Origin of the sequence: Mesorhizobium sp. WSM3873 (assembly GCF_001672445.1) — a bacterium.
Classification (GTDB): domain Bacteria; phylum Pseudomonadota; class Alphaproteobacteria; order Rhizobiales; family Rhizobiaceae; genus Mesorhizobium.
In genome coordinates this window covers 55,834-284,136 of the sequence record NZ_LYTM01000023.1, presented here as the reverse complement: position 1 = coordinate 284,136, position 228,303 = coordinate 55,834, and the positions used below count along the sequence as shown (strand labels likewise).

Sequence of the window (228,303 nt, the reverse complement as noted above, 5' to 3'; positions counted from 1 at the left end):
GCATCGCGGTCCAACATGGGCCTGACGTGCTCTATTCGCAGCTTCATCAGTATCAGGTGCAGGTCACCGATCCGTCTGCCGCGACGCAATTCGTCTTCACCGACACCAACGTCGTAGTGCCGGAGCCGACCGCCCGCGACTACCAAGCCTATGCCGGCTATGACGAGAACGCGCCGGCAGCGACGGACAAGTCCAAAGCCAAGAGGAAGAAGCGCGTCGCCGCGGCGGCGACAAACTGATCTTGTTCGCCGCCAATCGCGCTTCCGCGGTTAAGCGTCCTCCGACCACTCCGACAATGCCGCAATTGTGCTGCCGAGTTCCGCCAAACGGCGGATGACGGTTTCGGCGCCCGCTTCGGTCAGCGAGTCGGCATGGCCGGGATAGCTGTGCCCCGCGCCGGTGAAGCCGATGACGCGCATGCCCGCCGTCCTGGCGCCGGTGACGCCGTGCACCGAATCCTCGATGACGAAAGTGTTCTTCGGGTTGGCGCCGAGCTGTTCGGCGGCATAGAGGAACACGTCCGGTGCCGGCTTGGTCTTCTTGCTGGGGATGTCGAGCCCCGAAAAGATGCGGCCGGCGAAGAAGGGCAGCAGGCGCACCTTTTCAAGCATGAACTCGATCCGCTCGGTGCGCGAATTGGAGCAGACGGCGCGCGGCGTGGTCACCGCCGCCACCGCCTCGCGTGCGCCGTCGATGATGCGCACGTCGCTGCGCAGCTTGCGATCGACGAGTTCCTCGGCGCGGTCGATCAGCGAGGCCTGGAAGGGAAGGTGAGATTTTTCCTCGACCCGCATCAGGATGTCCTTGAAGGTCAGCCCGGCATAGGTCTCGGCAAGCTCCTCCGCCGAAATTTCGTATCCGGCCGATGTCAGAAGCTCGGCCTCGACGCGCGCGGCGATGATTTCGGAATCGACGAGCACGCCGTCGCAATCAAAGATGACAAGGTCTGGCTGGGGCATGGCAATCCGAAGCTGGGAGGAAAATGGCCTGACTGGCCCAAGCGGCGCGGCATACACCAATGGGCCGATGTTCGCAAATCAGTGGCGCAGGCTCTCGCCCGACCTTCACCGAATGTTTACGCTGATCGGTAACCATAACGGCTAGTAAACCGTAACGCGTGCTTTGGGTGTTTTGATGTCTGCCGTGCGTCTTCTCGACGAGCTTTCCCACGCTCCCCAGCAGTCCGAATGGCTGGACACGATCCTCAAAGGCGATTGCGTCGCCGCCCTCGACAGGCTGCCCGAAAAGTCGATCGACGTCATCTTCGCCGATCCGCCTTACAACCTGCAACTCGACGGCGACCTGCATCGGCCCGACCAGTCCAAGGTGGACGCCGTCGACGACGACTGGGACCGGTTCGAGAGTTTTGAGGCCTATGACGCCTTCACCCGCGCCTGGCTGCTTGCCGCGCGACGCGTGCTGAAGCCCAATGGCACGATCTGGGTGATTGGCTCCTACCACAACATCTTCCGCGTCGGTGCCAGGATGCAGGATCTCGGCTTCTGGATCCTGAACGACGTCGTCTGGCGCAAGACCAACCCGATGCCGAATTTCCGCGGCCGCCGCTTCCAGAACGCCCATGAGACGATGATCTGGGCCTCGCGCGACCAGAAGTCCAAGGGCTACACCTTCAACTACGAAGCGCTGAAGGCCTCGAATGACGATTTGCAGATGCGCTCGGACTGGCTGTTCCCGATCTGCACCGGCGCCGAGCGCCTGAAAGACGAGAACGGCAACAAGCTGCATCCCACGCAGAAGCCGGAAGCGCTGCTGGCCCGCATCATGATGGCCTCGACCAAGCCGGGCGATGTCGTGCTCGATCCCTTCTTCGGCTCCGGCACCACAGGCGCCGTCGCCAAGCGCCTCGGCCGCCACTTCGTCGGCATCGAGCGCGAGCAATCCTACATCGATGCCGCCAATGAGCGCATCGCCGCCGTGCGCCCGCTGGATGAGGCCGACCTCACCGTGCTCTCCGGCAAGCGCGCCGAGCCGCGCGTCGCCTTCATAAGCCTGATCGACACCGGCCTGGTGACCCCCGGCGTCACGCTCTACGACGCCAAGAAGCGCTGGGCGGCCAAGGTGCGCGCCGACGGCACGCTGGCCATCGGCGACAGCGCCGGCTCGATCCACAAGATCGGCGCCGAGGTGCAGGGTTTGGACGCCTGCAACGGCTGGACCTTCTGGCACTATGAGCGCAGCGGCGGCCTCACCCCGATCGACGAATTGCGCCGCATCGCCCGCCTCGGAATGGAGCGGGCAGGCGGCTGATCCGCTTGAATCGAAAGCTCAACCGATTGCTGCAAGTGGTTCAGTTCAGGCCGCAATCCCGAGCCGTTCAAGATCCGCTTGAAGCGCCTTGGCATCGGTGAACAGCACCGCCTGCCAGCCGGCGGCCTTGGCGCCGTCGACATTCTTCTGGCTGTCGTCGATGAAGAGTGTGGCGGCCGGCTCCAGGTCGAAGGATGCGACGTGACGGTCGTAGATGGCCTGGTCCGGCTTGATCAGGCCGATCTCGCCCGAGACGGTGACGCCGCGCGGCCGATTGAGAAAGTCGAAGCGCCGGCGGGCTTCGGCGAATGTGTCGGCGGCGAAATTGGTCAGCATGGTCACATCGCGGCCCCTGTCGATAAGGCTGACCATGATGGCGACGCTGTCGTCATAGGCATGCGGCACCATCTCGTGCCAGCAGCGGCGGAAGTTGCGGATGTTCTCGGCGTGATCGGGGTGTTCGGCGATCAGCAGCGCCTCGGCCTCTTGCCAGGTGCGGCCGCGATCCTGCTCGATGTTCCAGGCGCTGGTGCAGACGTTGTCGAAGAACCATTTCCGCTCCTCGGCATCCGGGATCAGCCGGCTGAACGGAAGGTCCGGATCGTAGTGGATCAGCACCTTGCCGATGTCGAACACGATGTGGCGGATGTCAGTCATTGCGGTCCTTTCAACGCGGGCGCTGCGGGGCTTGCTTTTTGGTTGCGCCCGGTATCGCTGCCTCGATTACCTTTTTCATGACGGTCGGCAGCGCTTCCCCGGAAATTTCGTGGGCTAGCGACCAGAAATGCCCGTTGGGCGCATCACCCCTGATGTGGGCATGGAAGACGTCGAGTTCGAGCGCGAAATGGGTGAAGACATGGCCGATCCGCCCGGCGCGCCGCCAGTCGGCCGGAAGGGGCGCTGCGTCCGCCGTCGTAGCGCCGTCGGCCCGCGCCGTCCATGCCGTGGTCGGCACCTCGGTCATGCCGCCGAGCAGCCCCTTGTCCGGCCGTTTGCGCAGCAGGATGGCGCCGTCATCGCGTTGAGCGACAAAGGCAGCACCGCGCCTGAGCGGCTTGTCGCCCTTGGGCAGGCGGACTGGAAAACGCTCCGGATCGCCTGACAGGATCGCGCTGCAATCCTCGCGCAGCGGGCACAGCATGCAGCGCGGCCGCCGCGGCGTGCAGATCGTTGCGCCGAGATCCATCATCGCCTGGGCGAAATCGCCGGGCCTTGCACGTGGCACGAGCTTCTCGACCAGCGCGCGGATTTCCGGCTTGGCCTCGCTGAGCGGCGTCTCCACCGAATAGAGCCGCGAGATGACACGCTCGACGTTGCCGTCGACGACTGCGGCAGGCCGGTCGAAGGCGATCGCCGCGATGGCGGCCGCCGTGTAGGCGCCGATGCCCGGCAATTCCTTCAATCCGGCCTCGGTGTCGGGAAAGCGGCCCCCCCGCTGCGCCACGAGATCGGCGCAGGCTTTGAGATTGCGTGCCCTCGAGTAATAGCCGAGCCCGGCCCAGGCCTTCATGACGTCCTCGGCCGGCTCTGCCGCCAGCGCCTCGACGGTCGGCCATTTCTCGACAAACGTCCGGAAATAGGCTTTCACCGCCTCGACCGTGGTCTGCTGCAGCATGACCTCGGAGAGCCAGACGCGATAAGGGTCGGGTTTTGTCCCACGCGAGAACGCACTCGGCGTCACGCGCCAGGGCAGGTCGCGGTGATGCGCGTCGTACCAGGCAAGCAGGCGGACGGCGATGCTGCTATCTCCGGATACGCACTTCTCGGCTGCGGCCTTGCGGGTCTGGTCTTGCGGTGCCATTGATCGGGTGAGTTAGGATCGGAGAACGCACATGGCAGGGAAAAGGCCCTTCGGCAATCCCGTTCCGGTGAGCGATCTCGCTACCGAGATCCTCGATCCTGTCCTGAAGAAGCGCGCCGGCATCTCGATCGGACTGGTGCAGTCCTGGGAAGAGATCGCCGGGCCGCGCCTGGCCAGCCACTCGCGCCCGGAAAAGATCCAGTGGCCGCGCCGCCTGCATCAGGACGATCCGTTCGAGCCGGCGGTGCTGATCATTGCCTGCGAAGGCATGGCGGCGCTGCATCTTCAGCATGAGGCGGGCGAGGTCATCAACCGCGTCAACGCCTTCCTGGGTTTCAACGCCATAGGCCGCATCAAGATCCTGCAGAAGCCGGTCCTTTCGGCGAAAGCGCGGCCGAAACCGCAACCGCGGCCTCTCAGCGAGGCCGAGAAATCGAAGCTGGCGCGAACGGTCGGCAAGATCGAGGATGATGGCTTGCGCGCTTCGCTCGAGCGGCTCGGCGCGACCATCCTCGGACAAAAAAAGCCCTGAGCATGTCTCCCGAAAGTTCCGGCGGTTTCGGGAAAAGTCGTGGAGCTCGCTGCAAAATTGTCGTCAATATCGCATATTCGTGATCGCGCCCGAAAAATTTGGCGATTGGATTGGGGATGCCGATGCCTTAATTCGCGCCAACTCTCGCCTTTTCTAGCCCTTGCATTGCAAAATCCAACCGATATCAGGTGATTCGCATGAACCGCTCTTTGTCTCGCAGAAACCTTCTGACCACGCTGGCCGCCGTTCCGGCAGCGGCGCTGCTTGCCGCGTGCAGCGACTCGGGCGAAGAGGCAAAGGCGGCCGATGTGAAGCCCGCCAATCCGTCGACGCCAGCCAAGCCTGCCACGCCCGCGGCCGCTCAGGTGCCGGAAGCGCAGGGCACCGTCGACATGGCGGAACTGCTCAAGCCCGGCGCTTTGCCCGACAAGCAGCTCGGCAAGGACGACGCCAAGGTCACCATCGTCGAATATGCCTCGATGACCTGCCCGCATTGCGCGCATTTCAACGACACAACCTTCCCTGAGCTGAAGTCGAAATACATCGACACCGGCAAGGTGCGCTACATCCTGCGCGAATTCCCCTTCGACCCGAGCGCCGAGGCCGGCTTCATGCTGGCACGCTGCGCCAAGGACAACTATTTCGCCATGGTGGACGTGTTGTTCAAGCAGCAGCCGAGCTGGGTCGGCGTCAGCAACACCAAGGAAGCGCTGCTGCAGATTTCCAAGCTCGCCGGTTTTACACAGGAGTCATTTGAGGCCTGCTTGACGGACCAGAAGCTTCTGGACGATGTGAGAGCAGTCCAGAAACGCGGAGCGGACGAGTTCAAGGTCGACTCGACGCCGACCTTCTTCATCAACGGAAAGACCTACAAAGGGGCGATGTCGATTGAGGAAATGTCGGCCATCATCGACCCTCTGCTCTGACGTCCAGGCCGCGCCGAAGCTGCTTGACTTCGGCATATTGGTCTTTGCGGAGCGGCGCGAATGAAGTTTTCGCGCCTTCGCCTCCTCGGTTTCAAGTCCTTCGTCGAGCCCGGCGAGTTCGTCATCGAACGCGGGCTGACCGGCATTGTCGGGCCGAACGGCTGCGGCAAGTCCAACCTTGTCGAGGCGCTGCGCTGGGTGATGGGCGAAAGCTCCTACAAGAACATGCGCGCGTCCGGCATGGACGACGTGATCTTTTCCGGCTCCGGCGCGCGGCCGGCGCGCAACACCGCCGAAGTCACGCTCTTCCTCGACAATTCGGACCGCACGGCGCCCGCCGCCTTCAACGACGCCGATGAATTGCAGGTGTCGCGCCGCATCGAGCGCGAGGCGGGCTCGCTCTACCGCATCAACGGCAAGGAAGCGCGCGCCAAGGACGTGCAGCTGCTCTTCGCCGACCAGTCGACCGGCGCTCGCTCGCCCTCCATGGTCGGCCAGGGCCGCATCGGCGAGCTGATCCAGGCCAAGCCCCAGGCGCGCCGGGCGCTGCTCGAAGAAGCCGCCGGTATCTCCGGCCTGCACACGCGCCGGCACGAGGCGGAGCTTCGGCTGAAGGCGGCCGAACAAAACCTCGAACGGCTGGACGATGTCGTCGGCGAGTTGGAAAGCCAGATCGACAGCCTGAAGCGCCAGGCGCGCCAGGCCTCGCGCTTCAAGAACCTGTCGGCCGACATCCGCAAGGCCGAGGCGACGCTTCTGCATCTGCGCTGGACACTGGCCAAAACCCAGGAAGGCGAAGCGCGTTCGGCGCTTGCCGTTGCCACCACGCTGGTCGGTGACCGCGCCGCAGCCCAGATGGCCGCTGCGAGGGAGCAGGGCATCGCCGCCCACCGCCTGCCCGACCTGCGCGACGCCGAAGCGGCCGCAGCGGCGGCCTTTCAGCGCCTGTCGATCGCCAAAACGCAGATCGAAGAAGAGGCCGGCCGCATCCGCTCGCGCCAGGCGGAGCTGGAGCGGCGCCTGCAACAGCTCGATGCAGACATCGCCCGCGAGGAGCGGATGGTGCGCGACAATGCCGACATTCTCGAGCGTCTCCGCGCCGAGGAAGCCGAGCTCAATTCGGACAATGCAGGTGCTGCCGAGCGCGAAGCCACCACCCGCGCCGCCTTCGAGCAGGCAGGCGCGACGCTCTCGCAGAGCGAAGCAAGACTTGCCGCGCTGACTGCCGAACGCGCCGAGGCGGCCGCGTCGCGCCACCAGATCGAGCGCACTTTGCGTGAGACCGCCGAGCGCCGCGACCGCTTCGCTCGCCAGCTTGCCGAGGTCGATCGCGAGCTCTCCGATATTGTGGCGCGCATTTCCGGCCTGCCCGATCCCGCCGAGAAGCGGCTGCTGGTCGAGGACGCGCTTGCCCGGCTGGAAGAGAGCGAGCTAGGCGCCATCGCCGCCGAGCAGGCGGTCGCCGAAGCGCGCGCCGCCGAAAGTGCTGCCCGTCCGCCTCTGCAGGATGCCAAGGCCGAATTGCAGCGCATCGAGACGGAAGCGCGCACGCTGGCCAAGATACTCAACGCCGCGAGCGGCGATCTCTTCCCCTCGGTGCTGGAGCAGATCAGCGTCGAGCGCGGCTACGAGACGGCACTTGGCGCCGCGCTCGGCGAGGACCTCGACGTGCCGCTCGACCGCAGCGCCCCGGTGCATTGGGGTGAGAGCGCGGTTCAACCGGGTGACGCGGCGCTGCCCGAAGGCGTGAGGAGCCTGGCGAGTGTGGTCCGCGCGCCGGCACAGCTTGCCCGCCGCCTGGCGCAGATCGGCATCGTCGACGCCGCCGATGGCCGTCGCCTTCAAGCGCAGCTCGCGCCCGGCCAGCGGCTGGTCAGCCGCGACGGCGCGCTCTGGCGCTGGGACGGCTTGACGGCCAGCGCCGATGCGCCGACCGCTGCCGCGCAGCGGCTGGCGCAGAAGAACCGCCTGGCGGAGCTCGATGCCGAGGCCGTGCAGGCGACCCGCGTCGTGCGCGAGGCCGAGGAGGCGCTGACGCGCGCCGAGCAGGCGATGCGCCAGGCGAGCGAGGCCGAGCGCAACGCGCGTCAGGCCGGCCGCGATGCCCAGCACGCACTGGACGCCGCCCGTAACGCGCTGGCCGAGGCCGAGAAGGCCGGCGGCGAGCTGGCGAGCCGCCGTGCTGCCTTGGATGACGCCCGCGCGCGCATCGTCGACAGCCATGAAGAGACGCAAGCCGCTTTCCTCGAAGCCGAGGAGATGCTCAGGGACGCGCCCGATCTCGGCGACCTGCAGCTCCAGCTCGAGCAGGCCTCCGCCAGTGTAGCTCGCGACCGCGCCACGCTTGCCGATACGCGCGCCGTGCATGACGGCCTGCGGCGCGAGGCCGAAGCGCGCATGCGCCGGCTCGACGCGATCGGCACCGAGCGCAAGAACTGGCTGGAGCGGGCCGAAAACGCCTCGACGCAGATCGCCGCGCTTGGCGAGCGCAAGGCTGAGGCCGAAGCTGAGCGCGAGCGGCTGGCCGACGCGCCCGACGAGATCGACGCCAAGCGCCGTGCGCTCTTGAGTCAGCTTTCCGAGGCCGAGGCGCTGCGCCAGGCCGCCGGCGATCGCCTGCAGGAAGCAGAGACCAAGCAGGCCGAGCTGGACAAGGCGGCGACCGCGGCGATCCAGTCGCTTGCCGAAGCGCGCGAGACCCGCGTCCGCGCCGAGGAGCGGCTGACCGCAGCCGACGAACGGCGCGCCGAGGTCGAGGCGCGCATCCAGGAAGCGCTGAACACGCCGCCGCATCTCGTCATCAAGCATACCGGGCTAGAGACCGACGACCCGATGCCGGACATGGCCGAGGTCGAGCGCCAGCTCGACCGGCTGAAGATCGAGCGCGAGCGGCTCGGGGCCGTCAATCTGCGCGCCGAGGAAGAACAGAGGGAGCTGTCGGACCGCCTGGAAATCATCGTGTCCGAGCGCGAGGACATCATAGAGGCGATCAGAAAACTGCGCCAAGCGATCCAGAGCCTCAACCGCGAGGGCCGTGAACGCCTGCTGTCGGCCTTTGAGGTGGTCAACGGCCATTTCCAGCGGCTGTTTGCACATCTCTTCGGTGGCGGCACGGCCGAATTGCAGCTGATCGAGTCCGAAGATCCGCTGGAAGCCGGCCTCGAAATCCTCGCCCGGCCGCCCGGCAAGAAGCCGCAGACCATGACGCTGCTCTCCGGCGGCGAGCAGGCGCTCACCGCCATGTCGCTGATCTTCGCCGTCTTCCTTACCAACCCGGCGCCGATCTGCGTCCTCGACGAGGTCGACGCCCCGCTCGACGACCACAATGTCGAGCGCTTCTGCAACCTGATGGACGAGATGTCGAAAACGACGGAAACCCGCTTCGTCATCATCACCCACAACCCGATCACCATGGCGCGCATGGACCGCCTGTTCGGCGTCACCATGGCCGAGCAGGGCGTCAGCCAGCTGGTCTCGGTCGACCTGCAGGCCGCTGAGGCGCTGCGCGAGGCGAGTTGAGGGCGGGCTTGGCGCCAGGAACCGACTGAGTTACGTCTCCGGTGCCGTGGCTGGCGCCGTGTAACGCCGGCGCACGGCCTCCAGCACGCGCTTGCGGCTCTCCTCGGGCGATAGGCTCTTGTCCTTCTCGGCCTCTGACGTCTCGCGGGCGAGTTCCTTGTCCCTGATCTGTTGGCGGAACCATTTGGAATAGTCGCCGGCGCGCAGGTGGTATTCCCAGGTCTTGTCGTCGATGCCTTCCGCCATTTGGGCGAAAATGATCAGATTGTGGGCTCTGAGGTTCATCGCCTTTTCCGGCCCCGTGAAATAGAAACTGCCGGCCTCGTCGAGCTCGCCTTCGGCATATTTGCGGCTGTGCCGCTTCAGCGATTGGTCGGGTTCGATCGCCTTGACCGTGAACGGCTTCTTGCCGTCTTGCGGCCGCCATAGCAGGACCCGGTCACCCTTCGGCGAAGGAATGCTCTTGGGCGCCTCCAGCCCGGCCTCCTTGCAGAAGGTCTTGATCACGCTCTTCGCCTTCGGACCGAGCGCGATGACCGCCGTCACCAGGCGCAGGACCCCGGTCGAAATCGCTTCCGGATGCACGGTGATCAGCACCGTGCCCGGCAGCTCGAGCGACAGCACCGCGCGCGTGTCCTCGCGGCGCCTGGGCAGAAGGTGATGCGCCTCGTCGATGATCAGCCAATGCGGCCTTGCCGTGCGGTAGCGGACGCTGCCGAGGCCTGGCAGCAATTCGGCAAAGAAGTCGGGCCGCTCGTCGACCTTCAGCGCCAGCCCGTTGACCACGATATTGGTGCCAGGCTTTTCGATCAGCTCCAGCAATTGCTCCTTGCTGGGTGTAGTCGAGCCATCACCTAGCGGAACGGCGCCCTCCAGTCCGTCATAGTCGCCCTCGGGATCGAAAATGCAGAACTGCAATCCCTGTTCGGCAAGCCGCTCGGTGAGCGCTGTGGCCAATGTCGACTTGCCGATACCGGAGCTTCCGGCGATCAGAACGGTCTCAACGGGCGACAGATAAACCTTCTTGCCGTTGGCAGTTCCCAGCAGGACGCCGCGCAAGCGCTTGCGAGCTATCAGATGATCCTGCTTTATCAGCTTGCCGATCAGTTCTTCGACACCCTTGCCGCGCGCCTCCCTGGTGACGAGGTCGGCGGTTTCCTTCACGGCGGGCAGTGCGTTGGCGACGGCGACGCTGCAACCCGAAGCCCTGAGGAAGGCGTGGTCGTTCTCGGCGTCGCCGATGCCCACCACATTATGCGGCGACAATCTGAGGTCCTTGAGCGCAGCCGCCAGTCCGGTGGCCTTGTTGATGCCTGAGGGCAGGATCATCACCGCGCCCTTGTTGAAGATGATCTCCAGCTCAAGGCCGAGCTCCTTGATGACGTCGAGCACGGTGGCCTGGTGCGGCTCCCAGGTAGCAACGATCGAGCGGCCGACCGAGAGCGGCTTGACGTCGCGCTTCTTCAGTCTGTCGACGAAATCGGCGGAAGGCGAGGGCGAGATCGTTTGCTCTTCCTCGCTCGCCGGCGTGTAGATCAGCGCGCCGTTTTCGGCCACCACCTTGTCGAATAGCCCGACCTCCGGAAACACCTCCTTGAGATCGGGCAGTTCGCGGCCGGTGACCAGGATGAGCTTGCGGCCGGACTTCTTCAGCTTCTTCAGCGCCGACAGCGTGCTGGCGGTGACCAGTCCGTCATGCGCCAGCGTGCCGTCGTAGTCGGTGGCCAGTGCCATGAAATACATCGGGTGATCCTCTCCGCTGCCGGTCGCTCGGTCTGTCTGGAACAAACAACGTCTGTCGGCGGAAAAGGTTTACGCCGGCGCTTTCGCCTCCCTGGCGAGAAACCTGGCGTGGAGAAATGCAACTCATCGGAAAGAGAGAAGGTTGGCTGGGTTCTGGAAAGGCGGGGCGCTTCTGGTCCTTAGGTCTGTTTGGGGTCGGCGCGTTGCTCCTGTGCCCTCTTGCAGATCTCATCCAATTTTTTTCGGACCCGGTCGTTATCGAACAGCAGCTTGGCGCGTGAGAATCCTCTGCTACGAAGCTCCCATTCGATGGCAAGCCATCCTTCATAGTCGCCAGATAACGCAAGTTTCCCGGCTTCGCGCCACATAAGCACGTCACGCTCTCGGGACACACCCTTTCTCCGTGCTTTTGCGCGAAGCATATAGGAGGTCGGGCCGATATTGTCGAGGGACCTGCCCCACCGCTCGCCGCGACCAGAGCACGGACTTCCACTTCATATTGAGAGATCGTGATGTCGAGCTGACGCAAATATCGGTCAGTTCATTGCCGGGCGTTCGACATCCCGGCGTGCGTTCTTGCCCCATAACTCACGAACGAATTTGATCGTCTCGCCAATCGTCCGGATTTCGATGATTGTGCAACGATGGGCCTCGTGCGCACCGTCTCCGCTCATGGACTGCTCCTGCGAGGCCCGTGGGTTTCGGAGGTGGCAAGGGGTCGAAAGCCGCGTACACTGAAGAGAATCCGCGCTAAAATCGCTGCGCCACCCAATTCCCGCGAGAGATATATTGTTACATTTTGAGACACTTTTTTAACTTTTGTGATTTGCACCATACCGCTAACGTGGGCTCTTTTGGCGCGAGCCATTCGGGCTTCAGGCATGTTGGGCAAAAAGGGTGGGGGTGTGAAAGGTCGCCAAGAATGGCCGATACGAATACCATTGTCTTGAGCGGTGACTACGGCTACCGCCAATATAAAGCATCCGGTCTCCCCGCCGACACCACTATCGATGCCAGCAAAGCCTCGTGGATCGTCGCCAATCAGGGAAGCTCCACCAACCTCTATCCCTTCGCGGTCGTCAACCCCGGCGACAACCTCGTGGCGTCGGGCGGCACAATCAACGGCACGGTCTCCCAAACCGGCGCCTGGGAGGACGTTTACGTCAACTCCGCCGCAGTCCGCGTGAATTCAGCCCACAGCTTTGTCATCGACGACTGGACGATCACCAAGCCCTGGGATGGCATCCGTGTCGGCGGCACTGGCACCTTCCTTATCGAGGATACCTATGTCGGCAACTCACGAGACGACGCGGTCGAGGACGACGACGTCATCGGCGGCACCATCCGGGATTCGCTGTTCGACCACGTGTTTTCCGGAGTGAGCCTTGGCGACGGTGACGTGGATGGGTCTCACAACACGGTCACCATGGATGGCATGCTTCTGGGCATGGGAGAGTATCTTCGCAAAGGCGAGATGACGCACGGTTCGCCGTTCAAACTGGACAAGGGCACAGGCGCTGACGATATCGTTCCCAGCTTGCGCTTCATCGACTGCGTGGTGGCGATCACCGACGTTGACCACAACGGCTTGGAGCGGGTGCAGCGGGCCTGGGACAAGACGGTCGAGTCGCACGGCAATTACTATCTCAACCTCTCCGACACGCCACTGCCGGCGGATTATCCAATGCCGCCCGCCGGCTGGACGGTCCTTCAAGGCCAAGCGGCCCGCGATTACTGGGCCAACGCCAAGGCGGCCTGGCATGCAGCCCATGACGGGACGGACCCGCTACCGTCATCTCCGACCGTGCCGACCGACCCGCTACCGTCATCTCCGACCCTGCCGGCCGACCCGACCCACGGAACGACCGGGAACGATACATTTGTCGGCACTGCCGCGGCCGATACCTTTGATGGCCTGGCTGGCAACGACACATTGCGGGGCAAGGGTGGCAACGACGTGCTGACCGGTGGCGCGGGCCACGACACCTTTGTGTTTGACACCGCCTATGGCCCCGGCAATGTCGACACACTGACCGACTTCGACGCTGTAAACGACGCGCTCTATCTCGACAACGCCGTCTTCACCCAACTCGGCGCCGGTTCCTCGTCCAGCCCGACGCAGGTGAACTCGTCGTATTTTGAGTTGCGAGAACACGCCACCCATAGCAACGATCACCTGCTCTACAACCGGGCCACGGGCGTCTTGTCCTATGATCCCGACGGCTCGAGATCGGCCCCGCAGGTGGAAATCGCCCACCTCGAGCCCGGAGCGGCACTGACCTATCACGACGTGTTCGTCGTTTGATCGTTCATGCGATCGGACCATGGCATGGCGAGGGGCGGGCGCGCCCCCCGCCGTGCCTGGTTCCGACGGTCACCGATCAGAAAGGCGGCGGACGCCGATCAAGTTGCCCATAAGCGTCGGCCGCATTGATCGCCGCAGATGCGCATGCGCCGGCCTTTGCAGTCGGCGCTGCCATCACCAATTCCAAACCGATCGGGCCGATGGCGGGGACACCATTATCGGCGGCCAGCTTGCTGCGGCGGCGCCGCTATTATTGGAAAACATGTAGCAACTAGAGTTTCACGCCGCCTCGTTCGCAGACGTCATTTTCACTGGCCAGCAAACGATTGGCTGACTAGGGCAATTTCGAGGTTTGGACGATTCAATTCTCTGCTTGAGAATCAGACGCTTAGCGCCATCCTGGATTGGTGGTTCCTGGCGTCCCAGCCGAACTGGATGCCCGGTGGATAACTTCCGGTGAAAGTGAGGCTAGGCTGTCAAAAGGTCGCAAGCGATAGCGCGGCTGCTTGGCATGATATATAAACATTGTCTAAAATGATCGCTTAACCAAAAGAGACGATTTCGGGGATGCCCAGTTACACGAATAGAAGGGTGCTGTCGAAGAGCGTGGTCGAAATGGGCCTGTTCTCCGCGGTGATGAACACCCTGGTGCTAGTTCTGCCTCTCTACATGCTGCAGGTCTATGATCGGGTTTTGCCCGCCGCCAATTTGGACACGCTCACCTACCTAACATTGCTTGCGCTTTCGACGCTCTTGCTCTTCGGCGTGCTCGAAGTCGTGCGGGGTGTATACGCAAGCCGGCTCGCGGCGCGACTGGATGTCTCTTTGGGCACATCGTCTTTTCTCGCTGCAATGAGTGGCCCTCGCGCTGGCCTCGGCGATGTTCAAGCCTTGCGCGACTTGGCCACCGTGCGAGGCTTCATCGCTTCGAGAACGATTTTCTTTCTCTTCGACCTTCCTTTCGGGCCGATCTTCGTAGGCCTGCTCTATTTCATCCATCCGCTGCTCTTCCTCGTGACGGTCGTCGGGGCGGTTCTCATGGTCGCCATCGCCATGCTGAACCAGGTCGCGAGCTCGCGACCTGGCAAGGAGGCGTCGGAGAGTCTCAACGCCTCGATGAATTCGGCGCAGGCTTTCGCCCGAAACTTCGAAACCGTTCGCGCACTTGGCATGGTGTCCAACGCGATAGAATTCTGGGGCACCCGTTTTTCCGGCTCTCTACACGCCTCGGATGGGCTCGCTCGCATCAATTCGTTTTATGGCGGTGTATCGCGCACCACTCGTTCGACACTGCAGATCGCGATATTGGGGGCCGGCGCTTATCTGGTTCTCCACAACGAGATGACCGCCGGTATGATATTTGCGTCCTCGATGATTTCGGCGCGCGCTCTGCAACCTCTTGATCAGATCATTGGGAGTTGGCGGCAGATCATCGACGCCAATCTTGCCTGGAAGAGGCTTTCAGCTCTCCGGTCCGGGCTCGACAACCAGGAAAACGTAGCATTGCCGGCTCCTGAAGGAGCGCTAAGCGTGGAGCAAATAGTCTATCATCTTCCGGGCGCGGCCGACGGCTCGCTGCCGCTGATCAAGCGCTTGACCTTTGAGGTCGCCGCCGGCGAGACAGTCGCGATCGTGGGGCCGAGCCAGGCTGGAAAATCGACTCTGGCGCGCCTCATCGTCGGTGCGATCGCGCCCCGCTCGGGGGCGATCCGGATCGACGGCGGCGATATTCGGAACTGGGACCCGGAACAACTCGGCCGCCATATTGGTTACCTGCCGCAAGATGTGGAACTCTTCCCGGGAACCATCGCGCAAAATATCGCGCGGTTCGAACCGAATGCGCCCAGCGAGAAGTTGGTTCAAGCAGCCCAGCGGGCCCAAGTGCATGAGCTCATCCTGGGTCAGAGGGATGGCTACTCGACGCTGATCGGCCCGACCGGCGTTCGCCTTTCGGGTGGCGAGCGTCAACGCATCGGGCTTGCTCGGGCCTTCTACGGCGATCCCAAGGTGCTGGTTCTCGACGAGCCCAATGCAAATCTCGATTCCAACGGCGAAGCCGCGCTCGAGCGCGCGATTAGCGGGGCGCGTTCACGAAAAACGACCGTGCTTGTCATAACCCATCGGCCCTCTCTCGCTTCCAAATGCGATCGCGTATTGATGCTACGCAATGGCCAGGTCGAGATCTACGGTTTGACCAAGGGCGTGCTCGATAGACTTGTCGAGCGACGCGCCCAAGCGGGGTGGCCCGCAGCCTCTCAGTCGCGCGAAGGAGTGGTGCCTTTCCCCTCATCTGCTCGAGGCGAGATAAAGGTCGCTAATGACTAGCCAAGCCATCGGCGCCAGGACGTATAGCTGGCAGCGCAACGTCGACACACGCACAGATCGCATCACGCTCGCGGGGTATGCAAGCGTGTCCGTTTTCTTGCTTGGCTTCGTATTCTGGGGCGCAATGGCGCCGATTGCCGGAGCAACGATCGCGCCAGGAGTGATTGCAGCAGCTGGACAGAATGTCATGATCCAGCATCTCGAAGGTGGCGTGGTCAGCAGCGTCAAGGCCCGAGAGGGTGACAGAGTCTTACGAGGGCAGGCGCTGATCGTGCTCGATCCAACGGTGGCGCAGTCGCAGCTCAACCGAGTCCTCAAACAGTGGGTCGCACAAAAGGCCGAGATCGCGCGGCTCGAGGCAGAACGGGACGGCCTGGAGAAAATCGTCCTGCCCCGCGATTTAGGCGCCTACTCAGACGCGTCCGAATTCAGTGACGTCTTTGCAGAGCAAACCAAGGAGTTCCGGGCTCGGCTAGCGCGCTATGGCGCAGATCAGGAGATCCTTAGGGAACGGGTGGCAGCCCTTCGGGAAGCTGTTGCCGGCTTGAAGGCGCAAAAGGATGCTGCGGCAAACCAGCTCGCGATCGTCAATGCCGAGACGGAACGCAAAAAGCACTTGCTCGACAAGGGACTGACAAATCGTTCTGAATACACCGATCTTCTGCGTAGCACCGCCGAGTTGGTAGGTCAGGAGGGATCGCTGGAGGCGCAAATCGCCAGCGCGGCCACCCAGATCGTGGAAGCGCGCCAGCAGATTGAAAGACTAACAACCACCCGGGTCGAGGATGCCGTCACGGAATTGAACAAGGCCCGGGTAGAGGTGGCCGACCTTGAGGAACAAATCAACGCCGCTCGATCGGTCCTGGTCCGAACGACCATTCGTGCCCCGGCGGACGGCATCATCGTCCGCTCTCTCTACAATTCCGAAGGCAGCGTCATTCGTGCTGGCGAGCCTGCGATGGAGCTTCTGCCGACGAAGGAACTTATCGTCGAGGCAAAGATCAAGCCTGAAGACATCGATTCTATCCGAGTCGGCCAAGGCGCGAACATGATGTTCACAGCCCTGAACGCGCGGACCACACCAAAAGTGCCGGGAAAGGTGTTCTACATTTCGGCGGACCGGCTGACCACTCCCAGCACTGGACAGCCCTATTACACCGTGCGGCTCAAGATGGCCGACAAGCTGCCACCGCAGGTCAAGCCCGAGCAGATCTACCCAGGCATGCCGGTCGAAACCTTCATTTCAACCGGCGAGCGAACGTTTCTGAGCTATCTGACCAAGCCACTAGTGGACTCGTTCCAGCGCGCGTTTCGGGAAAGATAGGCCCGATCCTGCCTCCTGCGGCCTTCAACATTACCCGAAGTGGAACTCTTCCGCCGGATTATGCGCAACCGTGGTTCGGCCAGTCACGGTCCTCGGTTTTCACGGCCAAAACGTCGCACGCTCGTAGCGCTCGAGGCGACGGGCTTTGTAGTGGCTGTCTCGCCACGTGATCGAAGGCAAGGACCATCACCTATTGGGCTGCGGTCGCCTTCCTCCTTCCTTGCCATGGTGAGCTGGTCTCGAAAGGATAAGCGGGATGATCCCGTCCATCGCCAGAGTCTCGATCTCGAAGTCAGTTTCAACAGCCGCGGTCCCTTGCACCCGGACGGCATCGAGATGCATCTCGATGACAGCATCTATCCCGGCGACAAGTGGGAGTACCGTCTGCGCCGTGGCGACTTCGTCGCCAAAGCGCACGGCGCGCGGCAACTTGCCTCGCGCAATGTATGGGCGCGGATCCCTGCCGAGAGCGTATGGGTCTTCGCGGCGGCAGCCGCGAAATATTCATTGGTACCAACGCCGCTTGCTCTCGGGGCGGCCTCGTTTAACATTCGGTCTCGCACAATGACGTCACAGCCTCGCATTGCCCTGATCCATGCCACGCCCATCTCGATGGAGTCGATCAGATCGGCGTTCGAAACGCGATGGCCTGGCGTCGAAACCGTCAATATCCTCGAGGACAGCCTGGCAGTGGACCGCGCCAAAACCGCTGACCTGACGAGCGACATGATCCGGCGCATCGAGGCCTTGGCCAGCTATGCCCGTTCGATTGGAAGCGATGCCGTGCTGTTCACCTGCTCGGCGTTCGGGCAAGCGATCGAACAGGCCGCGGCGAAGCTGGACGTTCCGGTCCTGAAACCGAACGAGGCCATGTTTGAGATGGCGATCCGCCGTGGCGGCCGCACCGCAATGCTCTACACTTTCCCGCCGTCGAGGGAAGGAATGGAGCAGGAGTTCCGGGACGAAGCCGCCCGTATGGGCCAAGCTGCCACCATCACGAGCTATTTCGTGCCGGGCGCGATCGAGGCGGTGCGTGCAGGAGACGTGGAAACCCACAACCGGCTGATCGCGGCTGAAGCCGCCAAGCTGAAGGATTTCGATGCGATCGTCTTGGCACAGTTCTCCATGGCGCGCGCGCGGGATGCGGTCAAAGCGGCGACGAACATCCCCGTATCGACCAGTCCGGATGCGGCCGTCGCGAAGCTGCGCGTCCTTCTTGGCGCGGACCAACCCGCCTGACCAAAAGAAGGTCCCACGGAGCGCTCAACAGCTGCTCCGGTGGCTATTTCCAGATTTCCCGGGCAAGGCGCATGAAGTTGCCGCCTATGACGTCGCGGACCGCTCCTTCCGGCTGACCGCGACGAAGCAGAACCTCGGTCAGCTCTTTCATTTGGGCTGGTGCCGAATAGGTCGTTTCTCCCGCATATTCGCTCTTCGGCCAGAAATGCGGATTGCTGGCGATGATGTCGTCGATGCCTTCGATCTCGACCGGGAAAGCATGGTCGAGGCCGATGCCAACATGGCGTGGGCCAGCGAGATCGATCAGATATTCGACATGGTCGGCCAGCCGTTCGGAATCGGTGCGCGCCTCGCCAAGGAAACGGCTGAGCCCGACGACGCCGACGATGCCGCCGGTGCGGGCGCAGGCCTTGATCTGCTCGTCCGTGATGTTGCGACCGTGGGCGCAGAGCGCTTTCGGATTGGAGTGCGAGAAGATGACTGGCCGGTCCGTGTACTCCATCACGTCCATGGTGGTGCGGTAGCCGGTGTGGCTCACATCCACGAACATGCCGAGGCGGTTCATCTCGTCGATCACCTGCCGACCGAACGCGGTCAGACCCGGGTCTTCGTCATGGCATCCGCCGCCGGCAAGGTTGTTGCGGTTATAGGCGAAAAGCATCTGGCGCACGCCAAGGCCTTGATAGAACTCGACCATCTCAATCCGGCCGTCCAGGGCATTCATGCCTTCGATGTCAAAGGTGACCGCCAGCTTGCCTTGCGCCTTAGCAGCGAGGATTTCGTCGGCCGACGAGACGAGCACGTAGTCGGCGGGACGCGCCAGGATCCAGTGGCGGAAGCAGCTGAGATTGGTTACCGTCATTTCCCAGGACAGCAGATCGAACCCGACATCGATGGACAGATAGTCGACACCGGCGTCTCGCCAGATCCGCAGGTTGTTCAAGTCCGCGGCAGGATCCGGCATGAAGCCGGAATGGGCGTCCCAGACGACTTCGCTATCGAGAATGGACCGGGCTCTGGTTTGAAGGTTCATTGCCGTTCGTACCGGAATTTGCACCAGCCCCAATCTCTACCATACTGGCTAGAATGGGGAAGTTGCGTCCGGTACGCAGAGCATTTGCAAACTGCCTGAAGCTGGATCTGCCGTCACGCGCAACGGAATCCGGATTCGCCTTCGCCAGCATCTTCTGCCGAATGACTTCCGGCAAAAACGGATCGCAGATAGGACTGCCGACGATATTGTCGGCTCACGAATCGCTCAAACAAATCGAACTTCGCTCTGGCGAGAAAGGCGCCCGCAAAACGCGGACGCTCGCAGCCGGCAGCAACCTGTGTCGATCGTCCGTTACTCTTCCGTCTTGCCCTCGAAATCCAGAAGCTTGCCAACAGGCACGTACTTCTGCCCGTCGAACTGATAGAGCTGCAGTGCCTCAATCGGGAAAATATCGGAGCCGGCTTTGGTGTTCAGCTTGATCCCGTCCAGCAACAGTGGATCGTCCCACTTCTGCATGTTGAAGACGGTGTCGAGGAGCTCAGCCCGGGTCGGCTTCTTCATGTGCTCGAGCGCCTTCACAAGAGCATCGCCGGTCGCGTAGCCGACCTGTCCGATGGTGTTGGCGAAGACGAAGTTGACCTTGGCCGCGGCGATATCGTCCAGATACTGGTCGATACCCGCGTCACCGGTTTTTTCCGGGCTAACGATCGGTTTCAGGAAATTCGAGGTGATGATGCCCTTGGCGTTCTCGAGCCCCACCGCCTGCAGGATCGGGTAGGCCGAGGAAAGGTTGGTGACGAGCGTCAGCGGCTTCCAGCCGCTCTCGGCCTGGAAGCGGATTGCTTCGCCGCCTTGTTGCGGCGCGGCGATGATCACCAGCGTATCGGCGCCGGAAGCCTTGAGCGCTGTCAGTTGCGTTTCGACGGTCGGATCCTGCGAAGTCACCGGTTGCCGATCGACGACCTTGACGCCTGAGCCGTCGATGGCCTTGTCGAAGGCCTTCATGAAGGTTTCGCCGGTCTCGGTGTTGAGATAGAGGAGCGCGACCTTTGCCTCGGGCTTGTTGTCCTTCAGATAAGTGGCGAACGACGCCGCCTCGGTCGAGAAGGCCGGGACGAACCCTATTTCCTCGTGCGGCGCGTTCAGCTTGTGAACGCCGGAATACATGAAGACATTAGGCACTTTGCGTTGCTCGATATAGCGTCCGATGGCGACATTGTTCGGCGTGGCAGCCGTGGCGACAAGGGCGAAGACTTTGTCCTGCTCCACCATCTCGCGCACATTCGCAAGCGTTCGCTGCGGATCGAGCATGTCGTCCTTGATCACGAGCTCGATCTTGCGGGTCTTGCCGTCGGACATCTTGACGCCGCCGTGGGAATTGGCGGCCTCGACCCGGGCGCGGATGCCTTCTGCGACCGCGCCGACGACGGCGACGGGACCGGTGAGCGGACCGGTGATGCCGATCTTCACGGTGCTGTCGGTGATGCCCGGTGTCTCGTCAGCTTTCGCCGGAGCGACACCGACGGCCAGCGCAAGTATTGCCGCCGTCGCAAGCATTCTTGGCATGCATGGTCTCATAACTTCCTCCCTGATTGGCTCATTGATCCGGCTTTGCCGTTGGCGTTCGACCGCGCCTTCAAGGCAGCGGCGAGTCTCTCCAGCAGACCGGTAACCCCTCCGCGCGCCAGAAGCATGATGCCGATCAGCGCCAGCGCGTAGATGACGTTGCCGAGTGCGAGATTGATGTTGGACGTCCATGTCGGGACGAAGGTGATGAACAGCCCGCCGATGAAGGCGCCGACAATGCTTGTCGAGCCGCCGACGATGCTCCCGATCACGATGGTGATGGAAAGTGGGGCGAGAAAGGACTGCGGGCTGATGAAGCCGTTGAGGATCGCGAAGACGCCGCCGCCAAGGCCAGCGAGCGCAGAGCTGATGGCGAACGCCCACAGCTTGGTCTTGGTCAGGTTGACGCCGAGAGCCTCCGCGATCTGCGGACTGTCCCGTTGCGCCTGGAGCGCGCGGCCGACGTCGCCGAGGAGAACGAGATAGACGATGAATGCCGCGACGCAGGCGCACCCCAGCGACACCAGATAGAGCCAGAGCTCGGGGTAATCGGCCAGGAACGCAGGCGGCTCCAGGGAATCGATCGGCAAGCCGGAGACTCCGCCCGTCCAACTGCCGAGCTTCAACAGAAGCTGCGGAAAGGCCGCCGCGACACCAAACGTGATGATCGCAAGTTGCAGCCCCTGCAGACGCAGGGCCGGCAGGCCGACGACGAGACCGGCCAGCGCGGTAAAAACAGCTGCCGCAGGCAGGGTCGCCAACGGGTGGACGCCGTAGGTCGCGTTCAAGATGGCGGTGACGTAGGCGCCGATGCCGAACAGCGTCCCCTGGGCGAGGCAGATCTGCCCGGCAAACCCCATAAGCAGGTTGAGGCCAAGAATGGCGACCGCATAGGAGATGGCGATGCTCACCTGCTGCAACTGGAAGCCTGACAAAGTGGCCGGCAGCAATGCGGCGACCAGCACAAACCCAACGCTTGCCGCGACCGTGCGCCGAATATCGTTGCTCATAGCTTGGTGACCTTCTGTGAGCCGAACAGACCGACCGGCTTGACCAGCAGGACGAAAAGGGTGAGCCCGATCGGGACCGCGATGCGCATGTCCGCGCCGAGAAAGCCGAGGTAGTTGGCGCCAAGGCTCTCGCTGACGCCCACCAGAAGGCCTCCGGCTATGGCGCCGAGCGGACTGTCCCAGCCGCCAACTGTTGCCGCGGCAAGACCGTAGAATAGGATCGGGGTCATCATGGTCGGGCTTAAAAACAGCCGTGGCGCGACCAGCACCGCCGCGATCATTCCGATCGCCGCGGCGAAGCCCCAGCCGAGCATCAGCATGCGCTCGACGTTGATGCCCACCAGAACGCTGCGAACGCGGTCGAAGGCCGCGGCACGCATGGAGAGCCCAAGCCTTGTGAAGGCGAAGAGGGAGGCGATGGCCGCGGCCAGGACAATGAGGATCAGCAAGGTACCGGCCGACGAACCCAGCACCCGTACCTCACCGAGGCTGAAGCTGCCTTCGGGAAACAGGCTGGGGAACGGCTTCTGCTCGGCGCCCCAGAGCCACGTCACCATCGCCTGGAAGAGCACAAACATGCCGAGCGTGACGACCACTGTCGCCTCGACCGGAGCTGCCAGGAGCGGGCGGACGAAGACCCGAAACGCCAAGATACCCAGCACAAAAGAACCGGTCAGGCCGATTGCAATGGAAAGCCATAATGGCAGGCCCCACAGGCATAGCTGCCAGGTGCAGTATGCCGAGAAAGTCGCCATTTCGCCTTGACCGAAATTGACGACATTGGTGGCGCGAAAGATCAACACCAGCGCAAGGGCAAGAGCCGCATAGATCGCGCCGGTGGCAAGACCGCTGAGGACGATTTGCACGAAAAGGGTCAAGCCCAGCCTCCCAACTGCAACGCCGAGGCCGTCGACCTGCGCGCCTTCGGTCCGAGAGCCTTGGCCGAGGGAACCCCGGCGTTTGATGACGGGAAAATGGCGGTTACCACGATCAGGAATGGCAGTCCGGCGGTATCGTGAATGTCGATGAAGGAGGCCGCATCGAGGCGGTCGGCCGACGCCCGCCTTGTAAGACGCGAGACCAGCACGAGGGCAATCACCAGCACGGCGTAGACAGCGCCTGGGGCAATGCCGCAAACAATGATCTGGTGAAACGTCGCCACGTTAGTCCCCAAGGTAAGATTTCTGGATATGCTCATCTGCAAGTATCGCGCCGGCTGAGCCGCCGGCCACGATATGCCCGGCCTCGATGACATAGGCGCGGTCGGCGAACTTGAGCGACAGGTCCGCGTTCTGCTCCACGACCAAGAGCGTCAACCCATCGATGTCGCGGAGTTCCTTGAAGATCGCGAATATTTCGCGCGTGATGACGGGCGCGAGACCCAATGACGGCTCATCGCATAGCAGCAGTTTTGGCCGCGACATGAGCGCTCGCGCAACCGCGAGCATCTGCTGCTCGCCTCCGCTCAGATTGCCGGCCAGTTGGGAGCGTCGTTCGCGCAATCGCGGAAAGCGATCGTACCACCGCTCCTTGTCCTGTCGGACCTGGCGGGCATCGGAGACGATTGTGGCGCCCAGCGTCAAATTCTCGTCGACCGTGAATTCCGTGAAAGTGCCTCTGCCCTGGGGAATCTGCGCTAAGCCGCGTTGCAGACGCCGTTCCGGCGCCATCTTTTGCAAGTCGCTTCCCATATAGGCGATTTCGCCGGCCGAGCGGATTGTGCCCGAAAGCGCGCGCAGCAAAGTGGTTTTTCCCGCGCCATTGGCGCCGAGCAGGACAACGAATTCGTTCTGCGCGATTGCGAGCGAGCAGTCAAAAAGCGCCCGTACCTTGCCGTAGGAGGCCGAGAGATTGCGGACGTCAAGCAGTCTCACGTGCTCCTCCCGAGGTAGGCGCCGATGACGGCTTCATTGGTCCTTATTTCTTCGGGGCGTCCTGACGCCAGATTTCGACCGAGGTGGAACACATGGATCCGGTCGCACAGGCTCATCACCAGACCCATGTGATGCTCGATCAGGAGGATCGAGAGCCTGCGGCTATGCCGGATCGTATTGACGAGGGTGCCGAATTCGGTGACCTCGCCATGGGTCAGTCCGCCGGCCGGCTCATCCAGCAACAGGAGCTTGGGCTCGGCCGCCAGGGCGCGTGCGATCTCCATCCGCTTTTGCAAGGGATAGGGCAGGGAGTCGGCGCGCACGCTCGATAATGCGGCCATTCCCAATTCATCCAGAATTGATTCAGCCTTGCGGCGGACCGTCTTCTCCTCGGCCCACGCACCGAAGGGATTGAGAAGGGCACGCGCGACTTTTCCACCCATCTTGTGGTGTGCGCCGAGCATGACGTTCTCCAGGACGCTCAGCGAGCCGTATACGCCGACGTTTTGGAATGTCCGAGCGATCCCTAGACCGATGATGTCGCGCACCGCCGAATTGGAGATTATCCGACCCGACAGCTCTACGGTGCCGCGTTGAAGGCGTGCAAGGCAGGTGATGGCATTCAGGAAGGTGGTCTTGCCCGCGCCATTCGGGCCGATCAAGCCGCAAATCTCGCCATCGCCGACGTCGAGCGAGACATTGTCGAGCGCCTGCACGCCTCCGAAGCTGACCGATACGCCATCCGCCGCGAGCACAGGCAAATAGGCGCTGATATGTTCCTGCACAGCCACGCACTCCTCCCAGGCGTGTCAGCGGAACCGGCGCTTCCGCGTCTGTCCCACTTTAGATACCATATAGTATTTGAAGTCTTAGTCGTATGTCAACCGACTTCGCCGGTGCACCTGCACTAAGGCGAGGCGGGTTCCGGCCAGCTGTCCAGTTGGATTGACAAGGTTAGTGAGATACGCTTTGGTATTTGAAATCTGACCGGTATCCGGAAGGGCCGGTCATGGAGAACTCAGACCGGGGAGGACGGTGTGACTTCATCCTGCCGCAAGGTGCCGCGAGCGTGTGCCCGCTATCCTGTAGCCAACAACGGTAATGCGACGTGATTGGCGTTGCCCGATCGCCGCAGGAGGCCGTTATGCTGGCGGTCGCCATTTGCGGCCTTTTGTCGTTCGCCTTGAGCGGCCTGATGCGATGGGGGCGCGTCGATCGCCGTTGGTACGATCTCTTGATCCCGCTCGGCTTCTTCCTGTCCTACTGGTTGACCTACAATCGCCTTCCCTCCTTCCCTCCGGTCGGCGCCGTCAACAAGGTGTTCTACCTGGCGGCGGTTGGATCGATCCTGGGCGTGGCGACGGAATGGACAGGCAGCCGCAGGCTCGGACAGTTGCTGTTGGCGGCAATGCCGGTCGCCTCAGCAGCTTACATCGGCGATACGATTGCCCTGGCGCAGCCTCTCGACCTGGTTGTCGCCGCTCTGGCCGGAGCGGCAGCGCTATATGCGCTTCATCGGGAAGCTGACTATCCCGATGAGGGATCGGATCTGCGCCCTGCGATCATGCTCGCGGTTGCCAGCGCAGGCTTTGCTCCCATTGCCTTCATGGGGGCTTCATCATCCAGCCTGCAACTGTCTCTTGGCGTCGCCTTTGGCATCGCCGGCATCGTGGTTGGGCACCTGTCCCGGCCGAATTACCGCTTCGGATGGGCATCCTTGCTCGGCGGAGCGGCGGGCATGATGGCTGTGGCGCAGACCGTCGCGCTGATCACTCGTAAGATCGACCTTCTCGCCCTTGCGGTGCTCCTGCTGCTTTTCCTGGTCCCTTCGGCCTGCCGCGTGATCCTCGATCGTCTCGATCAGAAAACCCCTGCACTCGCCACGTTCGTCTTCGCAGGGTTTTGCCTGGTGCCGGCCGTCGCGGCAGTCGCAGTGATGCTGGCACGGAAGGGGTTCAGCCTTCCGCTGTGAATTCGCTTTTCGTGCATCAACAAAGGAGGATGGAATGAACTACAGACTGAAACTAGCTTTGCTAGCTGCACTCGCAACGGCGCCAATCGGGCCGGCAACCGCACAGCCGATCACGTTCGACATCGATCCGGTTCATTCCGGCATCGTATTCTTCATCAATCATCTCGGCTTCTCCAACGTCATCGGCGTCGCAAAAGAGTTCTCCGGGGAATTCACCTTCGACAAGGACGCGCCTGAGGCCAGCAAGCTGCAGGCCAAGGTCAAGGTGTCCAGCATCTCCACCAACAATGCCCAGCGCGACAGCGACATCCAGGGCGCCGACTGGTTCAATGCCACCGAGTTTCCGGAGATCACCTTCGTCGGCACCAAATTCACCAAGTCCAGCGACAAGCAGGGCACCATCACGGGCGATCTCACCATCGCCGGTGTGACCAAGCCGGTGACGCTCGACGTGACCTTCAACGGCCAGGGCAAGAACCCGTGGGACGGCAGTCTTGAGGCCGGCTTCAGCGCGACTGCCAAGTTGAAGCGCAGCGACTTCGGCATGACGGCCAATCTTCCCCTGATCGGGGACGAGGTCACGCTGCGCATCGAAACGGAGGGGCGCGGCCGCAGCTGACGGCGGCTTCGCGTTGTCCTGAGCGCGCCGGACGTCCTCGCGGATGTCCGGCGGTGCTGACTGATAGGCTGCGCGTGGCAATCGTGCCGCAACATTCGCCCATGTAGCGGCAACGAGAGACCGTGGCGCGCCGACGATCGGCGCGCCATGGTCTGGCTCGGCTCTCGGGAGGTGGCTGCGCGCTTAAGCGATCGACGAGCGATCGTCGGCTTCGAGGTCTTGCCACGAGCCACGCTCGTAGAGCCACCTGGCCGTATTCTTGATGCCGCCAAACGGAAAGACATGCAGCTGCGCGATTGCCGACTCCGGCTTTGCCCGCAAATGGTGCTCGATCGGGCCGACGAAGCTCTCCGGCGAGTGACTGGTGGCAAGGGCGGCAAGCGAGGCGCTGCGCTTTTTCAAGAAATTCAGCGAATTGCCGACGCCGCACAAGGCGGCGTATTTTAGCAAGGTCGTGATCTTGGCGGGACCGGCCACGCCAAGATGGATCGGCAGGTCCACCCCGGAAACCGCCAGGCCGTCCGCCCAGGCGATGAACTTGTCCGCGTCGAAGCCAAATTGGGTGACGACACGCATCTTTGCCCCGGTCCGCTCGGCCCAGGCGCTCTTCATCCGGAGCGCTGCAATCGCCGCCTCGTCGCCAAAGTCGCGACTGCCTTCCGGATGGCCGGCTACACCGACCTCGGCGATGTCGTACTTGTCAACGAAACCAGTCTCGAGCACCTTGAAAGAGGAGGAAAATGAACCGGCTGGGGTAGCCACGTCGCCGCCGATGATGAGCAAGTCGCGGACACCCGCTTCCTCAGCCAAAGCCTTCACCCGCGTTTCCAGCGCTTGGCGCGTGGTCAGTCGGCGAGCGGCCATATGGGGAACCGCGGTGTAGCCAAGGTCCGCGACGCGACGCGCTGCCTTGACCAGGGTCGGCGTGTCCGCCAGGCCGATATCGGTGATGTAGACCCGGACCCCCGACGGGAAAAGGCCCGGTAGGTCAGGGGAGTCGATCACCTGGCTTGGCGCCATCTCGATCGAGGCGTAGATAGAGGAGGGGCGGATAGCAGCTTTTTCCATGCGCGTGGCTCCGTTGTTAGGCGAAGACGACGGTCTTGCGTCCATTGAGCAAGACCCGATCCTGAAGGTGGAAGGCGACCGCGCGGGCCAGCACGCGGCGTTCGATGTCCCGACCCTTGCAAACGAGGTCCTCGGGCGTGTCGGCATGGGTCACATGTTCGACGTCCTGGGCGATGATCGGACCCTCGTCCAAGTCTTCGGTGACGTAGTGCGCCGTTGCTCCGATCATCTTCACGCCGCGCTCATGCGCCTGGTGATAGGGCTTGGCGCCCTTGAACCCCGGCAGGAAAGAATGGTGGATGTTGATGCAGCGGCCGGAGAGATAGGCTGAGAAGTCGTCGGATAGGATCTGCATATAGCGGGCCAGCACGATAAGCTCGGCGCCGCTATCTTCGATCACGCGCTTGATCTTCGCCTCCTGGGTGGCCTTGGTCTCATGGCTGATCGGGAAGTGGTGGAAGGGAATGGCGTCGTCGGAGGCGAGGTTGAGACCTTCTCGCGGATGGTTGGAGACGATGGCGACAACCTGCATGGGCAACTCGCCCAGTCGTTGGCGGTAAAGCAGGTCTACCAGGCAGTGGTCGAATTTCGAGACAAGCAGCAGAACCTTGCGGGGCAGGTTCTGGGGCCGCAATGTCCATTGCAGGCCGAAGCGGTTGACCTCCTCGGAAAAACGCCCGGCGAGATCATCGAGGGGCGAAGGCAAATCGAACGCTACCCTCATGAAGAACCGATCCGTCTCGGGGTCGTCGAATTGCTGGGCCGCGGTGATGTTGGCGCCATGTGCGGCCAAACGGCTCGCGACGCCGGCGACGATGCCCGGCCGGTTCTTGCATTGGAGCGTAAGCAGATAGGACTTTTGCATACCCGGTCTCCGGGTTGACGGCCGAGCTGAAGGGCAAGGCGGTTTCTCGCGTCGCAAAGCGACACCGGCAGGAGGTCCCGCCAGTCTGTTGTCGTCGGGTGCGGTTGCCGTGAGGGGAGGGCGGCCGTGATGCCGCCCTCGGTTCAGGCGTGCGGCTTAGGCGTTCTTGCGATAGCTGGTGCGTGCGTGCGCGTCGATCGGCGCCGGGTGGACGGTGGCGCGGATCTTGAACTGCACGTGGTCTTCAACCTGCACCTTGGAGGATGGCTTGGGCTCGCCCCAGACCACCACCAGTTCGGTGCCAGGCTCTGCCACTGCCGCATCCACGACCGCGATCGACATCATCGAACGGTAGTTGGCCGAGTATCCGGTATGAAGCGAACGCCCGGCCAAGCTTCCGTTTGGCGCCTCGACCCGGTCGTAGTGATAGGTCGCGTAGTGGGCGATCGGAAGGTTGATGAACTTCGCTCCGACACCTGGCTGGTACATCGAGGCCCACGCCTTGGCGACGTCGTCGCCGTTCCACTGCAGCGTCACCTTGCGGTTGGCCGTGGTCTGGCCGTCGGCGACCTGGGCCTCGAGGGCCTTGCGGCCGATGAAGTCGTGGTCGAATTTGACGATCTTTCCGTAGCCCACGTCGTAGGGCGAGAAATAATAGTCCTCGATGCTTTCGGAAAAGAAGCTTCCGCCTAGAGACACATTGGCATCGATCTCGTCCGCGGCAAGCCACTTGCGGAAGCCCGCCGTGCTCTTGCCCGAGTAGAACGCCGGCAACGGGCGCGGAAGCCATCCGGACTCGAGCGAGTTGGTCAGGTACGCCCGGCCGCCGACCTGAATCATGTTGTGCTTTTTGCCCGCCTCGAGCAGAGCGGCCCGAACGACCTCATGATCGGCCCAGGGCCCGACGAACTCGAAGCCTGGTTCGCCCGCCATGCCGTGGCGAAGCGCGCGGACCATCTTGCCGGCGATCGTGAAGCGGGTGCCGTGGAAGAACTTCACATCCGGCGGCTCGCCGCCGATGAGTTCCCGGATCACGTTGAACGCGCCAGGTCCCTGGATCTCGTAGCGGTAGCACAGCGGATTTCCCTTGCGGGCATAGGACGGATTGTCCCGCACAAGCTCGACGTCGTAACCGCCGGTCTCGGCATGATACTGAAGCCAGTTAATCGTCGGCGGAATGCCCACCGCTTGGAATTCGTCTTCCTCATAGCGGAACAGGATGTTGTCGCCGATGAGCTGGCCCTCGTCGTTGACCGCTACATACTGCTTCGCGGCGTTGACGGGAAAGTATTCAACGCTGTTGATCGCCGTGTCGCGGATGAGCTTCAGCGCATCCTTGCCGCGGATGTTCAGGTCGGCGAGATGGTGCGACTGGTCATAGAGCACGGCGTTGCTGCGCCAAGCGAGCTGTTCGTCGCGCCAGTTGGTGAATTCCGGCGTCACCGGCGTGCTGACGATCGGCGGGCTCTGCGATTCCCAGAGCATGGTTTGGGCGCTTCCAGCGTCAGCGATCTTCTGTTCGAGATTAGCAGCCATTTTCAATCCTCCTGTGCAGCTCCTTTCCGGCTAAGCCCTTGCAGGACATCTAACAACCCAATAGGTTCGATACAGGTGATCGAAATTTTGCATAGAGAGTAGGCGTCATGCTGTCGGAGGAGCTTGCCCAGATCGACCTGAATGCCTTGCAGGCATTGGTCATGGTCAACGACTGCCGGTCCTTTTCAGAGGCGTCGGAGCGCCTCGGCGTCAATCAGTCGACGATCAGCTATTCGATCAAGCGGCTTCGAAAGGCCTTCAACGACCCGATGTTCGTTCGGCAGGGCAACTCGATCCTGTCGACCGACAAATGCCGTCAACTCGCCCAGGAAGCGCGCGATGTCCTCGAGCGCATGCAGGCGTTGTCCTCTCTGCAAGGTTTTGATCCCGCTACGTCCAAGGGCAGCGTGACGATCTCCTGTAACCATCACGAGCGTATGTTCCTGATGCCGGCCTTCGTGCGCCAGGTCCAGCAGCAGGCGCCCCAGATCGCGGTCAACATTTTTGAATCCGCCGTGCACGGCAAGCAGCAGCTCAAGGAAAACATTTGCGATATCGTGCTCGGCCCGGTGGCGATTTTCGGCGATATCTACTACCGGCGTAAACTCTTCACCGACCGCTACGCTTGCATCATGGATTCCAGCCATCCGCTTGCGGCCGGCGAACTGACGATGGATCGCTACCGGCAGACGCGGCATATCGCCGTGACCCACAATGGCCAGTGGGAGGCGTTGTACTTCGCGGCGCTTCGGGCAATCGACGTCAGGATTACGCCGAGCGTGATCGTGCCGAGCCACGACAATCTCGAAGCATTGATCCGGGGCACGGAGCTGGTCGCGACCATTCCCTATCGCCTGGCTCGCCGGCTTTCGGACAAGTTGACGTTGAAGCCATTTCCTCTCGAGGTGCTGATCCAGATCGACATGTATTGGACCGAGCGTTCTCACTATTCGGGCCTGCATGCGTGGACGCGCCAGATCCTCGCCGACGTGGCGGCAACGATCTGAGCGGTCCGAAGCCCAGCCGAGGCTGGTGTGGTCTCTCTGGGATGATAACCGCCGCGTCAGACAGTGGCGCCGAGCATGATCACGGAGATCGTCGCCGGCTGGTCGCCTGGATTGCGCCATGCGTGACGAGTGCCCTGCTGGACTACGGTGTCGCCGGCATTTAGCTCGACAGTCCTGCCGTCATCGAGTTCCAGGATCAGTCTGCCCTTGACCACCGTGACGTAGTCGACGGTCGGGGTCTGGTGCATGCCAGGGCTGTCCGGCTCCATCCGCTCGGCAATGCCAGGTGACGCCTCGATGAGTTCGGGACCAGCTACCGCGGGGTTCCATTCCGATGACATGTAGACGCTGTCGGGAGGGAAAGTAATGATCCAGAACGATGATCCGCCTGCCGGCATGACCATGGTGCCGGTCGTCTCCATGGGGTCCTTGTTGTCGATGCTCCCCAGCTCTGGCGCCCCCTCGATTTTCCACTGTGGCGACGATACGAAACCTGGCGTGTGGCGCAGGACCATTTCCCCAGGGGAGGGACCGTCACTGACGACCACTGACTTGCCGGCATTGTCCCTGCCAGTGACGATGCGCCGAACCTGCATATCAAACCTCCCAGGTAGATGTTCAAAGTCACAGTGCCGAGATGAGGCAAGCGAGCGCCCAAAAAAGCGGGAATTCCGGTCCCATCTGCTGCCAGCGCCATTTGGCGCCGTTGATCTTCACCACTGCGTAGGCTGCTCCGAGCAGCACGACGATCGCGCAACCGGTTGCTGCTTTCGAATAGACGTTGAAAATCATGCCGAGCGCGGCAAGCACCTCGAGGACGATTGTCAGGACAAGGAATGCCTTGCCAGGCTTCAGACCGGCCTTCTCAAATGTAACCGGCGCCTTATCGAAGTTCCTGACCTTCCCGATCAGATGCGGCAGGAACCAGACTCCACATAGGATCCTCAGGCAGTCCTGAGGCTGCAACTCGAACGGCATGGTACGTCTCCTCCCCAGCAGCGTGACGGCTGCAGTCGTTGTGAGCGGGCCCGGTTTTGGCCGCCAGCCACCCTGCGAAATCGAGCGTAGGCCCGAGGGCAGCAGCGATGGTTGGTACCGGCACCGCAAATCGGGTCTTGCGTCACCCAATCCAGATACTATACGGTATCCACAGTCCAATCGGAATGTCAACTCGATCCGGTTGGCGGTATTTGAGGAGGAACCTCGTGACAGTGATGATGCGCGCCGCACGGTTGCATGCGGTAAACGAACCAATGCGGATCGAGGAGATCGCCAAGCCTCGAGCGTGCGGAACAGATGTCGTGGTCGAGGTCAAAGCCTGCGGTATGGTCCCGAACCTCGCCAACGTGCTGAACAACTGGGAGAACTGGTATCCTCACCAGCCGCTGCCTCCCAAGCCCGCGACGTTTGGCCTTGACCCCGCCGGCATCGTGCACGAAGTGGGCGAGCAGGTCGTTGTCTTGAAGCCCGGAGACCGTGTCTACGTCAATCCGTTGCGTTCGTGCGGTGCCTGCCACGCCTGCGCCAGCGGCAACCAGATGAAGTGCGACTACTTCACCTTCGCCGGATATTTCGGGTTCAATCGCAACAGCCTCGAAATCTACAAGCGCTATCCCGGCGGCGGCTTCGCTCAATTCATGCGCGCGCCCCAGAGCGCCATCGTCAAGATACCCGACAATATGACGTTTCCGCAGGCTGCCCGCATGGGCTATCTCGGCACGTCCTATTCGGCGCTCAAGAAGCTGGGCAACCTTGCGGGCAAGTCGCTGATCATCAACGGCGCGACCGGCACGCTGGGTGTCGGCGCCACCATGTTCGCGCTCGCCATGGGGATTTCCACCATCTATGCGGTCGCGCGCGGCAAGCCATTGCTGGAAAAGCTGAAGCGCCTCGCGCCGAACCGGATCGAGATTTTTTCCAGCCTGGACGGCAAGGTCGCGGACTGGGTGCGCTCCAAGCACCACTCCGGCGCGGATTTCATGCTCGACAGCCTTGGCGCGGTGGCTGACGTCAACGCCATGAGGGACGCGATGATGGGCGTCAAACGCGGCGGCACCATCGTGAACATCGGCGGTACGGGCGCCGACATGCTGTTCAACACCAAATGGTGGATGGACAATTCGATGGTGCTCACCGGTTCGGCCTGGCTCAGCACCGCGGAGGGCATCGAGATAGCGGAGCTGGTCCGGTCTGGCACGGTCGACCTGTCCGTGCTGGAAGCCCGCACCTATCCGCTGGACCAGATCAATGAGGCGATCAACGGCGTAGCCTCGGGCGACGGTGGCTTCACCAACTATGTGCTGGAGCCCTGAGCTGCGGTTGGAGAATGCCATGATAATCGACTGCCACGGTCACTACACCACCGAGCCCCCGGCGCATCATGCCTATCGCAAGGCCCAGGTGGCGTTTGCCGAGGGCCAGCGGGACGCAGGTCCGGTCTATCCCGGCATAAGCGACGAGACGCTTCGCGCGACCGTCGAAGACAACCAGCTTCGTCTTCAGCGGGAGCGCGGCTCGGACCTTACAATTTTGTCGCCCCGGGCTTCGGGCATGGGTCATCATGTCGGCAGCGCTGCGCTGAATGCCGAATGGTCCCGTGTCTCCAATGATCTCATTGCGCGCATCGTGGACCTGTTCCCGCTGAACTTTGCCGGCGTCTGCCAGCTGCCGCAGTCGATGAGCGGTGACCTGGCTCCTGTGCTGGCTGAACTCGAGCGCTGCGTGGACGAACTCGGCTTCGTCGGCTGCAATCTCAACCCCGATCCGTCCGGCGGCTTCTGGTCGGCGCCGCCAATCTATGACCGTTACTGGTATCCGCTTTTCGAGAGAATGGTCGAGCTCCAGGTACCGGCCATGATCCACGTCTCGGGCGCGTGCTCGGCCTGCCTGCACACCACCGGAGCGCACTACATCAATGCCGACACAGCGGTGTTCATGCAGCTGATCCAGGGCGACCTGTTTCGCGATTTCCCAGACCTCAAGCTAATCATTCCCCACGGCGGCGGCGCCGCTCCCTATCACTGGGGCCGCTATCGCGGGCTGGCAATCATGATGGAAAAGCCGGATCTCGCCACGCACCTGATGCGCAACGTCTATTTCGACACCTGCGTCTACCACCAGGCGGGGATCGACACGCTGTTTCGCGTGATCGGTCCGGACAACATCCTCTTCGGCTCGGAACTGCTGGGCGCGGTCAAGGCGGTTGACCCGCTGACCGGCTTCAACTTCGACGACACGCGCCGTTACATCGATGCTTTGGGCCTCGACGAAGCCGACCGCGCGGCGGTGTTCGAGGGCAATGCGCGCAAAGTCTACCCGCGGCTGGACGAGAGGCTCAAGCGACAGGGTCGCTAGCGAGGTCCGGCCGGCACGAATCTCTGGAGATATCAATGGCAAAAGTCGTGACAAACACCGAACGTACGCCGATCGAAGTGTGCGACGCACTGGGCGCGCTGGGGGTGGCAACCGTTCACGAGGCCCAGGGACGCAAGGGGCTGCTGGCCTCGCGGCTGCGTCCCATCGATGACGGCGTCAGGATCGGCGGCAATGCGCTTACCTGCGAGGTGGCGCCGGGCGACAACTGGACCATTCATGTTGCATTGGAGCAGGCACGGCCGGGCGATGTGCTCGTCGTGACTCCGATCTCTCCATGCGAAGACGGATTTTTCGGCGACCTTCTGGCTGAATCGGCGATGGCGCTCGGCATCCGAGGCCTCGTGATCGATGCCGGCGTGCGCGATGTGGCTGCTTTGCGAGCGATGAAGTTCCCGGTCTGGTCGAAGGCGATCTTCGCTCAGGGAACGGTAAAGGAGACGCTGTGCGATTGCCAGGTTCCGATCATCTGCGCCGGTGCCCGCATCTGCCCTGGCGACGTGATCGTCGCCGATGATGATGGCGTCTGCGTGGTGCCCCGTGCCAATGCCGAGTTGGTTGCGAGAACGGCACGAGAGCGGGAGGCGGCCGAGGAAGACAAACGTCGCCTCTACGCTGCAGGCAAGCTCAGCCTGGACGTCAACTCAATGCGCGAACGGCTGCGCTTGAAGGGACTTGTCTACGAATAGGCACCCGACGTCCACGAAGGAGAATCGGTCGGCCTTCCAACGTGGCGTGGCATGGTTCGCGTCAGGACGCTGCAGTCCGCTTGCGCACGGCCTTTCCGTTCTTATGCCTAAAAAGATGAGCCTCGTGCATCGACGTCAGCGCGACCCGCACCATTTCGCCGGGCGCCCTGTCGTCCATAAAACTCGACATGCCGCCATAGACGAGTTCGAGGACGATACCGCCGACATAGAGTGGCCGGGGTTCCGCATCCCCATACGGAAACAGCTTCTCCGACAACAGCCTGCCCAGCCCTTCCCACTGGTCCCTGAACAGGCGCAGGTGCCGATCCTCCAGCGTGTTGTCGCGGCGCGCGATGCGCAGCAGGTCGATGGCCAGCGTTCCCCAGCGCTTGTCCTTGGCGCGTTGGTTGGCCCATTCGCAAATGGATTCGATGACATCCTTCGGCTCGTCAACGCTGCGAAGCCTTTCGGTCAGTTCGACCACATCTCCGCCGGCGTTGCGCTCCAGCAGTTGCAGGAAGATGTCTTCCTTGTTCGTGAAGTTGGAGTAGAAGGCCCCCTTCGAGAAGCCGGCCTCCTCTGCGATCCGCTCGATCGATGCGCCGGAATAGCCGTCTCGGGCCACCATCTCGCTAGCCGAAGCCAAAAGCTTTTCGCGCGTCAAGGCTTGGCTTTGTTCACGGGTCAGTCGCGCCATCTTTGATCATCCAATGAACGTATCGGGATACCTAGCGTATCTGAGCAAGCAACTTAGGGTCGTCGACCTCCAAGGGCAAGCGAAGGTGAGGGGTCAGCTGCGAGATTGCTTTGGTGCACGGCAGATGGGTTCAGCCGACAGTGACGCAGGCGGCGTCGAGATAAGAAGCATCGAAGGCGTGCAGCGCTTGGCTCCGAAGGGCCTCATCGAGCAAATGCGCGCGGATCATCAGGTCGATGGTCGTGCGCAACGCGTTTGCCGGCACGGCCAGCTTGTCCGGCCACATGCCCATGTCACGCATGTATTCTAGACCACGATTGGCCAGGGTGGAGCTTTCCGGCGTGGTGATGCGTTGGAAGATCGGCAATGTTATGTCCTGCCGTGCCGGTTCATTGGTGATCGCATGGGCCTCAATCAGGGCGTTGATGAAGTGTATGACCACATCTCGATTGGCTTGCAGCCACGATGATCGGCCGATGACCGCGGTGAAGAGGATCTCGGGTATGAATTCATTGACCTCGCCGATCAGATTGTAGCCTTGGTCCTCGGCTAGGAAGTTCCACGGCGCGGGCTGGGGAGCACAGTCGACTTGCCCGGCCTGCAGCGCCTCCCACCGTTTGGTATGAATACCCGCAAGCACGAATTCGTAGTCGGCGGGGTAGTGCAGTCCTTGGGAAGCCAGCACAATCTGCGTGTAAATCGCAGTACCCTCGGTGAGCGAGGACGTGCCGATCCTCTTTCCTCGAAGGTCCGCCAGAGTGGCGATTTCTGGCCGCGCCACGAGAGACATCGGCAGCCGCACTGCATTGGCCGCAACAATGCGCAGTTCTCCACCGTTCACGAAGTCCGCGACTGCTCCTTCTGGCGGCGTAATCGCAAGGTCGGCCTCACCCTCAAGGACAGCTCCTGTTGCCTTGTCGACGCTGCCGAAGCGCTTGTATTCGATGGCAATGCCGTGCTTGCCGAATAATCCCAACTCGTCTGCAAGGAAGACCGGAAGCCAATTGAACCCCTGCGCTCCGCCCGCGAGGCGAAGCTGGGCAGGCGTGGAAGGATCAGCTGTCGTGTTTTCGGCCATTGGCTCCTCCCGCCGGTATTCAGCACTGGGCGTTTAAATACTATAGGTATTGGAATTCCAATCGGTATGTCAATCGGCCACGCTTTTTTCCTCGCAGCCCGGCTGACTGAGCTACCGTGAACAATTGCTCCGCGTGCTCTCGATCGCGAAAAGCGGCCAACAGGGGCTACGGCCCTTGGCACCATACCGCACCTGCTATCGTGAATTCGAAGCGGTCCTAAACGGCGCCGCTTCTCTTAAGTCCAGTTCCGGACGCCAGATTCTTGCTGCCGGTCCACGCATCCAAGGCCCTAGCCGAGTGCCCTAGACGAAGACCTGATCGATTTAGCTAAATCATTGAATAAAAGATAAAAAATGGTTGGCTGGGGCGCCAGGATTCGAACCTGGGAATGTCGGTACCAAAAACCGATGCCTTACCACTTGGCGACGCCCCAGCAGCCGGGCGGTGCCCGCTGCGCGCGGCCTTATAGGACGAGCCGGTCGAAAGCTCAATGCTTGGACCGCTGACATCCAAAGTAATCTTGCCGCATGTCTGCGCCAGCGGATTGCCGCCGCGTTTCGGCGTAATCTGGAGGGGAGATCGATCCGGCGACCGGAATTGCGGGCTATTCGCCCCACACGGCCAACTCGTTGCCGGCCGGGTCGGTGAAGTGGAACCGCCTGCCGCCTGGGAAGGAAAAGATCGGCTTGATGATGCTGCCTCCGGCATTCTCAACGGCCTCCAGCGTCTCCTCCAGGTTTTCGGAATAGAGCACGGGCAGCGGTCTGGCGGGCGCTTCGCCCGCATCGGCCTGGAAGCCGCCGTCGAGCCCCTCGGCAAAAGCGGAGTAAGTTGGCCCGTAATCGGTGAAAGACCAGGAAAACGCGGCGCTGTAGAAGGATTTGACGCTGTCCAGCGTGCCGCCGGTGGCCGGAAGTTCCAGATAGTCGAGTTTTCCCTCGAGTTTCATCGCGCTACTCCACTTTGTTCTTGTTGTGTTCTATCTCGCGCAACTCACACCGGCAAGTCTTTTTGACGCAGCTTTTGCTTAATCGATTGTAGTCGCGGCGCTTGCTTTGCCGGCGCTTGCCTTTCGCAATGCAGCATCTTATCGCTCGGATCGGAAGGGCGGGGACCGGGGCCTTGGCCCGGGTGTTGTCTATCTTCCAAGGGACCTGGAGGGCATGCATGACCAAGTGGGTTTACACCTTCGGCGACGGTGCCGCTGAAGGCCGAGCCGGTGATCGCAACCTGCTCGGCGGCAAGGGCGCCAACCTTGCCGAGATGTGCAGCCTCGGCCTGCCGGTGCCGCCGGGCTTCACCATCACCACTGAAGTCTGCAATGCCTATTACGCCAACGGCCGCACCTATCCGACGTCGCTTGAAGCGGATGTCCTTGCGGCGCTCGACCATATCGGCAGGCTCACCGGCCGCAATTTCGGCGATCCGTCGAAGCTGCTTCTGGTCTCGGTGCGCTCCGGCGCCCGCGCTTCGATGCCAGGCATGATGGATACCGTGCTCAATCTCGGCCTCAACGACGAGACGGTCGAGGCGCTTGCCGCCGATTCCGGCGATGCCCGCTTTGCCTATGACAGTTACCGCCGCTTCATCCAGATGTATTCCGACGTCGTCATGGGCCTCGATCACGAGGTTTTCGAGGAAATTCTCGAGGACCAGAAGGCGAGCCTCGGCCATGAGCTCGACACCGAACTGACGGCCATCGAATGGCAGGGTGTGATCGCGCTCTACAAGGCCAAGGTCGAGGAGGAGCTCGGCAAGCCGTTCCCGCAGGACCCGCGCGAGCAGCTCTGGGGCGCCATCGGCGCCGTGTTTTCGAGCTGGATGAACAACCGCGCCATCACCTACCGTCGCCTGCACGACATCCCGGAAAGCTGGGGCACGGCGGTCAACGTCCAGGCCATGGTGTTCGGCAATATGGGCGACACCTCCGCCACCGGCGTTGCCTTCACCCGCAATCCCTCGACCGGCGAAAAGCAGCTCTATGGCGAATTCCTGGTCAATGCGCAGGGCGAGGACGTGGTGGCCGGCATCCGCACGCCGCAGAACATAACCGAGGCCGCGCGCATCGCTGCGGGCTCTGACAAGCCCTCGCTGCAGAAACTGATGCCGGAAGCTTTCCAGTCCTTCGTCGATATTTCCGACCGGCTGGAGAAGCATTACCGCGACATGCAGGACCTCGAATTCACCATCGAGCGCGGCAAATTGTGGATGCTGCAGACCCGCTCCGGCAAGCGCACCGCCAAGGCGGCGCTCAGGATTGCCGTCGAGATGGCCAAAGACGGGCTGATCACGAAAGAGGAGGCGGTCGCCCGCATCGACCCGGCCTCGCTCGACCAGCTCCTGCATCCGACCATCGATCCCAAGGCGGCGCGCGACGTGATCGGCGTCGGCCTGCCGGCCTCGCCGGGCGCAGCCACCGGCGAGATCGTCTTCTCCTCCGGTGAGGCCGAGGATGCCAAGGCGCAAGGCCGCAAGGTCATTCTCGTGCGCGTCGAGACCAGCCCGGAGGACATCCACGGCATGCATGCCGCCGAAGGCATCCTCACCACGCGCGGTGGCATGACCAGTCATGCCGCCGTGGTGGCGCGCGGCATGGGCAAGCCCTGCGTCTCGGGTGCCGGCTCGCTGCGTGTCGACTACAAGGCCGGCACGCTGATCTCGATGGGCCAGACCTTCCGCAAGGGTGATATCATCACCATCGACGGCGGCAACGGCCAGGTGCTGAAGGGCGCCGTCGCCATGCTGCAGCCGGAGCTGTCCGGCGACTTCGCCGCCATCATGGAATGGGCCGATGCCGCGCGCCGCATGAAGGTGCGCACAAATGCCGAGACGCCGCTCGACGCGCGCATGGCGCGCTCCTTCGGCGCCGAAGGCATTGGCCTTTGCCGCACCGAGCACATGTTCTTCGAAGGCGACCGCATCGTCGCCATGCGCGAGATGATCCTGGCCGACACCGAGAAGGACAGGCGCTCGGCGCTCGACAAGCTTCTGCCGATGCAGCGTTCGGATTTCCTAGAGCTGTTCGAGATCATGGCGGGCTTGCCGGTGACGATCCGGCTGCTTGACCCGCCCTTGCACGAATTCCTGCCCAAGACCGACGCCGAGCTCGCCGAGGTCGCGACCGCCATGAATGTGCCGGCGGACAAGCTCAGGCAGCGTACCGAGGCGCTGCATGAGTTCAATCCGATGCTCGGGCATCGCGGCTGCCGGCTGGCGGTCTCTTATCCCGAGATCGCCGAGATGCAGGCACGCGCCATTTTCGAGGCGGCGGTCGAGGCCGGCCACAAGGCCGGCGCGCTGGTGGTGCCCGAAATTATGGTGCCGCTGGTCGGCCTCGTGAAGGAGCTGCAATACGTCAAGGCGCGCATCGATGCCGTCGCGCAAAGCGTCATGCAGGAGACCGGCACCAAGATCGACTATCTTACCGGCACCATGATCGAGCTGCCGCGCGCAGCCATCCGCGCCCATGTCATTGCCGAAGCGGCCGAGTTCTTCTCCTTCGGCACCAACGATCTGACCCAGACGACTTTCGGCATCTCGCGCGACGATGCGGCCTCCTTCCTTGAAACCTATCGGCAGAAAGGTATCATCGAACAGGATCCGTTCGTTTCGCTGGACATCGACGGTGTCGGCGAACTGGTGCGGATTGCGGCGGAAAAGGGCAAGGGAACACGACCCGACATCAAGCTCGGCATTTGCGGCGAGCATGGCGGCGACCCGGCCTCGATCCGCTTCTGCGAAGAGGTCGGCCTCGACTATGTGTCATGCTCGCCTTACCGTGTACCGATTGCCCGGCTGGCTGCGGCCCAGGCGGCCGTGGAGGCCGCGAAGGGAAGAGCAAAGCGCGCCTGAACGGCGCGCTCCATCTTACGATTTCGTATGGAAACTCACGCGAACGTGCGCGCGCTGGTTCTCAATCTCGACATCGTTCCTGGGCAGTTTCTGGTTCCGAATTACTCGGGGCGTGAAACAGATGTTGCAGATTTCCCCCACCTCTTTCCGATCGATCCTGATCATGCAGACCAAGTTCATAGGCGACATCGTGCTTGCCTCTGCCTTGGCGAAGAACCTTCAGCTCGAATATCCAGGTGTGAAGGTCGTGTTCCTGTGCGATGCCAGGTTTGCTGGATTTCTAACAGCGCATGGGATCGCAGCGGAGGTCGTTTCGTTTAGCCGTGCCGGCATGCGCGGCACGCCGCTCCAGCGCGGGCGCGAGCTTGTCCGGGTTGTGCGAACTTTGCGGCGGCACCGCTTCGACATGGTCATCGACATCACCGATTCCAAGACTTCGCGGCTGGTGTCCGGATTGGTCCGTGCCCCGATTCGTGTCGGCCACTATCCGACGGAGCGACCTCTGCGCTGGCTTGAGCGCCAGCCTGCCAATGTCAGGATGAAGCCGTACGGATTCGGCGAAAAGCATTATCTCTTCCGCTATTTGTCGCCGCTCGAGGTGCTCGGCGTCGACCTGCGCGTCAGGGCACCGGCCATCCGCCCGCTGCCCTTCGAAACGACGCAAGCGCTCGCCTTGCTGAGCAAGCATCATTTGCGGCCAAATGCCTTCGTGGCGGTGCATGCGGGGGCGAGCTTTATCGGGCGTCGCTGGCAGCCGGAGCGCTTTGCGGCCGCGATCGAACGGATATCGTCCGAAACTGGCCTGGACGCTGTGCTGATCGGCGGCCCTGATGAGCACGAGGCGGCGGACAAGATCATGGCGGCAGCGAAAACGCCGGTCGTCAATCTGGTCGGCACGCTCTCGCTCGAAACGTTGCTGGCGCTGCTCAAGGAGGCCAGGTTATTCCTCGGCAATGAGAGCGGCCCGATGCATATGGCGGCCGCAGCCGGCACTCCGGTCGTCGGTCTGTTCGGCCGGACCAATCCGGTTCGATGGGGCCCGGTCGGCGTCCCCAGCATCTCGTTGCGCCCCTCCATGCCCTGCGATTGCGTCGGCGGCGACCTGTGCCGTCGGACCGATTCGAGCAAGGCATGCTGTGTCTGGCGCCTTGAAGTGGATTCCGTGGTCGAGGCGGTGCGCGAACTTTTGGCGCGTACCGACGTGGCGCTTGAGCAGGCGGTCTAGCTCAAGTCTGCTAAAGGCGTGTTGAGCTTTTGCAGCTACTCTCCATGCAAATTGTCGCGCGGTGGCTTTTCGGATGCGAACCGTTCCGATTTTCGCCTAGATGCGCGTCTTGTTGAGGCCATCTTGCGGTTGAGCGGCTTGACGGGCCGGGCATGGGAACGACGGGTTTGCTTCAAAAATCTCTTTGCGCGATCGCGCTATCGCTTGTCGTGGTCTCGGCTGGCAATGCCGGGACGCTGGTCGAACCGACGTTGCATCTGACGCCGCAAGGCAGCGGTGGCCGTGTCGCGCTCACGCTGGACGCCTGCGGCGGGAAGACCGATACGCGCATTCTTTCGGCCCTGGTCGAAAACAAAATTCCCGCGACTATCTTCGTCACCGGCATCTGGCTGAAGCGCAACGCCGCCGCTGTCGGGATCATGCGCGCGCATCCTGATCTGTTCGAACTGGAAAACCACGGTGGCCGCCACATCCCGGCGGTCGACACGCCCCGCAAGATCTACGGCATCAGCAGTGCCGGCAGTCCAGATGCCGTTCAGGCCGAGGTCGAGTCGGGTGCCGCGGCGCTTGCGAGCGCCGGCGGCCCGCCGCCGAAATGGTTTCGCGGCGCCACCGCCGAATACAGCCCGTCGGCGATCGCCATGATCCGCAAGCTGGGCTTCAAGGTCGCGGGCTTTTCCGTCAATGGCGACGGCGGCTCACTGCTCGGCGCCAAGGAAACCGCCCGGCGCATCGCCGCAGCCAAGGATGGCGACGTCATCATCGCTCACATCAACCAGCCGACCCATGCCGCGGGCGAGGGTGTCGTCCAGGGCCTGCTCGCCCTGAAGCAGAAGGGCCTGACCTTCGTTCGGCTGGACGATGCCGACGACGTCGGCAACGACGGCACCACGGATTGATCCGCGGGGGGTTGATGACGACGGTTGGGAGGCTCAGCGACCTCGGAGATCCGCGATGCTTTCCGCCGCAGTCTATCACTCCGGCTTAGTCTCGACCGTCACCTTGCTCGTATAGAACGCGCCGTGATCGCGGATGTCGACCATTTCGTCGAAAGGTTGCTCATAGGCCCACATCGCGTCCCTGCCGCTGTCGCCGGCCGGCAGCACGCTCCAATAGCTCGCGTCGCCCTTGTAGGGACAATGCGTCGAATGCTCGGTCCTGGCGAGCTTGCTGAAGTCGATATCGTCGAACGGGATGTAAAAAACCGCTGGGTAGGGCGGTTCCGACAAGAGCCTGGCCCGGGTTGACCTGGCGATGACGACGTCGCCGGCGCTGACCGTGACGGCGCCGCGATAAGCTCGTTATCACCTTGTCGGGATTGCGCTGAAAGCCGGGGGCGGGGTTGGCGCGCTTGTCCAAGACGGGTCTCCTTCAGCAGTCTGAGGAAGGTGCGTGGCGGTTTTTCCGTTCGGAACCGCTCTCGTCCGTCAAAGGTGGGTCGGCCCGACGCCTCGCGCAAGGCAGCGCCATGACGCAAAATCGCGTGCAGGCGAAATAATGTTCTAACCGGCGCCGACAGTCAGGCGGCGGCCTGGAATGCGTCCATGAGGCCGGCATAGGCGGCAGCGATGCCGGCGACCGGATTGCTGCTTCTCGCCGCTGTCTCGACCTTCAGCGCGCCGCCGGCGGTCGGCAGCGTGAGCAGCAGGAACTGGCGGTTGCCGCCGTCGCCGACGCTTGCGGCAGCGACATGCTGGCCTTCGCCGTCATTCTCGACGCACATCTTGAACAGCAGCGTTCCGCCGACGGCCTCCAGCGCGCCGCCGACGACTTCGGCAAATTCATCGTCGGAAACGGTTTTGGAGTCCGGCGTCAGATCGTCCAGACTTTCGGCAAGCGTGCTTTCGAGGGCTTTTTCATCGAGCTGCACGTCCATGCGAATCTCTCCATTCGCCAATCTCACCCAGCCCATTAATGAATCTTAACGGCGACGATGGCCGGATTATGGCGGGTTTCACGGGTCATCCGCCCATCCGACCGCCTTGGACTTATGGTGGCTGGACAATCCGCCGGATCATTCCACAATGCGTGAAACAATGACGCGAAAGCGCGAAAAAGGGGAGGAGCCGAGATGCTCGGACTGATGCAGGAATGGCCGCTGCTCTGCCATAAGCTGATCGATCACGCCGAACGCCAGCACGGCGGGCGCGAGGTCGTGTCGCGCTCGATCGAAGGCCCGATCGTGCGCACCACCTTTGCCGACATCCGTCATCGGGCGCTCAAAGTAGCGCAGCGGCTGGAGCGTGACAGCTTCGGGCTCGGCGACCGCATCGCAACGCTTGCCTGGAACACCGCCCGCCACATCGAGGCCTGGTACGGCATCATGGGGATCGGCGCGATCTACCACACGCTCAATCCGCGCCTGTTTCCCGAACAGATCGCCTGGATCATGAACGACGCCGAGGACAAGGCGATCTTCGTCGACCTGACCTTCGTGCCGCTGCTGGAAAAGATCGCCGGCCAGGTCAGGTCGCTCAGGCAGGTGATCGTGCTGACCGACCAGGCGCATATGCCGCAAACCTCGTTGCCGAACGCTGTCGCCTATGAGGAATGGCTTGCCGAGGCGGACGGCGCCTTCGCCTGGAAGACATTCGACGAGAACACGGCTGCCGGCATGTGCTACACGTCGGGCACGACCGGCGATCCGAAGGGCGTCGTCTACAGCCATCGCTCGAACGTGCTGCACGCCATGATGGCCGCCATGCCCGATGCCATGGGCGTTTCGACACGCGACGTCGTCCTGCCCGTGGTGCCGATGTTCCATGCCAATGCCTGGGGACTCGGTCAGGCCGCGCCGATGATCGGGGCCAAGCTGGTGATGCCAGGCTGCAAGATGGACGGCGCCTCGATCTACGAATTGCTCGACACCGAAAAGGTAACTTTCAGCGCCGCTGTGCCGACGGTATGGATGATGCTGCTGCAATATCTCGAGGAGACCGGCAAAAAGCTGCCTTATCTCAACAAGGTCGTCATCGGCGGTTCCTCCTGCCCGCGCGCCATCACCGCCAAGTTCCAGGACAAATACGCGGTTGAGGTGGTGCATGCCTGGGGCATGACCGAAATGTCGCCGCTCGGCACGTTGTGCACCATGAAGCCGGAATATGAAGGGCTGACCGGCGATGCCAGGCTCGATATCCAGGGCAAGCAGGGCCACCCGCCCTTCGGCGTTGAAATGAAGGTGACAGACGACGAGAACAACGCGCTGCCCTGGGACGGCAAGACCTTCGGGCGTCTGAAAGTTCGCGGCCCTGCGGTCGCGCGCGCCTATTACGGCGGCGTCGGCGCCGAGCAGTTCGACGCCGAGGGCTGGTTCGACACCGGCGACGTCGCCCATATCGACGCCAGCGGCTATATGCAGATCACCGACCGCGCCAAGGATGTCATCAAATCGGGCGGCGAGTGGATCTCCACCATCGATCTGGAGAACCTGGCCGTCGGCCATCCCGATGTGGCGGAGGCGGCCGCCATCGGCGTGCCGCACTCCAAATGGGGCGAGCGCCCTCTGCTGGTGGTCGTGTGCAAGCCGGGCAAGGAGCCGAGCAAGAGCGATATCCTGACCTTCATGAGCGGCAAGGTGGCCAAGTGGTGGATGCCCGACGACGTCGCCTTCGTCGGCGAGATTCCCCACACGGCGACGGGCAAGATCCAGAAGACCACCTTGCGCCAGCAATTCAAGGAGTATCGGCTGCCGACGGATTGAGGATTGTTAAATCTTTCGGCTTCAAGGCTGGCGCAAAAAGCTCTAAGTCTCGATGCGGACTGGGGTAATGCGGCAGACGATGGCTACAATTCCTGAACGGCAGACGTCGAGGGCGGCCGGCTGGTCGCGGCGGATCGGGGCATTCTCGCTCGTCCTTTTGCTGACCGTCGTTGCCGGCTACCGGCTCGACCTTGTCGACACCCCGCCTTTCCTGTGGGTGCTGGCGCTCGTTGCGCTGCTTGCGGCGCTCGCGCTGCTGCTCGCCGGGCTTGCACTGTCGAGGCTGTGGAATTTCGGCGACCGCGGCGGCCGCGATCTCAGCGTCGGCGCCCTGCTGGCAGTGCTGGTGCTTGCGCCTTTCGGCATCGCCGCCTACTGGGCGACCGTCTATCCGCCGCTGCGCGACATTTCGACCGACGTCGACGACCCGCCGGCGCTCGACACCAGCGACCGGACAAGCGACATGAACGCGCTGTCGCCGCCGACGCCCGGCGAGCAGAGCCTGCAGGCGGAAGCATATCCGCTGGTTAGCGGGCGCAGCTACAACCTGCCCTTCGAAACCGTGGTCGATGCTGTCGAGACCGTGCTCGACCGGCGGGACTGGCAGCTGACCGCGCCCTATCCCGACATCAACAGCCAGAGCGAGGCGACGATCACCGCGGTCGCGAGAGGCTTGGTGCTCGGTCTGCCGGCAGATGTGGCCATCCGCGTCGCCGACGACGGCGATTCGGTCGTCGTCGACATGCGTTCGGCCTCGCGCTACGGGCGTCATGACTTGGGCGACAATGCCGCCCGTATCACCGATTTCCTCGCCGAGCTCGATCAGGAGGTCGCCGGCCAGGTCGGCGCGGCGCCGGCCGAGTGAGTTAACCGGCAGGCCTGAAAATGCCGTCGATCGCCGGGTCGCCTTCGCTGGCGACGAGACCGCGGGCCACCAGGTCCTCGAGATGCGCGAGAACCGACAGGCCGGCTGCGCCGTGCAGCCGCGGGTCGGTGTCGCGATAGATCGCCGCGACCATCTCCTTGATGGTTCGGTCGCCGCTCAGGATGCGTTCCAGGATCGCCTGCTCGCGTATCTTGCGATGCGACTTCAGCCCGCGCATGAAGCCGCGCGGCGCGGTCACCGGTCCGCCATGGCCGGGCAACAGCAGGCGGTCGTCGCGCTCGATCAGCCGGTCGAGCGATTTCATATAGTCGGCCATCGCCCCGTCGGGCGGCGCCACGATGGATGTGGCCCAGGCCATGACATGGTCGGCCGAAAACAGGATGCCTGTCCCCTCCAGCGCAAAGGCCGCGTGGTTGGCGGTATGCCCTGGCGTCAGCACGGTGCGGATCGCCCAGCCGTCGCCATGGGTAAGGCTGCCGTCCGCCAGCGCAATGTCGGGCACGAAGCCCAAATCGGCACTGGCATCCAGCGGATTGATCTCGCCGATGCGCAGCCGCCGCGCCGGCCGATGCGGGCCCTCGGCGAGCACGGGAGCGCCCGTGCGTTCTTTCAGCCGCGCCGCGAGCGGCGAATGATCGCGGTGGGTATGGCTGACGAAGATATGGCTGACCGGCCTGCCGCCTATTGCCGTGAGCAGCGTTCCGAGATGCTCATCGTCGTCCGGACCAGGATCGATCACTGCCAGCGTGTCGCGGCCGACGAGGTAGCTGTTGGTGCCGTGGAAGGTGAACGGGCTCGGGTTCCTGGCCGTGACGCGCTGGACGTCCGGAGCGACCGTGACCGCCTGGCCATAGGCAGGAGCGAAGCGTGCGTCGAATTCAAGTGTCATGCCGGGTCCTGCTGCTCGCGGCAAAATGATTGCCGCATCCTGCGGAAGCCAATATAGGAAAATCAATGCATGTCGCCCAAAACTGCGCAGCGGTCTTGGGAGAACGACACGCATCAGGACAAAATCTTGAAGCGCGCCGCCTGAACTCGTTTCTCCGCGACGCGCATCAAAGCCAGCAAATCAGCCACGATGGGGAATACTATGGCAACTGCAACCACGATGCGCCCGCTCGTTTCTCTCGCTCTGCCCGACCAGGGCGCGGCCCGGCTTGCCAGCCAGCTCTTTCTGGCGCTTGCAGGAACCCTCCTGCTCACCCTGTCGGCGAAGACGAAAGTGGTGTTGGGCCCGGTCGACATCTCGCTGCAGACGCTTGCGGTGCTGCTGATCGCCTCGGCCTTCGGCATGCGTCTTGCCGTCGCGACGCTCCTTCTCTACCTCGCCGAGGGCGCTTTTGGTTTGCCGGTGTTCCAGGGCACGCCGGAAAAGGGCCTCGGCATCGCTTATATGCTGGGCTCCACCGGCGGCTACCTTGCCGGCTTCGTGGTGATGGCGGCGATCGCCGGCTGGGCCGCCGACCGCGGCTGGGACCGCCACCCCTTCAAGCTGTTCGGCGCCATGCTTGCCGCCGAGATCGTCATGATGGCGATGGGCTTTGCCTGGCTGGCGGCGCTCATCGGACCGGAAAAGTCCTGGCAGTTCGGCGTCGCGCCGTTCATCGCCGGCGACCTGATCAAGGTGGCGCTGGCCGCGAGTCTCGTGCCGGCGGTCTGGGCGCTGCTGCCGGAGCAGTCCTGAAATTCCGTTCGAACAGATCAACCATAAGCCGGCGCTCACGCGCCGGCTTTTTGTTTCGACGTGTTGAGGCTTCGCTCTCTGGCATCTGGTGTAAATGGCGAAGCCGCTGTGTGTAGGTTCAGCCAGAGATTGACAAGCCACTTCGCGAAACATAAGCACGAGCAGCTTGCGGGGTCGGGGGGCTCGGCAATTCAAGGAGACCTTCTTGAAAGGCGCTATCCTTGCAGAAGGCAGAAGAGCGTTCCTCTGTCCAATAATGTTAGAAATATCTAATGTTAAATGGAAATACACGGCAGGCCGCTCAGGTGGCCCTGATCTGTAGCGATGCGTTATCTGATGCTCCGCATCTGCCGTAATGCTCGGGCGGCCCGCGCGAAAACGATGTCAGTTTGCCTAACTTGCACCAAGCCAAATTTCTTCGGAAAGGGTCGCAAAGGGTGACTGTGAAGTTTGGTACCAGTGGACTGCGCGGCCTAGTCAGCGAGCTCCGAGGCGCGCCGGCATTTAGCTACACCGTCGCTTTCCTGCGCATGCTCCAGAATCGGAACTTGTTGAACGAAGGCTCGGAGGTTTTTGTCGGACGTGACCTACGCGCCTCCAGTCCCCAGATCGCGCAGCTGGTTCATTCAGCGATCGCCGCGTCCCGACTTGTGCCGGTCGATTGTGGAGCATTACCCACGCCCGCGCTTGCGCTTTACGCCACGGGCGAGAACGCTCCGGCAATAATGGTCACTGGCAGTCACATTCCCGACGACAGAAATGGGCTCAAATTTTACCGGGCGGACGGGGAGATCGATAAGCGCGATGAACGCGACATCGTCGAAATCCACGCAGCCATCGGGGATGCCGTTCCGCTCCTGTCGCCGGTTGATCCCGTGCGGCTGAGGCCCGAGCCGTTCCAGGGCTACATGGACCGCTTCCTGGATTTCTTTGAAAAAGGCAGCCTTTCTGGCCTGCGCGTCGGCGTCTACCAGCACTCGTCCGTGGCAAGAGACGTTGTCGTCGATATTCTTCGCGGACTGGGGGCTGAAACGGTACCTCTGGGCAGGGCCGAACATTTCATTCCGGTCGATACAGAGGCGCTCAGGCAGGAAGATGTGGCGCTTCTCAAGGATTGGGCGGCAGCGGAATCGTTCGACGCGATCGTGTCTACCGATGGCGATGGCGATAGGCCGCTCGTTGCGGACGCCAGCGGTACTTTCGTGCGCGGCGATCTGGTCGGTGCAATCACGGCAAATGTCCTGGGTGCCGACTGTGTTGTCACACCGGTCAGTTCCAATTCCGGTCTGGACCGCTGCGGTCATTTCGCAAGGGTGATCCGCACACGCGTGGGCTCGCCCTATGTCATCGAAGGTCTCGGCACCGCTCTCGCCCAAAGCGCAAGATGTGTCGTGGGCTTCGAGGCGAATGGCGGGGTTCTCCTGGGTTCGTCCGTCGAGCGAGGTGGGCGCATCCTCCCGGCTTTGCAGACGCGGGATTCAATACTGCCAATTGTCTGCACGCTTGCAGTCATCGCAAAGAATGGTCGCCCACTCGCCGAGATAGCGGCCGACTTTCGCTTTCTTGCCGCCGCCAGCGGTCGGCTCGAGGGAGTCCCGAGCGAGAATAGCGCCTCCTTTCTTGGCAAGTTGGCGGCTGACGCAGCCTATGCCGACAATATCTTCGCGGATCTCGGGGGCATCGGGAATATTGACAACCATGACGGCGTGCGTATCACCGTCCCTAACGGAGAAGTTGTGCACTTTCGTGCGTCAGGTAACGCGCCCGAATTGCGCTGCTACGTCGAGGCAAAAGCGGAATCCCGCGCAGACGAATTGCTCGGCTGGAGTCTCGCTCTGGCCGGGGCTCAGATCTTAGAGAGTTGAAGTTGACCAATATCGTCCCTGTCATCATAAGCGGCGGCGTCGGCTCTCGGCTCTGGCCGATTTCCCGCGCATTGCATCCGAAGCCCTTCATCCCGCTGCCGGAGGGCGGGACGTTGATTCGAAAGACTTACGCGCGCGCCGTGGAGCTCGAAGGAGTCGATCATGTCGTGACGGTCACCAACCGCGACCTGCTGTTTCTTACCGCCGATGAATATTCGGAGGTGGGGGCTCCTGGCGTGAAGAACACATTCCTGCTGGAGCCGTTCGGCCGCGACACGGCGGCCGCAGTTGCGCTCGCGGCAGTGCACGTCGCGCACGAGAACCCGGACGCCGTCCTAGTCGTGCTCCCTGCTGATCATCTGATACTGGATCAGGCCGGCTTCCGCGCGAGTGTCGCGAGAGCGGCGGCGCTTGCGGCCTCAGGTCAGATTGTCACATTCGGCGTGAAGCCCGACCGCCCGGAAACGGGCTTTGGCTATGTCGAGGCCGAGGGGGATAGAGTTCTTCGGTTCGTGGAAAAACCGAACGCGGCCACCGCAGCCCAATTTATCGCTACCGGCCGTTTCTTCTGGAACTCAGGGATGTTCTGTTTCACGGCTCGCTCGATGCTGGAAGCCATGCGGGACCTGTGCCCGGACATCTTGTCCTGTGCGCGCACAGCCCTCGAGAAAGGCAGGACAACGGATGGCACGGACCGGCTCACCGTCGAGGTGGATAGGGACAGCTTCGCGGCTGTTCCCGCTGTTTCTATCGACTACGCCGTGATGGAGAATGCAAGGAACGTGGGTTTCGTGTCCTGCGGTTTCGATTGGTCGGACATCGGCTCATGGTCCGTGCTGTCGGAACTTGTTTCGGCCGACGACAAGGGCAACCGCGCCACCGGCGAAACAATTCTGCACGACGCGGCGAACTGCTACGTGCATAGCGAAGATCGGCTGGTCGGTCTTGTCGGCGTTTCGGATCTCTTGATCGTGGACACGCCGGACGCGCTTCTGGTCGCGCGCAAGGACAAAGCACAGGAAGTGAAGGACCTCTATAACCGCCTCAAGGCGGAGGGGCACGAGACGGCAACACTGCACCGCACGGTGCATCGCCCGTGGGGCACCTATACCGTGCTGGAGGAAGGGCACCGCTTCAAGATCAAGCGCATTGAAGTGAAGCCAGGCGCCCGCCTGAGCCTCCAGGCGCACCATCATCGCTCCGAGCACTGGGTGGTGGTGAGCGGAACTGCCGGGGTCGTTAATGGCGAGAGCGAAATCCTGCTCACGATCAATCAGTCCACCTACATTCCCTGCGGCCACAAGCATCGTCTGGAAAATCCGGGCGTCCTTCCGCTTGTGATGATCGAAGTGCAAAGCGGGGAGTATCTTGGTGAAGACGATATCGTGCGGTTCGACGACGTTTATGGTCGGGCCTGAGGGTTCATCGGCTGGCAGTGCGGATCATTAGATAGTATCGAGAGCATTGATGACAAAGACAGCCTTGATAACCGGCATCACCGGGCAAGACGGTGCCTATCTGGCGGAACTCTTGCTCGAAAAAGGCTATTCGGTGCATGGCATAAGACGTCGTACATCGCTTTTTAATACAGACCGTATCGACCATTTGTACCATGATCCACATGAAAAAGGTGTGGACTTGACATTGCATCACGGCGACCTGACGGATTCATCGAGTCTTATGCGGGTTATTCAACTTGTGAAGCCTGACGAGATTTATAATCTCGCCGCACAAAGCCACGTTGCCGTTTCTTTTGAGGAGCCCGAATATACCGCAAATTCCGACGCTTTAGGCGCTCTGAGGATTTTGGAAGCCATTCGCATTCTTGGCATGGAGAAAAAGGTCCGCTTCTATCAGGCGTCTACGTCCGAGCTGTACGGGCTTGTGCAAGAGACGCCCCAAAAGGAGACCACGCCATTCTATCCAAGGTCTCCATACGCTGTGGCCAAATTGTATGCGTATTGGATTACGGTCAATTATCGCGAAGCGTTCGGTATTTACGCGTGCAACGGCATTTTGTTCAATCACGAGTCGCCGATGCGGGGCGAGACGTTTGTAACACGCAAGATTACGCGGGCTCTCGCCCGTATCAAGCTAGGAATACAAGAAAGGCTTTACCTAGGCAATCTGAACTCTTTGCGTGATTGGGGACATGCGAAAGACTATGTCGAGATGCAATGGCTGATGCTGCAGCAAGAGGCGCCGGAAGATTTTGTCATCGCAACTGGTGAACAACACTCAGTGCGCGAATTTGTTACCCTTGCGGCTGCAGAACTGGGCATTGATATCCGATGGGAAGGCGAAGGCGTCGACGAAAATGGATACGACGCAAAAAGCGGTAATTGCGTCGTAGCTGTTGACCCTCGCTACTTCCGCCCAGCGGAGGTTGAAACGCTTCTTGGGGATGCCAGCAAGGCCAAAAAGAAGCTTGGTTGGGAGCCTAAGATCAAGTTCGCCGAGCTGGTCAAAGAAATGATTCATGAGGACTTCAAGGGTGCGCGGCGAGAGCAGTTGCTTGCAGAACATGGTTATCAACCCTTTGCTCGTCCAGAATAAACATGTCACGCATTCCAGTATATGAGCCATACCTTGGTGGAAACGTATCCGCGTACGTCAATGAGTGTTTGACAACGGGTTGGATTTCCTCGCGGGGCGCGTTTATTTCGCGATTTGAGGACGCTTTTGCGAAGTATGTTGGTGCCAGCCTGGCCACTAGCGTTGCGAACGGCACCGTCGCCCTTCATCTTGCATTGGAGGCGCTGGGCATCGGTGCTGGCGACGAGGTCATCGTTCCCAGTTTCACTTACATAGCGACGGTCAACACTATTTTGCAGACCGGCGCGACGCCGGTGTACGTCGACTCGTTGCAGGACACGCTGCAGGTGGATCCGCAAGCAATGCGGAACGCCATAACCCCCAGAACCCGCGCGGTCATGGCGGTGCATTTGTATGGGCATCCCTGCAATATGGATGCGATCTCGACCCTCTGCCGCGATCATGATTTGCTGCTCATTGAGGATTGCGCGGAAGGGTTCGGAAGCCGCTGGAAAGGCCAGCATGTTGGCACTTTTGGGGATGTCGCCACTTTCAGTTTCTTCGGGAATAAAACAATCACAACGGGCGAAGGCGGAATGGTTCTGGCGCGATCGGCTGATGTGATGGACAAATGCCGGCGCCTGAAAAGCCAGGGCGTCTCCCCGACCCGTGAATACTGGCATGACGTGCTTGCCTATAATTATCGAATGACCAATATCCAGGCGGCAATCGGGCTGGCACAGATCGAGATGGCCGATAGCTTTCTTGCGCGCAAAAAGGCTGTCGCGGAAAGCTACAGGCAAGCATTTGCTGGCCTACCTTTGCGGACTCATGACCCGGTCGGACCGGTGGATCATTCCTTCTGGATGTGCTCCATTGTTGTCGATGATCCTGCGCAACGGGACCCGCTGCGCAAACATCTCGTGGAACATCAGGTCGAAACGCGGCCCTTTTTCCCACCTGCCCATCTCATGCCGCATTGCCGTGCAGACGTCGCACTGCCTGTTGCAGAGAGCATAAGCGCCTGCGGAATTAATCTGCCCAGCTATCCAACATTGACGTCTGAACAGCTTGAGCACATCTGGGAAGCCGTCACGTCCTTTTTCGATAGAATCGGATATGACCTTGCTTGACTACATGAAAGGCGTATGGGCGGCGCGCTACTTCTGGTGGCATCTGTCCATGGCCGATCTTCGCGCGCGCTGGAGGCGCTCCTTTTTCGGCGTGTTCTGGTCAATCTTGCAGCCACTCGGGCTGACGCTGCTCCTTTCTGTTGTCTTCAGCAATATCTTTGGAAGTTCGCTCGGGGCCTATGCGCCGTATATTCTCTCAGGAATGATCATCTGGGAGTACGTCATATCGACAGTCATCGGGGGTGCTTTGGCTTTTGTTCAGGCAGACGCCTACATCAAGCAGACCAGACACCCGCTTGCCATTTATACGTTACGCAACGTGCTGACAGGTCTGTTCGTGCTCGGACTTGCCAGCACGGCGCTCGTGGTCTGGGTCCTCGTTGTTTTTCCGCAAAATTTGTCCTGGAGTTGGTTCGCAGCTCTTACGATCTTTCCGATACTGGCAATGATCGCCTGGCCATGGGCAACCCTGATGGCTTATATCGGCACCCGTTTCCGCGATCTGCCGCACGCACTCGGCCTCATTATGCAGGCCATGTGGTTTGTCTCACCGATCTATTTCGAGACTTCTGTCTTCCGTAAGGGCAATTTGCATGTCCTTCTGGACTACAACCCTATCTACCACTTGCTCGAGATCGTCAGAGCCCCGTTGCTGCGGGGCGAGTGGCCTACGCCCTCGAACTACGGGTGGTGCATCGGTACGGCCGCGCTACTCGCAGTGTTCGCCGTCGCCGTCGGACGTGGCGCCGAAAAGAAGGTGATCTTCTACCTATGAGGAACGCGATACGGCTTGAAAACGTCAATTTGCACTATGCTTCGACGGCTTTTCGCGAGTCCTCCTTAAAGGCCGCCCTTGCTTCTTCGTTAAGCTTTCGGCTTAAGAAGAAAGAGATCTTGGACATCCATGCACTGAAGGATACCTGCGTCCAGATAGAAGAGGGAGAGCGGGTAGGTCTGCTCGGGCATAACGGTGCAGGTAAAAGCACGTTCCTTAAAGTGGTTGCCGGGCTATATCCCATTTCGTCGGGAATGCGTACGGTGACAGGCACCGTACGGTCGCTCTTCGATCTCAGTCTGGGCTTCGAGCCGGATGCGACTGGGCGAGAGAACATTCTGTATCGGGGTCTTCTGCTTGGTCTCACGCCGAAATTCATGCGGTCGGTCGAGGAAGAGATCGCAGAATTTGCAGATCTGGGTGAATTCATCGACTATCCGATCAAGACCTATTCAGCCGGAATGCAGGTCAGACTGGCCTTTGCGATATCGACCGCAGTCGGCGGCGACATACTTCTGCTCGACGAGGTTGTCGGCGCAGGCGATGCGAACTTCATGGCGAAAGCCAAGAAGCGCATCATGGACCTTGTGGACAATGCCGAAATACTAGTTTTGGCCTCACATGACTTCAACACCTTGCTGTCGCTCTGCAAGCGCGGTGTTGTGCTTCATCATGGCAACGTTGCCTTTGATGGTCCGATGGAGGACGCCATCACCACGTATCGGCGCATTAACGGAATTGCAGGATAGTCGGCATCCGCTAAGCCGTATCGGCTGATATCCCCGGTGAGGGAAGCGACTTATTCCATTGTCCGACGGGGTCGCGAATTGTGGTCAGCTAGAATTTTCTCAAATGCAACGACGTGCTCCCTTGCCACGTCTCGCCAAGTGCGCTCACGCAGCAGCTCATACAGAGGAAATTGCAGATCATAAAGTTCGCTTCGATGGTTGAGGCCAAACACAATCTTCTCGGCAATCTCCTCTGGCGACAGCGGGTCGAAGAGCATCTGATCCGCAAGCTCTTCCTTAATGAATTCCTCGGTCTGAGGGATTCGACTCATGATGACCGGTGTCCCTACAGACATCGCCTCTGTGAATGTGAATGGAAAGCCGCCCTCATAGAGGGTGGGATTTACCGCGAGGGCCGCGCCTCGATAAAGGGCGGCTAGCATCTGATCCGACACATCCTGCGCCAATATCACGTCGTACCCTAGGCGCCGCTCTTCGAGAAATTTCCTCACCTCCGGGGCATAGTCGAGGTGTCCTGTGAGGATCAGCTTGCATTGATAAAATTTCCTCCTTAGAACTATTTCATAAGCTTTTAAAAGGTTAAGGATGTTTTTGTTAGGCCTAAACTGGGACGCGTAGAATAAGTACTGGCAGTCTGTAAAATCGAAATCATGCAAATAGCGATCATCATTCCATCTTGCTCGCTGAAATTCTGTCAGTTTCACCCGCGCAAACTTATCCGTGGCCGCCTTAGCATCGGGGGTGCCATGGACCAGCACATTTCCGGATAAATCCATCGCCGCATGCGGTATAGTTATGATGCTGTCGCGAGGAACGCCAAATCGATCGTGAAGTGACGGACCCGCCGTCGTGGAACTATAGGTGATAAAATACTTACCGGACTGTATTGCAGATAGGGCTTGATCAAATACGGCATCGAGCCGATCGGTTCGCGAACCGAAAGCAAATCTAGTGGGGAATTCTCCTAGGACCATATCTGGATAACACTGAACGGTTGGCTTTTTGATCTGGTTGAATTCCGGCCAAAATATCGTTGGACTGTACCAGATATCAATATCGCTCAAGCCATCTATTATCGAGAGCATATTTGATACCTCTTTACGATGAACCGTATTGTAAATTGCCACCAGCAGCGATGGACGGTCACCAAGAGCACGACTTGCAAAATTAACTGCGCCACGCCTTACCGAAGCGAGTTTGCGAAACATTTTAACTTGCCTCTCTAGTCTTGGGATTCCGTAGAGAACCGCCACGACTAAGAGACCAATCAGGAACACCGGGGCGAGAGCAATCGTAGCGGCTGCAGCAACAATCGCAAGCGAAAGCACGCCAACGAAAAAGATTAGAACACTCCTCGTGCTCAAGGTGGCCATGACCGCGCGAAAGGCCGTACCGGCGCCACTAGATACGGCCTTTCTTGAACGATGAAGTAACTGCCCTAGAAGTCCCTTTTTTGGCTGAGTACGTTGCCTAAAGAGGACTTGATGAATGCGAACGATGACTGGTATCCTGGCAGGAGAGACTATATGGACTGAGCCTTCAGGGAGGCGAGAGGTCAACTTCTGGACGTCGCTAGCCAACCAAGATGGACAGACAACCGTTACCGGTTCTCCACAAGTTTGAGAAAAGCCGCGCAAGAGTTCAGCCATAAGGCGCCCGAGGCCTTGATTGGAGAACGGCGTGTTGGGACGGTAAGCTAAGAACAGTCCAATTTTCATCAGACAACTCCGAGGTACGGCAGCACAAGCCTGTAAAATTCGGCGCTCCGCGCGTCCCAGCTATTCAGTTCTAACGTTTGTGGCTTCGGTAAGCTGTGCGATTTCTCTCTCCAGCGCTCCTCCATCACCTTCATTCGCTGTGCCAGTTCGATAGGGTTTCTGGGATCGAAGAAATCGGGTTTCAAATTGAATCGTTCGGCCAGGTATCGCATTGGTGGGTAGTCACTGGACAACGACGGAGTGCCAACATAGGCCGCTTCAGCAACAGAGAAGGTGCCATTGTCCATGATAACGTTGTGCAGCAAAAAGCGAGCTCCGCTCAGAACGGAAACGTAACGATCCTCTGGAAGGTCTCCCAAGAACTTTACATGCCGGCGAAGGGTTGGGCTTGCGCGTAGAAAAGATCGGACTGATTCTGGGTATTTCGTGATTGCAGACCCATCGCCGCTATCCTGGAATTTGGGTGACAACTGATGAGTGTTCACTCCCGTGACGTAGCAATCCAGCTTGCCTTCCAGGCTCGTGTAATAGTGTTGGAGGGCCTCCAATGTCATAATGTGATTCTTGTGAGGCGCTGCATTGGTTGTCCAAATCATGTAGGATGCTTGTTCCCGGTCTGCTGGCGACCGTCCATGAAGCTTGCTGAAATCTGCGACCATTGGCGCCAAGGCCGTCCTGGCTCGCGGCACGCCAACGTACTGGACCACGTCTTCCAATGTGTGGGGAGTGCTGGCGAAGACGGCCGTTGCGTGTCGGGCGGTTTGAATGGCCCCATTTTCGTAGTGATCGCCCATTGATTCCGGCACATATCGCTGAAGGAAGTCTTGCGCAAAAACACAATATGGTCTCAAGGGCGCGAGAGGCCAAGCGATGCTATTGGTTGAAAGAATCCAAAAGTCACAATCAAGCAGATCGGTAGCATCATCGACAGGAAGCCAGTAAGCTTGCTCTTTAGGTCTATTATTGTAACCAATTAACTTTTGAATTCTAGAAAGTTCAATCCGAGAAATTAATTTCCAATTATATGCCCTTGTCTTTATATTGCGCTCTTTCAAATCAGAGAAATCAAGATCAGAATATACTTTATCATCAGGATGTGCAAAAACAACCTCAACTTTATCGTTATTTCGTTCCGCTCCGACCGTCAGCATCTTCGCGGTCATCTTAGCGATGTTCAGGGAACCTCCCCTGAAAGACAGAGGTAGTATTACAGCGACGCGGCGACTGCGATTTATAGACTGCAGCGGTGGATTGCTCCGAAATTCAGCGCTTTGTTCAATCTTGGCGAATTGGGCTCGCCAGATTGGCTCGCAGTAGGAACTCGAAAGCTGGTTCAGGAGGCTGGCCTGAGAGGAGATAACAGATTGGATGAATTTCTTGTCACCTTTCAATATTCTGTCAATTTTGCTTTGCGCCTGTTTGTCACTGGTGCATCGGCCTGGTAAATCTATTCCGCCAAGACGGTCGAGCATGCCGCTCGCCATAAATATCAGCGGCATACCAGCTCGCACCGCCTCGAGTGGATGGTAGTGGAGATGTCGTTCTTCGCGGCTATGATAAAACATAACGCGCGTGTCACGCATTACTCGCTTATAATCCTCGTCAGATAAGCGACCAGTTACACTAACGTCATTTTCGATTTGTATCGGCTGCGAGCCGGCTATAATGTGAGGGTATTTCCCAAAAACACTTTTGAAATGTTCATAGATAGTATTGTAGTAAGGTGAAGTCCCGATTCGTGGACAGACAAATAGTATCTTTTGATCTGTGCCGACCCAGGTATTCTCTACCACAGCATCCCTGAGCCCCAGCGGAAGCGTTAGCGCTCTGCGTCTAAATACTCCCGACTCGATCGAGGCAAGATGGTCATAGGCTTGGCCGAACCAAAATCGCTCGTGCCGCTTCTCGATCTCGTGCAGGAAGTAGAAATCCAAATTCTGTATCGTTAAATCCGTATAAGTTGTTTCCCCCGACAGACCAAAAGGACGAAGTACAATATGACCTTTGAACGTCCTGACCAATGCGGCTAGCTGGGCCGGAAAGAATGCACAAAAAGCGATATCAAAATGCTTATTTGCTATCTCGCTTACATCCGGAGACATGCCTAGATAAAAATTATGCCTATTTAACGTCTCAAGATCATCTGGGGGTATTGTCAATCCCTTGTCCCGACTGAAATCCACGGAAGCGCTTAGATTTGCCTCGTCGTAGTGGTATATTTTAGGAAGGAACACTTCATAGCCAAGCGACTCCAAGAGCGGAACCTCAAATTGGCGAAGAGTGCTGTGATTGATGAGCCAGAGTGCTCTACGGGGTTTCTCAGACAATGCCAAACCCTTCGGATATCTCGAGTCAGGGGCGATGAGCTATAAGCATTGGGATGGCTTGTCTAGGGGGCTCTGGGTGGTTAACACGGCATTCGGAAAAGGCCTGACGTGGACAGTTCGCACAAGATCGAGTGGCTGCCGGTGAACAGGCGGCGCTCTATGCCGTGCAGCGGGATCCTCTCCAAATGGATCTGGAATGGGGCTCGGAGGATATTGTGATATCCAATCGTATCGCCGTGGATCGCCAAGTGGTTCCAGCTTAATGCCAGCGAATCTCCCTCGGGGACTCTACATTTTGGGTTCGGGCGGGCATGGCCGCAGCGTCGCTGACGCAGCCTCCGAGATTGGCGTCAAGAACCTTGTCTTCGTGGATCCAAACCCGGCCCAGATACAGGCGATGGCAGGATTTGTCTTGTTGCGCAGCTTGCCGGATCAGATCGAAGACGGGTGGGCGATATTCCCTGCCATCGGCGACAACGGAATCCGAAAAACGATGTGCGCCGACCACACCGGGAGGCTGGCTACTCTTGTCTCTCGAAGCGCCTCGATTGGGTTGAGGGCCGAGATCGGCCGAGGGACCTTCGTCGGACGCCATGCGCATGTTGGCCCATTTGCACGGATCGGCCTGGGTGTGATTGTCAACACGGCGGCCGTTGTCGAGCATGATTGCGAGGTAGGTGATTTTTCGCATGTTTCCGTGAACGCTACCTTGGCGGGAAAGAGCCGTATAGGCAGCAACGTGATGATCGGCGCGGGCGCTACCGTCATCGACGGAGTTGGTATCTGCGACAATGTTACCGTCGGCGCGGGTGCGACCGTCGTCCGCAATATCGAGCAAGCCGGTACATATGTCGGCACACCTGCGAAACCGCTGTCTTGACTTCTCCTCCCAATCGCCCCGACGCCAACAATGTGCCAGATAATCAAGGCACAAACCTCTCATCGAAACTTAGGCAGGTCGGGTTGGCTCAGCGCCGAGCCGCGGTTGTTCACGACTATTTCGCGATTCGCGGTGGCGGCGAGCGCTTGGCCTTGATTCTGGCGCAAGCGCTGGAAGCGGACCTAGTCTACGGCTTTAGAGAAGATGAAAGCTATCCCAGCAATATGTTTGGACCTTCCGTCGACTTCGAGCTGTGGCGACCGTTGCGCCGGCCTGGCATCCGAGCGCTAGTATTGGCTTGGCGCTTCTCCCGCGCCCGAAACATGATGCACGCTTACTCAACCCGAATTTTCAGCGGCGCCTTTGCACCCTTTGCCGCGCCAGATCGCCGGACAAGTGGCGTGAATGTTTTCTATTGCCATACCCCGCCTCGATTTCTCTATGACCAGCGCGAACACTTTTTCGGCAGGCTGCCCGGGGCGGCCCAGCTCGCCGCGCCAATCATCACGAAGCTCTTCGAGAAGCGCTATCACGAGGCCATCTCTCGAATGGACGTCATCGTCGCGAATTCCGACAATACGCGCTTGCGGCTTCGCCGTTATCTCGGCCTCGATTGTGCGGTCGTCTATCCTCCAGTGGAAACCAATCGGTTTGGATGGCGTGGGCAGGCGGGCTACTACCTTTCTACCGCGCGTCTCTCGCCTCTGAAGCGCGTCGATCGCATTGTAAAAGCTTTTCTCAAGATACCAGATCAGAAACTCATCGTCGCCTCTGGCGGTGAAGAACTGCAGCGTCTCAAGCACTTGGCAGCCGACGCCTCGAATATCGAATTTCGCGGGTGGACGAAAGATGAGGAACTTTCAGATCTTGTGGGCAACGCGATCGCGACCATCTATCTACCGCGCGACGAGGATTTTGGTATGTCACCGGTGGAATCCATGGCAGCTGGCAAGCCAGTTATTGGGGTCGCAGAGGGCGGCTTATTGGAGACCATCCAGCCTGGAAAGACAGGCATCTTGCTATCTCCGGAGTTCACAAACGAAGATCTGATCGGGGCAGTGCGCGACCTGCCACCGGAGCGGGCGGCGGCGATGCGGCGGGACTGTGAAGCCCGGGCGGCGGCCTTCACGCGAGAGGGCTTCATTGCAGCAATGCAAGGCGTGATCGACGATGCATGGCGGAAAGCTCGCGGTGAGGCTTATGTTACACCGCCGATATATCCTTCGCCATGAAACCCTCAAGGTCGCAGTCGGCTGACCGTCATTGGAGGGATTCCGGAATCGGATCGCCGGCTCGGAACAATTCAGGGCGGGAGAATCACGCCAGGGACATGCTGCGGATCTTCGAGCAGGCCATCCGGCAAAGACGGAAGATCGGCGCGTGAAAGTCCTGCATTTCTTCAAGACATACTGGCCGGACACGTTCGGCGGGGTGGAGCGGACCATCCATGCCATCGCCGAGAGCACGGCCCGGCACGGCGTCGAAACCCAGGTGCTCTCGTTGAGCCGCACGCCGGAAGAAAACACGCGACGTCTTGACGGCCATGTGGCCCAAAAAGCCAGGCTGGATTTAGAGCTTGCGTCCACCGGATTTTCGCGCGAGGCCTTTCGTAAGTTCGGTGCGCTCGCCAGACAAGCCGATCTGGTCCACTACCACTTTCCATGGCCGTTCATGGATGTCGTGCATTTTCAGTCCCGCCACGGCAAGCCGGCTGTCGTCACCTATCATTCCGACATCGTCAAACAGAGGCTTATCCTGCCTTTTTACCGGCCCTTGATGATGCGCTTCCTCAGGGCTGTCGACGCTATCGTGGCGACATCGCCGAACTATCTCGACTCGAGTCCTGTTCTGAGGGCATTCAGGGCCAAATCGAAGATAATCCCCATCGGCATCGACGAAGGCGCCTATCCAACGCCGAGCGCGGCCGACGACGTCTGGTGCCGATCGACAGTCGCGGAGCCTTTCGTGCTGTTCGTCGGCGTTCTGCGCTACTATAAGGGGCTGGATGTCCTGATCCATGCCGCCGGCCAGGCGCGGTGCAAGATTGTGATTGCCGGCTCGGGACCGGTCGAGCGCGAGCTTAGGCAACAGGCTGAGACGCTGGGCCGCGATAATGTGATTTTCCTTGGCGAGATAGCCGAACCCCGCAAGATGGCTCTGCTACGCACCTGCCTCGGCTTCGTTTTCCCGTCGAATCAGAGGTCCGAAGCTTACGGTCTTTCACTCGCCGAGGCAGCCATGTGCGGCAAACCGTTGATTTCTTGCGAAATCGGAACGGGCACAAGCTATGTTAATGAAGCCGGCCGGACCGGGCTCGTTGTTCCGCCATCGGACCCGATACGCCTCGCCGAGGCCATCAACCGGCTGGTCGATTGGCCGACCGAGGCCGCAAGCTGGGGACGAGCCGCGCGCGATCGCTACGTCCGCCTGTTCACGGCGGAAAGGATGGGGAAATCCTATGCCGAGCTCTACCGCCAGCTCGGTAGCCGCAAAGACTGAACAACAAGGCCGTGCACCATCCTGCTCGGTTTCAATGAAGAGTCTCCTATTTTACTTCCCGCTGAGTTCATGACACTTGGCGGATCGGTGCTCGCCCAAAAAACCCCTAGCTCTCCCCCCAACTCCGCGCTAATGCCATACCCGGTGACGGGGTTGGGGATTTGCAATCTGGAGTGGCGGTGGACGGTGTTCTGTCCTGCGCCGTTCTGATAGTATTCCCGCGCCTGGAGTTCAGTACTACCCAATGACCGCCTATGTAGAAGCCGTATCGGGCCTCCGACCGAAGATGCGGCGCGCCATCATCATGGTCCAGGACCTCGTCATGGTCCTGATCGCGGTGGCGCTCAGCCTCACGCTCTCGCAGTCGCGGCTTTCCTTCGATGCGTTCTCCTCCGGCGGGCTGGCTTGCTGGGCGCTGATCGTGCTCCTCGCCCATCTCCTGTTTCGCACCTGCGGCCTCTACAGCACCGTCTGGCGCTTTGCCTCGACGCCCGACTTCTTCAACATCCTGAAGGGCTGCGGCAGCCTGACGGTGGTTCTCTATCTGGCCTCGATTGCCTACCGCTCCTTTTTCCAGCCGGTCGCCGGTCTCAACGAGCGCCAGTTCATCGTCTTCTTCCTGGTCTCCTTCACCATCATTTCGGCACCCAGGCTCTACTATCGCTTCCTGCGCGACGGCGCGTCCTGGCGCATCCTGCGCCGCGCCGCCGGCGATGCGTCGATCAAGCAGGCGCTGTTCATCGGCCGGCTGAGCGAGGCCGACGTGATCGTCCGCTTCACCCGCACGGCGGTGCCGGCCGAATATGCCATTGCCGGCATCATGGCCACGGAGGCCGGCGCGCCGCTCGGCACGCAGATCCAGGGCGTTCCGGTCGTGGCGCTGCGGCCGCGTCTGGTCGAGGTGCTGGAAGAGTATGTCAAGGGCACGGAAAACCTCGACCTCCTGATCTTCGGCAAGGGGGTCGAGCGCGAGATCGAAGACTATGCCGAGCTGGTGCGCGTCGCCCGCCACAGCGGCATCGCCGTCGTCCAGTTCTCCGGTCTTTCGGAACTGGGGCAGGGCGGCAAGCTGGTTCTCGATGCCGTCGAGATGGAAACCATCATGCGCCGTTCGGCGGTCGCCACCGACATCGCGCGCATCGGCGCCTTCGTCGGCGGCAAGCGCGTGCTGGTCACCGGCGGGGCCGGCTCCATCGGCCGTGTGCTGGTCAAGCGCGCGCTGGAGCTCGGCGCCGAGGCGGTGCTGGTGGCCGACAATTCCGAGTTCGGCATCTTCCAGCTCGATCAGATCATCGACGAGAAAGACCGCGACCGGCTGGCAAGCCGCATCGTCGATGTCACCGACCGGCCGCACATGATGCGCCTCGTCAGCGAGTTCAAACCCGCGATCATCTTTCACGCCGCGGCGCTGAAGCATGTGCCGCTGCTGGAAGAGAACTGGGAAGCGGCGATCGAAACGAATGTCTTCGGCACGCTCGCCTGCGCCGAGGTCGCGGCCGAATGCGGGGTGCCGCAGTTCCTGCTGATTTCCAGCGACAAGGCCGTCGACCCGAGCTCGGTGCTTGGCGTCACCAAGCGCGCGGCCGAGCAGATCGTCTCCTCGCTGCATGAGACGCACGCCGCGCCGTCGCCTTTCCCTGCCGGCGGGCTGAACGGCCGCCATGCCGGCGTCCCAACTGTGCATCGTCCCGGCACCAAGTTCATCGCCGTGCGCTTCGGCAACGTCTTCGGCTCCAACGGCTCGGTGGCGACCATCTTCCAGGCGCAGATCGAGGCCGGCGGGCCGGTCACCATCACCGACCGGCGCATGACCCGCTATTTCATGACGGTGGCCGAGGCCGTCGATCTCGTCATCATGTCGGCCGCCGATGCCGAGCGGCGCCAGGGCAGGGACGACTACGCCATCTACATGCTCGACATGGGCAAGCCCGTGCCGATCCTCGAAGTCGCCGAAACCATGATCCGCATGGCCGGCAAAAGCCCCTATACCGACATTCCGATCCGCTTCACCGGCATCAGGCCCGGCGAGAAGCTGCACGAGGCGCTGCATGGCGAAAGCGAGGAGGTCGTCAAGCTCGACATCGCCAAGATCTTCGGCCTCAGGACCGACGTCGTGGAGTGGCCGAGGATCGAGGCCGCGCTGCCGGCGCTGGTGGCCGCCATACGGGACCAGGACAAGGCCGCGGCCCTCGCGATCCTGGCCGGGCTCAACCGGGCAGGGCAAGGCATTGGCGGCGCGCCCGAGCGGGCGGTGCCGAAAGCGGCCGGACAGATCAGTTAGCCCTGTGCCGCCCTCCCGCAATTGGCTATTGAAGCCTGTTCGAATGCCCTGCGGGTTCTGAAACAGTGACCGGGAAAGATCAGCACGTGGCCGTTCTCATGGGCACGAGGGATGGCGCCGCCTTTATCGGCGAGCAGTTGCAATCCTTGCTCGACCAATCATGGCCCCATGTCGATCTCTGGGTTTCCGACGACGGCTCGACGGACGCCACGCTCGCGATCCTCGAGGCGTGGCGGTCCCGCTGGAACAAGGGCTCCCTTACGCTGGTGCAGGGTCCGCGAAACGGCTTCGCCGCCAACTTCCGCTCGATGATCATCGAGCCGCGCGTCGATGCCGATTACTACGCCTTTTGCGACCAGGACGATGTCTGGGAGCCGGACCGGCTGGAGAGCGCCATTCGCTGGATGGAGACACAGGATATGGCAATGCCGCTCCTGTTCTGCTCGCGCACGGCGACCATTTCCGAGACCGGCGTCCCGGCGGGCCATTCGCCGCTGTTCCGCCGCCCACCATCCTTCCGCAACGCCCTGGTGCAGAGCATCGCCGGCGGCAACACCATGCTCTTCAACCGCGCGGCGCGCGACCTTCTGGCGAAGGCCTCGGCAAGAGCCGAATTCGTCAGCCATGACTGGTGGGCCTATCTCGTGGTCACCGCCGCCGGCGGCAAGGTCCGCTACGAGCCGCGGCCGCTGGTCAAATACCGGCAGCACGGGGCGAACCTGGTCGGCGCCAACGTCTCCTGGAGGGCAAGGCTTTCGAGGCTCGGGCGGCTGTTCCAGGGCCAGTTCGCCACCTGGACGGACAGCAATCTCAGAGGCCTTGCCGTGAACCGCGACCTCGTTACACGCGATGCAGCACGTTGCCTTCGCCTCTTCATCAGGGCGCGCAAGGGCAATGCTATCAGGCGCTTCAGCCTGCTCGGCAAAAGCGGCGTCTACCGGCAGACCATGATGGGCACGCTCGGCCTCTACCTTGCCTTTCTTTGGCGGCGGATCTGAGCCGTGACGGCAAAGCGGGCTTTCGACCTGACTATCGCGGCCGTCATGCTGGCGGTTACGTCGCCCGTTGTGCTGATCGCCATGCTGGCGGTCAGGGCGACATCGCCCGGACCGGCCATCTTTTCGCAGCCGCGCGTCGGGCGGGGCGGCGCCGTCTTTGCCTGCCACAAGCTGCGCACCATGCATCGCAACACCCCGTCCTTGCCAACGCACGAGGCGCCTGCCGGGTCGGTCACCGCGGTCGGCAGGGTGCTGCGCGCGACCAAGATCGATGAGCTGCCGCAGCTCTGGAACGTGCTCAAGAGCGAGATGAGCCTTGTCGGTCCCCGTCCGTGCCTGCCGACGCAAACGGAGTTGATCGGCCACCGGCAGCGGCTGGGCGTGCTTTCGGCGCTTCCGGGCATCACCGGGCTGGCGCAGATCAAGGGCATCGACATGTCCGATCCGAAACTCTGCGCCGAGACCGACGCAGCCTATCTGAAGGCCGCTTCGATCGGCCTCGACCTCAGGATATTGCTGGGGACATTCTACCGGGCCTGAGCGGCCTTCTTTCGCGCCAGTTCCTCAAGCCGGCCGAGCGTATCGGTTTCCGGCATCCAACCTTCCGAGGCCAGCAGTGACGGATCGCAGATCTGGGTCGCGGTCAAGGCTTGCCACGATGCCTGCATGCCGAGCAGCCTTGCCGCCAGCCGCAGCGGCATCGCGGGCATGGGAAAAAGCCGCGGCGGACGGCTGAAACCACGCCGGAACGCGGCGAGGATTTCGGACGTCGCCAGCGGAACTGCGTTGCCCGCGACATAGGCCGGGTGGAGCGATCCCGGACGGCTGACAAGGTGCAGCACCGCGCCCGCCGCCGTGTCGGACGCGATCAGCGAGCGCACACTCGCCAGCGCGCTGGCCGGCAGCGGCAGGGCGGTGTCGGCAAGCCGCATCAGCGACGCCATGTTGCCCCTCATGCCCTCGCCATAGACGGGCGGCAGGCGCAGTGCCGTGGCATCCGGGCGTCCGGCGTAAGCGGCGATCATCCTGATCTCGCCTTCGCGTTTGGAGCGGCCATAGGCGCATTGCGGAGCAGGGGCCATCGTCTCGTTGATCGTGCCGCTGAAGCCGGGACCCGCCACGGCCCGGATCGAGGAAAGATAGATGAAGCGCCCGCCGCAACCTGCAGCCGTGGCCTTGGCCAGCCGCGCGGTCAGCGTCGCATTGGCGGCCTGGTAGTCGGCGTCGCTGGCGTTCCGATCGCTGTTCAGCGCCGCGCAGTGGACGACATGGCTCACCTCGCGCATCAGTGCCAGGAAGGCGTCGTCCGGCGCATCGGCGCCGGGCAGCGCAAAGACCTCGCCCGCAGCCTGCAGTCGTTCTGGCCAGCGGGACGCAATGCGTATGTCGAAGCCGGCCTGACGCAGCCGGCCGGTCACCTGGCGTCCGATCAGCCCCGTCGCCCCGGTGACCAGGACCTTCATGTTCGCCGGCTGGCGGCCGAAGGAATGGCGGCGCTCTTGCCGGTCGGCGGCACCGTTCGTCCGCAAGCCAGATAGGTTCCCGAAACCAGGAACACCATCAGCGTCGAATCGAGAAGGTCCTGGCCGACCAGGATACCGGTCAGCCCGCCTATGAGATAAGTGACGACGGTGACGATGATCATGGTTGCGCCGAACCGTTCCGCTGGGCCGGCGCTGCGGCGCAGCGCCCTTGCCGCGTTCCAGGCCGCGACGACGAAGATCGTCGCCAAGGCGAACGCCCCTAACAAACCGGCCTGCACCGCCGCGGTCAGAAAACCGTTATGGTAATGGTTGTAGCCTGCGTCCATGCCGAATTGAGCGTGAAAACCCTGTTTCATTAGCGCCCGGCTGCCTGTGATGCCATGTCCGAAAATCGGAGCCTCGTGAAACGCCTTCGTGCCGATCTCCCACATCGCCACCCGCAGCCCAAGCGCCGTCGTATGGTCGTTCTTGGTGGTGAGCGCATCCAAGTCGCTGAAAAGGAAGTCAGCGCGATTGGCAATGACGGGAAACGCGATCGCGGCGAGCAGCAGGCAGGCGCCGCCGGCAATCAGCGCAATGCGCGCAAGTTTCAACCCGCTGAGCCGGCGCCGGTTGATCGAGAGCACGGCGATGCCCGCAAGCAGCAGCGCCAGCCAGATGATGCGGGAGCCCGAATAAAGCACCGCCAAACTGCCCGCAAGCGCAGCGAGGGTCAGCAGCTTCCAGCGCTTCTCGATCCCCGACAGCGCGCCTGCGAGGCTCATCGCCGCGGCCAGGCAGGTCACCGTTGCGAATACGATGGCATTCCCGGCACCGCCTTCGGCCCTGGTGCCGATCCAGTAATACTGAACGACGGCGAGGAGCAGCGCGCCGAAACATGCCGCGGCGCTCGCCAGTACGACGATGCGCACAAGCACGGTCTTTTCCGTGATGCTCCAGGTCGAATAGGAGATCGGAAAGAAGAGGAAAGTGATCAGCGGCAGGAACAACCGCAGATCCGCCGCCAGCGTGCCGTTGACGATCGAAGCAAGGACGATGGCCGCGCAATAGGCACAGATCGCCACCGTCATGGCCAGCATCGGCCGGTCGATGTTGAACTGCCGCCGTTTGATGGCGAGCAGAACCACGGACCAAAGCGCGCCGCCGTTGAAAACGAAGCTGACCACCGATCCCAGCACCGGCGGCGAGAAGAAGCAGACGATCGAGAAACAGATGTTGATCTGTGTCGGCGTGAGATGGCGCCGAAGCGATGTAAACGGGTTCAATGCCTTGCTTCGCAATCTTCCAGGTTGTGCGCAGACCCGCCGGGGTACCGAACAATTGGCCCTGACCGAGCCGTTCTGCCGCGCCTCGCCCCGTTCCCGCGCCGGTATAGCGGCTGGCTCCGATCTCCGATAGGGCGACCGAAGGATGTCCAGCCGAAAATCGGCGGCGTGGACGAAAGCTCTTGGAAGTCAACCTAGCCGATCGAAGCAAATAGGTTTGTTCGGCCCCTTTCAATTGCTCGGCTTGTCTGGGAGAATTTTCCGACTTATCAAGCTCACTTGGAAAATTCATTCCCAAAGCGCTGTGCCCGGCGCGGGTCTTGCGTTGTTATGGGCGATGGCGATCTGCTAGAACGCCCGCGACAAGGGTCCAGGGCTTGACGGGCTGTTTTAGCAAACCGCGCCAATCGCCTGCTGCAAGGCCTGGCCGGCACGAAAGAACGCTCAATAGCTTATGAATATCGCGCTCACCCATCTGCAGCGGCTAGAGGCCGAATCCATCCACATCTTCCGTGAGGTTGCGGCCTCTTTCGCCAAGCCGGTGATGCTCTATTCGGTCGGCAAGGATTCCTCGGTGCTGATGCATCTGGCGATGAAGGCCTTCTATCCCGCCAAGCCGCCATTTCCCTTCCTGCATGTCGACACGACCTGGAAGTTCCGTGAGATGATCGCCTTTCGCGATCAGATGGCGCAGAAGCTCGGCTTCGACCTGCTTGTTCATGTCAACGAAGACGGGGTGCGCGACGGCATCAACCCCTTCGATCACGGCTCGAACACCCACACCCATGTGATGAAGACGGTGGCGCTGCGCCAGGCGCTCGACAAATACGGCTTCGACGCAGCCTTCGGCGGCGCCCGTCGCGACGAGGAGAAGTCGCGCGCCAAGGAGCGCATCTTTTCCTTCCGCAATGCCCAGCATGCCTGGGATCCCAAGAACCAGCGGCCGGAAATGTGGAAGATCTTCAACACCCGGATCGCGCCGGGTGAATCGATCCGCGTCTTTCCCCTGTCCAACTGGACCGAGCTCGACATTTGGCAGTATATCTTGCAGGAGAACATCCCGATCGTGCCGCTCTATTTCGCCAAGGAGCGGCCGGTCGTCGAACGCGACGGCATGCTCATCATGAAGGACGATGACCGCATGCAACTGCGCCCCGGCGAGAAGATCGAGAACCGTCTCGTGCGCTTCCGCACGCTGGGCTGCTATCCGCTGACGGGCGCCATAGAATCGGATGCCGACACGCTCGAAGCCATCGTCGGCGAGATGCTGACCGCCCGCACCTCCGAGCGCCAGGGCCGCCTCATCGACCGCGACGAGGCAGGTTCCATGGAAAAGAAGAAGCGCGAGGGGTATTTCTGAGCATGCGCCACATCCTGGCCAAGAGCCTCGCCCCGACCGATTCGATCCGCGACTACATGGCCGCGCAGGAGAAGAAGTCGCTGCTGCGCTTTCTCACCTGCGGCTCGGTCGACGACGGCAAGTCGACGCTGATCGGCCGGCTGCTGTCCGATACCAAGCAGATTTTCGAGGACCAGCTCGCCGCGTTGGAGAACGATTCTCGCAAGCACGGCACCACCGGCGACGACATCGACTTCGCGCTGCTCGTCGACGGGCTGGAGGCCGAGCGCGAGCAGGGCATCACAATCGACGTCGCCTACCGCTTCTTCGCCACCCCGAAGCGCAAGTTCATCGTCGCCGACACACCCGGCCATGAGCAATACACGCGCAACATGGCGACGGGCGCTTCGACCGCCGACCTCGCCATCGTGCTCATCGATGCGCGCCAGGGCGTGCTGCGCCAGACGCGGCGCCATTCGATCATCGCCTCGCTGCTCGGCATTCGTCACATCGTCCTTGCCGTCAACAAGATCGACCTCGTCGGCTTCGACAAGACCGTGTTCGACCGGATCGTCGCCGACTACGGCGACTTCGCGCAAAGCCTGGGCTTCAACAGTATCGTGCCGATTCCGATGTCGGCGCGCTTCGGCGACAATGTCACCAGCCGCTCGGAGCGCACGCCCTGGTATTCCGGGCCGTCGCTTATCGAGCATCTGGAAACCGTGTCCGTCGACGAGGCCGCGATCGAATTGCCGTTCCGCTTTCCCGTCCAGTATGTGAACCGTCCCAACCTCGATTTTCGCGGCTTTGCCGGAACCATTGCATCCGGTTCCGTTTCCAAAGGCGACGAGGTCGTGGTCGCCAAGTCGGGCAGGGCCTCCCGGGTCAAGCGCATCGTCGCGCATGGCGGCGACCTTGAGCAGGCTGTTGCCGGCCAGGCCATCACGCTCGTCCTCGAGGACGAGGTCGAGGTTTCGCGCGGCAACATGCTGGTATCGCCGGCCGCACGTCCGCAGGTCGCCGACCAGTTCGCCGCCAATCTGGTCTGGTTCGACGAGCAGGCCCTGCTGCCCGGCCGGTCCTATATCCTGCGCACCGAAACCGATCAGGTGAGCGCGACCGTCACCGATCTGAAATACCGCGTCAACGTCAACGATTTCGCGCATGAGGCTGCGAAGTCTCTCGACCTCAACGAGGTCGGGGTGTGCAACCTGTCGACCCGGGCGCCGATCGCCTTCGATCCCTTCGCCGAGAACCGCACGACCGGCGCCTTCATCCTGATCGACCGCATCAGCAACGCCACCGTCGGCGCCGGCATGATCCTGCATTCGCTGCGCCGCGCCGAAAATATTCATTGGCAATCGCTCGACGTCGGCAAGCGCGGCCGCTCCGACCTGAAAAACCAGCGCCCGGCGGTGTTCTGGTTCACCGGTCTGTCCGGTTCCGGCAAGTCGACCATCGCAAATCTTTTCGAGAGGAAGCTGTTCGCGTCCGGCCGCCACACCTACATCCTCGACGGCGACAATGTCCGCCACGGCCTCAACCGCGATCTCGGCTTCACCGACGCGGATCGGGTCGAAAACATCCGCCGCGTCGCCGAAGTGGCCAAGCTGATGGCCGATGCGGGCCTGATCGTCATCGTCTCGTTCATTTCGCCCTTCAGCGCCGAGCGGCGCATGGCGCGCGAGCTGATGGGCGAGGGGGAATTCGTAGAGGTGTTCGTCGACACGCCGTTCGAGGAATGCGCCCGCCGCGACCCGAAGGGCCTTTACGCCCGCGCCTTGAGCGGCGAGATCAAGAACTTCACCGGCGTCGATTCTCCCTACGAGACGCCGGAGAACCCCGAGATCCACCTCAAGACTCTCGGCAGGACGCCCGAGGAGATGGCGGAAGCGTTGGAACACTGGCTGACGGAGCGCGACGTTGCCGAAGAGCAGTATGACGATGGCGGCGGCATCTGACGACGCGGCAATGCTTGGCGTGTTCGAGCGCCTCGCGCTCGATGCCGGCCGCGCGGTGATGCGCGTTTTCCACGAAGGCTGCGCCGTCGACAGCAAGTCCGACTCTTCGCCGGTGACGGAAGCCGATCGCGAAAGCGAAAAGATTATCCTGGCCGGCCTGCGCGCCGCTTATCCGGACATCCCTTGCGTCGCCGAGGAGGAGGTTGCGGCGGGTATTGCCACGCCCGACCTCGACGGCGCCTTCTTCCTCGTCGATCCGCTCGACGGCACCAAGGAATTCGTCAACCGCCGCACCGATTTCACCGTCAACATTGCGCTGGTGCGCCACGGCGTGCCGGAAGTCGGCGTCGTGTTCGCGCCTTGCACAGGACGTTTCTTCTCCGGTCGGCCGGGGACGGCGGAAGCGATCGACGTTGACGGCGACTATCGTGTCGCCGGCCGTCGGCCAGTCACCGTGCGGGCAGGCGGCACGCCGCTCGCTGTCGTCGCCAGCCGCTCGCACAACACGCCGGAAACCGAAGCCTTCATTCGCGATCTCGGCGCCACCGAAATCGTCTCGATAGGCTCGTCGCTGAAATTCTGCCTGCTCGCCGCCGCCGAGGCCGACGTTTATCCGCGCTTCGGTCGCACCATGGAATGGGATACGGCGGCCGGCGATGCGGTGCTGCGCGCCGCCGGCGGCATGACCCGCACGCTGGACGGCCAGCCGCTCCTCTACGGCAAACGCAACCAGGCCACTGACACGGATTTCGCCAACCCGTACTTCATTGCGACGGGGAAGGGCGTGGAGGCTTAATCTCCTCCTGAAGGGGGAGATCAGGCAGCCGCGACCTGCGCCGAGTTGGAGCCGATATAATTGCGGATCGTCTCGATGATCTTGTCCTGGTCGGCTTCGCTGAGATAGGCGTGCATCGGCAGACAGAGGATCTGCTTCGGCAGCTTTTCCGAAACCGCAAGACCGGTCGGCGTGCGCGGATAGTCGCGGTAGGCGATTTGTTCGTGCAGCGGCTTCACGTAATAGATGACCGACGGGATGCCTTTTTCGCCGAGATGCGCCTTCAACCCGTCGCGCTTCGGCGTCTCGATGGCATATTGTGCCCAGGCCGAGCGGCCGTGGCCGAGATTGCGTGATGCCTTGACGATGTCGCCAAGCCCATTGGCGTAACGGTCGGCGACCGCCTGACGGGCCACCATCTCTTCCTCGAGGATGGCGAGCTTCTCGATCAGGATCGCCGCCTGCAGCGTGTCGAGGCGGGAATTGATGCCGACGCGGATGTTGTCGTACTGCGTCTCGCCCTTGCCGTGGAAGGCGAAGGAGCGCAGCTTGTCGGCGAGCGCAGCATCATTGGTGAACATCGCGCCGCCATCGCCGTAGCAGCCGAGCGGCTTGGCCGGATAGAAGCTGGTCGAGCCGACATGGCCGAAGGCGCCGCACATCGTGCCGTCGGCCGAGCCGCCCATCGACTGGGCCGCGTCCTCGATCACCAGCAGGCCCTCGCGCTTTGCGATCGCCATGATCGCCTCGTAGTCGGCGGCAAGTCCGAACAGGTCGACCGGGATGATCGCCTTCGGCTTCAGCCTTCCTTGCTTCTTGATCATGTCGATCGCCGCCTCGAGGCTGGCGATATCGATGTTGTAAGTGTCGGGATCGACGTCGACGAAGACAGGCTCGGCCTTGGCGAGCGCCACCACCTCGGCCGTCGCGGCGAAGGTGAAGCTTGGCACGAACACGGCATCGCCCGGACCGATGCCGGCCGCAAACAGCGGCAGAAGCAGCGCATCGGTGCCGTTGGCGCAGGCCACCACGTGCTTGACGCCGACATAAGCCGCGAGCTTGTTCTCGAATTCTGCGACTTGCGGGCCGAGGATGTAACGGCCGTCTTCGACCACCGTGTCGATCGCGGCCTTCAGCCGGTCGCGGATTCGTTCGCGTTGCGCGCCAAGATCGATGAACTGCATGTCGGCCTCAGATGCTGCCAGTAAACCGGCCCGCTGGTACCAGACTTGCCACGGCTGAAAAAGCCGCCCATGGCCAGGCCGAATTGCGCAAGTGTCGCAGCCTGTTACCGTTTTTTTGCCTGCCCATTGCCAGAAGAAGCCGGAAATCCGGGCTTCCAAGCATATTCGAAGCGGCTCTCGTCGCGCTGTTCCGGCCCTTCGAAACATAAAGTGATCGCTCGGGCACGGACCGCCGGCGAGACCGGGCAGCCGATCAGGCTATTTCGTGCCGCCATGGCGGGTTGGCGCCGGCCCGAGATACCGTCACCGCGGCCGCCTTGGCGCCAAGCTCCAGCGCGCTGCGGATGGCTTCCTCCGAGAGGCCGCCGATCGCTGCCTTGGTGAGCAGACCCTGCTCGTGCAGCGAGGCAAGGATGCCGGCATTGAAGGTGTCGCCCGCGCCGACGGTGTCGACCACCTTCACCTTCCGCGGCACCACCGTGACCTTGTGCTCCCTGCTGTAGCCGACGGCGCCCTCGCTGCCATGGGTGACGACGATCAGCCTGGGGCCGCGGTCCAGCCAGTTGCGCACGACCTCCTCGTGCGAGCCCGCTTCGTCGAACCAGTTGAGGTCTTCGTCCGACAGTTTAACGATGTCGGCCATCGCCATCATCTCGCGGATGCGCCTCAGATGCTTGGCCTTGTCCGGAATGAAGTTCGGCCGGATGTTGGGGTCGAGCATCATCACCCGGCTGTTGTGCTCGCGCCGCATGAACTCCTCATAGGCCGATCCCGCCGGTTCCGAGATGAGGCTGATCGCGCCGAACAGCATCGCCTCGATCTCGGCCCCGAGCTTCGGCAGGTCCTCGATGGCGAGCATGCGCCCGGCGGTGTTCTCGTCGTAGAACGTGTAGGTCGCCTGGCCATCGGTGAGCCGCACGAAGGCGAGCGTGGTGGGCCTGGGCGAGGTGTGCGCATAGGTCGAGCTCACCTTGCTTGCTCCCAGCGCTTCGCGGAACTGGCCGCCGAACAGGTCGGAGGAGAGACCTGAGAAGAAGCCTGCCGGAGCGCCGAGCCGCCCGAGCGCGATCGCCGTGTTGAACACCGCCCCGCCGACATAAGGCGCGAAGGCCGCTTCGCCTTCCGTCGTCGTGCGCGGCAGCATATCGATCAGGGCTTCGCCACAGCAGAGGATCATTGTGTCTCGGTCTCCGGCGGATGGATCACGCCCTTACGGATGATGATGTTGGCATAAAGCCTTGGCTCGCTGGTCGCGACGATCGCATGCGCGGCCTTGACGCGTGCATAGAAGTCGGCCCCCGCCAGCGCAATCACCTTGTGCCCCGGCGCGCGTTTGGCGCAGACCGCTTCCATCTCGTGATGCACGGGATCGGCGAGCGCCGGATCGCCTTTGACCGAGGCGCGGAACAGGGCCTCCGGCACCGCCTCATCCACCGGCAGCACGCTCAAAACGGCGTCCAGCACCGGAATGACGGCATGGCCGTCGGCGCGGATCAGCCTGCGCGCCTGTTCCTCGGCCGGATAATTGCCGTCGACGATGGCGATCTCGTCGCCATGGCCCATGGCCCTGAGCGTCGCCAGAAGCTGCGGGCCGAGCAGCGACGGAATGCCGATCAGCATGGTCAGGCGCTCCTGGAAATCGTCGTCGGTCCGATCAGGAAGCGTTCGGAAAGCGGCAGGCTGGCGCCGCCAAGCGCCCGCGCATGGATGCCGACCGTTCCTTCGCGTACGACCGGCAGCTTCAGCCCCTCGGCGTCGATACCGGTGATCGCGCCCGTCACCGCATCGACAAGCCTCCGCCGCACGTCGAGCGGCATCCAGCCGTCGATCACCGCGGCCTCGAAATCGATGACCGACGAGGCGGCAACGATCGCATAGGCCAGCGCTTGTGCAGCACTTGCGATCCAGTCGTCGAGCTCGGCGCCGATCTCGCCCCATTCCTGCGGCGAGGTCCACAGATAGGAGCCGTCGATGCCCTTGGCGCTCAGCGCCTTTTCCAGCATGGCGATCGAGGCGACATCGATAAGCTGTGTCGGCTTGCCGTCCGGCCCGGGCACCGGCATCGAACCCAGGGCGCCGGCATTGCCGGTCGGCCCGCCGAACAGGCGGCCGTTGAGCACGATGCCGCCGCCGGCAAAGGCGCCGATATAGAAATAGACGAAGTCGCGCGCCGCGCCTGCCTGGCCGAAGACGAGCTCTGCCCCGCAAGCGGACGTGGCGTCGTTCTGCAGATAGACCGGAAAGTCGCATTGGGACTGGATGTCGGCGCGGATGTCGCGATGGCGCCATTCATCCATGATCTCGCGCGGCGCGCCGGCTGTGTCGGCCCAGCTCCAGAGCTCGAACGGCATGGCGATCCCGAGCCCGGCGATGCGCTTGTCCTGCGCCGGTGTCAGCTCGCCGCGCATTTGTTTGATCCCAGCGCCGACGAACTCCACCGTCTCGCGCGGCGCCGGATAACGATAGGAATTCTGCAGCATCGATCGCACATTGCCGAGGAAGTCGATCAGCACCAGCTCGGCGCTGCGGCGGCCGATCTTGAGACCGATGAAGAAAGCTCCTTCCGGATTGAGCGCCATCGGGATCGACGGCTGGCCGATCTTGCCGCGCAGCGGCGCCTGGCGCACGAGCAGCTTGTCCTCTTCCAGCTCCCGCATGATGACGGATACCGTCTGGGCCGACAGCCCGGTCATGCGCGCGATGTCGGATTTGGCGAGGCTGCCATGCTGGCGCACCAGTGACAGCACCAGCCTTTCATTGTGGTCGCGCATGCCGCTCTGGTTCGTGCCGCGATGCAGCCGGCTCTCCAGAGCCTCGGGCGAACCGTGCCTCGCAATGCCGGTCTCCACCCTGTTCCTCCCGTCGGTTTCCCCACACTGGCTTTTCGTTCAGAATGAGTGAACAGCGCAAGTCTGTCAATAATAAATAAGAGTGATTTAATTATTGACAGATGATGCGGACTGGTGTCTTTTGGGGTGGCGTCCACGCTGGGAAAAATGGTTGGATGCGCTCGCGGCGTCGGGTTGGCCGGCGTCCGGAATGGTTCCATTGGGAGGAAATCGTGACCAAGAAATCGCTGCTGAAGTCCACCGTATTCGCGGCGGCCGGGCTGGGCCTGCTCGCATTCGCCTCGTCCGCATCGGCTGCGGGCGTCGGCGCCTGCCTGATCACCAAGACCGACACCAATCCCTTCTTCGTGAAGATGAAGGAAGGCGCCACCGCCAAGGCCAAGGAACTCGGCGTCGACCTGAAGACCTATGCCGGCAAGATCGATGGCGACAGCGAGAGCCAGGTCGCGGCGATCGAGAGCTGCATCGCCGACGGCGCCAAGGGCATCCTGATCACCGCCTCTGACACCAAGGGCATCGTGCCGACGGTGAAGAAGGCGCGTGACGCCGGCCTGCTGGTGATCGCCCTCGACACCCCGCTCGATCCGATCGACGCTGCCGATGCGACCTTCGCCACCGACAATCTGGAGGCCGGCAAGCTGATCGGCGCCTGGGCCGCCGCCACGCTCGGCGACAAGGCCAAGGACGCCAAGATCGGCTTCCTCGACCTCACTCCCTCGCAGCCGACCGTCGACGTTCTGCGCGACCAGGGCTTCATGATGGGCTACGGCATCGACGTGAAGGATCCCAACAAGATCGGCGACGAAGACGATCCGCGCATCGTCGGCCACGACGTGACCAACGGCAACGAGGAAGGCGGCCGCAAGGCGATGGAGAACCTCCTGCAAAAGGACAACACTATCAACGTCATCCACACCATCAACGAGCCGGCCGCCGTCGGTGCCTACCAGGCGCTCAAGGCCGTCGGTCTGGAAAAGCAGGTGCTGATCGTTTCGGTCGACGGCGGCTGCCCGGGCGTCAAGTCGGTTGCCGAGGGCGTTATCGGCGCCACCTCGCAGCAGTACCCGCTGCAGATGGCGGCGCTCGGCATCGAGGCGATCGCCAAATTTGCCAAGGACGGAACGAAGCCGAAGCCGACCGAAGGGAAGAACTTCTTCGACACCGGCGTCAATCTCGTCACCGACAAGCCAGCCAACGGCGTCAAGTCGATCGACACCAAGGAAGGCCTCGCCAAGTGCTGGGGCTGACGCTCTGACGGTTCACAAAGCTTGCGGCTGGGGGCTTGATCCCCGGCCGCATCGGGTGGACGATGCGCCTTCGTCAAGCGCGGACAATCCTGGCGACAGACCGGAAGAGGCGTCGACGGCGCGCGCAGCAATGAGCAGGCTGTGCGCATACGGGAGGATACATGTCTCAGATTCAGGAATTCGAGAAGGTACTTTCGGGCAGCGACTCCAGCGTCGCGGCCTTCGACGAGCACGGCAAGTCGTTCGTCAAGCGCGCCCAGCATTTCCTGCACTCCACGCCGGCGGCGGTGCCGCTGATCGTGCTGGTGCTGTCGGTCATCATCTTTGGCGTTGCCATCGGCGGCCGCTTCTTTTCGTCCTACACGCTGACGCTGATCCTGCAGCAGATCGCCATCGTCGGCATCCTGGGGGCTGCCCAGACGCTGGTCATCCTGACCGCCGGCATCGATCTTTCGATCGGCGTGGTGATGGTCATCTCGGCGGTGGTCATGGGCAACTGCGCCATCACCTATGGCATGCCGACAATCCTGGCCGTGGTGCTTGGGCTTGGCGCAGGCGCGGTTTGCGGCATGCTCAACGGCTTGCTGGTCGCCTATATGAAATTGCCGCCCTTCATCGTGACGCTCGGCACCTGGAACATCGTCATGGCCACCAATTTCATCTACTCGGCCAATGAGACGATCCGCGACGCCGATGTCGACGCTCAGGCGCCGCTGCTGCATCTCTTCGCGCTGAGCTTCAGGGTCGGCTCCGCCGTGCTGACGGCCGGCGTCATCGCCATGGTCCTGTTGGTGCTGCTCTTGTGGTATGTGCTCAACCACACGGCGTGGGGCCGCCATGTCTATGCCGTCGGCGACGACCCGGAAGCGGCGAAACTCTCCGGTATCCAGACCAAGTCCGTGCTGATGGCCGTCTATACGCTTGCCGGTCTGATCGCCGCCTTCGCTGCCTGGGTGTCGATCGGCCGCAACGGCTCGATCTCGCCGTCCGCCGCCGTCACCGACTACAATCTGCAAGCGATCACCGCGACCGTGATCGGGGGCATCTCGCTCTTTGGCGGCCGCGGCTCCATCCTCGGCACGCTGTTCGGCGCCATGATCGTCGGCGTCGTCTCGATGGGCCTCAACATGCTGGGCGCTGACCCGCAATGGAAAGTGCTGCTCACCGGTGTCCTGATTATCGGCGCCGTGGCGATCGACCAGTGGATCAGAAAGGTTTCGGTGTAACCATGACCCAGCAGGCTGTTCTCACCGCGCGCGGTCTGACCAAGCGCTACGGCCGCGTGACCGCGCTCAACAACTGCGACTTCGATCTCTACCCGGGAGAAATCCTGGCCGTGATCGGCGACAACGGCGCCGGCAAGTCGACGCTCATCAAGGCGATCTCCGGCGCCGTGCATCCCGATGAAGGGGTGATTGAGCTGGACGGCAAGCAGGTCCAGTTCAAATCGCCCATCGAGGCCCGCGAGGCGGGGATCGAGACCGTCTACCAGAACCTGGCATTGTCGCCGGCGCTGTCGATCGCCGACAACATGTTTCTCGGCCGCGAGATCCGCAAACCGGGTCCGCTCGGCAGTTGGTTCCGCATGCTGGATCGTCCGGCGATGGAAAAGCGCGCCCGTGACAAACTGACCGAACTCGGCCTGATGACCATCCAGAACATCAGCCAGGCGGTGGAGACGCTCTCGGGCGGCCAGCGCCAGGGCGTCGCCGTGGCTCGCGCCGCCGCCTTCGGATCGAAGGTGGTGATCATGGACGAACCGACGGCGGCGCTCGGCGTCAAGGAAAGCCGCCGCGTCCTCGAGCTAATCCTCGACGTCAAGAAGCGCGGCCTGCCGATCGTGCTCATCTCGCACAACATGCCGCATGTCTTCGAGGTCGCCGATCGCATCCACATCCACCGGCTTGGACGGCGTCTATGCGTCGTCGATCCGAAGCAGATTTCAATGTCGGATGCCGTCGCGCTCATGACCGGCGCCAAGAAGCCGCCGGAGGACGCGCTGGCGGCCTGATCTCCGCTCCACCATGGTAATTGGCCGCAGGTGCATCGGATGGACACTCCGTCCTAAATCGATTTAACATTATATGCTGCAGCGCGGCAAACTGGGGTAGGAGAAACGGTGAAAGCCGCTATGATCAGGCCAACCGAACGAGAGGCGACATGAAGCCCGCCATGACGATCGAAGCCCCCGCTCTCGACCACCCCGATCCCAGGACGCTCGCCGAAGAAGTCCTGATGTCGCTCAAATACCGGGTCGGCAAGGACACCACCGTCGCAACGCCCTACGACTGGCTGACCGCCTCGATCAAGGTGGTGCGCGACCGCGTCGTCGATCACTGGATCCAGGCGACCAAGGAAGCCTACGACCAGCAGGAAAAGCGCGTTTACTATCTCTCGCTCGAATTCCTGATCGGGCGCCTGATGCGCGACGCCTTCTCCAATCTCGGCCTGATGGAGAACATGCGTGAGGCGCTGGCTTCGCTCGGCGTGGATCTCGACCTCATCGCCGGCCTTGAACCGGACGCAGCCCTCGGCAATGGCGGCCTCGGCCGGCTCGCCGCCTGCTTCATGGAAAGCATGGCAACGGTCGATATTCCCGCCCACGGCTACGGCATCCGCTACGCCAACGGCATGTTCCGGCAGGAGATCCATGACGGCTGGCAGGTCGAGCTGCCGGAGACCTGGCTCGACCACGGCAACCCGTGGGAGTTCGAGCGGCGCGAACGTTCCTTCGAGGTCGGCTTCGGCGGCTCCGTGGAATCGATCACCTCAAAGGACGGCCGCCTGGAGCGCCATGTCTGGAGGCCCAACGAGCATGTGCTGGCAGTCGCCTATGACACGCCGGTGGCGGGCTGGCGCGCCAAGCGCGTCAACACGCTGCGGCTCTGGTCCGGCATGCCGATCGACCCGATTCTGCTCGACAAGTTCAATGCCGGCGACCACATCGGCGCGCTCGCCGAAAGCAACAAGGCGGACGCGCTGTCGCGCGTTCTCTATCCGGCCGACTCGCACATGGCCGGGCAGGAGCTCCGGCTGCGCCAGGAATATTTCTTCTCGACTGCTTCGCTGCAGGACATCGTCCAGCGGCATCTCAGCCAGTACGGCGACCTGAGATCGTTGCCCGACAAGGCCGCGATCCACCTGAACGACACCCATCCGGCCGTCGCCGTGCCGGAGCTGATGCGGCTTCTGATGGACGTTCACGGCATGGATTTCGACCTTGCCTGGGACATCACCAAGCGTACCTTCGCCTACACCAACCACACGTTGCTGCCGGAGGCGTTGGAAAGCTGGCCGGTGCCGCTGTTCGAGCGTCTGTTGCCGCGCCACATGCAGATCGTCTACGCCATCAACGCCCAGGTTCTCCTGGAGGCGCGGGCCACCGGAAAATTCTCGGGCGAGCAGATCGCCCGCATCTCGCTGATCCAGGAAAATGGCGACCGCCGCGTGCGCATGGGCAACCTCGCTTTCGTCGGCTCGCATTCGATCAACGGCGTCTCGGCGCTGCACACCGATCTGATGAAGGAGACGGTGTTTGCCGATCTCCACAAGCTCTATCCCGACCGCATCAACAACAAGACCAACGGCATCACGCCCAGGCGCTGGCTGATCCAGTGCAATCCGGGCCTGACCGCGCTTGCCCGCGAAGCGATCGGGAACCGCTTCATGGACGACATCGAGGCGATCAAGGATCTCGATCCTCTTGCCGGCGACGCCGCCTTCCGCGAGAAGTTTGCCGCCGTGAAGCGCCAGAACAAGGTGAGGCTTGCAAACCTAGTCGCCGACCGGCTCGGCATCAGGCTCGATCCTTCGGCGCTGTTCGACATCCAGGTCAAGCGCATCCACGAATACAAGCGCCAATTGCTCAATATTCTGGAGGCGATCGCGCTCTACGACCAGATCCGCTCGCATCCCGAGCGGGACTGGATGCCGCGGGTTAAATTCTTCGGCGGCAAGGCGGCGCCGAGCTACCACAACGCCAAGCTCATCATCAAACTGGCCAACGACGTCGCCCGGGTAATCAACGGCGATCCCTCGACGCGCGGCCTGCTCAAGGTTGTGTTTGTCCCGAACTACAATGTCAGCCTCGCCGAGGTAATGATGCCGGCGGCCGATCTTTCCGAGCAGATCTCGACCGCCGGCATGGAGGCTTCCGGCACCGGCAACATGAAGTTTGCCCTCAACGGCGCCTTGACCATCGGCACGCTCGACGGCGCCAATGTCGAGATCAAGGAGCGCGTCGGCGACGACAACATCTTCATCTTCGGCCTCACCACCGCCGAGGTCGCCGAACGCCGCGACAACGGCTACAATCCGCGCGGCGTGATCGCGTCCTCGCCGGAGTTGTCGCAGGCGGTGTCGGCGATCTCCTCCGGCGTCTTCTCGCCTGACGATCCCAACCGCTACCGCGACCTCATGAACGGCCTTTATCAGAGCGACTGGTTCATGGTGGCGGCCGATTTCGACTCCTACGCCGCCTGCCAGCGCGAGGTCGACGATGTCTGGCGCAACAGTCCAGACTGGTACGCGCGCGCCATCCGCAATGTCGCCCGCGTCGGCTGGTTCTCGTCCGATCGCACCATTCGCCAATACGCGAAAGAAATCTGGAACGTACCTGTCTGATGTGATTGCATGAGGCCGCCGACAACGTGGACGTGCATGTCGCCCAAAAATGCCTAGCCGTTTTGGGCCAACATATCCACAAACCAGGGAGGGACGCCGCCTGATGAGGAAGCCGCGCGCGACCGCTGCACCAAGCGGGCCGGACGGACCGGCGCCAGCCGGCGATGTCGCGGCCATTGTCGCCGGAACGCATGGCGATCCCTTTGCCATTCTGGGTGTGCACGCGGCCGGCAAGGGCTTTGTCGCTCGCTGCTTCGTGCCCAATGCCGAATGCGTCACCGCCTATACGCTCACTGGCAAGGAAGCCGGGGAACTCGTGCGCAGCAACGATGCCGGCTTCTTCGAGGGCAAGCTTTCGACCCGCAAGCGTCAGCCGTTGCGCTATCACGCGAGGAATGCCGGCGGCGACTGGTGGCTGACCGACCCTTATTCCTTCGGCCCGGTGCTGGGCCCGATGGACGACTACTACATGGCGGAGGGCTCGCACCTGAGGCTCTTCGACAAGCTCGGCGCCCATATCATCGAGCATGAGGGGGCCACCGGCGTGCATTTCGCGGTATGGGCGCCCAATGCCCGGCGCGTCTCGGTGGTTGGCGCCTTCAACGACTGGGACGGCCGCCGGCACACCATGCGCGACCGCAAGGACACCGGCATCTGGGAGCTGTTCATTCCGGACCTCGGCGCCGGCCAGCCTTACAAGTTCGAGATCATCGGTCCCGACGGCGTGCGCCTGCCCCTCAAGGCCGATCCGTTCGCCTTCGAGTCCGAGCTGCGCCCGGCGACCGCTTCGGTGACGGCGCAGCCGATGGCGCATCAATGGGGCGACGAGGCGCATCGCAGCTTCTGGCAAAAGGCCGATCCGCGGCGCGAGGCGATCTCGATCTACGAGGTCCATGCCGGCTCGTGGCAGCGGCGCTATGACGGCACCTTCCTCACCTGGGACGAGCTCGCCGCGCAGCTGATTCCCTACGTGGTCGAAACCGGCTTCACGCATATCGAGTTCCTTCCGATCTCGGAGCACCCCTACGATCCGTCCTGGGGCTACCAGACGACCGGCCTTTATGCGCCGACCGCGCGCTTCGGCGATCCCGACGGCTTCGCCCGCTTCGTCGACGGTGCGCATCGTGCCGGCGTCGGCGTCATCCTCGACTGGGTGCCGGCGCATTTCCCCGTCGACGAGCATGGGCTGGTGAAGTTCGACGGCACCGCGCTTTACGAGCATGCCGACCCGCGCCAGGGTTTTCACCCCGACTGGAATACCGCCATCTACAATTTCGGCCGCCGCGAGGTGGTGTCGTTCCTCGTCAACAACGCGCTGTTCTGGGCCGAAAAATACCATGTCGACGGTTTGCGCGTCGACGCTGTCGCCTCGATGCTCTACCTCGATTATTCGCGCAGGTCAGGCGAGTGGATACCCAACGAGAAAGGCGGGCGCGAGAATTTGCAGGCGGTCAGCTTCCTGCAGAAGATGAACAAGGAGCTTTACGGCCATCATCCCGGGGTGATGACGATCGCCGAAGAATCGACCTCATGGCCTAAGGTGTCGCAGCCGGTGCATGAAGGTGGGCTCGGCTTCGGCTTCAAATGGAACATGGGCTTCATGCACGACACGCTGGAGTATTTCTCCAAGGAGCCGATCTACCGCAAGCACCATCACAACGACATCACCTTCGGCCTTGTCTACGCTTTCTCCGAGAATTTCGTGCTGCCGCTCTCCCATGACGAGGTCGTGCACGGCAAGGGCACGCTGCTCCACAAGATGGCAGGCGACGACTGGCAGAAATTTGCCACGCTGCGCGCCTACTACGCCTTCATGTGGGGTTATCCCGGCAAGAAGCTCCTGTTCATGGGCCAGGAATTCGCCCAGCGCCGCGAGTGGAGCGAGGAACGCGCGCTCGACTGGAATCTGCTGGAGCACGCCCCGCACCGCGGCGTCCGGCAGGCGGTGCGGGACTTGAACTACCTCTACCGTTCGCGCCCGGCGCTGCATGCACGCGACTGCGAGCCGGAAGGCTTCTCCTGGCTGATCGTCGACGATCGCGACAACTCCGTCTTTGCCTGGCTGCGCAGCGCGCCGGACGGCAACCCGATCGCCGTCATTTCCAACTTCACGCCGGTGCCGCGCGAGAACTATCGCGTGCCGCTGCCGAAGGCGGGCGAGTGGCGCGAGATCATCAACACTGACGCCGCCGAGTATGGCGGCTCCGGCATGGGCAATGGCGGCATGATCGTGGCGAGCGGGGAAGGGGGCGGCACGTCGGCGACGATGCTCTTGCCGCCGCTGTCGACGATCATGCTGGAATTCGTCGCGGACGAAGCAAAGGTCCGGACAGCTTAGGAGGGAGGCAAACGATGGCAGAGATCAAGAGAACCCAGCCGCTGGCGCGCGATGCCATGGCCTATGTGCTGGCCGGCGGCCGCGGCAGCCGCCTCAAGGAGCTGACCGACCGGCGCGCCAAGCCCGCCGTCTATTTCGGCGGCAAGACGCGCATCATCGATTTTGCGCTGTCCAATGCGCTCAACTCCGGCATTCGCCGTCTCGGCGTCGCCACCCAATACAAGGCGCACTCGCTGATCCGCCACCTGCAGCGTGGCTGGAACTTCCTGCGCCCCGAACGAAACGAGAGCTTCGACATCCTGCCCGCCTCGCAGCGCGTCTCGGAAACGCAGTGGTACGAGGGCACGGCGGATGCGGTCTACCAGAACATCGATATCATCGAGGCCTATGGCCCCGAATACATGGTCATCCTAGCCGGCGACCACATCTACAAGATGGATTACGAGCTGATGCTGCGCCAGCACGTCGATGCCGGCGCCGATGTCACCGTCGGCTGCCTCGAAGTGCCGCGCATGGAGGCGACCGGCTTCGGCGTCATGCATGTCGACAAGAAGGACACCATCATCTCCTTCATCGAGAAACCCGCCGACCCGCCCGGCATACCGGACAAGCCGGACCATGCGCTGGCCTCGATGGGCATCTATGTCTTCAAGACCAAGTTCCTGATGGAGCAGTTGCGCCGCGACGCGGCCGAGCCAGGATCCAGCCGCGACTTCGGCAAGGACATCATCCCCTACATCGTCCAGCACGGTAAGGCGATCGCCCACCGCTTTGCCAAATCCTGCGTCCGCTCCTCGCACGAGTCGGAGCCTTACTGGCGCGACGTCGGGACGGTGGACGCCTATTGGGAAGCCAATATCGACCTGACCGATGTCACGCCCGAACTCGATCTCTACGACCGGGATTGGCCGATCTGGACCTATGCCGAATTGAAGCCGCCGGCCAAATTCGTGCATGACGAGGACGGCCGTCGCGGCGAGGCGATCTCCTCGCTGGTGTCCGGCGACTGCATCGTTTCCGGCGCATCGCTGCGCCGCAGCCTGATCTTCACCGGCGCGCGCATCAATTCCTATTCGAAGCTCGAGGAAGTGGTGATGCTGCCCGACGTTCAGGTTGGGCGCAACGCGCGCCTCAAGCGCGTCGTCATCGACCATGGCGTCCACATCCCGGAGGGACTGGTGGTCGGCGAGGATGCGGCACTCGACGCCAAGCGCTTCCGCGTTTCGGAAAAGGGCATATGCCTGATCACTCAGGATATGATCAACAAGCTGTCAACCTGATAGGGTTGATCGGCAAGTTGTCAGCCTGATCAACAAGCTGTCACTTTAGCCGTGGATCTTAGGCGCATGCAGGTTCTGTCCGTCACGCCCGAAATCTTCCCGCTGATCAAGACCGGCGGGCTTGCCGACGTGACCGGTGCCCTGCCGATCGCGCTCGCCAGCAAGGGCGTGGCGATGCGCACGCTCATCCCCGGCTACCCGGTGGTGATGGACGCCTTCAAGAAAAAGAAGGCCGTCTACCAGTACCCGCTGCTGCAGGGCGGCAAGGCTTCGGTTCATGCGGTCAAGATCGGCGAGCTCGAGCTCTTCGTGCTCGACGCGCCGCATCTTTTCGACCGCCAGGGCGGGCCCTATGGTACCGCCTCCGGCTCCGACTGGCCCGACAACTGGCGGCGCTTCGCGGCGCTGAGCCAGGTCGGCGGCGACATCGCCGGCGGCGCGATCTCCGGCTACCAGCCAGATATCGTGCATGCCCATGACTGGCAGTCGGCAATGACGCTCGCCTATATGCGCTACGGCAACGCGATCGGCGTGCCGTCGCTGATCACCGTGCACAACCTTGCTTTTCAGGGACAGTTCGGCTCCGGCATTTTCGGCGAGCTCGGCCTGCCGGGCGTGGCGATGCAGCTCGATGGCGTCGAATACTATGGCGGCGTCGGCTTCCTCAAGGCCGGCCTGCAGGCCGCCTGGGCGATCACCACGGTGAGCCCGACCTACGCGCAGGAAATCCGCTCGCCGGAATTCGGCATGGGCCTCGACGGCCTGATCAACATGCGCGCCGTCGACCTCTACGGCATCGTCAACGGCATCGATGTCGACATCTGGAACCCGGCGACCGACAGGCACCTGGTCGCCAACTACTCGGCCGAGACGCTGGAAGCGCGCGCCCTGAACCGCAAGGCCGTGGAGGAGCGTTTCAGTCTCGAGCCTGACGACAGCCCGATCGTCTGCGTGGTCAGCCGTCTGACCTGGCAGAAGGGCATGGACATATTGGCCGCGGTCGTCGACGGCGTCGTTCAGCGCGGAGCACGGCTGGCGGTTCTGGGCTCGGGCGATGCCGGCCTCGAAGGCTCGCTGCTCGCCGCGGCCGCGCGGCATCGCGGCCGCGTCGGCGTCGTCATCGGCTATGACGAGGCGCTCTCCCACATCATGCAGGGCGGTTGCGACGCCATCGTCATCCCTTCACGCTTCGAGCCCTGCGGCCTGACCCAGCTCTATGGATTGCGCTATGGCTGCGTGCCGGTCGTCGCCCGCACCGGCGGCCTCGCCGACACCATCATCGACGCCAACGAGGCGGCACTTTCGGCCGGCGTCGCCACCGGTTTCCAATTCGCGCCGAACAATGGCGGCGCCCTCCTGCACGCCATCCGTCGCCTGGTCGAAGCGCATGCCAGACCAGCCGCCTGGGCCTCGCTCCAGCGCCAGGGCATGAAGGCCGACGTTTCCTGGGACAAGAGCGCCGAGAAATATGTCGAACTCTATCGCTTGCTGCTTTCAAAAAGGGCTGCCTGAAGCATGATACGGACCGTCCCCACCAAACCCTATACCGACCAGAAGCCCGGCACCTCCGGCCTGCGCAAGAAGGTGCCCGTCTTCCAGCAGGAGCACTATGCCGAGAACTTCATCCAGTCGATCTTCGACGCTCTGGAGGGTTTTCAGGGCAAGACGCTGGTGATCGGCGGCGACGGCCGTTTCTACAACCGCGAGGTCATCCAGACGGCCATCGCCATGGCCGCTGCGAACGGCTTCGGCAAGGTGATGGTCGGGCAGGGCGGCATCCTGTCGACGCCAGCCGCGTCCAACATCATCCGCAAATACAAGACCTTTGGCGGCATCATCCTGTCGGCCAGCCACAATCCGGGTGGCCCGCACGAGGACTTCGGCATCAAATACAATGCCGGCAACGGCGGCCCTGCGCCGGAGAAGATCACCGACGCGATCTTCGAAAAGACCAAGACGATCTCGAGCTTCAAGATCGCCGACATCGGCACCGTCGACATCGACACGATCGGCACCTTCCAAGCCGGCGGCATGACGGTCGAGGTGTTCGACCCGGTCAAGGACTATGCCGAGCTGATGGAGAGCCTGTTCGACTTCGACGCCATCCGCGCCAATTTCAAATATGGCTTCCGCATGCGCTTCGACGCCATGCACGCGGTGACCGGCCCCTATGCCAAGGAGATCCTCGAGCGTAGGCTCGGCGCCCCGAACGGGACCTGCCGCAATTTCAAGCCGCTGCCCGATTTCGGCGGCCATCACCCCGATCCGAACCTGGTCCATGCCAAACATCTCTATGACGAGATGATGGGGCCGGACGCGCCGGATTTCGGCGCCGCTTCCGACGGTGACGGCGACCGCAACCTGATCATCGGCAAGGGCATCTTCGTAACGCCCTCGGATTCGGTGGCGATGCTGGCCGCCAACGCGCATCTGGCGCCCGGCTACAAGGAAGGCCTGAAGGGCATCGCCCGCTCGATGCCGACCAGCGGAGCGGCCGATCGCGTCGCCGAGAAGCTCGGCGTCGGCATCTACGAGACGCCGACCGGCTGGAAGTTTTTCGGCAATCTGCTCGACGCCGGCATGGCGACGATCTGCGGCGAGGAAAGCGCCGGCACCGGTTCTAACCATGTGCGCGAGAAGGACGGGCTGTGGGCCGTGCTTCTGTGGCTCAACATCCTCGCCGTGCGGGGCGAGAGCTGCAAGGACATCGTCACCAAGCACTGGGAAACCTACGGCCGCAACTATTATTCGCGCCACGACTATGAGGAGGTCGAGACAGACCGCGCCAACGCACTGGTCGACGAATTGCGCGCCAAGCTCGGCTCGCTGCCCGGCACCAGCGTGCGCGGCATGAAGATCGCCAGCGCCGACGACTTCGCCTATCACGACCCGGTCGACGGCTCGGTGAGCAAGAACCAGGGCATCAGGATCCTGTTCGAGGGCGGCTCGCGCGTCGTGTTCCGGCTCTCCGGCACCGGCACTTCCGGCGCCACGCTGCGCGTCTATATCGAGCGTTACGAGCCCGACAAGGCGAGGCATGACCTCGACACGCAGGAAGCGCTCGCCGACCTCATCGCCGCCGCCGACGACATCGCCGGCATCAAGAGCCACACCGGTCGCAACAAGCCGAGCGTGATTACTTGAAAATGGTGAGGATTTCCCCTTCTCCCCTTGTGGGAGAAGGTGGCCGAGCGAAGTTCGGACGGTTGAGGGGTGCTCCAGCTTGGCGCAAACCCGTGTCCAGAACATCGACGCCTCATTCCTTCCAACGCCCCTCATCCGTCTCGGCGCTGCGCGCCGATCCACCTTCTCCCACAAGGGGAGAAGGGGAGAGGCCCGCATGACCCTCGGCGCCAGCATCACTCCCGAAGGCATCCGCTTTGCCGTTTGCTCCTCATCGGCCAGACGTCTTTGGGTCTCGCTCTTCGACGACAGCGGCGCGCGCGAGATCGACCGGCTGGAACTCAACCCGGAAGGCGAGGGCGTGCATGCACTCCTTGTCCCCGGCCTTGGGAACGGCACGCGTTACGGTTTTCGCGCCGACGGCGACTATGCGCCGGAGCGCGGCCTCTGGTTCGATCCGAACAAGCTTCTCATCGATCCGTATGCCGTCGAGGTCGATCGTCCATACCAATATCACTGGAGGCTGGCCGCCAAACGCAATGAAGGCGCCGACACGTCCTCGCTCATGCCAAAGGCAATTGCGCATTCCCTGCCCAAACCGCAGCCGCCCCAGCCGCCGCTGTTCCGGCCCGGCGGCCTGATTTACGAACTCAACGTCCGCTCCTTCACCAGGCTGCATCCGGACGTCCCCGAGGCCCAGCGCGGCACCATCGCGGCGCTTGCCCATCCGGCTGTCGTCGAGCATCTGAAGCGTCTCGGCGTTTCCGCCGTCGAGTTGATGCCGATCACGGCCTCGATCGACGAGCGCCATTTGCCGCCGCTGGGGCTGAACAATGCCTGGGGCTACAACCCCGTCACCTTCATGGCGCTCGATCCCCGCCTGGCTCCGGACGGCCTGAGCGAATTGCGCGATACCGTCGCGGCGCTGCGTGAAGCGGGTATCGGCACGATCCTCGACCTCGTATTCAACCACACCGGCGAAAGCGACCGGCTCGGGCCGACACTGTCGCTGCGCGGCCTCGACGCCCGGACCTATTACCGGCACATGCCGGACGGCCGACTGGCCAATGACACCGGCACCGGCAACACCGTCGCCTGCGACCACCCGGTCGTGCAGAGGATGGTGCTCGATACGCTGCGCCATTTCGTCCGCCATGCCGGCGTCGACGGCTTCCGCTTCGATCTAGCGCCGGTGCTCGGCCGCGTTGACGGCACGTTCGATCCGGAGGCGCCGCTTCTCGAAGCCATCGCCGGCGACCCCGTGCTCGCCGACCGCGTGCTGATCGCCGAGCCATGGGATATTGGCGCGACCGGCTACCAACTCGGCAATTTCCGGCCGCCATACCTTGAATGGAACGACCGCTATCGCGATGACGTCCGGCGCTTTTGGCGCGGCGACGCGGGCGCGATCGGCGCTTTAGCCACGCGGCTTGCCGGTTCCTCCGATGTGTTCGGCGGGGCGGGGCAGCCGGTGAGCCGCAGCGTCAATTTCATCGCCGCGCATGACGGCATGACGCTGGCCGACATCGTTGCCTATGAGAAGAAGCACAATGCGGCCAATGGCGAGCACAATCGCGACGGCCACAATGACAATCTGTCGTGGAACAGCGGTGTCGAGGGCGAGACGGATGACGCCGAAATCGCCAAGGCCCGCTTCGATGACCAGCGCGCGCTGCTTGCGACGCTCTTTGCCTCGCGCGGCACCATCATGCTGACCGCCGGCGACGAGTTCGGCCGCACACAGAAGGGCAACAACAACGCCTATGCGCAGGACAACGCCATCACCTGGCTCGACTGGGCCGGCCGCGACCGGGCGCTGGAGCGGTACACAGCAGCGCTTGGGCAACTGCGCCGTGCCTTTCCGCCGTTATCCGACACGAATTTCCTGACCGGCAAAGCTGCAGACGGAATGGAAATCCCGGACGTCGAGTGGTTGACCGAGACCGGCGCACCGCTCGGCGAGGCCGACTGGAACGATCCCGGCCGTCACCGCCTCGTCATGATCCTCGGCGATAGCCAGCGCGGTCGCCTTGCCGTCATGGTCAATGGCGACCGCCGCCAATGCGTCTTCTCCTTGCCGCTGCGACATGGCTACGAGTGGCGTCCGGCGATCGACACGCGGGCGATCGACCTTGCGCGGCCGCTGCCCGGCCGCACCGTCAATTTCATGATCGAGCGCAGGGCGGCCGGAAAGGCCCGTGCCGGGAAGGGTTCGTAATGGCTGGTAACAATGCCGAATGGTGGCGCGGCTGCGTGATCTACCAGATCTATCCGCGCTCCTTCCAGGATACGACCGGCGACGGCAGCGGCGATCTCAAGGGAATAACGTCGCGTCTTGCCCATGTCGCTTCGCTCGGCGTCGACGCCGTCTGGCTCTCGCCCTTCTTCAAGTCGCCGATGGCCGACATGGGCTATGACGTGTCGGACTATCGCGATGTCGATCCGATGTTCGGCACACTTGGGGATTTCGACGCGCTGGTCGCCGAGGCGCACCGGCTTGGCCTCAAGCTCATCATCGACCAGGTGATCTCGCATTCGTCCGACAAGCACGAATGGTTTGTCGAGAGCCGCGCCAGCCGCGACAATGCCAAGGCGGACTGGTATGTCTGGGCCGACGCCAAGCCGGATGGCAGCGCGCCCAACAACTGGCAATCGCTGTTCGGCGGGCCGGCCTGGGAGTGGGACGCCACCCGCCGGCAATACTACATGCACAATTTTCTCACCGCGCAGCCGGATCTGAATTTCCACAATCCGGAGGTGCAGGATGCGGTCCTTGACACCGTGCGCTTCTGGCTGGAGCGCGGCGTTGACGGATTCCGGCTGGATACCGTGAACTACTATGTCCACGACCGCTGGCTGCGCGACAACCCTCCGCTGGCTTCAAGCGTCGCCGGCACCAACGTCGCCACCACCACCTACGCCTTCCAGGAGCATCTCTTCGACAAGACGCGCCCCGAGAATCTCGATTTCCTGAAGCGCTTGCGCGCGTTGCTCGACGAATATCCGGACCGTGCCGCCGTCGGCGAAGTGGGCGACGAGGAGCGCTCGCTGCAGACGCTCGCCGCCTACACCTCCGGCCGCGACAAATTGCAGATGTGCTACACCTTCGACCTGCTCGGCCCGCAATTCTCGGCCGCCCATGTGCGCGGCTGCGTCGAGGCGTTCGAGAACGCGGTTGCCGACGGCTGGGTCTGCTGGGCCTTCTCCAACCACGACGTCATGCGCCATGTCAGCCGCTGGACGCAGCCGGGCGAAAATCCTGATGCGGTAGCGAAATTCGCGATCGCGCTGCTGTCCTGCCTGCGCGGCTCGATCTGCCTCTACCAGGGCGAGGAGCTTGGGCTGGAGGAAGCCGAGCTTGCCTATGAGGACCTGCGCGATCCGCTGGGCATCCGTTTTTGGCCGGGCGTGAAGGGCAGGGACGGCTGCCGCACCCCGATGGTGTGGCAGGCCGGGGCCGAAAATGGTGGCTTCTCCGTGGGCAAGCCCTGGCTGCCGGTACCGCCGTCGCATCGCGCCCGCGCGGTCGATGTGCAGGAGGGCGAGGACGGTTCTGTCCTTGCCGCCTATCGCTCGATGCTGGCCTTTCGCAAGCGCCATCCGGCGCTGATCGCCGGCTCGATCCGGTTCCTAGAGGCGGAGGGCGATGTGCTTGCTTTCATCCGTCAGCGCGAAAACGAGAACTTGTTATGCGTCTTCAACTTCGCTGGTGAGCCGGCGAACTGGGCGCTGCCGGCCGAGATCAGCGATGTCGAGATAACGGTTCTTGCCGTAGACGTCGCCGGCGTTCTTGGCGGTGTTCTCGGAGAAATTGCGCTGGCGCTGCCGCCTGTAGGGTGCTTCGTCGGGAGAATTGGCTGACGGTCGCTACTGCACCAGCACCGAGCGTCCGCAAGTCGCGCCGGTGACCCGCACATCGGCCTCGCCGACATGCACGCCAAGCACCGCAAGCACATTGTAGACGAGGTTGTCGACCGGCGCGGTGACGCTGTTGAGCAGCGTCGTCACCGCCGGCTTCACCGTGCCGAGCAGGGTGGTCGCGTCGAGACCGAGGCCGAGCGCGTTGACCGTCAGCGACAGGTTGTTCACCAGCGAGGCGGTGAGCGACTGCGTCAGGTTCTTGGTCGACACTGTCTTGATCGCCTTGTTGGCGATCTCGGTGGCGCTGAAGGTCAGGTTCGTCGGCGCCATGCTGGTGACCGAGAAGGCCGACGATCCCTTGATCTGCAGCAGATTGAGGTTGATCAGCATCATCTTGAGGCTGACGTCGGCGATGTCGGCGTCGCTGAAGGATTGCGGCTTGCCGAAATCCGCGAAGCCGCTGGCGTTACTGTCGGCGAGATGGGCCGCGACGACGCCCGGCTGCGCGGCGATGGAGACCTTGATGCTGGAGCGGCCGGTCGGGCAGCTGATGTCGGTCAGCTTGGCTTCGGCATAGGCGACCTCGATATCGAGTGGCAGGTTGACGGCAAGCAGCTTGACGCCGCCCCTCAAATTCATTCCGGCTGTGCCATTTCCGGTGCCGTTGCCAAAGCCATTGCCGTTGTTCCCGTTCCCAATCCCGACGCTGGCATTGAGCTTGATGCGCGTCTGCGCCGTTCGCACCACCGTGCCCAATTCTCCCACCGCCAGCCATGGCGACGATTGCATGGGTTCGCCGACGGCGACCTGGAGCGTCGTCGATGTCAGTCCCGGTATCGTCGCCCCGAGGTCGACCGTAACCTTGTTCGTGCCGTTGGCGAGCGCCGCGGCTGCGCTCAGCATGCTCATGGCGCTGGCGCTGACCGAAAGCCCGGCGGGCTTCTGTCCGAGCCCCAGACTGCCTACCGAGCCGAGGTCGACGAGGTGGCCAAGCGGGACCTTGACCGAGTTGGCGGCGCTCGAGGCCATGGTCTGCAGCGCGAGCTTGGCGGTGCGGTCGAGCCCGGGCACGTTGGACATGGCGGTGGCGATCTGGCCGACCGTTGCCTTCGAGCCGAGCACATCCGAATAGGTAACGCCGGTCAGACGCAGCTGCGTCGCCAGCGCATCGGTGAAGGAGAGCACGTCGACATCGGCCGAGATCAGCGAATTGTAGTCCATCACGCTGAGCGAGAGGTTGCCGCCCAGAAGCGCGCCGAGCAGCACGTTGAGGACGCCGCCATTGACGCTGGCGAGCCGCGATCCGACCGAGAATGCTGCTGCGGGCTCGGCGCTTGCGGTGGCAGTCGTGCCGATCACCGGCGGGGCCATCACCGAAGCGGCGAAATAGAGCGTGCCGAGCTTCTTCATCGACACCTGGACGGCATTGTAGGGCAGCTTGCCCGCCTCGAAGCGGCTGCCGGCCGCGATGGAACTGACCCCCGAATAGCGTCCGGGCACGACCTCGACAACCGCCTTGCTGGCGGTCGGCTCGATTTTGGTGCCCTGCTGCTGCACGGCCACGGACGTGATTCCGTTGTCCTTCAGCGTCGTCAGCACGGCTTGCTGGGCTTTGTTGATGTTGGCGGCGGCGGTGATCGCGGCGAGGTCGACGATCGACTGCGCGGCGCGGCGTTCGTTATAGAGCGAGCCCTCGTCGATCGCGAACGCGGTCAGCGTCAGCGCCACCGGCGTGCAGAGCGCGGTCATAACCGCGAAATTGGCGCGCCGGTCGGCGATCAGCCGTCGCGCAGCGTCCATCACTCCCCCCGCGGAGTAGCGCATCATATGCCTCCGACCCGGATCGTCGACTGGCGCTGGATCGTGGTCCCCGGCAACGGCAGTGTCCGGAACAGGCTCCAGATCGGCAGGTCGCGCGCGTCATAGCTGACTGAGACGATGAACTGGCTGCCATCGACGGTACTGTCCTTGGCGTCCACCGTCAGTTTTTTCGGGTCGACAAAAGCATAGCCCGCGACGTCATGGCTGATGAAATCGGTGACCAGCGCCTGGCGCTCCGTCTGGTTGAGGCCGGCGATCGCCGTTCGCGCCGCGTCCGCGGCGATCTGCTGGACCGAATGGCTGGCGCCGAAATAGATTCCGTATGCAACCATTCCGAGCAACAGCAGGATGAAGATCGGCGCCAGCATGGCGAACTCGACCGCCGATGTGCCCGCGGCGTCAGCCCGGAAACGGAACCAAGGAGCAAGGAAATTTCGGTTCTTCAGCATGGGCCGGAGAATGCCAAAACCTGCTTGCAAAAACAGAAAACGGCTGGAACAACCGAAAGGTGCACACAGTTGAACGGGGCGCCTAAGCTTTAGATATCGCTGTTTTAGCGAAACGCTGCTCACTCAACGTCAAGCAGCGGGCAGTTGAAATAAGATATTCCTCTGTCTAGTCTCCCGCCACCAGCCGCCGGAAGGGAACCGGGGGCGCGCTCAAAAGGGACCCGTTGACGGTTCCGGGGCGTCAACACTCAAGGCGTGGTTGAGGGGCCGCGCCAACAAGGGAGAGACTTCATGCTCAAAAACCTGCTGAAGGCGACCGTGTTCGCCACCACGATGGCTTTGGCGACCGGTGCTTTCTACACGCCCGCCTTTGCCGAGACCGTCTACAATCGCGGATCCGCTGCCGAGGCGGAGACGGTCGATCCGCACAAGACGTCGACGGTCTACGAGGCCGATATCATACGCGACCTGTTCCAGGGCCTCGTCATGCATGACCCGAAGACGAACCTCATTCCGGGCGCCGCCGAAAGCTGGACGGTGTCCGACGACGGCACTGTCTACACCTTCAAGCTGCGCAAGGACGGCCTGTGGTCGGATGGCAGCCCGGTGACGGCGGACGACTTCGTCTACTCGTTCCATCGGCTGGAAGACCCGGCCACCGCTGCAGAATACGCCTCGATGCTCTATCCGGTGAAAGGCGCCGAGGACTTCAACACCAAGAAAGGCAAGGCCGAGGATATGGGCGTGAAGGCGATCGACGCCAACACCCTGCAAGTCACGCTGAAAGCTCCGACGCCCTATTTCCTGGAGATGCTGACCCACCAGGCGACCTATCCGGTCAACAAGGCTTCCATCGACAAGCTCGGCGCGGACTGGATCAAACCGGGCAAGCTGGTCTCCAACGGGGCCTATACGCTGGCGGAGTGGGTTCCCAACGACCATATGAAACTGGTCAAGAACCCGAAGTTCTGGGACGCCGCAAGCGTCAAGCTCGACGTGGTCAACTACATCCCGACCGAGGATCGCTCGTCCGCGATGAAGCGCTTCGAGGCCGGCGAACTCGACAGCTATGGCGACCTGCCGACCGAACAGCTCGCCGATCTCAAAACCAAATTCGGTGACCAGATCCGTGTGGGGCCATATCTCGGCACCTATTATTATGCGGTCAAGACCGACAAGGCGCCTTGGGACAACGTCGAACTGCGCAACGCCATCTCAATGGCGATCGATCGCGACTTCCTCGCCGAGAAGGTCTGGCAGAACTCGATGCTGCCCGGCTATTCGATGGTTCCTCCGGGCATCGAGGGCTACACGCCGGCACTGGCAAAATACGCCGACATGTCTCAGATCGACCGCGAGGATGCGGCCAAGAAAGTGCTGGAAAAGCTGGGCTATACACCCGAGCATCCGTTGAAGATGGAGATCCGCTACAACACCTCGGAGAACCACAAGAACACGGCGGTCGCCATCCAGGAACAGCTGAAGCCGCTCGGCATCGAGGTGACGCTGCTCAACACCGACACCAAGACCCACTATGGCTTCCTCGAGCAGAAGGGCAACTACGACGTCGCCCGCGCCGCCTGGATCGCCGACTACAAGGATCCGGAGACCTTCCTCGGCATCTCGCGCAAGGCGAGCGGCAACAACTACTCGAACTACAACAGCCCTGCCTATGAAGCCGCCATGGACAAGGCAGCCGCCGCCGGCGGCAAGCCTGAGGAGCGCATGAAGGACCTCGCCGCAGCGGAGCGCATCCTCGTCGACGATGTCGGCCAGATCCCGCTGCTCTACTACAGCTACCACGACATCGTTTCCTCCAAGCTGCATGGCTTCGAGGACAATGTCATGGACATTCATCCGTCTCGCTTCATCTCCAAGGACTGACAAGGAACCTTGGCCGTGCCGCCGCTCTCTTTTAGGGAGCGGCGGCCGCGGTTTGTCGTCGTGCCGGGCCGAAAGTCGCATTGTATTTTCGGCGACGCCGGTGCGAAGATCAGAGATGCCAGCGCGCCACGATCTCGTCTGGAGAGCCGTCGCCCTGGCTGAAGCGGGGCGCCGATGCTGCGTTATGTCTTCCGGCGGCTATTGACCGCCATCCCGACGCTGTTCGTCATCGTGACGGTGGCGTTCTTCCTGATCCGCGTCGCCCCAGGCGGCCCGTTCAACCAGGAGCGGGGCTTGAGCCCCGAGATCAGGGCCAATCTCGAAGCCCAGTTCGGCCTCGACGATCCGCTCTGGCTGCAATATCTCCACTATCTCGGCAATCTTTTGCGCGGCAGTTTCGGACCGAGCTACAACCTGCCGGATTTCACCGTCACCGAACTCTTCGCCAAGGGCCTGCCGATCTCGGTGCAGATCGGTACCTCGGCGCTGGTGCTGGCGCTGCTGCTGGGCTCGATCCTCGGCACGATCGCGGCGCTCAATCAGAATAAAATAGCCGACTATTCGGTGATCGCCTTAGCCACGGCCGGCAGCACCATCCCCACCTTCGTCACCGCGCCGGTGATCCAGCTCGTCTTCGGCCTTTCCTGGAAGCTGTTGCCGATCGGCGGCTGGGGCGACGGCGCCCTAATCAACAAGGTCGGGCCGGTGCTGACGCTCGCCCTGCCGCAGATCGCCATCGTCGCCCGCCTGATGCGCGGCTCGATGATCGAGAGCCTGCGCTCGCACCACATCCGCACCGCCCGCGCGCTCGGCCTCTCCGACTGGTCGGTGGTGGTCAAGCACGCGCTGCGCGGCGCCGTGCTGCCGATCGTCTCCTTCACCGGTCCGGCGGCGGCGGCGCTGCTCACCGGCTCGATCATCGTCGAGACCATTTTCTCCATTCCCGGTGTCGGCCGCTACTTCGTGGACGCCGCGCTCAACCGCGACTACACGCTGGTCATGGGAACCGTGGTGGTGATCGCGCTCTTCACGATCGTCTTCAACCTGATCGTCGATCTTCTCTATGCGGTCGTCGATCCGAGGGTGCGCTATGACTGAGCTTGCCGTAGCCGCTCCGGAGCCGATCGTCGGCCGCTCGCTCTGGGGCAATGCCTGGGCGCGGCTGAAGCGCAACCGCGCCGCCATGTTCAGCCTCTACTATCTGGCATTCATTGCCGTCACCAGCGTATTTGGCCCTATGGTCGTGCCGCATGAATACACGACCATCTACGGCGACTATGTGCGCACGCCGCCGAGCCTGTCGGCCTATCCGAAGCCCGACATGATCCAGGGCGCGTTGAGCGACGCGATCAAACGCATGCGCGTCGACATCAAGGAGTGGCACCAGGACGGCAGCCGCGTCGTCGTCACCGTCACCTCCAAGAAGCCGGTCGACGACCGCAACATCCGCTATCTCGACCGCTCCGACGCCTTCGACGACACGAAGATCGAGAGCAAGTCGCCCGATGGGCTCGAGATGACCATGAGCGCGGCCGTCAAGCAGCAATATTTCTTCTTCGGCACCGACAACACCGGGCGCGATCTCTTGTCTCGCACGCTGATGGCCGGGCGCATTTCGCTCGCGATCGGCCTGCTTGCCGGTGTCGTCGCCGGCGTCATCGGCGTGATCTACGGCGCGACGGCCGGCTTTGCCGGCGGCAGGGTCGACGAGGTGATGATGCGCATCGTCGACGTGCTTTACTCGCTGCCCTTCATCTTCTTCGTCATCATGCTGGTGGTGTTCTTCGGCCGCAACTTCGTGCTGATGTTCCTGGCGGTGGGGGCGGTGCTGTGGCTCGACATGGCGCGCATCGTGCGCGGCCAGGCGCTGTCGATCCGCAGGCAAGAATACGTTCAGGCGGCGGAAGCGATGGGCGTCGGCCAGCGCGGCATCCTCGTGCGCCACGTCATCCCCAACCTGCTCGGGCCGGTGGTGATCTACATGACGCTGCTGGTGCCGCAGGTCATCATCCTGGAAAGCTTCCTGTCCTTCCTCGGGCTTGGCGTGCAGGAGCCGATGACCAGCTGGGGCGTGCTGATTTCGGTCGGTGCCAAGAACATCGGCTATGCCAACTGGCTGCTGTTGTTCCCGGCCTTCTTCCTCGTTTCGACGCTGTTCGCGCTGAACTTTGTCGGCGACGGCCTGCGCGACGCGCTCGACCCCAAAGATCGATAAGGATGGGGATCGCTGACATGGCTTCCGAAACGATCCTCAGCGTCAAGGACCTGCGCGTCCGCTTCCAGACCCTCGACGGCACGGTCGAGGCGGTGAAGGGCATCAGCATAAAGGTCAATGCCGGCGAGACCGTCGCCGTCGTCGGCGAATCCGGATCCGGCAAGAGCCAGACGATGATGGCCGCGATGAGCCTGCTTTCCTCCAATGGCGAAGCGACCGGCCAGGTCGATTACCGCGGCCGCAACCTCCTGGAGATGACCAAGAGCGAGCTCAACAAGGTTCGCGGCCGCAAGATCAGCATGATCTTCCAGGAGCCGATGACCTCGCTCGATCCGCTCTACACCATCGGCAACCAGCTCATCGAGCCGATCCGCCGCCATCGCGGCCTGAGTGCCCAGGCCGCGCGTGAAGAGGCGCTGAAGCTGTTGAGACTGGTGCACATCCCCGATCCCGAGCGGCGGATGAAATCCTATCCGCACGAAATGTCGGGCGGCCAGCGCCAGCGCGTCATGATCGCGATGGCTTTGGCGAACGATCCCGATATTCTGATCGCCGACGAGCCGACGACGGCGCTGGACGTCACCATTCAGGCGCAGATCCTGATGCTGCTTGCCGAACTGCAGCGCAAGCTCGGCATGGCGATCGTCTTCATCACCCATGATCTGGGCATCGTCCGCCGTTTCGCCGACCGCGTCTATGTCATGCGCCAGGGCGAGGTGGTGGAAGAGGGCGAGGCGGAAGCGCTTTTCGCCAATCCGCAGCACGCCTACACCAAGATGCTGCTCGCCGCCGAGCCGACCGGCACCAAGGCGGCCGCGCCCGCCAATTCGCCCGTGCTGCTCGAGGGCCGCAACGTGGAGGTCGTCTTCAAGATCGGCGGTGGTTTTCTCGGCGGCGAGCCGCTGATGTTGCGGGCCGTCGACAAGATATCGATCCGGCTGAAGCGCAACCAGACGATCGGCATCGTCGGCGAGTCCGGCTCCGGCAAATCGACGCTCGGCCGCGCGCTGCTGCGGCTGCTCCCCAGCGACGGTGTCATCCGCTTTGGCGACCGCGACATCTCAGAGGCCGACCGCCACGCGATGCGGCCGCTGCGGCGCGAATTGCAGCTCGTCTTCCAGGATCCGTTTGGCTCGCTGTCGCCGCGCATGACGGTTGGCCAGGTCATCACCGAAGGGCTTTTGGTGCACGAGCCTTCGCTGACGGGCAAGCAGCGCGACCAGCGTGCCGTCGAGGCGCTGCGCGAGGTCGGCCTCGACCCGAACGCGCGCAACCGCTATCCGCATGAATTCTCCGGCGGCCAGCGCCAGCGCATCGCCATTGCCCGCGCTATGATCCTGAAGCCGAAAGTAGTGGTGCTTGATGAGCCGACCTCGGCGCTCGACCGCTCGGTGCAGAAGCAGATCGTCGAGCTATTGCGCAAGCTGCAGGCGGACCACGGACTGTCCTACCTCTTCATCAGCCACGACCTCGCAGTGGTGCGCGCCATGGCTGACTACATCATCGTCATGAAGCAGGGAAAGATCGTCGAGGAAGGGGCGGCCGAGGAGATCTTCGGCAATCCGCGGGAAGCCTACACGCAGACATTGATGAAGGCGGCGATCGATACGACCAGGTTCCGCATCAGCGCTTGAGACTTCCGCTGCTCGGCGACGCCCTGGTCACTGCGAGGACGGGCAGCGGCTCTTCCTGGCCGCGATGATCGCCTGCTGCTGTTGCTGCAGCCGCTCGATCCTGGCGGTATCGCGATTGGCCACGACCGTCTTCACGCGCTCGCCGCCGAGCAGCCAAGTCGGCACGCTGGTATTGGCGACCTTGCCGCGGCTGATCGCCGTCCGCGAAATATCGGTGGCGGTGTCGCCGAGCGCGCTGTTGAGCTCGGCGCAGCTCATCCCGTCGTATTTCGCCGGATTGATCGACGCAACACTCGACGAGCAGCCTGCGATCAAGGTCAACGGCAAGAGAGCCCGCAGCGTGAACTTCATACTCTTACCCCGGTCTCGCCGTTCCAAAAATCGTCCAGCAGCTCTCGAATGGGATAGCGGCAACCATTAGGCCAAAGTGAGGGCCCATTGTCGACCATTTATCTGATCGATTGATTGACGGCAGGCTTTTGCCAGGTCGCGGCGGCGGCGGAGGGGCCGTGGCGTGATATCGATGCGGACACGCAGCCACAAAAAATCCCGGACAGAGGCCCCTCCGAATCGAGAGCCGTAAAATTGTATTGCGGTCCGTTACCGATCCTTAGGCATGGTTGAAACTGCTCTGCGGCGTTAACGCCACGGTTGCGCTGCGTCTGCGATATTGCCGGCTGCACAACGCAAGGGTGGGGCCTCCATGATCGACCAGATACGTTCGCTGCTCGAGCAGCATCCGATGATTCCGCTGAATTTCGGCGCGCTCGCCGACGACGCCAATCTCTATGACGCGGGGCTGACCTCCTTCGCCTCGGTGCAGATGATGCTGGCGCTCGAAGAGGAGTTCGACATCGAATTCCCCGAGACGATGCTGACGCGGCGCACCTTCTCTTCGCTGGCCAGCATCGCGGATGCCGTTTCGCAGTTGACGCGCAAGGCGGCGTAGCCATGAACGTGTTGAGAAACATAGAGGCGGCCTCGCTCGCGGAGGCGCCCGAAGTCGCGACCGAGCGCATGCGCCGCGTCGCCGAGATCGCCGCCGGCCATGCCGACCCCGTCGACAAGGAGGGGCGTTTCCCGGCGGAGACGATCGAGGCGCTGAAGCGCGAGCGCCTGCTCGGCGTGGCGATCCCGATCGAGCATGGCGGCGAGGGGCTCGGCACGATGCAGATCGCCGACCTCATCGTGCAGCTCGGCCAGGCCTGCGGCTCGAGCGCGATGATCTATGCCATGCATCAGATCAAGACGTCGAGCTTTGTCACTCACGGAGGCGCCAGCGATTGGCACCGCGCTTATATGCGGCGCATCGCCGACGAGCAGCTTTTGATGGCTTCCGCGACTACGGAGGCCGGCATCGGCGGCAATTTGCGCAATTCGATCTGTGCGGTCGAGGTCGCCGGCGGGCGCTTCGCGCTGACCAAGGAAGCCACCGTCATCTCCTATGGCAACTATGCCGACGCCATCCTCGCCACGGCGCGTCGCGCCCCCGATGCGGCCAGCTCCGATCAGGTGATGGTGGTGATCCCGGCCGACGGCAACCGCACGCTTGAGCGCACGTCGGTGTGGGACACGCTCGGCATGCGCGGCACCTGCTCCGACGGCTTTCATCTGGTCGCCACGGGTGACGCGGCGCAGATATTCCCGAAGCCGTTCTCCGAGATCGCGGCGCAGTCGATGCTGGCCAGCTCGCACATCTTCTGGGCGGCGACCTGGTTCGGCATCGCCGCCGACGCCTTCAATCGGGCGCAGGCCTTCGTCAAGGCGGCGGCGCGCAAGCAGCCCGACTCCATGCCGCCGGGCGCGCTGAGGCTGGCCGAAGCGGCCGCCCTTTTGCAGGAGATGAAAGGCCACCTTGCGGCCGCCATCCACCGCTTCGAAGCGGCCGCGGGCGAGGACGACGCGCTGTCTTCGATCGGCTTCGCCGCCGAGATCAACGCGCTGAAGGTCGCGGCCAGCGAGAAAGCCGGCGCCGTGGTGCGTCTCGCCATGCTGGTCAACGGCATTCTTGGCTACAAGAACGGCACCCCGTTCAGCGTCGGCCGGCAGCTGCGCGATGTGACCTCGGCGCCGGTGATGATCTCCAACGACCGCATCCTTTCCAATACCGCGACGCTCATGCTGATGAGCCGCTTCGACACCGGCCTGGGGAGCTGAGATGGACGCCAAGACATTCGACTCCAAGTCGCTGCTGGACAGCCTGTTCGAGAACGGCATTCTGTTCGAATCCGGCGTCGACGGCCTTTATGGCCGTTCGGGCGCGTTCGAGGACGTGATCGAGCGGTTCGAGCGTCTCGTCACCCGCCTCGGCGCGCCCGACAAGGCCACTCGCATCCATTTTCCGCCGGGCATGAGCCGCGCGACGCTGGAGAAGAGCGGCTACATGAAAAACTTTCCGCAGCTTGCCGGCTGCGTGCATTCCTTCATGGGCGGCGAGCGGGAGCATGCGCAGCTGCTCGGCATGATGGCTGACGGCGGAGACTGGACGGAGCTGCAGAAGGCGACGGACCTCGCGCTGACACCCGCCGCCTGCTATCCGCTCTATCCCACAATAGCTGCGCGCGGCCCAGTGCCGGCGCAGGGCCTTCTTTTCGAACTCTCCTCCTACTGCTTCCGCCACGAGCCGTCGAAGGACCCGGCGCGCATGCAGCTCTTCCGCATGCGCGAGTTCGTCAAGATCGGCACGGCCGAGCAGGTGCGCTCGTTCCGCGAAAGCTGGCTGAAGCGCGGCAGGGCCATGATCGAGTCGCTCGACCTGCCCTGCGAGGTCGATCTTGCCAACGATCCGTTCTTCGGCCGCGGCGGCAGGATGATGGCCAACAACCAGCGCGATCAGGGCCTGAAATTCGAGCTGCTGATTCCGGTGACCAGCATCGAGAAGCCGACCGCCTGCTTGAGCTTCAACTATCACCAGGACCATTTTGGCCAGACCTGGGGCCTGAAGTTCGCCGACGGGGAGTTCTGCCATTCGGCCTGCGTCGGCTTCGGGCTGGAGCGCGTGGCCCTGGCGCTGTTCCGCCACCACGGGCCGGACGCGGAAGCCTGGCCGGCGGCGGTCCGCGACGTGCTCTGGAGCGTGTGAGATGCTGAGCGCGATCGCCGGCCTCGATCCGGCCACCTACCGGCCGCACTGGCTGCACGATCCGCAAAGGCGGTGGCCGCAGACCAACTGCTATGTCGACCTTCTGATCGAGGTTCTGCACGCGACCGGGCACGATCCGGTCGCAGCGCTCGGTTTCACCGCGGCGCAGGATTTCGAAGGTGATCAGTTCACGTTCTTCAAGTTTCCGACCGCCGACCTGCAGAGGCTGGCGGGGCTGGACATCCAGGAGCTGGCGGTCTTCGACCGGCTGGAGACGCATGTGCTGACGCAAGTCGAACTCGGCCGGCTGCCGCTGGTCGAGGTCGATGCCTTCTACCTGCCCGACACCAAAGGCATCACCTACCGCAGCGGCCATTCCAAGACCACGGTCGGTATCAATGCGCTCGATCCCGAGGCGCGGCAGATGCGCTACTTCCACAATGACGGCTACTTCGCGCTCGAGGGCCAAGACTATGACGGCATCTTCGGCCAATGGGATGGTGTGTCGGCAGGCGACCTGCCGCTGTTTCCTTACGCGGAATTCGTGAAGCTCGACGCCACGCGCCCTGCCCGCGACGCGGTCGGGACCGCAGCGGCGCTGCTTGCGCATCATCTGAAGCGGCGGCCGAAGCGCAATCCGCTCGGCGCCTATGCGGCCGCGTTCGGCCGCCACGCTGAAAGGCTGGCGACGAAGTCGCCTGCCTATTTCCACACCTATGCCTTCAACACGCTGCGGCAGGTCGGCGCGAATTTCGAACTTCTTGGCAGTCATCTCGAATGGCTGGGGCAGCACGGCGAAACCTGCCTGGCAGAGGCGGTGCAAGCCGCCGGCAACATTGCCGAGGGCGCCAAGGTCATGCAGTTCAAGCTCGCCCGCGCGATGGCGCGGCAGCGCTTCGACGGCTTGACCGAAGCAATCGCGCCGATGGCGCAGGCCTACGAAACGGTGATGAACGTGCTGGACGCCCGCATGGCCGGTGTCGCCTCCAAGGCGGCCTAGCGGGCCGGCCGAGGCGCATTTGAGCATGGGTGGGGAAATGGACGCCACGGTGTCGATCGCCGGCACTGCCGGATTGCTGGATCGGGGTTGGCGGATGGCCATCTCGGCGGCAGGTGCCTGGGCTTCGCCGAATGACATCGACGCAAATGCCGGATGGCTGGACGCGGCCTGCCCCGGCACGGCGGCCGCCACGCTGGAAAAGCATGGCCGCTGGGACCGCAAGCAGCCAACCCGGCTGCACGACCGCGATGTCTGGTACAGCCGCAGGCTCGACGCGACCGGCCCGGTGCGGCTGGTGTTCGAGGGGCTGGCGACTTTCGCCGAGGTCTGGCTTGGCGAGCGGCTGCTGCTCACCTCGACCTCGATGTTCGAGCGCCATGAGGCTGCGGCAAGCCTTTCAGGGGGCGAGCAGCTCGCCATCGTCTTTCGCAGTCTCGACCGCCATCTGGAAACGGCTATCGGTCCACGCGCCCGCTGGCGCCCTCGCATGATCGACGATCAGCGGCTGCGGCTGGTGCGCACGACCCTGATCGGCCATATGCCGGGCTGGTGTCCGAGCTTCGATGTCGTCGGGCCGTGGCGTCCCATCAAGCTGATTCGGGAAGTTGGCGGGCAGCGCATCCTCGATGCCCATATGCGCGCCAGGCTCGACGGCGCCACCGGGCATCTTGCGATTGCGATCACCCTCGCCGAACCCTTCGACAATGCGCAAAGGGCGCATGTCAGCTGTGCCGGAGTGCGCGCGCCCCTCAAGTTCGAGACACCCACCCGGCTGACGGCGGAATTGGCCATTGCCGATGTCGCCCCATGGTGGCCGAACAGTCATGGCGAGCCGGCGCTGCACGAAGTGATGGCGACGCTCGGCACGGTGCGCAGCCGGCTGGGCCGGGTCGGATTCCGCCGCATCGAGATCGATCGCGGCGCCGACGGACGCGATTTTCGCCTGGTCGTCAACGGCGTGCCGGTGTTCTGCCGCGGCGCGGTCTGGACGCCCTCCGATCCCGTGCGACTGCCCTGCGAGCGAGGCGAAATCCAGCCCGGCCTCGATCTCGTGGGCCAAGCCGGCGTCAACATGCTGCGGGTCGGCGGCACCTTCGCTTATGAAAGCGATGCCTTCCACGAGCTGTGCGACGAGATGGGCATTCTGGTCTGGCAGGACCTGATGCTCGCCAATTTCGACTATCCGGCGAAGAGCGAGGCCTGGCGGGCGGCGCTGTCGCGCGAGGTGGAGAACCTGTTAAGGCGGCTTCGGCATTCGCCGTCGCTGGCGGTGCTGTGCGGCGGCAGCGAGGTGGCGCAGCAGGCCGCGATGCTCGGCATGCCGGTGGCGATGGATCCGACACCCTGGTTCGACGATGTCGTGCGTCCGGCCGCGCAGGCGATCCTGCCCGATCTGGCGCTGGTGTCCTCCTCGCCCTCCGGCGGCAGCCTGCCCTTTGCCGCGGATGGCGGCCCGACGCACTACTATGGCGTCGGCGCCTATTGCCGGCCGCTGGAGGACGCGCGCCGCGCGGAGGTGCGTTTCGCCAGCGAATGCCTCGCCTTCGCCAACGTGCCGGAACAGGCGACGCTCGATGAGCATCTGCCCGTTCCGCCCGGCCACGACCCGCGCTGGAAGGCCGGCGTGCCGCGCGATGCAGGTGCGTCGTGGGATTTCGAGGACGTGCGCGAGCATTATCTGGAGACGCTGTTCGGCGTCGATGCTCGCCGGCTGCGCATGGAGGATCCAGCGCGCTACCTCGACCTCTCGCGCGCCGTCATTGCCGAGGTGGTTGAGCGCACGATCGATGAATGGCGCAGACCGGCCTCCCCGACGGCGGGCGCGCTGGTGTTCTTCTGGAAGGATCTGCTCCCGGGAGCAGGGTGGGGCGTCGTCGATTCTGCCGCTCGGCCGAAATCGGTCTGGCATGCGCTGAGACGCGCCTTCGCGCCGCTCCGGCTGACGCTGACCGATGAGGGCGTCAACGGGCTGAGCGCCCATCTCGTCAATGACACGGCAAGGGCAGTCGAGGCGACGCTATCGCTTGCCTGCCTGCGCGACGGCGTCACCCCGGTGGTGGCGGCGCGCCGGCCGGTCACTCTGCAGGCGCGCGGGGCGCAGTCGCTGTCGGCATTCTCGCTGCTCGGCGCCTTCTTTGATCTGTCTTACGCCTATCGCTTCGGCCCAGCCGGGCACGAAGTAACGGTGGCAAGGCTGGAAGGCCACGACGGCGAGATCCTGGCCCAAGCCTTTCATGTGCTTCCAGGCGCCATGACCGCGCGACGCGATGTCGGCCTGTCCGCAGGGCTGATGCGCGGAAGCGACGGCTGGCGCCTGCGGCTCGCCTGCAGACGCGCCGCCTATCACGTCGCCATCAAGGATGGGCTGTTCTTCCCGCGCGAGAACGGCTTCCACCTGATGCCGGGCGCGGTGAAGGAAATTGGCCTGGATGGGCCGGCCTATGCCACTCCGGCCGGCGTCGTGACGGCGCTGAATGGCGATCGCGAGGTGGCCTACGATGCGCCGCAAGCCGACACTGTCGAGACCAGGGTGGAGAGGATGCAGTCGTTGCGGCCTGCCGGGAGCGTCGCATGAAGGGGATCGTCTTTGCCGACACGATCGGCTGGCTTCATGAAGGCAGGGGAACCGGGCGGCGCGGCCGGGGTGTCGTGATCGCCGGGGCGCATGGCCACGAGGACCTGTGCAGCCGGCGTTTCCTGCGGCTTCTGGCTGACAAGCTGGCCGAAAACGGTCTGCCGGCGCTGCAATTCGACTATCCCGGCTGCGGCAATGCCGCCGGGGACCATTCAACGCCCGGTCAGGTGCAACGGTGGACGGCGAGCATAGGCGCGGCGATCGATCGGCTGAGGCAGGATTGCGGCGTGGCGGACGTCATTTTGGTCGGCTTCCGGCTTGGTGCCCTGCTGGCCCCGCTGGCGGCGGCCGGACGCGACGACGTGGCGGGTCTCGTGCTGCTCGCGCCGCCGTCCTCCGGCAAGGCCTATGTTCGCGAGATCACAGCCATGTCGCGCATGATCGACGCGCCGCTGGCCAGCCGCTCGGCGGGCGAAGGGGTTTTCACCGAGGGGCGCGAGGCCGCCGGCTTCCGAATTTCGCATGAAACGCTGGCCGATCTCTCAGCGCTCGATTGGCGGTATGCCGCGGCTGGCCTTCCATCCCTGCCGAAGCTGGTGCTTACAAACGGCAAGCCGCTGGCTGCCGAAGAGGTGCTCGGCGACACGGCTGGCGCTGCGGAAATCGCGACGGCCGAGTTCGATGGCTATCCTCTCTTGATGTGCGACCCGACCGCTAACCGGATTCCGGCCGCCGCTCTCGATCGCTGCGCCGCCTGGATCGCCGACCAGGCTGCCGAAGCGGCAGCGGGAAAGGCCATGCCGCGCGATGTGTCGCAGATCCTGGACGGTCCGCATTACACGGAAAGCCCGGTGCTGATTGGACCGGCGCCGATGATCTGCGGTGTGCTTTGCCGACCGCGCGAACGCCAGACCGAGGCCGAGCCGGTGATCTTCCTCAATGCCGGTGGCGTGCCGCATGTCGGCTGGGCGCGCGGCACGGTGGAAGCGGCGCGAGCCCTGGCGGCGGAAGGCGTAGCCTCGCTGCGCGTCGACCTGCCCGGACTTGGCCTCAGCGATCCGACCGAGGAAGGGCGCCTGTTCCTTTATGACCGGCGCACGCGCCATGATGTAAGTCGTGCGATCAACTGGATGGAGCGAGCCGGCTACCCCGGGGTCGGCCTGGTCGGCACCTGCGCTGGCGCATTTCAGGCTTTTCACGCCGCGCGGGCCGATCGGCGGGTACGGATGCTGACCATGATCAACCCGCTCTGCTTCGCCTGGAACGGTTCCTACGCGCTGGAGATGGCGGTCTGGAAGACTTACGAGACGTCCAAGGCCGTGCTCGGGCAGAACGCTGCCGCCATGCAGGAGAGCCGCGAGCCGGCCGACGCCGCATGGCGCGGGATCGCTTCGCGATGCGCCCGGCTGATCGTCCGGCGCGGGCTGGAGGCGATCAAGTCCACATTGTCGATGCTGCATCCGGCCGCGCTGCTTGGACAGCGGCGGGTGGAACGCTGGATGCGCGACCTATGCGGCCGCGGCGTGCGGGTCCTCCTCGTAACCTCGGAAGGCGATCTGAGCCTCAAGGAGATCGCCCGCCATTTTGGCTCGGAGGAAGAGCGGCTCGATAGCATTCGCGGCGTGACCAGGGTCTCGCTGCCGAATGCCGACCACACGCTGACGCCGTATCACGCACGGCGCGCCGTGATCGCTCGCCTGATCGACCATGGCGGCATCAGGCGTGACGGTTATGCTCGTTCCGAGCCGGTGCGCGCGACGGCAAGCCCTTCCTTCCTGGCGCCGTAGGGGATCATCAGTTCGGCTTGAGTATTGACATGCGGCAAGCGCGTCGCGTCTTGAAGCGTCACGCAGCGATACGGTTCTCTGCGCGAAGCCGAAAGGTTTGAATAATCAGGGAAACTAAAGACTTTCGGGAGATTTCGTTCTGGTCGGAGTGGCAGGATTTGAACCTGCGACCCCATCGTCCCGAACGATGTGCGCTACCAGACTGCGCTACACTCCGTGACCAGACGGCGGGCTTATAGCCGCCACTTTCCGATCCTGCAAGCGTCAATGGCTGCACTTGTGTCGCATTTCTCGGCTTTCACCCAGCTTGCCCGGATGGCATGCGATTTAGCCGTCGGATAAAGACCGGCTTAAAGGCTTTCGTGATAAGCCGCGCCCTTTACAGATCGGCATTCCGGCTCTCTGGAGTTTCGACCATTGACCTTCACGATTGTTGGCGAAGCCCGGCCCAACAGCTTCGAATTCGAGACCTCGGCGCTGATCACGGCGTCGGGCTTTCGCGAGTACGACGCGCGCTGGTGGGTCGGCCATCCCGGCTCGACCAAGGCGCCGGAGCTCAATTTGATCGGCGTCCAGGCGCTCGGCATGGGTCTGGGCACGCTGATCCGGCGCTTGGGCGTTGGGCCGGATATCGTCACCGGCCATGATTTCCGCTCCTATTCGCTGTCGATCAAGCTGGCGCTGGTCTCCGGCCTGATGGCAGGGGGCGCCCGGGTGAAGGATATCGGCCTGGCTTTGTCCCCCATGGCCTATTTCGCGCAGTTCGCGCTCGATACACCCTCGGTCGCCATGGTCACCGCCTCGCATAACGAGAATGGCTGGACCGGCGTCAAGATGGGGGCGGCGCGGCCGCTCACCTTCGGTCCGGAAGAGATGAGCGCGTTGAAGAAGATCGTGCTCGAAGCCGACTTCGACCTCCGCGGCGGCGGTGCCTACGAGTTCATCTCCGGTTTCCGGGAGCTCTATGTCGATGATCTTACCAAGGGCAAACACATCTCGAGAAAGCTCAAGGTCGTTTGTGCCTGCGGCAACGGCACGGCCGGCGCCTTCGCGCCGGAAGCGCTGGCGCGTGTCGGCTGCGAGGTGATCCCGCTCGACGTCGAGCTCGACCATGCCTTCCCGCGCTACAATCCCAATCCCGAGGACATGCAGATGCTGCGTGCCATCAGCGAGAAGGTGCTGGAGACGGGCGCAGATGTCGGACTGGGCTTCGATGGCGACGGCGACCGCTGCGGCGTCGTCGACAACGAGGGCAACGAGATCTTCGCCGACAAGGTCGGCCTCATGCTCGCGCGCGATACTTCATCGCTCCGTCCGGGCTCGGCCTTCGTCGTCGACGTCAAGTCGACGGGGCTCTTCGCCACCGATCATGTGCTCAAGGCGAACGGCGCCACAACTGACTATTGGAAGACCGGCCATTCCTACATCAAGCGCCGCGTTGCCGAGCTCGGTGCCGTCGCCGGCTTCGAGAAATCCGGGCATTTCTTCTTCAACCCGCCTATCGGCCGCGGCTATGACGACGGGCTGATCACTGCGATCGTCATCTGCCAGATGCTCGACCGCAATCTGCGGAGCTCGATGGCCGATCTCTGCCGCGCGTTGCCGCTGACCTACGGTACGCCGACCATGTCATCGCAATGCCCCGACGAGGTGAAGTACGGCGTGGTCGACCGCGTCGTGGCGGATTTTCAGACGATGCACCGCGAAGGTGCTGACTTTGCCGGCCAGAAGATCGTAACGCTCATCACCGTCAACGGTGTGCGCGTCGTTGCGGAGGACGGCACCTGGGGCCTTGTGCGCGCCTCCTCGAACAAGCCCGAGCTTGTCGTGGTGGTGGAGAGCCCGGTATCGTCCGAGCGGCGCCGGCAGATGTTCGAAGCCGTCGACGCCGTGCTGCGCCGCAGTCCCGAAGTCGGCGCCTACAACCAGACCTTCTAACAGGGCAGCCATGAGCCAGCGCATCGTCAGTTTCGTCATGAGCGGCGGCGTCGGCTCGCGGTTATGGCCCCTGTCGCGCGAGGACAATCCCAAGCAATTCCACGACCTTTCCGGCGACGGCTCGATGCTGGCCAAGACCTTGCGCCGGCTGGCCGCGCGGCCTGAAGGGCAGACGCCGATCTTTCTCATCGCATCGGAGCGCCATGCCGAGCGCGTCCATGCCGATCTTGCCGGCATTGATCTCGCCGGCGGCGGGCCGCTGTTCGAGCCCACCGGGCGCAACACCGCCGCTGCCGTGGCGCTTGCCAGCCTGCGCACCCTCTCCGAATTTGGCGACGAGCTTGTTCTCGTGGTGCCCTCCGACCACGAAATCTCCACCGCGCGCCAGTTCTGGCAGAGCGTTGAAGCGGGTGCTGCGGCGGCGAGAGCCGGTCGCCTGGTGGTGTTCGGGATCAAGCCGACGCAGCCCGAAACCGGCTATGGCTATATCGAGGTCGCGGCCGACCGCGACGGCGTGTTCGACGTCTCTCGCTTCGTCGAGAAGCCCGACCTCGCCACCGCGCGGGCTTATCTCGACGCCGGCAGTTTCTACTGGAATACCGGCATTTTCCTGTTTCGCGCCGGCGTCATGCGCGCTGCCTTCGCCGCGTTCGAGCCCAAGATCTGGCAGGCGACGGAAGCCGCGTATCACGCGGCGACCAACGATCTTTCCGGGCTTTACATGCCGCTGGAACTCTACTGGGCGATCCCGTCGACCTCGATCGACTACGCTGTCATGGAGCGGGCCAAGGACATCGCCATGGTGCCGGCCGGATTCCGCTGGAACGATCTCGGTTCGTGGCAGTCGCTGCTCGATGTCGGCCCGTCCGACAGCCACGGTAACGTCATCCTTGGCGATGTCCTGGCCATAGATTGCGAGAACTCCTACATCCGCGGCGACGGCCGGCTGCTGTCGGCCATCGGCATGAAGGACGTGGCGATCGTCTCGACGGCCGACGCCACCTTCGTGGCGCCGGTCAGCCACAGCCAGCACGTCAAGAAGATCGTCGAGCAGCTAGAGAAATCCGGTCGGCTGGAGACGAGGTTCACGCCGGCGCATGACCGCGTCATCGAGAGCGGCGCCTGGCGGCGCCGCGTTCGGCACTGGCTGTTCGAGGAGACGCTGCCGCTGTGGTCGACCGCCGGCGTCGATGAGCGCCATGGCGGCTTCCACGAGGCGCTGGGCTTCGACGCCGCGCCGTTGATGAAGCCAAAACGCATGCGCACCCAGGCGCGTCAGATCTATGCCTTCGCCGTCGCCAAGGAGCGCGGCTGGGACGGACCGGCGGATCGGCTGATCGCTCATGGCCTTGACTTCATGGCAGGCCGGGGCCGCACCGACAAAGGCGGCTGGGTGCGCACGCTCAATATCGACGGCTCGGTCGCCGATCCGGTCGAGGATGCCTACGACCATTCCTGCGTGCTGTTGGCGCTGGCGCACGCGCATATGTCGGGTCATCCCGATGCGTTGCGGCTCGCCGAGGAAACCTTTGCTTTCCTCGATGCTCATCTCGAGGACAGCCGCATGACAGGTTTCCTCGAAACCTCCGACGGCGAGGGCGAGCGTCGCTCCAACCCGCACATGCATCTGCTCGAAGCCTTTCTCGCTTGGCACAGAGCCACTGGCGAGCGCGTCTACCTGAGCCGCGCGGCGCGCGTCATAGATCTCTTCCGCAGTCATTTCTTCGATGCCGAAAGCTGGACGCTGGGCGAGTATTTCGACGACGGCTGGAAGCCCGTGGCGGGCGCGAAAGGAACATGGACCGAACCCGGCCACCATTTCGAATGGGCCTCGCTGCTCGTCGATTTCGCCGCCCGCAGCGGCCAGGCCGAACTCACCGGCTTCGCCCGCAAGCTCTATGCCTCGGCTGTCGCCAACGGCCTCAACCGCGCCACCGGCCTTGCCTATGGCGCCGTCTCGCGCCAGGGCCTTCCGCTCGACACGGTCTCGCGCAGCTGGCCGCAGGCCGAGGCGATCAAGGCTGCGATCGCGCTCGACGGCTCGGGTGGGCCGGACCTCAAACCGGAGATCGAGGCGCGCGTCGGCCACCTGTTCCGCTGGCACATCGACCCGGCGCCGGTCGGCCTCTGGATTGACCGCATCGACGAGCGCGGCCGGTCATTGGCGAGCGACGTGCCGGCCAGCATCTTCTACCATCTGGTTTGCGCGCTGACGCAGTATCTGGACGGAACGGCGGAGAAGGGGTGAGGGGGCAACTGGCGGCAACGCAGAAGCTGCCAATCTCTGCTGTCACTGCGGGCTTTTGGCCAATCGCCAAGTCAATACGGGCTCGCCACATCCCCCGTCTCGACATAGACCGCCTTCAGCTGCGAATAGTGCGCCAGCGCCGCGAGCGAGTTCTCGCGGCCGATGCCGGACTGCTTGACGCCGCCGAAGGGCATTTCCACCGGCGTCAGATTGTAGGCGTTGATCCAGCAGGTGCCTGCCTGCAACTCGGCGATCACCCGATGGGCGCGGGGCAGGTCGCGGGTGAAGACGCCCGCAGCGAGGCCGAATTCGGTATTGTTGGCGCGTTCGATCACCTCGTCCTCGCTATCGAATTTCAGCACGCTCATCACCGGTCCGAAGATTTCCTCGTACGCGATGCGCATGCCATCGGTCACGCCGGTGAACACGGTCGGTTCGATGAAGAAGCCACCTTCGAAGCCCTGCAGCGACGGCACGTTGCCGCCGCAGGCAAGCGTCGCACCCTCCTCTCTGCCGGCGGCGATGTAGGAAACAGCCTTTTCCTGCTGCGCCTTGTTGACCAACGGCCCCATCTGCGTTTCCGGATCGAGCGGATCGCCGATGCGGATTTTTTTGGTACGCTCGGTCAGCCGCTCGACGAAGCGGTCATGCAGGCCCTTCTGCACGAAGACGCGCGTGCCGTTGGAGCAGATCTGGCCGGTCGAATAGAAATTGCCGAGCATGGCGCCGCCGATGGCGTTTTCGAGATCGGCATCGTCGAAGACGATCAGCGGCGACTTGCCGCCGAGCTCCATCGTGGCGTGCTTCATTTTCGAACCGGCAAGCGACAGCACCTTGCGGCCGGTCGGCACCGAGCCGGTCACCGAGACCTTGGCCACGACATCATGGCCGACGAGGCCGGCGCCGACATCGCCATAGCCCTGCACGACGTTGAACAGCCCGTCGGGCAGGCCCGCCTCGCTGTAGATTTCGGCCAGCGCCAGTGCCGAGAGCGGCGTGTTCTCCGACGGCTTGAACACCATGGCGTTGCCCATGGCTAAAGCCGGCGCCGACTTCCAGCCGGCGATCTGGATCGGATAGTTCCAGGCGCCGATGCCGACGCACACACCAAGCGGCTCTCGTCTTGTGTAAGCAAACGGTCCGCCGAGCTCGATCATCTCGCCGTTGAAGGCCGCCACTGCGCCGGCGAAATATTCCAGGCAATCGGCGGCCGAAGGCGCGTCCGCCACCAGCGTCTCCTGGATCGCCTTGCCGGTGTCCAGCGTCTCGATGCGCGCCAGGTCGGCATTGCGGGCGCGCAGGATATCAGCGGCGCGGCGCAGGACGCGGCCGCGCTCGACCGGCTTCATCCGTGCCCAGGCCGGCTGCGCCGCGCGCGCGGCCTCGATCGCCAACTCCAGCACGTTCGGCGTCGCCGAATGCAGCGTGGCGATGGTCTCGCCCGTCGCCGGATAGATCACCGGCAGTGGCGCGCCGCCTTCGTCCTCGATGTAGCGGCCGTTGACGTAGTGCGATGCCGTTGGCTGGGCGCGCATGGTCTTCTCCGTTCGTAATCGCCGGGGCGGGGGAGGGCGCCCGCCGGATCATGCGCTATCTGTCTGCCACCTGCCAGCGCGGATTGATCCAGGGTTCCTGGTTGGATGGCGCGAGCGGCGTGCGGCCAAGGATGTGGTCGGACGCCTTCTCGCCGGTCATGATCGACGGCGCGTTCAGGTTGCCGTTGGTCACCCGCGGGAAGATCGAGGAGTCGGCAACGCGCAGCCCCTCGACGCCGATCACCCGGCATTCCGGATCGACGACGCTGGTCAGGTCGTCGGCGCGGCCCATCCTGCAGGTGCCGCAAGGGTGATAGGCGCTCTCGGCGTGATCGCGGATGAAGGCGTCGAGCTCGTCGTCGGTCCGCACATGGGCGCCCGGCGAAATCTCCTTGCCGCGGAAGCCGTCGAAGGCCTTCTGGCCAAAAATCTCGCGCGTCAGCCGGATGCAGTGGCGGAACTCGCTCCAGTCGTCGGGATGCGACATGTAGTTGAAGCGGATCACCGGTTTCGCTTTCGGATCGGGCGAGCGCAGGCTCACCGAGCCGCGCGACTTCGACCGCATCGGCCCGACATGCGCCTGGAAGCCATGCGACTTCGCCGCCGCCTTGCCGTCATAGCGCACCGCCGCTGGGATGAAGTGATACTGGATATCGGGGTAGTCGACACCGGCCTGCGAACGCACGAAGGCCGCCGCCTCGAAATGGTTGGTGGCGCCGAGGCCGGTCTTGAAGAACAGCCACTGCGCGCCGATCATTGCCTTGGAGAACGGGTTGAGCACCGAATTCAGCGTGATCGGTCTGGTCGCTTCCTGCTGGATATAAAGCTCCAGATGGTCCTGCAGATTGCGGCCGACGCCCTGCCGGTCGGCAATGACCTCTATGCCGTTTTCCTGCAGATGTGCGCCCGGACCGATGCCGGACAGCATAAGGATCTTCGGCGAATTGATCGACGACGCGGCCACAATCACCTCACGTCGCGCCTTAACGACCTGAATCTGTTTGTGAGCTTCGATCTCGACGCCGACGGCGCGTTGATTCTCGATCACCACGCGTCGCGCGAAACCCTTAAGCAGGCTAACATTTTTTCGTTTGAGAGCCGGCTTCAGATAGGCGTTGGCCGCGGACCAGCGGCGGCCGCGCCAGATGGTCTGCTCCATCGGCCCGAAGCCTTCCTGCTTCGATCCGTTGTAGTCGTCGGTGAGCTCGAAGCCGGCCTGCCGGCCCGCCTCGAGGAAGGCGCCGTAGAGCGGGTTCTTGCGCGTGCCGCGCTGCACATGCAGCGGGCCGCCGTGACCGCGCCAGCCGTCCTCGCCGCCGTCGGAATCCTCCATGCGCTTGAAATAGGGAAGCACATCGGCGAAGCCCCATCCGGCAGCACCCTGTTCGGCCCAATGGTCGAAGTCGCGCGCATGGCCGCGAACATAGACCATGCCGTTGATGGAGGACGAACCGCCGATCACCTTGCCGCGCGGGGTGGCGAGCACACGGCCGCCGAGATGCGGCTCCGGCTCGCTGGCGAAGCCCCAGTCGTAAAGGCTCATGTTGAGCGGGATCGACAGCGCCGACGGCATCTGGATCAGCGGCCCCATATCGGTGCCGCCGAACTCGATGACGATCACCGAATGCTTGCCGTCTTCCGACAGCCGGTAGGCCATGGCCGAGCCGGCGGAGCCGGATCCGATGATGACGAAATCCGCTTCAAGCATTGTTCATATGCGCCATAAAGTCGGCGAGCGAGACATTGCCGCCGGTAGCCAACACAAGGACGGTTTTGCCCGCCACATCCACCTTGCCGCCGAGCAGCGCGGCAAGCGCGGCCGCGCCCGAAGGCTCCAGCACCAGCTTCAGCCGCTCGAAGGCGATCTTCATTGCACCCCGCACCGCGGCATCCTCGACGGTGACGCCGCGAACGCCGGCAGCACTCACCGCCGCGAAGGGCGCCTCGCCTGGCTTGCGCGCCATCAGCCCGTCGCAGATCGATCTCGGTCCGATCGGCATCGTCTCGATGGCGCCATGCGCCAGCGACGAGCCCATGCCGTTGAAGCCTTCCGGCTCGACGGCGATGATCTCGGTTTTCGGCGACAGATAATGGAAGGCGAGCGACACGCCGCCGATCAGCCCGCCGCCGCCAACCGAGCAGAACACCAGGTCGGCGTGGGCCTTCTTCGCCGCCAATTGGTCGAGCGCTTCCAGCCCGGCCCCTGCCTGGCCGGCGACGATCTCGGGATCGTCGAAGGGATGCAGCAAGGTGAGCTGCTCGGTCTCGGCGATCTCGCGCGCCTTGGCGGCGGCGACTTCCTCGCGGGCACGCTCGCCATGATCGGTCAGCACCACGCGCGCGCCATAGCCGGCGGTCGCGTCGCGCTTGGCGGCAGGCGCGTCGATCGGCATGACGATGGTGACGGGAATGCCGAGCGCCTGGCCGGCAGCCGCAAGCCCTTGCGCGAAATTGCCGGAGGAATAGGCGACCACGCCCTTCCTCGCTTCGTCCGGTGACAGCCGCTTAAGGCGCCAATAGGCGCCGCGCACCTTGAAGGACCCCGCCCATTGCAGCGATTCCGGCTTGACGAACACCCGCGCGGCGCCGGCTTCCCTCGCAAGTGCGGCCGACTCCAACAGCGGCGTGACTTGCGTCGCCGTCGAGGTCACCGCATAGGCCTGCTTCAGGCGGTCGAGGGTGGGAACCAGAACGTCTGCCATCATTCGCCTCGCGGATATCGTTTGCTCTCTTCAAGGTTGTCGAGATTCATGTGATTGCGCATGTAGCGCTCCGAGGCTTTCTGCAGCGGCTGGAAATCCCAGGGGTAATAGGCGCCGTTGCGCAGCGCCGGGTAGACGACCCAGCGGCGTGCCTGGCTTTCGCGCACCGCGGCATCGAACGCGGCCATGTCCCAGCGCGCCCGGACCTTTTCCATGAACGCCGCCACCAGGGCAGCGTTCGCCGGCTCGTCAGCGAGGTTGTTCCGTTCGAGCGGGTCGGCCTCCAGGTCGAACAGCTGCGGCGCGTCGAGCTCGCAATGGACGAATTTGTATTTGCCGTCGCGGATCGCGGCCAGCGGCGCATAGGAGCCTTCGGCGGCATATTCCATGAGAACGGGTGCGGTGCGCGGCTTGCCGCCGAGCAGCGGCAGCAGCGACTGGCCGTCGGTCCACGGCGCGATTGCAGCGATATCAATGCCGGCGAGGTCACAGAGCGTCGGCGTGACGTCGAGATTGGAGACGGGCGCCTCGATGAGGCCGGCTGGCACGCCGTTGCCGGCGATCATCAGCGGCACGCGCGCCGAGCCCTCGAGGAAGCTCATTTTGAACCACAGGCCGCGCTCGCCCAGCATGTCGCCGTGATCCGAGCAGAACAGGATGATGGTGTCGTCAAGCATGCGAGTGCGCTTGAGGACGTCCAGAAGCTCGCCGAGCTTATCGTCGACATAGGAAATGTTGGCGAAATAGCCGCGCCGGGAACGGCGCACCTGCTCGGACGTGATCTCGAAGGACTGATAGTCGCTTGCCCGGTAAAGGCGCTGCGAATGCGTGTCCTGTTCGTCATGCGGGATGAACGGCGTTTCGGGATCGAGCGTCTGGCAGTTCTCGTAAAGATCCCAGTACTGCCTGCGCGCGACATAGGGATCGTGCGGGTGCGATAGCGAAACGGTGAGACACCAGGGCCGATGTCCCGCATCGTCCTGCTCGCGCGAAAGCTGGTACAGCTTTTGCTCGGCCAGAAACACCACCTCGTCGTCATACTCCATCTGGTTGGTGGTCTCGGCAACGCCGGCGCCGGTGACCGAGCCTAGATTGTGATACCACCAGTCGATGCGCTCGCCGGGCTTGCGGTAATCCGGCGTCCAGCCGAAATCGGCCGGATAGATATCGGTGGTCAGCCGCTCCTCGAAGCCGTGCAACTGGTCCGGTCCAACGAAATGCATCTTGCCGGACAGGCAGGTGTAATAGCCGGCGGAGCGCAGATGATGCGCGAAGGTCGGGATCGAGGAGGAGAATTCGGCGGCGTTGTCATAGACCCCGGTGCGCGACGGCAGCTGGCCGCTCATGAACGAGGCCCGGCCGGGCGCGCAAAGCGGCGAGGCGGTGTAGTTGTTGGCGAAACGCGCCGAGCGGGCGGCGAGCGCCTTGAGATGCGGCACGTGCAGGAAATCCGCCGGGCCGTCGGGGAAGAGCGTGCCGTTGAGCTGATCGACCATGACGATCAGGAAATTGGGTCGTTCGGTGGTCAAGGCAGGCTCCGTCCGCTGAGCTTGGTTTCGAGATAATCTTCGACGAGCGCGATCGCTGTCTGCGCACCGGGCACGCCGTCCTTCAGCGCGCGCCGGATGTAGAGTCCGTCGATCAGCGCCGCCGTCGCTTCCGCAGCGCGGTCCGCTTCGGCCCTCGGCAGAATGCCGGTCAGCCCGCTCATCAGGTTGGAATTGAGCCGCCGCGCATAGATGCGAAGCAGCCGCCGCAACTCGGTCGATTTCTGCGCCTCGACATAGAAGGCGAGCCAGGCCGCGATGATCTCCGGCTGGAACTGCTCGTCGGAGAAACTGACCGCAACGACGGCCGAGACGCGCTGGCGCGGTGTCGCGGCGACGCGAAGCGCTCGTCTTGTATCGATGTTGAGCTCGGCAAGGATGTGCCGCATCGTGGCGAAGAGCAGCTCGTCCTTGGCACCGAAATAGTGATGGGCGAGCGCCGACGACACGCCGGCGCGGCCGGCGATCTCCGACATGGTGACGTCCAGCGAACCGCGCTCGCCGATTGCCGAGATCGTCGCGTCGATCAGCGCCTTGCGGCGCAGCGGTTCCATTCCGATTTTCGGCATGCGAGGGGTCCGGTTCGAAGCGAGATTATTTTTTATTGACGCATCAATCAATAAAAAATTGGCATCGGATCAATCGATCGTATCGCTCTGGCCCCATCCCTTCGGCTGGAAAACGGTTCACTTTTGAACAATATTGAATGTCATGCCGCGACCGGACGTGCTAGGCTGCGCGGCAGATGGAGGCTGTCATGACCGCATGCATCGTCGGCTGGGCGCATTCGCGTTTCGGCAAGCTCGAAGGCGAGACGCTGGAGGGCTTGATCACCAAGGTCGCCGTGGACGCGCTCGATCATGCCGGCATCGGCCCTGACGATGTCGACGAGATCGTGCTCGGCCATTTCAACGCCGGCTTCTCACCGCAGGATTTCACCGCGAGCCTGGTGCTGCAGGCCGACGACCGGCTGCGCTTCAAGCCGGCGACGCGCGTGGAGAATGCCTGCGCCACCGGTTCGGCTGCGGTGAGACAAGGCGTCCGCGCCATCGATTCCAACGCCGCCCGCGTCGTGTTGGTGGTCGGCGCCGAGCAGATGACCACCACACCTGGGCCCGAGATCGGCAAGAACCTGCTGAAAGCCTCCTACCTGCCCGAGGATGGCGAAACGCCGGCCGGCTTTGCCGGCGTCTTCGGCAAGATCGCGCAGGCCTATTTTCAGCGCTATGGCGACCAGTCGGATGCGCTCGCCATGATTGCCGCCAAGAACCACAAAAACGGCGTCGACAATCCCTATGCCCAAATGCGCAACGATTTCGGCTACGAGTTCTGCCGTCAGGAAAGTGAGAAGAACCCCTTCGTCGCCGGTCCGCTGAAGCGCACCGACTGCTCGCTGGTCTCGGATGGCGCCGCCGCGCTCGTGCTCACCGACACCGCGACGGCGCTGAAGATGCGCCGCGCCGTGACCTTCCGCGCCAATGAGCACGTCCAGGATTTCCTGCCGATGTCGAAGCGCGACATCCTTTCCTTCGAGGGCTGCGAGCGGGCTTGGGGCCAGGCGCTGAAGAAGGCCGGCGTCACGCTTGACGACCTCTCCTTCGTCGAGACGCATGACTGCTTCACCATCGCCGAGCTTATCGAATACGAGGCGATGGGCCTGGCGGAGCCCGGCGAGGGCGCGAAGCTCGCCCTGGAGGGCGTCACGGCCAAGGACGGCCGGCTGCCGGTCAACCCGTCCGGCGGGCTGAAGGCCAAGGGCCATCCGATCGGAGCTACCGGCGTCTCCATGCATGTGCTCACCGCCATGCAGCTGACCGGCGAGGCCGGCGGCATTCAGGTGCCTGGGGCAAAACTCGGCGGCATCTTCAACATGGGCGGTGCTGCGGTGGCCAACTACGTTTCCATCCTCGATCGGATCAGGTAGAAGCGGCCCGCATTGAAGCGGCGCCCGGCGCGCGCGTGCGGGAGGCAGCATGGCAAATCCGGTTCTGGTCGAAGTCACGCGGGGCGCGGTGGTCGAAAGCGCTCATCGCGGCGCGGTTTCTGTCTTCGACGCCGACGGCAAGCCTGTCTGGGAGATCGGCGATACGGCGCGACCGGTGTTTCCGCGCTCGGCGGTGAAGGCGATCCAGGCGCTGCCGCTGCTCGAATCCGGTGCTGCCGACGCCTACGGCTTCGGCGATCGCGAATTGGCGCTGGCCTGCGCCTCGCACTCAGGCGAGCCGGCGCATGTCGAACTGGCGCAAGCAATGCTCGCCAAGGCCGGTCTCGACAAGACGGCGCTCGAATGCGGCGCGCACTGGCCGTCGAGCCACGTTGCGACGATCGCGCTGGCGCGCACCGGCAGCGCGCCCAACCCGCTCCACAACAATTGCTCCGGCAAGCATGCCGGTTTCCTCTGTACCTGCGTGCATTCCGGCATTGCCCATGGCGGCTACGTCAAGGCCGGCCATGCGCTGCAGGAGATGGTGCGCGACGCGATGCAATCGGTAACCGGCGCCGCGCATGATGTCGACCATTGCGGCACCGACGGCTGCTCGATCCCGACCTATGCCGTGCCGCTGAAGAGCTTTGCGCTGGGCTTTGCGCGTATGGCGACGGGCAGGGGCTTTGCGCCCGAACGCGCCAAGGCGGCGAAGCGCCTGCTCTCGGCCTGCATGGCCGAACCGTTCCTGGTGGCCGGCACCGGTAAGGCGGACCTCGCGCTGATGCGGGCCGCGCCCGGCCGCATCTTCGTCAAGACCGGCGCCGAGGGCGTCTATTGCGCGGCCTTGCCCGAGCTTGGTCTCGGCATCGCCTTGAAATGCGATGACGGCGCCAGCCGCGCCTCCGAGGTGATGATCGCCGCCGTGCTGGCCAAGCTGCTGCGCAGCGACGAAGCGCTCGCGGCAAAGCTTGCCGAACTCGCCCATCCGCCGGTTGAAAGCCGTATCGGCGCCAAGGTGGGCTTGCTGCGGCCGACGGCGGCGCTGGCCTAACTGACCTTGTTCCGCTCGACAGTCAGATGCGCGTAGCCGGTAAAGGTTGATCTTGCCAGATCGCCCGTCACCGGATTGGCCCAGCGCTGGCCGATGATGGCGCCGTTCTGCGCGGCGTCGATGATATTGTCCGAAATGACAGCGCTGCCGGAACCCTCGACGACGCTGACGACGATGCCCGTGCCGGACTTGCGGATGATGTTGCCCGTTGCAACCACATTGCGCAGATAAGGTCCCCAGCCGAGCTGCATGCCGTAGAGTGGCGCGTTCTCCACGACATTGCCGCAGACGGAGGTTTCGGCCTCGGCGCTGATGCCGACGCCGAAGCCCGGCGGGTCGGCGGTGTAGGGGCCGACGGTCGAGAGGTTGCGAACGATATTGTTCGAGCACACGGCCATGCGGCCGCCTTCGTTGAAGTTTACGATCGAGATGCCGTTGGCGGCACCGTCGACCAGATTGTTGCTGAGGATCGCACCCTCGAAGGAGAATTCCGAATAAATCCCCGTCTCGCCCGAGCGCGAGCAGGTGTTGCCGGTGATCTGCAGATTGCTGGAGCTGTTGGCGCGGATCGCCGAGAAGGCGCAGTCCGACACGACGTTGGCGGAGATAATGACATTGCCGGCGCGGAAGACGTTGATACCGTTGCCGTTCTGGCCGGTGCCGCCGCTCCTCGCGCCGATGCGCTGAACGCGGTTGCCGCTGACAATGGTGCCGTCCTCCGCCTGCTGCCAGCGATGCACCAGAATGCCGCCATTGGCGCAATCTGAGACGGTATTGCCCGAGATCTCCAGCCCGCCGGCCTCGACCGAATAGATGCCGGCGTCTGCCGCGCCCGAAACATCGCAGCGCCCGATGCGGCCTGAAACATGTTCCAGCGCCAGCCCGTTCTTGCCGCTGCCTGTGACCTGGCAATTGTCGATGGCGAGATGCGCGACGCGGCGCAGATCGAGCAGCCCTTGCGTATAGTCGGCCAGCCAGCGGTTGCTGCCGTCCAGCACCAGCCCGCTGAGCTCGATATGTTCGGCCTGGTCGGCCATCATCAGGTGGCCGTTGCCGCCATAGACGATGCGGGTCGCGCCCGGGACGCCCGAAAGGCGCACGCGGGCAGGCAGCTTCAGGTTGGAGACAAGATAGGTCCCGGGCGGCAGAAACACCGGCGCATCGCGGTCGCTGGCGTCGCCGAGGATCTTGGCGAAGGCCTTGCTCTGGTCGTCCAGCGCGCCCGGCTGCAAGCCGATTTCGATTGCATTGATCGAGCCGCGCATCGTGGCCTTCTCGATGCCGGGCAGCATCTTCGCCGATGCCTTGCCGGCAAAGAGGCCGGCAGCGGCGAGGCCGGTGGTGCGGGCAAGCAGCGTTCGTCTGTTCAACATCGGCACAGGTCCTGGCGTTTCAACCGCTCCGTCGCAGGAATCGTGCCAAGGCCAGCTCGCAGGCAAACCGCTTGTGCAGTTGCCTGACCAAGCTTAAGTTCATGTTATGAGTAGAGCTTTCACCCGCGAGGAAGACAGCGAAAACGCCATTGCCGGTGTCGGCGAACGGCCGATCAGTCCGCACCGCAATTTGGTAACGGAGCGGGGACTCGCGATGATCGAAGAGAATCTCTCCGAATTGCGAGATCAAATGGCCAAGGCCGAAAGACGCGGCGATCGCGAGCGCCTCGCAATAGTGTCCCGCGACCTGCGCTACTGGACCGCGCGGCGCGAGAGCGCGGAGCTTTCGGTGCCGGAGTCCGGCAGCAATGTGGTCCGCTTCGGCATGGGCGTCACATTGGAAAACGGCGACGGCAAGAAGGTCCATTGGCGCATCGTCGGCGAGGACGAGGCCAACCCGTCGAAAGGCAGCATCTCCCACGTCTCGCCGATGGCGATGGCCCTGTTCGGCAAGAAGGTCGGCGAGGTCGTTGCCGTCAACGGCAAGGAGTGGGAGATCGTCAAGCTGTCGGACAAGGCCGAGAACTAGACCTTGAGCTTGACTGTACAGTCGCGGAAAAACGCCGCGGCTCCGATCTCATTTCACCTGCCGCGACATCCATCACGAATTCGTAGATCGTGCCGTTATCAGCTGTAAGGTGGTAGCCGTTGATGCAGCACCGGCAGCGACCATCGCCGTACGCTTGTTCCCGTCCACAAAGGCACGGTTCCTGGCGATGCCGAAGATGTAGGCTATCCAACCGCCAGCAATCGATCCATCAGCCTGTCCGCCGCTTGCGGGATGACGGTGCCCGGCGGGAAGATTTCGGCCGCTCCCGCCTTCAGCACCGCATCGTAGTCCTGTGGCGGGATGACGCCGCCGGCGACGATCAGCATGTCGCCATGGCCGAGCTTCCTCAGCGCCTCCTTGAGCTCGGGGATCAGCGTCAGATGTCCGGCCGCGAGCGAGGACGCGCCGATGATGTCGACATCATGCTGCACCGCCAGCTTTGCGATCTCCTCTGGCGTCTGGAACATCGGTCCGACGGTGACCTCGAAGCCGAGATCGGCAAAGGCGCTGGCGATCACCTTCTGGCCGCGATCATGGCCGTCCTGGCCCATCTTGGCGACCAGGATGCGCGGCTTTGCACCGGACTTCTTCTCGAAGGCTTCGAGCTTGTCCTTGAGCCGATCGACCGCCGGATTGTCGCCGAGCGCGTCGCGATAGACGCCGGAGATGGTCTGCACGGTGGCTGCATGGCGCCCGAACACCTTCTCCAGCGCCAGCGAGATCTCGCCGACGGTCGCATTGGCCCGCGCCGCGCTGATCGCGAATTCGAGCAGGTTCTCGCCGCTTTCAGCCGCGCGGGTGAGGGCGGTTAGCGCATCCTCCAGGGGCGCGACGTCGCGCGTGCCTTTGAGCCGCTGCAGCTTCGCCAATTGCCGGGCCTTGACCTCGGCATTATCGATCTTCAGCACATCGACCTCGATATCGGCTTCCGGGCGATGCGCATTGACGCCGACCAGCACCTGCTCGCCGGAATCGATGCGTGCCTGGGTGCGCGCCGCCGCTTCCTCGATGCGCAGCTTCGGAATGCCTTTCTCGATCGCCGCCGCCATGCCGCCGAGGTTTTCGACCTCCTCGATATGAGCCAGCGCGCGGGCCGCCAGATCATGCGTCAGCCGCTCGACATAAGCCGAGCCGCCCCACGGGTCGATCATGCGCGTGGTGCCGGATTCCTTTTGCAGGATGAGCTGCGTGTTGCGGGCAACGCGGGCCGAATGGTCGGTCGGCAGCGCCATCGCCTCGTCGAAGGAATTGGTGTGCAGCGACTGGGTATGTCCCTGCGTTGCCGCCATCGCCTCGATCATCGTGCGGGTGATGTTGTTGTAGGGATCCTGCGCCGTCAGCGACCAGCCCGATGTCTGGCAATGGGTGCGCAGCGACAGCGAGCGCTCGTCCTTCGGCGCAAAATTCTTTTTCATCATGCTCGACCAGAGCAGCCGCGCGGCCCTGAGCTTGGCGACCTCCATGAAGAAGTTCATGCCGATCGCCCAGAAGAAGGAAAGGCGCGGCGCGAACCGGTCGATGTCGAGACCCGCGGCGACGCCGGCGCGCGCATATTCGATGCCGTCGGCGATGGTGTAGGCGAGTTCGAGGTCGGCCGTCGCGCCCGCCTCCTGCATATGATAGCCGGAGATCGAGATCGAATTGAATTTCGGCATGTGCCGCGAGGTATAGGCGAAGATGTCCGACACGATCCGCATCGAAGGCTTCGGCGGATAGATGTAGGTGTTGCGGACCATGAACTCCTTCAGAATGTCGTTCTGAATGGTCCCGGCGAGGTCCTTCTGCGCGACACCCTGTTCCTCCGCCGCCACGATGTAGAGCGCCATGATCGGCAGCACGGCGCCGTTCATGGTCATCGACACCGTCATCTCGTTGAGCGGAATGCCGTCGAACAGCTGGCGCATGTCGAGGATGGAATCGATCGCCACGCCCGCCATGCCGACATCGCCGGCGACGCGCGGATGGTCGCTGTCATAGCCGCGATGGGTCGCGAGGTCGAAGGCAACCGACAGGCCCTTCTGGCCGGCCGCGAGGTTGCGCCGGTAGAAAGCGTTGGATTCCTCCGCCGTCGAGAAGCCGGCATATTGCCGGATCGTCCAGGGCTGCTGGACATACATGGTCGGGTAGGGGCCGCGCACGAAGGGCGGCAGGCCCGGATAGGTGTCGAGATTGGCCAGGCCCTTGAGGTCGGCCTGCGTGTAGAGGTGTTTCAGGGCGATGCCTTCCGGCGTCATCCGCTGGCCCTTAAGCTCGACCGGCGCGCGGCGCGGCGCCGACCAGCCGATCTGGCTGAAATCCGGGATCATGAGCCGGCTCCGATCGACTGATCGATGCGAACTGGAAACAGCGGCTCGCAGGTCGCCACGCCTTCTGTCAGCGCGGGCCGGCGTTCGGCTTTCAATGTCTCGACGGGGCGCTCGCTGCCGGTGCGGAACAAGCTGGTGCCGATGATGCCGCGTTCACCGGCCCGATAGCCGGCATTGCGCTTCGCGGCGGCCGTCTGCACACGGTTCTGGATATAGCCCTGCTGCAGGCTGTTGAGCACGCCGCCCTCGGCCTCGATGCGCTGGAATTCTTCCCAGGCCGCCGCGCAAAGACCGTCGGTCAGCGCCTCGACCGCTCCGGAGCCGCTGGCCGGATCGGCCACGTGATGGAGATGGCTCTCATGCGCCAGGATCAGCTGCGCGTTGCGGGCGACGCGGCGCGCAAAACCGGCCGGCAGTCCATGCGCGATGGTGTGCGGCAGGATCGAGACGGAATCAGCCCCGCCGGTCGCCGCGGCAAAAGCGGCAATCGTGGTGCGCAGGATGTTGGTTTCCGGATCCGCCATCGCCATCATGCGATAGGAGGTCTCGGCGTGGACGTTCGCCGTCGAGGCCGGGATCGAGCAGGCTTCCTGGATCCGCGCCCAGAGCTTGCGCAACGCCCGCACCTTGGCCATCGACAGGAACTGGTCCTGGTCGACGCTGAGGGCAAAGCCGATATAGGGCGCGGCATAGACCAGCGGCTGGCGCGCCTTCTCGAACATCCTGAGATAGGACACGGCGGAAGCCATCATCGTGCCGAGCTCCTGCGCCTCGGTGGCGCCGGCATTGTGGAAGACGCGGCCGTCCGCTTCGAGCAGCACGCCGGGCACGCCCATCGAGAAGAAATGCGCCAGCGATTGCGGCATTGACTCCTGCAGCGCCTCGATCGAGGTGCGCAGCCGTCCGGTGCCGGCGAAGATCGCCGCCGGGTCGATGCCGAAGGAAAGGTTGAGCTTCGCCGGATCGGAGCGGCGCCGGGTCAGGAAGGCGAGCAGCCAATCCGCCACGGCGCGGCTCCACGGATGCGCATCGATGCGTACCTGCACCCGGTTCAGCGGCACGCCGTCGAGCACCGTTTCCAGCGCCTCCGCGGTTCGCGGCAGTCCATAGCCGAAGGCGTTCGGCGCACCCTCGAAAACCAGCGACAGGCCGGTCGCGCCCTCGGCGATGTCCTGCAGTGCCTGGGCGCTGGCGCGGGCGATATCGGGATCGTCGATGCGCTGGCTGACGATCCATGGCGACTTCGGATTGGTGCGCACCAGCGGCTCGGCTGTCGTCGAACGCTCGCTGAGCGGCTCGATGCGGATGCCGTCATCCGTGTGCGAAACAAGCTTCTCTTCGAAAGCGCCGCCGGCAAGCGCTTTTTCCGCCAGCGCCAGCCAGCGCCTGGCGTCCGGGTTGGGAAGGTCGACATCCCTAGTCAAGGCGCCGGCGCCCATCGCACTCCTCGTCTCTCGGCCGCATCAGCCACCAGTCTATGGTCCCCCGCCGCATATCACAATGCGACATCCGTCGCGGTTGTTCCGGCAGCCGCTAACCGATTGCCAAACATGCGCAAAATCCGCAAGCTCAGTAAGGTGATTTCGATGCCAGCGTCAAATTCGAATAGCGCCAAAATTAATGGTGGGCATTGTCGCCCGCCGATCGCGTTACTATCCTCCATGAGACCGGGCGTTTTTTGGCGGAAGAGATTGCGGAGACCAGACATATGGCTGACCACAACAGCATCTTCATCGGCGCCAGCCGCAAGCCTGATGATTCCTACCAGCGCGCCGAGGAACTCCGGCTGCGCTACGGCAACCGCCACGGCCTGATTACCGGCGCCACAGGCACCGGCAAGACGGTCAGCCTGCAGGTCTTGGCCGAGGGCTTTTCAAATGCCGGCGTCCCGGTCTTCTGCGCCGACATCAAGGGCGACCTTTCCGGCATCGCCATGATGGGCGAGGCCAAGGATTTCCTGGTCAAGCGTGCAGAGCAGGTGAAGCTCGATCCCTATCAGTTTCAGGAATACCCGGTCATCTTCTGGGATCTGTTCGGCGAGCAGGGTCACCCGATCCGTGCCACCATCTCGGAAATGGGGCCGCTGCTTTTGTCGCGGCTGATGAATCTCACCGAAGCGCAGGAAGGTGTCATGAACATCGCCTTCCGCATTGCTGACGAAGAGGGCCTGCTGCTGCTTGATCTCAAAGATCTGCAGGCGCTGCTCGCCAACATCGCCGAGCGCGCCGACGAGCTCAGCGCACGCTACGGCAATGTCACCAAGCCTTCCGTCGGCGCCATCCAGCGCACGCTTCTGGTGCTTGAGCAGCAGGGCGCCGCGAACTTCTTCGGCGAGCCGGCGCTGCGCATCGCCGATTTGATGCGCACCACCCGCGACGGCCGCGGCGCGATCAGCGTTCTGGCCGCCGACAAGCTGATGATGAATCCCAGGCTCTACGCCACTTTCTTGCTATGGCTGATGTCGGAGCTGTTTGAGGAACTGCCCGAGGTCGGCGATCTCGAGCGGCCGAAGCTGGTCTTCTTCTTCGACGAGGCGCATCTTTTGTTCGAGGACGCGCCGAAGGTGCTGGTTGATCGCGTCGAGCAGGTGGTGCGGCTGATCCGCTCCAAGGGTGTGGGCGTCTATTTCGTCACCCAGAATCCGCTCGACATTCCGGAAAAGGTTTTGGCCCAGCTCGGCAACCGCGTGCAGCACGCGTTGCGCGCCTATACGCCGCGCGAGCAGCAGGCGGTGCGGACGGCGGCCGACACCTTCCGGCCCAACCCGGATTTCGACTGCGCCACCGCGATCACCCAGCTCGCCACCGGCGAGGCGCTGGTCTCGATGCTGGAGGACAAGGGCGTGCCGGCCATGGTCCAGCGCACATTGATTCGTCCGCCGTCGTCGCGGCTCGGGCCGATCACACCCGACGAGCGCCGCAAGGTCCTTGCCGAGAGCCCGGTCGCCGGGCAGTACGATCAAGCGGTCGATCGCGACTCGGCCTTCGAGATACTGCAGAAGAAGACCAGGGAGGCGCAGGAAGCCGAAGTGCAGGCGCAGCAGGCGGGCACCGGCGGCTCGCGCTGGACAATTCCGGGCTTCGACGATGTGTTGGGAGGGTCGGGCCGCCGGTCCTCCAACCGCCAGACAGTGGCCGAAGCCGCGATCAAGTCGGTGGTGCGTTCGGTGGGCTCTTCTGTCGGCCGCGCGATCGTGCGCGGAATACTAGGGAGCCTGGCGCGCGGGCGGTAGGAGGCCCCATAGCGCCCAACTGAGGCGCGGCAATCATAGGGCAGGGCGCTTGGCTACGGCGAGCCCGATGCCCAGCGCGATCATCGCGCCGCCGGACGCCTCCCGCATCCGGCGTATGATGCCGGAACGGCCTGCCGCGCCTTCCCTGATGCGGCCGGCCGCGAAGGCGACCACGATATCGGCCAGCGTGTTGAGCGTCACCGACACGAAGCCGAGCACCATCAACTGCAAGGCGACGTGGCCGGCGCCGAGATCCACGAATTGCGGAATGAAGGCCAGGAAGAAGGCGGCCGTCTTCGGGTTCAGAGCCTCGACCAGCACCCCTTCGCGAAACGCTCGGCCAGCGCCGACCGCAGGCGTCGGCGCGCCACCTTCCAGCATTGCCTTTGCCTCGCGGCGGGCGGACTGGAAGGTGCGCAAGCCGAGCCAGACGAGGTAGACGGCGCCGATCAGCTTCAGCGCCGTAAAGAGTTCGGCGCTCGCGAGCACGAGGGCGGAAACGCCCAGGCTTCCGGCAAGCACATGAACCATGCCGCCCAGGCCCGTCCCGAAACTGGAGGCGATGCCTTCAGCGCGGCCTCCGGCCAGGGTGCGCGCGGCGACATAGAAGATGCCCGGTCCGGGCGTGATGGCGAGCAGCAGCGCCGCGGCGAAGTACAAGGCGAATTGTGTCAGGTCCGGCATGATCGGCTCGCTGGCAATTGGACTGGGTCGGATGTCAAGACGGGATCAGTTGGGCGACGTCGCGATCCGAAGGCCGGTCGCTCGCTGCTAGACCGGTGGCGACACCGGCGCGATCGGCCGCGTTGCGGTTCTGGCTCATCTTGCGCTTGCCTTGGACCCGCGTGATCGGCATGCGCAAGCCGACAATGCCTTTGAGTTGCGCCTGGATGAAATCCGGCGGCGCATCCGATACGGACCAAGGCGAGGGGCGTCCGCCTTCATGCAGATTGGTCAGGCGCGTGACGATCTCGAGCAGCCTGTCGGCATCCTCGAAGAATTCGATCGGCCCATAGGCATGAACGGCCAGGTAGTTCCAAGTCGGCACTACCTTTCCGGTCTCTTGCTTGGTCTGATACCAGGCCGGCGTCACGTAGGCGTCGGGGCCCATGAAGATCGCCAGGCTTTCGCCCAGCACCGGTGCGCGCCACTGCGGATTTGCCTTCGCGACATGGCCGTAGATCGTGCCATGCTCGCCCTCGCTCTCGTTGAGCAAAAGCGGCAATGGCGTCGCCTGCGGTCCTTCCGCCGTGGCGGTGACCAGCGTCGCCAGCCGTGCCGCGCGGATCGTCGCCATGAGGCTCTCCCTGTCGTCATCGCGGAAGGCGGGCGGAATGTACATGGCGAAAACTCCTTGCATTGCATGGAAAGATGCAGGAAAGCTGGCTTGCTTGGAACATCCAGTTTTGCAGGTTTTCGATGGTCCAGTTGGAGCAGGAAGGCGTGGCGCGCCGGATCATCGCGGCGATCAAGGCGCAGATCCACAGCGGCGTTTACCGGCCCGGCGATCGCCTGCCGTCGTCGCGGGCCTTTGCCGCCGAATGGGGCGCGTCGCGAACCACGGTGACGGCGGCCTACAACCAGCTCGACGCCGAAGGCTATCTGATCATTCGGCAGGGCGCGCGTGCCATTGTGGCTCCGGGACTGGAGAGGCCGTCAGGGGCGGCTTCCATCGCGGCTGCCTCGCCACGCAACCTCTCGACGTTCGCGCGCAGGCTGCTGGCTCTGCCTTCGCCGGTGGAACAGCAGCCGGCCAAGGTTGCGGATTTCCGCTATGGCGACCTGTCCGGGGCGGACTTCCCGGTCCTGGCTTGGCGACGGGCCTCGAACAAAGCCATTCTGCGGCGCGGCGCGCGGCTGCGCTATGGCGACCCGCAGGGATCGCTTGTTCTTCGCAGCGCCCTGCAAACCTATCTCTGGCGCGCACGCGGCATCAGCTGCGCGCCAGACCAGATCGCCGTCGTCAACGGCTCCCAGCAGGGGCTCGACCTCTGCGCGCGGCTGCTGCTCGACCCCGGCGATCCGTTCGTGATCGAGAATCCGGGCTATCTGCTGGCCCGCCATGCCTTCACGGCTGCGGGCGGCGTCGCCGTGCCAGTTGCGGTCGACGCTGACGGGATAAGGACGGATGCGCTGCCGCCGGCCCGTCTGGCTTACGTCACGCCATCGCACCAGTTTCCGCTCGGCGGCGTGCTTTCGGCGACGCGGCGGCATTCCCTCCTGGCCTGGGCCACGGCATCAGGCGCCTATGTCGTCGAAGACGACTACGACGGCGAATACCGCCACGACATAGCCCCCATCCCGCCTCTGCAGACGCTCGATCCAGGCTCGGTCATCTATGTCGGCACGCTGTCCAAAACGCTCTCGCCCACCTTGCGGCTCGGTTATCTCGTCGTCCCCGCCGGCCTGCGTCGGGCCTTCAGCGAGGCAAAGCGCCTGACCGACCGGCATGCTCCGATGCTGGAGCAGGATGTGTTGGCCGACCTGCTGACGAGCGGCGCTTACGAGCGCCACGTCCGCAGCATCCGCAGGAAAAATGCCGAGCGCCGAGAGGTCCTGCTGCGGGCGCTGGCCGATCATATCGGGCCAAAGGTGACTGTTGCTGGGGCCGACACGGGCCTGCACCTCGTGGCCTGGTTGAACGGCATCGATCCTGGATGCGAGCCGGCGATCGTCGCCGACGCACGTGCTGCGGGGATCGGCCTCTATCCGGTATCGCCGCTCTATGATCCGGCCGAGCCGCGGCCCGAAACGACGGGCTTCATCATGGGATATGCTGGTCTCGACGCGGAGGCGTTGCGACGCGGCGTTGCGGTGCTGGCGGACATCCTCGCCAGGCACCGCTGACGAACGCCGGATCAAAAGACCTCGTTGCTCTCCTGCGGCACCGGCCCCAGCAGGACAGAGTCGTCCGGCACGCCGTTGTCGATCGGAATGGCCCGGCGTTCGGGCATATCGGCCATCGGCTGGCCGACATCTGCTGTGACCACGACCGGCGTCTTGTTGGGCACGCGGTCATAGAGGTCGATGATGTCCTGATTGATCAGGCGCACGCAGCCCGACGAGACCGACTTGCCGATCGACCACCATTCCGGCGACCCGTGCAGACGATAGAGCGTGTCCTGGTTGCCTTTGAAGAGGTAGAGCGCACGCGCCCCGAGCGGGTTCTTGAGCCCGCCGGGCATACCGCCGTTCTTGGCGCTGTATTCCGTCAGTTCCGGCTGGCGGGCGACCATCTCGTCCGGCGGCGTCCATTTCGGCCACTTCTGCTTCCATTGCACGACCGCATCGCCCGACCATTCGAAGCCGGCGCGGCCGAGACCGACGCCGTAGCGGATCGCCTGGCCACCCTCACGCACCAGATAGAGGAAGTGGTTGGTGGTATCGACGACGATGGTGCCCGGGCGCTGTCCGGTCGGATCGGGAACGATCTGGCGCAAATATCTGTGGTCGATCTTGTTTACCGGGATGGCCGGCAGGTCGAAGCCGTTGTCGGACATCGGCCCATACATGGTGGCGTAGTCGCCGAGCGGCGGCTCGACAGAGGCCGGCGGTGGCGGCTGCACGGCTGCCGGGCGAGGACCGGTGGTCGAGCAGGCGGAAACCGCCGAAGCAGCTCCAAGAGCCGTGAGATTGAGGAAGCCACGGCGGCTGATGCGGAAGGAAGCGTCTGACATGGTTGCCTTTTCTAGGTCTTAATCGCAAGAATGCATGAATCCGCGGGCCGGCCGCCGGCAGCTGTTAACAGTCGGCGGTGATAGGCGGTTCCAATTCTGGCCTCAGGGTGGACAAACAAAGGCGAAGCTGTGACTGCGACACATCTGTTGCACTGCAGCAACAGCACCCTCAAACCCCTGCCAGAAGGCCTTCGAGCGAGGGCAGGATCAGCCCCGGCGGAAAGTCCCGGTATTCGTCGGGCTGATTGGCGCGATTGATCCAGACGGTGCGGAAGCCGAACCTGGCGGCGCCCGCGACGTCCCAGCGGTTGGAGGACTGGAACGACACCGCCCCCGGATAGAGCCGCCAGCCGGTGACCACCATGTCGTAGACCGAAGGATCGGTCTTGAAGCGCTTGATCTCGTCAACCGAGAAGACGTCGTCGAGGATCTGGTCGAGGGCGGCCGATTTCACCGCCGCCCGCAGCATTTCCGGCGACCCGTTGGACAGGATCGCGAGCTTCGCTCCCGCTGCTTTCAGCGCCTTCAATACCGCCGGCACTTCCGGATAGCAGTCGAGCCGCCAATAGGCTTCCAGCAGCCTTGCCCTGAGCGCCGGATCGGCCGACGGCACCTTGCGCAGCGCGAAGTCCAGCGCCTGCTCGGTCAGTTGCCAGAAATCGGCATAGGTGCCCATCAGCGTCCGCACCCAGGAGTATTCGAGCTGCTTGGCGCGCCAGATTTCGGAGAGAAGCTGGCCGTCCGGCCCGATCTCGCCGGCATGGCGGCGTACCGCGGCGTGCACGTCGAACAACGTGCCATAGGCGTCGAAGACATAGGCTGCATGATGCATAGGAAGAGTTTTGCGGCGCCCGGCCTTGCCGCGCAAGCGCTGATTGCGGTTAATGCATGTCGCCCAAAAGTGGGCAGCGGTTTTCGGAAAGGATCGCATAACACAAAAACCCAACACACATGGCCCATCCCTTTCCGTGCGCCGTGCTTTAAGTGCCTCTGGCCTCAAGGATTTTTTCCGATGTCGGTTGACGCCGGCCGTCAAAGCATCGTCCTATGGCGGCCGGAACTCATCCATACGGACGGCAAACGATGACACTGGCGGCGGCGGCGCAGTCCGCGACATGGACCTATGTGGACGGCGACTGGTACGAGGGCAATGTCGCCATTCTGGGACCGCGCAGCCACGCCATGTGGCTGGGCACCAGCGTCTTCGACGGCGCCCGCTGGTTCGAAGGCGTGGCGCCCGATCTCGATCGTCACGCGGCGCGCGTCAACGCCTCGGCGATCGCGCTCGGCCTGAAGCCTTCCATGACGACGGAGCTAATCGTCGGGCTGACCTGGGACGGCCTGAAGAAATTCGACGGCAAGACCGCCGTCTATATCAGGCCGATGTACTGGGCCGAGCATGGCGGCTATATGGGCGTGCCGGCCGACCCGTCCTCGACCCGCTTCTGTCTCTGCCTTTACGAGTCACCGATGATTCCGCCTTCGGGCTTTTCGATCGGCGTCTCGCCGTTCCGGCGGCCGACCATCGAGACCATGCCGACCAACGCCAAGGCCGGCTGCCTTTATCCCAACAATGGCCGCGCCATCCTCGAGGCCAAGATGCGCGGCTTCGACAACGCGCTGGTGCTCGATATGCTGGGCAATGTCGCCGAGACCGGCACCTCCAACATCTTCCTGGTCAAGGACGGCCATGTGATGACGCCTGCCGCGAACGGCACCTTCCTTTCCGGAATCACCCGCTCGCGCACGATCAACCTGCTCGGCGACTATGGTTTCAGGACCACCGAGAAGACGCTGTCGATCCGCGATTTCCTCGAGGCGGACGAGATCTTCTCGACCGGCAACCATTCCAAGGTGGTGCCAATCACGCGCATCGAGGACCGCAGCCTTCAGCCTGGACCGGTCGCCAAGAAGGCGCGCGAGCTCTATTGGGATTGGGCGCATTCGACTTCCGCCGCCTGAGCGGATAAAAAGGCGATTGGCGCTTCGTTCCGGAGTTGTCCCAACCCATTCCAGACCTATCTTAGTCCGGTAGTTTCACCGGACTTTTCCTGAGGGAGTACCATCCATGGCTTTTGAGTTGCCCGCTTTGCCCTACGACTACGAGGCCTTGCAGCCTTACATGTCGAAGGAGACGCTGGAGTATCACCACGACAAGCACCACAAAGCCTATGTCGACAACGGCAACAAGCTGGCCGCCGAGGCTGGAATGGGCGACCTGTCGGTCGAAGAGGTCGTGAAACAGTCCTTCGGCAAGAATGCCGGGCTCTTCAACAATGCCGCCCAGCACTACAACCATATCCATTTCTGGAAATGGATGAAGAAGGGCGGCGGCGGCAACAAGCTGCCGGGCGCGCTGCAGAAGGCCGTCGATGCCGATCTCGGCGGCTACGACAAGTTCAAGGCGGACTTCGTCGCCGCCGGCACCACCCAGTTTGGCTCCGGCTGGGCATGGCTTTCGGTCAAGGACGGCAAGCTCGCGATCTCGAAGACCCCCAATGGCGAGAACCCGCTGGTTCATGGCGCTTCGCCGATCCTCGGCGTCGACGTGTGGGAGCACTCCTATTACATCGACTACCGCAACGCGCGGCCGAAATATCTCGAAGCCTTCGTCGACAGCCTGATCAACTGGGATTATGTCCTGGAACTCTACGAGAAGGCGAAAGCTTGATCGACCTTTCCGAAAAGCCCCGGCATGACCGGGGCTTTTCTTTTGCCGGCGCAGGAGGGCAATTCCAGTCAAGAAAATCGTTGCGGCGCGGAGGGAATAATTCCACTGCAACGCCCGTTAACGTCTAGTCGCGAACTCTCTTCACCATGGAGCCAATTGAATGAGAAAGCTTGTCATCGCCATCTCTTTGCTCGCTTTTGCCGGTTCGGCCGCTTATGCCGATCCGATCAAGGATCGCCAGGCCCTGATGAAGGAACGCGGCAAGCTCGCCGGCCAGTTGTCCAAGGTCGTCAAAGGCGAGGAGGCTTTCGACGCCGCCGCTGTGCTGACGGCGCTAAAGGCGTTGGAGGCGAACGCCGAAAAATTCGATGCCGAGAAACTTTTCCCGGCCGGCAGCGACAAGGGCGACACCACGGCGGCGCCGAAGATCTGGGAAGACATGCCGGGCTTCAAGGCGGCCGGGGACAAGTTCCTGGCCGACGTCAAGGCGGCAGTGGCTTCGCCGCCGGCCGATGTCGATGCGCTCAAGGCGCAGCTCAACACCATCGGCGGCGACTGCGGCGCCTGTCATGAGACCTACAGGATCAAGAAGGGCTGATCGCCTGATATGGCGTGGCTGAAGAAGCTCGTCGGCGCCGTCATCGTGCTGGGCGGCGCCGGCGCGGTCGCCGGCTGGGCGTTGTCAGCGCCCGTCAGGCTTGATGCCGCGGCCGTCGCGCAGCTTAGCCCCGGTGATGCTGCGAAAGGCAAGCGCATCTTCTTTGCCGGCGGCTGCACATCCTGCCACGCCAAACCGGGGTCCAAGGGTGATGCCCGCCTAGAGCTTGCCGGCGGGCTGGAGCTGAAGACGCCGTTCGGTACCTTCGTACCGCCCAACATCTCACAGGATCAAAAGGACGGCATCGGCGCCTGGAGCGAGGAGGACTTCGCCAATGCGATGCTGAAAGGCGTTTCGCCCTCCGGCGAGCATTTTTATCCGGCCTTCCCTTATGCCTCTTATGCTCGCATGAAGCCGGCCGATATCGCCGACCTCTATGCTTTTATGAAGACGCTGCCGGCGGTCGCCGGCAAGGCGCCCGGCCACAAACTCTCCTTCCCCTTCAACATCCGTCGCGGCATTGGTCTTTGGAAGCGGCTCTATGTCAGCCCTGAACCGGTCATTGCCTTGCCCGGGGGCGCGCCCGACAAGGTGCTGGCCGGCCGCTATCTGGTCGAGGGCCCCGGGCATTGCGGCGAATGCCACACGCCGCGCGACTTTGCCGGCGGCGTCAAGAAGGCCGAATGGCTGGCGGGAGCCGTGGCCGCCGAGGGCTCGGGCGTGGTGCCCAATATCACCCCGCAGGGCGGCACGAAGGACTGGTCGGAGGCCGACATCGCCAACTATCTCGAAACCGGCTTCACGCCGGATTTCGATTCCGTCGGCGGTGCCATGGTCGACGTGCAGCGCAACATAGCTCAGTTGACGGCCGACGACCGCGCCGCGATCGCAGCCTATCTGAAGACCGTCCCGCCGCATCCCAACGGCTATCCGGCGCGCAAGCCGGCGAGCTGACCGATGCATATCGGCTGCGCGACACCATCGATGCGATCTGCCTGTGATGTCTCACGTCCATATTAGTTGACTTTAATAGTCATGTATCATACGCGCTTCGGCCAGTTTCCAGGCGGACCGAAGCCTTGCCCATGCACTCTCTCGACCTTGTGTCTGAATTCGTCCGTGGGGAGCAGCGCGCAGCACTTCTCTTCGCCGACGGGCGCAGCCTGTCTTATGCGGAGCTCGACGACCTTGCGCAGCACTTCGCCACACGGCTGGGGGATGAGGTAAAGCAGCTCGTCGCTATCTCAGCGGAACCCTCCGAGCATGCGGTCGTCGCCTATCTTGGAGCCCTGCGGGCGGGACATGCGGTGGCCATGCTGCCGCCTTGCGACAAAAGGGTCTGGGACGATTTCCTGGCAGCCTTCCAGCCGGATTTCACCTATCGCCGAGCCGATGGCCGCTGGCGTCTCGTGAAGGAAGCCTGGCCCGCGAGGAACATTGAGCCGCTGCATCCCGATCTCGCGCTGCTGCTGATGACGTCCGGCAGCTCGGGCGCCGCCAAGGCGGTCAGGCTCTCCTATGCCAATCTCGAAGCCAATGCGCGCGCGATCACGACCTATCTCGAACTCTCGTCCGCCGACAGGGCCGCTCTCATGCTGCCGCTGCACTATTCCTACGGACTGTCGGTCCTCAATTCGCATCTGATGGCCGGCGGCAGCATCCTCTTCCCCGGTGTTTCGGCCGTGGACGGCGATTTCCTCCAGATAATCGCCGACGGTGGCTGCACCAATCTGTCCGGCGTCCCGTATTCCTACGAACTCCTGGAACGGATGCGTTTCCGCAACGCTAAGCTCAGGGATTTGCGCATGATGACGGTGGCGGGTGGACAGCTCAGCCCCGACGTCATCCGCCTGTACAGGGATCACTTGCGCGCCGTGGGTGGGCGTTTCTTCGTCATGTATGGTCAAACAGAGGCGACTGCGCGTATCGCTTTCGTCCCGCCTGAGAGCCTCTCCGACCGGGAGGAGCGGATCGGCGTCGCGATCCCAGGCGGCAGCCTCGGCCTTGTCGACGACAAGGGGGAGCCGGTCAGCCGCTCGGGCATCCCTGGAGAACTTGTCTATCGCGGCCCGAACGTCATGATGGGTTACGCCGAGCAGCGTTGTGATCTGGCGCGCGGGGCTGAGGTCGAGATCCTGAACACCGGCGATATTGCCGTCCAGGACGAGCACGGTTTCTTCCGCATTGTCGGGCGCAAGAGCCGCTTTGCCAAGATTGCCGGCCTTAGGATCGGCTTCGATATCATGGAGCAGGCCATGGAGCGGGCGGGCATTGCGGCCGCGGTGCTCGGCGACGATCGGGGCCTACAGGCCTACGTGACCGGCCCCGGCTCGGCAGGCAGGGCACAGCGTATCCTGGCCGAAGTTAGCCGCTTGCCCGCAAATCTGGTTCGAGTTTCGACGCGTGGCGACTTTCCCAGGCTAGCCTCGGGCAAGATCGACTATAGCTGCCTGCAACGCGAGATGTTGCTGGGACGGGCGGAAATCCGCTCCGAACGTGGCGGCGTGCCCGGAGCCTATGCCCGCGTGTTCTATCCGCTTCCGGTCGGCCGCGCTGACAGCTTTGTGTCGCTCGGCGGAGATTCCCTTCGCTTTTTGCAATTGGCTCTGGAACTCGAACGGCTCGGCTTGGAACTGCCGGACGGCTGGGAACGACTAAGCGTTGGAGACCTGACAAATCTTCATTCGGCGAAACGGTCTTTCATGCCGGACCAGGCAAACGAGACGCCTGTCGATATCGTGCTGAGGGCCTTCGCCATCCTGCTGGTGGTCGTGCATCACGAGACGCTGTGGCCTATCCCAGGCGGCTCCGGCATCATGATGCTGCTTGTCGGCTACAGCCTTGCGCGGTTTCAGTCGGTCCATTTGCTTGCCGGTCGGATCCGGTACGCGCTGAAACCTGCGATCGGCGTCCTGATCCCTTATTTTCTCATAGTCGCCGCTTACTCCCTCGCCTGGCAGGCGGCGCCCTGGGCCTCGATGACCCTTACCGGCAACTTCGGCTATGCCGAACCGGAGCGTCACGAGATGATCCCGTATCTCTACTGGTTCATCGAGGCCTATGCGCAGACGCTGTTGGTCTTCGCCCTCGCCTTTGCCGTTCCGGTTCTACGCAAGCTCGCCCAGGCTCGACCCTTTGCCTTCTCGATCGGACTATTGGCGTTTGCCGCCGCTGCGCGCTTTGCAGTCCCATTGTTCGTGGACTTAGGCAGCCGCCAGATCTTCGCGATCTACTGGGTCTTCCACCTTGCGGTCTTCGGCTGGTGCGCCGGTTTGGCCGACACTCCCGCCAGAAAACTCCTCGTGACCGCATTTGCCACTGCCGTATTGGGGTATCTAGCCTTTTGGGAGTCGGTCTGGCTGGGGACGACGGTCAAGTATTTGACGATCTTCGCGGCGCTCTCGGCTCTTCTTTACCTGCCGCGTGTTCGCCTGCCTGGTGGGGTGGGGCGGGCGGTTACGCAGGTCGCCGTCGCGGCTTTCCCGATCTACTTGGTCCATCGCTTCGTCCCGGAGCTTTTGATGGCACCTGTCGCAGGCTGGCTGCCGGCTCCAGGCTTCCAACTGCTTGCGATCGCCGGCGGCGTCGCTTTAGGCGTCATCGCCGGCAAAGCCTTGGCCGCCATCCGACATCTGCGCGGCAGATTGGCCATGGAGCGCTTGCCGGAATTGCTCTCGGCGTGAGACGCTTCGATCACGGTCGCTCCGATTACGCGTGGCGGTCGCCCAAAAAATCGAAGCCGTTTTCGAAGAAGTGGTTGTAGTCGCAGGTCAGTTCCTCGCCGGGCGCGATGTCGCGCAGCGCGTAGGTTTCCTCCGGCGAGGAGACGTCGCAGTTCGGCTCGTCGGCATGGTTCATGTAGCGCGCATCGTCCGCCTCGAAGACGATATAATTCCGGTCGCGCCTGTCCGGATAGGAGTACCGATCGAGGTAGGACTTCACCGGGCCGCTTTCGTTCTCATAAGTGTCGACCGAAATGCGGCGGTCGAATCTTGGATCGAGCTTCCAGATCAACGTGCCCTTTGGAATGCGGTGTTTGGCGAAGACACCGATGCCCTGGATGGGCGATTTGTCGAGATAGACGTCGACGAGCAGCATGACGAACCCTGCGAATGACGGATGGCGCGGCCCGAACCGGCCGCGACCAAAAACGAGGCGCATTGCGTAGCGCGAGGTGCTCGCGATTGCGAGGGAAAAATCAGGCCTTGCCGGTCACTTTCAACGCAAAGGCGTAGATATACGCGATCTCCTCCAGGCGCGAGAACCGGCCCGAGGCGCCGGCATGGCCGGACTCCATGTTGATCTTGAACAGCACCGGCTTGTCGCCCGCCTTGCGGTCGCGCAGCCGCGCCACCCATTTGGCCGGCTCCCAATAGGTGACGCGCGGGTCGGTCAGACCTGCCAGCGCCAGGATCGGCGGATAGTCGAGCGCCGCGACATTGTCGTAGGGCGAATAGGCAGCGATCGTCGCGTAGTCCTCGGCCGAGGCGATCGGATTGCCCCATTCGGGCCATTCCGGCGGCGTCAGCGGCAGGCTGGCGTCGAGCATGGTGGTGAGCACGTCGACGAACGGCACCTCGGCGACGATGCCGCCGAAGCTTTCGGGTGCCATGTTGGCGATCGCCCCCATCAGCATGCCGCCGGCCGAGCCGCCCTGCGCGACGATGCGATCGTGCGACGTGTAGCGCTCGGCCACGAGATGGCGCGCTGAGGCGATGAAATCGGTGAAGGTGTTCATCTTGTGCCGACGCTTGCCGTCGTCATACCAGCCGTAGCCCTTGTCCTTGCCGCCGCGCACATGGGCAATGGCGTAGACGAAGCCGCGGTCGACCAGCGACAGGCAATTGGTGTTGAAGGCGGCAGGAACCGTGATGCCATAGGAGCCATAGCCGTAGAGCAGGCAGGGCGCCGAGCCATCAAGCGGCGTGTCGCGATGGTGGATCAGCGAGATCGGCACCAACTCGCCGTCGGCAGCCGGCGCCATCAGCCGGCGCGTGACATAATGCTCCGGATCGTGGCCCGATGGCACCTCCTGCGTCTTCAAGAGAACGCGCTCGCGGCTGCGCATGTTGTAGTCGAATACCTGTGCCGGTGTCGTCATCGACGAATAGGTGAAGCGCATGACTTCGGTGTCGTATTCGTAGGAGCCGGAAAGGCCGAGCGAGAAGGCCTCCTCGTCGAAGGAAATGAGGTGCTCCTCGCCGTTTGCCCGATCGCGCACGACGATGCGCGGCAGGCCCTCCTTGCGTTCCAGCCTGACCATGTGGTGCCTGAATCCGAGCACCGACAGGATCAGCCGGCCGGGCTCGTGCGGCACCAGTTCCTTCCAGTTGGCCTGCACCGGATCTTCGACCGGCGCGGTCATGATCTTGAAGTCCTTGGCGCCGTCGGCATTGGTGAGGATGAAAAAGACGTCACCACCTTCCTCCAGGTCATATTGCAGGCCGGTCTCGCGCGCTGCCACCAGCTTCGGCTCGGCGAACGGCTCGTCGGCGCGCAGAAGCCGGTATTCGGAGGTTTCATGATCGTTGATGCCGATCATGATCCAGTCGTTGGAACGCGTGCCGCTGACATCCATGAAGAAGCCGGCATCCGTCTCTTCGTAAATCAGCCGGTCGTTGTCCGGACTGTCGCCAAGCGCGTGGAAGAACACTTTTGACGGGCGGTGGCTGTCGTCGAGGCGGGTGTAGAAAAAGCCGTCGTCTCCGGCATTCCACACGCCGCCGCCACCTGTATCCGGGATCTGATCGGTGAGTTCCTTGCCGCTGGCGATGTCCCGCACGCGCAGCGCGAAGAACTCCGAGCCCTTGTCGTCGAAAGCCCAGAGCAGCTTGCGATGGTCGGCCGAATGGTCGAATCCGCCAAGACGGAAATAGGGCTTGCCTTCGGCTTCCGCATCGCCGTCGAGCAGGATCTCTTCAATGCCGCCATCGCGCGGCGTGCGGAAGTAGCGCGGTTGCTCGCCGCCGAGCTTGAACGACGAGCCATAGGCGTAGGGACCGTCCTTCATCGGCACGGTGGAGTCGTCCTCCTTGATGCGCCCCTTCATCTCGGCGAACAGCTTGCGGCGCAGCTCGGCCGTGTCGGCCATCAGCGTTGCCTGGTAGGCATTCTCGGCCTCGAGATGAGCGCGGATCGCGCCGTCGAGCAGTGCAGGGTCCCTGAACATCGCCTGCCAGTTGGCGGCCCGCATCCAGGCGTAGTCATCGGTGCGGGTGATGCCGTGATGAACGTCGAAGATGGGGCGTTTCTCGGGCCGCGGCGGGATGGCGGTCGGGAAGACGGAGGTTCTGGTCATTGCGTCTCGCTATGGAATTGCCTGAAATTTGCTTGAATGGCGAATGAACGCGTCGCTCAGCAGCGGTTCAAAGGGCGGGGTTTAAGGTGGTCTACACAAGGTAAGTCGAAAGGGGAAAAGATGAAATCCTATGTTCGAGCCGCCGTGGCTTTTGCTGTCGCTTCGGCGGTCCTGGCCTTTTCCGGCCAGTCTCATGCAACCGTGTTCGCGGCCTGGCAAGTGGCTGGCGTGCCGTTCGGCGACACGCTCAACGCGCGCAAGTATCCGTCAAACACATCGCAAAGACAGGCGGCCTATCCGAATGGCACTGTCTTGCAGATGACCGGCCGTTGCACGGGCGGGATAGATCTGCTCGACATTGCCGGCCAACCGCACTGGAAGCAGCGGCAGGCGATCCGCTACCGCTGGTGCGAGGTCTGGCACGATCCGGCGCAGAACGGTGATTTTGTTACCGGCTGGGTCTACGGCAAGTACATCAAACCCCACTGAGAGGTTCGTCGAGGCGACTTGGCTGTTTGACGCGAGGATGAATGTCCGCGCCATGATCCATAGGATTCTTCGCCCACCGGGCGGCCAAACATTAGTTTAGCCAAGCATAAAGAACCTGTTTTGACGCGACCAGAGGTGTAAAAGCGTGCTTGGCGCCACGTCAGGCTGCACTGGTCCGGCCAAAAAAATCTCGCTAAGTTACACGGCACACGAATTTTTGAAGCTGAACGGGCAATATTTGATGAATATCGCCGAATATAATTCAATAGGTGAATTGACTTACTTGCAGCACAGGGTCATTAAGATGACGCGACGCGAATCGCAGGGCTTGCCTGCATGAATTTCGCGCGATGCCCGATCCAGAAAAAGGGCGCAGTCTAGAAAACAAACTCTCGTTGGGGCCTGAGCACAATGGATATCGTCGAAACACCTTCAAGGAATGGGGACGCGCTAATCGAGCTGACTGCCGATGTCGTCGCGGCCTATGTCAGCAACAACCCGGTGCCGGTCGGCGAACTGCCGAACCTGATTGCCGACGTCCATGCCGCGCTCGGCCGCGTCGGCGGCACGACGGAGCTGCCTTCGGCCGAGAAGCAGAAGCCGGCCGTCAACCCGAAGCGCTCCGTGCATGACGACTACATCGTCTGTCTCGAAGACGGCAAGAAGTTCAAGTCGCTGAAGCGCCACCTTATGACGCATTACAATCTGACCCCGGAAGAATACCGCGAGAAGTGGGGCCTGGACGCCAACTATCCGATGGTTGCTCCCAACTACGCAGCCGCTCGTTCGCAGTTGGCCAAGAAGATGGGCCTCGGCCGCAAGCCCAAAGGTCGCCGGTAGCAGCTTCCGCAAGTCGGCAAAAGCGACGGCGCCCGCGGGGCGCCGTTTTGCTTTTGAGGTATTTCAGGGATGTCTTGCTGCGAACGGGTGAACCCGCCGCAGTGCGGCTTGTTGCCGGGCTTGGGGCAGAGTCAGGCGGTTTGCTTCAAGGCGGCTTCGGCGTCGCGCTTGATGCGCTTGACCATTGAGCGAAGGCCGTTGGCGCGCTGTGGCGACAGATGCTCATCGAGGCCGAGCTCTTTCAGCGTCACTTCCGCATCGGTGTTCTGGATTTCACTGGCCGGCCGGCCCGAGAACAGCGCCAGCATGATGGCGACAAGGCCGCGCACGATGTGGGCGTCGGAATCGCCGCGAAAGCTGACCACCGGATCGACGCCTTCTCCCTGCTCGGTGGTCAGCCACACCTGGCTGACGCAGCCCGGCACCTTGTTGGCCGGTGTGCGTTCCGCCTCGGGAAACGGAGGCAGCGCCTCGCCGAGCTCGATCACATAGCGGTAGCGGTCCTCCCACTCGTCGAGCAGGGAGAAATCGTCGCGGATCGTTTCGATCGAGGTCGTCATTGCCCGCATATAGTGACCCGGCGCCGCCACGTCACGGAAAAAGAAAGACGCCGCGGGCGTCGAGAGGTCGGGCGGGCCCGCGGCGTTAGAGCATTTCCAGAAAAAGGAATCTCAGTTCTTCGCCGTCAGCATCACCGGGATGTTGACTTTGGCGGGCAGGACGATGTCCCCGGCGACGCTGCCGGTGGTCTCGCCAGACGTCTCCGCTACCTTCGCAGCGGGCGCGGCCGTCTTTTCCGACTGCTGGTCATCAAGCATGGCGGCAGCGATCTTGGCTGTCTCCTTGGCGCGCACGGTGATGGTGTGCATGGCCGATTTGCCGGTCTCGCAAACATCCGGCTTGCGCTCGCAGATGCCGGCAATGTCGCCGACCGCCTCGCGCGCCGCAAACAGCGCCTGGATCGGCCCGACCGCCTCGCGGCCATCCTCGTCGGGGCCGACGCTGAGCGGCAGCGCCAAGAGCACCAGCGAAAACCAGAAAGCCATCCTGATCAGAAAGCCCATCTCGATGCCTCGTCGTGATCGGATCATGCATCCATCGGCATGACCTCTTTTTATGGACATGACAATGGCACGAAGGCGCGAAGCGTGGCTTGCGCCGAAGCCGCGAATTTTCTTCAAATTTTAGATAAAGTCGAAAGGATTGGTTTCGCAATTGATCTAACTCAAATCTGATCGACTGTATTAATTTTGAAACAACCATCTATGTGGCTGTTTCAAAAGAACAATTCTGGAAAGGGCGAGCATCGGCACTGGGTTTTCGGGAGGCTCGGCGAGGCGGGCTGTGGCTAACGCTCCATTTACCATGGCGGCAGATCGACGGGCTTTGGGGTGCCGGCGTCCCGATATTTGCCGCGGGCAGGGCGCTCGCCTTCCCTGCCTTATCCATTCCTTAAACGCTGGATGCGACTTTCAATCCAATCAAGAGTCACCTGCAGAAGCAGGGCAATTCACGACCGGGTCCGAGTGCGTTGAGTTCGATTACGGCCAGATACGTTCCTCTGCCTGGCGCGGTTGCCGCCGGCTGCGAACGCATGGTTCATCCGACCGTCACGGACGAGGCTGAGCGCCAGCGCCAGCGCCGCTTCATCGGCGTCATGCTCGCTGCTCCCTTCCTCGCCGCGGGTGCGGCGGTGACGCTGGTCACCTCAAGCCTGGGTGCCGCCGTTACCGTGGCTGCGATCTTCGGCGCTTTCGGTCTGTGCTGGTTCGCAGCGCTTCTGGTTGCCGCCACCGGCCGCATGACGCTCGCCGGCCGTGCCTCGGTGGCGACGGGCGGCCTCGCGCTTGCCGGCGCAATTGCCGCGGCGGGTGGTCTGGCGTCGCCCGTCGCGCTGCTTGCCGTGGCTTTGCCGGTCGAGTCTTGGTGGATCGCCGGGTCGCGCCGCGCAGCAATTTCGGGCGCGCTGGCGGCATTCGGCGCCATCCTGCTGCAGCCTTTCGCAAACCAGTTCCTGCCGCTCGGCGAGGCCGCGATCGCCGGTTGGCACTGGCTGCTGCCGCTTGCCTGGGCGCTTACGCTCCTGCCGCGCGCGGCGGCCTTCGCCAATCCCGCCGATGCGCGTCAGGTTGAGCCTGCGGTGGACCGTCTCGAAGAGACGATCGATGCCGTCGTGCTGCGCGTCGGCCGCCAGGGCGAGGTACTCGACGCTTCGGCCAAGGCGCGTTCCATTCTGAAGCTGGCGCCGGAACTCCTGCTCGGTACCGGCTTGTTCGAGCGCGTCCATCTTTCCGATCGCGTCGCCTATCTCACCGCCCTCGCGGACATGCGCGACGGCGCGCCGAAGCGCCGGCTCGACCTGCGCATCCGCTTGCCGCGCGACGGTGGCGGCTCGGCCGACAATTTCCGCCCGTTCCGCCTTGAATTGCTGCGCGGCGCGCGGGAGCAGGACATCTTGACCTTCGTCCTTCGTGAGAACGACGAGGTCGCTGCGCTCCGCGAAGAGCTTGCCACGGCGAGGGAGGCTGCGGCTGCCGCCGAAGTGGCCAAGGGGCGTTTCCTGGCGGTGGTCAGCCACGAGCTGCGCACGCCGCTCAATGCCATCATCGGCTTCTCCGACATGCTGCTGCACGAGATGTTCGGCGCCTTCCGCGATCCGCGCCAGAAGGAATATGTCGCCCTGGTCAGGGAGTCCGGCCAGCATCTTTTGTCCGTCGTCACCTCGATCCTCGATGTCTCGCGCATAGAGGCAGGCGCCTATGCCACCGAGCTCGAGCCGTTCCGCTTCGCCGATGCGGCCGACATGTGCCGCTCGATGATGCGGCCGCTGGCGGAGGCCAAGAGCATCGCGCTCGGCGCCCAGATCGCGCCTGACGCCGGCGAGATCAATGCCGATCGCCGCGCCGTGCAGCAGATCTTGATCAATCTCGTTTCGAACGCCGTGAAGTTCACGCCTGACGGCGGCAGCGTGGTGATCGGCGCCAAGCGGGTCGGCTCGCGGCTGCATTTCTGGGTGAGCGACACCGGCATCGGCATCGCCGACGAGGATATGGCCAACCTCGGCAAGCCGTTCATGCAGATCCAGAACGACTATACGCGCCGCTTCGAGGGAACCGGGCTCGGCCTGTCGCTGGTCAAGGGGCTGGTGGCGCTGCATGAGGGCACGATGTCGATCGAGAGCGCCCCGGGCGAAGGCACGACGGTGACGATCAGCCTGCCGGTGAACGGACCGAAGCGGCGCTCGGGCGCGCCGGCCGACGTGCTGCCGGTGCCGATTGCAAAGCCGAAGGGGGATGCAAATGGGGACAGCAATGGCTCGCTCCGCAAGACGGCCTAAAGTGGTCGAACCCGAGCGTGGCTTGCTTGCCGAGAGCGCTGCGGCGGTTGGCCAGATGATCTCGCGCAACCCGGTTCTGGTCGGCGGCTCGACCGCCTTCCTGGTGACGCTATTCTACGTTTCGGCCAACGCGCTCTGGTACCAGCCTTTTCCACACACGAGCGCCTTCTTCGCCACCAGGAGCATCGAGAATTTCCCGCATGCCGTCTCGGATGAGCCGGAGACCACCATCAACATCGTGCGGCAGGCGCAGCCCACTCCCAAGCCCGATCCGGTCGTCCAGCAGGTGCAGGGCATATTGAAGGACCTCAATTTCTACGACGGCACCGTCGACGGCCTCACGGGCCCAGCCACGCGCAAGGCCATCCAGGCCTATCAGCTCAAGGTCGGGCTGCCCGCCTCCGGCGATATCGACGGCGCGCTGCTCGATCAGCTTGGCGCCAGGCAAACGACTGCGGCCATTCCGCATCCGGCCCCGAGACCGGCCGACAGGGCTGCGGCCCAGGCCGCCGGACCGGCGGCCATTCCGGTCTCCTCTCCGGCCAACGGCGCAACGCAGGCCCCCGACGCCCGCATCGTCAAGATCCAGGCTGGCCTGAAGGCCTTCGGCAATGACGATATGCAGCTCGACGGCGTCGTAGGCGCCCGGACCAAGTCTGCGATCAAGGAGTTCCAGGCGCTGTTCGGCCTGCCCGAAACCGGTGAGCCGGACGAAGTGGTCTATGCCAAGATGCGCGAGATCGGCCTGACAAACTGAGGGCTGCCGGCTTTTCGGTTCCATTGCCGATGCTGTAAGGAACCGCGCATGCCATCCGGAACCCTGCCATGCGCGTGACTACCGATCTGTGGGTATCGGCCCTTCTGCGCCGTGTCTTCACCGCCGGCGGTTTTGCTGCCGTGGTCAAGCGCGGCGCGACCGAGGCTGGCGCCGTCTTCGTGTTGTCGCGCGGCCGGCTGGGCGAGGTGGCTCTGTACGGACCGGCGCCGCAAACGAGCTACGATTCGGCCAAGCCCGACGAGCGCTTCTTCACCTTGCTCGATTCTGGCGACGATAGCTCGGCATTCGATGCAAGGCTGGAAAAGGAAAAGAGATTCGATCCCGACATCTGGGTGGTCGAGATCGAGGCCGGCTCCGTTCCGGTCGAGGAGCTTGTGTCCGTGAAGGCGGAATAGAGGCGGCGGCCCGGCGTCCCGACCGGCCACGGAAACGCTGTGCACTTCCCTGGAATTGGGTCAGGACGCCTTGCGGCCGGCGGCCTTGTCATCGCTGTTCGATGCGTGGCGCCCTGTCTCGATGGCGTTGCCGCGGATCGCCCGAGACATCGTTTCGGCCTTCCAGGCCCGCACCATGTCGAGCGCTGCCTCGCGATGCAGCAGCCGATAGCGGTCGAGGAACAGACGGATTGCCTGGGGATGCGGGAACTCGCCGGGATAGATCGCGACCGCGATCAGGAAGGCCCTGTCTTCGCTGAGGTCGAGCGCCTTGAGCGCCGCAAGCAGCGCTGCGTAGCCCGATTGCTCTGTGATTGAGCGGGCTGTGGCAAAATCGATGTCGAGCGCGTCGGCAAGCGCTGTCTGGAAGAAAGCAAGGTTGCCGGTCAGCGCCGTCTCGCGCAGCTTCAGATAAGTCGACTGTCCGAGGAACGGGTTGACAGCGGCACTTTCGCCGGCGGGCCGCATCATCGAGCGCAGGCGTCGCCGCGCGTTTTCCTCAGACACGCCGGCATCCGGGCGGTTGTCTTCTGTTGGGGAAACGGCCGGTTTCACCGGCGCGAGCTTCGTGACCGTCTCCGGGGGCCGCGTGTTGACCAGCGTCGGCTTCTCCAGCGCGCGGATCAGGTGGGCGATGGTTGCGTTGAGTTCCTTGCGGCGAGCGATTGCGCGCGCGTGCGGCAGGCCATGGCGGCCGATCAGCGCGATGAGATCGATGTCGCTCAGTGCGTTCGAGCGGGTAAGCAGCGGCGCCGCGATCTCGACCGGCTCCTCGGCCAGCCGCCGCACCAACGCGGCCGGCGCATATTCGCATTCGGAAAGGGCGGCGGCGACATAGCGGCGCGATTCGACCGACACTTCGTCGAACAGCGGCAGCGTCAGATCCTCGAGTTGGGCGATTTCGCGCCGCGACGGGCGCGTCAGCGAGCAGAAGGCCGACACGGCGGCGCGGAACAGCCTTTCGGCTTTTCCCGCTTCGGTCCGGATAGCGATGTGCCTGAAATCCGAAGAAGACACGGAGGATACGCCCGATACTCGACACAGACCCGGCCCCGCGCCTCCGGCCGGGCCGGTTTCGCGTCTCCAGGGAACAAACATCAAATTAGCCGCGATCCGTTAGCGCTCCGTTAACCCTCTGCCCGCCTTAATCGACTTTGGAGGCGTGCGTTGTGCTCCGGTCAAACCGAGAGGAATACGCGAACCATGGGCATGGTCTTGTCTTTCGTGCCGCGAGCGGCACCCGTCAATCGAGTAACCCACGACACCGACACGGCAGCGGCTGTCATCATCTTCCCCGGCGTCCGCTATGAGCCACAGCCGCAGGTCGGCGCGGCGCGTCCGGACGGCCCGGACAAGCCTGGGTCGCCACGGCCACTAGTGCCGCATCACTGAGCTGACTCTTCAGTATTCCTGCAGTTCGCAGGCACTCTGTTCGAGAAAGCGCGACACGATCGGCTTCCAGCTATCGTCCGGCACGAAGGCGCGGACGACAAAGATTCCCTCTTCGATCGGCGCCTCGACAAAGATCGCGCCCTGCAAGTCCTCGGGAAGATCGCGCCGCACGTCGATCATCTGCGCCGGTGTCAGCACCACGGCATCGAGCTTTTCGCTGTTCGCATTGTGGTCGTTGAAGGAATAGATGTTATGGCCGCTGCGGTCATAGACCGAGGCCGACCAGAACGGCACGTTGCCGGGCGCCCGGATCCGCACCAGCCCGTCGGCGAGATTGAATCGGCAGGCGGCCGCGTAGAACATGGGGTCGACCGACTTCACCACAGGTGCACCGCCGGCTTCCGCGTCCAGGCGCGTCATCTTGTAGAGGTCGGAGGCCATTGCCAGCCGCGACCAGGCATCGCGCTCGGAAAATTCCGGCACCAAAAACAGCACCGCGATATGCACGATGCCGGCGCCGAGCAGGCCGAGGACCATGGCGTGCAGCAGGCTACGCATGGCAGCCCGCCTTCAAAATGCGCGGCAGCGCCACGTCGGAAAGCCCAGTGCTGCTCGCGATCGGCGTGTCGTAGAAGGTCAGCACGAAATACATCTTGCCGAAGCCGGCCGTCAGCAGCCAGTTGCCCGGGGCAGGGCGGTCGCCGACGGAGATGACGACCGAATTGTCGGGCCGGCGCAGCACTTCGTAGGATTGCAGCACCGCCTGTCTCGCTTTGCCGGTGTCAATGACGCCGAGCGACTGGTCGGCGGCATAAAGCGTCCAGAACCGGGCCGTCGGGTAACCGCCTTCGATTGTATAGGCGCATTCCCGCTTCAGCGGTTGGCCAGCTTCATCGCGCTCGGCGACGAAGGACAACCCTTCCGCCCGGCCGAGCGCCAGCACGCCCTCACGCGCCACGCGCGCCTTGGAGTAGGGGTCGGAACCTTCCGTGCCGATTTCAGGAAAAGCTGTCCATTGGCCGATGCGGATCGCGCCGACGCCGTCCTGCGCGTTGAGCGCGTACCAGACGCTGCCGCCGCCAAGGCCGATGGCCATGGCAAGCGAAAGCAGCGTGAGGGAGACGGTCTTGAGCATGGAAGGCCGGAACTGAGGAGGTTGCCCGGGATATCGCGGCGTGGGGCCTCGTGGCAAGCCGGCTTGCCCCGGGCGTGGCGATATTCAGGTGGTCCGGCCTGCAAGCAGCATGACGTTCCCATGTCGGCGAACGGCCTGTCACGGACAAGTCCGGACCGCGCCCCTTCTGATTCTCGGCGGCGCTGCACGTGGCCATCCAATCACTGACTTGTCAGGCGCCGATCCGATGCCTGTGCTTGCAGCCGCCGCCATTTCGTTCCACATCGATCGGGATGAAGGGCGAGACAGAAGAGCGGCGTCGGAATTTGGCGTGGGCTTTGCCCGCATCGCTGATGCTGCATGCGCTGATCGCAGCGTTTCTGGTCTATACCTTGCCCAAGCGCGCCCAACAGCCGGATCAGGAGCAGCCGGTCAATGTCGCGCTTGTGCCTCCACCCGAGCAACCTAAGTCGAAGCCTCCGCCCGCACCGCAGCCGAAGCAACTCAAGGCCGAGAAGCCCCCGGAACCCAAGGCTGAAAAACCGCCCGAGCAGAAAGTCGAAAAGCCTCCAGTGCCGGAAAAGCAGCCGCCGAAGCCACCGCCGATCGCGGTGCTAAAGCCCGTTTTCCAGTACGGCAACAAGGACACCGGCCCCAGGACATCCCTGGATGGAGCCGGCAACCGGGACAACACGCCGTCGCCGGCGAAGGATAACGATACCAAGCCGCCCGCCGTGGCGAAGCCTGCACAGAAGCAATCTGCCGCGCCGGCCGATGCCGATCAGCCGGCAGATCACAGCACGGCTGACGAGAAGCCGATAATCGCCGCGACGGACACCGAGCCCGCCCAAAGTGACGAGAAGTCAGCCCAGGACACGGATAAACAGCAGGCAGCCAAGCAAGAGGCAGGAGCGCCAACCGCCGAAAAGCAAACAGCCGCGGCGCCGACGCCGATGGATGCCAAGAGCGGCGATAAGGTCGAGCTTCCGGCGCCGGCCGAAAAGCAAAAGCCCAAGCAAGCAAATGCGCTGAAGTTCAGGCCCGCAAAGGTCTCGAAGTCCCGAAGCAAGAGCGCCGGAACGTCAGGTTCTACCAACGCCGCCGTTGCTGCGTCGCCGATCTATTCCGGCCTTCCGGGTGTTCGAAAGCTCTATTCGCAGGGCGCTACCGGCGATGCGCTGGCCACAAGCTCTATGAGCGAGGTGCCTCGCGACCAGCGGGTTGCCAACCTTTGCGGCAGCGTTTTGAACGAGGAGTTGCAGGGCGCCTCCTATTCTCCCAAATGGCTGCCATCCATTCCGCTGAAGGTGGGCAATGTTCTTAACCCTCCGGTGGCCGCCTTCAGCACCGCAACCACATGGTACCGCCTGAGCTTCCGGTGCGAGGTCGACGCCGATGCGACAAGGGTCTTGTCGTTCAACTTCCGTGTCGGGGCTGAGATCCCACCCGGCGAATGGGCCGGGCTCAGATTGCCTAGTCTCCGCTAAGCTTTCCCGCGAAAGTGGGACCGGTTTCGGGGCAAGCGCATGCGTCGAACGAAGGTTCAAAGCGCGGACAGCGTCTCCGGTAGGGTAGGAGCGTTGAGCACCGGCGCCGCCTGGAAGGCTTTGGTCATTGCCCTCAGAGTCTGCGTGGTGCGGCTGGAAAGCACCGGCGGGCGCTCGGCCTCTGCCTGCGCCGCGGCATCCGCGGCCTCCTTCTTCGCCTCTTCCTCGGCCTTGGCCGCGACCTCCGGGTCGACCCAGGGATGATCGAGGCCAGGGATCGGCTTCAGATCGATGTTCTGGTGTGCATAGGCCATCAGCCGCTGCCATACCATCGCCGGCAGCGACCCGCCGGTCATTTTGTTGGTCGGCGTGAAATCGTCATTGCCGAGCCAGACGGCGGCCGTGTAGTTGCCGGTGAAACCGACGAACCAGGCGTCTCGGTAGGACTGCGTGGTGCCGGTCTTGCCGGCGACGACGATGTTGGGAAGCTGCGCGCGCCGCGCCGTGCCGATCGCCGGCACCGCGGCCAGCATGGTGTTCATGTATTTCAGAGCTTTTTCCGACAGCACACGGTGCGGCGGCGGCGCGTCCTTGGCCCAGTCATAGACGACGTCGCCGGTGCGGGTGACGAGTTGCGTGATGCCGTGCCGGGAGCCGACGAAGCCGTTCTGCGCGAAGACGCTGTAGCCTGTCGCCTGGTCCATCACCGTCATGAGGGACGTGCCGAGCACCATGGTCTTGTGCGATTCCAGCGGCGATTCGACACCCATGGATTCGGCCATCGCCTTGATCGGGCCGATACCGAGATAGTCCTTGGCAAGCCGCACCGGCACGGTGTTGATCGACTTGGCGATTGCCGTGAGCAGCGTGACGTTTCCGGCCGAGCCGCCATTGTAATTGTGTGGCGACCAACTGCCCCAACTGACGGCGCCGCCGGAAACCACCGAGTCCGGCGTGAAGCCGTGCTCCATCGCGGTGGCATAGACATAAGGCTTGAACGACGACCCGGTCTGCCGCAGCGCCTTGGTGGCGCGGTTGAACTGGCTGGCGCCATAGTCGCGGCCGCCGACGATGGCGCGCACCGCGCCGTTGGTCTCGATCACCACCACCGCGCCCTCGGTAACGTTGTATTCCTTGCCGAACTGGCGGAGATGGAATTCAACCGACTCTTCGGCCGCTTTCTGGATATTGGCGTCGAAGGTCGTATGGGCGACCAGCGAGTGTTGGCCGGGCTTGGCGATCTTCTTGACCTCGTCGAAGGCCCAGTCGAGGAAATAGTCAGGGCTCTTCTGCTCGCCGCGGTCGACGACATCTGCCGGATGCAGCCGCGCCTGCAGCACCTGGCCCTCGGTCATGAAGCCGGCGTCGACAAGGTTGGAGAGCACCACATTGGCGCGCGCACGGGCGGCCGGCAGGTTGATGTGCGGGGCGTATTTGGTGGGCGCCTTGAACAGGCCGGCCAGCATTGCCGCCTCGGCGAGGTTCAGGTCCTTGACGCTCTTGCCGAAATAGAAATCCGCCGCCGCCTCGATGCCGAACGTGCCGCCGCCCATATAGGCGCGGTCGAGATAGAGCTGAAGGATCTCCTTCTTGGAGAGATTGGCCTCCAGCCAGAGCGACAGGAAAGCTTCCTTGATCTTGCGCTCCAAGGTGCGCTCGTTGGACAGGAACAAGTTCTTGGCCAACTGCTGGGTGATGCTGGAGCCGCCCTGGACCACCGAATTGGCGCGCACATTCTCGAAGATCGCGCGCGACAGGCCGAGAACGTCGATGCCGTAATGATCGAAGAAGCGGCGGTCCTCGGTCGCCAGCACCGCCTTGATAACGATGTCCGGCATCTCGTCGACCGGCACGGAATCGCGCTGGATGATGCCGCGCTGGCCGATCTCGTTGCCGTAGCGGTCGAGGAAGGTGACGGCGAAATCGCCCTGATTGCGCCAATCGCCGGCGGTGATCTCAAACGCCGGCAAAGCCAGCGCCAACAACACCACGAAGCCGCCGGCTCCCATGGTGAATCCTTCACTCAGCACCTCGATGATGGCGCGCCGCCAGCCATGCAGGCGGAAGCGGCGGGAAAAGATGGTTGCCGCCTCCCAGAATTCGCGCGCTTTAAAGCTGATCTCGTAGAGCGAGGAATCGAGCCACGCATCGACGGCAAGAGCCGCCGAGGCGATCCGGCCTCTTCTCTTGCGGGGTTTCGAAGGAGTTGGCATTCCAGACTTCCGCCCCAATGCGCTTTCGCCCGAAAACAGCATGCGGGCAGTTTCAGGTGGCACCCTGCCAAACTATTCGACCATTTTATCACTGCTCACAAGGGCAGCGAAGCCACAGCACAAGCTTTGTTGAATGGAGGTCAATCGGCCGTGAATGGTGGGTAGCATCACCGCGCCGCGATGAAGCGCATGAAATGCGCCACATCCGCTTTGGTCGGCTCCTGGCCGGTGAAGGAGCGCAGATAGGCGGCGAGATGGCTGACGCGGGCCTCGACCGGTTCCTTGAGGTCGAGCACGTAATAGCCAATCTGCATGTAGTAGAGCACACGCGCTCGGATGAAGGCGTCCTCGTCGTCGTAGCCGTGCCGGCGGTACATGTCACGGATCGCGCTGAGGCGCTCGTCGTCGGCCTGGTCGATCATCTGCCGCACGTCTGCCGAGCGCCTCGCCCATTCGCGCACGGCGAAATCGAGCCTTGGGTCGAAAAGGCGCTCGTCGGCCCAGCATTCGAATACGTTCATCACGCCCATAATGATGGTTTCGGCGGGGCGCTGGGCGCGCTCGACGATCGCAGTGGTGTTGGTGTCGTGCCAATGCTTGAGCAACTGGTCGAGCAGATCCTGCCGGCTTTCGAAATACCAGTAGAAGCTCGAGCGCGACACGCCGAGCTTCTGGCCGAGGGGGAGCACACGCACGCTCTCGATACCGTCTGAAACCAGCGTCTCAAGCGCCAGATTGATCCAGTCCGAGCGCGTGACCTTGATGTTGCCGAGAACCGGTTCGGCCTGCGGGGCGGTCATGATCATGGCCGCACAATAGGCATGGCGGGAAGCGGCGCGCAAGCGACCTGTACACTTGTGTCTAGACACTTGTGTACAGGATGTGTATCGTAAGGCTCTCCAACGAGAGGGAGAGGCTCGTGAAATCGCATTACCGGGCAGTCGTCATCGGGGGAGGCGTGGTCGGCGCCTCGGTGCTCTATCACCTGACGCGCTTCGGCTGGAGCGACGTGGCGCTCATCGAGCGCGCCGAGCTGACGGCCGGCTCGACCTGGCACGCGGCGGCCGGCTTCCATGCGCTGAACGCAGACCCCAATGTCGCGGCGCTGCAGGACTACACGATCAAGCTCTACCGCGAGATCGAGGCCGAGTCCGGCCAGGATGCCGGGTTGCACATGACCGGTGGCGTCAACATGGCAAGCGATCCGCAGCGCTGGGAATGGCTGAAATCGGCCTGGGCGGTGTTCCAGTCGGTCGGCATCGAGACGGCCCGCCTGGTGACGCCCGAGGAGATCAAGGAGATCTGCCCGATCGTCGACGTCAGCGATGTGCTGGGTGGCCTTTACGATTCCAACGAAGGCCATCTCGACCCTTACGGCACGACGCACGCCTATGCGGGCGCCGCAAAGAAGCGCGGCGCCGATGTGATCCTGCGCAACCGCGTGATCGAGCTCAGCCAGCGCGCCGACGGCGGCTGGGATGTGGTTACGGAGAAGGGCGCGATTGTCGCCGAGCATGTCGTCAACGCCGGCGGCCTATGGGCCAAGCAGGTCGGCCTCATGGCAGGCGTCGACCTGCCGGTGACGCCGATGGAGCACCATTATTTCGTCACCGAGGACATTCCGGAGGTCGCTGCCCTCGACAAGGAGCTCGGCCTTGCCGTCGATCTCGACGGCTTCTCCTATCTTCGGCAGGAGCGCAAAGGCGTGCTGCTCGGTGTCTACGAGCAGAACCCAAAACATTGGAACATGGACGGTGCGCCCTGGGACTACGGCATCGAGCTGATCCCCGAGGACATCGACCGCATCAGCCCGGAGCTTTCGAAGGCCTATCAGCGATTCCCCTGCCTGGCCAAGGCGGGCATCCGCAAATGGGTCAATGGCGCCTTCACCTTCACCCCCGACGGCAATCCGCTGGTTGGCCCGGTGCGGGGCTTGATGAACTACTGGGTCGCCTGCGGCGTCATGGCCGGCTTCAGCCAGGGTGGCGGCGTCGGCAAGTCGCTGGCCGAATGGATGATCTACGGCGAGCCGCAGGCCGACATCTTCGGCATGGACATCGCCCGCTACGGCGCCTTCGCCGCCAACCGCGAGTATCTCAGGCAAACCACGCGCCAGTTCTACGCCCGGCGCTTCGTCATGACCTTCCCCAACGAGCGGCTGCCGGCGGGCCGGCCGCTGAAGCGGCCCGGCGCCCATGACGGCATGAGCGCGGCCGGCGCCGAGTGGACGGCCTCATGGGGGCTGGAAGTCCCGGCCTATTTCGCGCCGATGGGTTTTCGCGAGGAGACGACGCTGAAGCGCTCCAACGCCTTCGACATCGTCGGCGATGAGGTGCTGCAGGTGCGCCGCGCCGCCGGCCTCGTCGACACCACGGCCTTCTCGCGCTACGCCGTGTCCGGTCCCGGCGCCGAGGCCTGGCTCGACCGGCTGCTTGCCTGCAAACTGCCGAAGCCTGGGCGCGCGAAGCTTGCCCCGATGCTCGGCCATGACGGCAGGCTGAAGGGCGACCTTACCGTGCTCAACTGGGGCGGCGGCGACTACTGGATCATGGGCTCCTATTACCTGCGCGAATTCCACATGCGCTGGTTCGAGGCGCACATGGCGCACGGCGTCTCGGTTAACGACATCTCGGACGCGATGTCCGGCTTCCTGGTGACCGGGCCGAATGCAAGGAAGGTCGTCGAACGCGCCACGCACCAGGACGTCTCCGCCAAAACCCTGCCGTTCATGGCCTGCGCCGAGTTCGACATCGGCATGGTTCGCGCCCGGGTCGCCCGGCTGTCGATCGCCGGCGAGCTCGGCTTCGAAATCAATTGCCCGGCCACCCTGCACGGGACGCTGCGCGAGACGCTGCTCGCCGCCGGCGAAGATCTTGGTCTCGCCGAGATCGGCTACTACGCGCTCAACGCGCTGCGGCTGGAGAAGAGTTTCGGCATCTGGTCGCGCGAGTTCACGCAGGGCTACACGCCCGGCCAGACTGGGCTCGACCGGTTCGTCGCCTTCGAAAAGGGCGATTTCGTCGGCCGCGAAGCAGCTCTCAAGGAGCGCAAGGCGGGCGTCGCCCGGCGGATCGTGACCCTGGAAGTCGATGCCGCCGACGCCGACGCCAGCGGTTTCGAGCCTGTCTGGCACAAGGGACGCCGCGTCGGCTTCGTCACTTCCGGCGGCTATGGCTACACGGTTGGCAAGAGCGTCGCCCTGGCGTTGCTCGATGACGATTTCGCCGGGGAGGGGACGCAACTTTCCGTACACATTGTCGGCGTCGAACGGCCGGCGCGCGTCATCGCTGCCTCGACCTATGACCCCAAGGGCGAGGCAATGCGGCAATAGGGAGGATTGGGCATGATTGACGAAGCCGCACGCGATCAGAGGCGCGAACGCCGGCGCGGACGCACCGGCGAGGCCGGTAGCGAGTCCAGCCGCCGCCCGAACTATCGTTCGCTGAAGAACCCCTTCCTGCCGCAGCCGGTCTTTTCCGACGATCAGGTCGCCGCAATCCACGACACGGCGCTGCGCGTGCTGGAAGAACTCGGCATCAAGGTGCTGCTGCCGGAGGCGCGCGCCATTCTAGCCAAGGCCGGCGCCCTGGTCGACGAGGACAGCCAGATGGTGCGGATCGGCCGCGACATGGTCGAGGCAGGCTTGGCGTCCGCGCCGCGCTCGATCCCCGCCTATGGCGGCGACCGCTCCCGTGACCTTATCCTCGAGCTTGGGTCCATGACATTCCTCGCCGGCTCCGGCGCCCCCAACGTCACCGATCTCGAGCGCGGAAGGCGGCCCGGCACGCTCGCCGCCTTCGAGGAATTCATGAAGCTCCTGCAGCATTTCGACGTGCTGCATATGCTCGGCCCCTGCATCGAGCCGCAGGACGTCGACACGCGCTTTCGCCATTTTGCCACCGGCCGCGCGCAGCTCACCTTGTCCGACAAGTTCCCCTTCGTCTTCGCCCGCGGCACACCGCAGGTCGAGGACAGCTTCGAGATGGTCCGGCTGGCGCGCGGCCTCTCGCAGGAGGAATTTCGTAACGGCGCCTACTGCTACACCGTCATCAACACCAATTCGCCGCGCCAGCTCGATATCCCGATGGCGCAAGGCATCATCGACTTCGCCAGGTTCGGCCAGGTGTCGATCATCACGCCCTTCTGCCTGGCGGGCGCCATGGCGCCGATCACGGTCGCCGGCGCGCTGACCCTGCAGCATGCGGAGGCGCTGGCGGGGCTGACGCTCGCCCAGATCGTGCGCCCCGGCGCTCCGGTGGTCTATGGCTCGTTTTCCTCAAATGTCGACATGAAGTCGGGCGCGCCGGCCTTCGGCACGCCGGAGCACATCAAGGCGACCTTGGGCGCCGGCCAGCTCGCGCGCTTCACCGGCTTGCCTTGGCGCTCCGGCGGCGGCAGCGCCGCCAATGTCTCCGACGCTCAGGCGGCGCATGAGACGCAGTTCGCGCTATGGGGCTCGGTGCTTGCCGGCGCCACCGTCTGCATCCATGCCGCAGGCTGGCTGGAAGGCGGCTTGAGCGTCTCCTTCGAAAAGCTGATCACTGACATCGAGGCGCTGCAGACGGTCGCCGAGCTTTGCGCCATGACACCGGGTGATGCCGACGCCATTGGTTTCGACGCCATTGCCGAGGTGCAGCCCGGCGGCCATTTCTTCTCGGCCGCCCACACCATGGCGCGCTACCGCACCGCCTTTTACGAACCGCTGGTGGCCGACTGGTCGAATTTCGGCAACTGGACGCAATCCGGCGGCAAGACCGCGACGGAGCGCGCCACCGGCATCTGGAAGCGGATTCTTTCCGATTTCCAGCCGCCCGCATCCGCTGCCGCCACCGCCGGCGTGCTCGACGATTTCATCGCACGTCGCACCGAAGAGGGCGGCGCGGCACCGGTGTCGTGAGGTCAAGGCAGCAGGGCAACCGCTGTACGCGAATAGGTCTTGTCGCTGACTTGATCGAGCATGAAGGCCGCCACGTCGGCGCGCGCCAGCGTCGGCAACAAGGATCTGGCCCGGATGCCGTGGCCGTGGCGGAACCGGCCGATGGCTGGACCGTTGCCGAGCTTTGGCGGTCGCACGATCGTCCAGTCGAGGCCGGACTGCGCGATGAGCCTTTCCTTCGCTTCGTGATCCGCCGCTTCATGGCGCAGCACGAGCGGCACGACGATGCCGCCGAGCAGTGGCCCCAATTGCCGCCGGCTGTCGCGGACGCCGAGGAAGGACTGATAAATGAGCCGGGTTGGCCCGCTCCGTTGCATCGCCTCGACGATGAAGCCGATACCGGCAATCACCGCCGCGTCGTGCTTCAGTGGCATGCCGACACCGAGGCAGCTCAACACCGCGTCGTGACCGGCAATCGCGCCCTCCACCGCCTTGCAGTCGGCGACGTCTCCGACGATCACGCTCAGACGGTCGTGGCTGATGGCGAGCTTGCGCGGTGTGCGGACGAAGGCGGTGACCAGATGGCCTTCCGCCAGCGCCGCCGAGACGAGGGCGCGGCCGGTCGCGCCGGAGGCGCCAAAGATCAGAAGTTTCATTTCCGGCCTCCCTGGCCAGTCTGCCCCGCTCGTCAGCCAGGCTTGCGCCCCGCGACGAAAGCGACCCGCGCTCCAGTCGGGCCGGGCAGCAGCCTTGTGTAGACGTAGTCGCATTGCTCCACCAGACCCTGCGCGGCGCCTTCCTCAAAAACCGTGTCGCCCCACATCGTCACACGCGTGATGCCCTGCATGCCCGCCGAACCGGAACCGCGCATGGTGCGGCTCGCCCCCGAAACTCTCGGCAGCCGCCCAGTTTTGCTTGTCTATCGCCGCGAGATCGGTGATGAGGCGCCTGTGCGCCGTCATCCGTTTCGTAACTGTGGTGATCAGGGATCAGGCAACGGTGATCAGCGGCAAGGAACGCCGTCCGACGATCTGGCGAAACGGGTGCAAGGCGGCTACGCTGCGATGAGGACAAGGCAGGCGAGAGGAAGCACATATGACGGCGCCTGGCGATTTGATGCAGGCCTTGTTCCTGCGACTGAAGACCGATGCGTCGCTGTCGGCGCTGCTGGGCGGCGCCGGCCTGCTCGAGCGCGCCGACGCCAAGGCCGCATTTCCGTACGTCACCTACGGTCGCACCAGCGCCTTCGACCTGGACACCGGCGCCGACGACAACGACGACCAACTCATCACGCTCCACATCTGGTCGAAGGCGCAGGGAGAGGCCGAGACGCGGCTCATCATGGACAGCATCAAGGCGCGCCTCGACGGCGCGGCCCTCTCGATCGGCCCGCGTGGCCAGACGCGGCTGTCGCTGGAATTCGCCGAGGCGCGCTATGACGACGACCTCGCGGTGCACCACGGGCTGCTGCGCTTCCGCGCGCTGACGCAAGAACGTGTCTGAGAGACCAGCTTTTCCTTCAGCAATTCCAGGAAAGTGCGCACCTGTTTTTCGTCCGGAAGCGCGGAAAAACAAAGAGTTAGAGCAGTCGGCGTTTCCTTGAAACGATGGACTTCTCTAGAGCTGGGCCTGGATGGCGGCCTTGTCGATGACAGACCAGACCTCGCGTATCCGCCCGTCCTGGAATTCATAAAAGACGTTCTCGGCGAAGGTGACTCGCCTGCCGTTCACCGGCAGGCCGAACAGCATGCCCTTGGGCCTGCAGTCGAAATGCAAGCGGGCCGCCACGCGTGGTGGCTCTGAAACCAGAAGCTCGATGTTGAAACGCAGATCGGGAATGGCCTGAAAATCGCCTTCCAGCATCCGGCGATAGCCCGAAAGCCCCACCATCTCGCCATTATACTGCACCTCCTCGCCGACGAACCGGCCGAGATTGTCCCAATCCTGTTCGTTGAGGCAGGCAATGTAGTCCTTGTAAAGATTGGCAAGGTCGTCATGGCTCATGGCATTCTCCCCGTCCTCAACTGCTTCACGGCGCAAATAGAGCATATACAAGCCGCGAAAACCGTAGCCGCGCCCGTGATTTTCCGGCTATCAATCCGTGGCTGGTCCTGATGGGTCCAGGCAGTTGGACTCGCATTTGTTCGTCTCGCGGGCAGGGGGTATGGCGGGCATGGATTTTCGGCCGTTCACCGTTCATTTCATGTTCAGCACAAATGCGTTAGTACCGTGATCATGAAAACGTTCCGCTCCCTTACTCGCGCCGCGACGCTGGCGCTTGCCGCAGCCGGGCTTTTTGCGTCGCAGGCGACGGCGATGCCGCTCGTCGAGCCATCGGTCGACCAGCCAGTCGTGCTTGCTGCAAGCGATTGCTATGCGATCGGCCAGCAGATCGCCGCGCAGAACGGCGGCACGCTCGCCAAGGCCTCGCAGGCGACGCGCGGCGGGCAGCAGGTCTGCGTGATCGTGGTACTGGTCCCGGGCAAGGAGGGCCAGCGGCCGCGCCGTACCGAGATCGTGGTGCCGCTGGACTGACGCCCAATTCACTTTAACAGGCTTAAGTTTCCTGGCCGGCGGAATCGGCCTATACCTCCACCCTTCAACAGGCTCCGAACCATGCGCGTGCTCGTCGTCGAGGATGACAAGGAACTCAACCGCCAGTTGGCGGATGCGCTGGTCGATGCCGGCTATGTCGTCGACCGCGCCTATGACGGTGAAGAGGGGCATTTCCTCGGCGACACCGAGCCTTACGACGCCGTCGTCCTCGACATCGGCCTGCCGCAGATGGACGGCATCAGCGTCGTCGAGCGCTGGCGCCGCGGCGGTCGCAAGATGCCTGTGCTGATCCTGACCGCGCGCGATCGCTGGAGCGACAAGGTTGCCGGCATCGATGCCGGTGCCGACGACTACGTCACCAAGCCTTTTCACATCGAGGAGGTGCTGGCCCGGGTGAGGGCGCTGATCCGCCGCGCCGCCGGCCATGCCTCTTCTGAGCTCACCTGCGGGCCGCTGCGGCTCGACACCAAGGCCTCCAAGGCCGACGTCAACGGCGTGCCGCTGAAGCTCACTTCCCACGAGTTCCGGCTGCTTGCCTATCTGATGCATCATATGGGCGAGGTGGTATCGCGCACCGAATTGGTCGAACATCTCTATGACCAGGACTTCGACCGCGACTCCAACACCATCGAGGTGTTTGTCGGACGGCTTCGCAAGAAGATGGGCATCGATATGATCGAAACCGTGCGAGGCATGGGCTATCGCATGCGAGAGCCGGAGGCGTGACGCGGAACCGCTGAAGCCGACGATGAGAACGTGGCTTTCAAAGCTGCGGCTCTGGCCGCGCTCGCTGACCTTCCGCGTCATCGCCTTTTCCACGATTTGGGCGATCCTGACGCTCGTCGTCATCTTCACCCTCATAACCACGCTCTACCGCCAGGCCAGCGAGCGCGGCTTCGACAGTCTGCTTTCGGCGCATCTGTTCAACCTGATCGGCTCAGTCGGCATTTCCGACAATGGCGCGCTCATCGGCTCGCCCGACCTTGGCGATCTGCGCTTCTCGGAGCCGAATTCCGGCTGGTACTGGTCGGTCGAGCCGACCTCCGAAGACGTTCACGGCGAACTCCATTCCTCCTCGATGACCTCCTCGATCCTGTCGCCGAGCGTCGCCGAGGTGCCGTTCAACGCGAACTTCCAGCGCAGCTATTCGACCGAGGGCATCAAGGGCGAGGAGTTGGAGGTTTTCGAGAGCGAGTTCGTGCTCGATGCCAAGAACCGCGCCGCGCGCTTCCGGGTCATGGGCAATCACAGCGAGCTCGAGCAGGAGATCGCGAGCTTCCAGCGCCGGCTGCTCACCTATCTGTCGCTATTCGGCGTCGGCATGATCGCCATCAACGCCATCGCCATCCTTTTCGGCTTGCAGCCTTTGCGCCGCGTGCGCAATGCTTTGGCGATGGTGCGCGAGGGCACCGCGCAGCGGCTCGACGGGCGCTTTCCGGCCGAGATCGAGCCTCTCGCCAGCGAGACCAATGCGCTGATCGAGAACAACAGGCGCATCGTCGAGCGTTCGCGCACCCAGGTCGGCAACCTCGCCCATTCCCTGAAGACGCCGCTTGCCGTGCTGATCAACGAGGGCCGCGCGCTCGGCGGCGCCAAGGGCGAGCTCATCGCCGAGCAGGCTGCCTCGATGCAAAAGCAGGTCGACCATTATCTGCAGCGCGCCCGCGTCGCCGCCCAGCGCGACAGCGTCGTCTTCCGCACGCCGGTGGCGCCGCTGGTCGAGCGCATGGTGCGCGTGCTGCGCAAGCTCAACCCGCAGACACAGCTTTCGCTGTCGCCGCCGGCCGCCGGGATCGTCTTTGCCGGCGAGCGCGAGGATCTTGAGGAATTGCTCGGCAATCTCCTCGACAATGCCATGAAATGGGCGAAAAGCGCCGTTGCCGTCTCGGTCGCCACCGTTGCGGGAAGCCCCAACCTGTTTGAAATTGTCATAGAGGACGACGGCCCCGGCATTCCCGAGGACAGCGCGCGGGAAGTGTTGAAACGCGGCAAGAGACTCGACGAGACGAAGCCGGGAACGGGGCTTGGATTGGCCATTGTCGCCGACCTCGTCAACGAGTATGGAGGCGCCCTGGCGCTGGAACGGTCCAGCATGGGCGGCTTGAGGGCGGTGGTAAGATTGCGGAGCCTTCAATAATGTTTTTATCGATTTCCGTGCGGCCGCTTGCGGCCAAATTTCCGACAAATATCAATACTATGGGCTCGCTATCCTTCCCGCTGGCGCGGTTCCCGATCCATCTCGCTCCAGAAGTGCTTTTCGCCCAAGAAGCCCATCCCGCTCAAGAGAACCGGTTGCTGGCATGAAGATTCGCGTTGCGCTCGTTTCCGCCCTGATGGCCGTGTCGGGCTGCACCACGCTGGGCAGGACCGGCCCGACCTCTCCGGTCACACCCGTCGCCACGCCGCCGGCCGCCGGTAAGGTGGGAGCCGGCATCGTCGCGGCCATGAATGGCGGGCTCATCGGCGGCTCGATCGGTTCGGGTCTGAGCGATGCTGAAAAGCGCAAAGGCCTCGAGGCCGAGTACAAGGCGCTGGAATACAACGCCAGCGGCCAGAAGGTGACGTGGAAGGGCGACAGCTCGACCCATTATGGCGAGGTCGTTGCCGCCCAGCCCTACCGGGTCGGCTCGCAGGACTGCCGCCAATACACCCACACCGTTTACACGAGCGGTTCGGGCGTCACGGCGCGCGGCACCGCCTGCCGCAATGCCGACGGCAGCTGGACGCCGCTGACCTGAATTAGCAACGATCGGCGCAATTTGACATTGATCAAGGACGGCCGGCGCGTCTGCCGCCAAAGCGTCGCAGGGCGTCCGTGTTGGCAGGGCAGGGCTCTGCCTTTATTGGAATAGCCATGCTGTTCTGGGTCATAGCTGCAATCCTTACGCTGGGCGCCAGCCTGGCGGTGCTTTTGCCGCTGGCCGGCGGCACGAAAGCCGCATCGACCGCCGGCGATCACGATTTCGAAGTCTATCGCGACCAGCTTTCGGAACTCGACCGCGACATGGCGCGCGGTCTCATCCAGCCGGGTGAGGCGGAGGAAGCGCGCGCCGAGATCGGCCGCCGCATTCTGCGTCTCGGCTCGGACAGCCAGCCAAGCGCGCGAGCGCCGCGCCCTTCGCGCGCCGCAAGGCTGGTCGCCACCGCCGCCGTGCTGGCGGTGCCGCTGGTCAGCTGGGGGCTCTACGGCTCACTCGGCTCGCCGGATCTGCCCTCGCAGCCGCTGGCCGAGCGGCTGGCCAAGAACCCTGCCGAGTCCTCGGTCGACGAGTTGGTTGCCCGCGCCGAGGCGCATCTCGCCGCCAACCCTTCGGACGGCAAGGGCTGGGACGTGCTTGCGCCGGTTTATCTGCGCCTGCAGCGCTACGCCGACGCGGTGACCGCCTATCGCAACGCCATCCGCCTCGACGGCGACAGCGCCGTGCGCCAGGCCGGCCTTGGCGAGGCGATCGCCAACGCTGCCGGCGGGATCGTCACGGCCGAGGCTCAGGGCGCCTTCGACGCGGCCTTGAAGCTCGATCCCGCCAACGCCAAGGCCAATTTCTATCTGGCGATGGGCCTGGCCCAGGAAGGCAGGAAGGCGGAAGCCGCCGCCGCCTGGCAAAAGATGCTCGGTCAGCTTGCGCCCGATTCGCCCTGGCGCAGCGCCGTCCAGCAGGCGCTCGCCGAAACGGCCGAGCCGCCGGCGGCGGCAGGCAAGCCGGCGACCGGCCCGGATGCCGGGCAGGTCGAGGCGGCGCAGCAGATGGCGCCGCAGGACCGGCAGGCAATGATCGAGACCATGGTCGCAAGCCTCGACGACCGGCTGAAACAAAATCCGCGCGACGAGGAAGGGTGGATGCGGCTCATTCGTTCCTATGTTGTGCTCGGCAAGGCCGACCGGGCGCGCGACGCGCTCGGCCGCGCGGTTGCCGTCTTCGGCGCCGACAGCGAGCAGGCCAAGAAATTCACCGCCTTTGCCGCCTCCCTCGGCGTGACGGCGACGGAGTAGGCCATGACGCGCAAGCAGAAGCGATTGTCGGTGATCCTCGCAGGGCTGGCCTTCCTCGGCGCTGCTGCCGGTCTTACCTTCTACGCGCTCGGCCAAAAGGCTTCGTATTTCTACATGCCCGCCGACCTCGCCGCCGCAACCGTCCAGCCCGGACAGCGCATTCGCCTTGGCGGGCTCGTCGAAAAAGGCACCATCGTTCGCGGTCAGGGCGCGACCGTCGCCTTCTCGGTCACCGATGAGCAGAAATCGGTCAAGGTCACCTATACCGGCATCTTGCCCGACCTCTTCCGCGAGGAGCAGGGCGTCATCACCGAGGGCGCTTTCGGCCCGGACGGCGTCTTCGTCGCCGATAGCGTTTTAGCCAAGCACGACGAGCGCTATATGCCCAAGGAGGTCGCCGACGGCTTGAAAGCCAAGGGCGTCTGGCAGGAGAGCAAGAGCCAATAATGGTTGAAACCGGACATTTCGCGCTCGTCCTCGCCTTCGCGCTGTCGCTGGTGCAGATGCTGGTGCCGTTGGTCGGCGCCCGCGCCGGCAACCAGCGGCTGATGGCGGTCGGCGGCCCGGTCGCGGTCACCGGCTTTGCGCTGACCGCGCTGTCCTTCACCGCTCTTGCCACCGCCTATGCCGGCTCCGATTTCTCGGTGGCGAGCGTCTGGGAAAACTCCCATTCGCTGCAGCCGATGATCTACAAGATCACCGGCACCTGGGGAAACCACGAAGGCTCGATGCTGCTCTGGGTACTGATCCTGACCTTCTTCGGCGCGCTCGTCGCTGTCTTCGGTTCCAACTTGCCAGCGACGCTCAAAGCCAATGTTCTGGCCGTGCAGGGCATGATCGGCACCGCCTTCTTCCTGTTTATCCTGGCGACGTCCAATCCCTTCATCCGGCTGAACCCGGCGCCGATCGAGGGCCGCGATCTCAACCCGATCCTGCAGGACCTCGGCCTCGCCATCCATCCGCCGCTGCTCTATCTCGGCTATGTCGGTTTCTCGATCTGCTTCTCCTTCTCGGTCGCAGCCCTGATCGAAGGCCGCATCGACGCCTCCTGGGCGCGCTGGGTGCGGCCCTGGACGCTGGTCGCCTGGATGTTTTTGACCGGCGGCATCGCCATGGGCTCCTACTGGGCCTATTACGAGCTTGGCTGGGGCGGCTTCTGGTTCTGGGACCCGGTCGAGAACGCCTCCTTCATGCCCTGGCTGGCCGGCACGGCGCTCCTCCATTCGGCAATCGTAATGGAAAAGCGCTCGGCGCTGAAGATCTGGACGCTGCTGCTGGCCATCCTCACCTTCTCGCTGTCGCTGCTCGGCACCTTTCTTGTCCGCTCTGGCGTGCTGACTTCCGTGCATGCCTTCGCCACCGATCCGGCGCGTGGCGTCTTTATCCTCTGCATCCTGACGCTGTTCATCGGCGGCTCGCTGGCGCTGTTTGCGCTGCGCGCTTCCACCCTGACCGCAGGTGGCCTGTTCCAGCCGATCTCGCGCGAAGGCGCGCTCGTGCTCAACAATCTGTTCCTGACCACGGCGACCGCGACGGTGCTCGTCGGCACGCTCTACCCGCTGGCGCTTGAGGCCATCACCGGCGGCAAGATCTCGGTCGGCGCGCCCTTCTTCGACCTGACCTTCGGCCCGCTGATGCTGCCGCTGCTTGCCATCGTGCCGTTTGGTCCGCTGCTCGCCTGGAAGCGCGGCGACGTCCTTGCCGCCTCGCAGCGCCTGATGGCGGCCTTCGGGCTGGCCATCGCCGCGATGCTGGTCACCGGCCTGTTCATCGATGGCGCCTCGGTCTTCGCTGCGCTTGGCGTCGGCCTCGCCGTTTGGCTTGTCGCCGGCGCTCTGACCGACCTTGCCGTCAAGTCGGGCATCGGCTCGGTGGCGCTGGCCGTCATGCTGAGACGCTTTGCCGGCCTGCCGCGCTCGGTCTTCGGCACCGCGCTTGCCCATCTCGGCCTCGGGCTCATCTTGCTCGGCATCGTCGGCACGCTTTCGTTCGGCACCGAGAAGATTCTCACCATGCGCGCCGGCGAGACGGTGGAACTTTCCGGCCACACGCTGCGCTTCGAAGGACTGTTCCCTCAGAAAGGCCCAAACTTCACCGAGGAGCGCGGCCGCTTCCTGCTGATTGGCGCCGATGGCAACGCCGATGGCGAGATCACCTCGGCTAAACGCTTCTATCCGGTGCGGCAGACGGTAACGACCGAGTCCGGCATCAGGACGCTGGGTTTGAGCCAGCTCTATCTGTCGCTCGGCGATGAGGGCAAGGACGGCTCGGTCGTCGTGCGCCTGTGGTGGAAGCCGTTGGTGACGCTGATCTGGGGCGGCGGACTGGTGATGATGGCGGGCGCCGCCATGTCGCTGCTCGACCGCCGCCTGCGCGTTGGCGCCCCCGCGAGGCGCCGCAAGCCGGCTGCCGCTGCCTTACCCGCGAGCCCGACATGAAAGCGAAGTTTTCGCTCGCCTCGCTGATCCTCCTGCTGGCGTTGGTCTTCGCCGGCGCGGCACAGGCGGTGAAGCCCGATGAGGTGCTGCCCGATCCGGCGCTGGAGGCTCGCGCACGCGCGCTGTCCGAAGGCCTGCGCTGCATGGTTTGCCAGAACCAGTCGATCGACGAATCCGACGCCGATCTGGCCCGCGACCTGCGCATCCTCGTGCGCCAGCGCCTCGTCGCCGGCGATACCGACCAGCAGGTGATGGATTACATCGTGTCGCGCTACGGCGAGTTCGTGCTCTTGAAGCCGCGCTTCAGCCTGCGCAACGCGCTTTTGTGGGGCACCCCGGCGCTTTTGCTTCTGGCCGGCGGCATTTTCATCGTGCTCAGCACCCGTTCGCGCCGCCCGGCGCCCGACAGCACGCTCAGCGCCGAGGAACAGGCGGCGCTGGACAAGCTGCTGCGCGATTAAAGCGCCAACATTACAAAATTTTCATATATCGGAAATGGCGCCGTAATGTGCGCCTCACTAAGTCTCTTTTCCGAGGATGCTCTCCTGAGCGCATCCACTTCGAAAGAGGAAACGAGACCCATGAATATTGCCCCCGATTCATATTCAAGCACCCGCAAGCGTCTGATGGCGGCTGTCGCGTCCCTGGCCGTCATTGGTGCGGTCGGCGCAGGCGCGCTTGCCACCGGCACTGCGCCCGTGCTGGCCGATGCTGTGCGTGTCGAGGCTCCGCAGGTTCCGAGCTTCGCCGACGTCGTCGAGCGCGTCTCGCCGGCGGTGGTCAGCGTCAAGGTGAAGGCAAAGATCCAGCCGACGGCCGACGACGGCTCCGACGATCAGAACGGCTTCGACAACCTGCCGGACAATCCGCAGCTGCGCCGCTTCTTCAGGGAGTTCCGCGGATTCGGCGATCAGGGCGGCCAGTTCGGCATGCCCCGCTTCAATCACCGCAACCACGGCAATGGCGAGCCGCGCCCCGTGGCTCAAGGTTCGGGCTTCTTCATTTCCGAGGACGGCTACCTCGTCACCAACAACCACGTGGTTTCGGAAGGCTCCGACTTCACCGTCGTCACCAATGACGGCAAGGAGCTCGACGCCAAGCTGATCGGCACCGATCCGCGCACCGACCTCGCCGTGCTGAAGGTCGATGGCGGCGGCAAGTTCACCTATGTCGACTTCGCCGACGACTCCAAGATCCGCATCGGCGACTGGGTCGTGGCGGTCGGTAACCCGTTCGGCCTCGGCGGCACCGTCACCGCAGGCATCGTTTCGGCCCGCGGCCGCGACATCGGCGCCGGCCCCTATGACGACTTCATCCAGATCGACGCCTCGGTCAACCGCGGCAATTCGGGCGGTCCGACCTTCAACCTCAACGGCCAGGTGATCGGCATCAACACCGCCATCTTCTCGCCGTCGGGCGGCAGCGTCGGCATCGCCTTCGACATCCCGGCCTCGACCGCCAAGCAAGTGGTCGAAGACCTGATGAAGAACGGCTCAGTCCAGCGCGGCTGGCTCGGCGTCGAGATCCAGCCGGTCACCTCCGACATTGCCGAGTCGCTCGGCCTGAAGTCGGACAAGGGCGCGCTGGTTTCGAGCGCGCAGGACGCTGGTCCCGGCAAGAAGGCAGGCATCGTCGCCGGCGATGTCATCACCCAGGTCGACGGCAAGGACGTCGCCTCGCCGAAGGAACTCGCCCGCATGATCGGCGCTTATGCGCCCGGCAAGTCGGTTGATGTCACTGTCTGGCGCAACGGCAAGAGCGAGACTCTCAAGGTGGATCTCGGCACACTGCCTTCGAGCGACAAGCAGGCCTCGAACGAAGGCAGCAACAAGCAGGCGGCCCCCGCCAAGGCCGATACGCTCGCCGATCTCGGCCTCACCGTCACCAAGTCGGAAAACGGCAAGGGCCTGGTGGTCACCGATGTCGATCCGGACAGCGATGCGGCCGACCGCGGCATTCAGCCCGGCGACGTCATCACCTCGATCAATTCGAACGAGGTGAATACTACCGACGACGTTTCCAAGGCCATGACCGATGCCTCCAAGTCGGGCCGCAAGGCCGTGCTGATGCAGATCACCCGCGACGATAGCAACCGCTTCGTCGCGCTGCCGGTCGGAAAGGGCTGATCTGAGAGAGCGGTTCAAGCGCTCCTCGAGAACGCAGAACCGCTCTAACTCCCTGTTTGACGCAATTCCGGACGGAAACCCGCTTCACGCCTTGCCTGGAATTGCTCAGCGACTTTTCCTTGCGGCGGTTTCAACACCCCCGAGCCGCCGCCGGGAAAACATGGGGCCGAGCACGTCAGTCAGTCACCGTGTTTCGCTCCTGCGGCAGCGGGTTTCCCATCACCCGCTGCCGCTTGCCAAGCACGGTGCCCGCAAGTGGGTACCGGTCTGGGATCACGACATGCGGCTGGCGAACGCAAAGGCGCTGAGTCATGGCTGCCCCTCAACCTTCCAGTGAAATCGCGTATAACGGCTCCATGAAGATTCTCGTCATGGAAGACGACCGCGAGGCTGCGGACTACCTGCAGAAAGCCTTCGCCGAGGCGGGCCACACCGCCCATGTCGCCGGCGACGGCGAGACCGGCTTCGCGCTTGCCGACGCCGGCGACTATGACGTGATGGTGGTCGACCGCATGATGCCGCGCCGCGACGGGCTGTCGGTGATCGCAGCGCTCCGCTCGCGCGGCAACACCACGCCGGTGCTGATCCTGTCGGCGCTGGGCGAGGTCGACGACCGTGTCACCGGGCTGCGCGCCGGCGGCGACGATTATCTCACCAAACCCTACGCTTTTTCCGAATTGCTTGCCCGCGTCGAGGTGTTGAACCGTCGCGCCGGCGCCCGGGAAACCGAGACCGTCTACCGCGTCGGCGATCTCGAGCTCGACCGTCTGTCGCATTCGGTCAAGCGCGCCGGCCGCGAGATCACGCTGCAGCCGCGCGAGTTCCGCCTGCTGGAATATCTGATGCGCCACGCCGGCCAGGTGGTGACACGCACCATGCTGCTGGAAAATGTCTGGGACTATCATTTCGATCCGCAGACCAACGTCATCGACGTTCATGTCTCGCGCCTGCGCGGCAAGATCGAAAAGGGTTTCGACAAACCGATCCTGCACACCATCCGCGGCGCGGGCTACATGCTGAAAGGCGGCTAGAGCATGATCCCAAACCGAAAGTCAGGGAACGTTTCGGAAAAGATGCTGCAACAAGGGGTTACCGTGCAGCCAATCGTCATCCTGATCTAGGCGCACATGGCTCTTTCCCTGCCGGCCATCATGAAGACGACGGCGGCCCGGCTCTCGGCGCTTTACCTTCTGCTTTTCGCTCTCTGCGCCGTGCTGCTCGTCTTTTACATGACGTCGCTCTCGGCGCGCATGCTGACGGCGCAGACCCAGGACACGATCAATGACGAGATCCTCGGCTTGGCTCGCGCATACAAAAATGGCGGCCTGCCGTTGCTGGTGCGCGTGGTTGAAGCCCGCTCGCGCCAGCCTGGCGCCAACCTCTATCTGATCGCCGACGCCAACGGCCAGATCCTGACCGGCAATGTGCAGAGCCTGGAGCCGGGAATCATCGAAACCGAGGGCTGGACGACGGAGCCCTTTTCGTACCATCGCTTCGGTGAGGGCGAACTCGACCGGTTGCGTGGTGGTGGCACCGATCAGAGCGCGCCGTCCCCGGGCGACAGCAGCGCTCGGTCGGAAGGCGAAGAAGGCCACAACGCTATCGCGCTGGTGCTGCGACTGCCCAATCAGATGATCTTGCTGGTCGGCCGCGATCTTGGCGAGCCCGAGCGCTTCCGCGCCGTCATCCGCCGCGCGCTGATGCTGGCGCTGGGCATGATGGGGCTCGGCGGCCTCTTGATCTGGTTCTTCGTCGGGCGCGCCGCGCTGAAACGCATCGACAGCGTCTCCGACGCAAGTCGCCGCATCATGGGCGGCGACCTCAGCGGACGGCTGCCGGTGACCGGCGCCGGTGACGAATTCGACCGCCTGTCCGAAAACCTCAACACGATGCTTGCCCGTATCGCCATGCTGAACGAGGGGCTGAAGCAGGTCTCCGACAACATCGCTCACGATCTGAAGACGCCGCTGACCAGGCTGCGCAACCGCGCCGAAGCCACCCTTGCCGGCAAGCGCAAGACGACGGACTACCGTCAGGCGCTGGAGGGAACGATCGCCGAGTCCGACCAGCTCATCAAGACCTTCAACGCCATCCTGATGATCTCGCGGCTGGAGGCCGGCTATTCCTCCGAAACAACCGGCCCGGTCGACCTCGCCGCCACGGTGAGCGATGTCGTCGAGCTCTACGAGCCGGTGGCGGAAGAGGCGGGCGTCGTGCTGGAAACCTCGGTGCCGGAGGCGGTTACCATCAACGGCAATCGCGAGCTGATCGGCCAGGCACTGTCGAACATCGTCGACAACGCCATCAAATACTCGACCGGCGCCGCCGAGAGCCCGAAAGTCCGCGTCACGCTGGAGCGCATCGGCGGCGAGGTCAAGCTCGCCGTTTCCGACAATGGCCTTGGCATTCCCGACGATGCCGACCGCGCCAGGGTCACCGAGCGTTTCGTGCGGCTGGAGAAGAGCCGTTCGCAGCCGGGCTCGGGTCTGGGCCTTAGCCTCGCCAAGGCGATCATGACTTTCCATAACGGCAGGCTTGATCTTCTGCCCGCCAATCCCGGATTGTCCGTAGTCATGAGTTTCCCGGCCCGGGAGACGCATTGATGGCGGCCAGGATGGCAAAAAAGAAGATCGATACGGGATGGCAACTCCGACCGACGCTGGCGCTTCGCCCGCTCGGCGGCGACCATGCCCGGCGGGAATTGTCCGAGATCGCCGACGCGGCCGAGCAAGACGGCCTTCCGCGTCTGGCCGCGTTCCTCGCCGGCCAGGGAGCACTGCAGGAATTGCTCGCCGCCATCTTCGACCTGTCGCCGTTCCTGCGTGATACGGCCCGCCGCCGGCCGGCCATTCTCGACACGCTGTTCGACCAGACGATCGAAGTGCGTCTCAACGAGATCGGCGAGGCGGTCGATCGCGCTGCGCGGGCCGATAATGTTTCGGAATCGAGCCTGATGATGGAACTCAGGCAGTTCAAGGCCGAAGCGCATTTCCTGATCGCGCTGGCCGATCTGTCCGGCGAGGCCGAAACCGCGCTGACGGTGCGCCGTCTGAGCGACCTGGCGGATGCTTGCACACGCGCCGCCGTCGATTTCCTGCTGCTCGACGCGCACGGGCAGGGCAAGCTCAAGCTGCCCCATCCGGAAGACCCGGCGCGCGGCTCGAGCTGGATTGTGCTCGGCATGGGCAAGCTCGGCGCGCATGAGCTGAATTTTTCCTCCGACATAGACCTCGTCGTCTTCTTCGATTCGGAGGCGCCGGCGGTGGTCGATCCGCTCGATGCGACGGAGCTGTTCTCGCGCCTCACCCGCCGTCTCGTGCGCATCCTGCAGGACCGCACCGAGCATGGCTATGTCTTCCGCACCGATCTGAGGTTGCGCCCCGATCCCGGCTCGACCCCGCTGGCGATCCCGGTCGAGGCGGCGCTTCGTTATTATGAGGCCCGCGGCCAGAACTGGGAGCGCGCCGCCATGATCAAGGCGCGGCCGGTGGCCGGAGACCTTGCCTCGGGCTCGGCCTTCCTCAAGGAATTGCAGCCCTATGTCTGGCGGAAATACATGGATTACGCCGCGATCGCCGACGTCCATTCGATCAAGCGCCAGATCCATGCCCACAAGGGTCACGGCGAGATCGCGGTGAAAGGCCATAACGTCAAGCTCGGCCGCGGCGGCATCCGCGAGATCGAGTTCTTCGTCCAGACGCAGCAGCTGATTGCCGGCGGCCGCTTCCCGGAACTGCGCGGCCGCGAAACGGTGCCGATGCTGGACGCGCTCGCCGCGCGCGGCTGGATCACCGCCGATGCGCGCGATGCGCTCACCCGACAATACTGGTTCCTGCGCCGTGTCGAGCATGCCGTCCAGATGGTGGCCGACGAGCAGACACATGTCCTGCCGGAAGAGGACGAGGAACTGGAGCGTATCGCGCTGATGCTCGGCTTCACCGGCGAGGCGGAATTCGCGGAAACTTTCCGCGCCTCGCTGCAGCAGGTCGAGCGCCATTATGCGGCGCTGTTCGAGACGGCACCCGAACTGTCGGCCGGCGTCGGCAATCTGGTCTTCACCGGTGATGTCGACGATCCCGACACGCTGCAGACCTTGCACCGCCTCGGCTTTCAGCGGCCGAGCGACATCTGCCGTGTCATTCGCGGCTGGCATTTCGGCCGATACCGCGTCACCCAGTCGGCGGAGGCGCGCGAGCGGCTGACGGAACTGACGCCGGCGCTGCTGAAAGCCTTCGGCCAGACGCGCCGCGCCGACGAGGCGCTGATCCGCTTCGACGAGTTCCTCGCCGGCCTGCCGGCTGGCATCCAGCTCTTCTCGCTTTTGCAGTCCAATCCGGCACTGCTCAAGCTGATGGCGACGATCATGGGCGCCGCGCCGCGGCTCGCCGCCATCATCACGCGCCGCCCGCATGTGTTCGACGGTCTGCTCGATCCGGCGTTGCTCGCGGAACTGCCCGACCGTGTCTATCTGTCGGCGCGGCTTGCGGCTTTCATCGACGGAGACCGCGCCTATGAGGATGTGCTTGACCGGCTGCGCATCTTCGCCTCCGAGCAGAAATTTCTGATCGGCGTGCGGTTGCTTGCGGGCTCCATCGATCCCGGGCGCGCCGGTCGCGCCTTCTCGGACCTGGCCGACCTCACGATCGAAGCGGCGCTCAACGCGGTCATCGCCGAGTTCGCGTTGCGCCATGGCAGGATTGCCGGGGGCAGGGTCGCGCTCCTCGGCATGGGCAAGCTGGGCAGCCGCGAGCTCACTGCCGGCTCGGATGTCGATCTGATCCTGCTTTATGACCACGACGCGGATGCGGAAGACTCCGATGGCGAGAAGCCGCTGGCGCCCTCACACTACTACACCCGCATGACGCAGCGGCTGATCGCCGCCGTCTCGGCGCCGACGGCCGAAGGCGTCCTGTATGAGCTCGACCTCCGCTTGCGCCCCTCCGGCAACAAGGGGCCAGTCGCCACCCATGTCGACGCCTATAAGAAATATCAGCGGCAGGATGCCTGGACCTGGGAGCATATGGCGCTGGCACGAGCACGCGCCATCGGCGGTGACGCAGCGCTTTGCGCCGAGGTCGAGGACGAGGTTGCGGCGGTTCTCGCCCAGCCGCGCGACGGCGCCAAGGTGAAGGCGGATGCCTCCGAGATGCGGGCGCTGATCGACACGGAAAAGCCGCCGCGCGATCTCTGGGACATCAAGCTGATCCCCGGCGGCCTGATCGACCTTGAATTCATCGCCCAGGTCGCGGTCATCACCGGCGCGGTCGAGGCTGGTAGGCGGGCAACCGCGACGGCGGAAGTGCTGGCGCGACTGGCCCCCGGTTACGCGGCGCCTGATGTTCGGCAGGAGCTTTGCGAGGCCTGGAGGCTCTATCTCGCGCTGACCCAGATGATCAGGCTCTGCCTTACCGGCGAGTTCCAGCGCGACGATGTTCCGCCGGGGCTTTCTGATCTGCTTCTGGCGGCCACCGACCTGCCGGATTTCGGTGTGCTCGAAGCGCATCTCAAGGAGACGTCGCGGAAGGTTCGGAAGGATTTCGACCTTCTGCTTCGCGCGGGAGCGTCGATCTCGCGAGGTTAATCCACGCGTCATTCCTTGGCGCCGGCGTTTCGAATTTCAGCGCGCCAACTAAGCCGCCACCTTGACCATGGGCGGCGCTTTCTTCAGCGGGATGCGGACCGACACGATCGTGCCGACGCCTTCGGTGGAGCGAATCTTCAGCGCGCCCCCCTGCAGTTCGGCGAGCGAACGCGAGATGGCGAGGCCCAGGCCGGAACCGGTGTGGTTCTTGGAGAACTGGTTTTGCACCTGCTCGAACGGCCGCCCGAGCTTGCTCAGCGCCTGCTTCGGGATACCGCAGCCATTGTCCTCGATGGTGAGCACCAGCGCGCCTGAGGCGCTGCGCGCCCTGACCGTGATCTTGCCGCCCTGTCCGGTGAACTTCACCGCGTTGGAGAGCAGATTGATTGCGATCTGCTTGATCGCGCGGCGGTCGGCGTAGAGCCGCATCGCATCGGCGATGCGCGTCTCTACCGTGATCGACTTCTCCGCCGCCTGCAGCGAGATGACGCGAACCGTTTCCCTGATCAGCGGGCAGAGGTCGATTTCCTCGCGGTCAAGCGAGAACTGGCCGGCCTCGATCTTCGACATGTCGAGAATGTCGTTGATGACGCCGAGCAGGTATTTGCCGCTGCCGTTGATGTCGCTGGCATATTCCTCGTAGCGCTCGGAACCCAGCGGTCCGAACAGGCCTTGCTGCATCAGCTCGGAGAAGCCGATTATGGCGTTGAGCGGTGTGCGCAGTTCATGCGACATATTGGCGAGGAATTCGGACTTCGCCCGGTTGGCGGCCTCGGCGCGCTCGGTTTCCTTCATGTATTTGCGATTGAGCTCGACAAGCTCCTTGGCGCGTTCCTCCTCGGCCCGGCGGGCGAGGCTAAGATCGTGGATGGTCGCCATCAGGCGGCGCTCGCTGTCGACCAGCTTTTCCTGATGCAGCTTGATCTGGGTGATGTCGGAGCCGACCGAGACGATGCCGCCGTCTCTGGTCCTGAGCTCGTTGACCTGCAGCCAGCGTCCGTCGGCGAGCTGGCGCTCCAGCGTCACACCGCCATGCGGCCCGTTGGCGTTGGCCAGCCTGCGCTCCGAGGCGAAGGCGAGCATGCGCTCCTCCAGCATGTCGCGGGTTGCGCCCGGCATCACGTCGCGGTCCGAGAGCCCGTTGTCCTGCTGGAATTTGGAGTTGCACATGATCAGCTGTTCGGCGGCATCCCATAGCACGAAGGATTCGTTGATGTTCTCGATCGCCGTGCGCAGCCGCATGTCCGCCGCTTCCGAGCGCAGCGCGAGATGCCGCTGCTCGGTGACGTCGACGGCGATGCCGATCAGCTGGATCTCGGGCGCTTCCGGGTCGATCACCTGGGCGCGGGCGCGCATCCACACCCATTGGCCGTCGGCGTGGCGCATGCGGAACACCTGGTCGATATGGTCGATCTCGCGCTCGACGATGCGGTTGGCGAGCTCGAAGAGGTCGCCGTCGTCGGGATGGATGATCTCGTCGACCTCGCCGAAGGACAGCATCGTATCGCAGGGCTCGTAGCCCAGCATGTCGTACATCGAGCGCGACCAGTACATCTTGCCGCGCACCATGTCCCAGTCCCACAACCCGCAGCGGCCGCGCACCAGCGCCATGTCGATGCGCTGATGCGCTTCGAGATAGATGCGGTCGGCCGCCTGGGCGCGCGCCGCCTGGCCGAAATAGGCGTAAAGGATGACGATCAGCACGCCGGCCGTCAGCACGAACAACGTGACGTTGAGCGACACCGTCTTGCGCCAGCTGTCGAACACCGCCTCCTTGGGCACCAGCACCGCCGCGGCGTTGTTGCGGTCGCCGGTGAGGCTGACGGCGGCGAACCAGTCCTTGCCGCCGATGCTGACATCCATAACGCCGGCGCGGTCGCCGAACATGAACAGCGGCTGGCCGCCGAGCACGAGGCTGTCCAGCGAGCGTCCCTGCCAGCCGGTCGACAATGGCGATACCGCGAGGATCTTGAAAGCGCCGTCGGTGATGGCCAGCACGTGGCTGCGGCCCATGGCGCCCTGGCGGCTGGTCTTCTCCAGAAGGTCCGTCGCATTCACGCCGGCTGCGTTCGGGTCGGCCGTAATCGCCTGTGCCATCTGGCCGGCGGCTAACGCCAGCACCGACTTGGCGTCGCGTTCGACCTCGTCGCGGTCGTTCACCAGCGACAGGAAGCGCAGTGCGGCGATGACAATCAGGAAGATGATGATCAGTGCGGGGATGGAGCGGCGCAGCAGCGGTTCCGCCGCCAGCAGCCGCTGGTAGGCGGGTTCGGCGATCAGACGCGCATTGCCGGCAGGCCCGCCGCTCCTTGCCTCGCGACGCGCAAAAGCTCTCCCTCCGGGCGCGCCCCACGCGTCCGTCTTCGCCATAAATGGCACTCCCCGATTTGCCGCATACTTGACGATCCGGCTACGCCGCACGTCCGAATCGTCAATAAGGAATCAAAGGTGATTCGCCTTGTCCAGAGGCGCGGCCAAAAAAGATTAAAAGTTGATTGAAATTCGTCGAAACTGCTGATCTCCCCCACCAGGGGGGAAGAGTGCTAATCACACCAGCGTCCGCTCCACGATGTCGCGCAGGTCGGCCGACAGGTTGTCGGCGTTCGCGATCTGCAGCAGTGCCTGCCTTGCCTTGTTCTGCCGGACCGGTTCCAGCGAGCGCCAGGACCTGAGCGCCGTCGCCAGCCGTGCTGCCACTTGCGGGTTGCGCTTCTCGACCTCCAGCACGGTCTCGGCGAAGAAGCGGTAGCCCTGACCGTCGGCGAGATGGAAGCCGGTCTGGTTGGCGCTGGAGAAGGTGCCGATCAGCGAGCGCACCCGGTTCGGATTTGCGATCGAGAAGGCAGGGTGCTGCATCAGCGCGCGCACGTTTTCGACGGTCAGCGGTCCCGGCACTCCGGCCTGGATCTGGAACCATTTGTCGAGCACCAGCGCATCGCCGCGGTATCTCACCTCGAAGGCCGACAGTGCCTCCTCCGCTTGCGCGGAGCCGGCATGACGGTGTGCCAGCACGGTCAGCGCCGCGGCGCGGTCAGTCATGTTGGTGGCGGCGTTGAAATGCCGCGCGGCAAGCGCCGTGCCTTCGGGCAGGAGCGACAGGTAATCGAGCAGGATGTTGCGCAGCGCGCGGCGCCCAGCGCTTGCCGAGTCGGGCGTGAACGGACCGTTGTCGGCCAGGCTGGCGTAAAGGGCCGAGAAGATCTCGCGATTCGCCATGGCAATCGTCCGCGCCAGCGCCTCGCGGGCGGCGAAAATGGCGTCGGGATCGATGCCCTGGCCGATGTCGCGCGCAATATCGGCCTCGCCGGGCAGCGACAGAGCCAGCGCCCGGTAGGCCGGCTCCAGCGTCTCGTCGCGGGCAATGCTTCCGGCAAGCTCGGCGAGCTTTGCGTCGAAGGCCGGTTCTTTGCCGCCCAGCAGCTGACGGAAGGCCGCGATGAGCGCGTCGGTGAGCAGCGTGTTGAAGGCCTGCCAGCGCGAGAAAGGATCGCTGTCATGGCTGGCCAGGAAGAACTGGTCGTCGGCCTTCTGCTGCACCGAGAGCGTGATTGGCGCCGAGAAGTCGCGGTTGAGCGACACCGAAGGCCGCTCCGAAACCCCCGAGAAGCGGACCGTATGCCGCCGCTTTCGGACATGGATGATGCCGTCCTCGACGGTGGCGCCATCGACGGCTGTCCAGGCGACAGGCTTGCCGCCGGCGCCGACTAGGCCGAAGGTCAGGGGAATATGCATCAGTCGCTTGCGGCTTTCAGACGGCGTTGGCGGCACCGACTGCTCGATCTCCAGCGTCAATGCCTTGGCCGCCGCATTGTAGGAGGAACTCACCGTCAGGTTCGGCGTGCCGGCCTGATGGTACCAGAGAGCGAACTGCCCGAGGTCTCGGCCCGAGACGTCCTCAAACACTTTGAGGAAGTCCTCGATCGTCGCCGCTTCGCCGTCGTGCCGCTCGAAATAGAGGTCCATGCCGGCGCGGAAGGTCTCCGCGCCGAGGATGGTGCGGATCATGCGCACCACTTCCGAGCCCTTCTCGTAGACTGTTGCCGTGTAGAAGTTGTTGATCTCGCGGTAGCGGCGCGGCCTGACCGGATGCGCCAATGGCCCCTGGTCCTCGGGGAACTGATGCGCGCGCAGCGTGCGCACCTCGGCGATGCGCTTTACCGCGCGCGAGCGCTGGTCGGCCGAGAATTCGTGGTCGCGGTAAACCGTCAGCCCTTCCTTCAGGCAGAGCTGGAACCAGTCGCGGCAAGTGATTCTGTTGCCGGTCCAATTGTGGAAATATTCATGCGCGATGATCGCCTCGATGTTGGCGAAATCGGCATCGGTCGCCGTCTCCTCGTCGGCCAGCACATATTTGTCGTTGAAGATGTTGAGGCCCTTGTTCTCCATGGCGCCCATGTTGAAGTCTGACACGGCGACGATGTTGAAGACGTCGAGGTCGTATTCGCGGCCGAAGACCTCCTCGTCCCATTTCATCGAGCGCTTCAGCGCATCCATCGCGTAGCCGGCGAGCCGCTCCTTGCCGGGCTCGACATAGATGCCGAGCTCGACCTTGCGGCCGGATAGGGTGGTGAAGCTTCCCGCGACCTTGCCGAGCGCGCCAGCCACCAGCGCAAAGAGATAGGAAGGCTTCGGGAAGGGGTCGTGCCAGACGGCATAGTGCCGGCCATCCGCGAGCGCCCCGCTTTCTACGGGGTTGCCATTGGACAGCAGCAGCGGCGCCTCGGCGTGCGGCGCCTCGATGCGCACGGTGTAGACCGAGAGGACGTCTGGACGGTCGAGGAAATAGGTAATGCGGCGAAACCCCTCCGCTTCGCATTGGGTGCAATAGACATTGTTGGAGCGATAAAGGCCCATCAGCGACTCGTTGCTGGACGGCGCGATCTCGGTCTCGAGACGAAGCTCGAAGCGCCGTGCCGCCGGCGGCGTCGGAATGGTCAGTTGGTCGGGCGTAGCCTGATAGTCGGCTTCCGGGAGAACCTGCCCGTCGATGGCAACGCCGAGCAGCTTCAGCCCGTCGCCGTCGAGCACCAGCGGCGTGGAAGCGGCGACCCCCTGGCGTCGCTCGACGGTGAGCACGGCAGTGACGCGGGTGGCATCCGGAGACAGACGGAAATCGAGGCTGGTCCGCGGAATGAGATAGTCGCTGGGGCGGTAGTCTTCGAGCTTGAAGACATGGCCGGTATCTGTGCGCATTCCGTCGTTTTTCCTATCAATTCGGGTGGGCAGCAGGCTTTGCTGGTGGGGGAATTCTAAAGTCCGCGCTCTTTACACCAAACGGTCACTCGACAAAACTGCGCCAAGGTCTATTTCTGGGCTTCGTTTTCCGACCATCGTCACGAGGCAAGATGACCGTCGATCATGCCGTCGGCCACAATATGCTGCGCGGCATTGCGCTGAAGATCGTCTCCGTGGCGGTCTTTGTCGGCATGCAGACCTGTATCAAGGCGGCCGGCGCCGTGCCCGCCGGACAGATCGTCTTCTTCCGCTCCTTCTTCGCCATCTTGCCGATCATCGCCTTTCTGGCCTTCAAGGGACAGCTTGCCACCGCATTCACCACGAAACGGCCGTTCAACCACATCGCGCGCGGCGTCGTCGGCGTCGGCGCCATGGGGCTCGGCTTCTTCGCGCTGACCAGGTTGCCACTTCCCGAAGCGATCACGCTGAATTATGCCCAGCCGCTGCTGGTCGTGGTGTTCTCTTCGATCTTCCTGGGCGAGACGATCCGCGTCTATCGCTGGACCGCGGTCGCCTTCGGCCTCGTCGGCGTGTTGATCGTTTCCTGGCCGGAACTGACGCTGTTGAATTCCGACGAGGCGCTCGACGACCAGGAGGTGCTTGGCGTCATGGCGGCGCTGATCGCCGCGGCGATCTCGGCCGTCGCCATGCTTCTGGTACGCAATCTCGTGCAGACCGAGAAGACGGCGACCATCGTGCTGTGGTTTTCCTCGACGGCGAGCGTGCTGGCGCTGCTCACCCTGCCTTTCGGCTGGCAGATGCTGACGCCGATGCAAGCCGCGCTGCTTGTCATGGCCGGCTTCTGCGGCGGGCTCGGTCAGATCCTGATGACAGCCGCCTACCGCCACGCCGAGGCTTCGGTCGTGGCGCCTTTCGAATATAGCTCGATGATTCTCGGCGTCGTCATCGGCTATCTTGTGTTCGGCGATGTGACGTCGCTCAACACGCTGATCGGCGGCGTGATTGTGGTTGCCGCCGGCATCTTCATCATCTGGCGCGAAAGGCAACTTGGCCTCGAGCGCACGCGCACCCGAAGGGCGACGCCGCCGCAGGGGTAAGCCTACGAAGCGGCCGTCCGCTCCTTCGCCAGCCGCACCAGCATGGTCCGCGTCTGCTCCTCGGCGGGGAAGAAGGATTCGATCGCCAGCTCCGACAGCGTCACGTCGAGCGGCGTACCGAAGACGGTGATCGTGCTGATGAAGGACAGCACCTGATCGCCATGCGCGAGCCTGAGCGGATGGACGATGCCGCTCGGCTCGACCGGCGCCGGCCGGCTGCTCCTCAGCCCGGACGGATAGCCGCGCAATTCCTTCTCCAACTCGATCGGCATGGTGTCGCCGGTGGCGTCGTTCTGGTGCTTGAGGCGCTCGAGCAGATGCGCGCGCCATTCCGCGAGGTTGACGATGCGCGGCGCGACGCCACCGGGATGCAGGCTGAGCCTCAGCACATTGACCGGCGGCTTGAGCAGCCACGGCTCCGAGACGTCGGCCAGGAACGGGCCGATCGCCGCGTTGGCGCAAACGAGGTTCCAGTGCCGGTCGACCGCCAGCGCCGGGAAGGGCTCGTGGCCCTTGAGCACCGTCTCGACCGCAGCCATCGCCGGCGCCAGCGTCGTATCGGTCAGCGGCCTTTCGCTGAAGCTCGGCGCGAAGCCGGCCGCGAGCAAAAGCTGGTTGCGCTGGCGTAGAGGAATGGCAAGCTGCTCGGCCAGATGCAGCACCATCTCGCGCGAAGGCTGGGCGCGGCCGCTTTCGACGAAGGAGAGATGCCGCTGCGAGATATCGGCTTCCATGGCGAGGTCGAGCTGGCTCATGCGCCGGCGCGTGCGCCACTCGCGAATGAGGCTGCCGGCGGAGACGTCGGGTGTTGTCATGGGGGATGAGTAGGGCGGCGAGGGGAGTAATTCAATTACCTAAGAGGTTATCGCTCCCCTTCTCCCTTGTTGTGGGAGAAGGGAAGGTGCTTCACCCCAACGCCCTCAGTTTCGCCTTCACCTCGAGAAAATCCCGCCACGCCAGCTTCTTGTGTGCAGGCGTGCGAAGCAGATACGCCGGATGCAGCGTCGGCATCGCTGGAATGGCAATGCCCGACTGGGTGGTGTGGACGCGCCAATTACCCCGTAACCGCAGGATGCCCTCGGTCGTGTTGAGCAGCGTCTTGGCGGAAGGGCCGCCGAGATTGACCAGCACCTTCGGATTGACCAGCTCGATCTGCCTTTCGATGAACGGGCGGCAGATCTCCGTCTCGTGCAGCGTCGGCGTGCGGTTGCCCGGCGGGCGCCACGGGATGACGTTGGCGATATAGGCCGATGTCCGGTCGAGGCCGATTGCTGCCAGCATGCTGTCGAGCAGCCGTCCGGAGCGGCCGACGAAGGGCAGCCCTTCGAGGTCCTCGTCGCGGCCCGGCGCCTCGCCGACGAGCATCAGGTCGGCATTCGGGTTGCCGTCGGCGAAGACCAGGTTCTTGGCGGTGAATTTGAGATTGCAGCCATCGAACGCCGCCATCTGCTGACGCAGCTCGTCAAGCGTCGAGGCACTCGCCGCCAGCTGCCGCGCGAGCTTGATCTGCCCCTCGTCGGGGACCGTGGCGGTGGTGAGCGTCGGGCGCCGCGGCGCATCGGGCACTTGGCTTGCGTCCAGCCCGGTCGATGCCGCCGGCCGTTCCGCCGCCCGGCCTGTCTCGAATCCGGGCTCCGATGCCGGCCGCTCCAGGGGCATGCTTTCACGCGCGGTCGCGGCCTGCGCCGGCGCGAGCTCGGCTTGCTTCGGCTTGGCCTCGGCGAAGCGGTCGACAGGCGTGTCTTCCAGCGCCTCGTCAACGCCGGCGCTGGCATAGAAGGCCAGCAGCTCTGTGATATCGATCGGGTTGTTGGGGGAGGCGGCAGTCATGGCGCCACCATCGTCCGCGCGGCAAAGATTTGCAACCGCTCGGAATTCGCCATTCAGCGCAATGTCTGTCAGCCCGTCGGTATGCGCGGATCCTGCACCAGGAAAAATGTCCAGCGTGGCGTGTAGTCGGTGATCAGGAACTCGAACGTCGCCGTCTTCAGCGGGTCGACCTTGCCGTTCTTGAACAAGAGCCGGTCATAGGGTTCGAACTGGCGGTCGAAATCGGCGAAGTTGCTCGAGACGATGTTGTCGGGACTCTTGTTGCGCTGGTCGAAGGAGAGACCGTCGCCGAACACGCTCGGCTGGTCGAGGATTTCCTGCAGCTCGAACTGGAACTCGACCCAGGGCAGGGAGCTGTTGTTGAGCACGTCGATGCGCATGTACATAACCCCATTGGCCACGTTGCCGGCCCTGCCGAAGGCTTCGATCGGCCTGATCGCGCGGATAGTCAGCGTCACTGGCGTCGCCGAATTCAGCTCCTCGGTGATGACCAGCGGGTCATCCTTGGTGCCGATTCCGGAAGCGCCGGTGATGCGGAAGCCGCCGAGCTCGTCGGAAAAGGAGTAGGCGCCGGCCGCCCAGACTTTCTGCGGATCGGCCTGGGCCGCGCCGAGCGAAAAGAGGAGCGGAAGAACCGCGCGGCAGAGCACGCCGGGCGTGAAGAGTAAGCGCTTCAATGAAAAGCCGGTTGGCTCGGGAGTGCGCATGGGGCCAAGTATTGCCGATAAGCAAGCCGTCGAACAATTAAAAACGTGCCGGACGGGCCTGGCCTTCCAACTGCATGGCCCTGGCCTATGCTTCGCCGTCGCCTGTCCGATGGCCGTTTCGTATGGAACACCGCGACTTTTTGTCGAAATCGGCTTTGTCACGTCAGCGCCGGTTTCGCGTCGCGAATTGATGCGCTATGCAGCGCGTGAGCCAGCAAAATGCGAGAATAGGGCAAGCCAGCGAGGGGCAGATGAGCGAAATCGAACGCGAGAGCATGGAATTCGACGTGGTCATCGTCGGCGCCGGTCCGGCCGGCCTTGCCGCGGCGATCCGTCTGAAGCAGCTCAACCCCGACCTTTCCGTCGTCGTGCTGGAAAAAGGCGGCGAGGTCGGCGCCCACATCCTGTCCGGCGCCGTCGTCGACCCGATCGGCATCGACCGCCTTTTGCCGGGCTGGCGCGAGGAGGAAGGGCACCCTTTCAAGACGCCTGTCACCGACGATCATTTCCTGGTGCTGGGCCCCGCCGGGTCCTTCCGCCTGCCCAACTTCCTGATGCCGCCGCTGATGAACAATCACGGCAACTACATCGTCTCGCTTGGCAATGTCTGCCGCTGGCTGGCGACCAAGGCCGAGGCGCTCGGCGTCGAGATTTATCCGGGCTTTGCCGCGGCGAGCCTTGTCTACAACGACGCCGGCGCCGTGACCGGCGTGATCACTGGCGACATGGGCGTCGAGAAGGACGGCACGCATGGCCCGGCCTACGCTCCGGGCATGGCGCTGATGGGCAAATACGTGCTGATCGGCGAGGGCGCGCGCGGCTCTTTGGCCAAGCAACTGATCGACAAATACCAGCTTGCCGACGGCCGCGAGCCCGCCAAATTCGGCATCGGTCTCAAGGAACTCTGGCAGGTCAAGCCTGAGAACCACAAGCCGGGGCTGGTGCAGCACTCCTTCGGCTGGCCGCTCGACATGAAAACCGGCGGCGGCTCCTTCCTCTACCATCTCGAAGACAACCAGGTGGCGGTCGGCTTCGTCGTCCATCTGAACTATAAGAACCCCTGGCTCTCGCCCTTCGAGGAATTCCAGCGCTTCAAGACTCATCCGGCGATCAGAGGCACCTTCGAGGGCGCCAAGCGGATCGGCTATGGCGCGCGCGCCATTACCGAGGGCGGCTGGCAGTCGGTGCCGAAACTCTCCTTCCCCGGCGGCGTGCTGATGGGCTGCGCGGCCGGCTTCGTCAACGTGCCGCGCATCAAGGGCTCGCACAATGCGGTGCTGTCCGGCATGCTGGCCGCCGAGCATGTCGCGGACGCCATTGCCGCCGGCCGGGCCAATGACGAGCTCGCCTCCTATGAAGACGCCTGGCGCGGCAGCGACATCGGCAGGGATCTGAAGAAGGTGCGCAACGTCAAGCCGCTGTGGTCGCGCTTCGGCACCATCGTCGGTGTCGGCATCGGCGGTCTCGACATGTGGCTGAACACGCTGTTCGGCTTCTCGCCCTTCGGCACGCTGAAGCACGGCAAGGCAGACTATGCGACGCTCGAGCCCGCCTCCAAGCACCAGAAAATCGCTTATCCGAAGGCGGATGGCGTCTTGACCTTCGACCGGCTCTCCTCGGTGTTTTTGTCCAACACCAACCATGAGGAAAATGAGCCCGTGCACCTCATCGTCGGCGACATGGCGCTGCAGCAGCGTTCCGAGCACGACGTGTTCGCCGGGCCATCGACCCGCTACTGCCCGGCCGGCGTCTATGAGTGGGTGGACAAGGACGGCAATGCCGCTGCCGATCCGTCCGCCAAGGACGTGCGCTTCGTCATCAACGCGCAGAACTGCGTCCACTGCAAGACTTGCGACATCAAGGACCCGAACCGGAACATCAACTGGGTGCCCCCGCAAGGCGGAGAGGGGCCTGTCTACCAGGGCATGTGAGCCTCACGTCTCACCGGGCCGCCTCGACAGCCGCCGTCCTGCCGGACAAGCTGGCTCGAGCCGGGTAAGAGGCGGCACCAAGAGCAATACGGTTGCGACGGCGCAACCTCAAGGCTGTTGAATCCGCTGCCTGCTTGTGTTCCCTTTCCCTCAGGATAGGGAGGAGACGGTTATGCGCATGGCGGTTCTGACATGCCTTGTCGCGCTCGGCGCGCTCTGCGCGCCGCAGGCTTCGGCCGGCACCAGGGTGCTGGTCCAGACGCGCACCTATGACATTGCCGGCAATTCGGGCGCGGCGCTCATCGAGGCGATGGGCAGCAAAGGTCCCAAGCACGGCTTCATGACGCATGCCATCGCCCAGACCGCCTATACGGCCGACTGGGAGCTTGGCGTTATCCAGGACAAGGGCTCGTGCCGGATACGGCAGGCAAACGGAACGCTCAGTCTCTTCTACACTTTCCCCCGCTTGGCGTCGCCAGCGACGCCTGCGTTGAAGAAGCGCTGGAACCGGTTCTTCGCCGGCGTGCGCGCCCATGAGGGAACCCATGGCCGCATTGCCCGGGAAATGATGCGCGTCACCGATCGCTCGATCACCGGTCTTAGGGTCGCTAACGACCCCTATTGCTACAAGGCGCGCAGCGAGGCGCGCCGACGCATCCAGGCCGTCTATGCCGAATACGAGGCCAGGCAAAATGCCTTCGATGCCCGCGAGCACCGCGAAGGCGGTCATGTCGAGCACCTGGTCGCTGCTTTGATCAGGCCTTAGCGGCACAAGCAGAAACCGGCGATGTGGCAGGAAGCAATGCGACGCTAACTGCCCGTCTTGCCAAGTTGTGCGTTTGCCGCCAGCGCCGACTGATGCTCGTGCTCGGGCTGTCGGCCGTCGGACCGCAACGAGAACTCGACCAGCACCGGCAAGTGGTCGGAGCCGGCGTCTTCCAGCCGCGTCGCCGAATGGATGGTCACGGCGCCCTTGCTGAACACCTGGTCGATCGGCAGGCCGGCGAAGCGCCGGATGAAATCCGGCAGCTTCCGGTGAATCCAGGTCGGCCCGGCCGACGGCATAACGCTCAGTCCGCCGAGCGAGGCGACACGACGCACTGCAGCGCTCCACGGCACGGCGTTGCAGTCGCCGGCCATGATGGCGGTTTCGCCGAGCGCGGCAAGCGGCCCCGCCAGCTCGCCGATCTGCCAGTACTGCTCGCGCGGCCAGGGCCAGCTCAAATGGATTGCCGCGACATCGACGCCGGTGCCGCCGAAATCGACCGTGGCGGTAGCCATCGCACCGCGCGGCTCGCAATGCGGCGCCGTGCCGGCGGCAAAAGGCCGTCGCGAGAGCAGCGCGACGCCGAACACGCCGTTGGGGTAGGGGCACAGGATGCGGTACGGATAGGCGCCGGTGATATAGCCGAGCTCTCTCGTCCACATTCCCGACACCTCGTCGAGGGTGATCACGTCAGGATTGGTGCGGCCGATCAGCGACAGCACCTTCTTGGGTGTCGGATTGTCGAAGCGAAGATTGATCTGCAGCAGGCTGTAGACGATACGGTCGGCAGGTTTGGCGACCGCCTGCTGCGGCCACAACCTGGGCAGTGCGCTGGCCGTCGTGGCAAGGCAGGCGAGGGCGAAGAGCAGCGCTGCTGCCGCTTGCAGCCGGTACGAACTGGCAAGCAGCGCCACCGCCAGCAGCGCCGTGAGCACGCTCAGGTGAATACGAAAATGCGAGAACGAATCGAGGGCTGGATGCAGCGCGCCGAGGAATCCGGCCAGCAGCGCGGCCGTGAGTGCCGTCATCGCCAGGAATGCCACCCCAGCCGTCATGTTTGAGCGCGCGCCGCCTGTTGTCATGTCAGTCGTGTTCTGCCGAATGTCGCCGGCATCTTTTTGCAGCGACATAGTCTCGCTCAGGCCTGCTTATCGGCAAAATTGCGGCCCGGGCAAGACGATGAGTTGCCTCGGCTACTGGAAAGCAGTCTCGGAGAAGCTTCTCAACTTGCGCGAATGCAGCCGCTCCATCGGCATTTCGGCCAGCTTCTCCATCGCCCTGATGCCGATGGTGAGGTGCTGCGCCACCTGCCGCTTGTAGAATTCCGTCGCCATGCCGGGCAGTTTCAGTTCGCCATGCAAAGGCTTGTCGGAGACGCACAGCAGCGTGCCGTAGGGCACGCGGAAGCGGAAGCCGTTGGCGGCGATCGTCGCCGATTCCATGTCGAGCGCGATGGCGCGCGACTGCGAAAGGCGCTGCACCGGTCCGCGCTGGTCGCGCAGTTCCCAGTTGCGGTTGTCGATGGTGGCGACGGTGCCGGTGCGCATGATGCGCTTGAGATCGTAGCCGGAAAGTCCCGTTACCTCGGCGACCGCTTCCTGCAGCGCTACCTGGATCTCGGCCAGCGGCGGGATGGGCACCCAGACCGGCAGGTCGTCGTCGAGCACATGATCCTCGCGCACATAAGCATGGGCCAGCACATAGTCGCCCAGTGCCTGCGTGTTGCGCAGGCCGGCGCAGTGGCCGAGCATCACCCAGGCATGTGGCCGAAGCACCGCGATATGGTCGGTGATGGTCTTGGCGTTGGACGGGCCGACGCCGATGTTGACCATGGTGATGCCGCCATGGCCCGACTTCTTCAGATGGTAGGCCGGCATTTGCGGCAGGCGCTGTGGCGGGGTGCCTTCGCTCGCCGCGCCGGCCCCGGCCTTAGTCACGAGGTTGCCCGGCTCGACGAATTCGCTGTAACCGCCGCCGCCGCTCTCCATCAGCTCGCGGGCCCGCGCCACGAACTCGTCGATGTAGAACTGGTAATTGGTGAACAGCACGAAATTCTGGAAATGCTGCGGGCTGGTAGCCGTGTAGTGCGTCATGCGGTGCAGCGAATAGTCGATGCGCTGGGCCGTGAACGGCGCCAGCGGCCTCGGCTCGCCGAACGCCACCTCGAATGTGCCGTTGGCGATCTGGTCGTCGGTGCCGTCGAGATCCGGCACGTCGAACAGGTCGCGGATCGGTCGCCTGATGCGCTCGGCAGCCGTGCCGTCGACATAGGTGCCCTCCAGGAAGGCGAAATGCAGCGGGATCGGCGTCGTCGATTCCGACACCGTGACCTGGACGCCGTGATTGCGCATGATGAGCCGAAGCTGCTCGACGAGATAGTTCTCGAACAGCTTTGGCTGGGTGATGGTGGTGGCAAAATGCCCGGGCGTCGGCATATGGCCGTAGGCTTGGCGCGAGTCGATCTGCGTGAACGAGGTGGTGGTGACGCCGATCTGCGGATAAAAGGCCCGGTAGCGCCTGCTCTCGTCGCCGCCGGCGGCGAGCTTGGCGAAGGAATCGCGCAGGAATTTGGTGTTGCGGTCGTAGAGCGCCTCCAGCGCCGCGACCGCCTTCTTGGCGTCGTCAAAACTCTGCCTGCCGAAAGGCTCCGGCATGACGACCGATTCGATGGCTTGGGGGTAGATTCGCTTTTCCATGGCCCAATATAGGGATTTGGAAGAGCGCTTGGGAGGGGGAGGCGGGCGCGAAGCCCGCCTTGCGGAGTATTTTTCTCTGGCCGTGTCAGCCACGCTGCAGGCTGACCAGCAGCACGAAGCCGATGCCTGCCTTCTTCGGCGCCGGCGCCTCGATGACCGAACCGGCGTCGGCGCGCATCATCGGCACCGCCAGCACAGGAGCGGCAAGCACCATCAGGATGAGCATCGCCCGCGGCAGGAGCCGAAGAGCTTTGAGGGTGGAGGCAGCGATGCGGTTCATGGTGGTCGTTCCGGTTTCGAGTATTGGTCGTTTCAGCGGCCGAAATGGTTCATGCAGTCCAGCCGGCAGGTATCGGCCATTCGCGGTGAGCGCGCCGGACGGCCGGCTTCGGCCACGAGGATGGCGAAGAACATGCCGAACAGGCTCATCAGCAGGCAGACGATGGTGAAGCGGCGGACAAGCATTGGACTCTCCTTCAATGCGAGGAGAATGCCCGAGCGCCTCTGAACCGGTTCTGAGACCGGTATTCATCTGCGGTTCAAATTGGCTGATGGGGTCATGACCCGGCCAAGGCCTGCGAAATGCCTTGTCCAGCGTTGCGCTCAGAAACGGCGCTCAAAAAGAAAACGGGGCGCCGGGCCCCGTTTTTGCATCGTCATCCGTTCGACTGTCAGAGCTTGTGCCAGGTCTGGGTCTTGCAGATCAGTCCGCCCAGAACGCAGCCGCTCATCTTTAGCGAGGTGCCGGAAAGCGTCGCCTTGCCGGAATAGGTCTTGTCGGTTTCCGGGTCTGTTATGGTGCCGGTGTACTTGTTGTCGCCGGCCGCCTTGAAGGAGCCGATCGTCTTGCCGGCATATTTGCCGGACTTGAGCGTGATGGAAAACGCTCCGCCGCCGGCGATCGCCGCTGTCGATCCGGCCTGCGTCTTCCAATTGCCCTCGATAGGGTCGGCCGACGCGGCGCCTGCCATCATCAAGGTGGCCGCCAGGGCCAGGCTGACTTTTCGAAACATGCTTGTCCTCCCTTTTAGGGTTCCGGCGGGCCTCGTTCCGCCTTTCTGTCCCTTACGCAAACGTAAAGCTAATCCAGCCATCGCCAAAACGAAAGCGGTGCCGCGACGGAAGCTTGCAAGGATTTTGGCCGCGTCGGTCGTTGGAAATGAACGGATGGCGAAAAAAGGCTTCGGTTTCCGTGGTTAGCGAAGTCTTGATTCCCGCGCCCCAAATTTTCGACGAATTTGGCGCAGATCGGCTGAATTGCTGGATTCCTATGCTTAACAGTTCTTCGCGTTTACCTATTGTTTTAGCTTTGTTTTCTTCAAATTAAGCAAGCCATTTAACGACGGATTCAAGGCGAGCCGTCATCCTCGAAAGCATCGAAAGAGCGGCCCGCCCAGGGGAATTCCAGGGACAGAAGGAGGCAGCTCTCGGGAGCAGACAGGGGATTGAAATGGCACGCTTTGAAATGCTTGAAGCCGGCTTCGGCGCCATGGGGGCAACTGCCCAGGCCGACATTCTTTTCGAACTGGGCATGATGTATGCGACCGGCCGCGATTGCGAGACCGACGTCATTGCCGCCCACAAATGGTTCAACATCGCCGCGATCAAGGGCTCGCTCCGCGCCGCCGAGCTGCGCTCGGAATTGTCGGCATCGATGTCGAAGGCCGAGATCGCCAAGGCGCTGCGCGAAGCGCGCGAATGGATGACGATGCACTGATTTTGCGGGGTAAAGCCCGGAAGCTCTTAAGGGACAAGGCCGCAAAAAGACGGCCGGTTAACCAGACCAAGAACGCGGCAGGTCAACGAACTCAAGCCGTGCGACAACACAGGGAAGCGAGCGGGTTCAGGCGCGCGGGGTGCCGGGAAGCTCGACTGCAAAAGCCGTGACCGGCCGGGACAAGGCCGGCGCGGCTTTTGCATTTGCGCAGTCACCGCCTGTATGGGAACGGCGGCTTGGCCCAAGAACTCCCCGTCGGAATGAACCAAATCCCGATACATTGTGCTCTCGACAGTTCCGGCGAAGGGTGAAATTGTCCCGGCTCTCTGGAAGAAGCGTGGCCGGAACGGCCGCGCGCAAGTGGAGGAGTTCTATTGTCATGAAAAGATTGGGTATTTTGAGCGCGGCCGCATTGGGCCTGACGATGAGCGCATCGGTTGCCTTCGCCGACGACATCACGATTTCGGTGGTCGGCCCGATGACCGGGCAGCTCGCCAACATCGGCGACCAGTTCAAGCAGGGCGCGCAGGCCGCGGCGGATGCCATCAATGCCGCCGGAGGTGTCAATGGCAACAAGATCAAGATCGACATCCAGGACGACCAATGCGATCCGAAGCAGGCGGTGTCGGTCGCCAATCGCATCGTTGCCAACGGCGTCAAATTCGTCGACGGCCATGCCTGCTCGGGCTCGAGCATTCCCGCTTCCGCCGTCTATGCCGAAGCCGGCACCCTGATGATGAGCCCGGCCTCGTCTAATCCGGAACTGACCGACGCCGCGGCCAAGGCCGGCTGGCCGACGATCATGCGCCTCTACACTCGTGACGATGCGCAGGGCGCTTTCATCGGTCCATGGATCGCCAAGAAATATGCCGGCAAGAACGTCGTCGTCCTGCACGACAAGAGCGCCTACGGTCAGGGCGTTGCCGATGCTGTCAAGACGACCATGAATGCCGGCGGCCTCAAGGAGGTCGACTATGAAGGCATCAATGCCGGCGAGAAGGACTATTCGGCTTTGGTCACCAAGCTGAAAGAGCTCAAGGCCGACGTCGTCTATTTCGGCGGCTACCATCCGGAGGCCGGCTTGATCCTGCGCCAGGCAGCGGAGCAGAACGTCAAGTTCCAGCTGATCATGCCGGACTCGATCGCCTCGCCGGAATTCTGGCAGATCGCCGGCCCGGCCGGTGAAGGCACGATGTTCGTCTTCCCCTCGGATCCGCAGTCGAAGCCGGAAGCGAAGGAGGCCGTGGCCAAGATCAAGCAAGGCGGCTTCACACCGGAAGGTTTCACGCTGTTCTCCTATGCAGTGATCCAGGCGGTGGCCGAAGGCGTCAAGCGCGCCGGCACCGACGACCCGGCCAAGGTCGCCGAGGCGCTGAAGGACGGCAAGCCGATCAGCACCGTGGTCGGCGACGTGATCTTCGACGAGAAGGGCGACCTGAAGAACGCCAGCTACGACATCAACCAGTGGCACGACGGCAAATACGCGCCGATCAAGCCGTAATTCGTTCTGCAGATCGATTGGAAATGGCCGGGATTTGTCCCGGCCGTTTTCGTATGTGCCTTGGCACTGATTTGGAGGCCAGTTCGGCGCTCTACGGCGCCCCCCTGGAGTCCTGCTGCCCCAGCCAGTTTGTCCCGTTGCCGATCCAAGGCGACCGGCAGCTCAGCCCCGTGCGTCCTCGAACCGCACCAGCACCGTGCCGTCGCTCACTTGCGCGCCTTCGGCCGCGATCTCGGCAATCACCCCATCATGGGGTGCGGCGATCGTGTGCTCCATCTTCATCGCTTCGAGGATTAGGAGCGGCTGGCCCTTGATAACGGTATCGCCCGCTGCCGCGCGCACCAGCTTGACCAATCCCGGCATCGGCGCGCGCAGGCTGTCCGACGCGGCCGCGGCCTCATCCGCCTTGGCCAGCGGATCCGGCACCGTGAATGTATATCCGACCGCTCCTTCGAACACCGTGACATGGCCCGGCCAGCGCGCGCTGCGCGGCATGCTCCTGAGGTCGTGCGCGTTGAGCGCGTCATGCGGCGCCTCCAGCGCCACCTGGAAGCGGCCGTCAGGCCGCGCCGATACCCGGGCCAGGATGTTCTCCTCGCCGTAACGCAACCGGGTGCGGCGCGCCAGCGTATGGAAATGCGCATAGCCGGCGAGCGAGGACCACGGATCGGCGGCCGGACCCGCCGTGCTTGCGTCGGTCGCTGCCAGCGCCGCCGCGGCGATCGCTTCATCGCTTGGCGCGGGAACAGCGACGAGAGCATCCTGATGCCGGCCGATCAGGCCGGTGTCGATATCGCCCGCCGCGAAATCGGCGTCGGCGGCGAGTGCTGCAAGGAAGGCGGTGTTGACCGTCGAGCCGGCAACTTCGGTTCGGGCCAGCGCCTTGCGCAGCGCGCCAAGCGCGGTGGTTCTGTCCCTAGCGTGCACCACCAGCTTGGCGATCATCGGATCGTAGAAGGGCGAGATCGCATCGCCGGACCGCACGCCGGTCTCGATGCGCATGGCGGCATCCTCCGGCGGCGTGTCGGGGAATTTGAGATGATAAAGCGTGCCCGTCGCCGGCAGGAATCCCTTGGCCGCGTCCTCGGCGTAGATGCGCGCCTCGAAAGCATGTCCGGCAAGGGCGATCTCGTTCTGCGCCTTCGGCAGTTTTTCGCCGGCGGCGACACGAAGCTGCCATTCGACCAGATCGACGCCGGTGACCATCTCGGTGACGGGATGCTCGACCTGCAGCCGTGTGTTCATCTCCATGAACCAGAAGCGGTCGGCTTTGAGGGCCTCGGAAGCATCGACGATGAACTCGATCGTGCCGGCGCCCGAATAGCTGATTGCCTTGGCGGCCTTCACCGCCGCTTCCGTCATCGCCTTGCGCAGCGCCGGCGTCATGCCGGGGGCGGGCGCCTCCTCGATCACCTTCTGGTGGCGGCGCTGCGCCGAGCAGTCGCGCTCGAAAAGATGCACGACATTGCCGAAATTGTCACCGAACACCTGGACTTCGATGTGGCGCGGCTTGTCGACATATTTTTCGACCAGAACGCGGTCGTCGCCGAAGGCAGCCTTGGCCTCGCGCCGGGCTCCGGACAGCGCCTCGGAGAAGTCGTCCGGATGGTCGACGCGCCGCATGCCCTTGCCGCCGCCGCCGGCGCGCGCCTTGATCAGCACCGGGTAGCCGATCTCGCGCGCTTTTGTGGCAAGCAGCACAATCTCCTGCGCTTCGCCGTGATAGCCGGGCACCACCGGAACGCCGGCCTTTTCCATCAACCGCTTGGCGGCGTCCTTCAGCCCCATGGCGCGGATCGAGGCGGCGGACGGGCCGATGAAGATGAGGCCCGCCGCCGTCACCTGGTCGACGAAGTCGGGGTTCTCCGAAAGGAAGCCGTAGCCGGGGTGGATAGCCTCGGCGCCTGTGGCAAGCGCCGCGGCAATGATCCTGTCGCCGCGCAGATAGCTGTCACCGACCGGCGAGGGGCCGATATGCACCGCCTCGTCGGCCATCTCGACATGCAGCGCTCGCGCGTCGGCATCCGAATAGACGGCGACTGTTCGCACGCCGAGCTTGCGCGCGGTGCGGATGACGCGGCAAGCGATCTCGCCGCGATTGGCGATCAGGATCTTGCCGAACATGGAGCCTCCCGAGTTTGCGACGGGCAGCGCCAATTCGGCAGGCGCGGGCCTACTTCGATGCGGCGATCTCGCAGGCGCCGCCCGTAGTCACCTTGTAGTGCGCGCGCGTGGCCAGGCAGGATTTCATCGCCAGCTCTTCCGCAACTTTTTGGGACGGCGCATTCAGGTGTCCACCACAGATGATGTAAGACGACATGATCCGGGCATAAGGCGTGGTCGCGTAGGCTGAATGGCCGCTCGCCGCCAAATAGGCCTTGTATGCCCTGTTGCACGGATCCTTGGGATTGCGTGGGATGTAAGGTGGAAAGCGCTTGTCCCCCTCGCTTCCAGCCAGCGACCCGGCGACGACAGCGCCGCACGAGGCGAATATAAGCATTCCTGCAAGTATCGACGCGGATGCTTTCCGCAGATATTCTCGTGTCATTTTTACCCCATCCCCATAAGACAATGCAGGATGAGCAATATCGAATATTTGCCGGCGCCGCTAGATGGTCACTCAAGAATCTCGATCTCGTGAACGGGTGGAACGTCTTTGTCATAAAGTTCAGGCTCCCCCAATCGCAGCAACGGTTGAGCTGTATAGTTTGGCAGTCAGATCGTCGAAGCAGCAGAAAGTTACGGTCTCGGGGATGGCGTTTTCGCCTAGAAAAACAGCAACCGTGCCGACGGCTATTTCGGTAGCCTGATCTTTCGGATAGCCGTAGATGCCGGTCGAGATCGCCGGAAATGCTATCGTTCGACAGTCCTTACCGGTGGCAATCTCCAGCGAGCGCCGATAGCAGGAGGCGAGCAACTCCGCCTCGCTCTCGCCGCCGCCGTGCCAGACCGGGCCGACGGTGTGAATGACATAGCGCGCCGGCAGCCGGTAGCCTTTCGTCAGTTTGGCATCCCCGGTCCTGCAGCCGTTCAGCGTCCGGCATTCGGCGACCAGCTCCGGCCCGGCGGCGCGGTGGATAGCGCCGTCGACACCACCGCCGCCGAGCAGCGAGGAATTGGCGGCATTGACGATGGCATCGACCTTAAGCCTGGTGATGTCGCCGGTATGCACGCGGATCCTATCGCTGACGCCGCTCATCGTCACATCCTGAACACGCCGAACTTCGTTTCCTCGACCCCGGTATTGAGCGCCGCCGAGAGGCTGAGCGCCAGCACCTCGCGTGTTTTGGCCGGATCGATGATGCCGTCGTCCCAAAGCCTTGCCGAAGAATAGAGCGGGTGACCCTCATGCTCGTATTTCATCAGGATCGGCTTCCTGAATTTCGCTTCCTCCTCGGCGCTCCACTCACCGCCCTTGCGCTCGATGCCCTCGCGCTTGACCATGGCGAGCACCGTCGCCGCCTGCTCGCCGCCCATCACCGAAATGCGCGCATTCGGCCACATCCACAGGAAGCGGGGCGAATAGGCGCGGCCGCACATGCCGTAATTGCCGGCGCCGAACGAACCGCCGATGATCACCGTAAGCTTCGGCACGCGTGCCGTGGCGACCGCCGTGACCAGCTTGGCGCCGTCCTTGGCGATGCCGCCGGCCTCATACTTTCGCCCGACCATGAAGCCGGTGATGTTCTGCAGGAAGATCAGCGGAATGCCGCGCTGGCAGCAGAGCTCGATGAAATGCGCGCCCTTCAGCGCGCTTTCCGAGAACAGCACCCCATTGTTGCCGAGGATGCCGACCGGCATGCCGTGCAGATGCGCAAAACCGGTGACCAAGGTGGTGCCGTAATTCTGCTTGAACTCGTCGAACTCGGAACCGTCGACCAGACGCGCGATCACCTCGCGAACGTCATAGGGCTGGCGCAAATCCGTCGGCACGATGCCGTAGAGTTCATGCGGATCGTGAAGCGGCGATACCGGTTTCTGTAAGTTCAGGCTTACGGCCTTGTTCCGATTCAGGTTCTTGACGATGCGTCGGCAAATGGCCAGCGCGTGCTCGTCATCCATGGCATAGTGGTCGGCGACGCCGGAAAGCCTGGTGTGGACCTCGGCGCCGCCGAGCTCCTCGGCGCTGACATCCTCGCCGGTGGCAGCCTTCACCAGCGGCGGGCCGCCAAGAAAAATGGTCGCCTGGTTGCGCACCATGATCGTTTCGTCCGACATCGCCGGCACATAGGCCCCGCCCGCCGTGCAGGAGCCCATGACGCAAGCGATCTGCGGGATGCCGGCTGCCGACATGTTGGCCTGGTTGTAGAAGATGCGGCCGAAATGCTCACGGTCGGGGAAGACCTCGTCCTGGTTGGGCAGGTTGGCGCCGCCGCTGTCGACCAGGTAGACGCAAGGCAGCTTGTTCTGCAGCGCGATCTCCTGCGCGCGCAGATGCTTCTTCACCGTCACCGGATAATAGGTGCCGCCTTTCACCGTCGCGTCGTTGACGACGACCATGACCTCCCGGCCTTCGACACGGCCGATGCCGGTGATGATGCCGGCCGACGGAATATCCTCGCCATACATCGACCATGCCGCGAACTGGCCGACCTCGAGAAAAGGCGAGCCGGTGTCGAGCAGTTGCGCCAATCTTTCGCGCGGCAGCAGCTTGCCGCGGCTTTGGTGGCGCTCGCGCGCCTCGTCCGAGCCGCCGCGCTCGATGCCCGCCGCCTTCTCGGCGATATCGTCGACCAGCGCCCGCATGCGCTCGGCATTGGCGCGGAAGCTTTCCGAGGAGGGGGAGATTTGGGTTTGGAGTGTGGCCACGTTATTCCTCACACCTCTTGATGCCGCAACGCAACCAGTGTAACAGCCCGCACCCGGATGCTGCGTGCGCAGCGCGGCATCTTTTGTACGAATGACACCTCAGGAGGCGACGATGAAAGGCATCGATATGCGTTTCACCAAATGTCTCCCCTCGGCCATGGCCTGACGCCGCCGAAGGGCGGCTTTCCACGTCCCGGATTCGAGCAAAAGGAACACGGCGCCTGCAAGCGCTGTGGGTGTCACTATGTATGTGCGGTTTGTAACGCCGCTGATCCATCCGAAGAGCCGGGTAGAGAGCGGCTTTTTCCATGCGTCCTGGTACTTGTACCGGAATGGCTGCCCGGACTGGATCCATGGCGAACTGGAGGATCAGTTCGACTGGTTCAATCGGCATTTGCCCATTCCTGGCCGGGTTGGGCGGCATTTCAAGCGCCGTGAGTCGATTTGGGGCGTCTGCTGGTTCCACCCGAACGCCAAGGAAGCCATCAGCCGTGCGCGCTATTGCGCCTGGCTGATCGAGGAGGGCGGCTTGCCTGTGCGCTCGATCACGTCCCGGCGCCAGCGTGAGGTTCTGTGGCGCGATGAGCATCAGATCGTCGCCAAGCCGACCGACGACCTGCCCAAGGCGTTCGGCTGAGGTGACGGAGGGAGACATCACACTCCCTCCGCCATGATCTCGCGGCCGATCAGCCAGCGGCGGATCTCGCTGGTGCCGGCGCCGATCTCGTAGAGCTTGGCGTCGCGCAGAAGCCGCCCGGTCGGATAATCGTTGATATAGCCGTTGCCGCCGAGCAGCTGGATGGCATCGAGCGCCATCTGCGTCGCCTTTTCGGCCGCGAAGAGCACGCAGCCGGCGGCGTCCTTGCGCGTGGTCTCGCCGCGGTCGCAGGCACCGGCCACGGCGTAGACATAGGCGCGCGCCGCGTTCATCGTCGAATACATGTCGGCAAGCTTGCCCTGCACCAGCTGAAAACTGCCGATCGGCTGGCCGAACTGCTTGCGCTCATGCACGTAAGGCACCGCCACGTCGAGGCAGGCCGCCATCAGCCCGATCGGCCCGCCGGAGAGCACGGCGCGCTCATAGTCGAGGCCCGACATCAGCACCTCGACGCCGCGCCCTTCCTCATGCAGCACATTCTCGAACGGCACCTCGACATTCTCGAAGACGAGCTCGCCGGTGTTCGAGCCGCGCATGCCGAGCTTGTCGAGTTTTTGGGCCACCGAAAACCCGGCAAAGGTTTTTTCGATGATGAAGGCGGTGATGCCGCGCGAATTGCGCTCCGGATCGGTCTTGGCATAGACCACCAAGGTCTCGGCATCGGGTCCGTTGGTGATCCACATTTTCGAACCGTTGAGCACATAGCGGTCGTTGCGCTTTTCGGCGCGCAGCCGCAGCGACACGACGTCCGAGCCTGATCCGGACTCCGACATTGCCAGCGCGCCGACCTTTTCGCCCGAGCAGAGCGCAGGGAGGTATTTCTCCTTCTGTGCCGGCGTTGCCCAGCGGTTGATCTGGTTAACGCAGAGATTGGAATGCGCGCCGTAGGAGAGGCCGACCGAGGCGGATGCGCGGGAAATCTCCTCCATCGCCACGACATGCGCGAGATAGCCCATACCGCTGCCGCCGAACTCGGCATCGGCGGTGATGCCGAGCAGGCCGAGCGCGCCGAGCTCCCCCCACAGATGTGCCGGGAATTCGTTGGAGCGGTCGATATCGGCCGCGATCGGCGCGATCCTGTCTTGTGCGAAGCGCCTTACGGTATCGCGCAACGCCTCAATGTCGGCATCAAGCCCGAAGTTCAGCGTATTCGTGTACATGGCGTTCCTCCCGGCGCATGACCCCGAAATCGACTTCGATAAGGATAATGCGCGAAATCAAAGTGCCGTGGCCTCCTTTGCGCGTCGGACGGGACGCGTTGCGCTGCCGGCGCCGATCTTCGCGCCGACGAGCCGCCTTGTCATCGAAAGATATGTCTCCGTGACTTCAGAGATCGACAGCCGCTCGCCCGGACGGAACCAGACGATGACGCCGGTCATCATCTGGATCAGCGCCATGGCGGTCAGGCCGACATCGTCGATCTCGAAGATGCCGGCGTCGGCGCCGTCGCGCAGGATCGCGCGCAATTCCTTCTCATAGGCCGTGCGCATCTTGAGGATCTGCGTCAGCCGCTCATGCGAGAGGCTGCGCAATTCCATGTTGGAGACATGGGTGGCGCGGCGCCGCTCGATATGGAAGGCAATGTGGTTCTCGACATAGGCGGCGAGCCGCGCTGCCGGATCGGCCGGTGCCGGGCGCGCGTCATCCCAGGCCTTGAGCAGGCCTTCCATATGCTCGCGCATCAGCGTGAACAGCAGATCCTCCTTGGTGGGAAAATAGCGATAGAGCGCGGCGGCCTGCACGCCGACTTCGGTCGCCAGCTGGCGCATCGACATCGCCTCATAGCCGAGCCGCGCGATCAGCCCGACCGCCGCCTCGCGAACGGCCGCCTCGGTTTTTTCGCCATCTGAACCCGTGGTGCGTGCCATGTTTGCCTCTGCGAAGCAGATAATAAAACGAACGTTCAATTAATTCAAGCGGGCAAGCGATGGTGTTCAGGCCGAAGGGCAATGGCCTGCAATCGGTCTGACGCAAGCCTCGGCTGGATCTGTAGAGCGGAGCGACTTAGTCGCCGCGGAAAGCGCGGCTCGCCTGATCGGTCAGGGGCTTAAGCAGATAGGAAAGCACCGTGCGGTCGCCGGTTCTCAGGAACACCTCCGCCGGCATTCCCGGCTTCAGTTCCAGCGATCCCGCCTGTTTGAGGCTGCTTTGCGTCAGCACGAGGCGCACCGCGTAATAGGCGACCCCGGCTTTCTGGTCTTCGATGAGGTCGGGCGAGATACGGTCAACCTGGCCCTCGACTTCCGGCGTGATCTGCTGGCTGAAGGCCGAAAGGCGAAGCGTGGCGTTCTGTCCGATGCGCACCTGGTCGATGTCCTGCGGCGCGACGCGCGCCTCGACCACCAGCGCGTCGGCGCTCGGCACGATCTGCATGATCGCCTCGCCGGGCGCGATCACGCCGCCGATCGTGTGCACGGCCAGCTGATGCACCCGGCCCGATTGCGGGGCGCGGATATCGATCTGCTTCAGCGTTTGCTCGGCCGCGATCTGACGCTCGCGCAGTTCGCTCATCTTGCCGTCGATCTCCCTCAGTTCGCCCGCCACTTCGCTGCGCAGGTCCTGATCGATCTGGATGATCGCCAGTTCCATCTCGCTGATGCGCCCGCGCGTCTGCGCGGCGGCGGCGATCAACTGCCCGTTTTCGCCGTCGAGCCTTGCCTCGGCGCGTTCGCGATCGGCCAGACGCGAGATCGGCACCAGCTTCTTTTTCCAGAGGTCCCGCATGCCCTCGAGCTCGATCTTGGTGAGGGATATCTCCTGCTGCTTGCTCCTAAGCTGGGCCTCGATACCCGCGATCTCCTGACGGAACTGCACGATGCGCTCGCGTAGCTGTGAAATCTTGCCCTCGCGCGCCTGCCGCCGCAGCGCGAACAGCCTGTTCTCGCCGTCGATGAGATGACCGATCTGAGGGGCATGCGCGTTTCCCGACAGCTGCTCGGGATAGAGCACCGCCTGGGCGCCGTCGCGTTCGGCAATCAGCCGGGCGCGGCGGGCAGAGAGCTCGTCGAGACCGTTGTCGACGATGGCGAGATTGGCACGCGCCACCGTGTCGTCCAGCCGCACCAGGACGTCGCCCGCCTCGACCGTGCTGCCGTTCTGCACGTTGAGAGCGCCGACGACGCCGCCTTGCGGATGCTGGACGGACTTCACGTTCGAGCCGACGACCAGATGGCCGCCTGCGACCACGGCTCCGGCAAGACTGCTTGATGCCGCCCAAAGGCCGAGCCCGCCGACAAGCAGCGCCGCTGCGATCGCTCCCGCCCGGACGTTCCTGCGAATGGCCTGACGCAAGCGCTGCTGCTGGGGCGAAGCACCTTCGATCGGCTTCGAACCGCGGTCGAGCAGCGCGATCGCGCGCGCCCTGGCGGACAATGCGATGTCGCGCACCACGCGCAACGCATCGGCTTTGAAATCGGGAGTTGCCGACCTCATCTCAGCCCGCCGATCCGACCGCATGCAGCGGTTTCGTCACCGGCTGCAAAGCCTGCCGTGCGATCTCGCTCTTCAGCCCGAATGCCTGCTGCCTGCCGCCATTCAGCACCAGCAAGTGGTCGAGCGCGGCGAGGGCGCTGGGACGATGCGCGACCACGATGACGATGCCGCCGCGCGCTTTGATGCCTTCGATGGCACGCGTCAGCGCTTGGTCGCCCGCAGCATCGAGGTTGGAATTCGGCTCGTCGAGCACGACGAGGAACGGATTGCCGAACAGCGCGCGCGCCAGGCCTACACGCTGACGCTGTCCGGCGGAAAGTGCCGCGCCGCTCTCGCCGATCTCGGTCTGATAGCCTTCGGGCAGGCGCAGGATCATGTCGTGCACGCCGGCAGCCTGGGAGGCCTCGATGATCGCCTCCGGCATGGCGTTCTCGTCGAAGCGGCTGATGTTCTGGGCGACCGTACCGGCGAACAATTCGACATCCTGCGGCAGATAGCCGACATGGCGGCCAAGCGCCTGCGCCGGCCACTGCTCGATTGCAGCGCCGTCGAGACGGATCTTGCCGCGCATCGTGGGCCATACGCCGACGAGCGCGCGCACGAGCGACGATTTTCCGGAGCCGCTCGGGCCGATCAGGCCCATGCCGGAGCCGGCGCCGAGCGAGAAGTCGATATCCTCCAGCAGGATGCGCCGTCCACCAGGCGCCGTCACCCCGACGGTTTCCACAGCGAGTGTCGCGTTTGGCGCCGGAAGCTCCATGCCGCCATCGTCGACCGGAAAGGCGGCAAACAGATCGACCAGCCTCTGCCAGCTCTGGCGCGCGCTGAGGAAGTGCTTCCAATACGCGGTGGCGAGCTCGATCGGCGCCAGCGCCCGCGATGTCAGGATTGAACTGGCGATGATGATGCCGGGCGTGGCCTGCTGGTAAATGACCAGATAGGCGCCGAGCGCCAGGACCATCGACTGCAGCATCATGCGCATGATGCGCGAAGCCGCACCCAATCCGCTCGTCAGGTCGCTCGCCTTCGCCTGCGCCTCGCGGAAGGCGTTGTTTGCTTGGCTCCAGCGCCCGGCCAGCCTCTCGCCCATACCCATGGCGGCCAGCACTTCGGCGTTGCGGGCGCTCGCCTGCGCGATCGCGCCGCGCCTTGTGCCGAAGCCCGACATTGCCTTGGTCGGGGCGCGGACCAGGCGATCGGTGAGCCCCGTCAGCGCGACCAGCAGCAGCGCGCCGATGAGCGCCGCGACGCCGATCCACGGATGGAAAAGAAAGCAGATCACAACATAGAGCGGCATCCATGGCAGATCGAACAGCGCACCCGGGCCGGGGCTGGAAAGGAAGCCGCTGACCTGGTCGAGGTCGCGCAGCGCCTGCAGGCCTTCGCCGCGATCAGGCGTTCTAAGCGGCAGCCGCACGAGGCAGTTGAAGACGCGGCCGGCGATGAGCTCGTCGATGCCGGCGCCGATGCGTGTCAGCACGCGCGCACGGATCGCTTCGAGGACGCCCTGGAAGGCATAAAGCACGGCGACCAGAATGATCAGCGCCACCAGCGTCGGCACGCTGCGGCTAGGCAGAACGCGGTCATAGACCTGCAGCATGAACAGCGAACCGGACAGCATCAGCACGTTGATGAGGCCACTGAGCCCGGCGACGGCCGCATACGGGCCGCGGAAGGAGGCGAGCGCCTTGCGAAGCTCGGAAGGTTTCAGGTCAGCTAAAGGCGAGCGTGTCAGATGGTTACCCCCGAAAAAACCGCGCCCGGCTTGAGGCGGGTTGGCGGGCCGCGATCGAGGCGCGGCCCGCGGTGAATGGATCAGCCGACGAGTTCCGTCGTTTGATGATCGGAATGGCCGGCAATCTGCGCCAGGATCTTGGTGATCGCGGACTGCGCCGCATCGGCCGCGTCGGCAAAGACCGGATTGTCGGCCGGCAGGTGGTCGTGCAGCCCCGCTGCCGCCCGTTCCACAGCCTGCTGGACATGGTCCGACGGATCCGGCGCGTTGTCCGGATTGGCGTGCGAGGCGTGACGGAACAAGAATTGGTCGCCGTCCAAGGCCACCGCATCATGCTTGGGCGCGTCGGTGGAGTCGGTGAGACCAGGCGTGCCCCGGTCGCCAACAGGATGCTTGCCGAAGAAGTCGGCGAGCCAGTTTTTGGCGCCGTTGCCCGTGTTCGGTCCGCTGGTCGGCGCGGCCGGGGCGTGGCTTGAATCGGATCCTGAATCTTCTGCCGATGCCGTCGCCGCGAGCGTGCCCGATTTCATTGCCGGGTCGATCAGGTCGCGCTTGACGTTCTTGGTGCCGATTGTCGCCGTCTGCGTCGAAGTGGCGATATTGGCGCCCGAAAAAGTGACGTTATAGGTGCCGGGCTTCAGCGCTAGATCATAGCCGCCGGCGGCCGAGGTCGTGGTCTTAAAGGTCTGGCCGGCTGAGTTCCTGGCGGTCACAGTGATGGTGCCCAGCCCTTCGCCCGGATCGTAGAAACGGTCGCCGTCCTTGTCGTCGAAAGCGACGCCGGTGAGGAAGAGATCCGTGCCGCTCTTGGCGAAATCCTCCGTGACGAAGGCGCTGCTGCGGCCCTTGTAGTCGCCGACCTCGAAGGCGAGCCCAACTTCACGGAAGTTGGAATTGAGGATGTTGGCCCGATGCCCGGGAGAATTCATCAGATTGGTGTGGAGAAGCTTGACCTCGTCGACATAGCCGGTCGGCGCGCGGGTCGTTGCCCAGGCGATGTTCTCGCCCGTGGCCCATGAGCCGCTCAGCGTATAACCGGCATTCGTCATGCGCGTCGTCGGCGACGAACCCCCGGAGCCGGTGTGAGAGAATGTGTCGGTGGCCAGCATCCACTTGTCGTGGCCCTCGGCGGCTTCGCTGAGATCGTTGTCGAAGGCCAGGGGCTGGGCGCCGGCCTTGGCGCGCTCAGCATTGATGAGCTCGAGCAGATACTGCTCGTTGGCACTGTGCTGCGGCATTGGAATATCCCCGTTGATACTGTTTGGTGAGCCCCCTGATCTCCGTCACCCGCCTTTCCGGCTATGGAGCAAATATGTTCATCATGCGGCGCTAAAGTAACGAATCGGAATATACGCACATATATCGTGTGCGTGTCGCACCAGAAGCAGTGTCGGACGGGTTGCCGATCAGTGGATGGAAGCTGATTTCGGCGGACTTGACTAGGCGATGATCCTGAAGTCGATAGGTGCACTGTCGTCCGTGCGTTCTTCGACCTCGACCCTGATGACCGTCGCGCCCCTAGGCCCCCGCCACAGCCGATCGACCATCGAGTCGATCGCTGCGTCGGCGCCGGCGATGAGCGCCGTGACCGAACCGTCGTGCTCGTTTCGCACCCAGCCCGTCAGTCCGAGGCGCACGGCTTCGTCCCGCGCCCAAACCCGGTAGCTGACCCCTTGCACCTTGCCGGAGATGCGCGCCCGAACGGTTCTCTTCTGCTTGACCATGCTCGTCTCCGCCTTCGAAACCTTACGGAATCCGGCTCGGCGCCGCGCAAACGCAACGGCTGTGGATCGCCGTTAGTTCCCCCGCGCCGCCGCCAGCGCGCCAGGCAATTCCTCGGCGAAGATGTCGAGCTCATGGTCGAGGCCGACGCTGACCCGGATGCAGCGGTCGAGCCGCGGCGCCATCGGCTTGCGGATGAAGACGTCGCGCGAGAGCAGCGCCTGCATTACTGTCAGCGCGAAGGCGCCGTCGCGGCCGCAGTCTATGGTGACGAAATTGGTAGCCGAGGGCAGCGGCTTCAGCCCGTTCTCCTCGGCGATGGCCGCAATGCGCCGGCGCCCCGCGGCCACGCGCGCCACCACCGAATTCAGATAGTCCTGATCGGCCATCGCCTCGAGCCCGGCGATCTGCGCCATGCGGCTGACGCCGTAGTGGTTGCGGATCTTTTCGAAGTCGCGGATCACTTCCCGTTCGGCCACCGCATAGCCGCAGCGAATGCCGGCAAGCCCGTAGGCCTTGGAGAAGGTGCGCATGCGCACGACGTTCGGCCGCGCGACGTCGATCGGCGGTAGCGCCGAGGCCGGTCCGAGCTCACCATAGGCCTCGTCCAGCACCAGCATGGTGGTTTCCGGCAGCGCCTCGATGAAGCCGACGACGTCCGGCGCTTCCCACCAGCTTCCCATCGGATTGTCCGGATTGGAGAGATAGACGAGCGGCGCTCTTTCCCTGGCGACAGCGGCAACCAGCCCGTCGAGGTCCTCCTTGTCGTTGGTGTAGGGAACCGTCACCAGCCGGCCGCCGACGCCGGCGATGTGGAAGTTGAAGGTGGGATAGGCGCCAAGCGAGGTCACCACCGCGTCGCCCGGCGCGACATACATGCGCGCGACAAGGCCGAGCAGTCCGTCAATGCCTTCGCCGACCACCACGTTCTCGACGCCGACATTGTGATGCGCGGCCGCCGCGACCTTCAGCTCGAAATTGTCGGGGTCGCAATACATCCACTGGTCGCGCGCGACGCTCTCCATGCGGGCAATCACGCGCGGCGAGGGCCCAAAGCTGCTCTCATTGGCGCCGATGCGGGCGCGGAAAGGCCGCCCGCGCTCGCGCTCCTGCGCCTCCGGCCCGACGAACGGCACCGTGGTGGGAAGCGCGCCGACGATCGGCGTAAGGGAAGGGCGCGGGCGCATGGCAAGGGCTCGGTTGAGAGGAGCTTCTTGGTAGCGTGGGCGAGGGGTGGGTGCAAGCTGCGCGAGAAACAACGAAGACGCACCATAGCCGGACTAGATTCTCCCGCCCGCTTTTGCTAGCGACGCAGGATGAGCAACCGATTGCCGCCTTCCTGGGCAAAGCACCTGAAAACTCAACCCTCGGCTAAGGCGGCACCGCCGAAAACCGTAGCACCCAAGGCACAGCTGAAGTCCGGTCCGTCTCGCGTGCAAGCCGACGACATGCTGTTGAGGCAGGCGCTCGAGTTTCAGAAAGCTGAGCAATTGCCTGAGGCGGAGGAACTCTGCTTTCGTGTCCTGGCGCGTACCCCAAACCATCCGCTGGCTTTTTACATCCTGGGAACCCTCGGCATCGGATTCGACAACGAGAAGGCTTTGCGGTACTTCGCCCGGGCGGTCGGAGAGGAGCCACGAAATCCTTACTACCACCTTAGTCTCGGCGAGACCTACCTGAAGCTCAGCGAGTTTACGCCGGCAATCAGGCACTTTCAGCAGGCCTTGGCCTTGAAACCGGATCTGGTGGAAGCGCTTTGCGCCCTGGGCGAAGCTTACAAGGCGTTCGACAAGGGAGAGATGGCGCTGCCGCTCTTTGAGAGGGCGCTCGAGTTCGACCGAAATCATCCTGGGGCCCGGTTGGGGTTGCCGGGTGCACTCGCGAGCCTTGGCCGTATGGAGGAAGCCGCAGTTCATCTGAAAGAGGCGATAAAACGGCGCATCGCGGTACCGGGAGCCTATCACGCGCTTATGCAAACGCGCAAATTCACGGAAGAGCCGACGGAACTCGCGGCAATCCTCACGGAGATTCGAGATTCGGGCCATGGGCCGGAGGGAATGGCAGCGCTGCACCACGCCGCCGGAAAGGTGCTCAACGATCTCCATCGCTATCAGGAGGCGATGGACCACTTCAAGCAAGGGAATCAGGCCAGGGGCCTAAAATTCGACCTGGCATGCTATCGTCGCTGGGTCGATGCCGTGATCGAGACCTTCACACCCGGACTGGTGGCTTCAATGGCCGCTTATGGCAATCCCTCGGAGGTGCCTGTGTTCATCGTCGGCATGCCTCGCTCGGGCACGACGCTGACAGAGCAGATTTGCGCCAGCCATCCTGATGTTCATGGCGCCGGCGAACTCAGCAAGCTCAGACGAATTGCCAACGGGCTAGGCCTCAGAGACGGCCCTGACGCAAACGTCGCTAAATCGGTCGCGACGATTACTCCCGAATTGACCAAGACGCTGGCATCCGAGCATCTTGCCTATCTACGTGAGCGAGCGCCTGACGCGCTTCGAATCGTCGACAAGATGCCCCACAATTTCGAGTTGATCGGACTAATCGGCATCCTGTTTCCCAACGCGCGCATCATTCATTGCCGCCGCGATGCCATCGACAATTGCATCTCCTGCTTCGTGCTGCAGTTCAATGAAGCGCATAACTACAGCGCAGATCTTGAGACACTAGGGCTATACTACAGAGAATATGACCGCCTAATGCGGCACTGGAACAACGTTCTTCCGGGCCGCATCTTCGAAAACCGGTATGAGATATTGATTGAAAATCAAGAGGAGCAGTCGCGCCGCTTGATAGATTATCTCGGGTTGCCTTGGGACGACGCCTGCTTGCGCTTTTTTGACAGGGACGGCTCGGTAAACACTTTCAGCCGTTGGCAGGTTCGCCAGCCGATTTACAAGTCGTCCGTCAAGCGTTGGAGGAACTATGAAGGCGAGATCCAACCGCTGATCGAAGCCTTGGGCAACTTGGCTGAGGTTGACCTGTAATTTAGTTTCCTACTAGAAAAATTCTGGCCGGAAGGTACACCGCAAAATCGCTCGTGTGGCGATTGGCAGAACGTTCATTGTTTCGTCGTTCTCTGGCGAAGCAAGGAGGGAAGCGGCACGGCGGAGACCAGGAGCCGGGGCGTGAACGGCGGATTTCTGCCATCTTATCGAGTGCAGCACTGCGCAATGGTGCTTTGAGGAACTGCCCGCAGAAAAGAAAAAACCCGGCAGTTGCCCGCCGGGTTTCGATTTCAGTTGGACGCTGCTGATTAGAACGAACGCTGGAAGCGGAGCATACCGCCGACGCTGTTCTTCTTATTGGCGTTGGTCCAGTTTCGGTCGTCCAGGTCGCCGAATTTGCCATCGTGCAAGTAATCGACCTCGGCCGTAACCGTGAAGCCAGGCACAATGTCGTAGGCGACGTTGGCTGCGACGCCGTAGTTCTTGGCGTCATCAGCAGAGGCCTGGAGGTTGAACGAGGTCTTCTCGTTGAACTTGTAGGTGCCGCCGCCCCAGACTGCCCAGTTTCCGCCCCACTGCTTGTAGAAGTTTCGGTCGATGTGGTCGTCCGACCCGTAGCCGGCCATGAGGAAAAGCGACAGCTCGTTGGTCGCGTTCACATCCAAGCGGACCTTGCCTGCCCATTCATCCCAGGCGCTGTCATAGGCGACGACGCCCGTGATGGCGCCCCAGCCCTGGGTATACTTCACGCCGCCGACAACATGCGGAACATAGCTGTCGATGGTGTCATTGCCCGAACCGGCATTGTAGAGGTAATTGCCAACCCCATCAACAACCGGGCCGCCAGCGGAACCGGCCCCTTCTTCCAGCGAGACCACAGCCGAGAAGCCGTTGCCGGCGTCAAAGTAGTACTGGACGACGTTGGTGTCGAAGCCGCCATAGGGAACCAGCGTATCGTTGATGACGTTGCCGGCGTATCCGATGAACGTGTTGAAGGCCGATTCGTCCTTGCCGACGCGCAGGCCGCCGAGCTGGATCCAGGCGAAATTCAGCGTGATGCCCTTGTTACCGGCGGGATTGCCGATCGGCTGGCCGCCGGCAGTGACCGAATCGCCATAGCCGTTGGAATTGCCGAAGTTGATGCGCGTCTCGGTGTAAGTCTTCAACGTGCCGAGCTCGGTCTCCTGGCCAGTCCAGGTCTTCAGCGTAAAGCGGGTGTTCTTGTACCAGGTACCCTGGTCGCCGCCATTCCGCACGTCGAGGCTGCGCGCGCCATCGAACGAACCGACATCGCCGAGGCCAATGTCGTAACGGACATAGCCGCCAATGCGCAGGCAGGTCTCAGTGCCGGGGATATAGAAGTAGCCCGAGCCGTATACGTCGCAGATCTTGACGTATTCAGCCGGTTCCGGCTCGGCGACGGTCACCGCGTCGGCGGCGCGAGCACCGGAAACTGCGATCAGGGCCGCAGCTGAGCCGAGAAGAAGGCTCTTGATGTTCATTTTCTGACCTCCAGTCAGAATCGAACGGCAGCGTCGATTTCACTCGACTGTCACCGGTGTCAGTGCTTTGTTATTGCTGTATTTTTTTTGCCGGGTAGCCGCTACCACAGACGTTTGCTGGCGAACGCGTGCCCGGATCCCGATTTGAGATAGCGCTCGAACGAAGTCGCCTTTGCTCGGCTTGAAAGGCCATGTAGGTCACGATTCGCCGCGGCAGAAATTTGGAAGTGTGACTGGACTTTCCTGCGTGATGCTCAGCAATTCGTCGCCGCAGGTCCGATGTTATGCCGATATAACGCTCGCCTACGAAAGCCTCGCTCGCAATCAGGTATACGTACCACACGGACCGGCCCTCCTTCGCCAAGGCTTCGGAGGGCATCCTCTCCGCATCCTGCTTCGCACGAACTGTCGGGCTTGTCCTGCGAAGCGCGCAGCGCGAAGCAGGATGGCGGAGAGGATGGGATTCGAACCCACGAGAAGCTTTTGACCTCTACTCCCTTAGCAGGGGAGCGCCTTCGACCACTCGGCCACCTCTCCGTCGCGCCGCTGGATAAAGAAAAGCGGCGGCACAATCAACAAGCCCGCGCCGTAATCGCTGAAAATTCGACGCCGGCAGCAGGATGAGTGTTCCCATGCGGCGATTCCATGGCGATTCCCGGCCGGCGACTCGCAGCTGGCGCCGCAATTTCGGCCGCCCCTCGCCGGATTCGACCGACTGCAAGGCCTTAATGGTTAATGAGAACTTTCGGAGTGAGGCCAAATCGTGTCATTTGTGCAACAACGTCCGGTGATAGCGTCTGGACGGGGCTTCTGCCGATACGATCATAGTTGAACGCCGCCGCCGCCTGGGTAAAGGTCACGTTCGAAGGAGCGGCGCGGTGCGCATCTTTTTCGGTAAGTGGGGATGGGGCAGGGAACGCTGTCCTTCAGCAAAAAATACCCAGACCCGTTTTTTAACTTTTGACTGGAGGTCAGAAAATGAACATCAAGAGCCTTCTTCTCGGCTCAGCTGCGGCCATGATCGCAGTTTCCGGTGCTCGCGCCGCCGACGCGGTGACCGTCGCCGAGCCGGAACCGGCTGAATACGTCAGGATCTGCGACGTGTACGGCTCGGGCTACTTCTACATCCCCGGCACCGAGACCTGCCTGCGCATCGGCGGCTATGTCCGCTACGACATCGGCGTCGGCGACGTCGGCTCGTTCGACGGCGCGCGGTCCTTTGACCACCAAGATGGTGACGAGCAGGACACCTTCTACAAGAATGCGCGCTTCACGCTGAAGACCTGGACCGGCCAGGAGACCGAGCTCGGCACCTTGAAGACCTACACCGAGACCCGGTTCAACTTCGGCAACCGCAACAACTACGGCCAGGTCACTGTTACTGGTCCTACCACAGCCCCCGTTACGAACCTGCTCGGCAACCCCGCCGCCAACAAGGCCGTCTCGCTGAACTTCGCCTGGATCCAGCTCGGTGGCCTCCGAGTTGGTAAGGACGAATCGGCCTTCAACACGTTCATCGGCTACGCCGGCAACGTCATCCAGGATACGCTCGTTCCCTACGGCGACTTCGACACCAACGTCGTCCAGTACTACTTCGACGCCGGCAACGGCTTCTCCGCCGTCCTCTCGCTCGAAGAAGGCTCGGGCGTCGTCGGCACGATCGACAGCTATGTTCCGCATGTCGTCGGCGGCCTGAAGTGGACGCAGGGCTGGGGCGCCATCAGCGGCGTCATCGCTTATGACAGCAACTATGAAGAAGTCGCTGGTAAGGTCCGCTTGGACGTGAATGCCACTGACGCGATCTCGCTGTTCATCATGGCTGGCTACGGTACCGACGACAACCTGTTGGAAGTCCATGCTCCGGGCACTGGTATCAACGCTGGCGGCCGCGGCTTCTACAAGCAGTGGAGCGGTAACTGGGCAGTGTGGGGCGGCGGCACCTACAAGTTCAACGAGAAGACCTCGTTCAACCTCCAGGTGTCTGCTGACGATGGCAAGAACGTCGGCGTCGCTGCGAACGTCGCCTACGACATCGTTCCCGGCTTCACGGTGACCGCCGAAGTTGACTACCTCCACCTTGGCGACGACTCCGTCTCCAACTGGACCAACGCCGACAAGGAAAACAGCGTCGGCGGCATGCTCCGCTTCCAGCGCTCCTTCTAAGGGCTGGACTGCTACAACTGAAATCCGGCCCGGGCATCTCTGCGCCCGGGCCGTTTTGCTTTTCGCGATGGATCAACGCAACGAAAGGACGGGGGTGAAAACGGTAAGCTGATCGGGTCTGTAGAGCGACTTTGTGGGATCCGCCATCGGCGGATGGGGTCGGAGACCAGACTCGAAAACTCTTGAAAGGATGCTCCCGAGCGGTTAGGGCTGGTCCCTTAACCACAGGGGGTGTGGCTAAAAATGTCGAATGAAGCGATTCGAGAGGGGGAGCCCTCTGGTCATTTTGCGGTATTTTCTTCTCAGAATTCGAAATTTAGGTACACCTATAACAAGATCCGGGAAGTAAAATCGTACAGGGTCAGTGAGCTCTTTACAGCATACCGGGATATACTCTGGGATGATGGGCGGCATAAATACAATGTCAGCTCATTCATTGGTGAAATAGACGAGATCCTTCTGGGAGAGCGTTTCAGCACCTTTGACCAGAACACCCTGGACAGTCTTATCGGTACCTTGCGCCAGCGCGGGAACAGCAACGCAACCATCAATCGCAAGATGGCTGCACTCAGCAAGCTGCTGCGCAAGGCTCATAAGATGGGAGATATCCACAGCCTGCCCGAGTTCCGCCGCCAGAAGGAGCGGGCGGGACGGATTCGTTTCCTCGAAAGGGACGAAGAGACAAGGCTGTTCGCCGCCATCAAGAGCCGCAGCGAAGATGCTTACCGACTTTCGGTCTTCCTGGTCGACACCGGCTGCCGCCTCGGCGAGGCGCTTGGCCTGATCTGGAACGACATCCAGGAACACCGCGTCAGCTTCTGGATCACAAAGTCGGGCCGCAGCCGCACCATCCCGATGACCGAACGGGTCAAGGAGGTGATCAAGCTGCCGCCGACCACCGAAGGTCGCCGGCCGAAGGGTCCGTTCACCAAGCTCACCCAGGCGCAGTACCGCGCCATCTGGAACGAGGCGAAGGCCGAAGTCGGTCTAGGCGCCGATGAGCAAGTGGTGCCGCATATCCTGCGCCACACTTGCGCCTCGAGACTCGTCCAGGGCGGCATCGATATCCGGCGCGTGCAGATGTGGCTCGGCCACCAGACGCTTTCGATGACCATGCGTTACGCGCACCTCGCAACCAACGACCTCGATGGCTGCGTCGTAGTGCTGGAGAAGCCGCGCGCCGAAGAGACGCCGCGCCAGGCGGAGAACTCGGTGTTTGCGTCCCCGTTGACCACGCCTTCATCCGCCAAAGCCGCCCGCAAGGAGAGCGGCTCGGAGCCGGCGAAGGCAGGCCGCAAGAGCTCGAAGGGCAAATAGGCGGCACGCCACGCGCCGGGAATCTATATTTCAAAAACAGGCCCGGGGCGGAGTTAGTCTCGGGCTTTACTTTGCGTGGACTTGACTTCGGCGCGATCGAGGAAATCCGCAATCTTCTTCGGCAGGTTGCCGGTTTCCAGGAAGGGCGCGTGTCCCTGGCCTTCGACCGTGATCGTTTGCATGCCGGGATGACGCTTTGCCATCTCCTCGATCGTCGCGGTGGAGAGAAGCGTCGAATTGCCGCCGCGTATGGCGAGCAACGGCACGGCGGCAAGCGCGTTGAACTGTGGCCACAGATCCGGCAGTGGCTTGCTGAAGTCGACATTGGCCAGGGTCTCGACCAGGGCAGGATCGAAATCGGGCACCAGCCCGGCATCCGTGTCGCGGCAGATGGCGCCAACCATACGCGCCCAGTCGGCATCGGTGAGCGCCGGGAAGCCGCCACCATGCACGCGCCGCTGCGCATCGACTGCCTCGGCGAATGTCCTCGGCTTCGGCGCGCGATCGAGATATGAGCGGATATGGGCCAGACCTTCCGCCTCGATCACCGGGCCAATATCGTTGAGGACAATGGCTTTCAACGCGGCCGGCTTCAGCGCGCCGAGCACATGGATGATGAGTCCGCCGCGCGAGGTGCCGATGAAGCCAGCCTCTTCGATACCCAGCGCCGACAAGCCAGCGAGCACGTCGCCGGCTTCGACGCCGACATTGTAGTGGCTGATGTCGGGATCGTAGTCGGATCGGCCACGGCCGCGATAGTCGAAAGCGACGACCTTGCGCGGCGTCTTCGCCTTGCCGGAGAGGTAAAGCGCGAGCTCATGGAAGTCGCGCGCATTGCGGGTGAGGCCGGGCAGGCAAACGATCGGCCAGCCACCGCCGTTCGGCTCGCCATAAATCCGGGCGTGCAGTTTCAGCCCATCGGGTGCGGCATAGAAGAAGTCGGAGAAACCGTCGTACGCCACCCGGATGCTGCTCCTCGCTGAGGTGACCGACAGCTACAGGCGAGGGCGGCCGCGGTCAAATGATGGGAAGGCACGTTACACAACCTTGCCACGCTGGCGGGACAGCATCTCCTCTGTTCTGTCGGACATCTCCCCGCAAGGGGATTGACTGTCATCTAAGCTTTTACCCATCGCCAAAGCGGCATGAACGAGCCGGCAGCGAAACTGCCAATCTCCAAGTGCGGGGGCTGTCCGGCAGGACAGAGGGGGCGCGAAGGATCGCCAACCTGAGGCTTGCATACGCCCCACGGCGATCAACTCCGCCCGTTCACCAGATCCCCGACGATGTCGTATTTGCCGGAAATACGCATCTTGTAGACTTCATAATTCTCCATCACGCGCTGCACGTAACTTCTTGTTTCCGTGTAGGGGATCCTCTCGACCCAATCGACGACGGCGTCCACGTCCTTGCCGCGCGGATCACCGTATTTCGCCACCCACTGGGCGGCGCGGTTTGGGCCGGCATTGTAGCCGGCGAAGGTCAGCACATAGGAGCCGTTGAAGCGGTCGAGCTGCTCGCCGAGGAAGGCTGACCCCAGAGTCGCGTTGTAACCGGCATCGGTCGTCAGCCGCGTTTGCGAGAAGGTCATGCCGGCCTTCTTCGCCAGTTGCTTGGCGGTACCCGGCATCAACTGCAAGAGGCCGCGCGCGCCCGCGCTGGAAATCGCCGCGACATTGAACTCGCTCTCCTGGCGGGCGATGGCATAGGCCAGCGCCTTGCCGGAGCCGGAGATATCGGCCGAATCGGGAATGACACCCAACGGATGCGACAGCGCGCCGACATCGATGCCGCGCTGGGCGGCGATCTTGCCGACCTTCAGCGCCATGAAGTGGTTGCCCTGTTTTTCGGCAAGTCCCGCCAGCAGCGCAAGCTCGCCGGGGCTGGTCAACTGCCCGGCGAGGTCGCGGTAGAGCGTCTCGGCATAGCGGTCGTAGCCTGCTTCCTGCAGCCGCTTGATCGCGCTCACTGCCTCGCGGCCCTTGAAGCTTTGGCGGTCGGCCGCGCTGGGCGTGGGATAGACGATGCTCAAGGTCCTGAGGCCCACTCGCTCGCCGGCGAGCTGGCCGTAGAAGGTGGTTCCGTAGCTGGCTGCCCGGGTGAAATAGTCCTTGGCGCTGCCCGGGCCGCCGACTTCCGCAGCGCGGCCAAGCCAGTAATAGGCGCGCGACAGCGACACCGGGCCCTGGGCGAGCTCGGCGATGCGTGAAAAATGCGAGGCGGCCGCTGCCGGGTCGTTGAGACCGCGCAATGCATACCAGCCGGCATGGAACTCGGCTTCCGCGGCGCTGGCCGCGCTTTCGGCCGCATGCATGGAGGCGATCTTGTAGGCGGTCTTTATGTCGCCCTGATCGACCAGCTCGCGCGAAAGAACGCGCCGCTCCACCCACCAGGCATCGGGATCGACCAGCGCGTCGCGATCGGTCGGCGCCTTCATCACCACTGCCGCGGCATCGGCAACTTTTTGCTGCTTGCGCAGATATTCTGCCTCGGCGAAGAAATAGCCGGCCGAACGCTGCGCCGCCGGCACCGCCTTCAACAGTTTCGCCGCGTTTTTTTCGCCTTTATCGACCGCCACCCAGGCATCCGCCAGTTGCTGGGCGCCGGCAAGGCCGGCGACGCGCAGCGCCGAGGACGGCCGGTCGGCATAGAACATGCGCTCCATGCGATAGCGATGATCGGCCGCGGGGATCAGCGTGCCGAATTCCCTGATGATGGAAGCCTCCTCCTGGGCATCCAGCTTCTCCGTGCGCCAGAAGGGGACCAGCACCGCGCGCGCCGCCGCTTGATCGCCCAGCGCCACCTGCGAGCGGGCAAGGATGATCACGCCTTCCGGCGTCAGCGGCTGGCTGCGGCCGAAGGCCCGCACCACCACTTGCGGCGGCGGGTTCTCGCGATAGAGCGCGCGCTCGCTGTTCCTGCGCAGCGCGATCGTGCCCGGCCATCCAGGCAGCATCTTGGCGGCATCGGCGATCTCGCCGCTCGGCACCTGGTCGCCGCCATAGAGCGCGATCGCCCAGGCCAGGATGTGCCGGTCGAGCGACGTGGCTGGCAGCGTGTCGCGAGCATTGCGCGCCGCGGCGATGTTGTTCACCGCGAGCGCGTCGAGTCCGCTCTTCAATTGCGCGATGCTGGCCGGAGGCCGAGGCTGCTGCGCCTGGTCCGCGGCCGACGGCGAGCCCGGCGCGGCAATCGCCGCGGTCACGCGCACGTCGACGCTGCCGCCGATCGCCATACCCGGTATCAGCGCGACGGCCGCGCTCAAAAGCGCGAACAGATGAGGCCGACTTGTCGGCATTGTTCCACCCCGGCACATTGTCAGCAGGCACGGCCTTCGAGGCCGACCCGGAGCCTAAACTTAGGTCGTGAAAGGCTCGTAAACGAAAGGTTATCGAGGCCGTTCGAATTACGCTTGCTGGCACTACAGCAATGCTTGCCGCTGAACCGTGTCGAGACTATGGTGCGCGGCTTCGCTTTCGATTAGAAGGCGCCGAAATTAACGCATCGACAAAACGCTGATGCATGTCGCCCAAAGTGGGCACCCGGCTTTGGGAGAGCGACATGCTTAGACCAACAAAGTCTCAAGGAGTTTGGACAATATGCTGAGAGGCTCGCTGACTGCGCTCGTGACTCCGTTCGAAAAGAGCGGGCGTTTCGACGAGAAAGCCTTTCGCGCGTTTGTCGAATGGCAGATCGCCGAGGGCACCAAGGGCCTCGTGCCCGTCGGCACCACCGGCGAGTCGCCGACGCTGTCGCATGACGAGCACCGCAATGTCGTCAAGGTCTGCATCGAGGTCGCCAGGGGCAGGGTTCCAGTTGTGGCCGGTGCCGGCTCCAACAACACCGAGGAAGCCGTCGGCCTGGTGCAGTATGCCGAAAAGGCAGGCGCCGATGCAGCCCTGGTCGTCACGCCTTATTACAACAAGCCGACCCAGCGCGGCCTCTACGAGCATTTCGCAGCCGTTGCCAGGGTGACCAAGCTGCCGATCATCATCTACAACATCCCGCCGCGCTCGGTGATCGACATGACCCCGGAGACGATGGGCAGGCTGCGCCACGACTTCAAGAACATCGCCGGCGTCAAGGATGCGACCGGCAAGGTCGAGCGCGTCTCGGAACAGCGCATGACCTGCGGCAAGGATTTCATCCAGCTTTCCGGCGAGGATGCGTCCGCGCTCGGCTTCAATGCGCATGGCGGCGTCGGCTGCATCTCGGTGACGTCGAACGTCGCGCCGCGCCTTTGCGCCGAGTTCCAGGAAGCGACGCTCTCCGGCGACAGCGCCAAGGCGCTAGAACTGCAGGATCGTCTCCTGCCGCTGCATAAAGCGATCTTCGTGGAGCCCGGCGTGTCCGGCGCCAAATACGCCCTGTCGAAGCTGGGCAAGGTCGAGAACGTGGTCCGCTCGCCGCTGGTGACGGTCGAAGCTTCGACCGCCGAGAAGCTCGACGCGGCGCTGAAGCACGCCGGCTTGATTAATTAGGGACGAGGCGCCACCTCTCCGCATTATGAAGCAAGTCAAGAAAGCCGACCCCAACAACAGGACGGTCGCCGAAAACCGCAAGGCGCGCTTTTCCTACGAGGTGCTCGACACGATCGAGACCGGCTTGGTGCTGACCGGCACCGAGGTCAAGTCGCTGCGCCAGGGCCAGGCGAACATCCAGGAGAGCTACGCCTCGGCCGAAGGCGGCGAAATCTGGCTGATCAATTCCTATCTGCCGGAATATCTCCAGGCCAACCGCTTCAACCACGAGCCGCGCCGGCGCCGTAAGCTGCTCGTCAGCAAGCGCGAGATGGCCAAGCTTGCCCAGAGCGTGGAGCGCGAAGGCATGACGCTGGTGCCGCTGAAAATCTATTTCAACGATCGCGGCCGCGCCAAGCTCCTGCTCGCCATCGCCCGCGGCAAGAAGCTGCACGACAAGCGCGAGACCGAAAAGCAGCGCGACTGGTCGCGCGAGAAGGGACGGCTCCTTAAGGAGCGCGGATAGAGCCACCGTCGATATGCGGGCAAGGCGAGCAGCGAGCCAAGGCTTGAGGAACTGCTTGATTGCCCTGGCCTTGGCTTTCGTGGTTCTGGCGCTTGCCACATGGGCAGAGGGCTTTTTCCGACCCCGTGCTTTCCCGCCGGATCGCAGCGAATTCCCCATAAGGGGCATCGATGTTTCGCATCACCAGGGCAGGATCGACTGGCCGCGCGTCGCGGCCGACGATGTCGTCTTCGCCATCATCAAGGCGACGGAAGGTGGTGACTATGTCGATGATGCCTTTGCTGAGAATTTGCGCCAGGCCCGCGCGGCGGGCCTCGCTGTCGGCGCCTATCATTTCTTCACCTTCTGCCGCCCGGGTGCCGACCAGGCCAGGAACTTCATTTCGGTCGTGCCGCGCGGCGAGCAGCTCTTGCCGCCGGTGGTCGACATCGAGTTCCACGGCAATTGTCCCCGACGCCCTTCGCCCGCCGAGCTGAACGCCGAACTGCTGGCATTCCTTGGCCCGGTTGAGGCGGCTTACGGCAAGCCGGCCATTCTCTATATTACCGATGAGACGGCGCCGACCTATGCCGCTCATATCGCGGTTCGACAGCGCTGGCTGCGCTCTGTGCGGGGGCCGCTGAACGAAGATGACTGGGTCTATTGGCAATATCTCGACACAGGCCGTGTCGACGGCATCGACGGCGACGTCGACCTGAATGTGCTGACGGGGGGCCCGGCGAGGCTCTCCGAGCTGTTTGCCGTGGCGCCGGATTCTAGCTCTTCAGGAACGCCGCTATCTCCTTGAACACATCGACGAACATCGCTTCCGTCAGCACACCGGTGTTGGTGTTGTAGCGCGAGCAGTGATAGCTGGAGAACAGCGTGATGCCGCCGGCCTGCTGTCGTCCGCCGTGGCGGAACGGAAGGGTGGCGACGCGCCCGCCCAGCGCCCGCACCGTCGATTGATGCGCGATCGAGCCCAGCGTCAGGATGGCCCGCAGATTGGCAAAGCGCGCGATCGTCGGTTTGAGGAAGGTCCGGCAGGTGGCGATCTCGGCGCCGACCGGCTTGTTTTCCGGCGGCACGCATCGCACCGCATTGGTGATCGCGGTGCCGACGAGCTCCAGCCCGTCATCGGGCCTGGCCTTGAATTCCCCTCGCGCCAACCCTTGAGCGATCAGCGTTGCGTAGAGCAGGTCGCCGGCATAGTCGCCGGTGAAGGGACGCCCGGTGCGGTTGGCGCCGCGCAGGCCGGGCGCCAGCCCGACGATGAGGAGCCTGACCGAGTCCTCGCCTTCCGGCGGCAGGAAGGTCGGCACCGGTGCATTGAACCAGCCCGGCTCGCGCTGGCGCCAGGCGGCGATGAAGTCGTGCAGCCGCGGGCAAAGCGGACAATCGCGGTCAGGCTCGGGGGAGGGCGCGGCGCTCAAGGCTGCCGCGCTCAATAATCGTCCTCGTCGGCTTCAGCCGGCTCAGGCCGGCGGACCGGCCGTTCCGATGGATCGCGGCCGACTTCATTCTTCAGCGTCATGAGGTCGATGAAGTGGTCGGCCTGGCGGCGCAGGTCGTCGGAGATCATCGGCGGCTGCGAGGCCATGGTCGAGATGATCGACACCTTGCGGCCACGCCGCTGCAGCGCCTCGACCAGCGTGCGGAAGTCGCCGTCGCCGGAGAAGATGACATAGTGGTCGACGACATCGGCAAGCTCCAGCGCATCGACGGTGAGCTCGATGTCCATGTTGCCCTTGATCTTGCGCCGGCCGGTCGAGTCGGTGAACTCCTTGGCTGGCTTGGTCACCACCTTGAAGCCGTTATAGTCCAGCCAGTCGATCAGCGGCCGGATCGAGGAATATTCCTGATCCTCGACCAGCGCGGTGTAGTAATAGGCCCTGAGCAGGTAGCCGCGTTTCTGAAAGCTCGACAGAAGCTTGCGGTAGTCTATGTCGAAGCCCAGCGCCCGCGAGGTGGCGTAGAGGTTGGCGCCGTCGATGAAAAGAGCGATCTTTTCACGGGGATCGAACATTGAAAAATATCCCTTTTCAAAAATTTCTGTCGTCTAAAAGGACGTGACGGGTAGGCCCGATAATGGTCCCTCTTCCCGCCCCTTTCGAGATAACGCCAGATTTATGGATATCCAAGGGCAGGGCGCGCATTGCAAGCAATTGTGATCGGCACCAGGTAAGCAAGGCGAGGTCCGGTATTGAGCCGGGCAAGGGCTCGTGCTTCGGCGGTGTCCGCCATAAAGCTTGTATTTCGGCGGCGTCCTTGTTATGGAGCCCGCCAGTTTTCCATCAAATCCACGCATGAAAGGGGCAGTCCATGGCCCGCGTAACCGTTGAAGATTGCATCGACAAGGTCGACAACCGTTTCGAGCTCGTGCTGCTCGCCGGCCACCGTGCCCGCCAGATCAGCCAGGGCGCGCAGATCACCGTTCCTCGCGACAATGACAAGAATCCGGTCATTGCGCTGCGCGAGATCGCCGACGAGACGCTGTCGCCGGACGACCTCAAGGAAGACCTGATCCACTCGCTGCAGAAGCATGTCGAGGTCGACGAGCCGGAGGCCGAGGGCGAGGCCATCGCCGACCAGACCGGCGCTGCCACCGCTGCTGCCGACACCGACGATGCCGAAGAGAACATCGCCTTCGACCGCATGAGTGAGGAAGACCTGCTCGCCGGCATCGAGGGTCTGGTGCCGCCGGAAAAGAGCGACGACTACTAAGCTCTTGGACACGGGCCTGGATCAAGCATCCGGGACTTCCGTATCGTCAGTTTCGTGGCTATCTATGGGATGCGTCGCACGCCGGTGCGGCGCATCAATCATTTCATCACCGCGAGATCCCGCCCATGATGCGTCAGTATGAGCTTGTCGAGCGCGTGCAGCGCTACAAGCCTGACGTCAATGAGGCGCTGCTCAACAAGGCCTATGTCTACGCCATGCAAAAGCATGGCCACCAGAAGCGCGCCTCGGGCGATCCCTATTTCTCGCATCCGCTGGAAGTGGCGGCCATCCTCACCGAGATGCATATGGACGAGGCGACCATCGCTGTTGCCCTGCTGCACGACACGATCGAGGACACAACCGCGACCCGGGCCGAGATCGATGAATTGTTCGGCCCCGAGATGGGCAAGCTGGTCGAGGGACTGACCAAGCTGAAGAAGCTCGACCTCGTTTCCAAGAAGGCCGAGCAGGCGGAGAACCTGCGCAAGCTGTTGCTGGCGATCTCCGAGGATATTCGCGTTCTGCTGGTCAAGCTCGCCGATCGCCTGCACAACATGCGCACGCTCGACCATATGCCCGAGTCCAAGCGCCTGCGCATCGCCGAGGAGACGATGGACATCTATGCGCCGCTCGCCGGCCGCATGGGCATGCAAGGCATGCGCGAGGAACTTGAGGAGATCGCCTTCCGCTACATCAATCCGGAAGCCTATCGCGCCGTCACCGCGCGGCTCGCCGAGATCTTCGAGCGCAACAAGGGGGTGCTGGACGAGATCGAGAAGGCGCTGTCCGGCCTGTTCGAAAAACACGCGATCAAAGCCGGCGTCAAAAGCCGGCAGAAAAAGCCTTGGTCGGTGTTCCGCAAGATGGAGGCCAAGGCCCTCTCCTTCGAGCAGCTCTCCGACATCTTCGGCTTCCGTGTGGTCGTCGACACCGTCGAGGACTGCTACCGCGCGCTTGGCGCCATCCACACCACCTGGTCGATGGTGCCCGGGCGCTTCAAGGATTACATCTCGACGCCGAAGCAGAACGACTACCGCTCGATCCACACCACCATTGTCGGCCCGTCGCGCCAGCGCGTCGAATTGCAGATCCGCACCCGCGAGATGAACAAGATCGCCGAATACGGCGTTGCCGCGCATTCGATCTACAAGGACAGCGGCGGCAAGCCGAACGGCGCAGCGCACGCGATCTCCAAGGAGACCAACGCCTATGCCTGGCTGCGCCGCACCATCGAGCAACTGGCCGAGGGCGACAATCCCGAGGATTTCCTGGAAAACACCAAGCTCGAGCTGTTCCAGGACCAGGTGTTCTGCTTCACGCCCAAAGGCATGCTGATCGCGCTGCCGCGCGGCGCCACCCCCATCGACTTCGCCTATGCCGTCCACACCGATGTCGGCGACACCTGTGTCGGCGCCAAGGTCAACGGCCGCATCATGCCGCTGATGACGGAGTTGAAGAACGGCGACGAGGTCGAGATCATCCGCTCCAAGGCGCAGGTGCCGCCGGCAGCCTGGGAATCGGTCGTCGTCACCGGCAAGGCGCGCGCCGCCATCCGCCGCGCCACCAAGAATGCCATCCGCAAGCAATATTCCGGGCTCGGCGCCCGCATCCTCGAACGCGCCTTCGAGCGCGCCGGCAAGAACTTCACCAAGGAAAGCCTGAAGCCGGTTCTGCATCGCCTGGCGCGCAAGGACATAGAGGACGTGCTGGCCTCTGTCGGCCGCGGCGAGCTTGCCTCGACCGATGTCATGAAAGCAGTCTTCCCCGACTACAAGGACGAGCGCGTCACAGTCGCGGCGCCCAAGCAGCGCGAGGAAGGCTGGTCGAAGATCCGCAACGCCGCCGGCATGCTGTTCCAGATGCCCGGCCGCGCCGCGCGCAAGGGCAAGGACCAGCAGCGCGACGGTGCGGTGCCCATCCGCGGCGTGCGCGGCGACCTGCCGGTGCGCTTCGCGCCGGAAGGGGCGGTGCCCGGCGACCGCATCGTCGGCATCATCCAGCCAGGAACCGGTATCACCATTTATCCTATCCAGTCGCCGGCCCTGCAGGCTTTCGACGACCAGCCCGAGCGCTGGATCGATGTGCGCTGGGATATAGACGAGCGGACCAAGGAGCGCTTCCCGGCCCGCATCTCGGTCACAGCCATCAATGCGCCGGGCTCGCTCGCCGACATCGCGCAGGTCGTCGCGTCCAACGATGCCAACATCCACACGCTGTCGATGGTGCGCACCGCGCCCGATTTCACCGAGATGCTGATCGACCTCGAGGTTTGGGACCTGAAGCACCTCAACCGGCTGCTGTCACAGCTGAAGGACAATTCGAGCGTCAGCGACGCACGGCGTGTGAATGGGTGAATAGTGAATAGTGAATAGTGAATAGTGAATAGTGAATAGTGAATAGTGAATAGTGAATAGTGAATAGTGAATAGTGAATAGTGAATAGTGAATAGTGAATAGTGAATAGTGAATAGGTTGCTCTCAATGCCATTCACCATTCACCATTCATCCTTCGACTCACTACTCACTAATGACTACTCACCACTCGCCAAGAGCATGGAGCGAACAATGAACACCGATGAAGTGCTGGGTATTTTCCGCGAGGCTGGCGCGGTTCTCGAAGGGCATTTCATCCTGACGTCCGGCCTGCGCAGCCCCATCTTCCTGCAGAAGGCGCGCGTCTTCATGCATGCCGACAAGACCGAGCGCCTGTGCAAGGCGCTGGCCGAAAAGATTCGTGAGGCGGTGACGGGCAGGATCGACTATGTCGTCGGCCCGGCGATCGGCGGCCTGATCCCGGCCTACGAGACCTCGCGCCATCTCGGCGCGCCGGCGGTCTGGGTCGAGCGGGAAGGGGGCGAGTTCCGGCTGCGTCGCTTCGAGATCGCCAAGGGATCGCGCGTCGTCATTGTCGAGGACATCGTCACCACGGGTCTCTCGATACGCGAGACCATCGACTGCCTGCGCCAGCTCGGCGCCGAGGTGGTGGCGGCCGCCTGCATCATCGACCGTTCGGCCGGCAAGACCGATGTCGGCGTGCCGCTGATTGCGCTCGCCGAATATGAGGTGCCGGCCTACCCGCCCGACCGCCTGCCGCCGGAACTTGCCGCCATCCCTGCCGTTAAGCCGGGAAGCCGAAATATCTGACCTGGCGATGAATGAAAACAAGCACCTGAGGGTGCCGGTTGAATCTCTTTGCCAGCGAAGCGCGCAGAGGCCCATGATAGCCGGCATCGATCATTTCGTCCTGACGGTCCGGTCTGTCGAAGCGACTTGCGACTTCTATCAGCGCGTGCTTGGCATGGGGCGGCTGGACGAGCCGAGCCGGCCGACCGCGCTTCTGTTCGGATCGCAGAAGATCAATCTGCACGAGGTCGCTCGCACCTTTGAGCCGAAGGCAAAGGCGCCGACGCCGGGCTCCGGCGATTTCTGCCTCATTGCTGCGGTGCCTCTTGCCGACATCCGCGCCAGCCTCGAAGCCAACGGTGTGGCGGTCGAAGTCGGACCTGTCGAGCGCACCGGTGCTCGCGGCAGGATGATGTCGGTCTATTTCCGGGATCCCGACGACAACCTGGTCGAGGTCAGCGAATATCGAACTTAGCTGAAAAGCCCGGGCTGACCGCGTCCGATACCTCGGCGCCGCGGTCGCGCAAGGACGAATGGCCAAACATGCTTTGCCCAGTCTTCCTCAGTTTCGCCAGAATGGCGCTCATGTAAGAGCCTGCGGCAGACCATCGCGGCGACGTTTCGCTGTTCCGTGGTCTGGCAATCGCCGCTATAGCAAAGTTTTGTTGCCTTCCTGCGCCGTTGAAGCGCAAGATATGTTGGCGCGACCCGGCTGGCAGGGAAGCGTGTGTTGGACCAGGAACCGAAACAGAGTGCTTTTTCGACGCCGAGAGCCTGATGGCCTCCTGGAGCGGGTGCGTACTTACCTATGGCCGCGCCGCTCGTTCTCGCGCTCCGTTCAGTATTTCTCCAAGCGCATTCTGCGGCTGAAAGCGACGCCCCATTCGGTGGCCGCCGGAGTCGCGGCAGGCGTTTTCGCCTCCTTCTTCCCGCTAGGCTTCCACTTCATCATCGCCGCCGTGCTCTGCTGGGTGATCGCCGGCAATCTGGTGGCGGCAGCCCTCGGTGCGGTGTTCTTCGGCAATCCGCTGTCCTTCCCGCTGCTCTGGGGCGCGTCCTGGGAGACTGGCAAGCTCATCCTGCATGAACATCTGCCCAGGCATGGGCCGCCGGAGCATCTCGGGGAAATGATGCACACGCTTTCCTTCGCCAAGCTGTGGCACCCGATCCTGGAGCCGATGCTTCTCGGCGCGGTGCCCCTCGGCTTGGTCTTCGGGCTCGTCTTCTATGGTGTCACGCGGTGGGGCATGACCGCTTTTCGCGCGCAACGGCAGCGGCGAATGACCGAGCGAGCCGGGAAGGCTCGGCAGGGCGGACGGGAAGTTCCCGCGGAATGATCATCGGCATCGGCAGCGACCTGATCGACATCAGACGTATTGAGAAGTCCCTGGAACGGCACGGCCAGCGCTTTATCCAGCGTATCTACACCGAGGGCGAGCAGGCCAAATCGGAGAAGCGCGCGGCCCGTGCCGCTTCCTACGCCAAGCGCTTCGCCGCCAAGGAGGCCTGCGCCAAGGCGCTTGGCACCGGCATGGCCGAGGGCGTCTTCTGGCGCGACATGGGCGTGGTCAACCTGCCCAGCGGAGCGCCCACCATGGCGCTCACCGGTGGCGCTGCCGCCAGGCTGGAAAAAATCCTGCCCAAGGGCCACCATGCGCTGATCCACCTCACCATCACCGACGATTTTCCACTTGCTCAAGCCTTTGTGATCATCGAGGCAGTGCCCGCCGAACAAGCGCCACATTGATTCCATCTGACCACGGGCGGCATGACGTTGCCCAGCGCGCGCCGAGACTCTATACCAACCAACGCACAATCGAGGACGACATGAGCGTGGCTGAAAAATCGCAGAAGAAATCCGGCGGGCTTGGGGAAACCTTTTCCGTCATCATCCAGGCTCTGCTGCTCGCGCTTGTCATCCGCACGCTGCTGTTCCAGCCCTTCTCCATCCCCTCCGGCTCGATGCGGCCGACGCTGCTCGAAGGCGACTATCTGTTCGTCACCAAATGGGCCTATGGCTATTCGCGCTACTCGCTGCCCTTCGGCCCCAATATTTTCTCCGGCCGCATCTGGGGCTCTGAGCCCAAGCGCGGCGACGTGGTCGTGTTCAAGTTCCCGCCGGATCCGTCCGTCGACTACATCAAGCGCGTCGTCGGCCTGCCCGGCGACAAGATCCAGGTCAAGGACGGCCAGCTCTTCATCAACGGCACCGCCGTGCCGCGCGAAAAGGTCGGCCAGATCGACAATCCCGACATCACCGAGGTCGACCGTCCCGTCGACGTCTATCGCGAGACGCTGCCCAACGGCGTCACCTATGACACGCTCGATCTGACGCCCAATTCGATCGGCGACAACACGCGCGAGTTCGACGTGCCGCCCGGCCACTATTTTATGATGGGCGACAATCGCGACAATTCCTCCGACAGCCGCTTCACCGTCGGTTTCGTGCCGGCCGAGAATCTCGTCGGCCGCGCCAACGTCATCTTCTTCTCGATCGCCGATGGCGCCAGCCCGTTGGAAATCTGGAAGTGGCCGTCGCTGATGCGTGCCGGCCGCCTGTTTCATCTCGTCCACTAAGGTCATGGCGGCGACCAAGCGTTTGACCGCCGATGCCCTTGCCGAAGCGCTTGTCGAGCGCACCGGCCACGCCTTCGCCGACCGCCAGCGTCTGCAGCGCGCGCTGACCCATGCCAGCGCGCGTTCGACGCATGCCGGCGTCGACTACGAACGCTTCGAATTTTTGGGCGACCGCGTTCTCGGCCTGGTCGTGGCCGACATGCTGCTCGCTGCCTTTCCCGATGCCGCCGAGGGCGAGCTGTCGCTCCGCCTCAACGCGCTTGTCAATGCCGAGGCGCTCTCCGAGATCGCCGAGGAGATCGGCCTGCCGGAGCTGATCCGCGCCGGCTCCGACGTGCGCAATCTCGAAGGCCGCAAGCGAACCAATCTGCGTGCCGACGCGCTGGAGTCGCTGATCGCCGTGCTTTACCTGGATGGTGGCCTTGAGACCGCCCGCGCGTTTATCCACCGCTACTGGCAGCCGCGCTCGCAGGCGATCGGTGCTGCCCGCCGCGACGCCAAGACCGAGTTGCAGGAGTGGGCGCACCAGGCGGCGTCGGGCGCGGTGCCGGCCTACCGGGTGGATGCTCGCGAAGGGCCCGACCACGACCCGCTGTTC

The 228,303-nt window shown here is 63.3% G+C and carries 195 protein-coding genes, 3 tRNA genes and 2 pseudogenes (2 of these 200 cut by a window edge); 111 read left to right on the top strand and 89 right to left on the bottom strand.

The genetic code is table 11. From position 1 onward, the window contains the following. On the top strand, positions 1-239 hold the end of the coding sequence (locus tag A9K71_RS17010; RefSeq protein WP_066997974.1) for a hypothetical protein. The gene continues 505 nt to the left of window position 1, outside the view; only the last 239 of its 744 coding nucleotides appear in the window; its start codon lies off the left edge, out of view; its stop codon occupies positions 237-239. Between the two features lie 30 nt (positions 240-269). Here the strand turns inward: A9K71_RS17010 and A9K71_RS17005 are convergent, their stop codons facing one another. Further along, positions 270-959 (bottom strand): HAD family phosphatase, encoded by a 690-nt coding sequence (locus A9K71_RS17005; protein WP_066997971.1) that lies wholly within the window; start codon positions 957-959, stop codon positions 270-272. 175 nt (positions 960-1,134) lie between these two features. Here A9K71_RS17005 and A9K71_RS17000 point away from each other — a divergent pair, with 175 nt between their 5' ends. Further along, on the top strand, positions 1,135-2,268 hold the full coding sequence (locus A9K71_RS17000) for a site-specific DNA-methyltransferase (protein WP_066997968.1): 1,134 nt from the start codon (positions 1,135-1,137) through the stop codon (positions 2,266-2,268). A gap of 45 nt (positions 2,269-2,313) precedes the next feature. Here the strand turns inward: A9K71_RS17000 and A9K71_RS16995 are convergent, their stop codons facing one another. Both A9K71_RS16995 and mutY read right to left on the bottom strand, forming a co-directional pair. Next, positions 2,314-2,925, bottom strand: a complete 612-nt coding sequence (locus A9K71_RS16995; protein ID WP_066997965.1) for an HAD family phosphatase — start codon at positions 2,923-2,925, stop codon at positions 2,314-2,316. Between the two features lie 10 nt (positions 2,926-2,935). After that, positions 2,936-4,069: an A/G-specific adenine glycosylase gene (gene mutY, locus A9K71_RS16990; protein WP_066997962.1), complete on the bottom strand. Its 1,134-nt coding sequence runs from the start codon at positions 4,067-4,069 to the stop codon at positions 2,936-2,938. 31 nt (positions 4,070-4,100) lie between these two features. On the opposite strand from mutY, the gene A9K71_RS16985 reads away from it, so the two are divergent. The 3 genes from A9K71_RS16985 to smc all read left to right on the top strand — a co-directional run bounded on the left by A9K71_RS16985 (position 4,101) and on the right by smc (position 9,046). Beyond that, a complete protein-coding gene (locus A9K71_RS16985) occupies positions 4,101-4,601 on the top strand; it encodes a DUF721 domain-containing protein (protein ID WP_066997959.1) in 501 nt (166 codons plus the stop codon). Between the two features lie 197 nt (positions 4,602-4,798). Beyond that, positions 4,799-5,527, top strand: coding sequence for a DsbA family protein (locus tag A9K71_RS16980; protein WP_066997955.1), 729 nt, complete (start codon positions 4,799-4,801; stop codon positions 5,525-5,527). Positions 5,528-5,587: 60 nt separating this feature from the next. Further along, positions 5,588-9,046 carry a chromosome segregation protein SMC gene (gene smc / locus A9K71_RS16975; RefSeq protein ID WP_066997952.1) on the top strand — a complete coding sequence of 1,153 codons (3,459 nt, stop codon included), beginning with the start codon at positions 5,588-5,590 and terminating at the stop codon, positions 9,044-9,046. Between the two features lie 30 nt (positions 9,047-9,076). Here smc and A9K71_RS16970 read toward each other — a convergent pair whose 3' ends face one another. Together A9K71_RS16970 and A9K71_RS31580 are read right to left on the bottom strand one after the other, a co-directional pair. Further along, complete coding sequence (locus tag A9K71_RS16970) at positions 9,077-10,789, bottom strand: HAD family hydrolase (RefSeq protein WP_066997949.1); 1,713 nt, start codon at positions 10,787-10,789, stop codon at positions 9,077-9,079. Positions 10,790-11,325: 536 nt separating this feature from the next. Beyond that, complete coding sequence (locus A9K71_RS31580; RefSeq protein WP_156752697.1) at positions 11,326-11,463, bottom strand: hypothetical protein; 138 nt, start codon at positions 11,461-11,463, stop codon at positions 11,326-11,328. 248 nt (positions 11,464-11,711) lie between these two features. On the opposite strand from A9K71_RS31580, the gene A9K71_RS16960 reads away from it, so the two are divergent. From A9K71_RS16960 to A9K71_RS16945, 4 genes are all read left to right on the top strand, one after another. Next, entirely contained in the window at positions 11,712-13,094 is a 1,383-nt protein-coding gene (locus tag A9K71_RS16960; protein WP_066997944.1) for a calcium-binding protein, read from the top strand. A gap of 591 nt (positions 13,095-13,685) precedes the next feature. After that, positions 13,686-15,419, top strand: a complete 1,734-nt coding sequence (locus A9K71_RS16955) for a type I secretion system permease/ATPase (RefSeq protein WP_066997941.1) — start codon at positions 13,686-13,688, stop codon at positions 15,417-15,419. Beyond that, entirely contained in the window at positions 15,412-16,743 is a 1,332-nt protein-coding gene (locus A9K71_RS16950) for an HlyD family type I secretion periplasmic adaptor subunit (protein WP_066997938.1), read from the top strand. The genes A9K71_RS16955 and A9K71_RS16950 overlap by 8 nt, the downstream gene beginning before the upstream one ends. A 336-nt stretch (positions 16,744-17,079) precedes the next feature. Further along, positions 17,080-17,982, top strand: coding sequence for an aspartate/glutamate racemase family protein (locus A9K71_RS16945; protein ID WP_245299654.1), 903 nt, complete (start codon positions 17,080-17,082; stop codon positions 17,980-17,982). 43 nt (positions 17,983-18,025) lie between these two features. On the opposite strand, the gene A9K71_RS16940 is transcribed toward A9K71_RS16945, so the two are convergent. The 7 genes from A9K71_RS16940 to A9K71_RS16910 all read right to left on the bottom strand — a co-directional run bounded on the left by A9K71_RS16940 (position 18,026) and on the right by A9K71_RS16910 (position 24,217). Further along, positions 18,026-19,015, bottom strand: a complete 990-nt coding sequence (locus A9K71_RS16940) for a membrane dipeptidase (protein WP_066997935.1) — start codon at positions 19,013-19,015, stop codon at positions 18,026-18,028. Between the two features lie 312 nt (positions 19,016-19,327). Further along, complete coding sequence (locus A9K71_RS16935) at positions 19,328-20,542, bottom strand: ABC transporter substrate-binding protein (protein ID WP_245299653.1); 1,215 nt, start codon at positions 20,540-20,542, stop codon at positions 19,328-19,330. Between the two features lie 8 nt (positions 20,543-20,550). Beyond that, the gene (locus A9K71_RS16930) at positions 20,551-21,552 is read right to left on the bottom strand and encodes a branched-chain amino acid ABC transporter permease (protein WP_066997928.1); all 1,002 of its coding nucleotides are present in this window, start codon (positions 21,550-21,552) and stop codon (positions 20,551-20,553) included. Then, positions 21,549-22,430, bottom strand: a complete 882-nt coding sequence (locus A9K71_RS16925; RefSeq protein ID WP_066997925.1) for a branched-chain amino acid ABC transporter permease — start codon at positions 22,428-22,430, stop codon at positions 21,549-21,551. The genes A9K71_RS16930 and A9K71_RS16925 overlap by 4 nt, the downstream gene beginning before the upstream one ends. After that, positions 22,427-22,714 carry a hypothetical protein gene (locus A9K71_RS16920; protein WP_066997922.1) on the bottom strand — a complete coding sequence of 96 codons (288 nt, stop codon included), beginning with the start codon at positions 22,712-22,714 and terminating at the stop codon, positions 22,427-22,429. The genes A9K71_RS16925 and A9K71_RS16920 overlap by 4 nt, the downstream gene beginning before the upstream one ends. A gap of 1 nt (position 22,715) precedes the next feature. Further along, positions 22,716-23,426, bottom strand: coding sequence for an ABC transporter ATP-binding protein (locus A9K71_RS16915; protein WP_066997920.1), 711 nt, complete (start codon positions 23,424-23,426; stop codon positions 22,716-22,718). Further along, positions 23,423-24,217 carry an ABC transporter ATP-binding protein gene (locus A9K71_RS16910; protein WP_066997917.1) on the bottom strand — a complete coding sequence of 265 codons (795 nt, stop codon included), beginning with the start codon at positions 24,215-24,217 and terminating at the stop codon, positions 23,423-23,425. The genes A9K71_RS16915 and A9K71_RS16910 overlap by 4 nt, the downstream gene beginning before the upstream one ends. 353 nt (positions 24,218-24,570) lie before the next feature. Here A9K71_RS16910 and A9K71_RS16905 point away from each other — a divergent pair, with 353 nt between their 5' ends. Together A9K71_RS16905 and A9K71_RS16900 are read left to right on the top strand one after the other, a co-directional pair. Continuing rightward, on the top strand, positions 24,571-25,398 hold the full coding sequence (locus A9K71_RS16905) for a hypothetical protein (RefSeq protein WP_066997914.1): 828 nt from the start codon (positions 24,571-24,573) through the stop codon (positions 25,396-25,398). Positions 25,399-25,432: 34 nt separating this feature from the next. Next, entirely contained in the window at positions 25,433-26,017 is a 585-nt protein-coding gene (locus A9K71_RS16900) for a YceI family protein (RefSeq protein WP_066997911.1), read from the top strand. Positions 26,018-26,200: 183 nt separating this feature from the next. Here A9K71_RS16900 and A9K71_RS16895 read toward each other — a convergent pair whose 3' ends face one another. From A9K71_RS16895 to A9K71_RS16885, 3 genes are all read right to left on the bottom strand, one after another. Beyond that, complete coding sequence (locus tag A9K71_RS16895; protein WP_066997905.1) at positions 26,201-27,085, bottom strand: methylenetetrahydrofolate reductase; 885 nt, start codon at positions 27,083-27,085, stop codon at positions 26,201-26,203. 16 nt (positions 27,086-27,101) lie between these two features. Next, a complete protein-coding gene (gene purU, locus A9K71_RS16890; RefSeq protein WP_066997900.1) occupies positions 27,102-27,950 on the bottom strand; it encodes a formyltetrahydrofolate deformylase in 849 nt (282 codons plus the stop codon). 156 nt (positions 27,951-28,106) lie between these two features. Further along, a complete protein-coding gene (locus A9K71_RS16885) occupies positions 28,107-29,486 on the bottom strand; it encodes an aminomethyltransferase family protein (RefSeq protein ID WP_066997897.1) in 1,380 nt (459 codons plus the stop codon). 107 nt (positions 29,487-29,593) lie between these two features. Here A9K71_RS16885 and A9K71_RS16880 point away from each other — a divergent pair, with 107 nt between their 5' ends. Further along, on the top strand, positions 29,594-30,493 hold the full coding sequence (locus A9K71_RS16880; RefSeq protein ID WP_066997894.1) for a LysR family transcriptional regulator: 900 nt from the start codon (positions 29,594-29,596) through the stop codon (positions 30,491-30,493). Between the two features lie 56 nt (positions 30,494-30,549). Here A9K71_RS16880 and A9K71_RS16875 read toward each other — a convergent pair whose 3' ends face one another. Further along, positions 30,550-31,089, bottom strand: coding sequence for a cupin domain-containing protein (locus A9K71_RS16875; protein WP_066997890.1), 540 nt, complete (start codon positions 31,087-31,089; stop codon positions 30,550-30,552). A 28-nt stretch (positions 31,090-31,117) separates the two neighbouring features. Beyond that, positions 31,118-31,471, bottom strand: coding sequence for a DoxX family membrane protein (locus tag A9K71_RS16870; RefSeq protein ID WP_066997887.1), 354 nt, complete (start codon positions 31,469-31,471; stop codon positions 31,118-31,120). Positions 31,472-31,707: 236 nt separating this feature from the next. Here A9K71_RS16870 and A9K71_RS16865 point away from each other — a divergent pair, with 236 nt between their 5' ends. From A9K71_RS16865 to A9K71_RS16855, 3 genes are read left to right on the top strand one after another with little or no spacing between them, the layout of a single operon-like run. Next, positions 31,708-32,805, top strand: coding sequence for an alcohol dehydrogenase catalytic domain-containing protein (locus A9K71_RS16865; protein WP_066997884.1), 1,098 nt, complete (start codon positions 31,708-31,710; stop codon positions 32,803-32,805). Between the two features lie 19 nt (positions 32,806-32,824). Next, a complete protein-coding gene (locus A9K71_RS16860) occupies positions 32,825-33,847 on the top strand; it encodes an amidohydrolase family protein (protein ID WP_066998195.1) in 1,023 nt (340 codons plus the stop codon). A 35-nt stretch (positions 33,848-33,882) separates the two neighbouring features. Next, complete coding sequence (locus tag A9K71_RS16855; protein WP_066997881.1) at positions 33,883-34,554, top strand: 4-carboxy-4-hydroxy-2-oxoadipate aldolase/oxaloacetate decarboxylase; 672 nt, start codon at positions 33,883-33,885, stop codon at positions 34,552-34,554. A 61-nt stretch (positions 34,555-34,615) separates the two neighbouring features. Here A9K71_RS16855 and A9K71_RS16850 read toward each other — a convergent pair whose 3' ends face one another. The 4 genes from A9K71_RS16850 to A9K71_RS16835 form a co-directional block, all read right to left on the bottom strand. After that, positions 34,616-35,251, bottom strand: a complete 636-nt coding sequence (locus tag A9K71_RS16850) for a TetR/AcrR family transcriptional regulator (RefSeq protein ID WP_066997878.1) — start codon at positions 35,249-35,251, stop codon at positions 34,616-34,618. 130 nt (positions 35,252-35,381) lie between these two features. After that, complete coding sequence (locus A9K71_RS16845) at positions 35,382-36,329, bottom strand: ABC transporter substrate-binding protein (protein WP_066997875.1); 948 nt, start codon at positions 36,327-36,329, stop codon at positions 35,382-35,384. A 359-nt stretch (positions 36,330-36,688) separates the two neighbouring features. Next, a tRNA-Gln gene (locus A9K71_RS16840) sits at positions 36,689-36,763 on the bottom strand. A 171-nt stretch (positions 36,764-36,934) separates the two neighbouring features. Continuing rightward, the gene (locus tag A9K71_RS16835) at positions 36,935-37,279 is read right to left on the bottom strand and encodes a VOC family protein (protein ID WP_066997872.1); all 345 of its coding nucleotides are present in this window, start codon (positions 37,277-37,279) and stop codon (positions 36,935-36,937) included. Positions 37,280-37,497: 218 nt separating this feature from the next. Here A9K71_RS16835 and ppdK point away from each other — a divergent pair, with 218 nt between their 5' ends. From ppdK to A9K71_RS16820, 3 genes are all read left to right on the top strand, one after another. Further along, on the top strand, positions 37,498-40,182 hold the full coding sequence (gene ppdK / locus A9K71_RS16830; RefSeq protein ID WP_066997869.1) for a pyruvate, phosphate dikinase: 2,685 nt from the start codon (positions 37,498-37,500) through the stop codon (positions 40,180-40,182). Between the two features lie 163 nt (positions 40,183-40,345). Next, on the top strand, positions 40,346-41,407 hold the full coding sequence (locus A9K71_RS16825; protein ID WP_245299652.1) for a glycosyltransferase family 9 protein: 1,062 nt from the start codon (positions 40,346-40,348) through the stop codon (positions 41,405-41,407). 167 nt (positions 41,408-41,574) lie between these two features. Beyond that, positions 41,575-42,306, top strand: coding sequence for a polysaccharide deacetylase family protein (locus A9K71_RS16820; protein ID WP_245299651.1), 732 nt, complete (start codon positions 41,575-41,577; stop codon positions 42,304-42,306). Between the two features lie 75 nt (positions 42,307-42,381). Here the strand turns inward: A9K71_RS16820 and A9K71_RS16815 are convergent. Next, positions 42,382-42,766 (bottom strand): annotated as a pseudogene (locus tag A9K71_RS16815) (DUF427 domain-containing protein). 160 nt (positions 42,767-42,926) lie between these two features. Beyond that, positions 42,927-43,283: a hypothetical protein gene (locus A9K71_RS16810; protein WP_066997860.1), complete on the bottom strand. Its 357-nt coding sequence runs from the start codon at positions 43,281-43,283 to the stop codon at positions 42,927-42,929. A 195-nt stretch (positions 43,284-43,478) separates the two neighbouring features. Here A9K71_RS16810 and A9K71_RS16805 point away from each other — a divergent pair, with 195 nt between their 5' ends. Next, positions 43,479-45,107, top strand: a complete 1,629-nt coding sequence (locus tag A9K71_RS16805) for a fatty-acid--CoA ligase (RefSeq protein WP_066997856.1) — start codon at positions 43,479-43,481, stop codon at positions 45,105-45,107. Positions 45,108-45,186: 79 nt separating this feature from the next. Continuing rightward, positions 45,187-45,972: a DUF1499 domain-containing protein gene (locus A9K71_RS16800; RefSeq protein WP_066998193.1), complete on the top strand. Its 786-nt coding sequence runs from the start codon at positions 45,187-45,189 to the stop codon at positions 45,970-45,972. A 1-nt stretch (position 45,973) separates the two neighbouring features. Here A9K71_RS16800 and A9K71_RS16795 read toward each other — a convergent pair whose 3' ends face one another. Further along, positions 45,974-46,882, bottom strand: a complete 909-nt coding sequence (locus tag A9K71_RS16795) for an MBL fold metallo-hydrolase (protein ID WP_066997853.1) — start codon at positions 46,880-46,882, stop codon at positions 45,974-45,976. Positions 46,883-47,083: 201 nt separating this feature from the next. Here A9K71_RS16795 and A9K71_RS16790 point away from each other — a divergent pair, with 201 nt between their 5' ends. From A9K71_RS16790 to A9K71_RS16760, 7 genes are all read left to right on the top strand, one after another. Further along, on the top strand, positions 47,084-47,677 hold the full coding sequence (locus A9K71_RS16790; protein WP_066997850.1) for a biotin transporter BioY: 594 nt from the start codon (positions 47,084-47,086) through the stop codon (positions 47,675-47,677). Positions 47,678-48,114: 437 nt separating this feature from the next. Beyond that, entirely contained in the window at positions 48,115-49,542 is a 1,428-nt protein-coding gene (locus tag A9K71_RS16785) for a phosphomannomutase (protein ID WP_066997847.1), read from the top strand. Positions 49,543-49,544: 2 nt separating this feature from the next. Then, positions 49,545-50,960 (top strand): mannose-1-phosphate guanylyltransferase/mannose-6-phosphate isomerase, encoded by a 1,416-nt coding sequence (locus A9K71_RS16780; RefSeq protein WP_066997844.1) that lies wholly within the window; start codon positions 49,545-49,547, stop codon positions 50,958-50,960. A 49-nt stretch (positions 50,961-51,009) separates the two neighbouring features. Beyond that, positions 51,010-52,098 (top strand): GDP-mannose 4,6-dehydratase, encoded by a 1,089-nt coding sequence (gene gmd / locus A9K71_RS16775; protein ID WP_066997842.1) that lies wholly within the window; start codon positions 51,010-51,012, stop codon positions 52,096-52,098. A 2-nt stretch (positions 52,099-52,100) separates the two neighbouring features. Next, positions 52,101-53,210, top strand: a complete 1,110-nt coding sequence (locus A9K71_RS16770) for a DegT/DnrJ/EryC1/StrS aminotransferase family protein (RefSeq protein ID WP_066997839.1) — start codon at positions 52,101-52,103, stop codon at positions 53,208-53,210. After that, positions 53,203-53,985 (top strand): ABC transporter permease, encoded by a 783-nt coding sequence (locus A9K71_RS16765; protein ID WP_066998191.1) that lies wholly within the window; start codon positions 53,203-53,205, stop codon positions 53,983-53,985. Before A9K71_RS16770 ends, A9K71_RS16765 begins: the two co-directional genes overlap by 8 nt. Continuing rightward, positions 53,982-54,734, top strand: coding sequence for an ABC transporter ATP-binding protein (locus A9K71_RS16760; protein WP_066997836.1), 753 nt, complete (start codon positions 53,982-53,984; stop codon positions 54,732-54,734). The genes A9K71_RS16765 and A9K71_RS16760 overlap by 4 nt, the downstream gene beginning before the upstream one ends. Positions 54,735-54,784: 50 nt before the next feature. On the opposite strand, the gene A9K71_RS30515 is transcribed toward A9K71_RS16760, so the two are convergent. Both A9K71_RS30515 and A9K71_RS16750 read right to left on the bottom strand, forming a co-directional pair. Beyond that, positions 54,785-56,452, bottom strand: coding sequence for a glycosyltransferase (locus A9K71_RS30515; protein WP_082980558.1), 1,668 nt, complete (start codon positions 56,450-56,452; stop codon positions 54,785-54,787). Then, complete coding sequence (locus A9K71_RS16750) at positions 56,452-58,779, bottom strand: hypothetical protein (RefSeq protein ID WP_066997830.1); 2,328 nt, start codon at positions 58,777-58,779, stop codon at positions 56,452-56,454. The genes A9K71_RS30515 and A9K71_RS16750 overlap by 1 nt, the downstream gene beginning before the upstream one ends. A 262-nt stretch (positions 58,780-59,041) precedes the next feature. Between A9K71_RS16750 and A9K71_RS16745 the strand changes: the two genes are divergently transcribed. The 6 genes from A9K71_RS16745 to A9K71_RS16720 all read left to right on the top strand — a co-directional run bounded on the left by A9K71_RS16745 (position 59,042) and on the right by A9K71_RS16720 (position 65,977). Continuing rightward, positions 59,042-59,659 carry an acetyltransferase gene (locus A9K71_RS16745; protein WP_066997827.1) on the top strand — a complete coding sequence of 206 codons (618 nt, stop codon included), beginning with the start codon at positions 59,042-59,044 and terminating at the stop codon, positions 59,657-59,659. Beyond that, positions 59,656-60,891 carry a glycosyltransferase gene (locus A9K71_RS16740; RefSeq protein WP_156752694.1) on the top strand — a complete coding sequence of 412 codons (1,236 nt, stop codon included), beginning with the start codon at positions 59,656-59,658 and terminating at the stop codon, positions 60,889-60,891. Before A9K71_RS16745 ends, A9K71_RS16740 begins: the two co-directional genes overlap by 4 nt. 148 nt (positions 60,892-61,039) lie before the next feature. Continuing rightward, positions 61,040-62,158, top strand: coding sequence for a glycosyltransferase (locus A9K71_RS16735; protein WP_066997819.1), 1,119 nt, complete (start codon positions 61,040-61,042; stop codon positions 62,156-62,158). Between the two features lie 244 nt (positions 62,159-62,402). Beyond that, on the top strand, positions 62,403-64,439 hold the full coding sequence (locus A9K71_RS16730; protein ID WP_066997816.1) for a nucleoside-diphosphate sugar epimerase/dehydratase: 2,037 nt from the start codon (positions 62,403-62,405) through the stop codon (positions 64,437-64,439). 86 nt (positions 64,440-64,525) lie between these two features. Further along, a complete protein-coding gene (locus A9K71_RS16725; RefSeq protein WP_245299650.1) occupies positions 64,526-65,437 on the top strand; it encodes a glycosyltransferase family 2 protein in 912 nt (303 codons plus the stop codon). Between the two features lie 45 nt (positions 65,438-65,482). After that, on the top strand, positions 65,483-65,977 hold the full coding sequence (locus A9K71_RS16720; protein ID WP_066998175.1) for a sugar transferase: 495 nt from the start codon (positions 65,483-65,485) through the stop codon (positions 65,975-65,977). On the opposite strand, the gene A9K71_RS16715 is transcribed toward A9K71_RS16720, so the two are convergent. Both A9K71_RS16715 and A9K71_RS16710 read right to left on the bottom strand, forming a co-directional pair. Further along, positions 65,965-66,900 carry an NAD-dependent epimerase/dehydratase family protein gene (locus A9K71_RS16715; RefSeq protein WP_066998181.1) on the bottom strand — a complete coding sequence of 312 codons (936 nt, stop codon included), beginning with the start codon at positions 66,898-66,900 and terminating at the stop codon, positions 65,965-65,967. The genes A9K71_RS16720 and A9K71_RS16715 overlap by 13 nt on opposite strands. Then, positions 66,897-68,186, bottom strand: coding sequence for an O-antigen ligase (locus A9K71_RS16710; protein WP_066997813.1), 1,290 nt, complete (start codon positions 68,184-68,186; stop codon positions 66,897-66,899). Before A9K71_RS16710 ends, A9K71_RS16715 begins: the two co-directional genes overlap by 4 nt. 454 nt (positions 68,187-68,640) lie before the next feature. Here A9K71_RS16710 and cysD point away from each other — a divergent pair, with 454 nt between their 5' ends. From cysD to cysQ, 3 genes are read left to right on the top strand one after another with little or no spacing between them, the layout of a single operon-like run. Continuing rightward, a complete protein-coding gene (cysD, locus tag A9K71_RS16705; RefSeq protein ID WP_066997810.1) occupies positions 68,641-69,546 on the top strand; it encodes a sulfate adenylyltransferase subunit CysD in 906 nt (301 codons plus the stop codon). Between the two features lie 2 nt (positions 69,547-69,548). Next, positions 69,549-71,486: a sulfate adenylyltransferase subunit CysN gene (gene cysN, locus A9K71_RS16700; RefSeq protein ID WP_066997807.1), complete on the top strand. Its 1,938-nt coding sequence runs from the start codon at positions 69,549-69,551 to the stop codon at positions 71,484-71,486. Between the two features lie 10 nt (positions 71,487-71,496). Next, positions 71,497-72,282, top strand: coding sequence for a 3'(2'),5'-bisphosphate nucleotidase CysQ (gene cysQ / locus A9K71_RS16695; RefSeq protein WP_066998172.1), 786 nt, complete (start codon positions 71,497-71,499; stop codon positions 72,280-72,282). Between the two features lie 20 nt (positions 72,283-72,302). Here cysQ and A9K71_RS16690 read toward each other — a convergent pair whose 3' ends face one another. The 4 genes from A9K71_RS16690 to A9K71_RS16675 form a co-directional block, all read right to left on the bottom strand. Continuing rightward, complete coding sequence (locus A9K71_RS16690) at positions 72,303-73,445, bottom strand: DegT/DnrJ/EryC1/StrS aminotransferase family protein (protein ID WP_066997804.1); 1,143 nt, start codon at positions 73,443-73,445, stop codon at positions 72,303-72,305. A gap of 253 nt (positions 73,446-73,698) precedes the next feature. Further along, the gene (locus A9K71_RS16685; protein WP_066997802.1) at positions 73,699-74,622 is read right to left on the bottom strand and encodes a carbohydrate kinase; all 924 of its coding nucleotides are present in this window, start codon (positions 74,620-74,622) and stop codon (positions 73,699-73,701) included. After that, a complete protein-coding gene (locus A9K71_RS16680; RefSeq protein WP_066997799.1) occupies positions 74,619-75,065 on the bottom strand; it encodes an RbsD/FucU domain-containing protein in 447 nt (148 codons plus the stop codon). Before A9K71_RS16680 ends, A9K71_RS16685 begins: the two co-directional genes overlap by 4 nt. 2 nt (positions 75,066-75,067) lie before the next feature. After that, positions 75,068-76,294, bottom strand: coding sequence for an ROK family transcriptional regulator (locus A9K71_RS16675; RefSeq protein WP_066997795.1), 1,227 nt, complete (start codon positions 76,292-76,294; stop codon positions 75,068-75,070). 212 nt (positions 76,295-76,506) lie between these two features. On the opposite strand from A9K71_RS16675, the gene A9K71_RS16670 reads away from it, so the two are divergent. The 10 genes from A9K71_RS16670 to A9K71_RS16625 all read left to right on the top strand — a co-directional run bounded on the left by A9K71_RS16670 (position 76,507) and on the right by A9K71_RS16625 (position 92,766). Continuing rightward, positions 76,507-77,541 carry a sugar ABC transporter substrate-binding protein gene (locus A9K71_RS16670; protein ID WP_066998169.1) on the top strand — a complete coding sequence of 345 codons (1,035 nt, stop codon included), beginning with the start codon at positions 76,507-76,509 and terminating at the stop codon, positions 77,539-77,541. Between the two features lie 161 nt (positions 77,542-77,702). Next, complete coding sequence (locus A9K71_RS16665) at positions 77,703-78,767, top strand: ABC transporter permease (RefSeq protein ID WP_066997793.1); 1,065 nt, start codon at positions 77,703-77,705, stop codon at positions 78,765-78,767. Positions 78,768-78,769: 2 nt separating this feature from the next. Beyond that, positions 78,770-79,552, top strand: a complete 783-nt coding sequence (locus tag A9K71_RS16660) for an ATP-binding cassette domain-containing protein (protein WP_066997791.1) — start codon at positions 78,770-78,772, stop codon at positions 79,550-79,552. Between the two features lie 149 nt (positions 79,553-79,701). Continuing rightward, positions 79,702-82,164, top strand: a complete 2,463-nt coding sequence (locus A9K71_RS16655; protein ID WP_066997787.1) for a glycogen/starch/alpha-glucan phosphorylase — start codon at positions 79,702-79,704, stop codon at positions 82,162-82,164. A 103-nt stretch (positions 82,165-82,267) separates the two neighbouring features. Further along, complete coding sequence (gene glgB / locus A9K71_RS16650) at positions 82,268-84,502, top strand: 1,4-alpha-glucan branching protein GlgB (RefSeq protein WP_066997784.1); 2,235 nt, start codon at positions 82,268-82,270, stop codon at positions 84,500-84,502. Between the two features lie 14 nt (positions 84,503-84,516). Then, a complete protein-coding gene (glgC, locus tag A9K71_RS16645) occupies positions 84,517-85,782 on the top strand; it encodes a glucose-1-phosphate adenylyltransferase (protein WP_066997781.1) in 1,266 nt (421 codons plus the stop codon). A gap of 66 nt (positions 85,783-85,848) precedes the next feature. Continuing rightward, positions 85,849-87,294, top strand: a complete 1,446-nt coding sequence (gene glgA, locus A9K71_RS16640; RefSeq protein WP_066997777.1) for a glycogen synthase GlgA — start codon at positions 85,849-85,851, stop codon at positions 87,292-87,294. A gap of 3 nt (positions 87,295-87,297) precedes the next feature. Continuing rightward, on the top strand, positions 87,298-88,926 hold the full coding sequence (locus A9K71_RS16635) for an alpha-D-glucose phosphate-specific phosphoglucomutase (protein ID WP_066997774.1): 1,629 nt from the start codon (positions 87,298-87,300) through the stop codon (positions 88,924-88,926). 196 nt (positions 88,927-89,122) lie between these two features. Further along, positions 89,123-91,123: a glycogen debranching protein GlgX gene (gene glgX, locus A9K71_RS16630; RefSeq protein WP_066997771.1), complete on the top strand. Its 2,001-nt coding sequence runs from the start codon at positions 89,123-89,125 to the stop codon at positions 91,121-91,123. Then, the gene (locus tag A9K71_RS16625) at positions 91,123-92,766 is read left to right on the top strand and encodes an alpha-glucosidase family protein (RefSeq protein ID WP_066997768.1); all 1,644 of its coding nucleotides are present in this window, start codon (positions 91,123-91,125) and stop codon (positions 92,764-92,766) included. The genes glgX and A9K71_RS16625 overlap by 1 nt, the downstream gene beginning before the upstream one ends. Positions 92,767-92,772: 6 nt before the next feature. Here A9K71_RS16625 and A9K71_RS16620 read toward each other — a convergent pair whose 3' ends face one another. Both A9K71_RS16620 and A9K71_RS16615 read right to left on the bottom strand, forming a co-directional pair. After that, positions 92,773-94,590 (bottom strand): pilus assembly protein TadG-related protein, encoded by a 1,818-nt coding sequence (locus A9K71_RS16620; protein WP_348626993.1) that lies wholly within the window; start codon positions 94,588-94,590, stop codon positions 92,773-92,775. Continuing rightward, on the bottom strand, positions 94,590-95,159 hold the full coding sequence (locus A9K71_RS16615; protein ID WP_245299649.1) for a TadE/TadG family type IV pilus assembly protein: 570 nt from the start codon (positions 95,157-95,159) through the stop codon (positions 94,590-94,592). The genes A9K71_RS16620 and A9K71_RS16615 overlap by 1 nt, the downstream gene beginning before the upstream one ends. 168 nt (positions 95,160-95,327) lie before the next feature. On the opposite strand from A9K71_RS16615, the gene A9K71_RS16610 reads away from it, so the two are divergent. The 4 genes from A9K71_RS16610 to A9K71_RS16595 all read left to right on the top strand — a co-directional run bounded on the left by A9K71_RS16610 (position 95,328) and on the right by A9K71_RS16595 (position 100,769). After that, positions 95,328-96,920 (top strand): peptide ABC transporter substrate-binding protein, encoded by a 1,593-nt coding sequence (locus A9K71_RS16610; protein ID WP_066997763.1) that lies wholly within the window; start codon positions 95,328-95,330, stop codon positions 96,918-96,920. A 174-nt stretch (positions 96,921-97,094) separates the two neighbouring features. Continuing rightward, positions 97,095-98,018, top strand: a complete 924-nt coding sequence (locus A9K71_RS16605) for an ABC transporter permease subunit (RefSeq protein WP_066997760.1) — start codon at positions 97,095-97,097, stop codon at positions 98,016-98,018. Then, a complete protein-coding gene (locus A9K71_RS16600) occupies positions 98,011-99,135 on the top strand; it encodes an ABC transporter permease subunit (RefSeq protein WP_066997757.1) in 1,125 nt (374 codons plus the stop codon). Before A9K71_RS16605 ends, A9K71_RS16600 begins: the two co-directional genes overlap by 8 nt. A 17-nt stretch (positions 99,136-99,152) precedes the next feature. Further along, on the top strand, positions 99,153-100,769 hold the full coding sequence (locus A9K71_RS16595; protein ID WP_066998155.1) for an ABC transporter ATP-binding protein: 1,617 nt from the start codon (positions 99,153-99,155) through the stop codon (positions 100,767-100,769). A gap of 27 nt (positions 100,770-100,796) precedes the next feature. On the opposite strand, the gene A9K71_RS16590 is transcribed toward A9K71_RS16595, so the two are convergent. Then, the gene (locus A9K71_RS16590; RefSeq protein WP_066997754.1) at positions 100,797-101,120 is read right to left on the bottom strand and encodes a hypothetical protein; all 324 of its coding nucleotides are present in this window, start codon (positions 101,118-101,120) and stop codon (positions 100,797-100,799) included. A gap of 352 nt (positions 101,121-101,472) precedes the next feature. Here A9K71_RS16590 and A9K71_RS16585 point away from each other — a divergent pair, with 352 nt between their 5' ends. The 6 genes from A9K71_RS16585 to A9K71_RS16560 all read left to right on the top strand — a co-directional run bounded on the left by A9K71_RS16585 (position 101,473) and on the right by A9K71_RS16560 (position 109,213). After that, entirely contained in the window at positions 101,473-101,718 is a 246-nt protein-coding gene (locus tag A9K71_RS16585) for an acyl carrier protein (protein WP_066997751.1), read from the top strand. Between the two features lie 68 nt (positions 101,719-101,786). Then, positions 101,787-102,926, top strand: a complete 1,140-nt coding sequence (locus tag A9K71_RS16580) for an acyl-CoA dehydrogenase family protein (RefSeq protein ID WP_095827233.1) — start codon at positions 101,787-101,789, stop codon at positions 102,924-102,926. Position 102,927: 1 nt separating this feature from the next. After that, the gene (locus A9K71_RS16575; RefSeq protein WP_066997745.1) at positions 102,928-103,851 is read left to right on the top strand and encodes an amino acid--[acyl-carrier-protein] ligase; all 924 of its coding nucleotides are present in this window, start codon (positions 102,928-102,930) and stop codon (positions 103,849-103,851) included. Position 103,852: 1 nt separating this feature from the next. Beyond that, positions 103,853-104,851, top strand: a complete 999-nt coding sequence (locus tag A9K71_RS16570) for a DUF1839 family protein (RefSeq protein WP_066997742.1) — start codon at positions 103,853-103,855, stop codon at positions 104,849-104,851. Between the two features lie 25 nt (positions 104,852-104,876). Continuing rightward, positions 104,877-107,426 carry a glycoside hydrolase family 2 protein gene (locus A9K71_RS16565; RefSeq protein WP_245299648.1) on the top strand — a complete coding sequence of 850 codons (2,550 nt, stop codon included), beginning with the start codon at positions 104,877-104,879 and terminating at the stop codon, positions 107,424-107,426. Next, the gene (locus tag A9K71_RS16560) at positions 107,423-109,213 is read left to right on the top strand and encodes an alpha/beta fold hydrolase (RefSeq protein ID WP_066997736.1); all 1,791 of its coding nucleotides are present in this window, start codon (positions 107,423-107,425) and stop codon (positions 109,211-109,213) included. The genes A9K71_RS16565 and A9K71_RS16560 overlap by 4 nt, the downstream gene beginning before the upstream one ends. 140 nt (positions 109,214-109,353) lie before the next feature. Here A9K71_RS16560 and A9K71_RS16555 read toward each other — a convergent pair. Then, positions 109,354-109,430, bottom strand: a tRNA-Pro gene (locus tag A9K71_RS16555). Positions 109,431-109,630: 200 nt separating this feature from the next. Here A9K71_RS16555 and A9K71_RS16550 point away from each other — a divergent pair. Both A9K71_RS16550 and A9K71_RS16545 read left to right on the top strand, forming a co-directional pair. Continuing rightward, complete coding sequence (locus A9K71_RS16550) at positions 109,631-111,151, top strand: phosphomannomutase/phosphoglucomutase (RefSeq protein ID WP_066997733.1); 1,521 nt, start codon at positions 109,631-109,633, stop codon at positions 111,149-111,151. 10 nt (positions 111,152-111,161) lie between these two features. After that, a complete protein-coding gene (locus A9K71_RS16545) occupies positions 111,162-113,399 on the top strand; it encodes an AGE family epimerase/isomerase (protein ID WP_066997730.1) in 2,238 nt (745 codons plus the stop codon). Positions 113,400-113,470: 71 nt separating this feature from the next. Here the strand turns inward: A9K71_RS16545 and betB are convergent, their stop codons facing one another. The 5 genes from betB to betI are packed head-to-tail and all read right to left on the bottom strand — an operon-like array spanning position 113,471 to position 119,752. Next, positions 113,471-114,934 (bottom strand): betaine-aldehyde dehydrogenase, encoded by a 1,464-nt coding sequence (gene betB / locus A9K71_RS16540; RefSeq protein WP_066997727.1) that lies wholly within the window; start codon positions 114,932-114,934, stop codon positions 113,471-113,473. A gap of 55 nt (positions 114,935-114,989) precedes the next feature. After that, a complete protein-coding gene (gene betA, locus A9K71_RS16535; protein WP_066997725.1) occupies positions 114,990-116,642 on the bottom strand; it encodes a choline dehydrogenase in 1,653 nt (550 codons plus the stop codon). Further along, on the bottom strand, positions 116,635-117,639 hold the full coding sequence (locus A9K71_RS16530; protein WP_066997722.1) for a pyridoxal-phosphate dependent enzyme: 1,005 nt from the start codon (positions 117,637-117,639) through the stop codon (positions 116,635-116,637). The genes betA and A9K71_RS16530 overlap by 8 nt, the downstream gene beginning before the upstream one ends. Further along, positions 117,636-119,165 carry a choline-sulfatase gene (gene betC / locus A9K71_RS16525; protein ID WP_066997719.1) on the bottom strand — a complete coding sequence of 510 codons (1,530 nt, stop codon included), beginning with the start codon at positions 119,163-119,165 and terminating at the stop codon, positions 117,636-117,638. The genes A9K71_RS16530 and betC overlap by 4 nt, the downstream gene beginning before the upstream one ends. Beyond that, on the bottom strand, positions 119,162-119,752 hold the full coding sequence (gene betI / locus A9K71_RS16520) for a transcriptional regulator BetI (protein ID WP_066997716.1): 591 nt from the start codon (positions 119,750-119,752) through the stop codon (positions 119,162-119,164). Before betI ends, betC begins: the two co-directional genes overlap by 4 nt. A gap of 188 nt (positions 119,753-119,940) precedes the next feature. Here betI and A9K71_RS16515 point away from each other — a divergent pair, with 188 nt between their 5' ends. Together A9K71_RS16515 and A9K71_RS16510 are read left to right on the top strand one after the other, a co-directional pair. Then, on the top strand, positions 119,941-121,107 hold the full coding sequence (locus A9K71_RS16515) for an acetyl-CoA acetyltransferase (protein ID WP_066998153.1): 1,167 nt from the start codon (positions 119,941-119,943) through the stop codon (positions 121,105-121,107). Positions 121,108-121,156: 49 nt separating this feature from the next. Then, a complete protein-coding gene (locus tag A9K71_RS16510; protein ID WP_066997713.1) occupies positions 121,157-122,161 on the top strand; it encodes an asparaginase in 1,005 nt (334 codons plus the stop codon). Here A9K71_RS16510 and A9K71_RS16505 read toward each other — a convergent pair. Next, a complete protein-coding gene (locus A9K71_RS16505; RefSeq protein WP_066998151.1) occupies positions 122,158-123,534 on the bottom strand; it encodes a TIGR03808 family TAT-translocated repetitive protein in 1,377 nt (458 codons plus the stop codon). The two genes, A9K71_RS16510 and A9K71_RS16505, sit on opposite strands and share 4 nt — an antisense overlap. A 106-nt stretch (positions 123,535-123,640) precedes the next feature. Here A9K71_RS16505 and greA point away from each other — a divergent pair, with 106 nt between their 5' ends. Beyond that, positions 123,641-124,123, top strand: coding sequence for a transcription elongation factor GreA (gene greA / locus A9K71_RS16500; RefSeq protein WP_066997710.1), 483 nt, complete (start codon positions 123,641-123,643; stop codon positions 124,121-124,123). Between the two features lie 72 nt (positions 124,124-124,195). Here the strand turns inward: greA and A9K71_RS33025 are convergent, their stop codons facing one another. Genes A9K71_RS33025 through A9K71_RS16490 form a run of 3 tightly spaced genes read right to left on the bottom strand, consistent with a single transcriptional unit; the run spans position 124,196 to position 127,889 of the window. Further along, on the bottom strand, positions 124,196-124,312 hold the full coding sequence (locus A9K71_RS33025; protein ID WP_348626996.1) for a hypothetical protein: 117 nt from the start codon (positions 124,310-124,312) through the stop codon (positions 124,196-124,198). Between the two features lie 14 nt (positions 124,313-124,326). After that, the gene (gene scpA / locus A9K71_RS16495; RefSeq protein WP_066997707.1) at positions 124,327-126,450 is read right to left on the bottom strand and encodes a methylmalonyl-CoA mutase; all 2,124 of its coding nucleotides are present in this window, start codon (positions 126,448-126,450) and stop codon (positions 124,327-124,329) included. Continuing rightward, positions 126,447-127,889, bottom strand: a complete 1,443-nt coding sequence (locus A9K71_RS16490) for a methylmalonyl-CoA mutase family protein (RefSeq protein WP_066997704.1) — start codon at positions 127,887-127,889, stop codon at positions 126,447-126,449. The genes scpA and A9K71_RS16490 overlap by 4 nt, the downstream gene beginning before the upstream one ends. Positions 127,890-128,158: 269 nt before the next feature. Here A9K71_RS16490 and A9K71_RS16485 point away from each other — a divergent pair, with 269 nt between their 5' ends. After that, positions 128,159-129,682 (top strand): helicase HerA-like C-terminal domain-containing protein, encoded by a 1,524-nt coding sequence (locus tag A9K71_RS16485; protein ID WP_066997701.1) that lies wholly within the window; start codon positions 128,159-128,161, stop codon positions 129,680-129,682. Between the two features lie 33 nt (positions 129,683-129,715). Here A9K71_RS16485 and A9K71_RS16480 read toward each other — a convergent pair whose 3' ends face one another. Together A9K71_RS16480 and A9K71_RS16475 are read right to left on the bottom strand one after the other, a co-directional pair. Continuing rightward, positions 129,716-130,366: a LysE family translocator gene (locus A9K71_RS16480; protein WP_066997698.1), complete on the bottom strand. Its 651-nt coding sequence runs from the start codon at positions 130,364-130,366 to the stop codon at positions 129,716-129,718. 34 nt (positions 130,367-130,400) lie between these two features. Next, positions 130,401-131,024 (bottom strand): FMN-binding negative transcriptional regulator, encoded by a 624-nt coding sequence (locus A9K71_RS16475; RefSeq protein WP_066997695.1) that lies wholly within the window; start codon positions 131,022-131,024, stop codon positions 130,401-130,403. Between the two features lie 77 nt (positions 131,025-131,101). On the opposite strand from A9K71_RS16475, the gene A9K71_RS16470 reads away from it, so the two are divergent. Then, positions 131,102-132,529: a PLP-dependent aminotransferase family protein gene (locus tag A9K71_RS16470; protein WP_066998149.1), complete on the top strand. Its 1,428-nt coding sequence runs from the start codon at positions 131,102-131,104 to the stop codon at positions 132,527-132,529. 11 nt (positions 132,530-132,540) lie between these two features. Here A9K71_RS16470 and A9K71_RS16465 read toward each other — a convergent pair whose 3' ends face one another. Both A9K71_RS16465 and A9K71_RS16460 read right to left on the bottom strand, forming a co-directional pair. Continuing rightward, positions 132,541-133,359 (bottom strand): L,D-transpeptidase, encoded by an 819-nt coding sequence (locus A9K71_RS16465; protein WP_066997692.1) that lies wholly within the window; start codon positions 133,357-133,359, stop codon positions 132,541-132,543. Positions 133,360-133,528: 169 nt separating this feature from the next. Beyond that, a complete protein-coding gene (locus A9K71_RS16460; RefSeq protein ID WP_066997689.1) occupies positions 133,529-134,191 on the bottom strand; it encodes a haloacid dehalogenase type II in 663 nt (220 codons plus the stop codon). 251 nt (positions 134,192-134,442) lie between these two features. On the opposite strand from A9K71_RS16460, the gene A9K71_RS16455 reads away from it, so the two are divergent. The 5 genes from A9K71_RS16455 (at position 134,443) to A9K71_RS16435 (ending at position 140,311) form a co-directional block, all read left to right on the top strand. Next, entirely contained in the window at positions 134,443-135,321 is an 879-nt protein-coding gene (locus A9K71_RS16455) for a branched-chain amino acid aminotransferase (RefSeq protein ID WP_066997686.1), read from the top strand. A 106-nt stretch (positions 135,322-135,427) separates the two neighbouring features. Beyond that, on the top strand, positions 135,428-136,030 hold the full coding sequence (locus A9K71_RS16450) for a superoxide dismutase (protein WP_066997682.1): 603 nt from the start codon (positions 135,428-135,430) through the stop codon (positions 136,028-136,030). A 160-nt stretch (positions 136,031-136,190) separates the two neighbouring features. After that, a complete protein-coding gene (locus tag A9K71_RS16445) occupies positions 136,191-136,628 on the top strand; it encodes a cytochrome c (RefSeq protein WP_066997679.1) in 438 nt (145 codons plus the stop codon). Positions 136,629-136,637: 9 nt separating this feature from the next. Then, a complete protein-coding gene (locus tag A9K71_RS16440) occupies positions 136,638-137,582 on the top strand; it encodes a cytochrome c (protein ID WP_066997676.1) in 945 nt (314 codons plus the stop codon). Between the two features lie 131 nt (positions 137,583-137,713). Then, on the top strand, positions 137,714-140,311 hold the full coding sequence (locus A9K71_RS16435; protein ID WP_066997673.1) for an AMP-binding protein: 2,598 nt from the start codon (positions 137,714-137,716) through the stop codon (positions 140,309-140,311). A 25-nt stretch (positions 140,312-140,336) separates the two neighbouring features. Here the strand turns inward: A9K71_RS16435 and A9K71_RS16430 are convergent, their stop codons facing one another. Continuing rightward, complete coding sequence (locus A9K71_RS16430; protein WP_066998147.1) at positions 140,337-140,726, bottom strand: SET domain-containing protein-lysine N-methyltransferase; 390 nt, start codon at positions 140,724-140,726, stop codon at positions 140,337-140,339. 100 nt (positions 140,727-140,826) lie between these two features. Continuing rightward, on the bottom strand, positions 140,827-142,926 hold the full coding sequence (locus A9K71_RS16425; protein ID WP_066997670.1) for a S9 family peptidase: 2,100 nt from the start codon (positions 142,924-142,926) through the stop codon (positions 140,827-140,829). A gap of 120 nt (positions 142,927-143,046) precedes the next feature. On the opposite strand from A9K71_RS16425, the gene A9K71_RS16420 reads away from it, so the two are divergent. Both A9K71_RS16420 and A9K71_RS16415 read left to right on the top strand, forming a co-directional pair. Beyond that, positions 143,047-143,415, top strand: coding sequence for a hypothetical protein (locus A9K71_RS16420; RefSeq protein WP_066997667.1), 369 nt, complete (start codon positions 143,047-143,049; stop codon positions 143,413-143,415). Positions 143,416-143,826: 411 nt separating this feature from the next. Further along, on the top strand, positions 143,827-144,255 hold the full coding sequence (locus tag A9K71_RS16415) for a MucR family transcriptional regulator (RefSeq protein WP_066997664.1): 429 nt from the start codon (positions 143,827-143,829) through the stop codon (positions 144,253-144,255). Positions 144,256-144,386: 131 nt separating this feature from the next. Here the strand turns inward: A9K71_RS16415 and A9K71_RS16410 are convergent, their stop codons facing one another. Both A9K71_RS16410 and A9K71_RS16405 read right to left on the bottom strand, forming a co-directional pair. Then, the gene (locus A9K71_RS16410) at positions 144,387-144,815 is read right to left on the bottom strand and encodes a SufE family protein (protein ID WP_066997661.1); all 429 of its coding nucleotides are present in this window, start codon (positions 144,813-144,815) and stop codon (positions 144,387-144,389) included. A gap of 111 nt (positions 144,816-144,926) precedes the next feature. Next, positions 144,927-145,319 (bottom strand): DUF5330 domain-containing protein, encoded by a 393-nt coding sequence (locus A9K71_RS16405; RefSeq protein ID WP_066997658.1) that lies wholly within the window; start codon positions 145,317-145,319, stop codon positions 144,927-144,929. 530 nt (positions 145,320-145,849) lie between these two features. Here A9K71_RS16405 and A9K71_RS16400 point away from each other — a divergent pair. From A9K71_RS16400 to A9K71_RS16390, 3 genes are all read left to right on the top strand, one after another. Next, a complete protein-coding gene (locus tag A9K71_RS16400; protein WP_066997655.1) occupies positions 145,850-147,592 on the top strand; it encodes a PAS domain-containing sensor histidine kinase in 1,743 nt (580 codons plus the stop codon). Next, entirely contained in the window at positions 147,567-148,349 is a 783-nt protein-coding gene (locus A9K71_RS16395) for a peptidoglycan-binding protein (protein WP_066997651.1), read from the top strand. The genes A9K71_RS16400 and A9K71_RS16395 overlap by 26 nt, the downstream gene beginning before the upstream one ends. Positions 148,350-148,417: 68 nt before the next feature. Further along, complete coding sequence (locus A9K71_RS16390; RefSeq protein ID WP_066997648.1) at positions 148,418-148,765, top strand: DUF1491 family protein; 348 nt, start codon at positions 148,418-148,420, stop codon at positions 148,763-148,765. 60 nt (positions 148,766-148,825) lie between these two features. Here A9K71_RS16390 and A9K71_RS16385 read toward each other — a convergent pair whose 3' ends face one another. Next, positions 148,826-149,821, bottom strand: coding sequence for a DUF2336 domain-containing protein (locus tag A9K71_RS16385; RefSeq protein WP_066997645.1), 996 nt, complete (start codon positions 149,819-149,821; stop codon positions 148,826-148,828). Positions 149,822-150,007: 186 nt separating this feature from the next. Here A9K71_RS16385 and A9K71_RS30505 point away from each other — a divergent pair, with 186 nt between their 5' ends. Beyond that, positions 150,008-150,196, top strand: a complete 189-nt coding sequence (locus tag A9K71_RS30505) for a hypothetical protein (RefSeq protein WP_082953733.1) — start codon at positions 150,008-150,010, stop codon at positions 150,194-150,196. A 9-nt stretch (positions 150,197-150,205) separates the two neighbouring features. On the opposite strand, the gene A9K71_RS16380 is transcribed toward A9K71_RS30505, so the two are convergent. Beyond that, a complete protein-coding gene (locus A9K71_RS16380) occupies positions 150,206-150,754 on the bottom strand; it encodes a DUF1254 domain-containing protein (RefSeq protein WP_066997643.1) in 549 nt (182 codons plus the stop codon). Further along, on the bottom strand, positions 150,747-151,331 hold the full coding sequence (locus tag A9K71_RS16375) for a DUF1214 domain-containing protein (RefSeq protein ID WP_066997640.1): 585 nt from the start codon (positions 151,329-151,331) through the stop codon (positions 150,747-150,749). The genes A9K71_RS16380 and A9K71_RS16375 overlap by 8 nt, the downstream gene beginning before the upstream one ends. 272 nt (positions 151,332-151,603) lie before the next feature. On the opposite strand from A9K71_RS16375, the gene A9K71_RS16370 reads away from it, so the two are divergent. After that, a complete protein-coding gene (locus A9K71_RS16370) occupies positions 151,604-152,797 on the top strand; it encodes a DUF930 domain-containing protein (protein WP_066997638.1) in 1,194 nt (397 codons plus the stop codon). A gap of 56 nt (positions 152,798-152,853) precedes the next feature. On the opposite strand, the gene A9K71_RS16365 is transcribed toward A9K71_RS16370, so the two are convergent. Both A9K71_RS16365 and A9K71_RS16360 read right to left on the bottom strand, forming a co-directional pair. Continuing rightward, positions 152,854-155,010 carry a penicillin-binding protein 1A gene (locus A9K71_RS16365; RefSeq protein ID WP_066997635.1) on the bottom strand — a complete coding sequence of 719 codons (2,157 nt, stop codon included), beginning with the start codon at positions 155,008-155,010 and terminating at the stop codon, positions 152,854-152,856. A gap of 167 nt (positions 155,011-155,177) precedes the next feature. Beyond that, a complete protein-coding gene (locus A9K71_RS16360) occupies positions 155,178-155,816 on the bottom strand; it encodes a TetR/AcrR family transcriptional regulator (protein ID WP_066997632.1) in 639 nt (212 codons plus the stop codon). A gap of 113 nt (positions 155,817-155,929) precedes the next feature. Between A9K71_RS16360 and A9K71_RS16355 the strand changes: the two genes are divergently transcribed. Further along, positions 155,930-158,341, top strand: coding sequence for an FAD-dependent oxidoreductase (locus A9K71_RS16355; RefSeq protein ID WP_066997629.1), 2,412 nt, complete (start codon positions 155,930-155,932; stop codon positions 158,339-158,341). Between the two features lie 12 nt (positions 158,342-158,353). Beyond that, positions 158,354-159,907, top strand: a complete 1,554-nt coding sequence (locus A9K71_RS16350; protein WP_066997626.1) for a trimethylamine methyltransferase family protein — start codon at positions 158,354-158,356, stop codon at positions 159,905-159,907. Positions 159,908-159,909: 2 nt separating this feature from the next. Here the strand turns inward: A9K71_RS16350 and A9K71_RS16345 are convergent, their stop codons facing one another. Together A9K71_RS16345 and A9K71_RS31575 are read right to left on the bottom strand one after the other, a co-directional pair. Further along, a complete protein-coding gene (locus A9K71_RS16345; RefSeq protein WP_066997622.1) occupies positions 159,910-160,542 on the bottom strand; it encodes an NAD(P)H-binding protein in 633 nt (210 codons plus the stop codon). Between the two features lie 32 nt (positions 160,543-160,574). Further along, positions 160,575-160,757, bottom strand: a complete 183-nt coding sequence (locus tag A9K71_RS31575) for a hypothetical protein (protein WP_066997620.1) — start codon at positions 160,755-160,757, stop codon at positions 160,575-160,577. A gap of 224 nt (positions 160,758-160,981) precedes the next feature. Between A9K71_RS31575 and A9K71_RS16335 the strand changes: the two genes are divergently transcribed. After that, the gene (locus tag A9K71_RS16335) at positions 160,982-161,389 is read left to right on the top strand and encodes a DUF3168 domain-containing protein (protein ID WP_066997617.1); all 408 of its coding nucleotides are present in this window, start codon (positions 160,982-160,984) and stop codon (positions 161,387-161,389) included. 114 nt (positions 161,390-161,503) lie between these two features. Here A9K71_RS16335 and A9K71_RS16330 read toward each other — a convergent pair whose 3' ends face one another. Continuing rightward, on the bottom strand, positions 161,504-161,890 hold the full coding sequence (locus A9K71_RS16330; protein ID WP_066997614.1) for an ester cyclase: 387 nt from the start codon (positions 161,888-161,890) through the stop codon (positions 161,504-161,506). Positions 161,891-162,121: 231 nt separating this feature from the next. Between A9K71_RS16330 and A9K71_RS16325 the strand changes: the two genes are divergently transcribed. The 13 genes from A9K71_RS16325 to A9K71_RS16270 all read left to right on the top strand — a co-directional run bounded on the left by A9K71_RS16325 (position 162,122) and on the right by A9K71_RS16270 (position 176,578). Beyond that, the gene (locus A9K71_RS16325) at positions 162,122-162,421 is read left to right on the top strand and encodes a hypothetical protein (RefSeq protein ID WP_066997611.1); all 300 of its coding nucleotides are present in this window, start codon (positions 162,122-162,124) and stop codon (positions 162,419-162,421) included. A gap of 81 nt (positions 162,422-162,502) precedes the next feature. After that, the gene (locus A9K71_RS16320; RefSeq protein WP_066997609.1) at positions 162,503-163,168 is read left to right on the top strand and encodes a response regulator transcription factor; all 666 of its coding nucleotides are present in this window, start codon (positions 162,503-162,505) and stop codon (positions 163,166-163,168) included. A 22-nt stretch (positions 163,169-163,190) separates the two neighbouring features. Then, a complete protein-coding gene (locus A9K71_RS16315; protein WP_066997606.1) occupies positions 163,191-164,579 on the top strand; it encodes an ATP-binding protein in 1,389 nt (462 codons plus the stop codon). Further along, complete coding sequence (locus tag A9K71_RS31570; protein ID WP_156751019.1) at positions 164,579-164,746, top strand: hypothetical protein; 168 nt, start codon at positions 164,579-164,581, stop codon at positions 164,744-164,746. The genes A9K71_RS16315 and A9K71_RS31570 overlap by 1 nt, the downstream gene beginning before the upstream one ends. After that, on the top strand, positions 164,743-165,180 hold the full coding sequence (locus A9K71_RS16310) for a hypothetical protein (RefSeq protein ID WP_066997605.1): 438 nt from the start codon (positions 164,743-164,745) through the stop codon (positions 165,178-165,180). The genes A9K71_RS31570 and A9K71_RS16310 overlap by 4 nt, the downstream gene beginning before the upstream one ends. 116 nt (positions 165,181-165,296) lie before the next feature. Then, positions 165,297-166,433 (top strand): c-type cytochrome biogenesis protein CcmI, encoded by a 1,137-nt coding sequence (gene ccmI, locus A9K71_RS16305; protein WP_066997602.1) that lies wholly within the window; start codon positions 165,297-165,299, stop codon positions 166,431-166,433. Between the two features lie 3 nt (positions 166,434-166,436). Next, the gene (ccmE, locus tag A9K71_RS16300; RefSeq protein ID WP_066997599.1) at positions 166,437-166,880 is read left to right on the top strand and encodes a cytochrome c maturation protein CcmE; all 444 of its coding nucleotides are present in this window, start codon (positions 166,437-166,439) and stop codon (positions 166,878-166,880) included. After that, entirely contained in the window at positions 166,880-168,871 is a 1,992-nt protein-coding gene (locus A9K71_RS16295) for a heme lyase CcmF/NrfE family subunit (protein ID WP_066997596.1), read from the top strand. Before ccmE ends, A9K71_RS16295 begins: the two co-directional genes overlap by 1 nt. Then, the gene (locus A9K71_RS16290) at positions 168,868-169,332 is read left to right on the top strand and encodes a cytochrome c-type biogenesis protein (RefSeq protein WP_066997591.1); all 465 of its coding nucleotides are present in this window, start codon (positions 168,868-168,870) and stop codon (positions 169,330-169,332) included. The genes A9K71_RS16295 and A9K71_RS16290 overlap by 4 nt, the downstream gene beginning before the upstream one ends. Before the next feature lie 120 nt (positions 169,333-169,452). After that, positions 169,453-170,997 carry a Do family serine endopeptidase gene (locus tag A9K71_RS16285; protein WP_066997588.1) on the top strand — a complete coding sequence of 515 codons (1,545 nt, stop codon included), beginning with the start codon at positions 169,453-169,455 and terminating at the stop codon, positions 170,995-170,997. Between the two features lie 356 nt (positions 170,998-171,353). Further along, positions 171,354-172,028 (top strand): response regulator transcription factor, encoded by a 675-nt coding sequence (locus A9K71_RS16280; protein ID WP_066997584.1) that lies wholly within the window; start codon positions 171,354-171,356, stop codon positions 172,026-172,028. Positions 172,029-172,124: 96 nt separating this feature from the next. Continuing rightward, complete coding sequence (locus A9K71_RS16275) at positions 172,125-173,600, top strand: HAMP domain-containing sensor histidine kinase (protein WP_066997581.1); 1,476 nt, start codon at positions 172,125-172,127, stop codon at positions 173,598-173,600. Further along, positions 173,600-176,578: a bifunctional [glutamine synthetase] adenylyltransferase/[glutamine synthetase]-adenylyl-L-tyrosine phosphorylase gene (locus tag A9K71_RS16270; RefSeq protein WP_066997578.1), complete on the top strand. Its 2,979-nt coding sequence runs from the start codon at positions 173,600-173,602 to the stop codon at positions 176,576-176,578. Before A9K71_RS16275 ends, A9K71_RS16270 begins: the two co-directional genes overlap by 1 nt. Positions 176,579-176,626: 48 nt before the next feature. On the opposite strand, the gene A9K71_RS16265 is transcribed toward A9K71_RS16270, so the two are convergent. Continuing rightward, on the bottom strand, positions 176,627-178,948 hold the full coding sequence (locus tag A9K71_RS16265) for a PAS domain-containing sensor histidine kinase (protein WP_066997575.1): 2,322 nt from the start codon (positions 178,946-178,948) through the stop codon (positions 176,627-176,629). Between the two features lie 177 nt (positions 178,949-179,125). Further along, complete coding sequence (gene pepN, locus A9K71_RS16260) at positions 179,126-181,771, bottom strand: aminopeptidase N (protein WP_066997571.1); 2,646 nt, start codon at positions 181,769-181,771, stop codon at positions 179,126-179,128. A gap of 152 nt (positions 181,772-181,923) precedes the next feature. On the opposite strand from pepN, the gene A9K71_RS16255 reads away from it, so the two are divergent. After that, entirely contained in the window at positions 181,924-182,871 is a 948-nt protein-coding gene (locus tag A9K71_RS16255; RefSeq protein WP_066997568.1) for a DMT family transporter, read from the top strand. Positions 182,872-182,873: 2 nt separating this feature from the next. Here the strand turns inward: A9K71_RS16255 and A9K71_RS16250 are convergent, their stop codons facing one another. The 3 genes from A9K71_RS16250 to A9K71_RS16240 form a co-directional block, all read right to left on the bottom strand. Continuing rightward, positions 182,874-183,686 (bottom strand): helix-turn-helix transcriptional regulator, encoded by an 813-nt coding sequence (locus A9K71_RS16250; RefSeq protein WP_066997564.1) that lies wholly within the window; start codon positions 183,684-183,686, stop codon positions 182,874-182,876. A gap of 91 nt (positions 183,687-183,777) precedes the next feature. After that, a complete protein-coding gene (locus A9K71_RS16245) occupies positions 183,778-184,701 on the bottom strand; it encodes a uracil-DNA glycosylase (protein ID WP_066997561.1) in 924 nt (307 codons plus the stop codon). Between the two features lie 68 nt (positions 184,702-184,769). Continuing rightward, a complete protein-coding gene (locus A9K71_RS16240) occupies positions 184,770-185,408 on the bottom strand; it encodes a hypothetical protein (protein ID WP_066997558.1) in 639 nt (212 codons plus the stop codon). A gap of 251 nt (positions 185,409-185,659) precedes the next feature. Here A9K71_RS16240 and A9K71_RS16235 point away from each other — a divergent pair, with 251 nt between their 5' ends. Beyond that, positions 185,660-187,339: an electron transfer flavoprotein-ubiquinone oxidoreductase gene (locus A9K71_RS16235; protein WP_066998143.1), complete on the top strand. Its 1,680-nt coding sequence runs from the start codon at positions 185,660-185,662 to the stop codon at positions 187,337-187,339. 172 nt (positions 187,340-187,511) lie between these two features. Beyond that, on the top strand, positions 187,512-188,105 hold the full coding sequence (locus tag A9K71_RS16230) for a DUF922 domain-containing protein (RefSeq protein ID WP_066997555.1): 594 nt from the start codon (positions 187,512-187,514) through the stop codon (positions 188,103-188,105). Between the two features lie 44 nt (positions 188,106-188,149). Here the strand turns inward: A9K71_RS16230 and A9K71_RS16225 are convergent, their stop codons facing one another. The 5 genes from A9K71_RS16225 to A9K71_RS16210 all read right to left on the bottom strand — a co-directional run bounded on the left by A9K71_RS16225 (position 188,150) and on the right by A9K71_RS16210 (position 191,814). Beyond that, complete coding sequence (locus A9K71_RS16225) at positions 188,150-189,160, bottom strand: endonuclease/exonuclease/phosphatase family protein (RefSeq protein WP_082980562.1); 1,011 nt, start codon at positions 189,158-189,160, stop codon at positions 188,150-188,152. 138 nt (positions 189,161-189,298) lie between these two features. Continuing rightward, positions 189,299-190,759 (bottom strand): AMP nucleosidase, encoded by a 1,461-nt coding sequence (locus A9K71_RS16220; RefSeq protein ID WP_245299647.1) that lies wholly within the window; start codon positions 190,757-190,759, stop codon positions 189,299-189,301. A gap of 127 nt (positions 190,760-190,886) precedes the next feature. After that, positions 190,887-191,081, bottom strand: a complete 195-nt coding sequence (locus A9K71_RS16215) for a hypothetical protein (protein WP_066997549.1) — start codon at positions 191,079-191,081, stop codon at positions 190,887-190,889. Between the two features lie 32 nt (positions 191,082-191,113). Continuing rightward, positions 191,114-191,266, bottom strand: coding sequence for a hypothetical protein (locus A9K71_RS32085; RefSeq protein ID WP_164747131.1), 153 nt, complete (start codon positions 191,264-191,266; stop codon positions 191,114-191,116). Between the two features lie 206 nt (positions 191,267-191,472). Then, on the bottom strand, positions 191,473-191,814 hold the full coding sequence (locus A9K71_RS16210) for a DUF2147 domain-containing protein (RefSeq protein ID WP_066997546.1): 342 nt from the start codon (positions 191,812-191,814) through the stop codon (positions 191,473-191,475). 437 nt (positions 191,815-192,251) lie between these two features. On the opposite strand from A9K71_RS16210, the gene A9K71_RS16205 reads away from it, so the two are divergent. Next, the gene (locus A9K71_RS16205) at positions 192,252-192,518 is read left to right on the top strand and encodes a sel1 repeat family protein (protein ID WP_066997543.1); all 267 of its coding nucleotides are present in this window, start codon (positions 192,252-192,254) and stop codon (positions 192,516-192,518) included. A 379-nt stretch (positions 192,519-192,897) separates the two neighbouring features. Beyond that, the gene (locus tag A9K71_RS16200) at positions 192,898-194,019 is read left to right on the top strand and encodes an ABC transporter substrate-binding protein (RefSeq protein ID WP_066997541.1); all 1,122 of its coding nucleotides are present in this window, start codon (positions 192,898-192,900) and stop codon (positions 194,017-194,019) included. Positions 194,020-194,181: 162 nt separating this feature from the next. Here A9K71_RS16200 and A9K71_RS16195 read toward each other — a convergent pair whose 3' ends face one another. The 4 genes from A9K71_RS16195 to A9K71_RS16180 form a co-directional block, all read right to left on the bottom strand. Next, positions 194,182-196,143, bottom strand: coding sequence for an acetyl/propionyl/methylcrotonyl-CoA carboxylase subunit alpha (locus A9K71_RS16195; protein ID WP_066997535.1), 1,962 nt, complete (start codon positions 196,141-196,143; stop codon positions 194,182-194,184). A gap of 49 nt (positions 196,144-196,192) precedes the next feature. Continuing rightward, positions 196,193-196,567, bottom strand: coding sequence for a hypothetical protein (locus A9K71_RS16190; RefSeq protein WP_066997532.1), 375 nt, complete (start codon positions 196,565-196,567; stop codon positions 196,193-196,195). 120 nt (positions 196,568-196,687) lie between these two features. Beyond that, a complete protein-coding gene (locus tag A9K71_RS16185; RefSeq protein ID WP_066997529.1) occupies positions 196,688-197,218 on the bottom strand; it encodes an O-acetyl-ADP-ribose deacetylase in 531 nt (176 codons plus the stop codon). A gap of 2 nt (positions 197,219-197,220) precedes the next feature. Next, a complete protein-coding gene (locus A9K71_RS16180) occupies positions 197,221-198,828 on the bottom strand; it encodes a carboxyl transferase domain-containing protein (RefSeq protein ID WP_066997526.1) in 1,608 nt (535 codons plus the stop codon). Between the two features lie 244 nt (positions 198,829-199,072). Between A9K71_RS16180 and A9K71_RS16175 the strand changes: the two genes are divergently transcribed. Next, positions 199,073-199,465: a hypothetical protein gene (locus A9K71_RS16175; protein ID WP_066997523.1), complete on the top strand. Its 393-nt coding sequence runs from the start codon at positions 199,073-199,075 to the stop codon at positions 199,463-199,465. Positions 199,466-199,482: 17 nt separating this feature from the next. On the opposite strand, the gene A9K71_RS16170 is transcribed toward A9K71_RS16175, so the two are convergent. The 7 genes from A9K71_RS16170 to A9K71_RS16140 all read right to left on the bottom strand — a co-directional run bounded on the left by A9K71_RS16170 (position 199,483) and on the right by A9K71_RS16140 (position 207,562). After that, entirely contained in the window at positions 199,483-200,646 is a 1,164-nt protein-coding gene (locus A9K71_RS16170) for an isovaleryl-CoA dehydrogenase (protein ID WP_066997520.1), read from the bottom strand. Between the two features lie 57 nt (positions 200,647-200,703). Continuing rightward, positions 200,704-201,354, bottom strand: coding sequence for a TetR/AcrR family transcriptional regulator (locus A9K71_RS16165; protein WP_066997517.1), 651 nt, complete (start codon positions 201,352-201,354; stop codon positions 200,704-200,706). A gap of 136 nt (positions 201,355-201,490) precedes the next feature. Beyond that, positions 201,491-202,918, bottom strand: coding sequence for an HlyD family type I secretion periplasmic adaptor subunit (locus tag A9K71_RS16160; RefSeq protein ID WP_156752692.1), 1,428 nt, complete (start codon positions 202,916-202,918; stop codon positions 201,491-201,493). 1 nt (position 202,919) lies between these two features. Further along, entirely contained in the window at positions 202,920-204,629 is a 1,710-nt protein-coding gene (locus A9K71_RS16155) for a type I secretion system permease/ATPase (RefSeq protein ID WP_280940558.1), read from the bottom strand. Positions 204,630-204,733: 104 nt separating this feature from the next. Then, positions 204,734-205,891 (bottom strand): CAP domain-containing protein, encoded by a 1,158-nt coding sequence (locus tag A9K71_RS16150; protein WP_066997511.1) that lies wholly within the window; start codon positions 205,889-205,891, stop codon positions 204,734-204,736. 201 nt (positions 205,892-206,092) lie between these two features. Then, positions 206,093-206,377, bottom strand: coding sequence for an acylphosphatase (locus tag A9K71_RS16145; protein ID WP_066997510.1), 285 nt, complete (start codon positions 206,375-206,377; stop codon positions 206,093-206,095). 72 nt (positions 206,378-206,449) lie between these two features. Next, complete coding sequence (locus A9K71_RS16140; RefSeq protein WP_066997507.1) at positions 206,450-207,562, bottom strand: pyridoxal phosphate-dependent aminotransferase; 1,113 nt, start codon at positions 207,560-207,562, stop codon at positions 206,450-206,452. A 129-nt stretch (positions 207,563-207,691) separates the two neighbouring features. Between A9K71_RS16140 and A9K71_RS16135 the strand changes: the two genes are divergently transcribed. Then, positions 207,692-209,374, top strand: a complete 1,683-nt coding sequence (locus A9K71_RS16135; RefSeq protein WP_066997504.1) for a sulfotransferase — start codon at positions 207,692-207,694, stop codon at positions 209,372-209,374. 269 nt (positions 209,375-209,643) lie between these two features. On the opposite strand, the gene A9K71_RS16130 is transcribed toward A9K71_RS16135, so the two are convergent. From A9K71_RS16130 to A9K71_RS16125, 3 genes and pseudogenes are all read right to left on the bottom strand, one after another. Further along, a complete protein-coding gene (locus tag A9K71_RS16130; protein WP_066997501.1) occupies positions 209,644-210,837 on the bottom strand; it encodes a porin in 1,194 nt (397 codons plus the stop codon). Between the two features lie 101 nt (positions 210,838-210,938). Beyond that, positions 210,939-211,180: pseudogene (locus A9K71_RS30500) on the bottom strand (GIY-YIG nuclease family protein). Positions 211,181-211,283: 103 nt separating this feature from the next. Continuing rightward, a tRNA-Ser gene (locus A9K71_RS16125) sits at positions 211,284-211,374 on the bottom strand. Between the two features lie 441 nt (positions 211,375-211,815). Here A9K71_RS16125 and A9K71_RS16120 point away from each other — a divergent pair. Both A9K71_RS16120 and A9K71_RS16115 read left to right on the top strand, forming a co-directional pair. Beyond that, positions 211,816-213,000, top strand: a complete 1,185-nt coding sequence (locus A9K71_RS16120; protein ID WP_066997498.1) for a porin — start codon at positions 211,816-211,818, stop codon at positions 212,998-213,000. 243 nt (positions 213,001-213,243) lie between these two features. After that, a complete protein-coding gene (locus A9K71_RS16115) occupies positions 213,244-214,317 on the top strand; it encodes a site-specific integrase (RefSeq protein ID WP_066997495.1) in 1,074 nt (357 codons plus the stop codon). A gap of 53 nt (positions 214,318-214,370) precedes the next feature. Here the strand turns inward: A9K71_RS16115 and A9K71_RS16110 are convergent, their stop codons facing one another. Both A9K71_RS16110 and A9K71_RS16105 read right to left on the bottom strand, forming a co-directional pair. Next, complete coding sequence (locus A9K71_RS16110; RefSeq protein ID WP_066997491.1) at positions 214,371-215,279, bottom strand: alpha/beta hydrolase; 909 nt, start codon at positions 215,277-215,279, stop codon at positions 214,371-214,373. 293 nt (positions 215,280-215,572) lie between these two features. After that, positions 215,573-217,615 (bottom strand): lytic transglycosylase domain-containing protein, encoded by a 2,043-nt coding sequence (locus A9K71_RS16105; RefSeq protein ID WP_066997488.1) that lies wholly within the window; start codon positions 217,613-217,615, stop codon positions 215,573-215,575. Positions 217,616-217,916: 301 nt separating this feature from the next. Here A9K71_RS16105 and dapA point away from each other — a divergent pair, with 301 nt between their 5' ends. The 3 genes from dapA to A9K71_RS16090 are packed head-to-tail and all read left to right on the top strand — an operon-like array spanning position 217,917 to position 220,090. Beyond that, complete coding sequence (dapA, locus tag A9K71_RS16100; protein ID WP_066997485.1) at positions 217,917-218,798, top strand: 4-hydroxy-tetrahydrodipicolinate synthase; 882 nt, start codon at positions 217,917-217,919, stop codon at positions 218,796-218,798. Positions 218,799-218,823: 25 nt separating this feature from the next. Next, positions 218,824-219,303 (top strand): SsrA-binding protein SmpB, encoded by a 480-nt coding sequence (gene smpB / locus A9K71_RS16095; RefSeq protein WP_066997481.1) that lies wholly within the window; start codon positions 218,824-218,826, stop codon positions 219,301-219,303. A gap of 43 nt (positions 219,304-219,346) precedes the next feature. After that, positions 219,347-220,090, top strand: a complete 744-nt coding sequence (locus A9K71_RS16090) for a GH25 family lysozyme (protein WP_066997479.1) — start codon at positions 219,347-219,349, stop codon at positions 220,088-220,090. Here A9K71_RS16090 and A9K71_RS16085 read toward each other — a convergent pair. Together A9K71_RS16085 and A9K71_RS16080 are read right to left on the bottom strand one after the other, a co-directional pair. Next, positions 220,059-220,730 carry a uracil-DNA glycosylase gene (locus A9K71_RS16085; RefSeq protein WP_164747319.1) on the bottom strand — a complete coding sequence of 224 codons (672 nt, stop codon included), beginning with the start codon at positions 220,728-220,730 and terminating at the stop codon, positions 220,059-220,061. The two genes, A9K71_RS16090 and A9K71_RS16085, sit on opposite strands and share 32 nt — an antisense overlap. Next, positions 220,727-221,308: an NYN domain-containing protein gene (locus A9K71_RS16080; RefSeq protein WP_066997475.1), complete on the bottom strand. Its 582-nt coding sequence runs from the start codon at positions 221,306-221,308 to the stop codon at positions 220,727-220,729. The genes A9K71_RS16085 and A9K71_RS16080 overlap by 4 nt, the downstream gene beginning before the upstream one ends. Before the next feature lie 296 nt (positions 221,309-221,604). Here A9K71_RS16080 and rpoZ point away from each other — a divergent pair, with 296 nt between their 5' ends. From rpoZ to rnc, 8 genes are all read left to right on the top strand, one after another. Continuing rightward, positions 221,605-222,006, top strand: coding sequence for a DNA-directed RNA polymerase subunit omega (gene rpoZ, locus A9K71_RS16075; RefSeq protein WP_066997473.1), 402 nt, complete (start codon positions 221,605-221,607; stop codon positions 222,004-222,006). 125 nt (positions 222,007-222,131) lie between these two features. After that, positions 222,132-224,360 (top strand): bifunctional (p)ppGpp synthetase/guanosine-3',5'-bis(diphosphate) 3'-pyrophosphohydrolase, encoded by a 2,229-nt coding sequence (locus A9K71_RS16070; RefSeq protein ID WP_066997471.1) that lies wholly within the window; start codon positions 222,132-222,134, stop codon positions 224,358-224,360. A gap of 210 nt (positions 224,361-224,570) precedes the next feature. Beyond that, complete coding sequence (gene pyrE, locus A9K71_RS16065) at positions 224,571-225,149, top strand: orotate phosphoribosyltransferase (RefSeq protein WP_066997469.1); 579 nt, start codon at positions 224,571-224,573, stop codon at positions 225,147-225,149. A 73-nt stretch (positions 225,150-225,222) separates the two neighbouring features. Next, positions 225,223-225,603 (top strand): VOC family protein, encoded by a 381-nt coding sequence (locus tag A9K71_RS16060; protein ID WP_066997467.1) that lies wholly within the window; start codon positions 225,223-225,225, stop codon positions 225,601-225,603. A gap of 277 nt (positions 225,604-225,880) precedes the next feature. Next, entirely contained in the window at positions 225,881-226,465 is a 585-nt protein-coding gene (locus tag A9K71_RS16055) for a DUF2062 domain-containing protein (protein ID WP_066997464.1), read from the top strand. Further along, the gene (gene acpS / locus A9K71_RS16050) at positions 226,462-226,875 is read left to right on the top strand and encodes a holo-ACP synthase (protein ID WP_066997461.1); all 414 of its coding nucleotides are present in this window, start codon (positions 226,462-226,464) and stop codon (positions 226,873-226,875) included. The genes A9K71_RS16055 and acpS overlap by 4 nt, the downstream gene beginning before the upstream one ends. A gap of 80 nt (positions 226,876-226,955) precedes the next feature. Continuing rightward, on the top strand, positions 226,956-227,705 hold the full coding sequence (lepB, locus tag A9K71_RS16045) for a signal peptidase I (protein WP_066997458.1): 750 nt from the start codon (positions 226,956-226,958) through the stop codon (positions 227,703-227,705). A 4-nt stretch (positions 227,706-227,709) separates the two neighbouring features. Further along, on the top strand, positions 227,710-228,303 hold the 5' portion of the coding sequence (rnc, locus tag A9K71_RS16040; protein ID WP_066997455.1) for a ribonuclease III. It continues 123 nt past the right edge of the window; 594 of the gene's 717 nt are visible here — the first part of the coding sequence; the start codon lies at positions 227,710-227,712; the stop codon falls past the right edge of the window.

What these genes read in the sequence shown, in the direction of transcription:
- A9K71_RS17005 (WP_066997971.1), bottom strand. Translation starts at nt 959, where the DNA reads ATGCCCCAGCCAGACCTTGTCATCTTTGATTGCGACGGCGTGCTCGTC.
- A9K71_RS17000 (WP_066997968.1), top strand. Translation starts at nt 1,135, where the DNA reads ATGTCTGCCGTGCGTCTTCTCGACGAGCTTTCCCACGCTCCCCAGCAG.
- A9K71_RS16995 (WP_066997965.1), bottom strand. Translation starts at nt 2,925, where the DNA reads ATGACTGACATCCGCCACATCGTGTTCGACATCGGCAAGGTGCTGATC.
- mutY (WP_066997962.1), bottom strand. Translation starts at nt 4,069, where the DNA reads ATGGCACCGCAAGACCAGACCCGCAAGGCCGCAGCCGAGAAGTGCGTA.
- A9K71_RS16985 (WP_066997959.1), top strand. Translation starts at nt 4,101, where the DNA reads ATGGCAGGGAAAAGGCCCTTCGGCAATCCCGTTCCGGTGAGCGATCTC.
- A9K71_RS16980 (WP_066997955.1), top strand. Translation starts at nt 4,799, where the DNA reads ATGAACCGCTCTTTGTCTCGCAGAAACCTTCTGACCACGCTGGCCGCC.
- smc (WP_066997952.1), top strand. Translation starts at nt 5,588, where the DNA reads ATGAAGTTTTCGCGCCTTCGCCTCCTCGGTTTCAAGTCCTTCGTCGAG.
- A9K71_RS16970 (WP_066997949.1), bottom strand. Translation starts at nt 10,789, where the DNA reads ATGTATTTCATGGCACTGGCCACCGACTACGACGGCACGCTGGCGCAT.
- A9K71_RS31580 (WP_156752697.1), bottom strand. Translation starts at nt 11,463, where the DNA reads ATGAGCGGAGACGGTGCGCACGAGGCCCATCGTTGCACAATCATCGAA.
- A9K71_RS16960 (WP_066997944.1), top strand. Translation starts at nt 11,712, where the DNA reads ATGGCCGATACGAATACCATTGTCTTGAGCGGTGACTACGGCTACCGC.
- A9K71_RS16950 (WP_066997938.1), top strand. Translation starts at nt 15,412, where the DNA reads ATGACTAGCCAAGCCATCGGCGCCAGGACGTATAGCTGGCAGCGCAAC.
- A9K71_RS16945 (WP_245299654.1), top strand. Translation starts at nt 17,080, where the DNA reads ATGCATCTCGATGACAGCATCTATCCCGGCGACAAGTGGGAGTACCGT.
- A9K71_RS16940 (WP_066997935.1), bottom strand. Translation starts at nt 19,015, where the DNA reads ATGAACCTTCAAACCAGAGCCCGGTCCATTCTCGATAGCGAAGTCGTC.
- A9K71_RS16935 (WP_245299653.1), bottom strand. Translation starts at nt 20,542, where the DNA reads ATGCCAAGAATGCTTGCGACGGCGGCAATACTTGCGCTGGCCGTCGGT.
- A9K71_RS16930 (WP_066997928.1), bottom strand. Translation starts at nt 21,552, where the DNA reads ATGAGCAACGATATTCGGCGCACGGTCGCGGCAAGCGTTGGGTTTGTG.
- A9K71_RS16905 (WP_066997914.1), top strand. Translation starts at nt 24,571, where the DNA reads ATGCTGGCGGTCGCCATTTGCGGCCTTTTGTCGTTCGCCTTGAGCGGC.
- A9K71_RS16900 (WP_066997911.1), top strand. Translation starts at nt 25,433, where the DNA reads ATGAACTACAGACTGAAACTAGCTTTGCTAGCTGCACTCGCAACGGCG.
- A9K71_RS16895 (WP_066997905.1), bottom strand. Translation starts at nt 27,085, where the DNA reads ATGGAAAAAGCTGCTATCCGCCCCTCCTCTATCTACGCCTCGATCGAG.
- purU (WP_066997900.1), bottom strand. Translation starts at nt 27,950, where the DNA reads ATGCAAAAGTCCTATCTGCTTACGCTCCAATGCAAGAACCGGCCGGGC.
- A9K71_RS16885 (WP_066997897.1), bottom strand. Translation starts at nt 29,486, where the DNA reads ATGGCTGCTAATCTCGAACAGAAGATCGCTGACGCTGGAAGCGCCCAA.
- A9K71_RS16880 (WP_066997894.1), top strand. Translation starts at nt 29,594, where the DNA reads ATGCTGTCGGAGGAGCTTGCCCAGATCGACCTGAATGCCTTGCAGGCA.
- A9K71_RS16875 (WP_066997890.1), bottom strand. Translation starts at nt 31,089, where the DNA reads ATGCAGGTTCGGCGCATCGTCACTGGCAGGGACAATGCCGGCAAGTCA.
- A9K71_RS16870 (WP_066997887.1), bottom strand. Translation starts at nt 31,471, where the DNA reads ATGCCGTTCGAGTTGCAGCCTCAGGACTGCCTGAGGATCCTATGTGGA.
- A9K71_RS16865 (WP_066997884.1), top strand. Translation starts at nt 31,708, where the DNA reads ATGATGCGCGCCGCACGGTTGCATGCGGTAAACGAACCAATGCGGATC.
- A9K71_RS16860 (WP_066998195.1), top strand. Translation starts at nt 32,825, where the DNA reads ATGATAATCGACTGCCACGGTCACTACACCACCGAGCCCCCGGCGCAT.
- A9K71_RS16855 (WP_066997881.1), top strand. Translation starts at nt 33,883, where the DNA reads ATGGCAAAAGTCGTGACAAACACCGAACGTACGCCGATCGAAGTGTGC.
- A9K71_RS16850 (WP_066997878.1), bottom strand. Translation starts at nt 35,251, where the DNA reads ATGGCGCGACTGACCCGTGAACAAAGCCAAGCCTTGACGCGCGAAAAG.
- A9K71_RS16845 (WP_066997875.1), bottom strand. Translation starts at nt 36,329, where the DNA reads ATGGCCGAAAACACGACAGCTGATCCTTCCACGCCTGCCCAGCTTCGC.
- A9K71_RS16835 (WP_066997872.1), bottom strand. Translation starts at nt 37,279, where the DNA reads ATGAAACTCGAGGGAAAACTCGACTATCTGGAACTTCCGGCCACCGGC.
- ppdK (WP_066997869.1), top strand. Translation starts at nt 37,498, where the DNA reads ATGACCAAGTGGGTTTACACCTTCGGCGACGGTGCCGCTGAAGGCCGA.
- A9K71_RS16825 (WP_245299652.1), top strand. Translation starts at nt 40,346, where the DNA reads ATGCAGACCAAGTTCATAGGCGACATCGTGCTTGCCTCTGCCTTGGCG.
- A9K71_RS16810 (WP_066997860.1), bottom strand. Translation starts at nt 43,283, where the DNA reads ATGGACGTGCAGCTCGATGAAAAAGCCCTCGAAAGCACGCTTGCCGAA.
- A9K71_RS16805 (WP_066997856.1), top strand. Translation starts at nt 43,479, where the DNA reads ATGCTCGGACTGATGCAGGAATGGCCGCTGCTCTGCCATAAGCTGATC.
- A9K71_RS16800 (WP_066998193.1), top strand. Translation starts at nt 45,187, where the DNA reads ATGGCTACAATTCCTGAACGGCAGACGTCGAGGGCGGCCGGCTGGTCG.
- A9K71_RS16795 (WP_066997853.1), bottom strand. Translation starts at nt 46,882, where the DNA reads ATGACACTTGAATTCGACGCACGCTTCGCTCCTGCCTATGGCCAGGCG.
- A9K71_RS16790 (WP_066997850.1), top strand. Translation starts at nt 47,084, where the DNA reads ATGGCAACTGCAACCACGATGCGCCCGCTCGTTTCTCTCGCTCTGCCC.
- gmd (WP_066997842.1), top strand. Translation starts at nt 51,010, where the DNA reads ATGACAAAGACAGCCTTGATAACCGGCATCACCGGGCAAGACGGTGCC.
- A9K71_RS16770 (WP_066997839.1), top strand. Translation starts at nt 52,101, where the DNA reads ATGTCACGCATTCCAGTATATGAGCCATACCTTGGTGGAAACGTATCC.
- A9K71_RS16760 (WP_066997836.1), top strand. Translation starts at nt 53,982, where the DNA reads ATGAGGAACGCGATACGGCTTGAAAACGTCAATTTGCACTATGCTTCG.
- A9K71_RS30515 (WP_082980558.1), bottom strand. Translation starts at nt 56,452, where the DNA reads ATGAAAATTGGACTGTTCTTAGCTTACCGTCCCAACACGCCGTTCTCC.
- A9K71_RS16745 (WP_066997827.1), top strand. Translation starts at nt 59,042, where the DNA reads ATGCCAGCGAATCTCCCTCGGGGACTCTACATTTTGGGTTCGGGCGGG.
- A9K71_RS16730 (WP_066997816.1), top strand. Translation starts at nt 62,403, where the DNA reads ATGACCGCCTATGTAGAAGCCGTATCGGGCCTCCGACCGAAGATGCGG.
- A9K71_RS16720 (WP_066998175.1), top strand. Translation starts at nt 65,483, where the DNA reads ATGCTGGCGGTTACGTCGCCCGTTGTGCTGATCGCCATGCTGGCGGTC.
- A9K71_RS16715 (WP_066998181.1), bottom strand. Translation starts at nt 66,900, where the DNA reads ATGAAGGTCCTGGTCACCGGGGCGACGGGGCTGATCGGACGCCAGGTG.
- cysD (WP_066997810.1), top strand. Translation starts at nt 68,641, where the DNA reads ATGAATATCGCGCTCACCCATCTGCAGCGGCTAGAGGCCGAATCCATC.
- cysN (WP_066997807.1), top strand. Translation starts at nt 69,549, where the DNA reads ATGCGCCACATCCTGGCCAAGAGCCTCGCCCCGACCGATTCGATCCGC.
- cysQ (WP_066998172.1), top strand. Translation starts at nt 71,497, where the DNA reads ATGCTTGGCGTGTTCGAGCGCCTCGCGCTCGATGCCGGCCGCGCGGTG.
- A9K71_RS16690 (WP_066997804.1), bottom strand. Translation starts at nt 73,445, where the DNA reads ATGCAGTTCATCGATCTTGGCGCGCAACGCGAACGAATCCGCGACCGG.
- A9K71_RS16685 (WP_066997802.1), bottom strand. Translation starts at nt 74,622, where the DNA reads ATGATCCTCTGCTGTGGCGAAGCCCTGATCGATATGCTGCCGCGCACG.
- A9K71_RS16680 (WP_066997799.1), bottom strand. Translation starts at nt 75,065, where the DNA reads ATGCTGATCGGCATTCCGTCGCTGCTCGGCCCGCAGCTTCTGGCGACG.
- A9K71_RS16665 (WP_066997793.1), top strand. Translation starts at nt 77,703, where the DNA reads ATGTCTCAGATTCAGGAATTCGAGAAGGTACTTTCGGGCAGCGACTCC.
- A9K71_RS16660 (WP_066997791.1), top strand. Translation starts at nt 78,770, where the DNA reads ATGACCCAGCAGGCTGTTCTCACCGCGCGCGGTCTGACCAAGCGCTAC.
- A9K71_RS16655 (WP_066997787.1), top strand. Translation starts at nt 79,702, where the DNA reads ATGAAGCCCGCCATGACGATCGAAGCCCCCGCTCTCGACCACCCCGAT.
- glgB (WP_066997784.1), top strand. Translation starts at nt 82,268, where the DNA reads ATGAGGAAGCCGCGCGCGACCGCTGCACCAAGCGGGCCGGACGGACCG.
- glgC (WP_066997781.1), top strand. Translation starts at nt 84,517, where the DNA reads ATGGCAGAGATCAAGAGAACCCAGCCGCTGGCGCGCGATGCCATGGCC.
- glgA (WP_066997777.1), top strand. Translation starts at nt 85,849, where the DNA reads ATGCAGGTTCTGTCCGTCACGCCCGAAATCTTCCCGCTGATCAAGACC.
- A9K71_RS16635 (WP_066997774.1), top strand. Translation starts at nt 87,298, where the DNA reads ATGATACGGACCGTCCCCACCAAACCCTATACCGACCAGAAGCCCGGC.
- glgX (WP_066997771.1), top strand. Translation starts at nt 89,123, where the DNA reads ATGACCCTCGGCGCCAGCATCACTCCCGAAGGCATCCGCTTTGCCGTT.
- A9K71_RS16625 (WP_066997768.1), top strand. Translation starts at nt 91,123, where the DNA reads ATGGCTGGTAACAATGCCGAATGGTGGCGCGGCTGCGTGATCTACCAG.
- A9K71_RS16620 (WP_348626993.1), bottom strand. Translation starts at nt 94,590, where the DNA reads ATGCGCTACTCCGCGGGGGGAGTGATGGACGCTGCGCGACGGCTGATC.
- A9K71_RS16610 (WP_066997763.1), top strand. Translation starts at nt 95,328, where the DNA reads ATGCTCAAAAACCTGCTGAAGGCGACCGTGTTCGCCACCACGATGGCT.
- A9K71_RS16605 (WP_066997760.1), top strand. Translation starts at nt 97,095, where the DNA reads ATGCTGCGTTATGTCTTCCGGCGGCTATTGACCGCCATCCCGACGCTG.
- A9K71_RS16600 (WP_066997757.1), top strand. Translation starts at nt 98,011, where the DNA reads ATGACTGAGCTTGCCGTAGCCGCTCCGGAGCCGATCGTCGGCCGCTCG.
- A9K71_RS16595 (WP_066998155.1), top strand. Translation starts at nt 99,153, where the DNA reads ATGGCTTCCGAAACGATCCTCAGCGTCAAGGACCTGCGCGTCCGCTTC.
- A9K71_RS16590 (WP_066997754.1), bottom strand. Translation starts at nt 101,120, where the DNA reads ATGAAGTTCACGCTGCGGGCTCTCTTGCCGTTGACCTTGATCGCAGGC.
- A9K71_RS16585 (WP_066997751.1), top strand. Translation starts at nt 101,473, where the DNA reads ATGATCGACCAGATACGTTCGCTGCTCGAGCAGCATCCGATGATTCCG.
- A9K71_RS16580 (WP_095827233.1), top strand. Translation starts at nt 101,787, where the DNA reads ATGCGCCGCGTCGCCGAGATCGCCGCCGGCCATGCCGACCCCGTCGAC.
- A9K71_RS16575 (WP_066997745.1), top strand. Translation starts at nt 102,928, where the DNA reads ATGGACGCCAAGACATTCGACTCCAAGTCGCTGCTGGACAGCCTGTTC.
- A9K71_RS16570 (WP_066997742.1), top strand. Translation starts at nt 103,853, where the DNA reads ATGCTGAGCGCGATCGCCGGCCTCGATCCGGCCACCTACCGGCCGCAC.
- A9K71_RS16565 (WP_245299648.1), top strand. Translation starts at nt 104,877, where the DNA reads ATGGGTGGGGAAATGGACGCCACGGTGTCGATCGCCGGCACTGCCGGA.
- A9K71_RS16560 (WP_066997736.1), top strand. Translation starts at nt 107,423, where the DNA reads ATGAAGGGGATCGTCTTTGCCGACACGATCGGCTGGCTTCATGAAGGC.
- A9K71_RS16545 (WP_066997730.1), top strand. Translation starts at nt 111,162, where the DNA reads ATGAGCCAGCGCATCGTCAGTTTCGTCATGAGCGGCGGCGTCGGCTCG.
- betB (WP_066997727.1), bottom strand. Translation starts at nt 114,934, where the DNA reads ATGCGCGCCCAGCCAACGGCATCGCACTACGTCAACGGCCGCTACATC.
- betA (WP_066997725.1), bottom strand. Translation starts at nt 116,642, where the DNA reads ATGCTTGAAGCGGATTTCGTCATCATCGGATCCGGCTCCGCCGGCTCG.
- A9K71_RS16530 (WP_066997722.1), bottom strand. Translation starts at nt 117,639, where the DNA reads ATGATGGCAGACGTTCTGGTTCCCACCCTCGACCGCCTGAAGCAGGCC.
- betI (WP_066997716.1), bottom strand. Translation starts at nt 119,752, where the DNA reads ATGCCGAAAATCGGAATGGAACCGCTGCGCCGCAAGGCGCTGATCGAC.
- A9K71_RS16515 (WP_066998153.1), top strand. Translation starts at nt 119,941, where the DNA reads ATGACCGCATGCATCGTCGGCTGGGCGCATTCGCGTTTCGGCAAGCTC.
- A9K71_RS16510 (WP_066997713.1), top strand. Translation starts at nt 121,157, where the DNA reads ATGGCAAATCCGGTTCTGGTCGAAGTCACGCGGGGCGCGGTGGTCGAA.
- A9K71_RS16505 (WP_066998151.1), bottom strand. Translation starts at nt 123,534, where the DNA reads ATGTTGAACAGACGAACGCTGCTTGCCCGCACCACCGGCCTCGCCGCT.
- greA (WP_066997710.1), top strand. Translation starts at nt 123,641, where the DNA reads ATGAGTAGAGCTTTCACCCGCGAGGAAGACAGCGAAAACGCCATTGCC.
- scpA (WP_066997707.1), bottom strand. Translation starts at nt 126,450, where the DNA reads ATGATCCCGGATTTCAGCCAGATCGGCTGGTCGGCGCCGCGCCGCGCG.
- A9K71_RS16490 (WP_066997704.1), bottom strand. Translation starts at nt 127,889, where the DNA reads ATGGGCGCCGGCGCCTTGACTAGGGATGTCGACCTTCCCAACCCGGAC.
- A9K71_RS16485 (WP_066997701.1), top strand. Translation starts at nt 128,159, where the DNA reads ATGGCTGACCACAACAGCATCTTCATCGGCGCCAGCCGCAAGCCTGAT.
- A9K71_RS16480 (WP_066997698.1), bottom strand. Translation starts at nt 130,366, where the DNA reads ATGCCGGACCTGACACAATTCGCCTTGTACTTCGCCGCGGCGCTGCTG.
- A9K71_RS16475 (WP_066997695.1), bottom strand. Translation starts at nt 131,024, where the DNA reads ATGTACATTCCGCCCGCCTTCCGCGATGACGACAGGGAGAGCCTCATG.
- A9K71_RS16470 (WP_066998149.1), top strand. Translation starts at nt 131,102, where the DNA reads ATGGTCCAGTTGGAGCAGGAAGGCGTGGCGCGCCGGATCATCGCGGCG.
- A9K71_RS16465 (WP_066997692.1), bottom strand. Translation starts at nt 133,359, where the DNA reads ATGTCAGACGCTTCCTTCCGCATCAGCCGCCGTGGCTTCCTCAATCTC.
- A9K71_RS16460 (WP_066997689.1), bottom strand. Translation starts at nt 134,191, where the DNA reads ATGCATCATGCAGCCTATGTCTTCGACGCCTATGGCACGTTGTTCGAC.
- A9K71_RS16455 (WP_066997686.1), top strand. Translation starts at nt 134,443, where the DNA reads ATGACACTGGCGGCGGCGGCGCAGTCCGCGACATGGACCTATGTGGAC.
- A9K71_RS16450 (WP_066997682.1), top strand. Translation starts at nt 135,428, where the DNA reads ATGGCTTTTGAGTTGCCCGCTTTGCCCTACGACTACGAGGCCTTGCAG.
- A9K71_RS16445 (WP_066997679.1), top strand. Translation starts at nt 136,191, where the DNA reads ATGAGAAAGCTTGTCATCGCCATCTCTTTGCTCGCTTTTGCCGGTTCG.
- A9K71_RS16440 (WP_066997676.1), top strand. Translation starts at nt 136,638, where the DNA reads ATGGCGTGGCTGAAGAAGCTCGTCGGCGCCGTCATCGTGCTGGGCGGC.
- A9K71_RS16435 (WP_066997673.1), top strand. Translation starts at nt 137,714, where the DNA reads ATGCACTCTCTCGACCTTGTGTCTGAATTCGTCCGTGGGGAGCAGCGC.
- A9K71_RS16430 (WP_066998147.1), bottom strand. Translation starts at nt 140,726, where the DNA reads ATGCTGCTCGTCGACGTCTATCTCGACAAATCGCCCATCCAGGGCATC.
- A9K71_RS16425 (WP_066997670.1), bottom strand. Translation starts at nt 142,926, where the DNA reads ATGACCAGAACCTCCGTCTTCCCGACCGCCATCCCGCCGCGGCCCGAG.
- A9K71_RS16420 (WP_066997667.1), top strand. Translation starts at nt 143,047, where the DNA reads ATGAAATCCTATGTTCGAGCCGCCGTGGCTTTTGCTGTCGCTTCGGCG.
- A9K71_RS16415 (WP_066997664.1), top strand. Translation starts at nt 143,827, where the DNA reads ATGGATATCGTCGAAACACCTTCAAGGAATGGGGACGCGCTAATCGAG.
- A9K71_RS16410 (WP_066997661.1), bottom strand. Translation starts at nt 144,815, where the DNA reads ATGACGACCTCGATCGAAACGATCCGCGACGATTTCTCCCTGCTCGAC.
- A9K71_RS16405 (WP_066997658.1), bottom strand. Translation starts at nt 145,319, where the DNA reads ATGGGCTTTCTGATCAGGATGGCTTTCTGGTTTTCGCTGGTGCTCTTG.
- A9K71_RS16400 (WP_066997655.1), top strand. Translation starts at nt 145,850, where the DNA reads ATGGTTCATCCGACCGTCACGGACGAGGCTGAGCGCCAGCGCCAGCGC.
- A9K71_RS16395 (WP_066997651.1), top strand. Translation starts at nt 147,567, where the DNA reads ATGGCTCGCTCCGCAAGACGGCCTAAAGTGGTCGAACCCGAGCGTGGC.
- A9K71_RS16390 (WP_066997648.1), top strand. Translation starts at nt 148,418, where the DNA reads ATGCGCGTGACTACCGATCTGTGGGTATCGGCCCTTCTGCGCCGTGTC.
- A9K71_RS30505 (WP_082953733.1), top strand. Translation starts at nt 150,008, where the DNA reads ATGGGCATGGTCTTGTCTTTCGTGCCGCGAGCGGCACCCGTCAATCGA.
- A9K71_RS16380 (WP_066997643.1), bottom strand. Translation starts at nt 150,754, where the DNA reads ATGCGTAGCCTGCTGCACGCCATGGTCCTCGGCCTGCTCGGCGCCGGC.
- A9K71_RS16375 (WP_066997640.1), bottom strand. Translation starts at nt 151,331, where the DNA reads ATGCTCAAGACCGTCTCCCTCACGCTGCTTTCGCTTGCCATGGCCATC.
- A9K71_RS16370 (WP_066997638.1), top strand. Translation starts at nt 151,604, where the DNA reads ATGAAGGGCGAGACAGAAGAGCGGCGTCGGAATTTGGCGTGGGCTTTG.
- A9K71_RS16365 (WP_066997635.1), bottom strand. Translation starts at nt 155,010, where the DNA reads ATGCCAACTCCTTCGAAACCCCGCAAGAGAAGAGGCCGGATCGCCTCG.
- A9K71_RS16360 (WP_066997632.1), bottom strand. Translation starts at nt 155,816, where the DNA reads ATGATCATGACCGCCCCGCAGGCCGAACCGGTTCTCGGCAACATCAAG.
- A9K71_RS16350 (WP_066997626.1), top strand. Translation starts at nt 158,354, where the DNA reads ATGATTGACGAAGCCGCACGCGATCAGAGGCGCGAACGCCGGCGCGGA.
- A9K71_RS16345 (WP_066997622.1), bottom strand. Translation starts at nt 160,542, where the DNA reads ATGAAACTTCTGATCTTTGGCGCCTCCGGCGCGACCGGCCGCGCCCTC.
- A9K71_RS31575 (WP_066997620.1), bottom strand. Translation starts at nt 160,757, where the DNA reads ATGCGCGGTTCCGGTTCGGCGGGCATGCAGGGCATCACGCGTGTGACG.
- A9K71_RS16335 (WP_066997617.1), top strand. Translation starts at nt 160,982, where the DNA reads ATGACGGCGCCTGGCGATTTGATGCAGGCCTTGTTCCTGCGACTGAAG.
- A9K71_RS16330 (WP_066997614.1), bottom strand. Translation starts at nt 161,890, where the DNA reads ATGAGCCATGACGACCTTGCCAATCTTTACAAGGACTACATTGCCTGC.
- A9K71_RS16325 (WP_066997611.1), top strand. Translation starts at nt 162,122, where the DNA reads ATGAAAACGTTCCGCTCCCTTACTCGCGCCGCGACGCTGGCGCTTGCC.
- A9K71_RS16320 (WP_066997609.1), top strand. Translation starts at nt 162,503, where the DNA reads ATGCGCGTGCTCGTCGTCGAGGATGACAAGGAACTCAACCGCCAGTTG.
- A9K71_RS16315 (WP_066997606.1), top strand. Translation starts at nt 163,191, where the DNA reads ATGAGAACGTGGCTTTCAAAGCTGCGGCTCTGGCCGCGCTCGCTGACC.
- A9K71_RS31570 (WP_156751019.1), top strand. Translation starts at nt 164,579, where the DNA reads ATGTTTTTATCGATTTCCGTGCGGCCGCTTGCGGCCAAATTTCCGACA.
- A9K71_RS16310 (WP_066997605.1), top strand. Translation starts at nt 164,743, where the DNA reads ATGAAGATTCGCGTTGCGCTCGTTTCCGCCCTGATGGCCGTGTCGGGC.
- ccmI (WP_066997602.1), top strand. Translation starts at nt 165,297, where the DNA reads ATGCTGTTCTGGGTCATAGCTGCAATCCTTACGCTGGGCGCCAGCCTG.
- ccmE (WP_066997599.1), top strand. Translation starts at nt 166,437, where the DNA reads ATGACGCGCAAGCAGAAGCGATTGTCGGTGATCCTCGCAGGGCTGGCC.
- A9K71_RS16295 (WP_066997596.1), top strand. Translation starts at nt 166,880, where the DNA reads ATGGTTGAAACCGGACATTTCGCGCTCGTCCTCGCCTTCGCGCTGTCG.
- A9K71_RS16290 (WP_066997591.1), top strand. Translation starts at nt 168,868, where the DNA reads ATGAAAGCGAAGTTTTCGCTCGCCTCGCTGATCCTCCTGCTGGCGTTG.
- A9K71_RS16285 (WP_066997588.1), top strand. Translation starts at nt 169,453, where the DNA reads ATGAATATTGCCCCCGATTCATATTCAAGCACCCGCAAGCGTCTGATG.
- A9K71_RS16280 (WP_066997584.1), top strand. Translation starts at nt 171,354, where the DNA reads ATGAAGATTCTCGTCATGGAAGACGACCGCGAGGCTGCGGACTACCTG.
- A9K71_RS16275 (WP_066997581.1), top strand. Translation starts at nt 172,125, where the DNA reads ATGGCTCTTTCCCTGCCGGCCATCATGAAGACGACGGCGGCCCGGCTC.
- A9K71_RS16270 (WP_066997578.1), top strand. Translation starts at nt 173,600, where the DNA reads ATGGCGGCCAGGATGGCAAAAAAGAAGATCGATACGGGATGGCAACTC.
- A9K71_RS16265 (WP_066997575.1), bottom strand. Translation starts at nt 178,948, where the DNA reads ATGGCGAAGACGGACGCGTGGGGCGCGCCCGGAGGGAGAGCTTTTGCG.
- pepN (WP_066997571.1), bottom strand. Translation starts at nt 181,771, where the DNA reads ATGCGCACAGATACCGGCCATGTCTTCAAGCTCGAAGACTACCGCCCC.
- A9K71_RS16255 (WP_066997568.1), top strand. Translation starts at nt 181,924, where the DNA reads ATGACCGTCGATCATGCCGTCGGCCACAATATGCTGCGCGGCATTGCG.
- A9K71_RS16250 (WP_066997564.1), bottom strand. Translation starts at nt 183,686, where the DNA reads ATGACAACACCCGACGTCTCCGCCGGCAGCCTCATTCGCGAGTGGCGC.
- A9K71_RS16245 (WP_066997561.1), bottom strand. Translation starts at nt 184,701, where the DNA reads ATGACTGCCGCCTCCCCCAACAACCCGATCGATATCACAGAGCTGCTG.
- A9K71_RS16240 (WP_066997558.1), bottom strand. Translation starts at nt 185,408, where the DNA reads ATGCGCACTCCCGAGCCAACCGGCTTTTCATTGAAGCGCTTACTCTTC.
- A9K71_RS16235 (WP_066998143.1), top strand. Translation starts at nt 185,660, where the DNA reads ATGAGCGAAATCGAACGCGAGAGCATGGAATTCGACGTGGTCATCGTC.
- A9K71_RS16230 (WP_066997555.1), top strand. Translation starts at nt 187,512, where the DNA reads ATGCGCATGGCGGTTCTGACATGCCTTGTCGCGCTCGGCGCGCTCTGC.
- A9K71_RS16225 (WP_082980562.1), bottom strand. Translation starts at nt 189,160, where the DNA reads ATGACGGCTGGGGTGGCATTCCTGGCGATGACGGCACTCACGGCCGCG.
- A9K71_RS16220 (WP_245299647.1), bottom strand. Translation starts at nt 190,759, where the DNA reads ATGCCGGAGCCTTTCGGCAGGCAGAGTTTTGACGACGCCAAGAAGGCG.
- A9K71_RS16215 (WP_066997549.1), bottom strand. Translation starts at nt 191,081, where the DNA reads ATGAACCGCATCGCTGCCTCCACCCTCAAAGCTCTTCGGCTCCTGCCG.
- A9K71_RS32085 (WP_164747131.1), bottom strand. Translation starts at nt 191,266, where the DNA reads ATGCTTGTCCGCCGCTTCACCATCGTCTGCCTGCTGATGAGCCTGTTC.
- A9K71_RS16210 (WP_066997546.1), bottom strand. Translation starts at nt 191,814, where the DNA reads ATGTTTCGAAAAGTCAGCCTGGCCCTGGCGGCCACCTTGATGATGGCA.
- A9K71_RS16205 (WP_066997543.1), top strand. Translation starts at nt 192,252, where the DNA reads ATGGCACGCTTTGAAATGCTTGAAGCCGGCTTCGGCGCCATGGGGGCA.
- A9K71_RS16200 (WP_066997541.1), top strand. Translation starts at nt 192,898, where the DNA reads ATGAAAAGATTGGGTATTTTGAGCGCGGCCGCATTGGGCCTGACGATG.
- A9K71_RS16195 (WP_066997535.1), bottom strand. Translation starts at nt 196,143, where the DNA reads ATGTTCGGCAAGATCCTGATCGCCAATCGCGGCGAGATCGCTTGCCGC.
- A9K71_RS16190 (WP_066997532.1), bottom strand. Translation starts at nt 196,567, where the DNA reads ATGACACGAGAATATCTGCGGAAAGCATCCGCGTCGATACTTGCAGGA.
- A9K71_RS16185 (WP_066997529.1), bottom strand. Translation starts at nt 197,218, where the DNA reads ATGAGCGGCGTCAGCGATAGGATCCGCGTGCATACCGGCGACATCACC.
- A9K71_RS16175 (WP_066997523.1), top strand. Translation starts at nt 199,073, where the DNA reads ATGTATGTGCGGTTTGTAACGCCGCTGATCCATCCGAAGAGCCGGGTA.
- A9K71_RS16170 (WP_066997520.1), bottom strand. Translation starts at nt 200,646, where the DNA reads ATGTACACGAATACGCTGAACTTCGGGCTTGATGCCGACATTGAGGCG.
- A9K71_RS16165 (WP_066997517.1), bottom strand. Translation starts at nt 201,354, where the DNA reads ATGGCACGCACCACGGGTTCAGATGGCGAAAAAACCGAGGCGGCCGTT.
- A9K71_RS16160 (WP_156752692.1), bottom strand. Translation starts at nt 202,918, where the DNA reads ATGAGGTCGGCAACTCCCGATTTCAAAGCCGATGCGTTGCGCGTGGTG.
- A9K71_RS16150 (WP_066997511.1), bottom strand. Translation starts at nt 205,891, where the DNA reads ATGCCGCAGCACAGTGCCAACGAGCAGTATCTGCTCGAGCTCATCAAT.
- A9K71_RS16145 (WP_066997510.1), bottom strand. Translation starts at nt 206,377, where the DNA reads ATGGTCAAGCAGAAGAGAACCGTTCGGGCGCGCATCTCCGGCAAGGTG.
- A9K71_RS16140 (WP_066997507.1), bottom strand. Translation starts at nt 207,562, where the DNA reads ATGCGCCCGCGCCCTTCCCTTACGCCGATCGTCGGCGCGCTTCCCACC.
- A9K71_RS16135 (WP_066997504.1), top strand. Translation starts at nt 207,692, where the DNA reads ATGAGCAACCGATTGCCGCCTTCCTGGGCAAAGCACCTGAAAACTCAA.
- A9K71_RS16130 (WP_066997501.1), bottom strand. Translation starts at nt 210,837, where the DNA reads ATGAACATCAAGAGCCTTCTTCTCGGCTCAGCTGCGGCCCTGATCGCA.
- A9K71_RS16120 (WP_066997498.1), top strand. Translation starts at nt 211,816, where the DNA reads ATGAACATCAAGAGCCTTCTTCTCGGCTCAGCTGCGGCCATGATCGCA.
- A9K71_RS16115 (WP_066997495.1), top strand. Translation starts at nt 213,244, where the DNA reads ATGTCGAATGAAGCGATTCGAGAGGGGGAGCCCTCTGGTCATTTTGCG.
- A9K71_RS16105 (WP_066997488.1), bottom strand. Translation starts at nt 217,615, where the DNA reads ATGCCGACAAGTCGGCCTCATCTGTTCGCGCTTTTGAGCGCGGCCGTC.
- dapA (WP_066997485.1), top strand. Translation starts at nt 217,917, where the DNA reads ATGCTGAGAGGCTCGCTGACTGCGCTCGTGACTCCGTTCGAAAAGAGC.
- smpB (WP_066997481.1), top strand. Translation starts at nt 218,824, where the DNA reads ATGAAGCAAGTCAAGAAAGCCGACCCCAACAACAGGACGGTCGCCGAA.
- A9K71_RS16080 (WP_066997475.1), bottom strand. Translation starts at nt 221,308, where the DNA reads ATGTTCGATCCCCGTGAAAAGATCGCTCTTTTCATCGACGGCGCCAAC.
- rpoZ (WP_066997473.1), top strand. Translation starts at nt 221,605, where the DNA reads ATGGCCCGCGTAACCGTTGAAGATTGCATCGACAAGGTCGACAACCGT.
- A9K71_RS16070 (WP_066997471.1), top strand. Translation starts at nt 222,132, where the DNA reads ATGATGCGTCAGTATGAGCTTGTCGAGCGCGTGCAGCGCTACAAGCCT.
- pyrE (WP_066997469.1), top strand. Translation starts at nt 224,571, where the DNA reads ATGAACACCGATGAAGTGCTGGGTATTTTCCGCGAGGCTGGCGCGGTT.
- A9K71_RS16060 (WP_066997467.1), top strand. Translation starts at nt 225,223, where the DNA reads ATGATAGCCGGCATCGATCATTTCGTCCTGACGGTCCGGTCTGTCGAA.
- acpS (WP_066997461.1), top strand. Translation starts at nt 226,462, where the DNA reads ATGATCATCGGCATCGGCAGCGACCTGATCGACATCAGACGTATTGAG.
- lepB (WP_066997458.1), top strand. Translation starts at nt 226,956, where the DNA reads ATGAGCGTGGCTGAAAAATCGCAGAAGAAATCCGGCGGGCTTGGGGAA.